This window comes from Curvibacter microcysteis (assembly GCF_028649455.1).
Taxonomy (GTDB): domain Bacteria; phylum Pseudomonadota; class Gammaproteobacteria; order Burkholderiales; family Burkholderiaceae_C; genus Curvibacter; species Curvibacter microcysteis.
Genome location: NZ_JAQSIO010000002.1, coordinates 167771 through 390725, shown reverse-complemented (window position 1 = coordinate 390725; position 222955 = coordinate 167771). Strand labels below are relative to the sequence as shown.

Below are 222955 nucleotides of genomic sequence, written 5' to 3'. Positions count from 1 at the left end.
GAGACTATGGGCATACAAGGACGGCTGGATCGCTTACAACAAATTCCGAATTTTCCAAGCTGCACGTCATGCTCAGATCTCAGCAGTCATGCTTGCATGTGTGGCGCATATCGAAGTCGGGGGCAAACCTGACGAATCTAAATTCCCGGCCTATTTGTTACGCAGCTTTGATTGGATGGGTCCTGATTGGACCGATCGTCTGGCAGTCCTCAAACACCCCAATCAAACCTCCTTTGGCGCCATCAGCATTCAGCTAAGGGCTGCGGCCCGAGAGCTAGGATGGGATGCTGACAAGATGCCCTTCAAGGTACAAGTCGATTTGATTCAGTGCTTGGAAACCGACAACTTCAATTTGGAAGTGGTTGCCAAACATCTTCGATCACTGATTGAGCACGACTTTCCAAACATGGCCAACAGTCAAATACTCACCGATGAAGAATTCATCGTCGTTGGCGCCCGTTACAACAGGGGTGTTGAACGTTCGCTGCAAGACATCCGTGATTCCATCAAAAGCCCAAAAGATCGCCCCGAGCGCCAATACTCAGAGTATGGGCGCGCCATGCTCCGACATCGCGATCATGTTCTGCGGCTGCTGACCCCTTGAGCATGAACAAACCTCGGCCATGGCAGCACGTCGTCCTGACGCTGCTCAGCGCGATCACGTTCTTGGGCCTTTGCAGTACGCCCTACAACCGTTATGAGTGGATGCTTGAAGACCCTCAAGCCAAGGCAGAGGGACTGAACTACTGCGCTCTACCGACAGACCCTGGCGAGCCCACTTGGGAGGCGCTGGCTTACTTGCTTCCCTGGGCTCTGCTGGCCACAACGATCAGCCTGAAACAACGGCGTCTGCATTCCAGTGTCTGGTACTTCTTGGGCTTGCTGGCCTGTTGGGGGGTTCGCTTTGGTTGGCTGACGCCCGCATGTTGAACATGGCTCACGAAAAGCCCCACATGAGCCAAACCTTGGGCTGCTGACTTCAAACGCCTGCGGTCAAGTTTTAGGACGCCCAACGCAAAACGCCCACTGGCGGTGGGCGTTTTGGAGGGCTGTCAGTCTGAAAAGACCGCCGCCCTGGTGTTGGTTGCGCGAGTAGGATTTGAACCTACGACCTTTGGGTTATGAGACTACAAAGCATGCACTGTCTTTTTAGTTTTTTAGCTACTTTAATCGATGTAAATCGTTGTTTTTAAACGTATTTTTATGTGCATCATCAAGAACGATTGTCACCTATTTTGATCCAGTGATCACAATTTAGCCGACGGTTGACCACTTGCATGGGGCTAGAATCTTCGGGATTTGAGACCATTGGGCAGCCATGGACACCACTGTCGATCACTATCCAAACAAGGGCTCGGAGGCGCACAGCAGGTCACTTTCAACAATCAAACGTTGCCTGCAGGTTGCAGGACTCCTTGGTGATAGAGAAGGCGCCAGACTCGCCCTCTCGGTACTTGCTGGACTTGCAACCCGCCTTGAGGCGCTGCTGACCTGCCCCCTCCAGCCGTACCTGTCTGAAGTTAGTGAAGTCCGAAGCGTCGGAACCCCATGCGGCCGAACATGATCAGTGCCGCCTTCACCTGAAAGGGTATGTTGACCGTCGACAAATCCGCACACGGGGTGTCGCCGCAGCCAGGCACCTCAAACGCTAGAAAGTGATGGCCTACGAACTCGACCTTTCGCACGATGTCAGCATAGTCTTCCCTCGTGGTGCCAAAGCCATGCAGGAAGACAATAGGTACTTTTCACCGCCGTGGTGAATTGCGGTAACGTCCAACACGACGTCACCAATTGACAGCGGAAAGCGCATATGCGCGATTTCTGAAGCTATAAAAGCTTTTCCTAGAAATACAAAACGAGCGGGCACCGTCTGGCCGCAAGCCATTCGTGCCCGCCTGACACAAGGAACTCAGCCGGCCAGGGCCTGGCCGAATCCCTGGATCGCTTTGCAGGCCTGCCGCAGTGAGGCGTCGTCCAGCGCATAAGCGATGCGGATGTAAGGTCCCAGCCCGAAGGCGCTGCCATGCACGGTGGCGACGTTCGCCTCGTCCAGCAGCGCGTTGACCACGTCTTCATCGCTGTTCAGCGTCGTGCCAGCCCGCGTTACCTTGCCCAGCCAGGCTTCGCACGATGCAAACGCGTAAAACGCGCCTTGCGGTACTTCGCAGTGAAGGCCCGGCGCTTGATTCAGCCACTCGACCACCAGATCACGCCGCCGCTGGAACACCGCACGGGACTCATGGATGAAGTCCTGTGGCCCGGTCAGCGCGGCCAACGCCGCATGCTGCGAGATGGTGCAGGCACCCGATGTCTGCTGGCCCTGCAACTTCTCCATGGCCTCGATCAGCCAGCGCGGTCCGGTGCCAAAGCCAATGCGCCAGCCAGTCATGGCATAGGCCTTGGAAACGCCGTTCATGGTCAGCACCCGCTCGCGCAAGCGAGGCTCCACCTGGGCGAGGGTGAAGAACTCAAGGTCATCGAAGATCAGGTGCTCGTAGATGTCATCGCTGAGCACCAGCACCTGCGGGTGCTTCAGCAGCACGTCAGCCAGCGCCTGAAGTTCGACGCGGCTGTAAACCGCACCCGTCGGGTTGGATGGCGAGTTCAGGATCAGCCAGCGGGTGCGCGGCGTGATGGCCGCGGCCAAGGCCTCGGGCGTGAGTTTGAAGCCCGTATCAGCTCCGCAGGCCACGGTGACAGGCTTACCACCACACAGCTGCACGATTTCCGGATAGCTCACCCAGTAGGGCGCAGGCACGACGACCTCGTCAAACTCGTTTAGCGTGGCAGCCAAAGCATTGAATATCACCTGTTTGCCGCCGCTGCACACCAGCGTGTCACGCCAGTCGACCGCCAACCCGTTCTCTCTCAGGAACTTGGCGGCGATGGCTTCACGCAAGGGTCGCAGACCCGCCACCTGGGTGTAGCGGGTCTGGCCGGCACGGATGGCTGCGATGCCAGCCTCAGCCACATGTGCAGGCGTATCGAAGTCTGGCTCACCCGCACTGAGGGAGATGATGCTGGCCCCTCCTGCTCGGCGTGCCGCCACACGATCCATGACCTTGTAGGTGGCCGATGGTTTGGCATCGGCCAGAAAGCGGTTCAACGCATGGACTGGCGGATTCATCTGGCCTGTCTCCAGTTCGTGAGGTTCATCAACTCCAGTGTGGATTTGCCTTGGGTCAAAGACGCCATGAACTTGGCTTCTTTGTCTGCCCGGGCCTGGCCCTGGGTCAAGGTGTATTCCGCATGGGCGGCCGGGATGATGAGCACACCGTCATCGTCTGCCACCACCAGATCACCCGCGGCCACTGGCGTGCCGGTGAAGCTGATGGACTGGCCCACCGATGGCGCGCTGGCCTTGATGGTTCCCCGCATGGAAATGCCCCGGGAAAAGACCGGAAAGCGCCGCGCAGTGAGGGCTGCAATGTCGCGCACGCCGCCGTCAATCACCAGCCCTGCGATGCCCGCGGCTTCAGCGGCCACCGTGAGCAGCTCACCCCAGTAGCCTGCCACGAAGCTGCTTGTTGAAACGACAAGAACGCTGCCACGCGGTGCCTTCTCCATGGCGATGTGTATGGCCAGGTTGTCGCCGGGGGAGCATTCAAGCGGAAAGGCCGGTCCCGCCACCGAGGCGCCCGCCCACACGGGGCGGATGGCCACATCGGCTGCGCTGGTTGCCAGGCCCGACGCCTCAAACAAGGTGGAAGTACCAAGTTGGCGGGCCAAAGTCAGTTGTTCTGTGCTGTAGGTCATGGCATTACTCCTTGGTTTGCAGCTTGTGGTACCCCAGCGCGGCACGCGCTTCGCCGAGCGTCTTACCTTGAGAAATCTGGTCACGGATGCGCGATTCGACCTCTTCAATCTTTCGGGCCGTCTCGGCCACTTCTCGGGCTCGGCCACGTGGCACGACGACCACACCGTTAGCATCGGCCACCACGATGTCGCGGGACGCGACGCGCACGGTACCGATGGCCACCGTGGTGTTCACCGACTCCACCTGCACACGGTCTTTGCCGGTGCGCATGAAGCGGCCAGCTGAGAACATCGGGTAGTTGTCGCCCAGGGCCTTGCCCACGTCTCGGCAAACCCCATCGATCACGGTGCCCGCGATGCCACGCAGACCCGCGTACTGGGTCATGATGTCGCCCCAAACGGTGCAATCGGTGCGTCCATCGTTGTCGATGACCACCACGTCCCCGGGCGCCACGTCATCGATGAAGTCGCCGACTGTGCCGGGCGGGTTGCTGGCTGGCACGTACTTGACGGTGAAAGCTGGTCCGACCACGGCCTTGGCATAGTTGGCCAGCGGCATGATGCCCAGTGCTTGGCCGTGCAGACCCAGTTTGTCCATGGCGTCAGAGACGCCGGGGGTGTCCAGCCCTTCAAAAAGGGCCATCAGTTCTTTGTCTTCTGCACTCATGTCATGACTCCTAGATCAAAATTGAGTTGAATTCGGGGAAGCTCTGGCCTCAGTCCGCCATGGCTCCCATTGGTTTGGCAATCGATTCCAGGGGTGGGGCTTTCGCTTTTCAAGCGCCGCTGGAGTTGCGTCGTGTCGGTCGTGTTTAGGGCTTTGCGAACACGGGCATGGCGCCGGTTGATCAGGTCTGCGGGCGGGCCCTGGCACGCCAAGACGCCCTCCCCCCTGTTCACCACAAACTGGCGAAAGCCCCGCGCCTTCACGGAGGGCACCTCAGGCAGCACCGCGTTTCGTTTCTCACTCGCAGCGGCCAAGGCACGCCCCTCCTTGCAGCCCGACAGCGCAAAAAGTTCGCTCAGAGGGGCACGCAGGCCGTCGATCAACTGCCCCATCACCCAAGCCAACCTGTCGCGGCTTCCGGCTGGGTCTGGCGCGACGAACTTGACAACCTGGCCAGGGCCAGCGACGAGCGCTTGGGCAAAAGCCACGCTGTTCGCGGCCAGCATCAGCAAAGCGCAGCCAAGCGAACGCAATTGAAGGCTCATCGTCAGGCCTACTGGGGTGGAGTGATTTGAGCTCGCAAGACGGGTAGGCGAGGCCGCACTGCGATCAGCCTTTGACCACGATGGCCTCAAATTCCTTGTCGTGCATGACCTCCGCCACCGAACGGCCAGCACGCACCGCTGCCACCATGCCATCCTGGCGCTTGGCAATGCGCTCGCCGAGGTCCAGTACCTCTTCGATGCGGGCCGCAGGCACAAAGACGGTACCGCAGCGGTCGGCGATCACATAGTCATCCTCATGCACCGTGACGCCCGCCATCTGCACCGGCTGGCACGAGTGGATCTGGATCACCCGATTACGGGCGCTGATCATGGTCACGCCGCGGCCATAGACCGGGTAGCTCACAGACTCGCTGCCCTCGATGTCGCGGCTCAAGCCGTCGATGACCGTGCCACGCACCTGCTTGGACACGGCAGCATTGGCCAAAATATCGCCCCAGCAAGAGATGCCCTCCGCGCCCCCTGCAACGACCAAGACGCGGTCGTCAGAGGCAATGGCGTCAATGACAGGAGAAATCAGGTGAACCGTCGGCTTGGCGTCGCCTTTCGGGCCCAGCTGGATGGTGCTCGCACGGCCGACGACCTTGGGGCAGTCCCACAAGGGACGCAGACCGTAGGTCGCGCCAGGCAGATTCAGAAAGTCGAGGGCGTCGGACACGGTGTTGGTGTCCAGCGATGCGAGTCGGTCGAGGAATGAACGTTGGGTCATTGCACTGGGTTCCATGAAGGTACCCGGGCATGATCAAACCCGCCGCTTAATATGTAAATTCCGAATTCAGTATCGTTGTGATCTGAAAATAAGATCAGAAAAAGATGACGTTCGCCGAGGACAAAAGGAGAATGGTTCGCTCAGACTCATCACACCAGCCAGCCACATGGAGCACCAGGATGAACAACAGGATTGACTTCCGCCTCATACGACAGCTGTGGATGTTCCTCGCTGTAGCCGAGGAGCAGCACTTCGGCCGCGCGGCACAAAGGCTCGGCATGTCCCAGCCTCCGCTGACGGAGCAGATCAAAGTTCTGGAGCAGTCCCTGAAAATGCAGTTGTTCGCACGCTCCAGACGTGGGACCCAACTGAGCCCTGCCGGGGCGGCGATCTTGCCAGCGGTGCGCCAGTTCGCTGGCCAGGTCGAGCAACTGGAGCGTGTGGTGCGCGAAGTTACCTCGGGTCAATCCGGTGTGCTGCACGTTGGAGCCATCACGTCAGCCATGCTGGAAACGGTGCCCCCATTGCTCGAGGCCTTAAAGATCGCACACCCTCATCTGACAGTGTTTGTCAGAGAAATTGATAGCGTTGAAGCCGTCCCGGCACTGGAGGCGGGTGAGTTGGATCTGGTATTTGCCAGGCTGGATGGAGATGTCGGCAGTGACATTGAGACGATTCCTATGCAAGAGGATCGCTTGGCAGTGGCGCTGACGAAGAGCCACCCTCTGGCGACTCAATCCAAGATCCGCCTGAAGTCCCTGAGTGCAGAGCAACTCGTGATGTCTTCTCGACAGGTCAGCCCGGTGTATTTCGATATGCTGACCAGCGTCTGCCGCACCCATGGATTCTCCCCGCGTGTACTTCATGAGGTGCGATCGGTAACGTCGCAAATCGCCTACGTCAGTTGCGGGCAAGGTGTGGCTCTGGTGCCATCCTCTTTGCGAAGACTGGCGCCAGAGAATGTGGTGGTCAGGCCACTGAAGGAAAAAATCATGGTCGTAACGGCTGCAACCGCTTGGAATGCGAGCCGTCACCACCCGATGGTGGACGAAGCTGTGGCATGGTTACGATCACAAGTCAAGTCTCCAAAGCTGTCGCTTGTTTCTAAGCGAGCTGCTTTAGCAGCGCTTCGCCGTGGGCCTGCTGCAAATCACTGAGCTTGATTTCCAGTGGCTTGCTGCGCAGCGCGTTCTCCATGCCTCGCTTGCCTTCGTCGACCAACTGTTCAACCTCAGAAGGGTTGAGTTCGTCGGCTCGGTGAGCCTCAGCGACTGTGGTCCGGTCTCGGAGGATGTCCAGGACCAGGACCGACTTTCTCTTGGCCGACTAACGCTTGATGCCGTCTTCCATCAAGGGAGCTCATCTGTGTTTCCTTTCAGCGATAACACCTGAGCAGGAAAACATTTGGGAAATACACAACCTGGCACGCCAGGGGCTGCAACTCAAGCCCGGTTGCTAGTGGGCCCCCGCACGAGGGGCTGCGCACCAAAGTTGCGAGAATCGATCTGGCCGCTACCACGGTGTCCGGACACCACCGAGCAGCGCTGGTAGAAACACACCAGATCCCTGATGTTCGCGGGCCTCGTGTGCTAGCCCGGGCTTGCTATTCCACCTTGACCTTCAAAACCTTCAATAGCTCGGCCCAGCGTGTGAAGTCCTGTTTCACGGTGTATGCGAACTCCTCCTGGCTGATCGGCGCCGTGTCGATGCTCTGCAGCGCCAACTTGGCCTTCAGTTCGGGTTGTATCAGCGTCTCGTTGATGGCCTGGTGAATTTTTGCCACCACAGGAGCGGGTGTATTTGCTGGCGCAAAGATGACCGACAGCACCCAGCCTTAAAGAGTCCGTCGTTGCGGTGAAATTAGCCAGATTGACCCAATGGTCACAATCGTGACAGACCAAATCCGAGTGGACACAAGACGGGCACAAAGTGGGCACAAACAAAAACGCCCACTGATGAGTGGGCGTCTGCTGTCAGCGGGAACCGCTGTTTGATTGGTTGCGCGAGTAGGATTTGAACCTACGACCTTTGGGTTATGAGCCCAACGAGCTACCAGGCTGCTCCATCGCGCACCGCAATCATAACACTAATTGTCATGTTGATATGACTTCATTCAATTATTTGTAATGAAAGATGGTGCGCGCCCCAAGCCAGTGCGGCGTCAGGGCGCTTTTCAAGCGCTGGGTGCGGGCAGGCTTTGGGCACGCAAGCTGCGGAACTGCTGAGCTTCCTGGTGCAACCAGGCCTCGATCAGGCGCATGGCCTCCGAGGGGTAGCGCTGCGACACAAAGTGGTAGCTGGCGTGCGATTGCACGCTGCGGCCAAACAAGGGCACCAGGCGCTTGGTGACGATGTCGTCCAGCACCAGCGCCGCGCGACCCATGGCCACACCCTGGCCGGCCAAGGCCGCGCTCAGGGCCAGTTGCGACAGGTTGAAGCGCTGGCCCTGGCTGAGGTCGGGCCGCTCGGCCCCCATGGCGCGGAACCAATGCGTCCACTCCGCGACTTCATCGCCGCCATCCCAGGGACTGGCGTCGTGCAGCAGGCAGGCGGGGTTCAGGTCGCTCGGCTGCTGCAGTTCGGGGTGTTGCGCCAAAAAGGCCGGGCTGGCCACAGGCACCAGCCACTCGTCCAAAAACTGAGTGGCTTGCACGTCCTCGTACTGGCCCGGGTCAAAGCGCACCGCCACCTCGATGCCGTCGTGCACCATGCGGGTGCGGTCCAGGGCGTGAAACTCGCCGTACACCCGCAGGCCCACCTCGGGGTATTGGCTCAAGAAGGAGCCCAGACGCGGCGTCAACCAGCGCATGGCAAACGAAGGCGAGCAGCTCAGCGTGGTGGGGCCGTCGGAGCGCGGTGCCCGACGCAGCTGGGACAGCGTGCCCTCAATCGCCTCGAAACCCTCACGCAAGACCACGCCCAGCCACTTGCCCTCGGGCGTCAGCACCAAGCTGCGCGGGGTGCGGATCAACAGCGGCCGCGCCAGCCATTGCTCCAACTGCTTGACCTGTTGGCTCACCGCACCCTGGGTGATGCACAGCTCACCGGCAGCGCGCGTGAAACTGCCGTGGCGTGCCGTGGCTTCGAAGCAGCGCAGCCAGGCCAGCAAGGAAGGAGAAAGCCTTGTTTCCATTATTCTCACTAATGTTTAACCCACTATAAATGCATTGTCGTCAGGCGCTGGGCCATGAAGAATGAGCCCATGGCTTGTTCAGTCAACCGCGTTTCCCAGCGGCGCTGACGGCCTTGTTCAACGGCGTCCAACGCATTTTCTGACCATGACCCTGCCTGCAAGTTTCGCGCCCACCGAGGCCCTGCTCCGCGCTGCCAGCCCCACGCTGTGGCTCAACCCGGCCCGCCAGGCTCAGCCCGAGGCCGTGATGCCCACCAGCGAAGGCGGCCACATTAGTCTGGCCGATACCCGTGAAGCTGCAGCCCGTTTTGCCCGCTTCGCGCCGCTGCTGGCCGAACTGTCGCCCGAGTTGCGCGCCCGCCAGGGCGTGATCGAGTCCGAGCTGCTGTCCGCCCCGGCCCTGCAACAGGCCCTGGGCCTGCCGCCCGAGCACGGCGCCTTGTGGATCAAAGGTGATCACAGCCTGCCCGTGGTGGGCTCGATCAAGGCGCGCGGCGGCTTCCACGAGGTGCTGCAATGGGCCGAGGCCCTGGCCCTGGAGCACGGCCTGATCACCCTGGACAGCGACTACCGCGTGCTGGGCCAGGGCCCGGCCCGCGCCCTGTTTGCGCGCCACCAGGTGGCCGTGGGCAGCACCGGCAACCTGGGCTTGAGCATTGGCGTGCTGTCGGCCGCCCTGGGCTTCCAAGCCGTGGTGCACATGTCTTCCGACGCCAAGGCCTGGAAAAAGGATCGCCTGCGCCAGCGCGGCGTGGAGGTGGTCGAACACGGTGGCGACTACGAAAAAGCCGTCGCCGCAGGCCGCCAGCAAGCCGCCGCCAACCCGCTGTGCCATTTTGTCGACGACGAGCGCTCGCTCTCGCTGCTGCTGGGCTACAGCGCTGCCGCCCTGCACCTGGGTCAGCAACTCCAGGCCCAGGGCGTGGTGGTTGACGCCGAACACCCCTTGTTCGTCTACCTGCCTTGCGGCGTGGGCGGCGCGCCGGGGGGCATCACCTTCGGGCTGCGTCAGCTGCTCGGCCCGCATGTGCATTGCTTCTTCGCCGAGCCCGTGCAGTCGCCCTGCTTCATGCTGCAAATGATGAGCCCCGAGGGCGCCCACCCCTCGGTCTACGACATCGGTCTGACGAACCACACCGAGGCCGATGGCCTGGCCGTGCCACGCGCCTCGCTGCTGGCCGCCGAACTGATGCGCCCCCTGTTGTCGGGGGTGTTCACGGTGCGCGACGACACCTTGTTCGAGCACCTCGTGCAGGTACTGGACCACGCCGACCAACGCATCGAGCCCTCGGCCGCCGCTGGCTTCAGCGGCCCGCAGCAGCTGTGTGGCAGCGCCCAGGGCCAGGCCTGGTTGGCCGAACAAGGCCTGCTGCCCCACCTGCCGCGCGCCACCCACTTGGTCTGGACCACGGGTGGCCTGCTGGTGCCCGAACTGGAATTCAGCCGCTTTGTGCAGCGTGGCCGCCAAGGGCTGAACGCGACCTCGGCCTGACGCAGCGTCTCCCGCCCGCTGACCTCCCCCCTTCCCCACCCCGCCCCCCCCGAAAGCCGCTCATGAAAAACCGCACCCGCCCCCTGTTGCCCCTGCTGGCCCTGGCCAGCGCCTTGAGCGCCGCCACCTGGCCCGCCCTGACCCATGCCACGGAAGGCGCCTGGCCCGCCAAGCCGATCACCCTGGTGATCCCCTTTCCGCCCGGGGGCTCGACCGACATCCTCGGCCGCCTGATCGGTAAAAAGCTGTCCGACAAGCTGGGCCAGAGCGTCGTCATCGACAACCGCGCCGGGGCTGGCACGGTGATCGGGGCCAGCTATGTGGCCAAGGCGCCCGCCGACGGCTACACGCTGCTGGTCAGCTCGGGCACCACCTTCACGGTCAACCCCGCCATCCAGAGCAAGCTGCCCTACGACCCGGTGAAGAGCTTCGAGCCCATCGGCATCGCGGGCCGCACCGGTTTGATCCTGCTGGCCAACAAGGCCGTGCCGGTGAACAACGTGAAGGAATTCGTGGCCGCCGCCAAGGCCGCCCCAGGCACTTTCTCGTACGGCTCTTACGGCAGTGGCACGACCTCGCACTTCGCCGCTGAAATGATCCTCTACGCCACCGGCACCAAGCTGCTGCATGTGCCTTACAAGGGCAGCGCCCCGGCCATGGTGGACCTGATGGGTGGCCAGATCCCGTTCACGGTCGACACCGTGTCGGCGGCCCTGCCTCAGCTCAAGGGCGGCAAGATCAAGGCGATTGCGGTGACCACCGCCAAGCGCTCTTCGCTGCTGCCCCAGGTGCCGACGCTGGCCGAGAGCGGCTACCCCGACCTCGACATGGACACCTGGCTGGCCATCGTGGCGCCGCGCGGCCTGCCGCCGGCCGTCAAGACCCAACTCGAAAAGGCCCTGGCCGATGTCGTGGCCGACCCCGAAACCCGCGCCAAATTGGTCGAAGTCGGTTTTGAGCCGCAGCACGTCTCGGCCGCCGGCACCGCCGCCCTGATCGAGTCCGAACTGCCGCGCATGCGCGCCATCGCGCAGCGCGCCCAGATCAAACTAGACTGATTGCCGACGGGCGGCGCCCCCCTGGCGGGTCGTCGCCCAGCGGCTTGCCACCGGTGCGCCCCCCACCGTCCCATTCCCTGCCTCCTGGAGACCCATCCATGGCCCACGACACCACCCTGGTCGAACTGACCGCCCCCGAACTGCGCCGCTTGATCGGCGCGCGCCAGTTGTCGCCCGTCGAACTGCTGGACGCCTGCATCGCACGCATCGACGCCGTCAACCCGCTGGTCAACGCCGTCACCGCGACCTGCTTTGACCGCGCGCGCAGCGAAGCCCGCGCGGCCGAACAAGCCGTCATGCAAGGCCAGCACCTGGGCCTGCTGCACGGCCTGCCCACCGGCGTCAAAGACCTGGAGGCCACCGAGGGCCTGCTGACCACCTATGGCTCGCCCATCTACCGCGAGAACATCCCCAGCGCCGACAACGTGCTGGTGGCGCGCTTGCGCGCGGCCGGCGCCATCGTCGCGGGCAAAACCAACATCCCCGAAATGGGGGCGGGCGCCAACTCGCGCAACGTGGTTTGGGGCGCCACGGGCAACCCCTTCAACTCCAACCTGAACGCGGGGGGCTCCTCGGGCGGCTCCGCTGCCGCCCTGGCCTGCGACATGCTGCCGGTGTGCACCGGCTCGGACACCGGCGGCTCGCTGCGCATTCCGGCGGCCAAGTGTGGCGTGGTGGGTTTTCGCCCCTCGCCCGGCGTGGTGCCCAGCTCGCGCAAGCTGTTGGGCTGGACCCCGATCTCGGTGGTCGGCCCCATGGGCCGCACGGTGGCCGAGGCCTGCCTGCAACTGGCCGCCAGCGCCGGCGTGTCGGTGGGCGACCCGCTGACCTACCCGCTGGACCCGATGAGCTTCCTGGTCCCGCCCGACGTCGACCTGAGCCGCCTGCGCGTGGGCTGGACGGAAGACTTTGGCACCTGCGCCGTGGACGACAACATCCGCCGTGTGTTCCGCGAAAAAGTCGCCGCCATGAAGCACCTGTTCGCCAGCTGCGACGAGGTGAAATTCGAGCTGGGTGAAGCCCACAAGTGCTTTGACGTGCTGCGCGCCGAGGCCTTTGTGGCCAGCCTGAGCGACGCCTACCAACGCGCCCCCGCCAGCCTGGGCCCCAACACCCGCGCCAACTACGAGATGGGCGCGGCCATGAGCCTGCTCGACAGCGCCTGGGCGCAGGCCGAGCAGACCCGTTTGCTGGGCCGCTTCCAGCAGGCCTTTGCCGACTTCGACATCATCCTGGCGCCCACCACCCCGGTCTCGCCCTTCCCCTGGACCGAGCTGTACGCCAGCCACATCAATGGTGAAGCGCAGTCCAACTACTACCGCTGGCTGGCCCTGACCTATGTCAGCACCCTGAGCACCCACCCCGCGCTCAGCCTGCCCTGTGGCCTGGACCACGCCCAGATGCCTTTTGGCCTGCAGGTGATTGGCCGCTTCCGCGCCGACCACCACACGCTGGGCACGGGCCAGGCCTTGGAAAGCGCCTTCGCCCGCATCGAGGGCCTGCAACGCCCGCGCCCCGATCTGTCGCGCCTGAAACCGGCCGAACCCGCCCTGACCTCCATCGTCACCGCCGCCCCCGACGCGCGCGACGCCGTGGGCCTGCCCCGCCTGGACGGCCGGGCGGCCAGCGCCGGCACCGTGTCGGCCGTCTGATGCCCATGACCCCGAGAGACACCATGTCGACTTATGACTATGTGATCGTCGGCGCCGGCATTGCCGGCGCCTCCGTGGCCTGGCAGCTCGCCGAGCGCGGCCGCGTGCTGCTGCTGGAGCGCGAATCCCAGCCCGGCTACCACAGCACCGGGCGCTCGGCGGCCATGTTCATGGAGACCTACGGCACGCCCAACATCCAGGCCCTGACCCGGGCCAGCCGGGCCTTTTACGAAGCGCCGCCCGAGGTGTTTGGCCCGCACCCCATCCTGTCGCCGCGCGGCGTGGTCTACATCGCCAGCGCCGAGCAACGCCCCTTGCTGGACCAGGCCCTGGCCAGCGCACGGGCTCAGTCGCCCAATGTGCGCGAACTGAGCCAGGCCGAGCTGCTGGCCGCTGTGCCCGTCCTGCGCCCCGAGGCTGCGGTGGCGGGCATGGCCGAGCCCCTGGCGGCCGACCTGGACGTGAACGCGCTGCACCAAGGCTATTTGCGCGGTGCACGCCAGCGCGGCGTGACGCTGCGCTGCGACGCCGAAGTCGTGGCCTTGCGCCGCGAGGCCGGGGTCTGGCAGGTCGACCTGGCCCAGGGTGAGCCCGTGCAAGGACACCAGCTGATCAATGCCGCCGGTGCCTGGGCCGATGCGCTGGCCGAACTGGCCGGCGTGGCCCCGATCGGCCTGCAGCCCTGCCGGCGCAGCGCCTTCACCTTCCCAGCGCCGGCCGGCCTGGACTGCAGCGCCTGGCCAGCGGTGGTGGGGATTGACGAGACCTTTTACTTCAAGCCCGACGCCGGCCAACTGCTGGGCTCGCCCGCCAACGCCGACCCGACGCATCCCCACGACGTGGTGCCCGAAGAGTTGGACATCGCCACCGGCATCTTTCACATCGAAGAGGCCACCACCCTGCAAATCCGCCGCCCAGCCCACACCTGGGCCGGCCTGCGCTCCTTTGTGTCCGACGGGGACTTGGTGATTGGCTGGGACCCGGCCCAGGAGGGCTTCTTCTGGTTGGCTGCCCAAGGCGGCTATGGCATCCAGAGCGCGGCCGGCGCCTCGCTGCTGGCGCGCCAGCTGATCCTGCGCGAACCGGTGGACGAGCTGGTTGCCGCTGGCGTTGATGTCGAAGGCCTCAGCCCCCGGCGCCTGCGCGCCTGAGGGCCGGCCTGGCTGTCAGGCCGGGGCAGGGCTTGGCTCGCCCTCATCAGCCCGCCAGTCCCCGGCGGGGCTGGCGCAGACCAAGGCCGCCGCCTGGGCCAGCGGGGCCTGCAGCCAGGTGCTGAAGTCGGCCTCGCGCAGGGCCACCACCATGCGCTTTTCTTCGTTGGGCTGGTGAAACTGGTTCATGAAGGGGTGCTGGTCGGCGTTCACCGTCAACAAGGTGAAGCTGCGCTGCACCGCGCCGCTGGCGTCGCGCCAGCCGGTCCACAAACCCGCCAAGGCCCAAGGCTCGCCGTCGGCGCGCACGATGCGCGTCGGCACGGCCTTGCCCGAGCGCCAGTCGGGCTCGTAAATCGCCTCGGCAGGCACGATGCAGCGCCGGCCCAGGCGCCAGGCATCCCGAAAACTGGGCTTGCTGGCCACCGTCTCGCTGCGCGCGTTGTAGGTGTGGCGCGCCACGCCGGCGTCCTTGGCCCAGTGGGGGATCAGGCCGAAGCGGCCCAGCAAGGCCTCGCGCCCGCCCCCGACCTCCTCCGCTGGCGCCGCCGCAGCGGGCGCAGTCAAGGGGCGCGGGTAGCGGATGAAGGCCGCGGGGTAGGACGGCCAGACGTCCCGGCGACCGCCCTCCGGCAAGGTCAGCTTGAAGGTTTTGCGCAGGCGCTCGGGGTCGTAGACCGCTTCAAAATGGGCACACATGGGCGGCGATGTTAGCGGCCCCGAGGCCGGCCCCTGGGCGGGTCGAAAAATGGTCGTCCCCGCCCCCATGCAGGCGCTTGGGGCGGCGGATACTTGGCGGATGACCTTGCCCTCGTCTGCCCCCCGCCCCGCCCCCCGCATCTACCTGGCCGGCCCCGATGTGTTCTACCCCGAGGCGCGCGAGCGCGGACGCCAGATGCAGGCCCTGTGCGCGAGCCTGGGCCTGGTCGGCCTGTACCCGCTCGATGGCGACCTGAGCGACACAGAGGCCACACCGCTGTCGCTGCGCATCTACCAGGCCAACCGCCAGCTGATCCAAAGCGCCGACGCGGTGGTGGCCAACCTGCGCGACTTTCGCGGTTTTGAGCCCGACAGCGGCACGGTGTGGGAGGCCTCGTTCGCGCTGGCCCTGGGCAAGCCCGTGGTGGGCTACCTGCCGCAAGCCAACAGCCTGATCGAGCGCATGGCTGGCCAGCACCAGGCAGGGGTGGATGCCGATGGCTGCACGGTGGAGGACTTTGGCCTGCCGCTCAACCTCATGCTGGCGCACAGCCTGAGCGCTGTGGCCTATGGGGCCGAAGACGGTTTGCAGGGCCTGCGCGCGGCCTTGCTGGTGGTGCGCCGCCTGCTCGACGCAGGAGGCAGCCCGGGCTGAGTCACCCGCGCTGGCTTCAGTTCAGGCCAGCTCGGCCAGGGCGCCCCGGCGCTTCCCTGCGGGATCACTTGCCTGCTGCAAATGGCAAGGAAGAGTGGTGCACCACAATGCGCAGGCGCCCAGCATCGTCCTTCTTGAATTCCCAGGTTTTGTCCACCACAGTCACTTTTCCGTCTTTGTCAGTGAAGCTGACATTGCCCATGGTGGTGGCGGTATTGCCTGCCAACAGAATGGCGGCATTGCTGATTTCCACCTTCTTCCAGCCCTTCAGGGCGAACCCGGTGTCCGTGGGGTAGTTGGCGTCGCCGCCCACAAAGTAGGCCAGGGCTCCGGCGCGTGTGGTCCGGAAAGTTTGTGGTGCTTGCGTCAGGGTGGGCTTGAACAGCACGGGGCCCAGGTTGTAGCCATAGGCGCCATCCAGTACTTTTTCGGCCAGTGCCTTGGCGGCAGTTGGGCCGCCTTGGACGTTTGCCTCGCTGATCGCCACCAGCGCGTCTCCCCAAGCCTTCTGGGCCGCCAGAACTTCGGTTTCGTTGATGGCGGCGTTGGTGACAGGTGTCTGTGCGAAAGCCGAGCCGGCGAAAGCCAGGGCGGTGACGAGAAGGGCTTGCTTAGCGAATTTCATGTACGAAGGCTCCAAATGATGTCTGGTCGGAGCGACATTGCGCCGACCGGGCCATTGAAGCGTGCGCACTTGAACGGGTACTGAACGCTCCATGAGCGCACCATGAAATCCACATGAACCTGAGATGACAGCCCCGCAAAGTGGTTCATCTGAAGTTAATCTTCCGCCGGCCTGCGAGGCTGTCCAGATGCGCCATCATGGAGGGATGTTCGCTCGCAAGCTGTCTTTTGCCCTGGCCGCCTTGGCCGGTGCCGCCATCCTGGAAGGGCTGGTGGCCGTATGGGCTTTGAATGTGGCCAATGAGCATGTCCTGCGCGGGCGCGTGGCCTCAGACCTGCGCCAAGGATTTGAAGAGCTCACCATCAACAAGCTGCGTTTGCGGGCCTGGTTCACCGAGGCCAAGTTGAGCACCGGTGCCGATCACGTGCTACGGGACAAATACTTGGCGGACATGCGTCAAAACCTGCGTCAGTTGCATCTGTTGTCGGCCCAGGCGACTGCCCTGAGCCAGGGCGAGGCGTTGACGCTTTCAGAGCACCTGCAGCGGGAGGAAGCGCTTGCCGTGCTGGAGGAAAGCGTCACGACGCTGGAGGCCGCTGCATCCAACGTCACGCCCATGTCGGCCGGTACGGACGCCAGCATGGCCTGGCGGGTCGCCTCTGATTTGTTTGACAGTTCACGAGGCCGTGATTTGCGACGGCTGCTGGCAGACAGCATGGAGCGGGAATTGGCGGCGGTCGCACGGGAACGCAAGGGGGCTGATCAGGCGCTGCTTTGGATGCGCCGGCTTTGGCTGGCGGTGGCGGTGAGCATCGCCTTGCTGACCCTGTTGCTGGCCATTCAGTTCGCCAGGGCCTTGCGCCGGCCCATGAACGCGCTCACGCAGGGGGCACTGGAACTCCAGCAAGGCAACCTGGCGCACCGCATACGCTGGACTGGCGCGGATGAGTTTGCGGCCGTTGCCAACAGCATGAACGCCATGGCCATGGAGTTGCAAGAGCACCGGCAGCGCGAAGTTCAAGCCCGGCAACAATTGGAAAGTCTGGTGAAAGCCCGAACCGAGGACCTGCAGAACGCCTTGGAGGCGCTGCAAAAAGTCGACACGCGCAGGCGGCAGTTGTTTGCGGACATCGGTCATGAGTTGCGCACGCCGACCACCGTCATCCTGGGGGAGGCGGAGATCACTTTGCGGGGCCAGCAGCGTGATGAAGCGGAGTACCGTGACGCACTGCGTCGCATTGTGAGCACCGCGCGCCAGCTCGGTGCCGTCATTGACGATTTGTTGACCGTGGCCCGCTCCGACATGGATGTGCTCGCCCTCAATCGCACGCCCCTGAGCCTGACAGAGTCCATGCGCGAGGTGGTGATGCAGGCCGCGGCCCTGGCCTATGAACGTGGCGTGGAAGTCATCGCCCAGGCGTCCACCCAAGCCGACATGCGCATGTTGGCCGACCCGCTTCGATTGCGCCAGTTGCTGCTATTGCTGCTCGACAACGCGATACGGTATTCCCACCAGGGTGGCCGTGTCACGGTCAGCGTGGAGTGCGTATCGGCTGAACCCGCCTACTGCATCATCCGCATTGCAGATGCCGGCATCGGGATCGCCGCAGATGACCTGCCACGGGTGTTTGAGCGAAGCTTCCGCAGCCCGTCGGCGCGCCAGCATCGTGCGGAAGGGAGTGGGCTGGGCTTGTCCATCGGGCGGGTGCTGGCGCGTGCACACGGCGGCGATATCGTGTTGGAGAGTACCCAAGGACAAGGCACCACGGCCCGACTGACTTTGCCATTGCTCCCCGCTGACCAGGCGGGGCATGAGACATGAATATTTTGCTGGTGGAAGATGATGCGCGCATCGCGGACTTTCTGGATCGCGGTTTGCGCGCAGAGGGCTATCGGGTGCAAGTCGCTCGAAATGGTCCGGATGGGCTGATGATGGCCCGGGAGGCTGTCCGCAACACGCCCACCGACGGCGTGGGGACGGTGATGTTGCTGGATGTCATGCTGCCCGGCATGAGCGGTCTGGAGGTTTGCCAAACACTGCGCGCGGCATTGGTTCCGATCCCCATTTTGATGTTGACCGCCCTGGGCAGCCTGGAAGACCGGGTTGCCGGCTTGCGACTTGGGGCGGATGACTATCTGGTGAAGCCCTTTGAGTTCGAAGAACTGCTGGCACGCATCGAGGCGCTGGCGCGCAGGGGGCCCCGCCAACAGCCCTTGCCACGAGAAGAGTTGGTCGTTGCCGACCTGGTGCTGGACACACGCACCATGAAGGCCAAGCGCGCGGGGCAAGTCCTGAAACTGACCGCCCGCGAACTGGCTCTCTTGGAGCTGCTCCTTTCAGCGCCCGGGCGCTTGTTCAGCCGCGAGCGGATTCTGGCCAATGTATGGGGCACCAACGAGGACCCCATGACGAACATTGTGGATGTCTACATCCGTCGCCTGCGAAGCAAGGTGGACGAGGGCAGCCCACGTCCCCTGATACACACCCAGCGCGGGCTGGGCTACCGCCTCGAAGACATCGGCGAGGTGCGTCTGGAGGAGTAGTCGGAAGCCAGGGCGGGTCAACACAAACGGCGAAGACCCTCAGCAACCCATGCGAAGCCGAGAAATCCCAGGAACCTTGAACCGAGCTTCTCGAAGCGAGAGAAGGTGCGTCTGTCGCCCTTCAGTCGCCTGAGCCATCTTCAGCCGTGCTCGGCACCTTAGCGCATGGCGTTGACCACCTGCAGGTGGGTCAAACTGACCTTGCCACCTTGCTTTGAAAGACCGTGCTCGGCGCGATGGCGGTGTTCAGGTGTGATTTCCGTCCCCGGAGCTTCGCATCGAACAAGCCCTCGCAGTCACCCACGTTGGCAGGCGCTGGTTTCAGTTCAAGCCAACTCGGCCCGGTAGGGCAGATCTGCGCCCCGGCGCGAGCAGGTGATGGCGGCCGCCCGCGCGGCAAAGTCCAGCACCGCTTCCAGCACGGGCGCCGACAGCGCTGCCAGGCCGCCGGGGCTCAACAGGCTGCGTTCGGCCAGGGTGGTCAACAACGCCGCCTGAAAGGTGTCGCCCGCGCCGACGGTGTCGACCACTGGCACGGCTTGGGCTGGGCGCGCGGCATGCCGGCCCTGTGCCGTCCAGGCCCAAACGCCCTCGCCGCCGCGCGTCACCACGACCAGGCGAACGCCTTGGGTCAGCCACTGGGCAGCCAGTTCGGCGGGGTCAGCCCCGGGGTAGAGCAGGCCCAGGTCCTCGTCGCTGACCTTGAGCAAATGGGTGCGCGGCAGCATCCAGGCCAGGGTGTCGCGCCAGCGCGCGAGGTGAGGCTCGACATTGAGGCGGATGTTGGGGTCGTAGGCGATCAGGCTGCGGGTGTGCTCACGCTCGACCAGGGCGCGCTGGGTGCTGGCCACGGGCTCGACCACCATGGCGTAGGAGCCAAAGTGGTAGGCCTGGGCCGCGGGCACACCGTCCACCGCAGCCAGGGGCAGCAGGCGGTCGGCGGCGCCCTCGCCGTAAAACGCATACGAAGGCACACCCTGTGCGTCCAGTCCCACCAGGCCCAGTGTGGTGGGGGCGTCCAGGCGCTGCACGCAGCCGGTGTCCACGCCCTCTTGCTGCAAAGCCTGCAGCAGCCGGTCGCCCAGGAAACCCTGGCTCAGGCCGCCAAAAAAGGCCACACGCTGGCCCAGCCGTGCCAAGCCCTGCGCCACATTGAGCGGCGAGCCGCCAATGCGGGCATCCATCATCAGGCCGGTGGGCGTGTCACCGGCTGCAAAAACATCCATCAGGGCTTCACCGCTGACCACCATCATCTTGTGCATCCTTCGCGGCCACAGCCGCCAAACAGGCCCCGAGCATCGCAGCCCAGCCGCGCCTCGAACATGGGGAAAACCATTAATCAATCCACTTGATTTATTAAACACCGCTGGCCAGAATCTGCTCCGTGCCGCCCTGTGCGGTCTGCGCTGACCCGTTCACACAACAAGGAGACCCTCATGCGCCCTGCCCTGACCCTGATCGCCGCCGCTGCCGCCACTGCTGTTTTGCTCGCCACCGGTGGGGCCCAGGCCCAAAGCCAGCCGGTGATCGGCCTGATCACCAAGACCGAAACCAACCCCTTCTTCGTGAAGATGAAGGAAGGTGCTGCCGAAGCGGCCAAGGCCGCCGGTGCCAAGCTGCTGACCGGTGCGGGCAAGACCGATGGCGACAACGCTGGCCAGGTCACGGCCATGGAAAACATGATCGCCGCGGGTGCCAAGACCATCCTGATCACGCCCAGCGACAGCAAAGCCATCGTGCCCAGCATCAAGAAGGCGCGCGACAAGGGCGTGCTGGTGATCGCCCTGGACAGCCCGACCGACCCGCTGGACGGCACCGACGCGCTGTTCGCCACCGACAACTACAAGGCCGGTGTGCTGATCGGCCAGTACGCCCGTGCGGCCCTGGCTGGCAAGCCGGCGCGCATCGTGACCCTGGACCTGTTCCCTGGCCACCCCGTGGGCGCCCAGCGGCACAACGGCTTTCTCAAGGGCTTTGGCCTGAACGCGCCGGACGCCAAAAGCAATGAACTCGGCAAGGACGCCGCCGTGGTCTGCATGGCCGACAGCTACGGTGACCAGGCCAAGGGCCAGACCGCGATGGAAAACTGCCTGCAAAAAGTGCAGGACGTGAACGTGGTCTACACCATCAACGAGCCTGCCGCGGCCGGCGCCTTCAATGCGCTGAAGAAAGCGGGCAAGGACAAGGGCGTGGTCATCGTCTCCGTGGACGGGGGTTGCCAGGGCATCAAGGACGTGGGCGCCGGCGTGATTGCCGCCACCAGCCAGCAGTACCCGCTGAAGATGGCCGCCCTGGGGGTGGAAGCGGGTGTCACCTACGCCAAGACCGGCCAGAAGCCCAGCGGCTACACCGACACCGGCGTCACCCTGATCTCGGCCAACGCCCAGCCCGGCGTGGACAGCCAAAGCGTGAAGACCGGCACCGATCTGTGCTGGGGCAAGAAGTAAAACCCGGCCCCGTGCCAGGCGCTCACCCGCAGCGCCCCTTGTCGCCGCCAGCCCAAGCCCGTGCTGTGGCGGCGTCACCCCTCAGGAAGGAATCCCCGTGAAAGACAAGTTGCTGCCCCTGGCCACGCTGGGGCCACTCGTGGCCCTGCTGGCCGCCTGCCTCTTTTTTGCCACCCAGAGCGACCGCTTTCTGAGCGCGGGCAACTTCAGCCTGATCCTGCAGCAGGTGATGGTGGTGGGCGTGATCGCCATCGGCCAGACCCTGATCATCCTGACCGCAGGCATCGACCTGAGCTGCGGCATGGTGATGGCCCTGGGCAGCATCGTGATGAGCAAGTTCGCCACCGAACTGGGCCTGCCCGCGCCCTTGGCGATTGTGTGCGGCGTGGCCGCGACCACGGCCTTTGGGCTGCTCAATGGCCTGCTGGTCACACGCATCAAGCTGCCGTCCTTCATCGTCACGCTGGGCACCATGAACATCGCCTTTGCCATCACCCAGCTGTATTCCAACTCGCAGACGGTGACCGACCTGCCGCCGATGCTGACCGCCTTGGGCAACACCTTCAGCCTGGGCCAGACCGAGTTCGCCTGGGGCGCGCTGCTGATGATCGGCCTGTACCTGCTGGCCTGGTTTGTCCTGCGCGACACCGCGGCCGGCCGCCACGTCTATGCCGTGGGCAACAACGCCGAGGCGACCCGCCTGGTCGGCATCCCGACCCAGCGCGTGCTGCTGGGCGTGTACGTGATGGCCGGCCTGTGCTATGGCCTGGCCGCGCTGCTGAGCGTGGCGCGCACCGGGGTGGGCGACCCCAACGCGGGCCAGACCGAGAACCTGGACGCCATCACCGCCGTGGTGCTGGGCGGCACCAGCCTGTTTGGCGGGCGCGGCCTGGTGCTGGGCAGCCTGGTGGGCGCGCTGATCGTGGGCGTGTTCCGCAACGGGCTGACGCTCATGGGCGTGTCTTCCATCTACCAGGTGCTGATCACCGGCATGCTGGTCATCCTGGCCGTGGCCACCGATCAACTCTCGCGCAAGGGGGCCCGCTGATGAGCCACACACCAAGCACCACACCCACGTCGTCGGCCAGCGCCGCGCCCCTGGTCATGCAGGCCCGCGGCCTGGTCAAACGCTACGGCCAGGTCACCGCCCTGGACGGCGCCGACTTCGACCTTCGCGCCGGCGAAATCCTGGCCGTGATCGGTGACAACGGCGCGGGCAAGTCCTCGCTGATCAAGGCACTGTCGGGCGCCACCGTGCCCGATGCAGGCGAGATCCTGCTCGACGGCCGCCCGGTGCAGTTCAAGAGCCCCATGGACGCGCGCCGCGCCGGCATCGAGACCGTCTACCAAGACCTGGCCGTGGCCCCCGCCATGACCATCGCCGAAAACCTGTTCCTGGGCCGCGAACTGCGCCGCACCGGCTGGCAGGGCGCGCTGCTGCGTCGCCTGGACAAGAAAGAGATGTTGGCCCAGAGCATCGCGCGCATGCAGGACCTGAAAGTAGGCATCCGATCCATGACCCAGGCGGTGGAGACCCTGTCGGGCGGCCAGCGCCAGTGCGTGGCCGTGGCGCGTGCGGCGGCCTTTGCCCAGCATGTGGTGATCATGGACGAGCCCACCGCGGCCCTGGGCGTCAAAGAAGGCAACATGGTGCTGGAGCTGATCCGCCGCGTGCGCGACCAGGGCCTGCCCGTGGTGCTGATTTCGCACAACATGCCGCATGTGTTCGAGGTGGCCGACCGCATCCATGTGGCGCGACTGGGCAAGCGGGCCGCCGTGCTCAACCCCAAGCACATCAGCATGAGCGACACCGTGGCCGTCATGACCGGCGCCCTGGCCCCCGAGGCCCTGCCGGCCGAATGCCTGGCCGGCTGAGCCGGCCCCCCTCAAAACACACCAAGGCCCCACCATGCTCAAAGGCATAGACCCCCTGCTCAGCCCCGACCTGCTCAAGGTGCTGGCCGAGATGGGCCACGGCGACGCCATCGTCATCGCCGACGCCAACTTCACCGCCCAGTCCCTGTCGCGCCACGCCCTGGGCCCGCTGCCCGTGCTGCACCTGCCTGGCGTGACGGTGGAGCGCTGCGCGCGCGCCGTCTTGTCCCTGCTGCCGCTGGACGCGGCGGTGGACCAGCCCGTGACCTACATGCAGGTCTGCGGCACGCCCGAGGGCTACCGCAGCGCGCAGCAGCGTGGCGTGGTCGCCATGCTGGAGGCCGAGGGCCACGCCCAATCGGCCCAATGCGAGGCCGTGGAGCGATTTGCGTTTTACGATCGGGTGCGCGCGGCCCAGGCCATTGTCCTGACCGGCGAACTGCAACCCTATGGCAATTTCATCTTCAAAAAAGGCGTTCTCGGAGAAGCCCTTGTCCCCTGACACCGCCTCGCACAGTCCGCGCCTGCGCCCCCGTGGCTCCAGCCAAGGCGGCCTGCGCCAGTACAACGAGCGTGTGCTGTTGCAGGCCGTGCGCCTGCATGGCGCCCTGCCCGGCGCCGAGCTGGCCCGGCTGACCCACCTGACCGCGCAAACCGTCTCGCTGATCACCAAGCGCTTGATCGAGGACGGCCTGCTGCTCAAGCAGGCCCCGCTGCGCGGCAAGGTGGGCCAGCCCTCGGTGCCCCTGGGCCTGAACCCCGAAGGCGCCTGGTCGATCGGTGTGAAGGTCGGCCGGCGCCGCCTGGACGTGCTGCTGATCGACTTTGAAGGCCAGGTGCGTGAACGCGCCAGCACCGACCACGCCTACCCGGAGCCCGAGCAGGTGCTCCATCAGGTCTGCCAGCAGGTGCAGGCCTTCAAACAGCGCCTGGGCCCGGTGGCGGCGGAGCGACTGCAAGGCATGGGCGTGGCCGCGCCCTTGTCGCTGGGCGGCTGGCAGCCACTTTTGGGCTACCCCGAGGACCTGGCCCAGCGCTGGGAGCGCACCGACCTGCGCCAGGCGCTGGAACAGCGCTGTGGCCTGCCCACGACCACCCTCAAAGACACCGCCGCCGCCTGTGTGGCCGAACTGGTGGCCGGCCGCGGGCGCAACCTAAAGTCCTTTTTGTACGTGTTTGTCGACACCTTCATTGGCGGCGGCCTGGTCATCGACAGCCATTTGCGCGCCGGCCTGCACGGCAACGCCGGGGCCATCGGCTCGCTGCCGCTGGGCCTGGCCCAGGGCGCGCCTGATGCCAGCCAGGCCCCGGCCCAGTTGCTGAGCACGGCGTCACTGATGCAGCTGGAACAGCGCCTGCAAGCGGCGGGGCTGGACGTGCGGGCCGCCGGCGACGCGCGCGCCTTGCAAGCCCCCTGGCGCGAACACACCGAGGCCTGGCTGGAACAGGCCGCCAACGCCATCGCCCTGGCCAGCAACAGCGCCTCCTGCCTGCTGGACCTGGACGGCGTGATCCTGGACGGTGCCTTCGACCGCACGCTGCTGGAGGCTTTGCTGGCCCACACCGAGCGCGCCCTGGACCGCTACAGCTGGGAAGGTGTGGCGCGCCCGCAACTGCTGGCCGGCACCATCGGCTCGGACGCCGGCGCCTTGGGTGGGGCCTTGCTGCCGCTGTACGCCAACTTTGCGCCTGCGCCCGACCTGTTCCTCAAAGTCGCCGACTGACACCGAAGACCCCGCTCACCCCGGGTCTTGCTCAGAAATGTAAGTAAATGTTTGACCCGCAGAGGTCTTTCGGCAATTCTCGGGGTTCATGCGCGACCACCGCCCTTCTCTGCTGCCGCCCTGGTTGACCTGGGCCCTGGCGCTCGCCCTGCTGGGCAGCGGCGCCAGCAGCCAGGCCGAGCCGAGTTATTACCTGGTCACGGTGTATGACGGGGCGGGCGAGATGAATGTGGACTTCCGCTACTGGACGGTCGATCCCCAGCGAGGCCGGACCCGCGTCTGGCCTGAAATCGGCCTGGGCTACGGGGTCACCCGCCGCTGGTACACCGAGCTGTTCGTCAGCTACGTGGGCGAGCGCCCTGAAAACGTCAGGACCGAGTCGGTCAACTGGCAAAACGACCTGCTGTTGACCGAGGGCCAGTACCCGTTTGACCTGGCGCTGCACAGCAACCTCGCCTTGAACAAAGGTCCCGGAAGCGGGCGCCTGCTGGAGTTCGGCCCAGCCCTGCAAACCGAATTCGGCCGCACCCAGGTCAACACCAACCTGTTCTGGGAGCGCAGCCTGCAGACCGAACGCGCCAGCCGCACCCAACTCAAATACCAGTGGCAAGTGGCCCAGCACTGGCGGCCTGGCCTGCACCCAGGCTGGATGGGCTTTGGTGAGTTGGGCCCCTGGGACGACCTGTCGCCCCGGCGCCAGCAGTCGCACCGTCAAGGCCCCATGGTCAAGGGCAGCCTGGTGCTGGGCCCGGGCCAGGAACTGCGCTACCACCTGGGCTACCTGATCGGCAAAGCCTACGGCAGCCAGGCCAACATGCTCACCTTGCGGCTGCAATACGTTTTTTGAGGGGCAAGCCCGCCTCAGAACGAGGCGGGCGGGGTCCGCCAGCGGGGGCGGACCGGGAACGGCGGGGGGTGCCGCTCTGTCCAGCCGATCAGCGGCCGCCGAAGGTCTCGGTCTTCTGGTCCAGCAAGATTTCTGGCGCGTCGGCCTCTTGCCAGGTTTCGTTGTTCAGGCCGGCTTGGAGACGCTGCATGTCCAGGTCGCCGGTCCAGCGCGCCACCACCAGGGTCGCCACGCCATTGCCGACCAGGTTGGTCAGGGCACGGGCTTCGGACATGAAACGGTCAATGCCCAAGATCAGCGCCAAGCCAGCCACCGGCACATGGCCCACCGCCGACAGCGTGGCGGCCAGCACAATGAAGCCGCTGCCCGTGACGCCCGCAGCCCCCTTGGAGGTGAGCAAGAGCACGGCCAGCAAGGTGATCTGCTGGGTCACGGTCATTGGGGTGTCCGTCGCCTGGGCAATGAACACGGCGGCCATGGTCAGGTAAATCGAGGTGCCATCCAGGTTGAAGGAGTAGCCCGTCGGGATGACCAGGCCCACCACCGACTTGCGGGCGCCCAGGTTTTCCATCTTTTCCATCATGCGCGGCAGCACCGATTCAGACGACGAGGTGCCCAGCACGATCAGCAGTTCTTCCTTGATGTACTTGACGAACTTCCAGACGCTGAAACCATGCAGGCGGGCGATCAGGCCCAGCACCACAAAAACGAAGATCAGGCAGGTCAGGTAGAAGGTGCCCATCAGCTTGCCCAGGCTGAACAAGGAACCAATGCCGTACTTGCCGATGGTGAAAGCCATGGCGCCAAAGGCGCCAATCGGAGCCACCTTCATGATGATGCCGACGATGTCGAACAGCACGTGCGAGGTCTTCTCGATGAAGTCAAACACCAAGGTGCCGCGACCGCCGAACTTGTGCAGCGCAAAGCCGAACAGCACGGCAAACAGCAGCACCTGCAGGATCTCGCCCTTGGCAAAGGCATCCACCACCGAACTGGGGATCACGTTGAGCAGGAAGTCCACCGTGCCTTGCATCTTCCCCGGGCCGGTGTAGGCCGCGATGCTCTTGCTGTCCAGGGTGTTGGGGTCCACATGCATGCCGCTGCCCGGCTGCACCAAGTTGACGATGAGCAGGCCCACGATCAGGGCCAGGGTGCTGACGATCTCAAAGTACAGCAGGGCCAGGCCGCCGGTCTTGCCGACCTTCTTCATGTCTTCCATGCCGGCAATGCCCACCACCACGGTGCAGAAAATGATGGGCGCGATGATCATCTTGATCAGCTTGATGAAGCCGTCGCCCAGGGGCTTGAGGTCCGCCCCCAGCGAAGGCTGGAAGTGGCCCAGCAAGACGCCCAGCGTCACGGCGACCAGCACCTGGACGTACAGCGATTTGTAAAGCGGGCGCTTGGTGGGCGCCTCAGCAGCCGCGTGCACGGCTTGCGGTTGGGTAGTTGTTGTCATGTGTGAAGGTCCGAACCGAGGGCCCACCGGGCCCAAGCAAAAGGTCCGGCATTCTAAAGGGGCCTAGGGTTTTCCAGCATTGTGGAAACCCACACACACGATCTAGATGATATTTTGAATTCTTGACAGGCAACACAATGCGATCTGAGCGCCCACAGCCTCGTCCGGCGCCGGTGCTTCAGGGCGCGACCGAAGCCCCCTTGATGCCATGCCGCTTCAGGGCGGCCGCCACCAAGCCGCTGCGCTTCATGCGCTCCACGTAGTCGCGCAACAAGGCCTCTGCAGCCTCGCCCCGCCCCTTGGGCAATCCCATGGCCTGGCGAATGACCATGAAATGCCCTGGCAAGAGGCGCAGGCCCGGCAGGCGTGCAGCGTCCGCCTCCAGCTGCTGACGCACACCCGCAGCCACCTCGGCCTGTTGCGCCACAAAGGTGTCCACCACCGTCGGCGAGGTCGGTGCACGCACCAGGGTGGCCTGCTTCAACTCGCGCGTGAGGAACAGGTCATAGGCGCTGCCCCGCCCCACCACCACGCGGTGGGCCGGCACGTCAACCTCGGCCACGCTGCGCAGCGGGGAATCCTGGCGCACCAGATAAGCCCCCTCGATCAGGACATAGGCCTCGGTGAAGCGAATCCCCGCGCCACGAACCGGGTCGATGGCAAAGAACCCAATGTCGGCGCGCTCTTGCGTGACCTCGTCCACCGACTTGCCTGCGGCGTCCACCACCACCAGATCCAGGGGCAGGCCCAACTGCTGGGCCAGGCCCCGAGCCAGATCCACGGACACCCCCACAGGCTGCCCCAGGGCGTCGCGCTGGGCCAGAATGGGATTGCCCAGGTTGATCACGGCGCGCAAACGACCTGTCGGGGCGAGCACTTGGGCGACCGCGTCCCCGCCCTGCCGGTCAAGCGAAGCGGTCGAGCTGCGATCCAGGGCGGGCGCGGGCCCAGATTCGCCGGCGGCCAGCGCCCAGCCGCTGGCTGTCATGGCCCAGGCGGCCAAGAGCCCCAGAGCACAACGGCGCCACCTGAAAGAGCCGTTGGCCCAAACGGTGGGGCTGGGCCGGGGCAGACGTGAGCAAGGCATGGTGAAAATCCTCCAACAAGCGACATGACCGGCGCCTGAGGCCAGCCTGGCCCCCCCCCCCGCAGGGACGACCCGGGCCGCGCCCCCAAGGCTCAAAAAGGAATGTCGTCCTCGTCGACCGCAGGCGGAGGCAGGCTGGACGGGACAGGTGCGGCGGGCGCCTGGGCCGCCGCTTTGGCGGCCCGGCGCGGGGCGGGCGCGGGGGCCTCGCTGGCCACCACCGGCTGGGGCTCACCCAACTCCTTCTCCAGCGCTTTCTCGACCGCATCGATGCGGGCCTGGCAGATCTTGAAAGCGCTCACCGATTCCTCAACGATCTGCAACAGATCATCGATGTTGGGTTCGCGCTGCTCGCGCAGGGTCTGGGCGTGGCGCTGCAAGACGCCGTAGGATTCCTTGAACGTGTGCTTCATGGCTTGAGAAGGGTTGCGGCGCGCTGGCCGTCGTGAAATTGAAGGGTGATGTCGACCGCCGCGCTGGCGGCACTGGTGATGGGCTCGCCATCGGCTGAGCGGACCACGGCAAAACCCCGGCTGAGGGTCTTGCTGGGGCCTTGGCCGGTGATCTCGCGCAGCAGGCTGGTGCTGCCTTCGCGGGCGTCGGCAATCGATTGGCGCGCTTGCTGGGCCAGCTCGGTCCAGCTGCGCTGCAGGTTTTCTTTTTGCTGGCGCAGCACCGCGGCAGACAGGCCGGTCACGGTGTCGCGCTCGGCGCGGGTTTGCAGGCGTGCGCTGCGCAAGGCCTGGCGGGCCTCGGCGCGCACCTCGCTGATCAGGGCTGGCACCTCGCGCTGGGCGCTGAACAGCTGCGCCCGGGCTTCGGTCTTGACCTCGGACAGGCGGGCCTGGGCCAGTTCTGCCCCCAGACGCAGGTGGTGCGCCGACTGCACACGCAGCTCACTCAAGTGGCTGGCCACCTGGCTGCGGGCCTGGGTGATCTGGCCCCGGGCACCGGTCTGCACCTGGTGGTGCCACTGGGTCGCGTTGAGGCGGGCCAGCTCCAGCGTGCGCTGCGCCTGCTGGGTGATGGACTCGAACAAGGCGCGGGCCTGGAGGGCGCGCTCACGGATCAGGTGTTCAATGCCGGCAATCACCTTGGACGGGGTGTCAAAGCGCTGCTGCGCGACCTCGTCCAGCACGGTGTTGTCGCGCTCGTGGCCGATGCCGGTGAAGACGGGCATGGGCAGCTCACACAGGCAGCGCGCCAGGGCGTAGTCATTGAGCCAGGCCAGGTCGTTGACGGCGCCGCCGCCCCGGATCAGCACCACCGCGTCTGGCTGCCAAGGGTGGTTGGCGCCGATCTGCGCCAGTGCGGACAGCAGCTGCTGGCGAATTTCCTGCGCTGCGCCCTCCCCCTGGAATCGGCTGTACACATAGGTGAACTGGCACAGGCCGTGGCGCTCCAGGCGCGAGGCCTCGGCCTGGAAGTCGCCCAGGCCTGCCCCACCTTCGGGGGCCACGACCAGGAGGTGATTGAAGTCCCAGGGGGGGGGCAGTTCGCGGTTGCGCTGGAACAGGCCCTCGCGGCTCAGGCGCTCGCGGATGTCACGCTTGTTGGCCTCCAGATCACCCAGGGTGAAATGGGGGTCGATGGCATCGATCTCCAACGAGAACCCGTACTGCGCCTTGAACACCGGCCGCGCCCGCACCAGCAGCTTGAGCCCGGCGGCCAACTCCACCCCCGTGGCTTGCTGGAACTGCGGCAGGATGCGCTGGGCCTGTTGGGCCCAGATCATGGCGGGGGCCTTGGCCAGGGTGTTGCCGTTCAAGTCGCGCTCGGCCAGCTCCAGGTAGACGTGCTGGCGAATGCGCACATCGACAATTTCCACGATGGTCCAGACCCCGTCCCGAAAAGCCTCCGACACGGCCAGGGCCACCCCATTGAGCAGGCGTGACAGCGGGATGCCCTGCGCCCCGTTGGGGGCCAAGGCGAACTGGGGGGGACTCTGGGGTGCCAGTGCCAGGCTCGGGCTGATCGGTGCGTCGGCGGTGGAAGCCGCCCCGGTCAGGGTCAGGCTTTGGGGCAACCATTTGGCAAACGGGGCCAGGTCCATGCCGGCCGGCACACGCCACTGCCGACGCGCAGGGTCCCAACGGGCGCCCAAGGCCTTGACCTGGTCTTTGTCGGCGTAGGCGGTGACGAGGTAGGTGTCGCTCATTCACTGGATGTTACGGCCTTCTGCATGGCCCTGAAGCCCCCAGGCGGAACTGCGGGTCGATGAAAGCCCGCTGCCAGGCAGCCGGCGCCTGGCCCCGCAAGGCCTGGGCGAACCCAGACCGCTGAATCAGCGTTCGAGCAGGCCCGCTGCGGGCGCTGTGGCGGGCAGCCCAGGGGCGCTGCTGTCGAGCTGGGCCAGCGTGGGGGGCTGAGTCAGTTGAGCGATCACGTTGTGAACCAGTTGCGCGACCGAGCCGTCGTGCCTGAACCCCGCTGCGTCGGCCTTGGCGGTGTGCAGCTTGGGCAATCTGCCAAACAATGCCTCGATGCGTGGGTTGGCCTGGTAGGCCACCGGCAGCTCATCCACCAGCCCGCGCGCCGCCCCCATCGCCTGAACCACAGCCTCGACCGAGGTCTGGAGCACGGGGACCTGCCAGCACCGGGATGCAGGCATGTCCGCGCTGGGCAAACCAGCCGCATGCAGGAGGTTGTCCAGACAGCAAGACAGGGACATCCACCAGGCCGTGGCCTGGGCGGAGGTCGGGCAGGTGTAGGGGCGGTTTTCCATGCAGGCATGGAAGACCTGGCTCATGAAAGCCGACCCATGCCCCGACTCGCTGCGGGGCCGGGCCACGATGCCAGGCAAGCGCAGGCTGCAGCCATCCAACTCCCCCCGGCGGCTGTAATCGGCCAGCAACAGCTCCGTCATCCATTTGTGGGTTCCGTAGCTCAATGCAGGACTGGGCAGCGTGTCCTCGCTGAGGGCGTCAGGGCCCACCGAGCCATACACCGCCACCGAGCTGGCGAACACCACGCGGGGCGCTGAGGCGCCAGGCTGGCGGCGCACGGCTTGGGCCAGGGCATTCAGCAAGGTCACCGAGGCTTGCAGATTGGCCTCCAGCCCCAGCTCGGGATCCGACTCCGCCAGGGCGCCCGGCACGCTGGCCAAATGGAACACCAGATCCACCGGCTCGGCCAGCACGCTCTGCAGCAACTTGACATCCCCAAAGCTACCTCGGTACTGGTGGACCTGGGGCGACGAGGGGCCAAACCTGAAGTCGCGATCCAGCAGACTCAGCCGCAGCGCGCCGGGACGGCACCCAGGCGGAGGCGCCGTCAGCCACCGCTGGACCAGGGCGGCACCGACAAAACCATCGGCGCCAGTGATCAGGACGTGCATGTTCAGGCTCCTCGGGACTTGGCGATCACGCGCTGGTCGATCACACCAAACGGCCCCGAGCCGCCTTCGGGCGCGCAGGCTTCCATGCGGACCCGATCGCCAAAACGCATGAAACCGGTGCGGATCTCGCCGTGGTCCAGCAGCTCGATCACCCGGCGCTCAGCGATGCAACTGGAACCCACATCACGCTGGACGTTGGACACCGTGCCCGACCCGATGATGGTGCCCGCGCTCAGGCGCCGGGTGCGGGCCGCATGGGCAATGAGCTCGTGAAACCCAAAGTTCATTTCCCGGCCATGGGGGTGGCCAAACCATTGCTGGTTCCAGTGCACTTGCAAAGACAGGTGGACGCGCCCGTTGTGCCAATGGGGGCCCAGCTCATCCGGGGTGATGGCCACGGGCGCAAAGCTGCTGGAGGGCTTGGCTTGCAAAAAGCCAAAGCCGCTCTTCATCTCACGCGGGCCCAGGGCCCGCAGGCTCCAGTCATTGATCTGCACCAGCAGGCGCACCCGGTCCAGGGCTTGTTCGGCGGGGGTGCCCAGGGACACCTCGTCCAGCACCACGCCGAATTCGCCCTCGAAGTCGATGCCATCCGCTTCGCTCGGCAAAGGCACATCGGCACAAGGCCCCAGAAAGTCGTCACTGGCGCCCTGGTACATGACGGGCACGGTATCGAACTCGGGGATCGGCGGCGTGTTGAAGGCCCGCTCCATGAGCCGGCCGTGGTTCAGAAACGCGGAGCCGTCGCACCATTGCGGGCTGCGCGGCAACGGTGCCAGAAGTTGCTCGGGCGCCAAGGCAAAAGCCCCCTTCACCCGAGCTGCATTCAGGTCGTCGTAGCGTTGCTGCAGCGCGGGGGCTACGGCGGTCCAGTGTTGCACCGCATGCAGCAGGTGGGGCGCGAGGTCGCTGGCGTCACAGGCCTGTTGCAGGTCGCGCGAGACCAGCAGCAGGCGCCCGTCCAGGCTCGAATCGGCCAAGGTGGCAAATTTCATGGGAATTCCAAAAAGAAGTCAGTTGGAGGGGGTGTCAACTGCCGTCGGACACCGTGGTGCCGCCATCGACGACAAGGTTCTGCCCGGTGATGAAGCCGCCCGCAGCCCCCACCAGCAGCACGGCCAGGCCTGCCACTTCGTGGGGCTCGCCAACGCGCCGCAAGGGCGTCTGGGCCAGGCGCCGGTGCATGAAGTCCGTGTTGTTGAGCAAGTCGGTGGCCAGGGGCGTGCGGATCAGACCGGGCGAAATGGCGTTCACGCACACGCCGCGGGGCCCCCACTCCACCGCCAGATTGCGGGCCAGCTGGGCCAGGGCCGCTTTGGACAGGCCATAGAGACCAATGCGCCCATTGCCCCGCAGGCCCGCGATGCTGGACATCAGCACCACCCGGGCACTGCCTTGGGCGGCCATGCGGGGGATCAAGCCCGCACAGAGTTGGTGAACGCTGCGCAGGTTGATGTCCATCACCTGATGCCAGGCTTCGTCGCTCACCTCGTGCAAGGGGCTGGCAGGCCCTTGCACACCGGCGTTGCAGATCAGCGCATGGGGCACGCCAAAAGGGGTGGCCGCTTGCTCGACAAGCGCCTGGATCTGCACCGGATCAGACAGGTCACAGACCAGCGCGTGGGCCGGGTGGCCCGCGTCCCTCAAGGCCAGGGCCAAGACCTCACAAGGGCCCGGGTCCCGGTCACACACCAGCACCTGGGCCCCTTGTTCGGCCAGGGCCCAGCACAGGGCCTGGCCCAGGCCCCCAGTGGCCCCGGTGACCAGGACCGTGCGCTGGCGCAGATCAAACAAGGCGTTGGATGCGGCACGCATGGACGGGCTCAATCCAGGGTCACGCCAACGGCCTTGATGACCTGCCCCCAGCGATCGGTCTCGGACTGGATGAATTGGCTGAACTCCGCTGGGCTCTGGGGCGCGGGCGTGACCGCAAAGTCACCAAAGCGCTCCATCACCTCGGGCGACTGGATGGCCTTGACCACGGCGGCATGCAGCTGCTCGACCACCGCCGCAGGCGTGCCTTGGCGCAGCACCACGCCCGTCCACCCGGGGGTGTTGAGTTTGGCGTAGCCCAGTTCGCCCATGGTGGGCACTTGCGGCAGCTGGCTCAGTCGCTTGTCCGTGCCCACCACGGCCAAGGCCCGCAGCTTGCCTTCGCGCACATGCGGCAGGCTGTTGGCGGCCACGTCCAACATCGCATCGATGTGGCCCCCCATCAGGTCTTGCAGCGCTGGTGCAGCGCCTTTGTAGGCCACGTGCTGGAGGTTGCCGCCCAGCTCGCGCTTGAGCATCTCCATCCAGATGTGGGGCTGGCTGCCCACGCCGAAGGAGCCGTAGTGCAGGCCCTTGTCCGATTTGGCTGCTTTTTGCAGGTCGGCCAGGGACTTGATGGGGCTGTTCGGCGGCACCACCAACACCAGGGCCGAAGTGAGCAAGCGGGTCAGCGGGATGAAGTCCTTTTGCACGTCATAGCTCAAGCGCGGGTACAGCGAGGTGTTCATGGCGAAGGGGCCGATGTCGCCATAAAACAAGGTGTGGCCATCGGCTGGCAACTGCTTGACATAGGCCGCGGCGATCTGCCCGCCCGCGCCCGGCTTGTTCTCGACGATCACCGGTTGCTTGAGGCTGAGCGTCAGCTGCTGCGCCAACACACGCGACAGCGCGTCACCAAAGCCCCCGGCCGGGTAGGGAACCACCCAGGTGATGGCACGGCTTGGAAATTTGGCCTGGGTTTGCGACCAGGCGCAGGGTGCCAGGGCGGCGCTCAGGGCGGAAAGTAAAAAGCGGCGTTTGCTGTTCACGCGGGTCTCCTTGTTCTGTGGACGGTTGAACTCGCTGATCAGACATCCCTGCGGGAGATGTCCAGTCCGTTCGTCGCGCAGTGTGCTTGGGGTGACTGACGTGAAATTGCGCTGGCTGTCACTTTCTTGCGCAGTTCAAAGGCCTCGGCGCAGGGCGCTGGGGGTCTCACCCCAATGCCGGTGGAAGGTGCGGCTGAAGTGGGATGGGGTGGCAAAGCCCAGTGCCGCCGCGATCTCGGCGATGGACTTGCGGCTGTGCCGAAGTTGCTCCAGGGCTTTGTCCATCTTGCATTTCAGGACGTACTGGTGGGGCGTGAGACCACAACTGAACTTGAAGTTCCGGCTGAAGTGGTAGGGGCTGAGGTGGCAGGCGTCGGCCATTTCCTGCAGGTTGACCGCGCGGTGCAGGTGGCCCTCCACCAGCTCAAACACGGTCAGCAGCTGTCGCTGGGTCAATCCCGAGCGTTTGACCGTCTGCTCGCTGGGGGCGCGGTAGTGCTCGAGCAGGTGGACCGCCACGCTGAGGGCCATGCCTTCTGCAAAGCTGGCGTGCAGCGAGGTGTTGTCAGCCAGCGAGGTCATCAAGGTGCGGGTGATGTCGACCAGCAAGCGGTCCTGGCCGCCAAAGCAACTGCGCAGAGGCTGGGGCCCCAAGGGGCCGCCATGCACCCGCTCCAACCACTGCGGCGACAGGTCCAGGTGCAGGTTGTCGCGCGGCAGTTCGGTGCGCCAGAAACTGGGCGTGTGGGCAGGCAGCACCAGCACCTCACCGGTGCGCCACTGGGTGTCGGAGTTCAGGCGGCCATGCTGTTGCTGCAGCCGGGTGGGCGGGCCGTTGCGGACGATGATGCAGTGTTTGCCAGCGGGCGGGATGTACAGGTCGGAGGCATCGGCAATCTGGTGCCAGACTGACAAGCCATGCCAAGGTCGTCCCCGGCTGGACAAGCGGATTTGCTCGTCCGGCACGGCGGACAGGGGCTCGTCTAAAAACGACTGCTGGGCCTGCCTCCAGCGCGCTTCGTTGAATGTCGGCATCGGGTCGTCCCTGAAAAATTCAAGCACATCAATGAAGAGACCTGGAAGTCTATCGATGCAGCGAGGGTTCCACAGGGCAGCCCAGGCGGCTTCATGGAATGGCGGCCCTGGCCTCAATCGACCCCTGACCTCAGGGCCGCCACCAAAAATGAAAAAGAGGCCCGCAAGGGCCTCTTCAGAGCGCAGCGCACGAGGCCAGAGGCCGACACCCGTCGGCTCAGGCCAGGCAAGGCCCCAGGCTGGCGTTCACTGAACGCGCACGTTCACCATGGTCTGGTTGAGCAGTTGGTAGGCGATCTCACCGAAGGTGATCGGGCCAGCCATGCCGCCAATGGCCTTGCCTTCGAGGTCGCCAAAGACAAAGTTCAGGATGCAGTTGCAAGACAAGGCCAGCCCGTCGGCATTTTGACCCGCCAGGCGAGCACGGAAGGCCGCCGCGTAGTCGCCCACCGGCTTGGCAAAACGGTAGTCCACGCCTGGAAACACCGGGGCGTACAACACCACCGTGCCGCCAGCTTCGCCCACGGTTTGCAGCGAAGCGTTCAGGTGCGCGCCGGCAAAGTCACCCACCAGCGGCAGTTGACCGGCTTCCAGACCCCGACCGCGCACATAGCTGGCAAAGTTGGTCGGCTGACCGTTGACCAGGCACTGGCCCACGTTGAAGGTGGTTTCTTCAAACTGAAGCAGGTCGCCTTCGTCGGGCTCGAACAAGTTGACGATTTCGATCGAGGCCAGCTTGTCGTCGGGCAGCTTGACGTAGGCCACCACTGCACGGTCTTCGTACTTGGTCGCCGTGCGGCCGTCATACACCTTGGGGGTCTGCTGGCCCAGGTCGGACAGGTGCACACCCGCGATCCAGCCCACCGTGGGCTTGAGGAAGGCGTCTTCAAAGTTGGCCGCGTCGGACGCGAACTTTTGGTGAGCGCTGCTGCCAGCGGGCAGGATGGTCACGGCAAAGCCGTTGTCGGGACCGTTGCGGCTGATGTCACCCAAGGCCTCCGGGCCGTAGCTGGCAAAGCTCACCTCACCGGCAGGCGACAAGTCGGTCGCGAAGACCTGGCCCTCTTTCACCACCACACCGCCGCTGGCGACCATGAAGTAAGGAATGGTGCCGCCAATCCAGTTGCCGGCGGGCAGTTGGTCCAGCGCGGACTCGGGACCGGCCAAGCTCAGCGGCTTGCCTTGGCGAATCAGGTCGGCTGCCGCCTGCACGGAAATCAGTTCATTCATGTTTCGGTCCTCAAACAGTGGTAAGTTGGGCAACTTCGGTCGGAAGAATGCGTTCCCATTTGGTGAAGAAGGCGTGCACTTCGGCCGCCCGGGCGGGCAGTGGGTCGGTGCTGCGCTCAATGCGCTTGGCGAGCAATTGTGTGCCCAAGTGCTGAGTGCGAATTTTGGAAAGACCACCCGCAGCCAATTTTTGCCAACAAGGGTGCGTGAGCGCAGGAACTGCCATTTTTAGTCCACCTTTACTACTTTTGTTTGCCAACAATTGCAATTTAGCAAAAATAGACAAAGATGTGCAAATATTTTTATCAAAATACTTAATCTAGATCAAGTAATTCGAACCCTCTGGTGTCCTCAAAAAGCTCGCACAAGCGCAACACACCCCCTGTTTGCAGGGCCTTGGCATTTAAAGTGCCAAATTGGCTGGGGTTCGCCGCAAAATGGCTGGCCCCACGCGACCGGCCCCCCCTCCCCCCCACTTCAACGGCTGCATGCCACTCTCCCGCCTCCTTCCCTACCGTGCCTGGATGCGATCGTCCCGAACCCGGCTGACCCTGCTGTTCGGCGGGGCCTCCTTGTTGGTCGCCTTGGTACTGGCCTTGTACGTCGACCGTCTGGCCACGCAACGCATCGTGCAGGCGCGAGGCGAAGCCCTGCTGACCGTGTCCCGTCCCATCGCCGACGCGCTGGCCGAAGGACTGAGGGAGCGTGAACGCGACGTCTCCTTGCTGGCCCGGTACCCTTTGTTGACCGCAGGCCCGCTCGACTCGCTGCCCGTGCGGGCTTATCTGGACGATCTCAAGCAAAGCTTTCCGGACTACTCGTGGATTGGGGTCACGGATGTGTCGGGGCAGGTGCGCAGCGCAACCGGCGGCCTGTTGCAAGGCGAGTCGGTGCGCCAACGCCCTTGGTTCAGCGCGGGCCTGCAGGGACTGCATGTGGGCGACGCCCATGAAGCCCAGTTGCTGGCCCAGTTGATTGGCTCGCCCAAGAGCACCGAGCCCTTGCGCTTTCTGGACTTCGCCGCCCCCATTCGCTCCAACGATGGCCGCTTGCTGGGCGTGGCCGCCGCCCACCTGAACTGGCATTGGGTGAGCCAGTTGGTGCAGCGGGCCACATCTGGCCCATGGGCCCCTGAGGGCCTGGAGTTGCTGATCGTCAGTGAGAACGGCACGGTGCTGCACCCCTATGGGCAGTCGGAGCTGATGCGCTCCGCCGCGACCCCGCCGGCGCTGGGGAGCTTCCGCGTGTTGAGGTGGGGCGCCCAGGGCGACTACCTGACCGCCGCGGTGCAGGTGCCTTCCTTGACCGCCCAGAGCCTGCATTGGACGCTGATCGTGCGCCAACCCCTGGCGCTGGCGCTGGCGCCGGTGAGCGAGCTGCACCGACTGATTGCCACCCTCGCTCTGGTGCTGACGGGGGTGCTGATGGGCATGATCTACTGGATTGCCCAGCGCTTCAGCCAGCCACTGGAGCGCCTGGCCCGCATGGCCCAGCACCTGGACCAAACCGGTGAAGGCGCCCAATTTGACATCCCCGCCAACACCCTGGAATTTGCCCACCTGCGCGACAGCCTGCGCAAGCTGACCCAGCACTTGCTGGAGAGCCAAAAAGAACTGCGCCTGAGTAACCAGGGGCTGGAGCACAAGGTCGAGCAACGCACCCAGGAAATCCAGCTGCGCGAGCAGCAGTACCGTTCCATCCTCGAAGAGCAATCCGAGGTGATCTGCCGTTTTCGCGCCGACCTGACCCTCACCTATGTCAACGAGGCCTACTGCCGCTTGTTTGCGTTGCGCCGGGAGGAGGTGCTGGGCAGCACCTGGTCACCGGTGGTGTACCCGGAGGACATCGAACGGGTGCGTCTGTCCCTCAGCACCAACAGCCCGGCGCAGCCCGTCAGCTCGGTCGAGAACCGGGTGCTGGCGGGCAACGGCCAGGTGCGTTGGTTCCACTTCATCAACCATGCTTTTTTTGATGAGCAGGGGCACTTGATCGAATGGCAATCGGTGGGGCGTGACATCACCGAGCGCCAGGCGCTGGAGCAGACCCTGCAGCGGGTGTCCAGCGAGCAAGAGGCCATGCTGGACAACGACTTGCTGGGCATCGCCCGCATCAAAGACCGGCGCGTGGTGTGGCGCAACCGGGCACTGGAGCGCATCTTTGGGTACGAGCCCGGCGCCCTGCTCGACCAGCCGACCGAGAGGCTGTATGCCTCTCCCGAGGACCACGAGGCCTTCGGACGCGAGGCCTACGCCACCCTGGCCAGCGGCCAGCACTTCCGCCGCCAAATGCCCATGCGGCGTGCCAACGGTGACACGGTGTGGATGGACCTTAACGGGGTGCGCCTGTCCGAAGACAGTGGCGAATCGCTTTGGCTGCTGCAGGACATCACTGAAATGAAGCAGTACCAGGCCCAGGTGGAGCACATTGCCTTCCATGATCCGCTGACTCTGCTGCCCAATCGCCTGCTGCTGTCGGACCGCATGCGCCAGGCCTTTGCGCTGCATGAGCGCGCCAAGACCGTGACGGCCGTTTGCTATCTGGACTTGAATGGCTTCAAGGCCGTCAATGACCAGCATGGGCACGAGGCCGGGGACCACCTGCTCAAGGAGATGGCCAAGCGCTTGCTGGAGGCGGTGCGCGCCCACGACACCGTGGCCCGGCTTGGGGGGGACGAATTTGTATTGCTGCTCAGCTCGCTGCACCAAAGTGAAGAAGCACGACTCATCATCCAGCGCGTCGAAAAAGCCATCCGCCAGCCCGTGCGGCTGGCGAATGGGGCCGAGGTGCAGGTCTCGACCAGCGTGGGCGTGGCCTTCCACCCCCAAGACGGCACCCAGCCAGGTCAGTTGCTGGCCCTGGCGGACTCGGCCATGTACGAGGCCAAGCGCCGGCTCAAGGTCCCGCCCCTGAATGAGGCCACGCCAGGCGGCAGGCTGGAAGCGATTTGAGCCCCATGCCACAGGGCCAAGTGGCCGTGGCGCCTCACGGATGCCAGGCGCTGGACCTGGCCGGTGCCGCACCCACCGTGGGCTTGCGACGCCCCCCCAGGGCATAGGACAGTTGATTCGCGGCCTGCATGACGGTCTGCGACAGCGCCAGCAACACCGGCTCGCTCAAGCGAGAGGTCGGCCCGGATATGCACACCGATCCCAGCAGCTTCCAATGCAGACCAAACACCGGCGCCGACACGCTCGAGACCTCGGGTTCGCGCTCCCCCAAGGACAGGTGGTAGCCCCGTTGCCGGATCGATTCGTAGGGCTCCCCTGGCTCGCCTGAAAACGCCAGGATGACACGCCCCGGCGCGCCCAGGTTCAGTGGCAGGCCCAGCCCCACCCGGACATGGTGACGGATGGTGCGCGGGCCATCGACGCGAGCCAGGCAGGTGCGCATCTCGCCTTCGCGCACATAGAACGAAGCGCTCTCTCCCGTCTGAATCGTCAATTCGCGCAGCACGGGCTCGACCAGATCATGCACATCGAAAGTGGCCTGGTAACAAGCACCCAACCACCCCGCAGCGCGCCCCAGTCGCCAGGCGCCGTCTTCACGTTGCACCAGGTAGTGGTCAGCCGCCAAGGTCCGGGCCAGGCGCAGGGTCGTGGTCTTGTGCATGCCGGTGCGGCGGCTCAGTTCGGCCAGGCTGAGAAAAGCGTCGTCCATGCCAAAAGCCTCCAACAAACGCAAGGCCCGGGTCACTGCGACCACGCCGCCAGCGGCGGATGGCTCCGAGCCCGTATCGCCCGCCTGTGCTTGCATTTCAGGGGATGAGGTGTCTTGACGGCTGTTTCGCATGATGGCCTTAGGTCCACAGTATGAAACTGCATTGTACTTGTCGAAACGAATCTCTAAAGTTCCACACCAAGACAGGGGGATCCAGATCCACCCCGCGTGATTTGAACCACAGGAGACACCGTGAACTTCACTCAATTCAGCCGACGTGCCGCACTCCGTCAAGTCGGGCCTTTGCTGGGCTTGTGCCTGGCGCTCGGAACAGCCCACGCAGCCACCTTCCCCGACAAGCCTGTGCGCCTGGTGGTGCCTTTCCCGGCCGGTGGCGGCACCGACATCATTGCGCGCGCCGTGGGCCAGCACCTGTCGGAGACCCAGAAATGGACCGTGGTGGTGGACAACAAACCCGGCGCCGGAGGCAACCTGGGCGTGGACGCCGTAGCCAAGGCCCCAGCCGATGGCTACACCCTGGTGCTGGGCCAAACCAGCAACCTGGCCATCAACCCCACGCTGTACGCCAAGCTGCCATATGACCCGCTGAAGGACCTCAAGCCCGTGGTGCTGGCCGCCACCGCGCCCTTGGTGATCGTCGTGCCCATGGACTCCAAGTTCACCAGCCTGGACGCGCTGCTCACCGCCGCCCGCAAGGCGCCCGATCGCCTGGTGTTTGGCACCCCCGGCAATGGCACCGTGGCCCACCTGGCCGCGGAGCAGATGCAGAAAGCCGCCGGCGTTCGCATGCAGCATGTGCCCTACAAAGGGTCGGCCCAGGCCCTGACCGACTTGATGGGCGGGCAGATCGATGCCTATGTGTCCTCGGTGCCGACCGCCCTCAGCCACCTCAAGGGCGGTCGGATGCGGGCCTTGGCGGTGACCTCCCTCAAGCGATCGACGCAACTGCCCCAGGTCCCGACCGTGGCGGAGTCGGGACTCAAAGGCTTTGAGGCCAACACCTGGTTCGGCTTCCTGGCCCCGGCAGGCACCCCTGCACCCGTGCTCGACAGCCTGAACAAGGCCATCAACGGGGCCCTCAAGGCCCCCAGTGTGCGCGAGCGCCTGATGGGCGAAGGTGGCGAAGTGCTCGGGGGTAGCCAGGCCGAGTTCACGGCCCTGTTGAAGACCGACTTGCAGCGCTGGGGCCAGATCGTGCGCGACGCCGGCGCTCGCATTGATTGATCTCTTCCGCCCATTTTTCTCTTTTGACCCCAACCACTTCATTCCCAGGTCCCCTATGAGCAGCCCCGACATCATCAAAGACTTCCCCCGCGTCAGCCCTGAAGACGTGGCCCAGGCCCGTCAGTACCAACCGGCCATCTTCTCGGACATCGCCGGCCGACGCGGCGCCCTGCACGGCCGCATCCAGGCCCTGCGCCCGCGCATGAAGGTCGCTGGCCCCGCCTTCACCGTGGAAGTGCGCCCGGGCGACAACCTCATGATCCATGCCGCGCTGTCCCTGGCCAAGCCGGGTGATGTGCTGGTGATCGACGGCAAGGGTGACCAAACCTCGGCGTTGATGGGCACCATCATGATGACGGCCGCGCGCCAGCTGGGCCTGGCTGGCGTGATTCTGGATGGCGCGGTGCGCGACAGCCTGGAGATCGATGAGATGGACTTCCCGGTCTTCTCGGTCGGAACCAACCCGAACGGCCCCACGAAGAACAATGGGGGACGCATCGGCCACCCCATCTCCTGCGGCGGTGTGACCGTGCGCGCCGGCGACCTGGTGATTGGCGACGGCGACGGCGTGGTGGTGGTGGAGCGCGAGCAACTGCCCGCGCTGCTGCCCCTGGCAGCCCACAAAGTGCAGGCCGAAGCCAAGCGCATCGCGGCCATCAAGAATGGCGACACCGCCGCCAAATGGCTGACCGCCTCGCTGGTGGCGGCCGGTGTGCTGCGTGAAGGCGAGGTGCTGTGATGCCCCGCCCCACCCTGCTGGTCACCGCCGCTGATTTGGCACCTGCCGCCCTGGCACTGCTCAGCGACTTCGACATCGTCTACGCCGGCAAGACGCCGCAGTTGGCCGACATCGTGGCCCTGGCGCGCCAGTGCAACCCGGTGGCCATCATCGTGCGCTACAGCGGCGTGAACGCCGAGGCCATGGACGCAGCACCCGCCCTGCGCGTGATCTCCAAGCACGGCAGCGGCACCGACACCATTGACAAGGTCGCGGCCGCCGAGCGAGGCATCGCCGTGACCGCGGCGGTCGGCGCCAACGCTGCGGCTGTTGCCGAACAGGCCCTGGCCCTGATGCTGGCCTGTGCCAAGTCGGTGGTGACGCTGAACGAGCGGATGCACCAGGGACTGTGGGACAAAGCGACCCACAAAAGCCTGGAGCTGGGAGGCCGCACGGTGGGACTGGTGGGTCTGGGAGCCATCGGCCAGCGCTTTGCACGCATGTGCCAGGCCATGGACCTGCGCGTGATCGGCTTCGACCCCTTTGCCCGGGACCTGCCTGATTTCATCACCCAAGTGGACCTGGACACCCTGTGGCAACAAGCCGATGTGATCTCACTGCACTGCCCGCTCACCCCGGACAACCGCCAACTGCTCAATGCCCAGACCCTGGCGCGCTGCAAGCCGGGTGTGATGGTGGTGAACACCGCCCGCGGTGGCTTGATCGACGAGGCCGCCTTGCTCCAGGCTGTGCAGTCCGGCCAGGTCCAATGCGCCGGCCTCGACAGCTTTGCCGTCGAGCCCATGGTGGCGCCACACCCCTTCCACGGCCAGCCAGGCTTCATCCTGAGCCCGCACATTGGCGGCGTCACCAGCGACGCCTACATCAACATGGGCGTGGCTGCAGCACGCAACACGCTGGCGGCATTGCAGGCCAGCCGCCAAGCGGCCTGAGCCGGGCGCATCCCCGCCATGAGCAGCGCCCGATGGAAACAGTCGCCCCCTGGCAGCAGCTGGGGTGAATTCGGCCCCGATGACCAGCGTGGCCGCATGAACCTGGTCGACACGCACAAGGTCTTGCAAGGCATCGCCGAGGTGAAGGTCGGCAAGACTTTCTGCCTGTCCCTGCCCCTGGACGTGCCTGGCGGCCAAAGCCTGAACCCGCGCCGCATGCCACCTCGCCGCTACAGCGTGTTGCGCGACGGCAAGAGCCAAGGGCAGCAAGGTTTTTGCTGGTCCTACCAAACCGAAGACCCCGATCTGAGCGATGTGGTCAACGACGATGTGGTGCTGATGAGCCTGCAATACAGCACCCAATGGGACAGCCTGGCCCACGTCGGCAGCCACTTCGACGCCGATGGCGACGGCGTGGCCGAAGCGGTGTTCTACAACGGCTACCGCGCCGGCCACGACATCCGCCCAGGCAGCGAAGACCCCGAGGCCAGCGCCGACTGGGCCCGCTACCCAGGCCCGGAAGCGGCTTCACTCGGCATCGAGCGCCTGGCCGAACACGGGGCACAGGGCCGGGGCGTGATGATCGACCTGGCCCACCACCTGGGCCGCGAGCGCCAGGCCGTGGGCTACGACACCTTGATGCGCTTGCTGGAGGCCGACCGCCTCGAGATTGAAGCCGGCGACATGGTCTGCCTGCACACCGGCTACGCCGACACCCTGCTGGCCATGAACCGGCAGCCTGACCTGGCCCTGCTGCACGCCAGTGGCAGCGGTTTGGACGGGCACGACGCCCGGCTGCTGAACTGGATCAGCGACAGCCGCCTGGCCTGCCTGCTGGCGGACAACCCGGCGGTCGAACTCGTGGTGCCCAAGCTCCTGCACCCCCAGCCGCTGCGCCAGCCGCGCCTGCCCCTACATGAGCACTGCCTGTTCAAGCATGGCATCCACCTGGGTGAACTGTGGTATCTCACCGAACTGGCCCGCTGGTTGCGCCAGCAGGGGCGTTACCGCTTCTTGCTGACCGCACCACCACTGCGCCTGCCGGGCGCCGTGGGTTCACCGGCCACGCCCATCGCCACGGTGTGAACCCCGTCTGGCCTGACCAGGCACTGATTTTCAAAACAATGAGACATGCGATGACCCCGAAGCACCCCAGAACAAACCTCCATTGGATCCAGCTGACCACCCTGGCGCTGTTCATCGCGGCCAGCGGCAGCAGCGGAGCCCAGACCGACACGGCCTGGCCCAGCAAGCCCGTGAAAATCGTCGTGCCCTACGGCCCCGGCGGCGCGGTCGATGTGGTGACCCGCAAGCTGGCCCAGAAGCTGACCGAGCAAACCGGGCAGAGCTTCTACATCGAAAACAAGGCGGGGGGCACCGGCACCATCGGCGCCAACCAAGTAGCCCGCGCCGAAGCCGACGGCTACACACTGATGGCCAACGACACCACGTTCTCCTTGCTGCCCCATATCTTCAAGAAGCTGCCCTTCGATGTGAACCAGGACCTGGTGCCGGTGAGTGCTTTTGTCTTCGCCCCGATGGCCCTGGCGGTCAACGCTAGCGCCCCCTATACCCAGCTGCAGGACCTGCTGGCGGCGGCCAAGCGCGAGCCCAACCGGGTGAGCTACGGCACCGGCGGACCGGGCACCACGCCCCATTTCGCGACCGAGGCCCTGGGCATCGCCGCCGGTGTGAACTTCATGCATGTGCCCTTCAAGGGCGCGGGCGAGGCGACGCAGGCCGTGCTGTCGAACACTGTGGACTTCCAGATCGCCTCCCCCGCAGGGGTGATGGGCAACGTCAAAGGCGGCAAGATGCGGGTGCTGGCGGTCAGCGGCGACAAGCGCGTCAACGCCTTGCCGGACGCACCGACCTTCGCCGAGGCTGGCGTGCGCTGGAACGGGGTGGTCAACTGGACCGGTCTGTGGGCCCCCAAGAACACCCCCGCGCCTGTGCTGCAAAAGCTGCAAGCGGAGATCGCCAAGGCCATGGCCTCGGCCGACCTCAAGGCCTTTGCCGACAACATGGGCGCCGAAGCCCGCCAGATCGGCGCCAGTGACATGGCCAAGATGCTCAAGGACAGCACCGAAGCCTGGGGCAAGGTGGTGACCCACACCGCCTTCGAAAAGCAATGAGGCTCACCATGAAACTGACCACGAGCCTTCCGCGAACCTGGCCACACGGACTCGGTATGGCGCTGGGTCTGCTGCTGAGCGCGGCCGCCCAGGCCCAGACCACGGCAATTTGGCCGACCCAACCCGTGCGTCTGCTGGTCGGCTTCAGTGCCGGCGGACCCACCGACATCGTGGCCCGCAGCCTGGCCGAGTTCCTGGGCAAGTCCTTGGGACAGTCTGTCATCGTCGACAACCGCCCCGGCGCCAACACCATCATCGCGGCCCAGGCCGTGGCCCAGTCCAAAGACCAGCACACCCTGCTGATGGCGGCCACCAACCACACCATGATCTCGGCCCTGTACAGCCGTCAGATCCAGTTCGATCCAGTCAAGTCCTTCAAAGGGGTGTGCCGCATCGCCACCACCCCCACGGTGTTGGTGGTCAGTCCGAGCACGGGTTAGCGCAACCTGGGCGACTTTGTGCAACAGGCCAAGCAACAACCACGCGCCATCACCTATGCCTCCCCGGGGCTGGGCAGTTCGGTGCATTTCGCAGGCGAAGACTTTGCCCAGCGGGCAGGAGTGCAACTGACCCATGTGCCCTACAAGGGCGCCGCCCCCGCGCTGGCCGATGTGATGGCTGGCCAGGTCAATGCGTCCTTCGCCTCCCTGGGCTCGGTGCTTACGTCCGTCAAGGCCGGCAAGCTGGTGGCCCTGGCCATCGCCAGTCCGAAGCGGTCGGACGCCTTGCCTGGGGTGCCCACCTTTGAGGAGTCCGGCATCAAGTCCTACCGGGCAGACGCCTGGTACGGTGTGCTGGCACCCAGCCTGCTGGCAGATCCAGCCCTGAAGAAGCTGCAAACCGAGCTGAGCCGCTACGCCAGCGCCAGCGCTGGCCTCGAGAAACTGCAGCAGCTGGGCATGGAACCCATGCTGGTGTGCGGCGATGAATTCGACCGCCAACTGGCGGCAGAAAGCGCGCACTGGAGCCGCTTGGCCGAACAACTGAAGATCAAAGATGAATAAGCCGCCTATGGTGCCCTCGCGTCGCCATCTCCTGGGTTGGGGCGCCAGCGCCCTGCTCAGTGCCTGCGCCTCGCACTCGCCAAAGACCACAGCCCCTCAGCCCGAAGCCTTGGCGGTGCCGCACTCGGCCGGCCAGGCTCCCCCCAACTTTGCCCTGCCAACCGGCGCCTGTGACTGCCACCACCATGTGTACGACCACCGCTACCCTGCCCACCCCAGTGCCACCTTGCTGCCCGCCGACGCCAGCCTGGCCGACTACCGCCTGCTGCAACGCCGCCTGGGGCTGCAACGACACGTCATCGTGCAACCCTCCACCTACGGCACAGACAACCGCCTGCTGGTGGACACCCTGAGGTCTGCAGGTCCTCAGGCACGCGGCGTGGCGGTGGTGGGCAGCGACGTCAGCGAGGTCGCACTGCAAGAGTTGCACGAGGCCGGCGTGCGCGGTGTGCGCTTCAACCTGAGCTTTCTGGTGGGTGTGAGCGTCGACATGATGGGGCCCTTGTCACGTCGACTGGCCGAACGCGGGTGGCACTTGCAAGTCAATGGCACGGCCGACCTGCTGCTGGCCCACCAGGCCCTGCTGAGCCAATTGGCCTGCCCGCTGGTGATCGATCACATGGGTCAATTGCCCCAGCCCGCCGGGCTCAAGCACCCGGCCTACCCCGTCTACCAGCGCTGGCTGGAGGGGGGCCGCACCTGGTTCAAGCTGTCGGGCGCCTACCTGGGCAGCCAGCGCATGGACTACGCCGACGTGGGCCTGGTGGCCCAGGCCTTGGTGAGGCAAGCGCCCGAGCGCCTGGTTTGGGGCAGCGACTGGCCCCACCCGACCAAAAAAACCGATGCCAAGCCGGACGACAGCGCCTTGCTGAATCTGTTGCCACAATGGGCCCCCACGGCCAAGCTGCAACAGGCCATCTTGGTGGACAACCCGGCCGTGCTGTACGGCTACCCCAGCCTCTGAGGAGAGATGCATGTTTTTGCTGCAAGCGCCCGTGGTCAGGTCCTTGGAGACCTTCACTGCCATGCCGGGCCAGTACCGCCAAGCCCGTCGCAGCACCTGGGGTGATGCCAACCAGGGCGGTCGCGCCAGCGACTCCTTCCTGGAAGGCCCGGTGTTCGACGACCAGGGCAACCTGTACGTGACAGACATTCCCTTCGGCCGCGTCTTCCGCATCGACCCTCGGGGTGAGTGGGACTTGGTGGCGCAATGGGACGGTGAGCCCAATGGCATGAAGTTCATCAGCCCGACGGAACTGCTGATCACCGACTACCTCAACGGCCTGATGGTGCTGGATGTGACACGGGGCAGCGTGCGCCCCTTCCTGGCGCGGCGCAACACGGAGAGCTTCAAGGGCCTGAACGACCTTTGCTTTGACCGCAGCGGCCATCTGTACTTCACGGATCAGGGGCAGACCGGACTGCACGATCCCAGTGGGCGGGTGTACCGCCTGAGCCCCTCGGGCCGTCTGGACCAGTTGCTGTCCAACGTCCCAAGCCCGAACGGCATCGTGCTGTCGCCCGATGAGAAATTCCTGTTCGTGGCCGCGACACGCGGAAACTGCGTCTGGCGCATGCCCTTGCTGGCCGATGGCGGCGTGGCCAAGGCGGGCCAGTTCTTCACCTCCTACGGTCCGAGCGGACCCGATGGCCTGGCCATGGACGAGGCTGGCCACCTGATCGTGGCCAACCCAGGCCTGGCCTATGTCTGGGTCTTGAACGCCCGGGCTGAACCCGTCGAGGTGTTGCGCGGACCTGCCGGTCACTCCTTGACCAACGTGGCTTACGGGGGCGAGGGACGGCGCCAGCTCTACGTCACCGACTCCAGCGCGGGCGAAATCCTGTTCGCCCCCATGGCGCATACTGGCATGCCGGTTGACCGCCCTACCAGCTGAAACCGGCCACCAGGCCACCAGGGCCAAGTTGAGCGCGTCAAGCTGCGGGGGGCACGTCCCCCGCCCGCTCCAGGCGCCGCGCCCAGGCCGAGCGCTGGCACAACCAGCGCTGCAAGGGCCCCATGGAATGGAACATCAAGGGGTTGAGCGCGATCGAGATCAAGGCACCAGCCACGATCAGGCTCTGCCCTTCGGGCGGCAGCAGGCCCAGGCTGCGCCCCAGGGCGACCAGGATGAAAGAGAACTCCCCAATCTGTGCCAGGCTGGCCGCCACCTTCAGCGCCACGCTCAAGGGGTGGCGGAACAGCAGCACCAACAGGGCCGCCGCCACCGTCTTGCCCAGCATGATGACCAGCACCACGGCCAGCACCTGCAGCGGGCGGTCCAACAGCACCTGTGGATCGAACAACATGCCGACCGAGACAAAGAACAGCACGGCAAACGCGTCGCGCAGTGGCAGTGACTCCTCCGCCGCACGGTGGCTGAACTCGGACTCACGCATCACCATGCCGGCAAAGAAGGCTCCGAGAGCGAAGGACACGCCAAACAAGGCCGCCGAGGCGTAAGCAATGCTCACCGCGCCCACCACCACGCACAGGGTGAACAGTTCGCGCGAGCCCGTTTTGTGCACTTGCAGCAGCAACCAGGGGAAAAGGCGCCGGCCCAAGACCAGCATCAGGGCCACAAACGCCCCGACGCGCAGCAAGGTCAGGGCCATGGTCATGCCCAGCGAGTGGCTGCTGGCCTCGGACTCGGCCACCGTCCCACCCAAGACGCCGGCCAGCGGCGGCAGCAACACCAGCACCAGAACCATGGCCAGGTCTTCGACCACCAGCCAACCGATGGAAGCCCGCCCGACAAAAGAGTCGGTCAGCTTGGCGGACTCCAGCGCCCGCAACAACACCACGGTACTGGCCACCGACAGCGCCAGCCCCAGCATCAAGGCCGGCCCCCAGCCCCAACCCCAGCTCCAGGCCAGGCCCATGCCCAGCAACGTGGCCACCGTCATCTGCACCAGGGCGCCGGGCAAGGCCAGGCGGCGCACGGCCAGCAGGTCGGCAAACGAAAAATGCAGGCCCACGCCAAACATCAGCAGCATGATGCCGATCTCAGCCAGTTGCGAAGCGATCTCGGCATCCGCCACAAAGCCTGGCGTGAAGGGGCCCACGATCATGCCCGTCAGCAAATAACCCACCAGCGCCGGCAAACGCAGGCGCACGGCCAGGAAGCCGAACACCAGGGACAAGCCCAGGCCGACCGCCATGGTGCTGATCAGGGAAACGCTGTGGGGCATGAGAAAGATCCTTGTAGTGATGTTGAACGCTGGGCCGAAACCCCCAATGGCACGCGAGCCTCCCTGTGCCATCCGTCGACGAGCAAGTCTCTTCCGATGGTCAGAAGGAGCTTACCCATTTCAGTCCGAATCACCCAGCGCCCCCAGGTTCCCCGGATGTTCGGTCCAGGCGAAAAAAAACCCGCCGAAGCGGGTTTTTGGAGAGCGACAAGCGCTCGTCAGCCCATGTGCAGGCCGCCGTTGACCGAGAAGTCGGCGCCGGTGGAGTAGCCACCTTCGTCCGACGCCAGCCAGGCGATGATGGACGCGATTTCGCTGGGCTCGCCCAGGCGCTTGACGGGGATGGTGCCCACGATCTTGTCGAGCACGTCAGGGCGGATGGCCTTGACCATGTCGGTGCCGATGTAGCCCGGGCTCACGGTGTTGACCGTCACGCCCTTGGTGGCCAGTTCTTGGGCCAAAGCCATGGTGAAACCGTGCATGCCGGCCTTGGCGGCCGAGTAGTTGGTTTGACCGGCTTGGCCCTTCTCACCGTTGACCGACGAGATGTTGACGATGCGGCCCCAGCCCTTTTCCACCATGTCGCCCACCACTTGCTTGGTGACGTTGAACATGCTGTTCAGGTTGGTTTCGATCACGGCGTCCCAGTCCTCGCGGGTCATCTTGAGGAACATGCGGTCACGGGTGATCCCCGCGTTGTTGACCAGCACGTCGATGGAGCCGTGCTCCGCCTTGGACTTGCTGAAGGCCTCGACCGTCGAGTCCCAGTCACCGACGTTGCCTGCAGAGGCGTAGAAGGTGTAGCCCAGGGCCTTTTGCTCGGCCAGCCATTTGGCGTAGTCACGCGTCGGGCCGCAGCCGGCGATGACCTTGAAACCTTCTTTGTGCAGGCGCTGGCAGATGGCGGTTCCGATGCCGCCCATGCCACCGGTGACGTACGCTACTTTTTGACTCATGAAAACGCTCCTGATTATGTTTTTGCTATGCGATTTATAGCTGTTGCGCCTGATTTGGAGGCCCGCTCCAGCGGGTGCTCCGCAAACCGAGCCTGACGGCTCGGCCTTCTTGCCATTTTGAAGGGCAAATCAACGCTCGATGGTTAGGGCAACTCCCATGCCACCCCCGATGCACAGCGAAGCGATGCCCTTCTTGGCGTCGCGGCGTTGCATTTCATGCAGCAGCGTCACCAAAATGCGGCAGCCCGAAGCACCAATGGGGTGCCCCAGGGCAATCGCGCCACCGTTGACGTTCACCTTGCTCGTGTCCCAACCCATTTCTTGGTTGACGGCACAGGCTTGGGCGGCGAAAGCTTCGTTGATTTCGAGAAGGTCCAGGTCTGCAGCCTTCCAGCCGGCGCGTTGCAGCGCCTTGGTGGATGCGGGCACCGGGCCCATGCCCATGTAGGCGGGATCCAGGCCCGAGGTGGCGTAGCTGGCGATGCGACCCAGGGGCTTGAGGCCCAGGCTGGCCGCGCGCGAAGCCGTCATCACCATCACGGCGGCCGCGCCGTCGTTGATGCCCGAAGCGTTGCCCGCGGTCACGCTGCCGGCCTTGTCAAAGGCGGGGCGCAGACCCGACAAGGCGTCGGCGTTGGTCTTGCGGTTGATGAATTCGTCGGCGTCAAAAATCAGCGGGTCGCCCTTCTTTTGGGGGATGCTGACCGGCACGATTTCGTCCTTGAAGCGGCCCGCGTCTTGGGCGGCAGCGGCCTTGGTCTGCGAGGCCAGGGCCAGGGCATCCTGCTGTTCACGGGTGATGCCGTATTGCTTGGCCACGTTCTCGGCGGTGATGCCCATGTGGTACTGGTTGTAGACGTCCCACAGGCCGTCCACGATCATGGTGTCGACCATCTTCCAGTCGCCCATGCGTTGACCGTCGCGCGAGCCCGGCAGGACGTGGGGCGAGAGGCTCATGTTTTCCTGGCCGCCAGCGATCACGATGTCGCTGTCGCCCGTGGCCACGGCTTGAGCCGCCAGCATCACAGCCTTCAGGCCCGAACCGCACACGGCGTTGATGGTCAAGCCCGGCGTGCCCTTGTCAAAACCGCTCTTGATCACGGCTTGACGCGCCGGGTTCTGACCGGCACCGGCGGCCAGCACCTGGCCCAGGATGACTTCACCGACTTGGTCGGCCTGCAGGCCGCTGCGGCGCAGCACCTCGCGCAGGACTTGGGCGCCCAGCTCAGTGGCCGGGATCTTGGACAGCGAACCGCCAAACTTGCCAATGGCCGTGCGCGCGGCCGAAACGATGACGATGTCTTCCATGGAATGCTCCTGAGGTTGTCGTGTTGTGTTTTTAGCGCGGCTCTGCAACGCGTCGCAGAGCCGAGCAATAAGCTTGCCTGAAAAAAGAGGTCAGAAAATTGACCTCGGCGTGAAAAGTCAGGCTTTTTGTTTCACATAGCGTCCGGGCGCCGGCTCGATGGCCTTGTAACGTCCTTTGCCATAGGTCTTGGGGGCCGGCACCAGCTTGCCTGCATGGCCCTTGAGCCACTGCGACCAGTCGGTCCACCAGCTGCCCGGGTGCTCCTGTGCCCCGGCCAGCCACTCGGCCTGGGTCGGCGGCAACTTGCCGTCGGCCCGAATCCAGTGGCTGCGCTTGTTCTTGGCCGGCGGGTTGATGACGCCGGCGATGTGGCCCGAAGCCCCCATCACAAAGCGCTTTTTGCCGGGCAAGTGACGCGTCGACGCGTAAGCGCCCCCGATGGGCACGATGTGGTCTTCACGCGAGCCGTACAGATAGACCGGGATGTCCACCTGGCCCAGGTCCACCGCCTCACCGCAGACCACCGCCTTGCCGGGCTTGACCAGGTTGTTCTCGAAATAGGTGTTGCGCAGGTACCAGGCGTAGAACGGGCCGGGCAGGTTGGTCGAGTCGGCGTTCCAGTACAGCAGGTCGAACGGTGGCGGGGTTTCGCCCTTGAGGTAGTTGCCCACCACGTAGTTCCAGACCAGGTCGTTGGGACGCAGGAAGCTGAAGGTCGAGGCCAGCTCCTGGCCCTTGAGCAGGCCGCCCTGCCCCATTTGCATCTCACGGAACTTGACGAAGGCCTCGTCAATGAACAGGTCGAGCACCCCGGTGTCCGAGAAATCCAGGAAGGTGGTGAGGAAGGTGGCGGACTCCACCGGCTTCTCGCCCCGGGCCGCCAGCACCGCCAGCGCCGTGCCCAGGATGGTGCCGCCCACGCAAAAGCCCAGTGCGTTGATGGTGGGCGCACCCGTGATCGCCTGCACAGTGTGGATGGCCAGGATGGCCGCGTCTTCGATGTAGTCGTCCCAGGTCTTGTGCGACAGGGATTCGTCGGGGTTGCGCCAGCTGACCACAAAGGTGCGGTGGCCCTGTTCAACGGCGTAACGGATCAGCGAGTTCTCGGGCTGCAAGTCGAGGATGTAGAACTTGTTGATGCAAGGCGGGATGAGCAGGAAAGGCCGCTCATGCACCTTGGCCGTCAAGGGCTTGTATTCGATGAGCTGGAACAGCTCGTTCTCGAACACGATCGCGCCTTCGGTGGTGGCCACGTTGCGGCCCACTTCAAACAGGCTCTCGTCGGTCTGGCTCATGTGGCCTTGCTGCAGGTCATGAACCAGGTTTTGCAAGCCTTTGGCAATGCTCTCGCCCTTGGATTCCAGGGCCTTCTTCTGGGCCTCGGCGTTGAAGGCCAGGTAGTTGCTGGGCGCTGTGGCAGCCGCCCATTGCTCGACCGCAAAGCGCAGGCGGGCTCGGGTCTTGTCGTCGCTTTGCACCGCATCGGCCAGACCGTTCAAGGTGCGGCTGTTGAGCAGGTAAATCGCGGCGGTGAAGCTGGCCAGAGGGTTGTGCGCCCAGGCATCGCCTGAAAAGCGGCGGTCGGCTGCGGGCGGGGTGCCGCGCAAGCTGGCGTTCCAGAGCTCGGTGGCGTCGTTCAGGTACTGCTGCTGCAGCTGCTGGAGCTTGTCGGCATCAAAGCTCAGCTGGGGCAGGGAAGGTGCAGCGGGCAAGCTGCCAATCGGTGGCGCAAACTGCTGGAAGGCTTGCATGGCCTTGGCCCAGCCGTCACCCAGCATTTGTTGGAAGGGTTGAGCCCCTGGGCCCCAAGGTGCTTCAGAATTCATGTTGTCTCCTCACGAATGGTCTGGTTTATAGATTTAGGGTTAACCCTGATTTTTAACAGAATCGTCTCCCCACGGCTACGCTCTTAAAACAACATGTACCTCGTCCTTATCGCATGGCTTTATGTCGCTCTGATGATGGCGGTGGCCGAGGCCACCAACACCACCGGGTCCCTTTTGGGGGCACTCATCACCTTTGTACTCTATGGCCTGCTGCCTATGTCAGTAGTGCTTTACCTGATGGGCTCGCCCGCCAGGCGCCGGGCACTGAAGGCCAAAGAGGCCGCAGAACGCGCGGAAGTCCTGGCCGCGGCAGCAGCCAAGCAAGCTTCGGACCCGGCAGAGGCGACCCCACGGCCCACTGAAGCAGCCCCCTCAAACCCGCCAGATGCAAGCCGCCAGGCGACCGGTATGACCGAAGCGGCGACTGTCGCGTCGGTGCGAGAAGAAAAGCGTTGAGTCGGAACAGGTACACCAGGGCTTTGTGCCATCGTTGCCATACACGGCACTGACACCTGAAGCCGCCAGGCGCTGACGGGCCAGGGCAGGCAGATCGGCGAGCCAACGCCCGTCCGGCTGCGCCGCAAACGCCGAAGCTGCCGCCGGATCAGCCTGCACAAAGGCCTCGCGCACCTCGGGCCCGACCTCGAAAGCGCTCGGGCCAATGCAAGGCCCCAGCCAGGCCATGACCGACGTGGCCGGGACACCCGGGCCGTCCTCGGCGGGCGCCGCCAGAGAAGCCACGGCCGCCTCCAGGATGCCGCCCGCCAAACCACGCCAACCCGCGTGCACGGCGGCCACGCGGCGGCCCTCGGTGTCGGTGAACAGCACCGGCAGGCAATCGGCCACCATCATCACCAGCGCCACGCCCGGCTGGGCAGCCAGCACACCATCGGCGTCCTGGCCCTGGGGCAGTGCGGCCCCAGGCGCCAGGCGCAGCACGCGCTGACCATGCACCTGGTTCAGGAACAGCAACTCGCCCCCGCCACGGCGCGACACCTCGGCCTGCAAAATGGCACGGTTGGCGGCCACATGGGCTGGGTCGTCCTGGACATGGGCTCCGAGGTTGAGCGAATCCCAGGGCGCGGCGCTGACCCCGCCTGCGCGCGTGGTGCACAGCGCACGCACGCCCGGCGGGGCGGGCCAGTCGGGCGCCAGATAAGCCCCGGGTGCCAAGGGCAGCGGCTCGCTCATCAGGCCTCCGCGTCGGGGCATTGGCTGGGCTGGGCGCGCTGGAAGGCCTCCAGGGCCATGCAGGCCTCAAACACCGCCATCGTGCGGTCCAGCCCCTCGAAGTTCACCTTGAAGCGCTGGCCGTTGAAGATCTGCGGCACCAGGCAACAGTCGGCCAGCGTGGGCGTGTCGCCATGGCAGAAGCGGCCGGTGGCGGGCTGCTGCAACTGGCGCTCAAAGGCCTCCAGTCCCAGGCGCACCCAGTGGCGGTACCAGGTGTTCTTGGCGTCCTCGTCCACCCCCAGGTCACGGCTCAGGTACTTGAGCACGCGCAGGTTGTTGATGGGGTGGATCTCGCAGGCCACGGTCTGCGCCAGGGCCCGCACCCGGGCCCGGCCCAGCGCGTCGGCGGGCATCAACGCCGGTTGCGGGTGGGTTTCATCGAGGTATTCGATGATGGCCATGGACTGGGTCAGGTGCGCGCCATCGACGTCAAGCATGGGCACGAGCGCGTCACCGACCAGGCTGGTGTAGGCCGGAGCGCACTGCTCGCCCTTGACCAAATGCACCGGCACGTACTCGTAAGGCAGGCCCTTGAGCTGCAAAGCGATGCGCACCCGAAAGGACGCGGAGGAACGGAAATAGTTGAAGAGCTTCATGCTGCCGAGGATAAAGGCTGACGGTAGACTGTGACCCGTCCTTGTTCGACACCACAGAAAGAGACGACATGATTCTTGAGCTCGCGGACATCCGCATCCAGCCTGGCCAGCAGAAGGCCTTTGAAGAAGCTATCGAGCGCGGCCTGCGCAGCGTCATCAGCCGGGCGGTGGGCGCACGCGGTTTCAGCGTGCACCACGGCATCGAATCGCCGGAGCGCTATGTGCTGCAAATTCAATGGGACACCCTGGAAGCCCACACGGTCGGCTTCCGTGAGTCACCGCTGTTCGCCGAGTGGCGTGCCATCGTCGGCCCGTTCTTCGCGGCCCCGCCGGTGGTCGAGCACTTTGAGCTGGTCACCCAGTCCAGCGCCGCCTGAGCGCGGCCTGCCGATCTCCCTCCATTGAACGAAAGTCAGCCATGAGTTTTGTCATTCCGGCCAGCCCGGTGGCCAGCGTGCCAGTGCTGGGCACCAGCGACCGCTTTCCGGTGCGCCGCGTCTACTGCGTGGGCCGCAACTACGAAGAACACGCCAAGGAAATGGGTTTCACCGGCCGTGAACCGCCCTTCTTCTTCCTCAAGCCCGCCGACGCGCTGGTGGTGGTCGATGCCGGCACCACCGGCAGCCTGCCCTACCCCAGCCTGACGCAGAACTTCCACCACGAGATCGAACTGGTAGTGGCCATTGGCGTGGGCGGCCGCAACATCGCTGCGGCCGACGCGTTCAAGCACATCTACGGCTACGCCGTGGGCCTGGACATGACGCGCCGCGACCTGCAAAACGAGATGAAGAAGCAGGGCCGCCCCTGGTGCATTGGCAAGGCCTTTGACCACGGTGCGCCCATTGGCCCCATCACCCCGGCGGCCCAAGCAGGCGATGTCAGCCAGGCCGACATCTGGCTCCAGGTCAATGGCGAAACGCGCCAGTCCAGCACCGTGGCCAAGCTGATCTGGAACATCGCCGAAACCATCGAGCACCTGTCCGCTGCCTGGGAATTGGCACCGGGCGACCTGATCTACACCGGCACGCCCGAAGGCGTGAGCGCTGTGGTGCGAGGCGATCTGCTCGAAGGCGGCGTCAGCGGCCTGGGTGAACTCAAGCTGCGCGTGGCCTGAAGCGGCAACGCCCTCCCCCAGCCACCGCCCAGCGGGCCGTGGCAGACCAAGGCCCTTCGGGGCCTTTTTTCATGGCTGATTGTTGTTTAATTGATTGCATATACAATTATTTATCCATCACCTTGAAGCCACCATGTCCCCCACACCCTCCACACCCCTGCGCCTTCCCCCCGTCTGGCTGGTCCTGCTCGCCGCGGCGGGTGCGTTTGCCCTCACCATGGGTGTGCGCCAGTCCATGGGCCTGTTCCTGTCGCCGCTCAACACGGCCACGGGGCTGGGCCTGGGCAGCATCAGCCTGGCTTTTGCCTGTGGCCAGCTGTGCTGGGGCCTGACCCAGCCCTTTGCCGGCGCCATGGCCGACAAGGTGGGGGCTGGCCGGGTGCTGTTGCTGGGGGTGGTCTTGGTGACGGTGGGCACCGTGATCACGCCACTGATGAGCAGCACCCTGGGCTTGATCCTGGCCATCGGGGTGCTATCGGCGGGCGGCGCGGGCATGGCCGGCCCGGCGGTGCTGATGGCGGCCACCACGCGCCTGATCCCGCCTGAGCGGCGTGGCCTGGCCACGGGCGTCGTCAATGCCGGGGGCTCATTCGGTCAGTTTGTGATGGCCCCCGTTGCCGGCGCCCTGAGCGCCGGCATGGGTTGGGCTGGCGCCATGCAGGTCATGGGCCTGATGGTCTTGCTGGCCTTGCCGGCAGCCTATGTGCTCAAGGGCTCATCACTGGCCCCCAGCGCCCCCGCCCCGACATCCTCGTCCCAGGCCAGCGCAGCCCCCATCAACACCCGACAAGCCTTGGGGAACGCCCTGGCCCACCCCGGCTTTCGTTGGTTGTCGCTGGGCTTTTTTGTCTGCGGTTTCCATGTGGCCCTGCTGGCCACGCACTTGCCGGGGGTGATCGCCGCCTGCGGACTGCCTGCGGAATACGGCGGCTGGTCGCTGGCCATGCTGGGCTTGTTCAACATCGTGGGCAGCGTGCTGATGGGCTGGGCGGTCGGGCGCTGGCGCATGAAGTCGCTGCTGAGCGCGGTCTACGCCGCGCGGGCCGTGGCCATCGTCTTGTTCCTGCTGGCACCCAAAACCGGCGCGACGGCTTTGATCTTCGCCGCCGTCATGGGCCTGACCTTTTTGTCCACCGTGCCCCCCACCGCGGGCTTGGTGGCCAAGTTCTTTGGCATCAGCCACATGGCGACCTTGTTTGGCGTGGTCATGCTGGCCCACCAACTGGGCGGCTTTCTGGGGGCCTGGCTGGGTGGCAAGGTGTTTGAAGTCACCGGTGCCTACGACTGGATCTGGTACCTGGACATCGTGCTGGCCGTGGGGGCGGCCCTGGCCCACCGGCCGATTCAAGAGGCCCCGCTGCCTGCGCGGACCGTGCCCGGGGCCGCGCGCGCCTGAAGCCAGCCTCCGTGCGGCTGTTGCACCGCCCGGCGACCAAGGGCGAGCCTGTCGGTTGCCAGATCGCCCCCCTGACGACGAGGCGAACACCGGGATTCGTTGCCCGCGCCAGCGCACTGGCTGCCAGCCACGTGCCTGCCACCTACCCGCTGTGTCCCACGGGCTGCCGGCTGCGTGGCGAGCACCAGTGGTCCGAGCACCACCGGCAGGACGCGGGGCGCCCGGCCGCGGCGATCAAAGCGTCAACGCAGCGCCACGGTTGTGCAGAAAGCGCAGCCCCGAAAGCACGGTCAAGGCGGAGGTCTTGGGGTTGTCGGCCAGGGGCTTGCCGCGCAGCGTCAGTTCCATCTCGCCAAACTCGCCACGCGCCACGAAGTGGTGGATGTTCTCACTCACCGCGGGGTCAGCGATCAAGCGCACCCGGGTGGCGTCCAAGCCCAGGCCGGCCAAGGACAGGGTGGCGGCCACGTTGGCGTTCTTGGGGTAGCGCTGGGCGGCCTCGCGGGCGGTGTCGTCCAGGAGGACTGTGGCTTCGGTGATCGTGTCCAGGTCACACACCTGCTCGGCAGGGGTGTCGCGCCAGCCCGAGGGCGGCTTGCGGCCGGTGTAGCAGACCTCGCTCAGACCCGCGAGGCGGGCGGCGGCCAAGGCATCCACGCCCGCCATGGCGCCGGCCAGCAAATGCACCTGGGTGCCACCTTGTTCGGCGGCGTCACTGAGCTGCGCGGCCAGACCTGGGCCCGCCAAGGCGCCAATCGATAGGACGGCGCACTCGACGCCACGTTGCAGGGCCGGCAGCACGTGCTGCAGCAAGGCGCTGTGTCCTGCACATTCAAGCACCAGGGTGGCGTCCTCAGGCACCGCTGTGCAGGCCGTGGCGGCAGCGCCCAGCCGCGCCTGAGCCTTGGCCAGACCTGTTGCGGGCACCACGACGTGGCTGATCTGCACGCCCGGGGCTTGGGCGGCGCGCTGAAAAATGGACTGCCCAATGGCGCCGAAGCCGATCAGGGTCACACGTTGGAGGGGGCGCTGGCGAGCCATGGGTGCATTCATGCAGTCTCCTTGTTCTGGATGGGCCGTTTGCTCGGAAGCAAGACGGACTGACGTTGGCGTCATCAGCTCAAGGCTAACGGCTTTTGATGCCCACCCAGGCATGCGCTTGCACACTTTTGCTTCAGCCCCTGCGCTGACATCCGCCGCTACAGCGTCTGCTCCTTCAGCGAGGCCATGTCGATCACGAAGCGGTACTTCACGTCGGAGCGCAGCATGCGCTCATAGGACTCATTGATGTCCTGGATGCGGATCACCTCGATGTCGGACTGAATGCCATGCTGGCCACAAAAGTCCAGCATGTCCTGGGTCTCGGCGATGCCCCCGATCAGCGAACCAGCCAGGTCGCGGCGGCCAAAGACCAGCGGGCCGGTGTTGAACGCCTCCAGCGGTCCCATGTAGCCCAGCACCACCAGGGTGCCCCCCGTGGCCAAGGTGGGCACATAGGGATTCAGGTCGTGCTGCGACGGCACGGTGTCGAGGATCAGGTCAAACTGCCCCGCCACCGCGGTCATCTGAGCCGGGTCGGTGGACAGGATGATGCGGTCCGCCCCCAGGCGCCGGGCATCGGCCTCTTTGCCGGGCGAGCGACTGAACAGCGCGACCTCCGCACCCAAGGCCTTCGCCAATTTCAGCCCCATGTGGCCCAAGCCCCCCAGACCGACGATGGCCACCTGGCTGCCCGGCCCCACTTTCCACCGGCGCAGCGGCGAGTAGGTGGTGATGCCCGCACACAGCAAGGGCGCGGCCCCGGCCAAGTCCAGGGCGTCGGGCAGCTTCAGCACAAAGTGCTCGGCCACCACCACCTTTTCGCTGTAGCCGCCATAGGTGCGGCTGCCATCAATGCGGTCTTGCTGGTTGTAGGTGTCCGTGACGCCGCTTTCGCAGTACTGCTCCCAGCCTTGCCCACAGGCATGGCAGTGGCGGCAAGAATCCACCATGCAGCCCACGCCGACCGCGTCACCCACCTTGAAGCGAGTGACCTCGGCACCCACCGCCAACACACGGCCGACGATCTCGTGCCCCGGCACCATGGGGTAATGGGCGCTGCCCCAGTCGTTGCGCACGCTGTGCAGGTCCGAGTGGCAGACACCGCAGAACAAGATGTCGATGACCACATCGTCGGCACGCGGGCTGCGGCGGTCGAACTGAAACAGGCCCAGGCGCCCGGTGGCGGCATGGGCGGCATAGCTTTTGACGGGATAGGGCATGGCAGGGCTTTCATTCGAGGGGGGGCTTCTGGAGGCGCCAGCGCCCAGGCTGAGCGCAGGTCACACGGGGTGTCACACCGGGCAGGTTGACGCGCCTCGCCGCGCCGCGCTGTTCGAAGGCGCACCCAGCAGGCCTTCATCCCAACCCCGCCGGCATCAGCCATGCCGCGGTGGCGTCCAGGCGGCGGGTACACCGGGTCCAGCCCCATGAGTGGATGGGGATCGCGCTACTGCCATCCCCCCCGCCATCGTGAATCCAGGCCGAGCGACAGCGGAGACCAGCGCGTTGAGTGGGAGGAGTGCGCCAAGCACCGTCACGCGCACGTGATAACCTCGTTCGGTGTCACTTGGACGAGAGGCCAAGTTCATCAAAATCCTGCGCGGGCGGCTTGACGCCACCACCGCCCTGTTCAGCAACCTCAAGAATTCGATTGCTTTTTCTGTTTTGGCCTACCTCGGTTTTGACTCCTACATCCTGACCCTGGACCCCAACGCCCAATGGGCGCTTGTCTGCCTCTTGTTCGCCGCCCTGCTCGGCTTTTCCGTGGTTTATTTTCATGGGGTCGAGAAACCGGTGTACCGAGGGTTGTTGGCCTGGGTTGAGCAGTCCAAGCCCATGCCATCGCTCCTGCTTTGGGGCGGCAAGAGATAAAGCCAGCGATGGCATCACACGCCCGTTGACCGAAGGCCCTGCCCAAACCCGTTCCTCAGGGACATCCCCAGTCCCTCAAGCACAGTCGGCCAATCCCCGTACACTCGCCGAATGACGTTTCGCAGCCCCATCAAGCACTGCCGCGAGTGCGGTACCGCCGTGGTCTACCGCACCCCGGACGACGGTGACACCAAACAGCGTGCGGTGTGCCCCGCCTGCCACACCATCCACTACGAAAACCCGCTCAATGTGGTGGGCACCCTGCCCTACTTGGGCGACAAGGTGCTGCTGTGCAAGCGCAACATCGAACCGCGCTGGGGCAAGTGGACACTGCCGGCGGGCTTCATGGAGCTCAATGAATCCGTGTCCCAAGGCGCGCTGCGTGAGACCGATGAAGAAGCCGGCGCGCTGATCGAGTTGGAAGGCCTGTTCAGCATCCTGAGCGTGGTGCGCGTGGGCCAAGTGCACTTCTTCTACCGGGCGCGCCTGCTCAGCGACACCTTCAACCCCGGCCATGAGACGCTGGAAGCACGCCTGTTCAGCGAAGACGAAATCCCCTGGGATGAGATCGCCTTCCGCACGGTGAAAGAAACCCTGGAGTGTTTTTTTGCCGACCGCCGACGCGGCCAGTTCAGCATTCACCAGATCGACATTCCCTGACCCCCAAGCCCAAGGGGCCCCGCTGGGGCCCCTTGGGCACGACGATCCTGGGCCTGCAGCGGCGGCAGGCCGTTTCGCTCAGTGGTCGCCGCGCCCCCGGCCTTCGCCTCGACCTTCACCGCGGCCGTGTTCACCCCGGTCGTCGCCCCGGTGGCCCGGGCCCCGTCCGTGCTCATCGCGGTCCCAGCCCCGGCGTTCACCCGGGCGATCAAAACGGTCACCGCCATGCCCGTCATGGTGGCCATCCCACCAGCGGTTGCGCTCGTCCACCCGCACAAAGTAGACCGGGCGGCCGCAAGCCTGGTAGCGGCGGCAGTATCGGCCCCAGTTGCGGTACTCCATGTCAGACACATACAGATACATTGGCGGCGCCCCGTACACCGGCTGACCGACCACCCTGGGCGCCGTGTTGATGATGGGCGGCATGGGGTTGTTGCCCACCGAGATCTGACCGTAGACCCCGGGCGCCACCGGCACGCCCACGGTGATGTTCATGTAGCTCTGGGCCTGGGCCGCGCTGGGGTTCAGCAAGGCCGTCAAGCTGGCCACTCCGACGAAACTCAAGGACACAAGGCCTGTTCTGATGTGCTGCTGGAATTGACTCAAAGACGAAGAAAACTTGTTTTTCACGATGCACCTCAGGTTATGGGTCTGACCTTAACGCGCCAGCCATCACCTTCGGTCTGTCTTGTCTGTATTTCTTGGTAAGTGATTGTTAGCTGGACAAGGCTTCACACCGGTGGGACAGGGGTCACACGCGAGGAACCAGCGCCCTGCCCCAAGCCCAGCAAGTCGCCATAGCGCAGGCCGATGTGAGCGTGCTCGCGCATCAGCATCTCGACGCGGGCCGACTCGCCACGCACCAGCGCATCAAACACCAGGCGGTGCTGCAACTGGGCAATGCGCAACTTGTCGTATTCCTTGTCCAGTGCCTGCGGATCGATGCGGATGGAGGCGGCCGAGGCAAACGGCAAGTGGTTGTTGCGCGTGATGGCGTCGCCAATCACCGGGCTGCCGGCCGCGCCCACGATGGCATGGTGAAAAGCGTCGTTGAGCTGGCTCCAGGCGCCAATGTCCTCGGCCTGCAAGCGGCCCGAGGCCAGCACACGCTCGCCCTGGTCCAGGCAGTCCTGCAGGCGCTGGCGCAGCTCGGGCGTCAGGCCACGCTCGGCCAGGCGGCGCGCCGCCAAGCCCTCCAACACGCCGCGCACCTCCAGCGCGCACAACACATCGGCCTCTGAAAAATCACGCACCACCAGGCCACGCTTGCCGGTTTTCTCCAGCAGGCCTTCTTGCTCCAAGGTGCGAAACGCCAGCCGGATGGGCGTGCGCGACACCCCCAGGGCCTCGGCCACGGCCACCTCGGCCAGGCGCGCGCCGGGCGGGAAGTGGCCGTCCATGATGCGCTGGCGCAGGTGGGCCAGAACGCTGATCGAATCCGGGTTGGGCAATTTTTCTGGATCCATTTTCAAGACTTTCTTTGTTTTATTCAGATATTTTCCATAGAATTGGATCCAATAAAACCCAAACCCATGGAAAAAGAGACAATGACCTTCCCCCTCAACACCTGGTACGTGGCCTGCACGCCCGACGAAATCAGTCAAGGTCCGCTGGGCCGCCAAGTGTGCGGTGAACGCATGGTGTTTTACCGCGGCCCCGAGCAGCAAGTGGTGGCGCTAGAAGATTTTTGCCCCCACCGGGGCGCTCCGCTGTCGCTGGGCCGGGTCTGCGAGGGCAAGCTGGTCTGCGGCTACCACGGCCTGGAGATGGGCTGCGAGGGCAAGACGGTGGCCATGCCGGGCCAACGCGTGCGCGGCTTCCCGGCCGTGCGGGCCTTCCCGGCGGTGGAGCGCCATGGCTTCATCTGGGTCTGGCCCGGCGACGCCGCCCAGGCCAATGCCGACCTGATTCCGGCCCTGCATTGGGCGCAGAGCGAAGACTGGGCCTATGGCGGCGGGCTGTACCACATTGCCTGCGACTACCGCCTGATGATCGACAACCTGATGGACCTGACGCACGAGACCTATGTGCACGCCACCAGCATCGGCCAGCCTGAGATCGACGAAACCCCCTGCCAAACCCGGGTCGAAGGCGACGAGGTGATCACCAGCCGCTTCATGTCCAACATCAAAGCCCCGCCCTTCTGGCAAATGGCCTTGCGCATGAACGGACTGCCTGATGACCAGTTGGTGGACCGCTGGCAGATCTGCCACTTCACCCCGCCCAGTCATGTGCTGATCGAGGTGGGCGTGGCCCTGGCCGGGCACGGGGGCTACGACGCGCCCGATGCGGTCAAGGCCTCCAGCATCGTGGTGGACTTCATCACGCCAGAGACGGCCACCTCCATCCACTACTTCTGGGGCATGGCGCGCCACTTCAAGCCGCAGGACGAGGCGCTGACTGCGCAAATCCGCCAAGGCCAGGGCAACATCTTTGCCGAAGACCAAGAGATGCTGGAGCGCCAGCAGCAAAACCTGCTGCGCTGGCCCGAACGCCAATTGCTGATGCTCAACATCGACGCCGGTGGCGTGCAATCCCGCAAGGTGCTCGAGCGCGTGATCGCCGCCGAGCGCACATCCCAAACCCCAGCCACCGCCACTGCCTGAGACCCCGCCCCATGACCGCGACAACCCTGACCGTGCGCCTGGCCCGCAAGAGCGCCGAAACCGAGCACATCTGCCGACTGGAGCTGGAGCCCCTGCCCGGCCAAAGCCTGCCCACCTTCACGCCAGGCGCCCACCTGGACCTGCACCTGGCACCCGGCCTGGTGCGCCCCTATTCGCTGGTCAACGCGCCTGAAGAAGGCGGTGTGTACCGCCTGGGCGTGCTGCTGGACCCGGCCTCGCGCGGGGGCTCGCGCGCGGTGCATGCGCTGCAAGCAGGCCAGACGCTGAGCATCAGCGCCCCGGTCAACCACTTTGAGCTGGCTCCCCAGGCCGGTCACCACCTGCTGTTGGGCGGCGGCATCGGCATCACGCCCTTGCTGAGCATGGCCCAGCATCTGGCTCAGCAAGGCCAATCCTTCAGCCTGCATTACAGCGCGCGCAGCCCCGAGCAAGCGGCGTTTATGCCACGCCTGGCCGAGCCCGACCTGCAGCCGCATGTGCACACGCACTTCGACAGCGGCGCACCGGACCAGCAGCTGGACCTGGCGGCCCTGCTGGCCGCACCGCAGCCCAGCACGCACCTGTACGTGTGCGGCCCCAAGGGCTACATGGACGCGGTATTGGGCGCAGCGCGCCGCGCCGGCTGGCCCGAGGCGCAGTTGCACAGCGAGGTGTTCCAGGCCACGGTGGAACGGCTGGCCGACGATGCCGAATTTGACGTGGAAATCGCCAGCACCGGCCTGGTGGTCACCGTGCCGCCCGAGCTGAGCATTGCCCAGGCCCTGGAGCAAGCCGGCGTGCGCCTGATGACCTCGTGCGAGCAAGGCGTTTGCGGCACCTGCCTGACCCGGGTGCTGGCCGGCCAGCCAGACCACCGCGACAGCTACCTCAGCGAGGAGGAACAGGCTGCCAACGATCAGTTCCTGCCCTGCTGCTCGCGCTCACGCTCGGCGCGCCTGGTGCTGGATCTTTGAGGGGCCGCAGGCCCCCGCCCATGCCGGTCTCCGCCGTGCGGCCCCAGCCCCAGACTGGCTGCTGAATCAGCCCGCGGCGGCCAAGGGCGGCGTGGGCTGATCGAGCACCGAGGACAGCAAACGCAAGCCATTTTGCAGGTCCTCGCGCCCGATCGATCCCCCCAGGCACAGCCGCAGTGCGGGGGGTGGGTCGGCATCGGTGGTGAAGGCGGCGCTGGCGACGCAGGCCAGGCCCTGGGCGCGCAAGGTGGTCGCCACCTCGATGGGGTTCCAGTCTTCGCGCAAAGGGACCCAGGCATGAAAGCCTTCGGGGTCGGCCTGCGCCCCGTGCTCGGCCAGGTAGCGGCGCGCCAGCTGTTGGCGCAGCCCCGACTCCTCCCGGATGGCATTGAGCATGGCCTGGGCCGAGCCGGTTTGGATCCAGCGCGTGACCATCGCCGCATTGAAGGGCGACCCCATCACTGTGGTGGCGCGCAAGGCACCGGCCGTGCGTTGCAGCAAGCGCGGGTTGGGCGTACAGACATAGGACATGCGCAGCCCGGCCCCCAGGCTCTTGGACAGTCCCGCGATGTAGTAGGTCAAGTCGGGCGCCAGGCTGAGCAAGGTGGGCAGGGGCTTGGACTGCAGCTTGCCGTAGGCATCGTCCTCGATCAGGGGCACGCTGTAGCGGGTGGCGATGTCGGCAATCTCCCGCCGCCGCTGCAGGCTCATGCTGACCGTGGTGGGGTTGTGGATGTTGGGGTTGCACACCAGGGCGCGGACCTGCAGGGTTTTACAGGCGTGCTCGAATTCGTCCGCACTCACGCCCTCGTCGTCCAGTGGCAGCGGCTGGATTTTCACCCCGAGCTGGGCCGCGATCACCTTCATGCCCGGGTAGGCCAAGGCTTCGGCGCAAATCACCTCGCCGGGCCGGCACAGCATGGAGATCAAGGCCAGCAAGACGCCATGGATGCCCGGGCCCACCAGCACCTGAGCGGCATGGCATTGGGGCACATGGCTGCGCAACCACAGGGCGCCTGCATCGCGGGCCTCGTTGCTGCCGCCAAAGTCTTGGTAGCGCATCAGCTCGTAATAACCATGCGTGCCCCCGTTGGCCAGGGCCTCGCCGGCCTGTTGCTGCATTTGCTGAACCAGCGTGTTGACCAAGGGCTCGGGCGGGAGGTTCATGGTCATCTCGGCGCTGCTGCCTGAGCGCAGCGGCAGGCCCGGGATGCGCCCCCGCACAACGGTGCCGATGCCAACGTGCGAATCGATCAAGCCCCGCCGCTTGGCCTCGGCGTAGCCGCGGGCCACCGTGGTGTAGTTCAACTTCAGCAGCTGCGCCAAGTCGCGCAAGGTGGGCAGGCGCTCGCGGGTGCTGAGCTCGCCGCGCTGAATGTCTTCGGCGATCAGCTCGGCCATCATCAGGTACGCCGGGCGGCTGTCTTGTTGGAGGCGCTTGCGCCAGCGTATGGCATTGATGGGCATGGCGTGGTTCTTGATTGATGGGGCGGGGCTGAAAATTGATCGCATAAAGCATGCCGATCAATGTGCCGCCCCCCCTCCCTGAAGCGCACCAAGCGCTGCCATTCCAGGTGTCAAAAGGTCGATCTTGGTGCTGTGCCCATCAATGATCGAGTGCATTGATCGCATGGAAATACAAGGGCTCTCGCGGGCCTGCCTGGCTGGTTTTCGGCAGTTCGGCGGCCGCTCTCTTTTTTTCATGAGGGCCAAGGCAGTCCCCATGGGCTTGATTGGAGATTGATCGCATTTTGGCCCTGTGCAGTGGCACATCCCCTGCAATGAAGAAGGCAGGCACCCAGCCAACGCGCCGGGTGTCTGCCCACCAACCCTTCATGGAGCAGCCACATGCCAAAAGTCACCCAACCCGCCCATCAAAAAGGCGATTTCCTTGTCGACTACGAAGAAAAAGTCTTTGAAGACGTCAAGGCCGCACCGGGCGAAAAAGCCCTGGTGACCTTTCACACCGTCGCCTTCGAAGGCTCGATCGGCTTCGTCAACCTGCTGCAAGCCACCCGCCTGCTGCGCAAGGGCTTTGAGACCTCGGTGCTGCTGTATGGCCCCGGCGTCACGCTGGGCCTGCAGCGCGGCTTCCCGACCCTGGGCGATGAGGCCTTCCCGGGTCACCAGAACCACAACAACCAACTGATCAAGTTCATGGCCGAAGGGGGCAAGGTCTATGCCTGCCGCTTCGCGCTGCAAGCCTTGTATGGCCATGGTGAAGGTTCGCTGATCCCAGGCATTCGCCCCATCAGCCCGCTTGACGTGCTCGACATCAAGCTGCTGCACCGCAAGGAAGGTGCCTTGATCATCGACACCTGGACGGTCTAAGGCGAGTGGGGAACATCACCATGACCCAAGCTCGAACCGTCCGTGCCGCCGCCGTCCAGATCGCGCCCGATCTGGAGACCCCCACCGGAACGCTGGACCGGGTCTGCAATGCCATTGATGAGGCCGCCCGCCAGGGGGCCGAGCTGGTGGTGTTCCCCGAAACCTTTGTCCCGTACTACCCCTACTTCTCCTTCGTCCTGCCCCCTTGCCAGCAGGGTGCCCCGCACCTGCAACTGCATGAGCGCGCCGTGGTGGTGCCAGGCCCGGTGACCCAGGCCGTGGCCGAGCGCGCCCGCGCCCGGGGCGTGGTCGTGGTGCTGGGGGTGAATGAGCGCGACCACGGCAGCCTCTACAACACGCAACTGATTTTCGACGCCGACGGCGCCTTGAAGCTCAAGCGCCGCAAGATCACCCCCACCTACCACGAGCGCATGGTCTGGGGCCAAGGCGATGCGCAGGGTCTGCGGGTGGTGGACACCGCCGTGGGCCGTGTCGGCGCCCTGGCCTGCTGGGAGCACTACAACCCGCTGGCCCGCTATGCGCTGATGACCGAGCACGAAGAGATCCACTGTGCGCAGTTCCCGGGCTCGCTGGTGGGCCCCATCTTTGCCGACCAGATGGGCGTGACCATCCGCCACCACGCGCTGGAGTCGGGCTGCTTTGTGGTCAATGCCACGGGCTGGCTGACCGATGCGCAGATCGAGTCCGTCACCCCGGATGTGAGCCTGCAACGCGCCCTGCGCGGCGGCTGCCACACCGCCATCGTGTCGCCCGAAGGCAAGTACCTGGCCGAACCCCTGACCGAGGGCGAGGGCATGGTGATCGCCGACCTGGACCTGGCCCTGGTCACCAAGCGCAAGCGAATGATGGATTCGGTGGGCCACTACGCGCGCCCCGAGCTGCTGAGCCTGGCCATCAACCGGCGCCCCGCGCAGACCCATTTCGAGATGCCGGGTGCCGACCCGGCACCTGCCGCCACAGCCGCTGCGACGGCACCCGACACCCCCTTTTCTCAGGAGTGAACGCCATGAGCCCCCAAGCCGCTTTGATGCCTGCGCCGGACACCCGGCACCTGATGAGTGAACTGCAATCGCTGGGTCTGCGCCTGGTCGACACCACGGCTGGCGTGGCCAGCCGACGCGGCGGTGCCGGCCCGTCGGACCACAAAGCGGTGACGGTGGATGGCCACACCATCATGGTGCCGGTCCACACCTCCACCGCCTGGTCCTCGCCCTTTGTGGCCCAGGCCCCCGATGCCCAGGGCCGCAGCGTGATCACCCGCGATGCGATTCCGATCGCCAGCATCAGCTTCCCCAAGCAGCCGCGTTTTTATGCGCTGCAAACCCTGGACGGCGTGCCGTACTCGCACATCGCCACCCTGCATGGGTCCGATGTGTTGGCGACCACCGTGCTGCAGACCTGCATCCGCTACGAAAGCCGCAAGAAAACCTGCCAGTTCTGCGCCATCGGACAATCCCTGGCGGCGGGCCGCACCATCGAGCGCAAGACGCCCCAGCAACTTGCTGAGGTGGCCCGCATGGCGGTGCTGCTCGACGGCGTGAAGCACATGGTGCTGACCACAGGCACCCCCAATGCCACCGACCGAGGGGCTGCGATCCTGTGTGAAAGCGCCCAGGCCATCCAGGCCGCCGTGAACCTGCCCATCCAAGGCCAGTGCGAACCGCCCGATGACGACGCCTGGTTCGCCCGCATGAAGGCCGCCGGCATCGACACCCTGGGCATGCACCTGGAGGCGGTCACCCCCAGCGTGCGCGAACGCATCATGCCGGGCAAGGCTTCGGTGCCGATCTCGCGCTACCTCAGCGCGTTTGAGGCCGCCGTGCAGGTCTTTGGCCGGGGCCAGGTCAGCAGCTACATCCTGGCGGGCCTGGGCGACAGCCGCGAGGCCATCCTCGACATGAGCGCCCGCCTGGTCGAACTGGGGGTCTACCCCTTCGTCGTGCCTTTTGTGCCCATCAGCGGCACGCCGCTGGAGAGCCACCCCGCGCCCAGCCCCGAATTCATGCGCTCGGTGCTGGAGCCCTTGGGCCGCCTCGTCAGCGGGGCCGGCCTGCGCTCGACCGACATCAAGGCCGGTTGCGGCAAATGCGGCGCCTGCTCGTCGATGTCGGTGTACGAGTCCTGAGCCCCCCCCACCTCACCACCGCTTCCGGAGTCCCCCATGAACCGCGAGACCCTCTCTTCCCCTGCGGCACGCCCAATCCAGGGCTGGCCCGCCTTTTACGTGCGTGAGGCCGTGCTCGATGAAGAAATCGAACAGGCCCTGGCCCTGCGCCGAGCGGTGTTCTGCGAGGAGCAGGGCATTTTTGAAGGCAGCGACCGGGACGCGATCGACCTGCACGCCCGCCTGCTCATCGCCGCCGGAAGCCAACTGGGATCCTCCCCATCCAGCGTGCTGGGCACGGTCCGCATCCACGAGGCCTCGCCGGGCCTGTGGTGGGGCTCCCGGCTGGCCGTGCAGCGCACCATGCGCCGCCAAGCCAAGCTGGGCGCACAGCTCATCCGGCTGGCCGTCTGCACCGCCCATGGCCTGGGTTGCGAGACCTTCCTGGCCCATGTGCAGGTGCAAAACGTGCCCCTGTTCGAGAAGCTGCACTGGCGCTCACTGGACACCTCCTTGGCACATGGCCGCGAGCACCACCTGATGCAGGCAGACCTGGCCCACTACCCGCCTTGCCATGACCCCTTGATGGGCTTTTTTGTCGACGCAGGCGTTCAACCATGAGCGAATTGATGGCCTTGGTGACCGCGCTGCGAGACAGCCGCGGCTTTGCCCACAAACGCGACATCAGCGATGTGGTGAACTGCTTTGACGACCTCTTCCCACAAGGCGTGACCCAGATGGACCAGGCCGTGCCCTTGGGCGACGATGCTGCGGCGCTGCCGGATGGCCATGGCGCTTACCAACTGCTGGCCATCGAAGGCCTGGTGGAAGACTTCATCACCCGCATGCCCTGGTTTGCCGGCTACAGCAGCGTGATGGTCAACATCAGCGACATCTACGCCATGGGCGGGCGCCCCACGGCGGTGGTCAATGCGCTGTGGGGCCAGGGGGCTGGCGCCGAGACCCAGAAGATGCTGGCCGGCATGGCGGCCGCCTCGCAGCGCTACGGCGTGCCCATGGTGGGCGGGCACAGCAACCTGCGGTCGGAACACCCTCAACTGGCGGTCTCCATCCTGGGCCAGGCCAAGCGCTTGCTCAGCAGTTTCAAGGCCCGCGCGGGCGACCGTTTGCTGATGGCCGTGGACCTGCGCGGCCAGTGGCAAGAACCCTTTCCCTACTGGAACGCGTCGACAGAAGCCCCCGCCGAGCGTTTGCGGGCAGACCTGGAATTGCTGCCCGAGATCGCCGAGGCCGGCCTGTGCGAGGCCGCCAAGGACATCAGCATGGCAGGGACCCTGGGCACCACGCTGATGCTGCTGGAGTGCTCTGGGGTGGGCGCTGTGGTGGACCTGGACGCGGTTCCCAAGCCCGAGGGCGTGCCGCTGTTGCGGTGGCTGACGGCCTTCCCCAGCTACGGCTTCATCCTCAGCGTGCGGCCCGAGCATGTGAACGCCGTGCAGCGACGCTTTGAGGCCCGGGGGCTGGCCTGCGCGGACGTGGGGGAAGTCAAAGCCGTGCGTCAGCTGATCGTGCAACAAGGCCATGAGTGGGCCCTGCTGTGGAATTTGGCCACCCAGGCTTTCATCCAGGGCAGCCGGGGACGTGGCCTCGAAGTCGGGAGCCCGGCGTGAGCCGCGATGCGTTGCGCATTGCCTTGCTGACGCACTCCACCAACCCGCGTGGCGGGGTGGTGCATTGCCTCGAGCTGGCGGACGCACTCATGGCCCAGGGCCATGCGGTCACGGTGCATGCGCCCGGCGTGCCGGGCCAACCCCTGTTCCGCGCCTGCCGCGCAGCCGTGCGGATCTTGCCCGTGCCGGGTTCGGGTCGCAGCCTGCGCGAGGTGGTGCAGGCGCGCATCCACAGCTTTGTGCAGGGCTTGTCAGAGGCCGGGCGGGCTGAGTTCGATGTGTTCCATGCGCATGACGGCATCGGGGCCAATGCCTTGCTGGCCTTGCGGCGGCAGGGACTGGTGGGCGCTTATGTGCGCACCGTGCACCATGTGGACGCGGGCTTCGGTGACCCGGTGGTAGACGCCTGGGAAACCCAAAGCATCTGCCAGGCCAACCGCCTGGTCTGCGTCAGTGAGTCGTGGGCGCCCAAGCTGCGCGAGCGTTTTCAGCGCGACGCCCAGGTCATCCACAACGGTGTGGACCTGCGCCGCTTCAGCGCCGTGCCGACGCCCCGCGATGCCGATCTGGCCCGGCGCCTGGGCTTGGGCCCCGGCCCGGTCTACCTGATGGTTGGGGGCATTGAGGCCCGCAAGAACACCGTGGGCGCGCTGCAGGCCTTCATCCAACTGCGGGCCCGCGTGCCGACGGCGCAGTTGCTGATCGCAGGCGGCGCCAGCCTGCTGGACCACAGCCCCTACCGGCAGCGCTTTGAACAGCTGCTGGCCCAGTCCAATCTGCCCACAGGGCCTGGCCAGCCGGTGGTGCTGACGGGCGTGCTGGCCGATGCCGACATGCCCGCCTTGTACCGCCTGGCCACGGCCTTGTTGTTCCCGTCCCTCCTGGAGGGCTTTGGCCTGGCCATCGTCGAGGCCATGGCCAGCGGGCGGCCCGTCATCGTCTCCAGGCAAGCGCCTTTCACCGATTTTCTGGGGCCGGACGATGCCTTGTGGGTGGACCCGCACTCGGCGCCGTCCATGGCGGAAGCCTTGCTGCAGGTGCTGTTCCAGGGCACAGCCCGTGCGCTCAGTGAGCGCGGTTGGCAGCTCGCCCACCGCTTTGATTGGGCGGCGGCGGCGCGGGCCCACGCCGAGCTGTATGCCGGGCTGGCGCAGGACGCCCCCAGGCCCCCTTTCCAACCCACTTTTTGCTGAGGAGATTCCCATGCCTGAGATGTTTTTCACCGTGCGGTGGCCCGATGGCGCCCAGGAGCGCTGCTACTCCCCCTCGCTGGTCATCACCGACCACCTGGCCGTGGGCGCGGACTACGCGCTGGGCGATTTCGTGGCCCGCTGCGATGCGGCCTTGAGTGAGGCCTCGGAGCGCGTGCAGCAAAAGTACGGCTACTTCTGCTCCAGCGCGATCGACCAACTGGGCCAGATCAAACACCGCGCCCAGGCCTTTGAGGCAGACGCTTCGCCCCGTGTGCAGGTGCTGGCCTTCACCCCCGGATCCCGTTGATTTTTTCCAAGGAGTTCAACCCCATGTCCACGCTTTTCAACAACCAAGAACACCTGCTTGAGGAAAAAGACTACCCCGTGGTGGTGGTCGGTGGCGGCCAGGCAGGTTTGTCGGTCAGCTACTACCTCAAGCAACACGGCATCGAGCACATCGTGCTGGAAAAGAAGTTCGTCGCCCATTCCTGGGCCAAAGACCGCTGGGACACCTTCTGCCTGGTGACCCCGAACTGGCAGTGCCGCTTGCCTGACTTCCCGTACGCCGGCGATGACCCCGAGGGCTTCATGCTCAAGGACCAGATCGTCGAGTACGTGCAGGCCTTCGCGCTGAAGACCCGCCCACCGGTGGTGGAAGGGGTCAGCGTGAACCAGGTCACCCGACAAAAGAATGGCGACTTGCTGGTGGCCACCAGCGCGGGTGATTTCAGCACCCGCCATGTCATTGTGGCCACGGGGGGTTACGACATGCCCATCATTCCGCCTTACGCCGAGCGCCTGCCCAAGCGCATCAAGCAAATCCATTCGGTGGACTACCGCAACCCCGAGTCCCTGCCCGACGGCGAGGTGCTGGTGGTGGGCACCGGGCAATCCGGCGTGCAACTGATGGAAGACCTGCACCTGGCGGGCCGCAAGGTGCACCTGTGCGTGGGCCCGGCCCCCCGCTCCCCGCGCGTGTACCGAGGGCGCGAGTCCACGGCCTGGCTGATGGACATGGGGGTGTATGGGCTCACCATCGACCGCCACCCCCTGGGCGACCGGGCCCGGGAACGCACCAACCACTACATGACGGGGCGCGACGGCGGCCATGAAATCGACCTGCGCCAGTTCGCCCGACAAGGGGTGAAGCTGTACGGCAGCGTGGCCGACATCGAGGGCAGCACCTTGCGGTTTCTGCCGGACCTGGAGAAGAACCTCGATGACGCCGATGAGGTCTACGTCGGGATTCGCAAAGACATTGACCGTCACATCGCGGCCCAGGGAATCGACGCCCCCATCGAGCCAGAGTTCGTCAAGGTCTGGCGCCCGGAACAGGAGGTGCTGAGCCTGGATGCCGAGGCGGCAGGCATCACCACCATCATCTGGGCCATTGGCTTCCGACCCGACTACCGTTGGATCGAGCTGCCCGCCTTCGACGGCCGCGGGCACCCGAAATACGACCGAGGGGTGTCCAACGTGCTGGGCCTGTACTTCTTGGGCCTGCCCTGGCTCAACACCTGGGGATCGGGCCGCTTCCTCGGCATTGCGGAGGACGCGGCGCATTTGGCGGATGTCATCGCCAAAAGGGAGCAGGCGGCCGCGGCCACTTCGCCGCAGCCAGCCTTGGAAGAGGCGCTCAGCTGAAGCCCCCCTGGCCCGCGCGCCTGGGGTCGAGTCCCCTCCGGAAGGGGGCAGCCCCTGGCGGCGCTGGGTGCGTCAAGGCAGGTAGGTGTAGCTGAGTTGCAGCACGGTCAGGCCGGGGTTGGGCGACTTGATGCCCGCATTCGAGTAATGCGACAGCCGAAGGCTGATGCGGTGCTGCGCAGTGACCTGATAGCCCACCCCCAGGTGGTCCCCAAACTGGAAGGCGGTGCTGATGGCATCGTCTGCAAAATGGGTGTGGCGAAACACACTGGCACCGATGCCGGCCTCCAAGAAAAGTCCCGGCAGGCTGGCGGGCCCGTAGCGCACAAGCGGCGTCACGCTGACTTGCCAAACCGACGCCGGCGCCCTGTCGCCGTGGGCAGCCCAGCGAGCCGCGCCCAGCTCGGTGACCGCCGACCAGCGCCCTTCTCGGGCCTCGCCCGCCGAGCCCCACCAGGGTGCTGTTTCCCAACTGAGGCCCGCGCGCGAGGCGTTGCGTCCGTTGCCCAGTTGCACGCTGTAGCCCCCAGGGGACGCGGCGGCACCCTCTTGCGCGATGGCCGTGGCGCCCGCGAACAAGCCCCCCGTCACGGTCAACACACCTTGTGCAACGAAGAGCAGCCCTCGGGCTCCAGGCCAGGGCCTGCACAGTGGGTGGGATGGGGGAGCAGGCATGCGCCAGCCTAAGCCCCGGCTTCGCGCGGGTCGGTACGCTGCCGTACCAAGACCATCATCGCCCCGAGGGAGGACGCTGAACGCTGTGGGCGATGGTGCGGTGGCAGACGGTCTGAAGCAGCCACGGGTCGCCACAATGCGCTGCAGCCTGACCGAATCAGCGCGCAGTCCAGGCACCTCAGGAGCCCATCATGAAGTCCGCCTCCATGGCCTTGTTGGCCGCCACCAGCTGGGTGCTGAGCGCCTGTGGCGACACCGCGCGACTCACCGTGGCGGACGGCACAGGCCCTCATCCCCGATGGGTCGCTCCCCACCCCACGCTGATCCCCACCGTGAACATCGCCCCCGTCAGGGCTTGGCCTCCAGACAGGAGGCCACAGGCCGCAGAGGGCACACGCGTGGTGGCTTTTGCCCAAGGCCTGGACCACCCACGCTGGCTGCTGGTGCTGCCCAACGGCGACGTCTTGGTGGCCGAGACCAATGCCCCAGAACGCCCCGACGACAGCCCTGGTCTGAAGGGCGCCGTCGCCCGCCTGGTGATGAAGCTTGCCGGGGCCGCGACCCCCTCGGCCAACCGCATCACCTTGCTGCGAGACCGCCGTGGCGACGGGGTGGCAGATGAGCGGCACGTGCTCCTGAGCGGTCTTACCTCGCCCTTTGGGATGGTGCTGGTAGGCCAGGACCTCTATGTGGCCAACACGGATGCGATCCTGCGATTTCCCTACAAGCCTGGTCAAACGCGGATCAGCGAACCCGGAATCGTCGTGACCCCACTGCCCGCCGGCCGCATCAACCACCACTGGACCAAGAACCTGCTGGCCAGCGCAGATGGCCGCAAGCTGTATGTGACGGTGGGGTCCAACAGCAATGTGGCCGAGAACGGCCTGGCCGTCGAAGCCGAGCGCGCGGCCATCTGGGAGGTGGACACCGTCAGCGGCGCACACCGCGTCTTCGCCAGTGGCCTGCGCAATCCCGTGGGTCTGGCCTGGGCCAGCGATGGCGTGCTGTGGACGGTGGTCAATGAACGCGATGAGCTCGGCAGCGATTTGGTGCCCGACTATTTGAGCTCCGTGCAGGACGGCGGCTATTACGGCTGGCCTTACAGCTACTTTGGATCGCACGTGGACGAGCGGGTGCAGCCCCCCAACCCAGAACGGGTGGCCAGCGCCCTGGTGCCTGACTACGCCTTGGGGCCGCACACCGCCTCCCTGGGGCTGGCGGCGTCGCAGGGCAACCGTTTGCCCAGCCGTTTTGCACAGGGCATGTTCATCGGCCAGCACGGGTCATGGAACCGACGGCCCCACAGTGGCTATCAGGTGATTTTTGTGCCTTTCGATGGCGCCCACCCCTCAGGCGCCCCGCCACTGGCCGTGCTGACTGGCTTTCTGGATGGCGAAGGTGGGGCGCACGGGCGACCCGTGGGGGTGGCGATTGACCGTCAAGGCGATCTGCTGGTCGCAGACGATGTGGGCAACGTGGTTTGGCGGGTCAGTTCTGCAGACCCACTTGCACGGCCCTCTGACCGCGCCAGAGAACCGCTTGGTGCGGTGGTGCAGGAGTGGATGGGCAAGCCCAGCGCAGTGCGACCCGCCCCAGGCCGAGCCCGTGACCAGGCCAGCCGGGGTCCCGAATGAAAGCCAAGCTGGCCGTGAGCGCCTTCATCGCCCCCCCAGGCAAGACCATCGACTTGAAGAAATGGCCGACCCGGGTGCCCGACATCTGCCGCAGCAAAACGGCCTACGAGGACCTGATGGAGTCGCAGGTGGCGGGACTGAGCCGATTGCAGGACCTGTTGTACGCGTCCAACCAATTCGCGGTGCTGCTGATCTTTCAGGCCCTGGACGCAGCCGGCAAGGACAGTGCCATCCGACATGTGATGTCGGGCGTCAACCCTCAGGGCTGTCAAGTCTTCAGCTTCAAACACCCCAGCGAGGCTGAATTGCAGCATGACTTCCTGTGGCGGACCACCCGCGATTTGCCGGAGCGCGGCCGCATCGGGATCTTCAACCGCTCCTACTATGAAGAGGTGCTGATCGCGCGCGTTCACCCGGAGATCTTGCGCAGCGAAGGCGTGCCGAGCCTGGCTGCGCCTGAGGACAAGACCTGGCGCCACCGCTACCAATCGATCACCAACCTGGAACGTCATCTGGACCGCAATGGCCTGAAGATCCTGAAATTCTTCCTGCATATTTCGCCTGAGGAGCAGCGACGGCGGCTCTTGGAGCGCATCGATCAGCCCGAGAAAAACTGGAAATTCAGCGCTGCCGATGTGCAAGAGCGGGCCTATTGGAAGCCCTACATGAAGGCTTACGGTCAGTGCATCACCGCCACCAGCAGCCACCAGGCCCCTTGGCACATCGTGCCGGCTGACGAAAAGAAAACGACCCACTTGATCGTCTCGCGCATCGTGCTGAACCTGCTGGAGTCACTGCCGATGCAGTACCCCAAAGTGAGCGCCCAAAGGTCACAGGAATTGCAGGCCCTGAGGGCACTGCTTGAGCGAGACGGCCGATCGGGGGCGGCTTTGACAGGCCATGGTCAGCCCAAGAAACCGTAGGAACCGAGGAGGCCCCAAGCCAGCCAAGCTGCTGGATGGACGAGCTGCCGATTGGCAGCCGAAAGGGCACATCAGCCCGGCGTAGAACGCAAAAAACAAAAAACCCGCTGCCTTTCGACAGCGGGTTTTTGATTTATCAGTTGGGGTGGCTGATGGGGCTCGAACCCACTCGGCCATGATTTTAAAGAAACGCACAGAAGCTAAGTGCTTGATTTCATTGGAAATTGGTTCTGCTAGATTCTGTCGGATGTTGGCATTCTTCCCTTGGTTTAACCCAGGAAACCCGATGGGCTGATTTCAATGCTGTATAAATCCACAGCATGAACGACAGCGAATGGATCAGCATTCAGCAACTCGGCAGGTGCCCCGTGAGAACCTGCGATGACTGCGCATGGCTCATCGGGATCAAAGAACCCGCAGCCCACTGGAGGTACAGCGCTTGCGTCCCTCGTGGGTTTATGCGGGTAGGCCCGGCTGATGGGTGCTCGGCTTGGATGCCACGGGTGGCAAGCGATGAGGTCAGCCGGGAGGGGTGAGGGCCATGCAAGCAGAAAGTTTAAAAATCATGCTTGCTTGGTTGTAGCGATCAAAATAAAATGCAAGCACAACAGTTTTAAGGATGCATGCATGAAAGATGATCAAAGCAAACCTTCCGGACGCGCCAAAGGTGGCTTGGCAAGGAAAGAGAGCCTGTCGCCAGAACGGCGATCAGAAATTGCTCGCAAGGCTGCTCTTGCTCGTCACACTGCAGCGCGCCCGCTTGAGGCCATCCGCAAAGGAAACTTCAAGGAGCAGTTTGGCTTCGATTCTGAGTGCTACGTGCTGAATGATGCAAAAAAGACAGCCGTCATGAGTCAGCGCGGAATAGCCGCAGCGCTCGGGTTGTCCTCATCAAGTGGAACGGCGCTGAAAAGCTTTGTTCAATCAAGATCTATATCGTCAACATCGGTGGGTGCCGATATCCTTGAAAAGCTAGCTAACCCATTGATTTTTAAGGATTCGACGGTGGGCGGCGGCATCGGGCAACCAAGGCCCGTTCACGGACTTGATGTCACTCTTTTGATGGACATCTGCAACGCAATCATTGAGGCAAAGATTGCTGGAACGCTAGCGCCATCCCAATTAAGGTTGGCTCAAAATGCCGCCATCCTGCTATCGGCATCGTCGAAAGCCGGCATTCAAGGGTTGGTTTATGCCTTGGCCGGCTATCGACCTGAAGTTGAAGAGGTCATTGAGGCATTCAAGGCCTTCGTCCAGGAAGAGGCGCGGAAGTACGAAAAGGAATTTCCGACAGAGCTTTACCTAGAGTGGGCTAGGCTCTATTCGATCACCGCACCGATTCGTGGGCGCTCATGGAAGCACCGACATCTCACCATTGACCATGTGTACTACCCACTTGCAAAAAGCAATGGAAGCTTGTTGGCCATGCTCAAAGAGTCAAGGGAAAGTGACGGCGGCGGCAAAAAGCTGTTCCAGTTCTTGAACGAGGTTGGAACCAGGGCGCTGCGCATGCATTTGGGGCGCGTTCTTGAAATGGCCGAGTCATCACAGACTCTGCACGAGTACGAAGCCAAGATTTCCGAACGCTTTGGTGGACAAAAACGATTAGATCTTGATTGATGCACCCGGGGCGGCGCTCATTTCCCCTTCTTCGCAGCCTCCTGCATCTCTTCCATCTTCTTCACTGACTCCACCGTTTGGGCAATCAGGCGCTCGCGGGCTTCGTCAATTCGCTTGAGCTTTTCGCGGTCACAATGGACGCAACATGATTTCAGAAGCCTTTGTTTGCCTCGTTGTGGCCATCTCTGACGGGGATACGATAAAAGCCCGTTGCGGTGAGCCAGGGGCCTATCAAGAGGTCAAAGTCCGCCTGGCGGAGATAGACGCACCAGAGAAGAGGCAGGCTTACGGCGAGGCAAGCAAGCGCACCTTGGCCGCACTGTGCGCCGGGGTCCAGGCCAAGATCACCCCCGAAACCACCGACCGCTACGGCAGGACTGTCGCTCATGTTGAGTGCCGTGGCCAGGATGCGAACACTGAGCAAGTTCGAGCTGGCATGGCCTGGGTCTACGACCGGTATGCCAAGAATCAATGGCTGTACACCGTGCAGGATGCAGCCAGGTTAGCAGGTCGGGGATTGTGGTCTGAGAAGGCGCCCATAGCACCGTGGGAGTTCAGGCACCCTAAACGCTAGCCAAGCGGCTTCCAGATAGGTGCGTCTGGAAGGGGGATCAGATGCCCCTGCCGATCTTGTCGCGCCTCGTATTGCTTTTGACGTTTGACCTGCCTGGGCTTGCGCTTGTCTTGGCGGTCATGTGCTGGGGTCGCTTGCTTCATTCCACATTCCTTGGTCTGATTGTTCGCCCCTCCAGAGCTGCGGGCTAGCGCTCGGTGATGCTGCACTTTGCAGCAAACGAGCTGACAGTTGGCATCCCACTGTTGTTTATCAGCTGCCTTGTGATGAACACCACCTCATCCTGTATGTGCAGTCCGTGCGTCCACATGGCGCCTGGAAGAATCACCGCCATGCTTACAAATCCCGGATGGTTTACCGCCACGGCGTCGTAATCGCTTTTCATTGACCCAGCCTTGGGGCCGCTGATGGCATAGATCCGCGCACTGTTCTCACCACGCCTCCAAACGTAGGTGAACCGGCCACACTTAAAGCCGGTCGGCTCTCGGCCTTCGGCAATTTCTTCCGCATTGAAGGTGCACCAGCAGTCATCACCGGGTTTGTGACGGCCGCAGTAATGCCCACTGGTGACAAGAACGCTCGGCGTGAACGTCGGGCGCTCGGGGTTACCGTTGTAGCCCCAGCGAGGACCAGGGCCCTCACCGATAGCGATTTGGTGGGCTTCATTGCAGCCGGGACACCAGAAGGCCAGGCGGCCACCCTCAAGGCTGCGAAGTTGCGGGGATATTTGGCTCATGGATTCTCCTAGTCATTGGTTGCGCGGCCATGCGTCAATCAGCGTTCGGACATCGCTGGCATGCCCGTCAGCCGCTGCCGCCAACCCTTGATAGCTGCGGCTGCACTCAGCGAGTAGCTCGCCAGTGGCAGTGGCGTACTCAAGGACGGCGGCGGGGGGAGCTGCGGCGAGGCGGCGGCCAGCGTCGGCGGTTTGCTCGCGCAGGCGCTCAGACTCAGCGCGAGCGCTGTCAGCGTCAGCACGCAGAGTCGCTTGGCGGGTTTGGGCTGCATTCAGGGCCTCCGTGTATTTGCGGGTGATCGACTGCTCTGCCGCGCGGGCAGTGGCCTGGGCCTGCAGTGCGGCGGTGGATTGATCCAGACGCAGCTCGGCCAGGGCTGCGCGGTGGCGGGCGTCCTCGAATGCCCAGGCGCCGGCAGCGGCCAGGGTGGCGGCGGCGAGGGATGTGATGAGGGTGAGGTTCATGGCGCCACCCCCTGCAGACACAGATCCCGCTCAACCGCCCGGCGCTTTGTCAGCCCCGGCAGCGCGACCAGCACGCCAGCCACGCGGGCGCGGTCCCAGCGCAGAAGTTGCTCACAAGCCTCGCGCAGGCGCCCGGCGGCCAGCAGACGCGCGGCGGTGGACCGGGTGCGATCGCACACGATGGTGGGCCCCAGGTTGTACGCGGCGTCAGCAAATGCCGCCGCAACTTGCACGGGCAGGCCGGGCACGCAGCGGTCCACCTGATCGACGGCCTCCAACATCTCGGCTGTGAGCAACTGGCGGCATTGCTCGGGCGTCGCGGTGTCGCCCAGGCGGACGCCCTTGGTGCTGCCGAAACAGATGGTGGGCACGCCCTGGGCGGGGTCGCGGTAGGCCAGCGTGCGCAGGCCTTCAGCGGGCGCTGCAATGGCCGTGGCCATGGCGACGATGATCAGCTTGCGCTTGTCGATCATCGGTGGCCCCCACCAGTCTTGAACACGATGATCGCGCCCCAGATCGCGGACGCGCACATGATGATGTAGCCGAGGGGCTTGGCCAGGCTGCCAATCATGTCGAACACGCGGAACGCACCTTTGAACGCCTGGAACATCTCCACCAATTCTGCGGTGTTCGTCTCTGTGCGCTTCGTCGACTCAGTGTTTTCAGCCAGGCCATCGGCCAGGCGTTGCATCGTCTCCGAGCCGTCAGCAAATCGGCGCTCGACGGACTCTTGCCAGTCGCGCACCGAGCGGCGACGCTCGGGGCCAACGTACTCAGGGGTTTGGATTTCAGGTGTGTCGGTCATAGCACCAGGCCGCACTGGGCGGGTTTGGGTTTCATGTGCGGGAGGGGTTAGGGCACTGCATTCACTCGCGTGAACAATTGCAGCGCTCGTTGTGCGTAGTAGCTGTACCCAGCATTTGTGCAGTGGTCGAGAGTCGAATCTCGGTACACATCACGATTTCCATCGCCAGCAGTCGCAGACGCATTACCGGTCCCAGTCAGCCAGCCCTGCGTTGATATTCTTTGCACGAACGGGTATGCAGATGTCGCCGCAGCAAACTCGGCCTCCAGTGCCGCATATGTTGCAGTTAAATCGGGCCGCACGTATTGCACGCCGAACGCATAGACACGAGCACGAGGAGCGGACGCGGCGATCTGAGAATAAAAACTCGTGATTGCCGCAGTGACCAGAGACCTGTTGACACCAGGCAACGCAGACGGCAAATCGTTTATTGATCCGCCCACAAAAATATCGTCCGGCGCAGCCACTAAAACCTCATCGTGCAGCCGCGCCGAAAAACTCCGCCTCCCCTGCCCGGCAGTGCCAGAAGCGTAATACCCAGTGCCCCCCTGTCCGCTGGGGATGATGTCGCAATACCCAGCCGCCAGGGCCAGCTTGTACGCCCAACCGTCAAGAGCATCACCCTGGTCCATGCTGCCCCATGAGTCAGTGACAAACGCGGCCCGGCGGCCCTTAGGTCGAGTGACTTTCCAGACTGTGTTTGTAGCAGAGCCGGGGGTAATTACATGCGGCCCCCAGGTGCTGAGGAACGTAATCACGCGGGGTTTTGCCGCCCCGAACGTCAGCACAATGTCGGTGGTGCCAGCCGTTGCTGAGTAAGCAGCGGTGCTAGTCGCGGCGAGCCTGCCATCAACCCAGACAAAGAATTTTTGTTTGCCCGAATCGACTCCGGCCCGAATCGTCAGCGATGAACCATCAAAACCGTATTCGTGGAAAAACGGCAGAGCACCCACGTACTGTGAAGTGCTAAGGCTTTTCATCTGTCCGAACCCGTTTGTGTTATCCGGTGCAACGCCCTGAGCAGACCCCCAGTAGGTAATGCGCGCGTCGGTCGCATAGATGCCAAGCGCCCCCCATCCCGACGATGCCGCATACGAAATCGTAGGGACATCCGTGCTCGGAGCAAGCAAATTCATTGACAACGGCGGGACATAACCCACCCCCAGCCCCGCCAACTGGGCCGAGAGCCCACCACCCCGACCCCACTGATTTGCCAATTTCGCAAATGTAGAAAGCAGCATCTCGCCTCCTCAAGAGTAGGACAGAGCCGTATAGGTCGCGGGGACCCAGGCCACATTGAATTCAGTCGACCCGTTCGCCCACAGCTGCTCACCCGAGCTGCTGACGCGGCAGATGCGCCAGACGGAGTCGCCGACCAGCGAGCCCGGCTTGGCATCGCCGTAGTACGCGTAGCCGGGGGTCGACGTGGCGTCCACGCGGCTGGATACCAGGGGGTCGGCGACCACTTCGGCATAGGTGCCATCGGCCTGGGCCTGCAGGTTTTTGCGCGTGAACGGATCAAGCACGCTGATTGTTTTGTCGGCCATTTATTGCTCCTCAGAGTTGCGACGCGCTCGCAAACAGCGCATCAATTTGTTCGTCGGTCAGGCTCAGCGCCTGGGCAATCGCGGCCACCAGGGGCCAGTCGCGGCGCACCTCGGTCGAGGTAGTCCAGTCGATCTGTGCCGCGCGGCGGGCTGTGTCGTCGGGGATGCTGGCAATGGCCAGGTCGGCGGCGTCCAGCAGGCCGGCGGCGAGCAAGGCCCGTTTGGCCTGGCGCATCGAGACGGACTGGGGGGCGGTGGGCGGAGTGGGCTCCACGGCCGTGAAAACTGGCTCCGGCCCGCTGAGGTCGCAGTGCTGGCCCAGCAGTTCAGGGCGCAGGGTGTCGAGGGGCACCATGTGCGCGGCATCGACCTCGCCAGCCAGCTGGGACACGGCGATCACGATGTCGGCGTCATTGAGTTGAGCGTAGATGGGCATCAGTAGTACTCCGTGATCTGGATGCCAACGGAGGACACCACCGTGCTGTTGGTAGCGTCGCGGGTGACCGTGAGCGTGGTGGAGTTGGTCAGCACCGGCATGCAGGTCTCGAACGACCCACCGCCGGGGGCGATCTTGGCGCCGATGTTTTCAAGGTGGCATTTGGCGGTGTTGACCGCTGAAATCGTGGCCGTGCCGGTGGTGCCCTGAAAAGACACGTAGGCGATCTGGCGGCTCTTGACCGGCCGCGCCCCTTCGGGCTGCCAATTCGTGCTATCGCTCGCCGGGTCGGTGGTGCCTGCGCCGTTGGTGCGGCGCAGGTAGAGCTGCTGGTCTGCCGGGCTGCGCACGACGAAATACTGCGGGTACGTGGTGCCGCTGATCCACAGGGGGACCTGGGCACCAGCCAAGGTTGAGAGGGCGGTGGGCATTACAGGGTGCTCCAGCGGTTGAGGGGGGCGAGGTAGATCAGGCGCGTGACGGACACGGTCTGGTCCAGGACGATGGCGTCGGTGATGCCGTCGATGGGAATGGGGTTCGCGGCGTTGACGGCGATCTGGTTGTCCCGGCGGCCGTTGGCGACCTTGACTTCCACCAAGTCGCCATCGTTCGGGTTTTGCGGCAATTGCTTGATGCACTGGCCTGAGTACGTGATGACGTTGAGCATTCCCAGCCCACCATTCGCTGCGCCGTACATGGTGCCGCCCGTGTCGGTGATGTAGCCCAGGGGCAGGCCTGTGCGCTGCGTCGGGAACCACACGGCGGGGTCGTCACGGGGGTCGGTGGTGGACACGCCCGAGCCCGCCTTGCGCCGGTAGTTGAGGCCGTTGGAGGGGGACCATACGACATTGCCAGCGCTGTAGCTGGCGCCACTGACCCACTGGGTGGCGTCCGACACCGCCTGGGCAGCAGCTTGCGCGGTCTGCGCAGCCTGGGCCGACAGCGCAGCAGCCTGGGCCTGGGCAGTGGCCAGGGAGACCTGGCTGTAGGCCTCGACCGCGTTGGCGTACACGTTGGCCATCATGGCTCGCCACTCGGCCACGCTGGTGTTTTTGAGCGTGTCGAATAGCGCCACGACACGGGCGTTGAATGTGCCCTGCACGTTCCGGTCCGGCGTGGCCGGCAGGTCGGTCAGGGTGGGTGGGGTTTGAACTGCCATCAGGCCATTCCTTTCACAGAACCAGAAAAAGTCGCCATCCCGAAAGAGTCGTAAGACATCGAGCCGGAGCCCAGGCCAAACACATTCAGGCCTTGGTAGCCAGTGGCGTCGGTGGCGATCCATGCGGCGGGCACATCGAGCACGCGCTGCACCAGGGCCAGGGCGTAGTCGGCCCGCTCCCTGGGCATGGCCACCTTGAATTGCATGTCGGTGGCGGCGCGGCGCTTGACGATCGACGTGTTGCCAAATTCATCGACTTTGATGTAGCTGAATGTCTGCGGGCTGGCCGAGGCGCCCTGTTGCGTGCCGCCCCAGGTGCTGCTGTCGACCATGGGCGTGAGCGAGCCCACGACGATCATCCCGATGCCTACGGGCTCGCCCGTGCCGCTGCTGACGGTGATGGTCAGCTCTGGGTCGGCGTAGGGGGTCAGGCCCTTTAGGAAAAACTTGGTCAGCGCGCGGCGGGGGCCAAAAGCCCAGTCCCACCAGTCGAGCGGGTCCTCTTCCAGCAGCACGGTGGCGCTTTTGACCACGGTGCCGCCGGGGGCGTCTTTGAGCGTGATCTGCAGCGTGGTGCCGGTCAGGCCATACAGCGCCACCGCGTCAAAGAAGCCAGGCCGCAACACAAACGACACGCTGGTGGTGGCCGTGGTTTGCGTGCTGATGTACGTGTCCATGGCCGCCCAGCGCGCCGTGGGACCTGCGTCCAGCCAGTGCGTGGGGTCGTTTTCAGGCGGGGTGCTGCCCGACACTGCTGCCACGCATTCGTAAATGCGGTGGGTGCTGGTGCGGATGCGGCGGTCGCCGATGGCGAAGGTGCCCGCAGCCCATGCCGTTTCGCCGGCGGCGGGCTCGGCTACTGTGCAGCTGGCCAGCATGCTGTCGGTGATCTGGAGGGGGATCAGGATGTTCATACGGTCCCCTTCACGCTCACGGTATTGACGACTTCAACAATCAGCGGCGTGCTTTGATTGCCCTCAACAGCATTGGCAGTGCGGCTGGAGCTGGCCCGCAGCTCCTGCACCTCAGCGATCAGCGCGGTCAGCAGCTGCGCCACTTGGCCATCGGACTGCAGCACACCATTGGCCGCTGGGTTGTACGCCTTGGGCACGATGGCTTCACCCTGGTGGATCATGGCCAGCATGTCCGACGGCACGTAGTTCGTGCCCACGGCAAATGCGGGGATGCCGGCGCTGGCGAACAGGCGTTGCATCTCGTCCTCATTCCAGCCGACAGCTTTGGCCAGGCGGGCCTGGGTGACGTTGTATTCCTTGGCGGTCTGGGCGATCTTGGCCAGACTGCCGGCCCGGTTGCTCAGGTCGTAGGTGGACAAGAAATAACCGCGGATTGACGCCAGGTTGGCTTCTTCGCCCGTGAGCGCCGTGGGCGCGCTACCTGAGCCCGGGCCAGCGCTGAAACCGCTACTGGAGCCGCCGCTGGTGGAGCCTGCACCACCGCCGCTGGCCGAGGCCGTGCCCGTGCCCGTGGCGGCGTTGACTTTGAGGATCGCGGCGCTCAGGTCTTTGATCGCATCAGCAACCGACAGGGTTGCCTTGTACGTGCCGTTGGAGATATCGAGCTGCTGTTTCCAATACGCCAGCGTGTCATCCAACTTGGAAAGCTGGTCGTTGGCCGCATCCAGCTGCTGCTGAGCGACCGACTTTTGCACACCGGCGATCGTCTGCAGATCAGCCAACTTGCCGGCCAGGATGAGTTGGGCGCGCTGCTGCTCAAACGCGCTGGCAAATGTGTTGCTGTCGCTGAGGCCATTGCGAGCCGCGGCGATGGCATCGGTCAGGGCTTGGCCCTCTGGCAGCGAGCCCGTGGCGCGGGCACCGGCCAGCGCCTGGTCGATGAACGCCAGCGCCTGGGCCTTGCCCTGCCCTTGCGTCGACGCCACGCTGTTGTACAGGTCGGCGACGTTGCTTTTCAGCGTTTCGTAGATGCTGCCAATCGTACTGACCGCCTCTTGGGCGATGGATGCGGTCTGCTGCAATGCCGTGCGCTGCTTGTTGATCGAGGCCTCCAGCGCGGAGTACGCGGCATCAGCAGCGGCGCGGGCGTCGGCAATGGCCCAAATGCGCTCTTGCAGGGCGCGGTTGCTTTCGTCCAGCTTGGCGAGCTCAGCAGCCCGCAGCGCGGCGGTGTTGCCCAGGGCCTGGTCCAGCTGGGTTTGCAGGCTGGCCCGCTCGGAGGCGACGGCAGTCGCCTTCTTTTGGGCTTGCACCTGGTCGAACAGCGCGCGGTTCGATTCGTCCAGAGCATTGCGCTGCTTGTCGAGCAACTGGGCGCTCGTCATCGTGAGCTGGTCGTATTCGTCCTGCAGCGTGGCGCGCTGAGACTTGACCTCAGCCGCTTTTTTCTCGGCTTGGATCTGGTCGAAGATCGCGCGGTTGCTCTCGTCCAAGGCAGCCCGCTGTTTGGCCAGCAGCTCGGCATTCGTCAGGGTCAGTTGGTCGAGTTGGTCTTGCAGGCCGGTGCGCTCGGCCTTGATGCTGGCGGCTTTCTTTTCGGCCTGGATCTGATCGAAGATCGCGCGATTCGACTCATCGAGCGCAGCGCGTTGCTTCTCCAGGAGTTGCGCATTTGTGAGCGTGAGCTGGTCCAGTTGGTCCTGCAAACCGGTGCGCTCCGCTTTGACGGACTGCGCTTTTTTCTCGGCCTGAATTTGGTCAAAAATCGCGCGGTTGGACTCATCCAGGGCCTCGCGCTGCTTCTTCAGCAGATCGGTGTTGGACATGGTCAGCTGGTCCAGCTGGTCCTGCAGATTGGTGCGCTCGCTCGAAATGTCGGAGGCGGTGCGCTTGGCTGCGCCCTCGGCTGCAGGCGTGACGCTGGCAAATGCTGCGCTGACGGCCATGAGGGCCGCGTACGCTTTGCGGCCGCTTTCGGTGTTCAGGTCCTGAGCCTCGACCAGGGCGCGGAATCCATCGCGGGTGGTGGGCAACTCCAGGCCGACCGACTTCAAAGAAGTCTTGATGTTGCCCAGGGTGTTGTCGGTTTGCTCGCTGGCCGAGTAGAAATTTTGGTAGTAGCTCTGGGCTTGGCTCGTGAGAGTGTCCAGTCCACCGGCCAGCTTGATCAACTCGGACGAGGCATCGAAACTCAATTTCTTGAGGTTCTGCAGCGGCAGCATGTCGGCCACTTGCTGCAGGGTCTGCACAGCCAAAATCTGGTTGTCGATGGACTTGAGCAGCGCGTCCACCTGCTCGGCGGTCATGCTTTCGACTTCCAGCAGCTTGCCGGCATCGTCCGTCAGCATGGTCTTGATGGTCGTCGGAATGTCCGTGGCAGCTTGCAGGGCCTGCACCACGCTTTGCTTCAGATCCAGCGTGAAATTGGCCATGGCGGTGGCCGCGTCGGGGCTTTGGGTGCTCCACTTTTCGTACAGCGTGCCGGCGGTGTTGTCGCCCTTGCCGGACTCGCCAAAGCCCACGCCACCGGTGAGCGAACCGCCAGCAAACACACCGCCGCGCCCCTTGCCAGAGGTCTCCAGCCCGGCCCAGTAGCCCGTGGTCTGGAACTTGGAGCCCAGGGCCGCCAGCGTTTTGTCGATGGTTTCAGCCGCGCCGGCCACCGCCTTGTTGATCACCGCGTCAGCCGTGGCACCCAGGCCATCGGCCTCCATGAGGTACGACTGGCCGTTGGTGACGCGCTGGCCGGTGCTGTTGTCCCGATTGAACTGCTGGCCGACGTACTGGTACGTTTCACCCCGGCGGTTGTTGGTGACCTGGCCACCGTAGGCCACGCCGTACTGGCCGCCGCTGCGCGACTCGCCGGCAAAGGCGCTGTCGATCAGCCCGCCCAAGAAATTGCCCAGGGTGGCGCCGATGGGCCCGCCCAGGTACGTGCCGATGGCCGCGCCCGCCGCCGCACCCCAGTTGCCCTTGAATGCCGAGATGGCTGCGCTGGCGTAGCCCAGGCCGTTGCCGAAGGTCTGCAGCGCGCTGGCGTTGCTGGCGGCCCAGTTGCCCAGGGACATCATGCCGTTGCCCAGGGACTCCAGGCCCATGCTGTAGACCTGGGCGCCCGTGCTGTACAGACCGGCCGCGCCGCTGGTGTACATGCCTGCGCCGCCACCACTGAGCAGGTTGGCGCCAGAGCTGACAGCGCCTGCGGCGTTCGCGGCGCTGCTGAAACCCATCGCGCCCGTGATCGTGGCCGCCACCGGATTGACGACAGCCGAGATGATCGGGCGCAAGACCAACGTCTTGAACATGTTGACGATGGTGTCGCGCAGGTTGGCGGCGAAGCCTTTCCCCGACTCAAAGCCTCGCATCAAGCTGTCGGTGATCGTGCGCTCAATGGATTCGGCGGTGCGCTTCCATTCATCAGCCGTGGCTTTGGCGGTGTCGAGCATGTCTTGCTTGACGGCCCCGTCGCGTTTCAGCTTGGCCAGCTCGCGGTATGCCTCGGCTTGCTGCTTTAGGGCGGTGTACGCCTGCTCATCCAGGTTCTTGTCCATGGCCTTGATAGCTTGCAGCTCGACGTCGGTGGCCAACATTTCCAGCTTGGCGGCATCCAGGCTTGCAATCGCCAGCTTGCTCAGGCCAAGGCGGTCGTTTTGCTCTTGCTGGGCCAGGGTGTCGGCTTTGAGCTTGTCCAGTCCTGCCGACAGTGAAGCCAGGTATTTCTCGCGGGCCTGGGCCGCCTCGAGGTTGCCCTTTGTCAAAGTCTTGGACGCGGTGACAGAAGCCTCGGATACGGCCAATTCATCAAGCGCCAGGCGCACCGCCTTCTCATGCGTCGCATTCAGCTTCAGGCGACCGGTCGCCAGATCCTCATCCAGCTTGATGCGCATGCGCTGGCTCTCAGTCAGGGCGACGCCGCCCTTAAGCTCAAGCTGATCCTCGGCGATCTTGGCGCGGATGCTGGCCATGAGGCCCTCATAGGCCCCCTGCTCCTGCTTCAATCCAGCGTTGGCGGCCTTGGTGACGCCAGTCTTTTTCAGCAGCTCTTCTTGCTGGTGCTTCAGGGCTTCGGTGTACTCATTGCCGACCAGCACGCCCGCCTGGTTCAGGCGGATCAGTTCAGCCATGTCCTTCAGGTAGCCATCAGGGACGCCCGATTGCTTCAGCCGGAAGGCGTTGGCGGCCTCCAGGTCCTTGGCACGCTGGGTGTTGTACTGCTCACGAGCTCGACCGCTGGCAGTGACGCCATCGTTCATGTTCGGGTCGACAGCGCTGGCGCCCATCAACTTGTCTTGCTCTGCTTTCGCGGCTTTCAGGGCCTTGACATACTCCTGAACCTGGAAGTACGAGCTTTGGATGTAGATGTTCTTGCTGGTGTCATCGCCGCGCGCCTGCAGCCGTGCCAGCTCTGCCTCTGCCTTTTTTGTCGCTGCGGCGTTGTCGTACATGTTGACGGTCGCGCGATCAGTCGCATCCATCAGTTTGCGCATGGTCGACGCGCCAGCAAACATCTGCCCAAAAAAGCCATCGCCATTTATCCTGGCGCGCTCCATTGCGACAGCAATTGCCTCAAGCGACCCAGCGCCACTGTTCAAACCATCGGAAAAGGCTTTGGATATCCCGCTATCGCCACCAGCCTGCTTCAGTCGTGTCCATGAGGTTTCAAAACGGTTGACTGCAGCGTCCAAGCGATCTGCCGCCTTCTCTGCGGCGCCGCCAAGATTTTTCTCTAGAGCCTTGCCGAACTTTGGCAAAAAGTCATCAGCAACGACCTGACCTTGCTCCAGCATCTTGCCCAGCTCTGCCGTGGTGACGCCCATGGCGCTGGCGGCCACTTGGAAGGCCCCAGGCAAACGCTCGCCGAGCTGGCCTCGCAGCTCTTCGGCCTGCACCGTACCCTTGCTGATCATCTGCTGCAGCGCCAACAGGACGCCGCTGGTGTCTTCAGCGCTCAGGCCCATGACGGCGCTGGCTTTTGCCACGCTCTCAAACACGGCCCGAGCCTTGTCGCCCTCGAGCGCCGTCCCCTTGGCAGCGGCCTGAAACTGACCGTAGGCCTTGGCGGTGCTGGAGAACTCCAGGCCAAGGCGGTAGGTTACGCCGCGCAGGTATTCGATTTCCTTGGCGCTCTTCCCGCCGGTCGAGAAGTCCAGCATGGTGCGCAAACGTTCCGCATTTGCGCTGGCGTCAAACATGGCCTTACCGGCCAATCCAGCGGCCACCGCTACAGCGGTAACGCCAGCGACGCCGCTGCCAATTTGCGTCAAGCTTGAAGTCCATGTCGCCGTCGCCTCGGTCGCGGCAACAGTTTTGGCTTTGTACGAGTCCAGCTGATCGAGAAGAGGCCGGAGGGCGTTTTTGTCCACGCCCTTGAAGTCCGCCATGGTCTCCCAATACTTGCGGCTGTCCTTGCTGCCAGCCTCAAGGGTGGAGATGTACCGCTGCAGGCTGCCCTGCATCGAGGCGGTGTCGCGCTGGATCTTGCGAGATGCCACCTCGCCGCCGTCACCCATGCTGGCCAGGCTCTTGCCGGCCTTGTCGCCAGAAGCCGCAACCGAGTCGCCAGCCGCCTTGGCGGATTCGCCCAGCTCACGCAAGGACCGCTTTGCTTTGCCGACGCCGGCCTCAACACCGGACGCATCTGCGCCGATCTTGATTTCGGTATTCAGGTCACTTGCCATGGGGCCCCACAAACAAAAAGGCCCACGGGATTAGCCGCGGGCCTCAGAAAAAAGAAAACCCGCCGAAGCGGGTTGTTTGCCATCCCTTAAAGGGGTTGCTGATCGGCTCTTTGAACCTCAATCAGCTCTTCCATGCGCTTTTGCATCAGCGCGTAAAAGTCACGGCGCGTCTTGTGCGCATCACGCAGTTCGGCCGTACGGAAAACGACGTACGGAATTACGCAAAACGCGCAAGCCATTGCCGCCAGCGCCGCCTGCTGGGCCGCGCCGCTCACAAAGAACGAACTCAGCAGCAGAAACGAAGCAATGATGGAACCAACCAAAACAACTGTGCGCATGAAAGCCTCCCTGTAAAAGGCTTCATGCTACCCAACTATTTGGCCGGTTTTGGAGCGAACTCTTGCATCGTTTCGATGGCCGTTTGCTCCATGACCATCAGGGCTTCATGAAGGTCATTCCAGGCCTCATCCGCCAGCCCCAAGCGGTCCATCAGTGGGTAGATAGCCGCCCACTCCAGCCCTATTGGCGTGCCCCCCATCGGAGGGATTCGCCACCGCGTGCCCACCTGGCGGAACAGCTGCAGCGGCGTTTCGTTGTCTGGCCAGACCTCAATCACCTCAGTGACATAGTCCTCAAGCTCAAAGCCCTCTGCGCGGGCCTCTGCCTCGGTGACGTCTGGCTCGAACAGGGCGCGCGCCAGGGCCTTTAGTTTCCCACGCGGCCCAGAAAAATGGCGGAGTCGTAGGACTGCAGGAAAGAGCCCAGCGTGCCGCCGAACATGTCCTCGAGCTCGATCAAGGATTCCTGGTTGAACTCCTCGGTGACGCTCCAGCCGACGGCGCATTTGGTGATCAGGTCGGCGACCTTGCTCATGTCCTTCTTCACCATGTCCGACCAGCTGAAGGGCTCGGGGGCTTTGATTTCAGCCGGTTCAGCGCTCGCCTCCACGGCCACTGCCGACTCTGCAGCCGGGGCGGTCTGGGCGTCGCGCAAAGCCGCCCACTCCGTCTTGCGCATGGCCTTGGCGGTGAACACGAGTTCCACCTCGGAGCCGTCCAGGCGCTTGATGATCAGAGGGAGCGGAAAGCTGGCGGCCGCGCCCTTCAGGCTCTTGATGCTGGAGACGGGAACTGCTTTTTGCTTGGTCATGATTTGGTTCTTTCGCTGGGTGGTTTAAGTGCCCGTGCCCACTCACGCCTCCCCCAGCGAAAGGGAAGAACGTGAGCGGGTCGGTGCTGGTTTTGGGCTGGTGCCCTGAATTACGCGGCGTAGCGGGTGCTGATGTTTTGGGCGTTGAACGAGCCCTTGACGGTCACGGCCTGGCCGTCGCTCAGCGTCTCTTCTTCGTTGAAGGACACCTTGGCCGGCAGCAGGGAGAGCGCACCGGACTTGGCGCGGCGACGGACAACGGTGTCAGCGTCGGTGTCCGACAGGGTCTTGAGCGCGGCGTAGGCCGGCGTGCCGATCATGTCGGCGTCCATGTCGAACGTGCGCTGCACGGCGTTGAAACCGTCGTTCAGCACGATTTCGACGTCACTTTCGAGGAACTTCACGTTCACGACCTTCGAGTCACCGCCCGAGCTGGAATGGTTCATCGTGCGGTCCAGATCCACCCAGGTGGTAACTTTGCGCACAGAGCCAGAGCCAGCGCCGGCCGAGTACAGGTCGGTGTTGCTGGTGTTGGCGCCCTCGAGCACGAACGAGTCGGTCAGCACGCTCTTGATGCGGAACGCGCGGAAGTTCAGCCGGCCCCAGCCGCTGTAGACGATGACGATGTCGCCGTTGCTGTAACCGTGGGCGGTCGAGGAAACGACTGCTTCGGCGGCATTGGAAATGCCAGAAATGGTCTTGGCGGCGGCCAGTGCGGTGGCGACGGAGTGAATCGTGCCGGTAGGTGTGCGTGCCATGGTGGGCCTTTCTTTGGACGAAAAAAAACCGCCTTTCAGCGGTTGGTAGCGCCCTCATCGGGCAGGTGGCCCTTTCGGGCTGGAAACAAAAAAGCCCGCCGAAGCGGGCAACCATCTCTGCAACGAGAAGGAAATCAGTTCAGGAACAGGCCGGGCTGAGCCTTGGCCATGAGGGAGGCGCGCTCTTCTGCGTAGTCGCGCTTCTCCACCTTGCGTTCATTCATCAACTTGGAGCCGATCTGCCCTTTGACGACAGATGGAACTTCGCGCTGCTCCAAGTCCATAAGCATGGCGGTGATGCTGCGCTCGGCTTGCGCCAGCCGCTCAGCAACAGCTTCAAAGGCATTCAGGAAACGGATTCGGACGACGCGGGCCTCATCGCCGGAAAAGCTCATTGCCAACTCAGACAAGCCTTTTGCCGTCATCCGGTACATGGGTCTGCGCTCGCCTTTGGCGTCCTGGAATTCAACGGGCTCAAAATTGAGCCGGTAGTGTTCTGCGATCTCTTGGTGATTGCTGGCGCGCATGCGGTCGATGGTGCGCAGCACGTTCTTGTGTCGCTTCTTGAACGCCAGCGCCACGGCGCGTGAATCGGTCACCAGTTCTTTGCCCTGTCGGTCGATGAACGCAGTCAGGTCAGAAAAGTTTTGCATGATTGCCTTTCAGTTGCAGAAACGAAAAAACCGCCTCAGGGGCGGTTTGCTTGGACCGGTCTTTGCCGGTTTTGTCGAGGGCTATCTGGCAGACCAGATGCTGAAATCCTGGCGGCTGGCGTACAGCCCCGTGTCTGGCTCAAAGTCAGACTGTCGAGCGCCCATGACCTCGACCTGAATCACAGGCGCAGCCAGCAGCGCAGCCTCCGCTTGCTTCATCAGCTCGATGGCAGCCAAGCGGGTGGTGGCCCAGCAAGCGATCTGCATGCGGGCGTTTTCCTGGTCGGACAGCGTGCCTTCGGTGTAGTTGATGGCCTGGCCACCCACTTGCTGGTAAACGATGCGCGGCAGCGCGGCGTCGGCGGGGGCCACATCCGGATAGGCCCGGCCGGCGACCAGCGCCGACAACAGCGGAAAAATCACAGCCTCAGCACTCACTTGATGGCCTTTCTCAGACCGTCCTGCATGCGCCCCACCACGGCCTGGCGGGCTCGGTCAGCCACCGCGTCGTAGGCGGGGCGCAGGAAAGGATGCGCGGGCGCGCGGCTGGTGCCGTACTCGACCATCGCGCCATACGGCGCTTCGCGGTGGTTCCAGGAAATCGAATACACCGCCTTGTCCGGGCTGGATTGGCGCTTGTTGTAGTACTGGTAAATCGAGCGCTGCAGGTTGCCCGGCTTGAACAGATAGCGAACGCCTGTCTTCTTGGAACGCTTGCCGTAGAAATAGTGATCGGCCTCGGATTTTGGGGCACGCTGGCGAGCCTCCACATAGAACACCTCGGCGCCGGCTTGAGCGGCAGGCCGCAAGGACTCTTTCGAGGCCTTGGTAATGCCATCCAGCTTGCTGGAGATCTTGCCGAAGTCGAAGTCGATGGAGATCACGCAACCACCTCGCAAACCAGGTCCATGAACTCGCCGCGCACCTCGTCAGGCAGCACAGCCTTGATTTCATAGACCACCGACCCGTGCACAACACGCATGCTGGCGGTCACATCGCGGCGGCGGCGCACCCGGATAGAGGCTCGCACCACGGACACCAGGGCATCAGCGCGCACGGCCTCAGCGCCGCTTTGGTGGCGGATGTTGGCCCACATGGAGGCCAGCTCAGCCCAGGTGTTCGCCGGCTGGCCAAGGGCGTCCCGGCCCGGGGCTCGCGCCTGGATCGACACCCGGCTGTTGAGCATGCCGGCGGCCATCAGAGCACCCACACCCGGAAAGGGTCGAGCAGACCATCGGCGAAGTCCTGGCCCACGGCGGGGCGGTCGCTGGAGCGCTCGCGGTTGGCGAACATGTCGCCGATGGCGAGCAGGATCCACTGGCGGATGGGGCCCGGCACATCGGTGGCCGCCGCACCGTACCCGGCCTGGTAGGCCACGGTCACGGAATTCAGGCGGTCCTGGGCAAAAGGCCACTGACCAGCGACAGGCTCCAGACGCCCAGGCTGGTCGCCAGCGGCGTCCACGCGGTAAGCGCTTGGGTCCAGGGTCTGCTGAGTGCCAGCAGCATCAACGTATTTGAGGCTGGTCACAGAGACCAGCGGGGGGCGGGGAACGTAGCCCAGATCGCGGAATGCGTCCAGGGTCCACTCCCAGCCGGAGGTGATCAGGGAGCGCTGCAGCCGTTCCTCGCAATCCATGCGCGCGGCCGTGATCAGCGCACCGATCAGCGTGTCCTCGTCGTCATGGTCCACGCGCAGGTGCAGCTTGGCCTCAGCCAGGCTGACCGGCTCAATCGCAGGCATGGAGGTTCGGCGCAGGCCCATGGTCAGGCGGCTTTCTTGGCCTTGGCTTTGGCGGCACGCTCGATGGGCTTGCCGTCCTCGCCGATTTCGTCGGCCCAGCCCTCGGCGGTGGCCACGTCAACCAGGTCCTGGTCGTCGGTTTCGATTTCTTCGCCTTCCTTGAACTCCACGACATCGCAGCCGCGGAAGGCCCAGGAAAAGGCAGCTTTCGCCTTGAGGCGGGTCTTGTTGCTTGCTTCGGACATAAGCATCTCCAATGAAAAAGGCCCCGGTGAGGGGGCCTTTCAGGGTTGACGGTCACTGCATGTGACCGTATTGACTGATGATTTCTCGCGCCCAAGCAACTAGATCTTGGGCTCTCTGTCCTGCTGGCCGAGACTTTACCCATAGCTCTAGGTTTTCAGGTCTGTTGTCAGATCTGTCGCCGTTCTTATGGTGGACTGACTCGTACGATTTCAGAGGTCTTCCGATGACATTCGCCATCACCTCTCTGTGCTGATAGACAAAACCGTTTGGTGCTGCGTTCGGATCGTCATACCCGCTGTAACGCCAGATGTACCCATGGCTTGTCTTGTGCCACTGGTCCCTGCCGTTCTTCCCCCACTTGTACTTCGCCTTTGTATGGTCGCCGTACTTCCTGAAAAGCGAGTAGTGCCCGCTGCAAAAGCATTTGGCGACTACTGGCTTTTCGCAGTCTTGCGCGGAGCACTTCTCTGGTCTTGGAACATGAGCAGTTCCACCTGCAAGAGGGTCGCCGTACCTTCTAAATCTCTCGTAGTGCGCATGGCACCAGCCGCCAGATTTGTACTTGTTCTTGCAGCCTTCAATCCTGCATTTCTTTTCGGTAGTCATGGCCGGGCCTATTGATAAGACCCGTCCATTTTAGCGTTAAGTTGCAGAAATTTTAAGCAGTTTAATCGCCTGCGTGTTGCGCGGCTTGCCGCCCACGCGCTTGCGCACGTAGAACTTGACGAAGCCCGGGGTGGTGATTTCGTCACGGGTGATGCGCATGCCGACCTTGTCGGCGATCAGGTAGCCCTCGCGGAAGTCGCCGAAGGCGAGCGGGAAGGAGTTGGCAGCGACGGCGGGCATGTCTTCGGCCTCGGTGATGCCGTAGCCCAAGAAGGTCGCGGGCTGGCCCGGGGTCAGGGCTGGCTGCCACAGGTACTGACCGGTGCTGTCCTTGTACTTGCGCAGGCCCGCCAGCACAGCCTTGGCAGTCAACCACTGGGCATTGTTGCGGTAGCGAGCGCGCACGCCGTAAATCATGTCCAGGAACACGTCGGCACTCGACGGCAGAGCCGCAGCTTGGCCAGAGGCAAAGTACTGCAGCGTGCCAAAAGCGCGCGAGGTGTCGCCGGTAGAGACTGGGGTGGGGCCAGCCAGAATGCCGGTGGGCTTCTTGGTGCCGTTGCCAGAGATGAATGCAGCACCTTCGCCCTGGGCAATGGCTTCTGCCACCGAGGTGTTCAACCAACCCTCCACGTCGAAGAACAGGTCTTCGAGCGATTCTTCAGAGGCTTGCGGCTTGGCGCTGGCCATGCCGAAGGTGGGCACGATTTCAGCCAGGTCCGGGGTGTTGGTCTGGTTGCGGGTGTCGCCTTCACCCAGCCACTCGAAGCCAGCACCGTTGAGGTCAAACAGCTCGTGGTAGTCCGTGGTGCCCACGGTGCGCACGGTGGCCAACTGGCGGATGGGGGAAATGTCCACCGACAGGCGGGCAATCGTGCTTTCGATCACCTTGGGCAGTGCGAAGCCGCCAGCAGCATTCGTGCCCACCACGGTTTGGGTTGCGCGACGCTCGCGGTCGCCGGCAGCGGCCGCTTTGGCCTCCAAGGCGCGGCCGGCCTGGGTTGCCTTTTGCTGACGCTCGTGGTCGCCGGGTGCGCGCATCCAGTCCAGGAAGGCGTGGCGGTATTCCGCTTCTTCCTTTTCTTCGCCATCCACCCGGCCGCCCGTGAAGACACCGGGGCGGGCCATCTTGGCTTCGACCTTTTCGAGCTTGGTCTTGACCTCGTTCCAGCCATCCATGCGGGCATCGATGGCGGCCAGCTTGGCATCAAAGTCGCTGGTGGACTTGCCGGCCAGGGCAGCCTCAATGCGGGCATCGTTGGTCTTTTTGTACTCATCGAACGCGGTGGCGATCTTGTCCAGGGCGTCGGCCACAGACTTGATCGAGGGATCATCGCGGCGCTCGTACACCGGGAAGGCTTGGGCCTTGGCAGCAAATGCGGCCATGTGGAGGGCCATGACGGCCAGCAGAGACTTTTTCATTTCGATTCCTTAGAGGATGTGAGGGAACGGAGCAGCCGATCGGCCGCTTTCATTGCCACGGCGGTCGAATCAACGGAATCTCTCCGCACTTCTCCCATCCGCATGACGCGCGACACAAAGGCTGTCGCGTCGGACTTGCTGAACCCGGCATCACGCAGGATTCGTTCAGCATCTTTGGGGGCCTGCAGCTCATCAGCCGAGGCCTTGACGTTGGTAATCCGGGCCATTTCATTGGCCGGGAACGTGACCAGGGACACTTCCCACAGGTCGATTTGGGTGAGGATGCGCATACCCTCGTCGTTGTATTTGGAGGTGCCGGGCACGCTCATGAAGCCGATGGACAGGCCATTGATGGCGCCCATCTTCAGCAGCGCATGGGCTTCCTTGCCCTGCGAGGTCTCCAGGCACAGCTGGCCCTTCACGCGCAGGCCTTTGGAGTCCTCAACCATCTCGGTCCAGACCCCGATGGGGTCGTCCGCCTCGTGCTGCCACAGCATCGCAGGCATGGTCCCGCTGGCCTTGTGCTCGGCCAGGCTGGCAGCAAATGCGCCTGCCGTGATCACGTCGTCATAGTTGTCGCGCACGCCGAACATGGAGCCGTAGCCCTCGATGGTGCCGTCAGCGTTGGCTTTGACTTCCAGCGCAAACGAGCGTGTTTCGCGGCCGCCCGGCGCGGCGCGGCGCTCAGGCGCCTTGGTTTTGGTTCGCATTGCTGCCCCCTTGGTTGCTGCCGCTGCTCATGTTCATCGGCTTGAGGTATTCATCACCACCAGGACGCGGGTCCCAGCCCTCTTCGTCGCGGTATTCATTGGGGCTCATCAGGCCCATTTCGATCATGGTTCGGGCATAAACAGCCCGGTCTTTGATGGAGCCGGCACGCATGTATCGGGTGTCAAACTCGGTGAACAGCGGGCCCGCCCCATCGAGCAAGGTTTCGTCCATGCGCTGGTTCCAGGCAACGTGCCAGGGCGCGAGCGTGTGGATCAGGTGGGCAGCAAAGAAGGCCTCCGAGCTGGCGAACGTGCTGGTCTTGTCAGAGTGGCCCACCATGATGGGAAACACGCCGTAGCAACGGCAGATCTCTTCCACCTGGGTGCGACGGGTCTCGATGTGCTGCGCATCCACCCCCGTCATGGCGGTCGGGAACCACTTGGCGGCCCGGTCCAGCACCAGCGGGATGCCAGCCTTGTCGGGGCCGGTCTTGCGCGCCAGCCAAGCGCTCATGCGCTCTTGCTGCTGAGGCGTCAGCGTGCCCTCGACGCTGTAGGTCCCGCTAGATCGCAAGCCGTTCGCGTGCATCGAGGCCTGGCTGCGCTCGGTGGCCAGCGCCAGGCCCACGGCCGAGCGCGCCAGCTTCACCGCGTCCAAGTGCTTGGTCCACTCCCATTGCAGCCCGTTGATCAGGAAAACGTCATCAGGTTTGAACTCGCCGATCAGGCCGAATTCATCCCAGCAGCGGTACAGCAGCTCATAGCGCGACACATGCCGCACGTCCCAGCGGCCAGGCTCCACAGGGATCAACTCCTGCACCCGGTTATTGGCGCCACGGACCTTGATGGACAGGCCTGCACCGGTCAGCACCGCATGGGCGGTCATCATCCGGCGCCACTCGAAGCTGGTCTGCCACTCGTTCGGGCGGCGGCTGAGCAGGCGGAACTCGGGAATGTTGGTGGCCTTCTCGCGGGTGCCGTCTGTCTTTTCCCGGAAGACGTTCAGCCGCGGCGTGGCGCAGCCATCAGCGATGACCTTCACGCAGGACAGCACCGTGGACACCTGCAGCGCGGTCTTTTCCGTGACCGTGACCCCGGCGACCACGCCGCCACCCACGCCATCGATCAGGTCGGCCACCTGGTCGTAGGTGAGCTGGGCGGCCTTGCGCCCAAGAAGTCGGTCGAAGAATTTCACTCGGTGTCCCAGAAGGATTTGCCTTTGCTGGCGGGATTCAGCGCCATCAGGTAGACGGCATCGAACAGGGCCATGAGCGGGTCGATCTTTGCGAACCCGCTCGCTTGTTTCGTGATGGAGATGGCATTACCAACCGCCACCACCTTTGCATTGCCAACGCACCAGGCCATCAGGGCGCTGCCGCCGTGCTGCAGGCGCTTCTCAGCCAGTCGGCGCTCTGCGGTCTTGATCGCGCCATTGAGCTGCCAACCCTGGGGGATGCCCACCACGTCCTCAGCCGTCACCGGCCCCGGCTCGTCTTCGGTGCCCACCAGGGCGTCGTAGATCCCACCCAGGCCAGCGCGGTCAACGCCAATTTTGTCCAGCAGGCCAGATTCAGCGACCTGGGTGACGATGGCCACCACCTGCAGCAGGTCCTGGCCCATCTGGTCAACCAGCACCAGGTCACCGGCCTTGATGAAGTCGTGATACCGAGGGGCCTCGGACTTACGGCGCTCCATGGCAATCGGATGGATCCAGGCCCGGCACCACGCAAGCCATCGGCCGGTCCCAGTCTCGCGCCCGATCACGGCCAGGCCCAGCATGTCGTCCAGGCCGCCGCCATCGACGCCAATGGTGGCCACCTCGCAGCGCGCCAGCAGTTCTTCCAGGCTGAAAACCTGGGTCGCAGCGCCCGCCCAGAAATCAGCCCCGGCCCAGCGGTCGCTGCGCAGGTTCAGGCCAATTTCGACGTTCAGGTGTTTGGCCAGGAACTGCTGAAACGTGCCATCTGTCTTGGCTCGGTTCTTCCGAAGCTGGTCTTCCAGCCATTCGGCGCTGACAGACCGGCCGATGTTCGGGTTCGTGATGTAGAAGTTCTGCGGCAGCTCGTAGGCCTTGGCCTTGAGCATGTCGTCCGGGAACTCGTACAAGACGCCCAGCGTTTTGAGGTCCTGGATCTTGCCGTCGCGCACATCACGCCAGTAGCCCAAGCGTTCCTTGAACACCCCGGCCGGCGGGTCGTCGCTCTGCGTGGTGAGGTAAATCACCCAGCCTTCGTCGCGGGACACCTGGCCGCCCAGGGCCTCCATGAACATGGATTCAGCGTTGGCCCGCTTGCCGAACAGCCAAAGCTCATCGACCAGCACCTTGCCCGACTTCTTACCCGACACAGTGTCGGTATCGGCGGCCACCACCTTCAGACTGTTGCGGTTCACCTTGTGGGTGATGGTCCGCACATGGTCCTGGATGTGGAACAGGGCCGAGAGTTCATCATCGGCGCGAATCATCGAGGCCGCCGGCTTGTAGCTGTTGTCAGCCACTTCCTTGGTCGGCGCCAGGATCAGATGCTCCTCTTCTTCGCGCCAGCACAGGATCAAAGCGGTCAGCATGATGCCGGCCGCAATGGTCGATTTCGTGTTTTTCTTCGAGATCAGCAGGCCGTATTCACGGATGAGCTGCTTACCAGCCTCACCGTCATAGCCCCCAAAGATGGCGGCTACAAAGTCGAAAACCCACTGCTCACTGCACTCACCAAAGGTCGGCTTCCCAGGCAGGTCCACCACCTTCAGCTCTTTGAAGATGGCCAGGGCCTGCTGGGCCTGGTCGGCAAAGATCGGCGGCGGGATGATGGACTTCCCTGCAACCAGACGGGCCGCCCAATCCGGGCAGGCTGTCGACCAACTCACCGTCAGACCTTCTTACCGCCAGCGGCCACCAGCTTCGGCGGCGCGGCTGGTGCGAACTTGCTCGCCACCCGTTTGGCAGCTTCCTGGCCCTGCTCCTTCTTGCCGCCCTCGCCCTTCTTTGTGTGCATGAAGGGCATCAGGGCCTTGGCTGCGTCAGCCCGCAGCTTCACGTCGGCCTGCAGGTCATTCATCAGCGCCAGCAAAAATACCTTCGGGTCAGTGTGGGCCAGCGTCTCGATAGACGGTGGAACCTCGACCTTGATGGTGACCGGCGCATTGGGCTTGCGGCCCGCCCCCGGCCGCGCGCCACCGCTTCGACCTGGTTTGCCTGCCATTTGATTACCTTTTGAATGGGGATTTAATCTGCGCGTGCGGAACCATGCGGTTTCCAGCCAATTTCGACCCAGAGATCTGACCGCCCCCTCCCCTGCCGTCCTCCAGCCGACGCCTCACGCCCGGACCAGGAAGGCCTACGCCCAGCGATCCCCGATCACGCCAGCCTTTGCCCTGTCCTTGGCCTCAAGCGCCGTCTTGCCCTTGTGGTGCTCTTTGCACAGGCCTTGGTAGTTCGCTTCAGAGTCAACACCACCAGCCCACAGCGGTTTGATGTGATCGACCTCATCAGCTCGGACCGTCTTGCCTTCAGCCTCGCAGTGAACGCACAGCGGGTGGGCACGCAGCCAGATGGCGCGGCGCTTCATCCAGGCGCTGCCACGCAGGCGTGGTGTTGCGGAGATGCGGGGGGCTTGTGTGATCTGCCGCCCTTGGGCCATGCCGATGCGAACCGGTGCGGCGGCAATGCGTGGCTTCATGTTCGTCACCCTTCGGATTTACTGGCCTCAGCCAGCAGGGAGAACCGTTCGCGCCGCCCCTGATGACCATTGGCGCGCATGGCGGATATTCCCCGGCCGTTTACCCCCGGCCGGCCCGTTCAGGTTCCGGGCATGAGTGGGGACCAAAAGCAAAAAGCCCGCAGGGCGAACCGAGCGGGCTTTGGTGGAGAACCTGTTTTAGATACAAGTTTTCCAAGACTGGCATAAATCTACCATGCTTTTCGGTAGCAGCGCAAGTTTTGTAAGTTTCGCGTCAGCAAGAAGGAACCAGCCCACCCTCAGTAAAGCGAGTCCACAAAGAGTCGCATGCCCGCTTGTGGTACGCCTGGCCATTCTTTCGCAGCAGCGAGGCTGCGTAGGTCAGGGCCTGGGTGCTGCGGCAAAACTTGTCCGCAATAGCCCCCACGCTGATTCCCTTGCGCTGCTCCTGAGTGCCAAACACATGCCAACCCAGGTACAGGCAGCAGTCCTCACTCAGGTCGCCCAGCATGGGCCGGCAGTAGTCGGCCATGCCACGAACGCCTTTGGACTTCTCCAACTGCCAGCCGTAGATCGCCCGCACTGCAGCCAGCTCAGCCGGGTGCAGCAGGCGCTCAGCCATGCCCACCACTTGCGCACACTGGCCGCGCACCTCCAAGGGGTCCAGGCCTCGGAAATTGCAGCGGCTTGCGCGTGGCGCCGGGATGCCATCCCACACATGGTTCTCCTTCACCAATCGGTCAATGAGCGTACCGGTTGGGCTGGGGCGAGTTGCGGGTTGACCCACGAGCAAATAAGAGACATGCAGCGCATGGCCAACGTCTTGGAAGATTGGCTCTTCGTGCATCAGCCCTCCAATCCCAGGTCAGCCATCCCAACCGGCTTGTCTTTGCCATGTTGGCGGTCGGACATAGTTCCCCTGAGCGCTCGTCCAATCTCGTGGCACTTCTCATCCGTACCAAAGAAAATTGGCACGTAGTCCATGGTTCGGTTTTCGGCGTAAGCCCTCCTGTTGGATGACAACATCTCGCTAACTGGCTCGATGTGCAACGCGCACTGGCTCTGGCTCCAGAGCAGTACGTGAGCCCGGAATCCAGCAGATGGCTGATCAAGCATAGGCTCGTTGGCCTTCAAAGTTGTAGGTTCGTTCATCGCGTTCTCCTTGGACTAAAAGTTGGCATCTCGACGTCTGTTCTCGGTCGGCACGGCTTTGTGGGTTGGGATTGGGCGATTCCAGTCCTGCATCTGCTGGAAATTGGCATTGAAGTGGAGAGGGACCACGCCCTGGGGCCCGTTTCGATGCGCGACCAAATCAAGCTGCGAGTACCCCTTGAACTCGTCAGTCCGCTTGCTCATGGGATGGTTCCAATCGGTAAATAGCAAAGCGACCTGGTCCGCCGCAGCCTCAATGGCTCCAGAGTCCCGAAGGTGAGTCATCAAGGGGGGGCCGTAATGCTCGTCAGCTTTACGACTCATCTGGCTCAGGACCACGGTCGCTATCTGCAGATCCATCGACATCGCCTTGATTCCATTGACGATGATGTCGAGCTCGCGATTTCGGTTTTCGTCCCCAGCGCCTGCCATCAACTGGAGAAAGTCCACAAACAAAACATCCAGCCCTCGCTCGCGGCGGACCTTCATGACCTTGCGCCGAATCTCCATGAGGGTCAGAGCACCCTGCTCGTCGTGGTGAATGTTCAATTGCCCCAAGCGATGTGCCGCATCAGATACGGCCGTCCACATTTCTTTGTCCTCGGGACGAGCGGCTAAAATTCGACCGAGGTCAAAAGGGCCCATTGCGGCGGTATGACGGTGCATCAGTTGGCTGATTGCCATTTCCTGGCTGAGGAACAGAACGCTGTAGTTGCGGGCCATGTTCCTAGCCAAGGCGAGTGCGAGTGCAGTCTTTCCGTGCTTAGGGCGGGCCCCTAGAACGAGAACCTCGCCGCGTCGCAAACCGCCGTTCAACAGACCATCAAGGCCAGAGATGCCGGTAGGAATCGCCGGGTTTCGACCTTCGCTGAGATCCTGCAAAAGAGCCAGGTACTCAGCAATGCTCGCGTCGATGTGCTGCGGGTCCCTCCGTGATTTCACGGTGGCCATCTTTGCCAAAAGCATCTGCGCTCGGTCGATTTGCTCAGCGGATGTCGCTGTGCTCGTTGCAAGGTCAGCGATCTCGCCTGCGACTTGCATCAATTGACGCGAACGGTACCGGTCTTGCACCACCTCGGCATAACGGCGGATGGAGGTCGAGCTCGGCACGTATTGAGCGAGCTCATTCAGTGCCACCAGGTCAGCGGCCCCCCCCTTCTCCGACATCCGCGTATAGACCGAAACGGTGTCGTAGGGATGCCCTTCCACGACCAAAGATTGGATCGTCGAGTAGACCTCACGATGGAAGCTGCTGTAGAACGCAGCCGGGTCGAGATCCGGAATACGCTGTATTGCCTCGTTGTCCAGCAACAAGCCACCCAGCAAACCAGCCTCAGACTCAAGACTTGCGGGGATCTGACGGGGTGCTCGGCTCATGCAGCCTCCCGAACCTGGTCGTGGAACTTACCGCTGAGCACGTCTTCGAATTTGCTAGCCGTCATCAGCCACTGCAGCGTGCAGCCGTTGAACTTGCCACTTTTCCCGGTCAAAAAGTCACTCGCAGCAACGTAGTCAAAGAACTTGCCGAACCACACAACGCCCTCCTCTGCCGTCGTTGCCAACCTCTGTCCGACACGATCACCGCGCTCATGAAGGGCTGTCAGGACCCACTTCCAGCGAGCTTTCATCGCCGTTCCACCTTTGCCGGTCTTGAACAAGCTTCGCCGAATGGTCGGAAGTACAGGCAGCTTTTCCTCGTACAGGTCGATCAGATTGTCAAAAGGGCAGTTCGGGACCGCGTTCGGACCTTCGTCCGGACAAGAACCGTCAGGTTCTCTCTTATCCTCCTGTTCCTGTTCCTGTTCCTGTTCCTGATTAGGGGAAGTCTTCTCTGAAGGCTTCGGCGAAGCCTTTGCCAAAGCCTTTTGCTTGCCAGAAATGATCTCGTCAAAGGCCTCTACATAGGAGGGACCGACGTTTTCAAGCGAGTGACGAATGCCTTCGATGGCTTCTCGCTTCAAGTCGCATTCAGGCAGAAGGTCAAGCTCAACCCTCCAGCCGCGCACCACATTTGGAGACTCTGGCTTGTTGTGCTCGATAGCCTTCGGAAGCCATACAAGCCTGGCTTTGAAATCGGCTTTCGCCATGCCTTGCGTTGAGACTTCAAGAAAGGCTTTGTCAAAGGCTTCCTGATCCCAATTCAACTCTTCGGCCATGCCTGCGCGACCAGCACGAAACAGGCCGGGAATAGCGGTTGTATGGCGTCCGGTGAGGAGAAAGAACCAAAGGCCCTGGCCAGATGGCGGCATTGCCGACAAGGTGCGAAACTTTTCATCCGACCAAGTACGAACTTCGATTTTGCGATACCTGCTCATGGCAACCTCGCCAAATAAGCGACAGTCGCCGTTCTGCCCTCTCGCAACTTCTTCTTGTTGCAAGTTACACAGACGGTTTGAAAGTTTTCTACAACATTCAAGCCCCCTGCCTTAAGGGTAAGAATGTGATCAACAACAAGCTTGATGTTTCGCGAGCGGGCCATGTCAGTCCCTTCGGATAGAAGCAAGCTGAGAAATGAGAGACCTCATCTCCTCACAAGCGGCCCTGTAGCGGCCGATCGCGTCTTTTGAACCCTGAGCTAGCAACTCATTGCACTCGGCTCTCAAAAGGCCGAGTTGAGCCACCAATGACGCTTCATCGTGAGGCGGGCCTTCCTGTGGGCCGCCGCCCAAGTTGATCAACTGGCTCATCGAGTGGCCCTCCCCTGCAAAATCGATTCGGCATAAGCCAACTTCTCACGCAACCGCGACGACTCCTCGCGCTCAATGCGCAGGGCCCGTTCGGTTTCCGTTTCGAGCTTCCGCAGGGACGTCATGTCATAGCCACGGCTGTGCACAAGCCACAACAAGGGAGCCTCATTGCCGGCTTGGTCCATGAAGCGATTGAGCTGCTCCTGGGGAAAGTTGTGCTGCCCGGAGCCCATGATTCGACTCCACTGGGCGGCGTCCTTAACAACACCGCCCGGCCCAACAAAAGCCTTGTCATCCATTCCGCTAAGGGTCTGGCACAACTGAAGCGCCTTGGTCATCGTGGGCTGGCGAGCGATCAACACCGGGTCGACCGCATCCATGGGCGGGCGAGATGAAAACTCGAATTGAGCCGACATCACAAGACCTCACAAACTTCTTGAACCGTCATGTCTCGTTCAAAACGGCAAAAAAAAGCAAAGTTCAGGCAACCAAACTTCAATTTTTGAACTGCCATGAACGCCATCACGCCAGATATCACCCCGATCCACAGCAGCACGCGCACTGCACTGAGTACCAACTTCGACCCAGACACCCTGCGCTCAACGCAGGTGCTATCGACCAGCAGAGTCGTAATCGATTGGGTAGCCGGAGCGGTGCGAGTTCGGGGTGTGACCAGCAGAGTCGAGATGGACCCCAACAAGTCACGTAGGACTGGAGGACGCCATGACACTTGAGGAGGAGAGGCTCTCATGTCATTTGGCCTTCTTACGAGACGGCGCTGCCTTTGCTGCTACCGACTGCCGGTAGAGCACCGCGTGGACACGGTCACGAATGCGGTTAGACAAGACGTCAGGCCATTTCTGGACCGACTGATGTGAGATGCCGATTGCCCTTGCGGCATCCGCCATCGTTCCACCCAACAGTTCAATCGCTTCAATTTTTTTCATGTGGATATTGAACCACAAAAGCAACTATAGGTCCATTAAATTATGTTCCCATCTGGCAAAATCACAACCATGGTTACCTACAAAGACAGACTCGCTGAGGCCATGCGAGACGCAGGCGTGAAGACGCAAGCGCTAGCCGATGCCCTAGGCATCTCCTACCAGGCATGCCGCAAGGTGCTGATTGGCGACACCAACAGCTTCACGGCAGCAAACAACAGCCGCGCGGCTGATTTCCTCGGGGTGTCGGCTTCATGGCTTGCCGATGGCATGGGGGAAAAGAATGCGGGCCAACCGCGCTCGCTAGCGCTGGTTCGGTCTGATGCCAGTGAAGTGCCAGTACAGCAGGGCGCTGCGCAGACTGCTCAGTTCTTGCGACAGGCCTTCAAGGCGGCGTCACCAGACCTACGCACCCTGCTCTTGAGTACGCTGAACGTGGCCGGCAATTCACCGTCTAACGAGCGCGCTTGGAGGGCCGTAGAAGACTTGCTGACCGAGGTGGTCGGAGACTTCGAGTTTCCACATCATTGACGAAGCCCCTGAACAACTTGGGATCTTGATGATCTACAGGATTCACGTCTCACCTGAAGAGGCCAGTGACATGAATTTTGAGTTGGCTAGCACCCTTGTCGACCGCGATCTCGACAAGCCTGGTCTTTCCGTCACCTTCCAAGGGATGAAGGCTCACTGACCATGGCAATTCAAGTCGAAGAGTTGCTCTCGCTCGCAGAGAAATTGGCGACCCAAGAAGGCGAGGCTGCTCATCGCTCAGCCGTGAGCAGAGCCTACTATTACGCATACCATGTCAGCAAAACATGGCATGCCCACTTGCCAGCACCTGGTTCAAATGCCGGCCCCGCTGGTGGCGTGCATCAGCAAGTGATCAATCAACTCCGTAACCCAGCACCAGAGTTGAGTCAGGAACAGAAGAAAGCATCCCGCGTCGCTGCCGGCGTGCTCGAAGTGATGCGAGGCCAGCGCCATCTTGCGGACTACAACCTTGCTGGCCCTATGAGCGCCAACGATGCGGCACAAGCATGTGCGAATGCCAAAAGGCTTTCGCAACTGCAGTAGATCCACGCAATTTTGCCCGGCCCTGCCCGCCCAGCGCGGGCTTTTTTACGCCTGCCGCTTGCCCATGGCCCAGATGCAAGCCCCGACCCTCAGCAAGGCGTACACATCCGATTCGTAGCTGTCTCTGACAGGGTCCAGGCGGTTGATCAGCTCCGCCACGAACGAGATGGCGTCCTCAGGCGACGCCGCACCACCCACGGCCTCCATGTCCACGATCCTGAGCATTACGTCAGTCTGGTTCATGGGCCCAGTGTGGTGCCTGGGCGCGAGATGTTCAAGCCAGGTATGGCGAGGTAGATCACGAAACCACGAGCGCGCCTTCAAGTTCAGTTCGCTGCTCAGGGCTGAGCAGGATCCCGCAGCTCTCAAAGAACGACAGCGCCGAACGTAACGCTTGAGCGATAGATTCAGCACTGCTTTCGGTGTTCGGCATCCCAATTTCCTCGCTGAATGGCCTTCCTTTCAAACGGATTCGAACATCCGCCATCCAGTTGAAGTCATGAGGTGTGATCTTCCGTACAACAAGCCGGATGACACTAGATCCAACTGAGATCTCCACGCCGCCAGCAAAGCGACCGCCTGGCCTAGTCATTGGCGATAGGCATGGGCAATCGCTCGGGCCGCAGCCGATCGAAGCGCAAGCGCTTGCGTTTTTGACTGCAAGATTTTCAACAATGCTTCCCTTGCCACTTCGCCGCCAATCGTGCCAAGCCCATCGGCCGCGGCCACGCGTAAATCCAACGGCGTGGTGGGCGAATCCAAAAGTGAAAGCAGTTCTTTAAACGCGTCCTGCGGTGTAGCCACGAAATCCCCCTGAAGATGTTTGACACATCATAGCCAGGGGAGACTGGAAGTGTCACCCCTTCGGCTTCCCTGCGTTCGGGGGGCGGGATGGGCCCTTCCGCTCATGCTTTCGGGTGGCGTTAGTTGGAAGGGGTAGCTGATGAAGCGGTGATTCAGCCGCGGGCAGGGGAGGTTCCAAGGTGAGAACTCGAAGGAGCCGAGCCGTCTCTTGCTCTTGGCTCGAAACACCCTCTTGCTCCAATTTCGACGCCAAATGCTCCGCCGCTTGCCGCAAGCCAATCTTCGCAGCCATCTCGATAGTCACGCCGTGATGCTTTGCAATGACCGCAAGTGCGCGATACAGCTCATCATCTTCTGATAGCTCAAACGTGTGCACAAGAGTTTGCGAGCCGGGGTAGGCTGGCACCTCAGCGTCCACATCAATGTCGCCCCGCGCATTGGCAAGCCAGTCAAAACTCACTGCCATAGCCTTCGCCAGTCGCGCAATGACTTCTGACCTTGGCCTGCTGCGGCCAAGCTCGTACCGCGATATCTGGGCTGCCGCAACTCCACTTACCTCAGCTAAATCTGCCTGTGACCAGCCATGACCAGCCCTGGCCTTGATCAGCCGCTGCGGGAAATCTCCATCCATTCATCACTCCAAATAGTCATGAACAGTATTGACAAGTAGAAATTGATAGTTAAACTACAAAAAATCTACTGTTCAATACTGTTCGATACCAAGGATGATTGTATGAGCAAGCCGACCCAGAGGTCACCTATTCAGATTCGTCCCTCCATTGATCTGGAGGCTTACCTCCGCGTGAAGGCAAAGGAATCATTTCGATCCGTCAACAGCGAGGTTCTATTCCGGCTCGAGACAAGCCGCCAATTGGATGCTGGGAACGTTTGCCAGGGCAGTCCTACCACCGATGCAAAGGAGGTCGTCAAATGAACCAGGTAACCCTACTCTATCGCCTGGCCAAGATGCGCCGCAGCACTGGTGCTGGCCCTGTTCAATCCGTGCGCTGGGCTGCGGGCCTGGTTTGGCGTAGCCGGAGAGCGGTGCTGTGAACCATGACATTCTGCTACGCGACCTGGCGCGCCTGAAGCTGTCTGCGAGGCTGCTGATCACGGTACGCCAGCAATACCGCTCCAAGGTCGCTGATCTGACTAGGCGAAAAGACGTGTTCCGAGCCCTGGGCCAGCTTGGGAAAGTCGAGCTGGTTGACGCCGCGATCGCCAAGATCAAGATCGAGATCGTCGACGTGGAATTTGCCCTTATTGAGGATGGTCAGCGCCTCATGTCGCTGTGCGCGGCGATCGATGAAGCAGGCGTTCCCCGCGAGCTGATCCTGAATGTCCTGGGCGCCAACACGGCCGAGTGGGACACGCCGGAAATCACCAAGTACGGCGACAAAGCCATTCACCTCATAGCAGTCCTCGACCTCGAGAACTCAGCCACCAAACACGACGGTATCGAGATCAAGCCCTTGAAGTGGTGTCACACCATGGCGTTCATGAACGCACTGAAGACCAGCTCCAAACTGGATCGCGCGGTCCACGAGGGCGCCAATGAGTTCTTCGGTGGAGCCTTTGGGGACTACCGGGAACGGCCTGTTATCGAGCGACTGGCGGGGGTGCAGTCATGAGCACCAACACATTTCAAGTAACTGAAAAGTGCCTTTTCAGTGCGTCGCAATTTTTTCGGAGAAGCCGGAAACTTCGCTGCATGAACCGAAAGAAACCGACATTAAAAGGGGGTCTCGTCCATGTCATCGAAGCCGGACGATGGACGAGCAGCCTTCCTGGTAGCAGGACTTGGCGGGTAGCCCGGATAGATGTTGCCATTAAGCACCGCGAGTCTAGTGGATGCTACCCACTCACGAGACCGTTCTGGGCCGGCTGCATGTGCGGCCAACAAGTCAGGCCAAATGCGACGAATGGTCGGATACACCGCGTCGTCCAAGCGGCCGAAATTCCACGCCACCAGACCGTTTGGGTTTCGCAGTCTGGCAGGTGCCAGCAAATCAGCGTCAGACAGCATCTTCCAACGCTCCTGCTCCTCCAAAGTCAAAAGCTCTGGATGTCGAATCGCGAGTTTGATGAAACGCTCAGATTCATCAACATCCCACAAATCATTGGCACGCTCAGCAACGGAGATGGAGTGATCACCGTTGTAGCCACTACCCGCGTAAATAACTACCTCTCTGAGGCTGATCTCAACGGCCCACTCAATGTGGCTAGCGAGGGTTCGTCGATTCTTTCGAGCGGCAATCTCAGCCAAGTACCGCAGCTTCGGGTCGAGATGCACAGAAACAGCATCTGGCCCAGGATTCAGGGCCTTCTCAATGCAGTGCACTAACTCTGCGTTGTACGTTCGGCCTGAATTTTGAGCTGCTGCATGCACCTGCTCATGAAGTTCAGGAGGCAGCCGCAAAGCTGTCTTAACAAAGTCCGTTTGTTTGGTGCTGGTAGCCATGCCTCCATGATAGTCCACACAAACGCATCAAGTATTGCCTCCAACATGGAAGCAATGTACATTTGAATCAAATCTCCATGATGGAGGCAAATTGAAAACACAAGCAGATTTCGTCAAAACCGCGCTTCGCATACCTCCCGACTTGCATCGTCAAGTTCACGAGGCGGCAGACGGGGCAGACCGCACCTTCAACGCAGAAATTCTCCACCGTTTGCGCGAGTCCTTCAAGAGCAAGCGCTCCCAACAGCTTTCCAACCCTCAGAAAGGAAATCAGCAATGAACATCGTCAGCCTCAAGGGGCCCGCAGAGGCGGTCACGATGACCAGCCTGGAACTGGTGGACTTCATCAACAGCCAGCGCAAGCCTGGCGAGTCCGAGCTGCGCCATGACAACTTCATGGCAAAAGTGCCAAAAGTGCTGGGCGAAGAACATGCCCTGAACTTTAAGGACATGCTCACAGTGACCATTGGCAATGGTGCAACCCGCCAATCGCCCATCTACCGCTTCCCCAAGCGCGAGGCCTGCCTGATGGCCATGTCCTACAGCTACGAAATCCAGGCCAAGGTCTTCGACCACATGACGGCCCTGGAACAGCAGCTGCAGAACGTCGCCCTGCCGCAAGCAGTCGCGTCCCAGGTGGGCGGCATCGTCAAGGCCGTGGTTCACAAAGAGCTGGCGGCAATGATCCCCGAGCTGATCCAGGCCGAGCTGTCCAAGAACCAGACCAGCCTGCGCCACGGCGAGACTGCTGGCCAGATCTGGAAGCGCCACGGCTTACCTCCGCTGAAGAATGCATCCCGGATGCTGAGCGGCTGGCTGGTGAAGCGCGGTGCCTACACCGACGGTCATGCCGAAGTCGGTGGCGTGAAGTCCAAGATGTTCGACCCCGACATGGCCGACAAGGCCATGCGCGAAGGGGTGGCGGAGTTGTGCTGGCGGTATGTGGCCGAACGCCAGGGCCAGATGCTGATTGAGTTCAGCCAGCCATCACTCAAGCCCGTGCCCGGCGAAGCCATCCCCCTCGACATGGGTCGCCGTCTCCGTAAACAACGTGCATCGAATCGAGGCAAAGATGCCGCGTAAAAAAGGCGAAACCCCTGAGCGCTCTGACCTGCTCAAGGGTTTCTGTGATCCCAAAACTATCTACTGAAAAGGAATCGTGCCATGGAACATAGCACAGCCGCGCCTGAAAAGGCAAAGAAGGCCACACCCACCAAGGTGAAAACCCAGGTTGGACGCCGTACCCAGGCGGCTAACGAGGCCCTGCCACCGCCCGCGTGGGTGCTGATAATGCGAAGTATCTTGCGCAAGCTGGCAGACCTCGCAATGGCCGGCATGGAAGTCGAAGATGTTGTCGATGGGAGGGACATTTACTCATCTCGACTGGATCGCCTGATCTCGGTCCACTTCGAACAGGTAGGTCGCGAAATTGAGCAGGGTCTTCGAGACAGCAGCTTGGTCCTCGAGCAAATTTACGACGCTGACAGCATGATTCGCGGCGCCCAGGCGGTTGACTTGGATAGCCCAAATCGCCAATCGATTCACACGTTGATGCTCAACGCGATCGAAGCAGTAACACTGACTGAAAATCGTGAAGGCTTCGACGATGCCGAACTGGCCCAAATTGCTGCCAACCTGCCAGGGCCGCATGAAGTTCCATTGATGAAGCTGACAGCACCAGTAGAGGACTCTCAACTTCAAAAATTCGTGACCAAGGCAACGCCGATGACAGCAGAAAGCAAATTTGGCCGGGTCTTGCTTTTGGACGCGACGTTCGACATTGAAGGGGCTGCACTTCAACTGATTCGCCGTAGCCGTGAACTTGATTTGCCTCCCGAGGATGGCGCAGAACTGCGCTCGATCGGCGTACGGATCAAGGATCTGAATTCCGTGCTGATGGGGAACATGTCGGGCAATGAGCCTTTGACCGTTGGAGACGTGCACCAGGCGCTGTACCGCGGTGCTGTTCCATTCCCGGAAGGAGTCGCAGCATGAGCGCAACAACGAAATCCAAGCCAGTCACGGCTAGCGTGGTCGGTCCAACTGTCGCACCAGCGAACGAAGCTGCCTTTGGCGGAGGCGGGAACAAGCCGCCAACCGAGTGCTTCATGACCATGGATGAGTACGACAAGATTCATGCCGCCTTGTACCGAGCCGAGGCAGTTGTTCGATGCCTTGTTCATGTCTTTGGCGGCGACGCGAACATCAAAGATCCGACCCATGTGAATGGGCTGTTCGGCAGTCTGCAGGCAGCAGTGAAGCTGATGGCGGGCGTGAATACGATGGTCCAGTATCACAGTGAGACGCCCGATCAGTTGCGCCTCAACGTCGAACAAGCTCTCTCGCTGCTACAGCTGATTGAGCACCTCCAGATCGCCGATGACTATGAATGGCGGTGGAGTCAAGACTGGTACTGCGCGTACTTCGATGCCGCCTGCAGCAACATTGAGAGCGCCATGACGGCCATGACGAATCAAGTGAATATTCGAAAGGCGGCGGCATGACCTCGGCACCTGATCAACCCTGGGGCGAATGGGAGCATGACCGCCTCAATCCGGACAACTACTTTCGAATTCCAGAGTTCGGAGTGAAGCCCGCTGATGTCAACTTTCGCGGATTTTCGGGGCCCATCATCACTACCCGCTTGGAGCAGGTGGAGACGTTCCTTGAAATACGCCGAATGGTGGGATTTGCCCGCAGCTTCCTGCAACAGGTATTTGCAAGCTACCGCGATGCGCAGGATGCACACATTGCCTTTCTTGATGCCACAAGTGACCCGAGTTACCGCCCCACCACACTTGACGTAGCTGCTTGGTGCTACTTCGACTTTATTTGGACGCTGGAACGGAAATTTGAAGGTGACAAGGATGAAGCAGGGCAGCTGCTCGCCATGGCATCTGCGGGTGCGACGCTAGGGGGGCTCGGCCAGGTAGTGACATCGATCCGGGATAGCCGTCACTTGGACGTCGTTGAGGCGTCACTCAAGACCGAAGAAATTTTGTCCAAATTCGCCAAGAAAGGCGGTTCAGCATGACCGGTGAATCCAACTCGGGCGATCAGTTTTCACCAACAGCAGCCGTGTCCCAGATCGCTAACGATCGCCGCTACAAGTGGCTTTCGTCTCGTTTTCTGGCGGCAGACTTCGATTGGCAAGGCGAAACCGTACTGGTGTTTCGCTGGCCAAGCAACGTGCCGGTTGGAGGCACTTGTGACCAGAACATCGACGCAGCAATGGCCGCTGATCGATCGGAGCCAATTGCCAAATACGATCCTCAAACAATCAGGTTGTTGCACCACGCTGCAGCGATGATCGAAAGCGAAGATCTATCGAAATGGTCCTCAGGGCACGATCGAGTCTTGCTTGACCTTATTGCCCAGGCGATACGAGATAACGATCAAGCCTCACAGGCCTTACAGGCGACACAGTCATCAACAGGACCATCGCCCGAACACCTTCTGGCAGCAATCTACAGCGTGGCACGTAGCATTGGCCCCAAGTGCCTGGCCGACATGGAGCTAGCGCTCTATAAGTCCATGGCACAGACTGCGGGAGGTAGCCAATGAAGCGCCAGCGTACTAGCCATCCAGTTGATGCATTCGACATCGCCCTGCTGCCAAGCCAGCCCATTCGTAACGTTGGATCTGGTCATGCAAGTCATGCGCCGGCCAACGACGAACAGATGGTGGTCCAAGTGCGTACCGCTGAATACGTCACGATCGACCTGTTCGCGGCAATCTCGGGCCTCACGGCTTCTGCAGTCCGAAACATGATTCATGAAGGAAAGTGGACCGAGGGTCGTCAATACCAACGCCGTGCTGGGCGTGTCTATGTCTCGCTCAAAGGGTATGAAAAATGGGTCGCAACGGGCTTGGTGTAGAGATCCGGGAGAGCAGCATTCGCCTGTCGTTCATGTTGGACGGCAAGCAACAGCGCAAGACTCTCAAGATCAACGGGGAAGCCATCCCCCCTACTCCGGCGAACATCAAGTACGCCGAACGCATGGCGGTCGACATCCGCTCACGAATTCGGTTCGGAACCTTCAGCATGAAGGAGTTCTTCCCCGAGGATGAGAGTGGACCTACTGCAATGACTGTTACAGCACAGTTGGATCACTGGTTGTCAGCCCAACGCATTGAGGACTCAACCCGGGCAGGGTATGAGAGCGCCATCAAGTTCTGGAAAGCAGCCCCCTGCGATAAGCAGGGGCACAAGCTGGGGGATTTGGCCGTACGCGCCATGGTCACAAGCCACTGCTTGATCGCTCTGGCCAGTCGACCCGCGTTGTCCGGCAAAACGGTGAACAACTACGTTTCCGTCTTGCGCGAGGCAATCGAAATGGCCGTCACCGACAGGCTGCTGGAGACAAACCCGGTTGAGAAGGTGCCACGGGCAAAGCACCAGAAGGAGCCCCCCGACCCGTTCACGCGAGATGAGGCTGAGAGGATCATTGGCGCCCTGCTACTGAATCACCCTGGTCAGGTACACAACTTGGTTGAGTTCTGGTTTTGGAGCGGGATGCGAACCTCGGAGATCTTCGGCTTGACCTGGTCAAACGTGGATCGAGCCAGTGACACGGTCCTAGTCACCGAAGCCTTGGTGCGAGGAAAGTACAAAAACAGGACAAAGACCAACGTGGCCCGAACCCTGATCTTGAACAGCCGCGCAAAGGCCGCTCTAGCCAGGCAGCGCCAACACACATTGGCTGCCGGTGCGACGGTCTTCCAAGACCCTCGATACGGCAAAGCCTGGGACGATGAGCGCGCCTTCAGGCGTAGCTACTGGACGCCGACACTGAAGCGCCTGGGGATTCGCTACCGGCGACCGTACAACATGCGGCACACCTACGCGACCGCAATGCTGATGGCCGGGATGAATCCAGCCTTCTGCGCCAAACAGCTTGGGCACAGCGTGGACATCTTCCTGAGCACCTACGCCAAGTGGATAGACGGGGATCGAAACGCGATGGAAATGGGCCGCCTAGAAAGCGCTTTGGGCAGCGATGCACCACAGAAAGTGGCGCAAGGATAGAGCGGCACAAACAAAAGCGGCGATCACCTTGGAGGATGATCGCCGCTATGTTCTTCCGATTTCTTCCCCGGAACTTCCCCGGGGAGTTATCGACAGTATCTAAGTTATTGTTTTTCTTAGGTATTCGATGGGGTGGCTGATGGGGCTCGAACCCACGACAACAGGAATCACAATCCTGGACTCTACCAACTGAGCTACAGCCACCGCAAGCTCTAGATTATATACCGTTTTTTCGGCTCAACCACCAATTTGCGAATTTTCTTCAGAAGAATTTGCAGCGGGCTTGGGCGTCTTGATTTGGGCCTTGAACTTGTCGGCCAAGAACTCATAGTAGGCGCGTGTTTCAGCCGCGGCCCACCACTGAGCGTACTGACCCCGCTCTTGCAGAGCTCGGGCTTCGTCCACACCGGCGCGGGGCACCACCTTGGTCACACGGACCACGGCATAGCCTTGCGAACCGAGGTCCACCCCCACGAAAGCCGGCAAGGCACTGGCACGGATGCGCAGCGCAGCGTCCACCACCGGCGCCGCTTGCTTTTGGGTTTCGTCACGCGAGATCACCACCGCAGCAGCCAGATTGGCCGATGCCGGCGTGGCCTTCCACAGAGCGAGCTTGTCGGCGCCTTCCTTGCGCGCCAAGGCAGCGGCCTGGTCGGCCACCAACAACTCACGCACCTTGGCCTTGACTTCGTCCAGGGGCTGGATGCGGGCCGGGGTGTAGTCAGTGATGCGAGCGGCCACCAACTGGCTGGGGCCCACTTCGACGGCTTCGGTGTTGCGCTTCTTGCTCACCGAATCGGCCGAGAAGATGGCTTCCAAAATCTTGGGGTTGGCCAGTGCGCCAGGCAGGTTGTTGGCGCCAGCACGGGTCAGGTCTTTGAAGGTGCGAACAGACAACTTCAGGCGCTCGGCGGCGGGCTTGAGGCTGTCGGCCTGCTCGTACACGAGGTTGGTGAAGCTGTCAGCCACTTCGGCAAACTTGCGTTGCGCTTGTTGTTGCTTGAGGTCGGCTTCCAGCTCAGGACGCAGCTCTTCAAAGCTCTTTTGGCGCGGCGTCTTGATGTCGGCCAGCTTGATGATGTGGTAGCCAAAGTCAGACTCCACCACGTCGCTGATGTCACCCTTGTTCAAGGCAAATGCAGCATCTTCGAAGGGCTTGACCATGGCGCCTCGAGCGAAGAAGTCCAAGTCACCGCCTTTGGGGGCCGAGCCGGGGTCTTGCGAGTTCTTGCGCGCCACATCGGCAAAGGTGTTGGGCGCTTTGCGCACTTCGGCCAGCAAGGCTTGGGCCTTGGCCTTGGCTTTTTCACGTTCCGCCGCCGGGGCATCCTTGGCTGCGGTGATCAGGATGTGGCTGGCACGGCGTTCCTCTTTGGCCGCCAGTCGAGCGGTGTTTTGCTCGTAGTAAGTTTTGAGGTCGCCTTCGTTGACGCTGATGCCGCTTTTGACGGCTTCCATGTCGAGCACCACGTACTCGACCGTGGCACGCTCGGGCAATTGGAAGCGGTTGGTGTTGGCCTTGTAGTAAGCGTCCAGCTCCGCCTCGCTGGGGTTCACGCGCGAGGCAAAGTCGGACGGACGAAACTGCGCCACCTGGATCTCGCGGCGCTCAAAGAAAGCGCCCAGCGCCACATTGGCCTGGGCCGCAGGGGCGATCACGCTGCCATTGATGCCGGACAGCACCTGGCGTGTCGAGAGGTCGGCGCGCATGCCGGCCTCATACATCTCGGGGGTCATGCCTTGGGCGCCCAGCAATTGGCGATAACGGTCCACGTCCAACGAGCCATCGGGGCGACGCAAGGACGCGATGGTGGGGTTTTCTTGCAGCGCGCGGGCCAGCTTTTGATCGCTGGTGACGAGGTGCATGGAGGCGGACGCGGCGGCCAACACTTTTTCACGCACCAGACGCTCCAGCGTCACATAGCGGGCCTCGGACGACTCGAAGCGCTTGGCGTCGATATTGGGCATTTGGGCGCGCAGGCGCTCAACTTCGTTCTTATGGGCCAGGTCCCAATCGCCTTGGCTGATGTCGTGCCCATCGACCTTGGCCACGGCAGTGCCTTTTTCCATGGCACGGTTGTAGCCATCGATACCGAACAGAACAAACGAAGGGATGATCAGCAAGAACAGCACGATCATGACGATCTTCGAGTGCTTGCGGATGGACTCAAACATGGCGATCTTTCAAGGACAAAAAGAAAAGGCGAACAATGTGTTCGCCTTTGCATCGGTGGTGGTGGGTGCTGACGGGCTCGAACCGCCGACCCGCGCCTTGTAAGGGCGCTGCTCTACCAACTGAGCTAAGCACCCCACCTGAACTGGATCTCAGTTCAAAGCATCTTTCAATGCCTTGCCTGGACGAAACTTCGGGACTTTAGCAGCCTTGATCTTGATTGTATCGCCGGTGCGCGGGTTGCGACCCGTGCGAGCAGCACGCTTGCCCACCGCAAAGGTACCAAAGCCAACCAGCGAAACCGTGCCGCCCTTCTTCAGGGTCTTCTTGACAGCCTCGATCGTCGACTCCAGGGCGCGTGCAGCAGCAGCCTTGGAGATGTCGGCGTTGTTGGCAATGTGCTCAATCAATTCGGTCTTATTCACAAGGAGCCCCTCGTTCAGAAATAGTGTTGATCTGTGCGTCTCATCAAAAATCTTGCCTCCCCTCAACGGAGCCATCCTGGGATGGTGTTTTTCCGCTGGGCGGGAGGCCTTGGTCGCAGTTGCAACTGCTGAACCGATTAAAACGATGGACCTGCACGGTGTCAATATGACGGGCTGTTTTGCAACAGCGCGGACGCGGATTCTAGACCTTTTTCAGGCCCACTTTGGCGCTGGTGCTGGAGTTTTTGCAGGGCCAGCCTGGCACCCAGGTGACAGCTGGGCACAGACCAAGCCGACAGGCCTGCGCTTTACAACACTTCGGCGATGGCGCGTCCCAGGTCACTGGTGCTGGCCGTGCCGCCGATGTCGCGGGTGCGTGGAGCCCCGCTCTGGGGGTCCAAGACCTTTTCAATCGCAGCCAGCACTGCGTCGTGGGCGTCCTTGTGTCCCAGGAATTCCAGCATCATGGCGCCACACCAAATCTGGCCAATGGGGTTGGCAATGTTCTGACCCGCGATGTCCGGCGCCGAGCCATGGACGGGCTCGAACAGCGACGGGAACTTGCGATCGGGGTTGAGGTTGGCACTGGGCGCGATGCCAATGGTGCCGGTGCAAGCCGGGCCCAGATCGCTCAAGATGTCGCCAAACAAATTGCTGGCCACCACCACGTCAAAGAAGTCGGGGCGCTGCACAAAGTGGGCGGTCAGGATGTCGATGTGGAACTTGTCGACGTTGACACCCGGGTAGGCCTTGGCCATCTCCGCCACACGCTCGTCCCAGTAGGGCATGGTGATGGCAATGCCATTGGACTTGGTGGCGCTGGTCAGGTGCTTCTTGGGGCGCGACTGGGCCAGTTCAAACGCAAACTTCAGCACGCGGTCCACACCAATGCGCGACATCACCGTCTCTTGCATGACGATCTCACGCTCGGTGCCTGGGAACATGCGCCCGCCGATGCTGGAGTACTCGCCTTCGGTGTTTTCGCGCACGATGTACATGTCGATTTCGCCGGGCAATCGGGGCGAGCCATCGCGTCGCACCACGGGGGCGATGATGCCGGGCATCAGGCGAGCCGGACGCAGGTTGATGTACTGGTCGAACTCGCGACGGAACAACAACAGCGAGCCCCACAGCGAGACGTGGTCGGCAATTTTCTCGGGCCAGCCCACGGCACCAAAGTAGATGGCGTCATGGCCACCAATCTGGTCCTTCCAGTTGTCGGGCAGCATCTTGCCGTGCTTTTCGCAGTAGTCCCAGCTCGAAAAATCGAAGTGGTCAAAGTGCAGGTCAATGCCGAACTTGCGCGCGGCGGCGTCCATCACGCGCAGACCTTCGGGCATCACTTCCTTGCCGATGCCGTCCCCGGCGATGACGGCGATTCGTTTCTGGCTCATGTCATTCACTCCTGAAAAATTCAAACGCTTCTTGCAACAACAGGGCAGGCGCTTCTTCGGCGATGTAGTGACCGCAGGGCAAGGCCCGCCCGCTCACTGTCAACGCACGTTCGCGCCACAAACCCAACACATCAAAATTGGCACCCACCGCCCCCTTGTCGCCCCACAACACGCGCAAGGGCTGCTCCAAGCGGCGCTTGGCCTGGACATCGCTGCGGTCGTGCTCAAGATCGACACCGGCGCTGGCCCGGTAGTCTTCGCAAATGGATTGCGCACTGCCTGGCCGTCGAATGCAGCGCTCGTACTCGGCCAGCGCTGGTGGCGCAAACGCGGCCAAACCGGCGTGTCGCTTGCCCATCACGTTGTGCAGGTAGCGCACGGGGTCGCTGTCGATCAAGGCCTCGGGCAGCGGCGGTGGCTGGATCAGGAAGAACCAGTGCCAGTAGGCGCGTGCAAAGGCCTCGCTTGTCTGTTCGTACATGGCCAGGGTGGGCGCGATGTCCAGCAACATGAGGCGCTCAACGCGGGCCTCGTGATCTGCCGCCAGACGATGCGCCACCCGGGCTCCCCGGTCATGGGCCAGCACCTGAAAGCGCTCAAAGCCATGGTGCTGCATGACCGCCACCGCATCCAAGGCCATCGCACGGCGAGAGTGGTTGAGGTGCAAGGCATCGGGCTCAGGCCGACCTGAATCGCCGTAGCCGCGCAAATCCATCATCACCACGGTGAAGCGCTGGGCCAGGTCTTCGGCCACGCGGTGCCACATGGCATGGGTCTGCGGGTGACCATGCAAGAGCAGCAAGGCCGGCCCCTGGCCGGCGCGGCGGGTGTGCAGCGCCAGGCCCTGGCGCTGCACGGTCTCGGTGGCAAAAGAACTCAGCATGGGCAGTGTTGAAGCCAGAGGGCGCTGGGCAAAGCAGGAAAGGCATCCGGTGCGCCGCGACGCCCCACCCACCCCAACCCGCAACAAGGGTCCCTCGGCATGTCTCCAAATGATGTTGTGAGCCGAGCTTATCTCGGAAGCCAGCAATAATCAGGCAATCGATTATTTCCACCAAGGAAACAAATGGAGAGAGCCGACCTGGAGCTGGTGCTGGCCATTCGCCAACACGGCAGCCTGACCGCCGCCGCCAAGACCTTGCATGTGGCGCCCCCCGCCGTGACCAAACGCCTGGCTGCGCTGGAGAGCGAGCTGAAGCTGAGGCTGTTCCAGCGCACCACCCGCAAAGTCAGCCCCACGGCCGATGGTGAGGCCTTGTGCGAACACGCCAGCCAGCTGCTGCAGGGCTTTCAGCGCGCAGAGGCGGAGCTGCGCGAACGCCAATCTGAGCCCACCGGCCTGATCCGACTGGCGGGCACCTTTGGCTTTGGTCGCCTGTGGCTGGGCCCCGCTGTGGCCGAGTTCCAGGCGCGCCACCCTCGGGTGCAGGTTCAGCTTCAGTTGATGGAGCAGTTGCCCGACCTGGCAGTGGAGGGCTATGACGGCGCCGTCTGGTTGTGGAATTTGCCAGGCCACCGGGCCTCCGAGTGGGTGGCCAAGCGCCTGGCACGCAACCAGCGCGTGCTGGTGGCGGCCCCCGCCTACCTGCAGCGCCATGGGCGCCCCACCCTGCCCGCCGAGCTGAGCCAGCACCAGTGCTTGGTGGTGCGCGAAAACGGCGGCGATCCCAGCCAACGCTTTGACCACTGGACCCTGCACAGCAACCCGAGCGGCCGGACCAAAGCGGTGCAACGCATCACGGTCAGCGGTGCACTGAGCAGCAACTCCGGTGAGCTGGTGCGCGACTGGTGTCTGGCAGGCCAGGGCATCATGCTGCGCAGCCGCTGGGACATTGCGGGCGCTTTGCAGGACGGGCGTTTGGAACAGGTCTTGCCCGCCTGGAGCATGGCCGACGCCGACATCCACTGGCTGATGCCTTGGCAGGCGCGCACGCCGCGCCGTGTTCGATTGCTGATTGATTTTTTGCGCGATCGCTTTCAGGGCGAGCCCTGGTTGCCTCGGGCTTGAAGCGCCCGCCCCAGCCGGCCGCTCACTTCACGCGGGCGCGGATCTCTGGCAGGGCTTTTTGCAGGTAGTACACCATGGACCAGACCGTGAGCACGGCTGCGCCCCAGATCAGCCAAGTGCCCCAGAGGCTCGTGTCGATCACACCGAACAAGGGGCCGTCAAACAGCAAGAAGGGGATGGCCACCATCTGCACCGTGGTCTTGAGTTTGCCCAGCATGTGCACGGCCACGCTCTTGGAAGCGCCAATCTGCGCCATCCACTCGCGCAAGGCCGAGATGGCGATCTCACGACCGATGATGATCAGCGCCACAAACACATCGGCGCGCTGCAAGTGGACCAGCACCAGCAGCGACGCACAGACCAAAAACTTGTCGGCCACCGGGTCGAGGAAGGCCCCAAAGGACGAGGTTTGGTTGAGCTTGCGCGCCAGGTAGCCGTCCAGCCAGTCGGTGGCGGCAAAGACCACGAACATGACCGTGGCGATCAGGTTGCGCATCGCCGGGTCCAGCGGCGAATAGAACACCCCCACGATCAAAGGGATCGCGACGATGCGCGTCCAGGTCATGATGGTGGGGATGGTAAAGAACATGCACCAATTGTGTCATGCCTTGGCCTGCTTTTGCCTGACAGCGCTGGCATTTGCAGCACCGCCCTGGTGCCCTGCGACCAGGACTCAGCGCAGGGCCCGGTAGATCTCTTCCGCCAGGTCGGGCGAGATGCCTTCCACCGTGCTGAGGTCGACCACGCTGGCCGCCGCCACCCCGCGCACGCCGCCAAAACGCTGCAGCAGGCGGGCCCGCTTTTTGGGGCCGACCCCGGGGATGTCCTCCAGGCGGCTGCCGCCCACCCGCACCTTGGCGCGCTGGGCCCGCATGCCGGTGATGGCAAAGCGGTGGGCCTCATCGCGGATCTGCGCCACCAGCATCAGCGCGGCGGAATCCTTGCCCAGGTAGACCTTGTCTCGGCCATCGGCGAACACCAGCTCCTCGAGCCCGACCTTGCGGCCCTCGCCTTTTTCGACCCCGACAATGACCGACAGATCCAGGCCCAGGGTCTCGAACACCTCGCGCGCCATCGACACCTGGCCCTTGCCGCCGTCGACCAACACCAGGTCGGGCAGGCGGGCCTGGCCCGGCGCGGGGGCTGCGCCACCGGACTCGCGCAAGGCCTCAGCCACCTTGCTGTAGCGACGGGTCAACACCTGGCGCATGGCGGCATAGTCGTCGCCGCCCGTGATGCCTTCGATGTTGAAGCGCCGGTACTCGCTGTTTTGCATCTTGTGCTGCTGGAACACCACACACGAGGCCTGCGTGGCCTCGCCCGCGGTGTGCGAGATGTCAAAGCACTCGACGCGAAACTGGTCCAGGTCATCCGGGCTCAGGTCCAGGGCCTCAATCAAGGCACGGGTGCGGGCTTGTTGCGAGCCTTCTTCCGACAGCAGGCGCGCCAACTGCAGATCGGCATTCTTTTGCGCCATCTCCAGCCAGATGCGGCGTTGCTCGCGCGGGTTGTGCACCGCGGTGATCTTGACACCGCACTGCTCGGACAGCACCGACAGCAAGCGCTTGTCCACCGCCACACTGGTCACCAAGATGGCCGGCACGGGCACCCCTGGGTAATGCTGGGCAATGAAAGCCTCGAGCACACGCACCTCGACCGGCACCGCGACCGGGGCCTCTTGTGCGGTGTCGCTCGGGTGCTCGTCCAGCTCGGACAACGCCACTGCGTCTTCCACATGAACCGGGAAGTAGGGTCGGTCACCCAGGTGGCGCCCACCCCGCACCATGGCGAGGTTGACGCAGGCGCGCCCGCCCTGCACCTTGACGGCCAGGATGTCCACGTCCTGGTCGGAGGCCGTGTCCATGGACTGCTGGTGCAGCACGCGCGACAGGGCCGTCATCTGGTTGCGAATCTCCGCCGCCTGTTCAAACTCCAGGCGCTCAGCGTGCGCCATCATGCGCGCCTCCAACTCGCTGAGCACGCCCTGAGCCTCACCACGCAAAAAGCGCTCGGCGTCGGCCACGTCACGCGCGTAGCCCTCGGGGGAGATCAGGTCCACGCACGGGCCCGAGCAACGCTTGATCTGGTAGAGCAGGCAAGGCCGGGTCCGGTTGTTGAACACCGTGTCTTCGCAGGTGCGCAGGCGAAACACCTTTTGCAGCAGTTGGATGGTTTCCTTGACCGCCCAGGCACTGGGGTACGGACCAAAGTAACGGTGCTTCTTCTCCACTGCGCCACGGTAGTAGGCCATGCGCGGGAAGTCGTGGCTGGCCAGCTTGAGGTAGGGGTAGCTCTTGTCGTCCCGAAACAGGATGTTGTATTTGGGGTTGAGCGTCTTGATGAGGTTGTTTTCCAGCAGCAAGGCCTCGGCCTCGGAGCGCACCACGGTGGTCTCCATGCGCACGATCTTGCTGACCATGTGGCCAATGCGCGTGCCGCCATGGTTCTTCTGGAAGTAGCTCGACACCCGGCGCTTGAGGTTGAGCGCCTTGCCCACGTAGAGCAACAGCCCATCCGCATCAAAGTAACGGTAAACACCGGGCAAGGCGGGCAAAGCCGCCACCTCGGACAGCAGCTGTTCGGAATGCACATCAGACATGGGGCCGTATTGTGGGCCCAGCCCGGCGGACCTGCCACGGCGCGCAAAACAAGCCCGCAGGCCCAGGTCCCGCCCGCCCAGGCGGTGACAATGGCGGCCTTCACCACACACACCGCCATGCTCTGGGACCTTTTTTGCACCGTCATAGACAACCACGGCGACCTGGGCGTCGCTTGGCGCCTGGCCGCTGAACTGGGCCGGCGCGGCGAGCAGGTGCGCCTTTGGGTGGACGACGCCACGGCCTTGGCCTGGATGGCGCCGCAGGGCGCCCCCGGGGTCAGCGTCCACGCCTGGACCCGCCCCTTGACCGCCGCCGCCCTGGCCGGCCTGCCGCCCGCCGACGGCTTGATAGAAGCCTTTGGCTGCGAGATCGATGCGGGCCTCTTGGCCCAGCGCGTGGCCGCCCCAGGTCCTGCGCCGTTCTGGCTCAACCTGGAGTATTTGTCGGCCGAGGCCTGGGTAGAGCGCTGCCACGCCCTGCCCTCGCCCGTCATGAGCGGACCGGCGGCCGGACTGAGCAAATGGTTCTTCTACCCTGGCTTCACGCCGCGCACCGGCGGCCTGCTGCGCGAGCCCGGCGTGACGGACGTCCCGACCGACGCCGAGCGCGAACACCAACGCCGCACCCTGGGCGCTCAGACCGATGAGTGCCTGGTCTCCCTGTTTTGCTACGAACCCGCCGGCCTGGCCCCGTGGCTGACCCAATTGCACGCGCAAGGCCTGGGCGGTCGCCCGGTCAGGCTGCATGTGATGCCTGGCCGCCCTACCGCAGCCGTGCGTGCCTGCGAGGCCATGCACCGCCCAACCGATGCGCCCGACTGGCTGCGCCTGGATTTCGCTGAGCCCGTGCCCCAGCCCGCCTTTGACGCCAAGCTGCGCGCCTGCGACCTCAACTTGGTGCGGGGTGAAGACTCGCTGGTGCGCGCCCTGTGGGCCGGCCAGCCCCTGGTCTGGCACATCTACCCACAAGACGACGGCGCCCACGAAGAGAAGCTCGAGGCCTTCCTGGACTGGCTGCAAGCCCCACCCAGCCTGCGGCGGTTTCACCGGGTCTGGAACGGCCTGGACAGCGGCCCGCTGCCCCCCGTGGAACTGGCCACTTGGCGCGAATGCGTGCAGGCGGCCCGCCAAGTCCTGTGCCGCCAAGATGACTTGGTGACGCAGCTACTTCGTTTCTGCACAGAAAAACGATAAAATCCGAGGTTTTGCGCAACACAGGCGGGCCCCAGAGGGCCTGCAAGCCTGGTGGTGCGCAGTGCAGCGGGCCACCCGCCCGGCAACCAGATTCAAGCCCAACAGGCCCGCAGGGCCCTATTCCTATGAAAATCGCTCAAGAAATCCGCGCTGGCAACGTGATCATGCACGGCAAGGACCCGATGGTCGTGCTGAAGACTGAATACAGCCGTGGCGGCCGCAACTCGGCCACCGTGCGCATGAAGCTCAAGAGCCTGATCGCCAACTTCGGTACCGAAGTCGTGTTCAAGGCCGACGACAAGATGGACCAAATCATCTTGGACAAGAAAGAGTGCACCTACTCCTACTTCGCTGATCCGATGTACGTCTGCATGGACGGCGAGTACAACCAGTACGAAGTCGAAGCCGAAAACATGGGCGACGCGCTGAACTACCTCGAAGACGGCATGGCCGTTGAAGTGGTGTTCTACGACGGCAAGGCCATCTCGGTCGAACTGCCGACCAGCGTCGAGCGCGAAATCACCTGGACCGAACCCGCCGTCAAGGGCGACACCTCGGGCAAGGTGCTCAAGCCTGCCAAGATCGCCACCGGCTTTGAAGTGCCCGTGCCGCTGTTCGTGTCGCAAGGCGACCGCATCGAAATCGACACCCGCACCGGCGAATACCGCAAGCGCGTCTAAACCGCTGCAGTGATCCCCCGCGAAAGCCGCCCCACCCGGGCGGCTTTTTTCATGGGGCTTTCACCAGGGTGGGCCAGGTTTGCACCGTCCGCGACACGGACTGGCCACACCGAGCCGCCACAATCGACCTCATGGCGATTGAAATCAACTCCGAAGTCGTGGCTGGGGCCCCCACTCCCTCAGCGTCTGTGATCGTGCTGCGCGATGGCCGCGCCGGGCTGGAACTGCTGATGATGCGGCGCCATGGCCGATCGGCCGTGCTGGGCGGGGTGCACGTCTTTCCGGGCGGCAAACTCGAAGCCAGCGACCACCTGGCCCCCGCCCTGGCGGATCCACTGGCCGGCCCACGCCTGGCCCAGGCCTTGAACGAGCCGGGGCTGGACCCCGCCATCGCCCTGGGGCTGTACGTGGCGGCGCTGCGCGAGACGCTGGAGGAATGTGGCCTGCTGCTGGGCCACGAGGACCCGACAACCGTGGCCGAAGTGCTGCGGCGCTGGCAAGGCGGCGAAGGCTTTGTGGCCTTGCACCAGGCGCTGGGCCTGCCCCTGGCGACCGCCAGCTTGGCACCTTGGTCACGCTGGATCACACCGCGCGTGCCCTCGGTCACCAACAAGCGCTTCGACACCCGTTTCTTTGTCTGCGCCGCCCCGCGAGGGCAAACCGCCGCACACGACAACCACGAAGCCACAGAAGCTTTGTGGACCACGCCCCGTGCCGCATTGCAAAGCTACTGGCGCAGCGAGATCGAGCTGGCCCCGCCCCAAATCATGACCCTGAGCCAGCTGGCCCGCTGCGAGTCCGTGGACCAAGTCTGGACACAGGCCCACCAAGGCCCGCCGGCCCTGATCGAGCCCGAGCCCTTTGACCAAGATGGCTTGCGGGTCATTTGCTACCCCGGCGATCCGCGCCACAGCCGGCCAGAGCCCGCTTGGGATGGCCCAACCCGGCTGACCTTTCGCAACCAGCGCTTTGAGCCCGAAGGCGGATTGGCGGCCTTGCTGCCCTGAAGCCAGCAGGGGTCATCGCCCCCACCGCGACAAGAGAGCAAGCGACCTGAAGGGGTTCACCCTCAGTCAGGAATGAGCCGCTTGCCCAAGCTGACCGAGGCATCTTGGGCGTAGCCCAAGCGCTGGTAAAAGTCCATGACCTGCTGGTTGTCACTGCGCACCATCAGGTTGATCTTTGGGCAACCCAGCGCCAGCAGCCGTGCTTCCACAGCCTGCATCAACTGTCGCCCCATCGCCAGGCGGCGCTGGTCAGGCGCCACCGCGAGGTAGTACACCCAGCCACGGTGGCCATCGTAACCAGCCATGGCCGTACCCACCACCGGTCGCCCTGGCAAATCAGCCACCAGGAACAGCTCGGGCTGCTCTGTGAGCTTGCGCGCAATGTCTTTGTGCGGATCGTTCCAAGGCCGCAGCAGACCGCAGTCACGCCACAGGGCGACGACGGCGGCTTCGTCGGCCACATCGTAGGAGCGAATACGCAAGCCAACCCCCAGTGGGGCTGGGCTTGCACCATCAGCCGAGGAGCTCATCAGCGCCTCTGCTGGCTCAACGCAACAAGGCCTTGAGGGCGTTTTGTAGGCGGCGCGCCGTGGCGGGGTCGCTGGCCGTGGCGAGCACGGTGGCAGCGTCCTGACCCCAAGTCTGAACCGGGGCCGGGTCGTTGCGGCGCGTCAGCAACTGCAGTTGCAGCATGCGGCGGGCGCTGATGTGCTCGGCCGGGGTCGGCACCTCAGCGGCCATTTCCAAGCGCAGCAAAGCTGTGCTGGCATCGCCCTGCGGCGCCTTGCCCAGGGCTTGGTTCCAAGCACCCCGCACGGCGGGGCTGACACGGCCACCCAATTCCTGGGTGCCAGGCAGCTGGGCCGGGTCGCGCTTTTCCCAGGCGGTGAGCAACTGGGTCAGGGCTTCGCCATGGGCCTGGGCGGCCAGCTTGCGCAGCGCCAGCTGGGCGTGTTCCAAAGCGTCTCGCTGGGCGCGGAAGGCGGTGTCACCCAGGCGCGGGCCACGGTCTTCACGCGGGGCACGGTCGGTGCGCTCGCCCCGGTCAAAGCGACCCGGGCGGCTGTCATCGCGCGGGCCACGGGCACCGTCACGGCCGCCATCACGGCGCTCGCCTGGGCGTCCCGGGCGGGCGGCTGGGGCCGGCTCGGCCTTCTTCATGCCAGGGCGGTCATCGCCGCGCACGGCCACCACCTTGCGCGGCGCCACGGGCTTGGCCACAGGGGCCGCTTCGGCCGCGGGGGCCGCCTCGGCATCACCCGCTTCGGCAGCGGCTTCGGCCGGGGCTTCATTCGGCGACTCGGCTTGGGCGGCCGCACTGGCTGCGTCGGCGCTGGCAGCCGCCGATTCGGTGGCCGCAACCACCGCTTGCTGGGCCTGGGCCTGGCCACGCAGGGCGGCATCCAGGTCGGCCATGGCGGTGCGGATCTTTTGCGCATCGCCGCTGGCGTTGGCGGCTTCCAGGGCCTTGGCCGCGTCCAGCACCACCTTGTCGCGCTCGCTCAGAGCGGCCGAGGCCTTGTCGCGCTCGGCGCTCTTGCGGTTGAAGGCTTCATCGATGGGTTTGCGGAAAGTGTCCCAAAGCTTTTGCTCGTGCTTGCGGTCCAGCGGCACGGACTGGGCTTCAGCTTGCCAACGTTGCTGCAGGGCCTTGACGGCATCCACGCGCAGCATGGCGGCAGCACCCAGGGCCTTGGCCTCGTCGATCATCGCGTGACGCACAGCCAGGCTGGCCTTTTGGGCGGCTTCCAGCGGTGCGGCAGCGGCGGCAATGGCCTCCTTCCACAGCGGCTGGATTTCAGCAAACGCTTTTTCGCCCAGGTGGCCCGCATCGCGCCAGCGATCGCTGAACTGGTACAGACCCCGGTTGATGGCCTTCCAGTCATGGCTGCCCGCTTGGGCTTGGGCCCAGGCCTTGAGTTCTTCGATCAGCGCCAGGCGCTGGGCCTTGTGCTCAGCGGCATCGGCCTTGATTTTTTCGAGCCAGGCTTCAACCACTTTGTGGGCTTCGTTGCAGGCTTCGTCAAAACGCTTCCACAGCGCATGGTTGGGCGCACCGCCTTGGTCGGTTTGCTTCCACTGGTCGCGCAGCGCCCGCAGGGTTTCCTGCATCTTGCGGCCACCCAGGGCCTGACCTTCGGGGCGGTTGAGCAGAGCTTCAGCGCGGCCCACCAGGGCTTCACGCACCTGGTCGGCGCTCCAGCGCTGCCAGCCTTCCAGCTCACCAGCAGCCACCAAGGCGGTGTGCACTTGGTGCTCCAGCGCGGCGTCGATCAAGCGACCATGGTCCTTGAGCACGGCGCGCAGCGCGGCGGCGGCGCCCGCACTGGCCTTGCCATGACCTTCGGCGGTTTCTTTTTCCAGACGGTCGAGGGCCTGGCGCACGATGTTCGAAGCCTTGTTGCGCAGCTCGGGCGGCACGGCCGGGCGGCTGGTGCGGGCGGGCTTGGGGGCGGTAGCGGCTGCGGCCTCGGCAGCTTCGCTGGGCAGGCCTCGGGCCACGCGCAGCTCATCGGCCCAGACCGGCACGGTGGGCAAGGCAGCATTCACATCTTCAGACGCGGCCACCGCTTGGGTGATGGCGACCTGGAAGGCCTCCCACACCACCAGCAACTGGGCCTTGGAGCCGTCCAGCATGGGCGGGAAACGCGATTCGACGCTGGCCCAGGCGGTGTCACCCGTCAAACCTTGGGCTTGGTCTTGCCAAGCTTGCACGTCACCGCGCAGACCTTCCAGCACGGCATGGGCATCGCGCCAGGGCTTGGTGGACAGCACTTCAATGCGTTGGGCCAACAACACGGCCGCTTCGCGCTGCACTTGCACGCGGTGCTGCAGGTCTTCAATGACCTTGACGCGGTCGGCCAGTTGCACCTTCAGCACCGACAGGGGCTCGCGGCTCAGCGGGGCGCCGGCCTTGGCGGCGTCGCGTTGCCAGGCCATGGCGTCGGCGATGTTCAAACGCGGTGCATCCAGCAGGGCCTGGGCCTTTTCGGCCCATTCGGCGGCAATCACTTCTTGGCCCTTGGCGCGCTTGAGTTCATCCAGGCGTTCGCGCACGGCACGGGCCGCACCCTTGTCGCGCACGCTGAGTTCCTTGAACACCTCCTGCAACAGGCTCTCGGCAGGTTGGCTGGCCAGCCATTCGCGGATGCGCGAAGAACGCTCGCCCGAAGTGGGCGCAGAGAAGGCACCACCCGTGAGGGCATCCAGGGGATGGGCGTCTTGGGCTTTGGCCGGAGCCGGGTTCACTTCAGGGGCGTCGGTCATTTTGTTGCGGGAAGAAAAACTGAACATTTTGTAGGTCGTAAAAGACGGCGCAAGGCCACCAGGGCCCTGGAACCGCCGTGGCTCAGACGACTGCGCCACAGGATCAAACCGCTATTTTCGCCCGAATTGGGGCGGCCCCACCAAGCGCGGCATGCGAAAGGCCTTCTGGGCCCTGATAAATCGGCACCAAAACGCATGGGGCACAGAGGAAGAACACGCCGCCAGCCCCCGCGCAGATGCCTTCAGCGGCAGCTCGGGCTGGACCAGCGCGCGCTCAGCGCACGCTCAGCGCACGCTGAGCCGCAGTTGGGCCGCAGCCTTCAAAACACCGCCTTGGTCTTCTGTTTTGACAGCACCCAAAAACAATTGATCGCTGGGCACCTGCTGGGCCAACAGGTAATCGCGCACCACCACGCCGCGCTGGGCCGCCAGCTCCTGCGGCAGATCATCGTCCACGGGGATGCTGGCCAACAGCAAGGCCTTCATCTCGTCTGGCGTCAACTCCTTGGGCAAGCCCAGCAGGTTGCGCGGCTTGGTGATCTTGGCTTGAAGGTAAGCGGCCTGGAGCCAACGAGGCACTTCGGCCTCCTCAAGGCTCAGCGGCTCTAGCACCGCCTGACCCACTTGCATCAAGGCGCGTCGCTTTTCGGCCAACAGGAGCTGGCGCAATTGCAGTTGGCGGTAGCCTTCTCGCTCGCCCAAGCGCTGGGCATGGCCAACCACCGTCAGGTTGAGGCTGGGTCGCTGGATCAGCGCCTGACTGAGCTTGTCCAGCGCGGCGCGGTTGTCGGCGGTCAGGGCGCTGCTGCCAGCCTCAAAAACGACTTCGCTCGTTTCGCTGGAAGAGGAACTCAAGACCCCCGCCAAGAGGCTGAAGGGCGAGGTCAAGGCCTTGCCGACCAGGTTGAGCACCAAGCGTCCCACGATGGGGCCGACCTTGAAATCAGGGTCGTTGAGCGAGCCGCTCACCGGCAAGTCCAGGTCAATGACCCCCTGACTGTCCGCCAGCAAAGCCACCGCCAATTTCACGGGCAAGGAATTGGGCGCCCCGGCCACCGGATCACCAAAGGTGAGCTGGTTGAGCACCAACTTGTTGCTCGCCGTGAGTTGCCCGTTGGGCTGCACATGGTAGGCCACGGTGGCGCTGAGTTTGCCGCGCTCGATGCCATAGCCCGCGTACTTGACCGCGTAGGGCGACAGCGGCGGCAGATCCAGGTCGCGCATCTTGCCCTGAATGTCCAGCACCAAGGGCTTGGCCAAGGGATTCAAACGCCCGGTGACCTCCAGCGCAGCAGATCCTTCGGCACGGCCGCGCAGCTCCAGATCCGCCAATGGCAAGCCTTCTGCCCCCGGCACGGAGGAGAAGCCGCCCATGCGTCCCGTCAGCTCGGTCAAGTTGGCCGAGTAGTTGGGCTGGATGAAGTGGTCCGAGAACAGCACCCTGGCGTTGACCACGGCCAGCGGCCCAAGGCGGATCACCGGGGCCGTCGGCGGTGCCTGACGTGGCGCCACAGCGGAAGCGGTCGCGGGCGCTGGATCGGCGGCTCGCTGGGGCGGGGGCGCTTGGCTGCCCGCCGGCGTAGCGGAGCGCAGCAAGTGCTGGAGGTTGAGCCGGCCATCCGGATTCACCACCACCCTGGCGTACAAGTCGGTCAACGAGGTTTCGGCCACGACCAGCGCCAAGGGTGCGGCCGGCACCATGGCCAAGGACAAGCCCCGGATGTTCAACGCCTTCCAGCTCAGCAACTCCTCGCTCGTCGGCGGCCCCTGCTCGGCCGTGTTGTGCGCCAGGACGCTGTTGGCGCGCACATCCTCGAGAGCCACATCGCCCTTGAGCTGCAGCGTGGGTCCGGCGTTCGCGGTGGTGTAGCTCAAACCACCCCGGAAGCTGGCATCGGCCCGCAACAACTCGATGTTCAGGGCCTCCGCAAAGTAAGGCTCCAAGGCTTGGATGGGCAATCGACTGGCCTCCAGGTTGCCCTGGGTGGACAGGGTCGTCAGGTCCAGCGTCCCTCGGTAATCTAAGCGCCCTGGCCCGGAGGCCTCCGCCTCGGGGGCGCGCCGTCCACTGACAACGGTGTTGAGCTGCAGCGCGACCGGGCTGGCACCCCAAGTGCCTTGACCATGGCTCCACGGGCCGGCCTGCAGGGTCAACGCACTCAAGTCCAGCTGCACCGGCCGCCCCGGGGTGGGCAGGTCACGCCAACCCACACTGCCGCCGGACACCGCCAGCTTGTCCAGCTTGAATTGCCAGCTTGAACGCGGGGGCGAAGCCTGCGCGACACTCGGGCGCGGCGCAGGGTCCGACGCCGCCACGGTCGGCGTGGCCATGGGGACCGACGGCCGTAACCAGGCCTCCGCCATCCACCGACCTTGGCCATCGCGTGACACCGTGGTGCGGGGCTTGCTGAGGTTCAGTGCGCCCACCTCCAGGGTCTGGCGGCTCAGGTCCAGCCGCAGGGACTGCAGGGCCAGGCGCTCCCAGGACAGCAAGCTTTGCTCGTCTTGCTGAAGGCGCAGATCGTCCACCGCCAACTCACTCAGGTTCAGCGCCAGGTCAGGGGCGCGCCAGCCCAGTCCCCCGACCAATTGAATCTTGCCGGCCAGCGTGGGGCGCAACCAGGCCGCTGCGTACGGTTGTCCCAAAGACAAAGGCAGGTCATTGACCAGCAGGCTGACGGACGCGGCCTGGTCAGTGCCCGATCCAAAGAAACGCAAGCGCGCCGGTGCCATCGCTGTCGCACGGGCCGCTGGCGCCTCAGGCGCCAGCAAAAACTGCCCCTTGAATTGGGCGGCCCGGCGCATTGGCCATTGCAGGTCTTGGACCGACAAGTTCAGGTCACTGAGCTGGGCCCGCGCCACGGGCTGGGTGCTGTCGTCCTGCCAAGCCACGCGGGCCTGCGCCAACTGAAAGTCATCCACCACCACCGCCCAGGGCTGCGCTGCTGGGGCAGCGGCGGGCTTGGAAGGCCCTGTGGGCGCTGGAGTCCCATTGGCGCCCAGCGCCTGCAAACGCCCCTGTGCATCACGCGACAGCGCCAGCTCAACGCCCTGCCAGACCACGGCACCCAGATGGACCCGGCGCTGCAGGGGCTGCAGGTCCTTCAGCGCCACCTTCAGGGACGGAAAACTCAACCAGGGCTGCCCTTGGGCTTGAGCCACCCGAACGCCTTTCGCGTCCAACTGACCCGACAAAGACAGGGACAGTTCGGGCTGCTGACGGAAGCTCAGCTTCAAATCGGCGTCCAACTGGCCAGCCTGCAAACGCACGGGCAAGCTGGATGGCAGGTAACGCACATAAGGCTGGATATCCAGCGCCTCCAGTCGAAGATTCAACTGGGTTTGACGACTGTCCGAAAAGGGCGCGGTTTGACCGTCCGCCTCGAACCGGCTCCCATTGAACTTGAAGGCCAAGCGCGGTGACACCGAAACCTCGCGCCCCGAGGCGAAATTGCTGAGAAACGGCAAGTCCAGCCGCAAATCACTCACATGGTGGTCATGGCCAGCGACGGTGTCATGGAAGGACAGTGCCCCGCCCTGCAAGCTCAGGTTGTGCAGCGCAAAGGCCAACGGCTTGGACGGCTTGTCGTCTGGCGTGCTGAACCGCTCAATCAAGTCGTCCACATCGTAGTGACCCGGCTTGGTGTGGGTCAGCTGCAGTACCGGTTGTTCAAGGCTCACAGCGTCCACCACTGGGGCCAGTCGCCACAGGGACTGCCAAGCCATATCTATATAGAGACGCTCCAAGGAGAACTGGGCGCCATCGCCGTCCTGGGTGGCCACCGCCAGGTCGCGCAGCGTCAACTCCAAACTCCAGGGCTTGAAGTCAATCTCGCCCACGCTGACCTGGCGCCCCATGGCGGCGCTGCCTTGGGTTTCGATCTCATGGCGCAGGACACGGGGGACCAGGACCCAAGACAGAGCCAAGAACAACAAACAGGCCCCACCCACCCAGACCAGACCACGCACCAGGGCTTTGCGTTTCGACGACAACAGATTCATGCCGCCATTGTGCTGTCGCCGGCCAATCGTCCGCGGTCAAAAATCACAAAAGTCCGAGGGTTGCGAGAGGCCATCGATGGACGCCTCTCGGGAGCGGGAGGAGGCCCCATCCAATAGAAAGCCCGACAGATCCAGTCGCTGGGTCTGCCGGGCTTGACGGCTGGCAACACGCCCGTGCCGTCGAACATGCAAGCGGGAGAGGACTGTCCCGGCTTGCAGGGAAGCAAGAGATTGCCTCCAGGGGTTGTCGGGTTCGCTTCGTCATCGCCAGCGGGTCATAAGCCTGCTGTGGACTGTCACTTGCCGACGGTCGCCTGAAACGCTCAGGCCTGTTCAGAATAGTCCGCAGCCCAGGCCTTTCAAGAAGGAATTTTCAATCGACAGCCCACTTTCCATTGAGAAAAGAGGTGACTGTATGGACATCCAGATCCAGGCCCCTATAACCCATTTTTTATACCGTTATAGATATAATGAATGGTTTTAATAGTCTTGACTTGTTATTTTGAATGCTCCTAGAATCCGCCCGTCCCTTCCAAACCAGGGACAACCCGAACCCGCTGCCGACCCCGGCTAAGTCAGTTCACTGCACCAGACCCCCTTGGGCACCGCAGGAACTTGATGGCGTACCAATCCAAACGAGGGATGGTTCCAGGCTGGTGCACCCGCTCACGCGGACGCACAAACCCCGAACCGCCCCCGCGTAGAAAGGAAGAGCTATGACAGCGTTAGGTCAAATCACCCGAGGCTTGCGAACCTTCGCATCCGACATCGCCGACGGTTTTTTTGAAATCACGCACAACGGTTTTGCCCTCCTGGGCCTGGCTGTTGCGTTTGCCGTGATCACCCTGACTGCCCGACCTGACCTGCGTCAGACGGGCGAAGAAAAATTGATGGGCTGGCTACAGTCCCGACAAGAGGCCGTGACAGGCCTGCAAAGCGAGCGTGAAGCCCGCGACCGTGCGACCGCCGCCGACCCCAAAGGTCTGCCCAAGTCCCAAGCGGCTGTGGCCTATTGGCTCAGCCGCAAGTACCGCGTGGCCCCCGAGCCACTGAGCGCCCTGGTGGCTGAAGCCTGGGACGTGGGCCAGCGCAGCCGCCTGGACCCGACCTTGATCCTGGCCATCATGGCCATTGAGTCGAGCTTCAACCCCTTTGCGCAAAGCGCCGTGGGAGCACAGGGCCTGATGCAAGTCATGACCCAGGTGCACAGCGACAAGTACCAAGGCTTTGGTGGTCATCTGGCCGCCTTTGACCCGGTGGCCAATCTGCGCGTTGGCGCCAAGGTGCTGCAGGACTGCATCGCCAAGGCGGGCTCGATCGAAGGTGGTCTGCGCTTCTACGTGGGCGCCGCCAACATCGAAGACGATGGCGGCTACACCGCCAAAGTGCTGGCCGAGCACACCCGGCTGCAGCAAGTGGCAGCGGGCCGAAACGTGCCGATCCTGACGCCGCCGAGCACGCCTCAGACCGTGCCAGTGCAAGCTCCGGCGCGCGCCGCCGCGCCCAGCACGAACAGCGAAAAGGTGGCCTTGCTCAGCCAATCCTGAGCGGCCACGGCCAAAAGGCTGGCTTGACGCTCTGCGTTTTGCCACGCAAAAGCACACCCGCAGCGCATGCGCTACACTACGCGGGTACGCGACTGGCGATAGGCGCTGGGGCGGTTCAGACGAACCACCCTCTGCCGCTGACGTGGGGTTACCACTGGGAAGCGTACCGCCCCAGGTCCAATTGGCCGGGGTGTTCAGCCGTTCGCCTGGGCAGCCCTTGTTTTGCTTTGCCTTCTGTTGAGCAACAGGGACCACGTCTTTAAGGACTGCCATGTACCACCGCAACATCCTCGTCGAGCAAACCGATCCCGAAGTCTTTGCAGCCATCCAGGCCGAAAATGCCCGCCAAGAGCATCACATCGAACTGATCGCCAGCGAGAACTACGCCTCCCCCGCCGTGATGTGGGCCCAAGGCTCGCAACTGACCAACAAGTACGCTGAAGGTTACCCTGGCCGTCGCTACTACGGTGGCTGCGAACACGTGGACGTGGCCGAGCAGCTGGCCATCGACCGCATCAAACAAATTTTCGGTGCTGATGCCGCCAACGTGCAGCCGCATTGCGGCGCCTCCGCCAACGAAGCCGTCTTCCTGGCCTTCCTGAAGCCTGGCGACACCATCATGGGCATGAGCCTGGCCGAAGGTGGTCACCTGACCCACGGCATGCCGCTGAACATGTCGGGCAAGTGGTTCAACGTGGTCTCGTACGGCCTGGACGCCAATGAAGCCATCGACTACGACGCCATGGAGCGCAAGGCCCACGAGCACAAGCCCAAGCTGATCGTCGCAGGTGCCTCGGCCTACAGCCTGCACATCGATTTCGCCCGCTTCGCCAAGGTGGCCAAGGACGTGGGTGCGATCTTCATGGTCGACATGGCCCACTACGCCGGCCTGATCGCCGCCGGTGTGTACCCCAACCCGGTGCCGCACGCCGACGTGGTGACCAGCACCACCCACAAGAGCCTGCGCGGCCCGCGTGGCGGCATCATCCTGATGAAGGCCGAGCACGAGAAGGCCATCAACAGCGCCATCTTCCCCGGCCTGCAAGGTGGCCCGCTGATGCACGTCATCGCCGCCAAGGCTGTGGCCTTCAAGGAAGCGCTGCAGCCCGAGTTCAAGGCCTACCAGCAGCAAGTCATCACCAACGCCCGCATCGTGGCTGAAACCCTGACCCAGCGCGGCCTGCGCATCGTCAGCGGCGGCACCCAAAGCCACGTCATGCTGGTCGACCTGCGTGCCAAGGGCATCACCGGCAAGGAAGCAGAAGCCGTGCTGGGCGCCGCCCACATGACCATCAACAAGAACGCGATCCCGAACGACCCGGAAAAGCCGATGGTCACCAGCGGCATCCGCGTGGGCACCCCGGCCATGACCACCCGTGGTTTCAAGGACGAGGAAGCCCGCATCACCGCCAATCTGGTGGCCGATGTGCTGGACAACCCGCGCGACGAAGCCAACATCGCCGCTGTGCGTGCCAAGGTCAACGCCTTGACCGCCCGCTTCCCGGTTTACCGTTAAGCCGCGCGCGAGCCCGCCCCGATGAAATGCCCCTTCTGCGGACACCAAGAAACCCAGGTGGTTGAAACCCGGGTGTCCGAGGACGGGGATTTCATCCGCAGGCGCCGCCAGTGCGGCGCCTGTGAAAAGCGCTTCACCACTTACGAACGCCCGGAAGTCAGCTTCCCGGCCATCGTCAAGAAAGACGGCCGCCGCATTGAGTACGAGCGCGGCAAGCTGCAAGCCTCCTTCAACCTGGCCCTGCGCAAGCGCCCGGTCAGCACGGTGCAAATCGACAGCGCCATCGAACGCATCGAAGAACAATTGCTCAACCTGGGGCAGCGCGAAGTCGCCTCCAGCCGTTTGGGCGAGTTGGTCATGCGTGAGTTGAAGAAACTGGACAAAGTGGCCTACATCCGCTTCGCCAGCGTCTACCGCAGTTTCGAAGACATCGACGAATTCAAAACCCTGGTGGACGAGGTGCGCTGAGGCGCCCTCCTCGGCCAGCAGTCAAGGCGCAGCCCTGCCAGCGCCGCCATTCACGGCATCTCAGGCCCAGGCGATCAAGTCAGACCAGCACGTGGCCGCGCCAGGTGCCACAGACTCAGCGCGCAAGCGGTGGCCAACAGCGCCGCCCCACCCGCGGCCCAGTAGACACTGACCAATCCCCAACCTTTGGCCAGGTAGCCGCCCCCCAAACCGCCTAGCACACCCGACACGCCGTAGCCGATGACGGTGAACAAGGCCTGGCCGCGTCCGCGCAAGCGGGCTGGGAAGTAGTGCGAGATCAAGGCGATGCACACCGTGTGGTGGGCCGCAAAGGTCAGGGCATGCAGGCACTGCAGCGCCAGCAGGAGCAGCAAAGAGCCTGCTCCCCAGGCCGTCAAACCCATGCGCAAGGCCATGGCCGCGCCACACAAAGCCAACCAGCCAGTCAATGGCAAGGCGGGCAGCCAGCGGCTTTGGGTGAAGAACCAGACCACCTCCACGATCACCGAGACGGCCCACAACAGGCCAATGACGGCCTTGCTGTAACCCAGGCTGTCGAGGTAGAGCGAAAAGAACACGTACAGGCTGACATGGGCCAACACATGGAAGAACAGCGACAAAAAGAACCAGCGCACCTCAGGCTGGCGCAACACCGGGCCCACGGAAAGATGCTCGTGGCGGGTCGTCGGCTTGGCCTCGCGCTGGTCGGGCAAGCACCAAGTGCTCCCCACCACGGCCAGCAAGGTCAGCACGGTCCAGGCCGGAAAGTCGTGCATGCCCCGCTGCTCGAACCACGAGCCCGCCAAAAACACCGTCAGCAGGAAGCCCAGCGAGCCGCACAGCCGCACCCGGCCATAGCGGCGGGCATCGAACTGCCCGCCCTGGCTCACCAAGTGGGCCATGGCAGCCTCGCTCATGGGCATCATGGCACTGGTGTGGCTGAACATCAGCAGCAGCACCCCAGCCAGCCACAGCACGCTGGGTGAATCGCGCCACAGGCCCAGCGACAACACCAAAGCCACCGAGGCGCTGTAGCGCATCAGGCGCACACGTTCGCCCAGTCGGTCGGACAAGGCGCCCCAGGCATAGGGTGCGAACAAGCGCGTGGCCGACTGGGCCGAGGTCAGCAAGCTGATGGCGACCAGGGGCAGGCCCAACTCTTTGAGCCACAGCGGCAGGTAGGGGTTGAAAAACCCGATGTGGGCAAAGTAGCTGGCCGACAGCGCACCAAAGGGCAGCAACTGCCGCAGCGAGGGGCCGGCGCTGCGGCGGGCGTCGGACAAAACCGGGTTCCGGTCAGCCGATGGACGCGGGGATGGGCGGCACGGCCAAGCGCACATCGCCGCACTGGGCTCGGTGGCGCAGCGCGTGATCCATCAGCACCAAAGCCAGCAAAGCCTCAGCGATCGGCGTGGCGCGGATGCCCACGCAGGGGTCATGGCGGCCCTTGGTGACCACCTCAACCGGCTGACCGTTGACGTCAATGGAGTCGCGCGGGCTGATGATGGAGCTGGTCGGCTTGATGGCCAGCGAGACCTCGATGTCTTGCCCGGTACTGATGCCCCCCAAGATCCCGCCCGCATTGTTGCTGCGAAAGCCTTCCGGGGTCAGCGAGTCGCCGTGCGTGGTGCCGCGCTGAGCCACGCTGTCAAAACCGGCACCAATCTCCACACCTTTGACGGCGTTCAAGCCCATCATGGCGTGGGCGATGTCGGCGTCCAGGCGGTCGTACAGCGGCTCGCCCAGGCCCACAGGCACGTTGGAGGCGGTGACCCGGATGCGCGCACCGCAGGAATCGCCGGCCTTGCGCAGCGCATCCATGTAGTCCTCCAGGGCCTGCACGTCGGCCACCGGGGCAAAGAAGGGGTTGTGGGGGACATGGTCCCAGCTCTCGAACGGGATCTCGACACTGCCCACAGCCGTCATGCAGCCGCGGAAGACGGTGCCGTACTGCTCGAACAGCCACTTGCGGGCCACCGCGCCTGCGGCCACGGTGGGCGCTGTCAGGCGCGCCGAAGACCGGCCACCACCGCGCGGGTCGCGGATGCCGTATTTGTGCCAATAGCTGTAGTCGGCATGGCCGGGACGGAAACTCTGCGCGATGTTGCCGTAGTCCTTGCTGCGTTGGTCGGTGTTGCGAATCAGCAGGGCAATCGGCGTGCCAGTGGTCTTGCCTTCGTAGACGCCGGAGAGGATCTCGACCGCATCGGGCTCTTGGCGTTGCGTCACATGGCGGCTGGTGCCGGGCCGCCGGCGGTCCAGCTCCAGCTGGATGTCCGCTTCGCAGAGGCTCATGCCCGGCGGGCAGCCGTCGATCACGCAGCCGATGGCTGGGCCGTGGGATTCACCAAAGTTGGTGACGGAGAAAAGGTGTCCAAGGGTGTTGCCGCTCATAGCCGCCGATTATCCCCGACCTGCCTGCAGCACCGCAGCAAGCGCCGCGATTCAAGGCCCAGAGGCCCCACCTATTCAAACATCCCCTGGGTTTTGGGGCTTGCGCGCCCGGCCCAGACTGCTAGCATCCGAACAAACGGTTACAGATCGTGACTGGGAGGGCTATGACTTCCATTGACTCGCCTCAACTAGACCCTTTGGGTCGCTACCACAGCCTGGCGGGATCAGTCGATGCGCTCACCTTGCGCAACCTGCTGCGGGCGCTGGACGCCAGCGACAGCGCCGTCATGATCACCGACGCGCAACGGCGCATTGTCTATGTGAACGCCGGCTTCACCCGGCTGCTGGACTACAGCAGCCTCGAAGCCCTGGGGCGCATTCCTGCTGAAATGCTGATGGGCCGCCACTCCGACCCCAGCCTGGCCCCGGCCATTGCGGAAGCCCTGCTGCTGCGCGGTCAGGCCCATGGCGAGGCCCTGGTGTACAGCCGCAGCGGCCAACCCCGCTGGGTGTCCATGGTGATCAACAGCTGCGACCTGCCCGACCGAGGCGCCAGCTCGATCACCGTGTTCAGCGACATCACGCTGACCAAAATGCACGAGGTGCTGCAAAAACGGGTGCTCGAAAGCATGGTGCGCGAAACCCCCTTGCACGAACTGATGAACCTGGTTTGCCATGAAGTGGAGCGCATCGCCCCCGAAGTGACCGCCACCATCTTGGCCGTGGACGAACACGGCAAGGTGCACCCGCTGGCCGCCCCCAGCATGCCCAGCTACGTGGGCCAGGCCATTGAAGGCCAGTCGATTGGCCCCCAGGCGGGCTCCTGTGGCACGGCGGCCTGGCGTGGTGAGCCCGTGCTGGTCACCAACATCCAGACCGACCCGCTGTGGGTGAACTACCGCGACCTGTTCGCCCCCACCGGCTTGCAGGCCTGCTGGTCCAGCCCGATCAAGAACCACCAGGGCCAGGTGGTGGGTACGTTTGCCTTTTACTTCCAGGACCAGCGCGTGCCCGACGCACTGCACCACCGCCTGGTCGAGGTGTGTGTGCACCTGTGCGCCATTGCCTTGGAGCGTGAAGCCTCGCGCCAGCGCATCCACCAACTGGCTTACTTCGATGTGCTGACCGGCCTGCCCAACCGCACGATGTTCCGGCAAAAAGCAGAATCGGCCCTGCAGCAACTGGCCAGCGCACAGCAAGGCGGCGCCCTGCTCTACATCGATCTGGACCGCTTCAAGCACGTCAATGACAGCCAGGGCCACGCGGCGGGTGACACCTTGCTGCGCACGGTGGCAGACCGCCTGCTGCGCCACATCGGCGATGAAGCCCTGCCCGGTCGCCTGGCGGGCGACGAGTTCGTGCTGCTGCTGAGCGACTGCGGTCCGGACCAAGCCGTGCAAACCGCCCAAGGTCTGCTGCAGGCACTGGGCGAGCCCGTGCAACTGGAGGGCCAAACCCACACGCCGCAGGCCAGCATTGGCATCGCCCTCTACCCCAGCGATGGGGAACACATTGACGCCTTGTTGCGCCACGCCGACCAGGCCATGTACCAGGCCAAGAGCGAAACCCGGCACAGCCTGCTGCTGTTCAGCGCCGACATGAACCAGCGCACCGAAGCCCGCGCCGCGCTGGAGCGCGCCCTCCGACAGGCACTGCCCCTGGGTCAATTGAGCCTGCATTACCAGCCCCAGTTGGACTGCGCAGAAGCCCTCAGCCTGCATGGCGTGGAGGCCTTGATGCGCTGGCAACACCCCCAATGGGGTTGGGTGCCGCCCGACCAGTTCATCCCGGTGGCTGAAGAAAGCGGGCTGATCCACGCCATGACGCGCTGGCTGCTGGACGAATGCTGTCAACAAATGGCGCAGTGGCGACGCGACGGTCTGCGGGTGCCGCGACTGGCGCTGAACCTGTCCGCACGCAGCTTTCACCAGAACGACTTGGCCCAGCACATCGAAGCCGCTCTGCAGCGCCATGGTTTGGCGCCCCAGGACCTGGTGCTGGAGATCACCGAAAGCGTGATGATGGACCCCCGCTCGGTGACGGCCGCCAACATCAAACGCCTGCACCAACAGGGCTTGGTGTTCTCCCTGGACGACTTTGGCACGGGCTACTCCAGCCTGAGCTACCTGCACCGGCTGCCGATTGGCGAGCTGAAGCTGGACAAAAGCTTTGTGCAGGACCTCTCCGCCAGCCCCACCGCGCGCGCCCTGACCTTGTCGGTCATGAGCCTGGCGCAAAGCCTGGGCAAAACCCTGGTCGCCGAAGGCTTGGAAACCCGCGAACAACAAGACTGGCTGCAAAGCCAAGGCAGCCTCGTGCTGCAAGGCTATTTGTTCAGCCGCCCCTTGCCCGCCGCCGCCCTGCCCGCCTGGTTGCAGGCCAACGGCCTGACCTGATCGCGCAGATGGGCTGAAAGCCGATCAGGCTTGCAGGCGCGGCAGCTCGGGCGGCGCCGCCAGCGCACCCTGCCCCTGGCCCCGGCCAGCACCCCGCGCCAACTGGAACACCGACACCGTGCGTGTCATCTGGGTGGTCTGCTCCCGCAAGGCACTGGCCGCCGCTGCGGCCTGCTCCACCAAAGCGGCGTTTTGCTGGGTCATTTGATCCAGGTGGTTGACCGCCTGGTTGACCTCGGAAATGCCTGTCGCCTGCTCGCGCGTGGCGGCCAGGATCTCCTGCATGATCAAGGTCACACGCTGCACGGAGCTGACGATTTCATCCATGCTGCTGCCGGCGGCCTGCACTTGCGAAGCCCCCATTTCCACCTTCTCGGTGGAGCTGCCGATCAAGCCCTTGATCTCACGCGCGGCCGACGCACTGCGCTGGGCCAAGCTGCGCACCTCGGCCGCCACCACGGCAAAACCACGGCCTTGTTCGCCGGCGCGAGCTGCCTCCACCGCGGCGTTGAGCGCCAGGATGTTGGTCTGGAAGGCGATGCCATCGATGACGCCGATGATGTCGGTGATCTTGCGCGAGGACTGGGTGATCGCCTCCATGGTGTTCACCACCTCCGCCACCACGGCACCACCGCGCTGGGCCGCGGCGGAGGCGCTGTTGGCCAGCTCATTGGCCTGCTGGGCGGCATGGCTGTTTTGCGCCACGGTGTCAGTCAGGTGCTGCATCGAGGCGGAGGTCTGCTCCAGGTTGCTGGCCGCCTGCTCGGTGCGTTGGCTCAGGTCCTGGTTGCCATTGGCGATCTCGCTGGAGGCCACTGCGATGCCGTCGGAGGCTTCCCGCACCTGGCCCACCACCTGACCCAAGAACTGGTTCATGCCCGACAGCGCCTGGCTCAAGTCACCAAACTCGTCGCCACGGCGGGTGTGCACCTGCTGGCTCAGGTCACCCTGAGCAATCGCCTGGGCCAGGGCCACCGATTCCTTGAGCGGCTGGCTGATGCTTCGGCTCAGCCACAGGGCGGCCGCGCTGCCCAGGGCGATCACCAACAAGGCACTGCCGGCGCCGGTCAGGGCAATCAGGCGTTTGCTGGCCTCGGCGGCCCCCTGTTCACGCTCCAGAATCTGCCGCTGCAGCGCCTCGTAAGACTCAATGGCCGCCACATAGGCTTTGGCGGCAGGCAGCAAGTCGTTTTGGACTTTGGCCGCCGCGATGGTCCCGTCGCCGTCCTCCTTGGCCACATCCACGATCTTGATCTTGGCCAACAGCACCTGGCCCAACTGGGCGATCCGGTCCAGCAACTGCTTTTCTTCCTCGCTGTCTGCGCTGTCGCGCAGGCTTTGACGCAGCTTCTGGATTTCGGCAATGGTGCTGGCCTGCTCGGCCTTGAAGAAGTCATCCACCGAGGGATCGGCACTCATGCCCCCCGCCACGGTTCGGGTCAGGCTGACCTGGGTCATGGAACGCCACTGCAAGGCTTTTTCGATGATGCCGTACTGCTTGGCCTGCTGGCTCAGCAGCCGCTGTTGGGTGCTGTCGGCCTGCCACAGCGTGAAGCCGGCCACCGACAACATGGCCAGCAAGAGGAGCAGGATGGCACCCCAGATTTTTCCAGAGACCCGCACTCGATTGAATTCCATACCACGCTCCTGTGAATGGGCGAATGGTAGAGATTTCAGGTCAGAAGTGCATGTGAATCCGGCATCAGCCCTGGGGCTGGAGGGCATAAGCCGGGAAAACACCAAGCCAGCCCCCCATGCAAAACGGGCCCTCTCGGGCCCGTTGGGGGAGCCAACACGCCGCCTTTCTTGGCGGCGCGGCGGGCTCAGGACTTGGCTTCGTCTTCTTCGGGCCAGTCGCGAATGTAGGCCTTGAGCATCTTGTTCTCGAAGTTCTGGCTGTCCACCACGGCCTTGGCCACGTCATAGAAGCTGATCACGCCCATCAGCATGCGCTGGTTCATGACCGGCATGTAGCGGGTGTGGCGGTCCAGCATCATGCGGCGCACTTCGTCGAGGTCGGTTTCAGAGGTGCAGGTCATGGGGTGGTCGTCCATGGACGAACGCACCAGCATGGAGCCCACGGCGCCCCCGTTCTTGACCACGGTCTGGATGACTTCACGGAAGGTCAGCATGCCGACCAGGTCGCCATGCTCCATCACGACCAGAGAACCAATGTCCTTGTCGGCCATGATCTGGATGGCCTTGGCCAGGGGTTCATCGGGGGTGGCGGTGTAGAGCGTGTTGCCCTTGACGCGGAGGATGTCGCTGACTTTCATGTTTCGTCTCCTGGAGCGGATGGTCTTCACATGAATATAGCGAAGAATCAGGCCGCTGACGGAAGAAAGTGCGCTCTGTGCGTCCCCCAGATGCCAGGCTGGCGGCTGGTCAGACGTCCGGACGGGCTCGGCCCTTCTATGATTTGCGATTCAGAACATGGCACACGCCACAGAACCCAAAGAGGAGACACCGCATGGCTGGTTATTCGGACCCAGGCTTTGACACCCTGGCCTTGCACGCGGGCGCAGCGCCCGACCCCAGCACCGGCGCGCGCGCCGTGCCCATTCACCTGACGACCTCCTTCGTCTTCGAGTCCAGCGACCACGCCGCCGCCCTGTTCAACCTGGAGCGCGCCGGCCACGTGTACTCGCGCATCTCCAACCCCACCAACGCGGTGCTGGAACAGCGCGTCGCGGCCCTGGAAGAAGGCATTGGCGCCATCAGCACGGCCAGCGGCCAGGCCGCGCTGCACCTGGCCATCGCCACCCTGATGGGCGCGGGCTCGCACATCGTGGCGTCGACGGCGCTGTACGGCGGTTCGCAAAACCTGCTGCACTACACCCTGCGCCGCTTTGGCATCGAGACCACGTTTGTGAAGCCCGGCGACATTGATGGCTGGCGCGCCGCTGTGCGCCCCAACACCAAGCTGTTTTTTGGCGAAACCGTTGGCAACCCCGGTCTGGACGTCTTGGACACGCCCACCATCAGCGCCATCGCGCATGAGGCCGGCGTGCCCCTGCTGGTGGACTCGACCCTGACCTCGCCCTACCTGGTCAAGCCCCTGACCCAGGGCGCCGACCTGGTCTACCACTCGGCCACCAAATTCCTGTCGGGCCACGGCACGGTGATTGGCGGCATCGTGGTCGACGGCGGCAGCTTCGACTGGGACGGACCCGCCACCCAAGGCCGTTTTGCCGAGTTGACCCAGGCCTACGACGGCTTTCACAACATGGTGTTCAACGAAGAGTCGACCGTGGGCGCGTTTTTGCTGCGCGCGCGCCGCGAAGGTCTGCGCGACTTTGGCGCCTGCATGAGCCCGCATTCAGCCTGGCTGATCCTGCAAGGCATCGAGACCCTGCCACTGCGCATGGAACGGCACATGAGCAACACGGCCCGGGTGGTCGAGTTCTTGGCCAGCCAGCCCAGCGTGTCGCGCGTAGGCCACCCGCTGCTGGACACCCACCCCAGCCACCAACTGGCCGAGAAGGTGCTGCGCTTTGGCGCGCGCGGGGCTGGTTCGGTGTTCAGCTTCGACATCAAAGGCACCCGGGAACAAGGCAAAAAGTTCATCGAAGCCCTGAAGATCTTCAGCCACCTGGCCAATGTGGGCGACTGCCGCTCGCTGGTGATCCACCCGGCCAGCACGACCCACTTCCGCATGAGCGACGAGGCCCTGGCCCAAGCAGGCATCGGCCAAGGCACGATCCGCCTCTCAATCGGCCTGGAAGACCCGGACGACCTGATCGACGACCTCAAACGGGCGCTCAAAGCGGCCGAGAAAGCGGGGGCCTGAGCCATGTACCTCCCCGTCCAAGGTCATTCCACCTACTGCTACACCGGGGGCAAGGCCTTCAACCCGGCGCAACCGACCGTGGTCTTCATCCACGGCGTGCTCAACGACCACAGCGTCTGGATTCTGCAAAGCCGTTACCTGGCCCACCACGGCTGGAACGTGCTGGCCGTCGACCTGCCCGGCCACTGCCGCAGCGCCGGCGAGGCCCCCGAGACGGTGGAGGCTGCGGCTGACTTCATCGCTGCCCTGCTGGATGCCGCGGGCGTTCAAACCGCCGCCCTGGTGGGCCACAGCTGGGGCTCGCTGATCGCGCTGGAGGCCGCCGCCCGGCTGCAGGACCGCATCAGCCACCTGGCCCTGGTGGGCTGCGCCTACCCGATGAAGGTGTCGCCCGCCTTGCTGGAAAGCGCGCAAAACGAACCTGAAAAAGCCCTGCGCATGATCAATGTGTTCTCCCGCAGCACCCTGTCCGCACCGCCCTCGGCCTTGGGGCCGGGCACCTGGGTCTACGGCAGCAGCCTGGCGCTGGGCAGGCGTGTGCTGCGCAGCAACCCCCAGGTCAATGTGTTCCACCGGGGCTTTCTGGCCTGTGACCGCTATGCCAACGGGCTGGAGGCCATGGCCCAGGTGCGCTGCCCCGTGCTCCTGCTGCTGGGCCACCAGGACCAGATGACGCCGCCCAAGGCCGCCCAAGGCTTGGCCCAGGCTGCGAAAGCGGCGGGTGTGGCGGTGCAGACCGTGCTGCTGCCGGTGGGGCACCACCAGATGACCGAAGCCCCCGAGGCCACGCTGTTCGCCTTGCGCGACTTCCTGCGCGGCTGAGCACCGCGGGGCGCGAAGCGCTGCAGCGCTTCAGTGCCCCCGCTCAGGGCCGGGGCAAGGCATCGACCAGATGCAACTGGTCCAGGCCCGCGCGCGACCAGAAGGGGGACACGCCGCTGTGCAACTCCAGCAGCAGGCGCTCCAGCAAGGGCGCCAGCAGGGTCTGGGCGGGGTCGGCCAGCAGCACATAGCGTGGCTCCTCCCCGCGTTCAGCCTCTTGCAGCAGGCCGATCCAATCCAGCGACTGCAGAGTCTCGACCACCGGCTCCAGCTGCAAGGGGTCCACGCGCAAGCTGGTGGCCAGGGCATTGATGCCCAGGCCCCGCTCGGCCCCGTTCTGGGCCTGGCGCAAGCGCTCCACGGCCTCGAGCGCCAACTGGAAGGCCCAGCCCGGCCCGGTGCCGTAGCGGGCCACGCCCGACACCAGACTGGGCAGGTAGGCCGTGGTCACCGCCCCCAGCAGCACGATCACCCAGGCCACGTAAATCCAGATCAGCAAGATCGGAAACGTCGCAAAGGCGCCGTACACCGCCGAATACGTGGGCACCTGGGTCATGTACAGCCCCAGCACCTTTTTGGCCAGCTCGATGCCCACCGACACAAACAAGCCACCAGCCCAGGCGTGGCTCCACTTGACCGCCGTGTTGGGCACGTAGTGGTAAAGCCCGGCCATGCCCGCCGCCAACACGACAAATTCCACCGAATCCAGCAGCAGTCGCAATGGCGCAGGCAGCGCCGACACCACACCTCGCGAGGCGCTCATCACATACGAGGTCAAGGCCAGGCTCATGCCCAACGCCAGCGGGCCCAGGGTCAAGGCGGCCCAGTAAATCAGCACCCGCTGCGGCAGGCGGCGCGGCCGGCGCACCCGCCAGATGTTGTTCAGCGTGCGGTCAATGGTCAGGATCAGGGTCAGCGCCGTGATCAGCAGGGCAGACAGGCCCGCCACGCCCAGGCGGCTGGCCTTGCTGGAGAACTGGGTCAGGTAACCCAGCACCTGGCGGGAGATCGCCTCGGGCACCAAGCTGTCGATCAGCCAGCGCTGCAGCACGTCCTGCACCTGGCCGAACATCGGAAAGGCGGTGAACACGGCCAGCGCCACCGTCACCAAAGGCACCAGCGCCAAGGTGGTGGTGAAGGTCAGGCTGCTGGCGGTCAGGCCCAGGCGGTCTTCGCGAAAGCGCTCGCGCAGGATCAGGGCCGTGACCCGCCAGGGAAAGCGCGACAGCTCGCGCCAGAACTGCCGGGCCTGCACCATCAGGCGTTGAGAAAACGATCGGGACACAGCGGCGGAACGGGCAGACTCAAACATGGCCGCTATGATGCCACCGCCATGACACTGCCCCACCCGCCCGCCGCCTCACCCGCCATCGCCCCGGTTTTGCCGGCCACCCACCCTGCCGTGCAACGCAGCCGCTGGCTGGCCGTAGGCAGCTTGCTGGGCCTGATCGTGCTGGGCCTGGCCTGGGAGCTGGTGCTGGCACCGGTGCGCCCGGGTGGGTCGCTGCTGGCCCTCAAGGTGCTGCCCTTGTGCATCCCGCTGGCCGGCTTGCTGAAGAACCGCATGTACACCTACCGCTGGGTCAGTCTGCTGGTGTGGCTCTATTTCACCGAAGGGGTGGTCCGCGCCTATGGCGACCGCTTCCCCAGCAACGCCCTGGCCTTGTTGGAGGTGCTGTTGTGCCTGAGCCTGTTCGCCGCCTGCGCCCTGCATGTGCGACTGCGCCTGCGCCATGCCCGCGAACTGGCCGCCAGCCAGGCCGCTGCAGCCTCCAGCCCGACGGCGCCGCCGGCGGCCTGATCAGCGCTCGACCGCCTCGATGCCCGGCTGGCCCCACAAGGCCTGGGCCTGTTGCACGATGGCGGCCTTGAACACTTGCGCGGCGGGGGACAAGGAGCGCCTGGGGCGCTGGAACACCATCACCTGGCGCTCGATCGAGGGCGTGGCCAGCGGTTTGAAGCCCAGGTTCTGCAAAAGCGGATGGCGGGCGATCAGGGCCGGCACCAGCGCGCCGCCCAATCCCAAGGCGATGGCCTGCTGCAAGAGCACGGTGTTCGACACCCGCAAAGCCGGCGCCAGCACCGACTCCGGCAAACCGGGCTGGGCACTGAGCAAGGCATGGATGGCGGTGTCCGTGGTGTAGCCCACCAGTGCCTGGCCGGCCAGGTCGGGCAGGCCCAGCTCAGACTGTGTCAGCAGCGGGTGATCGGGCCGTGCCAGCCAACCCATGCGGTCGCGCAACAGGGGCTGCGCCTCCAGGTTCATGGCACTGGCGTGCCAGCCGCCGACACCAAAGTCGGCCTGGCCCTCGCGCACCGCGCGCAGCACCGCCTCGCCCCCCTCCTCGTGCAACACCACCTGCAGCCCCGGGTAGCGGGCGCGCAGGTCAGGCAAACAGGGCATGACCAAGGCCGCCAACACCGAGGGCGCGGCCACCACGCGCACTTCGCCGCCTTGCAGGGAGGCCAGGTCACCCATGCGGCGCATGCCCTGGGCCAGGGTGGCCAAGGCTTGCTGCACTTCTTGCAGGAACACCGTCCCGGCCGCGGTCAGGGCCACGGAGCGCGTCGTGCGGTCCAGCAAGCGCAGGCCGACCGCCTCTTCAAGCAGGCGGATCGACTCGGACAGCGCGGACTGGGTGATGTAGAGCCGCCGCGCCGCCGCCGCGAACGACGCGCACTCGGCCACCTCGGCGAAGGCGCGCAGTTGCCGCAGGCTCACATTATTCGGAAAATCCCGCATAAACCTCAAAATTATTCGATTTGTCTTCAGTTTAAACGGCCGCTAAGCTAAGCAGCCTTTTGGCCACATTGGCCGGCCCTGCCCAGACAAGAACCATGACAACTGCCCTGATTGCCCAACTCCAAGCCATCGTCGGCACCGCCCAGGTGCTGACCCATGACGATCCCGCCACCGACCTGACCGCCTGGGAACAAGACTGGCGCCGCCGCTCGCGCGGCCGCGCACTCGCCGTGGTGCGTCCCGCCAACACCGCCGAGGTGGCGGCGGTGGTCAAGGCCTGTGTGGCAGCCGGCAGCCCCATCGTGCCGCAGGGCGGCAACACCGGCCTGGCCGTGGGTTCCATCCCGGACGACTCGGGCCGCCAAGTGGTGCTGAGCCTGACCCGCATGAACGCAGTGCGCCAACTCGACCCGGACAACCTCACCATCACGGTGGAGGCCGGCTGCATTCTGCAAAACCTGCAGACCGCCGCCGAGCAAGCCGGCTACCTGTTCCCGCTGAGCCTGGCCGCCGAAGGCAGCTGCACCATCGGTGGCAACCTGGGCACCAATGCGGGTGGCACCCAGGTGCTGCGCTATGGCAACACACGTGAGCTGTGCCTGGGCCTGGAAGTGGTCACCGCCCAGGGCGAGGTGTGGGACGGCCTCTCGGGTCTGCGCAAAGACAACACAGGCTATGACCTGCGCGACCTGTTCATCGGCAGCGAAGGCACGCTGGGCATCATCACCGCGGCCACGCTGAAGCTCTACCCGCAACCCGCCGCCACCCTCACCGCCTGGGCCGCTGTGGCCTCGCTGGACGACGCCGTCACCCTGCTGGGCCTGGCGCACCAGCACCTGGGGGCCGGCCTGACCGGCTTCGAGGTGATGGGCCAGTTCGCCCTGAGCCTGGTGGGCAAACACATGCCGCAGCTGCGCGTGCCCTTCTTGGGCCAGGACAACGCGCCCTATGGCGTGCTGCTGGAGAACTCCGACAGCGAATCCGAAACCCATGCGCGCGAGCGCTTCGAGAAGTTGCTTGAAACGGCCTTCGAGCAAGGCTGCGTGCAAGACGCCGTGGTGGCCGAAAACCTGAGCCAGGCCCACCAGCTGTGGCATGTGCGCGAGAGCATTCCGCTGGCCCAGGCCGAGGAAGGGCTGAACGTCAAGCACGACATCAGCATCCCGGTGTCGCGCATCCCAGCCTTCTGTGCCGAGACCGATGCCTTGCTGCAGCGCGAAATCCCCGGCGTGCGCCTGGTCAACTTTGGCCACCTGGGCGACGGCAACCTGCACTACAACGTCCAGGCGCCCGCCGATGGCGACGCCAAGGCCTTCCTGCGCGAGCAGGAGGACCGGGTCAACACCCTCGTTTACGACCAGGTCAAGCGCTATGCGGGCTCGATCTCGGCCGAGCATGGCGTGGGCTCACTCAAGCGGGACAAGCTGCCGCACTACAAGTCACCGGTGGCGCTGGACCTGATGCGCGCCATCAAGCGCGCGCTGGACCCCCAGAATCTGATGAACCCCGGCCGGGTGGTCGAGGTCTGAACCCAGCCCGTTTTCAATTCACTCACCCCACCGATCCAAGGAAGTCCCATGCCCGTGAACCCAGAACTGTTTGATGCCGGCCTGAAGACCCGCCGTGAGGTGCTGGGCGCCGACTACGTCGACGCCGCCATCGCCAATGCCGACGCCTTCAACATGCCCATGCAAGAACTCGTCACCCAGTACGCCTGGGGCGAGATCTGGAATCGCCCCGGTCTGGACCGCCGCACCCGCAGCCTGCTCAACCTGGCCATGCTGACCGCGCTGAACCGCCCGCATGAGTTGAAGCTGCACCTGCGCGGCGCGCTCAACAACGGCGTGACGCGCGAGGAAATCCAGGAGGTGTTCCTGCAAACCGCCGTCTACTGTGGCGCACCGGCCGCGATCGACAGCTTCCGCACCGCGAAGGAGGTGTTCAAAGAAGTGGACGCCGCCAAAGACTGAGCCAGCGTCGGGCCGGGGCCATCGCCTTCTCAGCGGCCACTCAGGACAATCAGCCCACGCGCCTTGCCACTCACGCTGTCGTGGTCCTGCGCGCTGCGCAGCAGGTCGGCCAGTGGCATCCACATCGGCGGGTACTTGTAGCGTGCCACGTCCATCACCAGGGCCGAGTCACTGGCCTCGTGGTAGGCCGCCAATGGCGACCAGTGACCCCCACCCTCTTCGCCAATGATGCGGCGGTTGAAGTTGAACAGCACAAAACGGTCCTGCTCGCGCAGGTGCTTCATGAGCAACTGACGCAGTTGGCTGACGTTCAGGGTGTCGGCAAACACCAGCTCGGCCCGCACCGGCTGGAAAGCCAGCACGCTGCCCAACTGCTCAAGCGTCATGCCCTCGCGCGCCACCACCTCGGGCCGCGCAATGCGCGGGTCCACCCCGGCAAAGAAGTCCTGTTGGGTGAAGAAGCGGTAGTCCGGGTACAGCGCCGTGACCGGGCGGGTGACCCCCAGGGCATTCAGGGCCATCACCGAGGTCGCCACCGAGCAATAGGCCTGGTTGCGCTGGGTTTCAAAATAAGTCGCGAGCGGAAAGTAGGCCTGGCGGTAGCTGCTCTCGATCAGCCGCTGCTGCCCAATGGGGTGGGACAGCGGGAACAGCGGGTTGGGGATCGGCAGCGACGTGCCTTGCAGCGCCACGGACGGGATGGCCGGCGCCGGGTCCAGCGCCTGGGCGGGCGCGGCCATCAGCGCCAACGGCAGCACCAGGCTGGCCACCCAGGCAGCTCGGCGCAGCAGGCGGGACCCGTTAGGCCAATGGATGGAGTGCGTGAACAGGGTCAAGGGAACCTCGTGAAAGACGCGCTCCATTATGGCGCGCCAGGGTGTAGTGCGGCGCCGAGTGGCCTTTCTCGGCCAAGTCAGCCTGGCGCGCCGCGCAGTCCGACGCCCTGGCCTTAAAATCGCGCGTTTGCGAACCCCAGCCGAGTTGCCATGACCACCTTGCCCCCCCGCCCCGTCCGCGCCCAGTACGAGGACTTCATGCGCCACGTCTACACCACGGGCGTGAGCAAGGGCGACCGCACCGGCACAGGCACGCGCAGCGTGTTTGGTTACCAGATGCGCTTTGACCTCAACGAGGGCTTCCCGCTGGTCACCACCAAGAAGGTGCACCTGCGCTCCATCATCCAGGAACTGCTGTGGTTCCTGACCGGCTCCAGCAGCAACCTGTGGCTGCAAGAGCGTGGTGTCACCATTTGGGACGAGTGGGCGCGCGAGGACGGCGAACTGGGCCCGGTCTATGGCGTGCAATGGCGCAGCTGGCCCAAGCCCGATGGCGGCCACATTGACCAGATCGCCGAGGTCATCAAAACCCTCAAGAGCAACCCCGACTCGCGCCGCATCATCGTCAGCGCCTGGAACGTGGCCGACCTCGACAAGATGGCCCTGATGCCCTGCCACGCCTTCTTCCAGTTCTACGTCGCACCAGGCCAGGCCCCGGGCGAGCGCGGCAAGCTGTCCTGCCAGCTCTACCAGCGCAGCGCCGACATTTTTTTGGGCGTGCCCTTCAACATCGCCAGCTACGCGCTGCTGACCCACATGGTGGCCCAGCAATGCGACCTGGACGTGGGCGACTTCATCTGGACCGGCGGCGACTGCCACATCTACAGCAACCACCACGAACAGGTCGAAACCCAGCTGGCACGCACACCGTTTGCCTACCCCACGCTGCACATCAAGCGTCGACCGGCATCGATCTTCGACTACCAGTACGAAGACTTCGAGGTGGTGGACTACCAATGCCACCCCGCCATCAAGGCCCCGGTCGCCGTCTGAAAGCCGCCATGCCTTTGAAACTGATTTTTGCCCGCGCCGCCAACGGCGTGATCGGCCGCGACAACGCCCTGCCCTGGCATCTGCCCGAGGACCTGGCGCACTTCAAACGCACCACCCTGGGCTGCCCGGTCATCATGGGCAGACGCACCTGGGATTCGCTGCCACCGCGCTTCCGCCCGCTGCCTGGTCGTCAGAACATCGTGCTCAGCCGCAACCCTGCCTGGGTGGCCGAGGGCGCCCAGCGCGTGGGCTCTTTGAACGAAGCCTTGGCCTTGCTTCCCCCCGAGCAGGACGTCTGGGTCATTGGTGGCGCCGAGCTTTATGCCCAGGCCCTGCCCCTGGCTCAACAGGCGGTGGTGACCGAGATCGAGCAAGATTTCGAAGGCGACGCCTTGGCCCCACAATTCGGTCCGGGCTGGACCGAACTGAGCCGCAGCGACCTGCAGCAGTCATCGACTGGCCTCACATTCCGTTTTGTCACCTACACCCAAGAACAAGGAGCCTGATATGTCCGGACACGGATTCCATGTGCACGGTCCGCACGACCACGAGCTGGAGCACGCCGCTCAACACGGTGGCGACCGCATGACCAACCAGATTGCCATGTTCACGGCCATCATCGCCACGGTCGGCGCCATGTTCTCCTACATGGGCGGCGCCACCCAGGCCAATGCGGGCCTGTACAAGAACAACGCGGCCATCAAGAAGACCGAAGCCTCGAACCAATGGAATTACTTCCAGTCCAAGAGCACCAAGCAGTCCCTGGCCGAACTGGCCCGTGACCTGGCGCCCGAGGACAAAAAGCCCACCTACCAAGCCAAGGTGGAACGCTACGAAAAAGAAAAGAACGAGATCAAGGTCGTGGCCGACAAGCTCGAAGCCGATGCCAAGCAGTGGGACGAACAGTCCGACCAGCAAATGCACCAGCACCACCGCTGGGCCCAGTCGACGACCGCCCTGCAAGTGGCCATCGCGCTGGCCGCCATCGCTTTGCTGACCAAAAAGAAGTGGCTGGAATACGCCATGTTCGGCGTGGCCGGCGTGGGCCTGGTGATTGGTGGCGCGGCCATGCTGCACATCTGAGTCCGAGCCAAGCGCTCGCCCATGAAGAACAGGCCCCGAGGGGCCTGTTTTGCGTTGGGGCGCTGAATCCGCTCAGGGCTTGGCCGACGCCGGCAGCTTGAACAGCTGACGCACAAACCCGTGCACTGAAGCCCGGGCCTGGGCGGTGGCAACCGGGTCATGGCCCACATGGGGATCCCGTTGCACGCAGGCATCCTCGTAGCTGAAGGCCTGGCCCGTGGCCTCGTTGACCAGCAAGCCGGGCGTGGTTTCGCGGATCACACAGGCGCGCACGGTTTGCGCGCCCTTGGAGGGCTGGGCCGGGTTGGGCGCGGTCGGCGCATCAAAGCCATGGTGGGCGCCCGGGTAGGGCAGCAGCTCCACGTCCTGACCAGCCTTTTGCAGCCGGGCCACATAGGGCTGGCAGGCCGCAGCGGGGTTGTAGTCGTCTGCCAGACCATGGTGGATGCGCACCGGGCCGCCTGCGAGCTCGGTATCACCCTGGTACTGGGTCATGCAGTCCGGGTAGAAAGGGATGTAGGCCGCATAGCGGATACCGCTGCGGTTCCATTGCTCGTTGAAGCGCTTGAGGCTGGCAAACAGCGTCGCTTGGCCCCCGCGAGAAAAGCCCATCAGCACCACGCGCTGCGGATCGATGCGGGGGTGCTTGGCCAACAGGTCCAGCGCCTTGTAGGCGTCCAGACTCAGGTTGAGCCGGCCCAGCGCCGCCTGTTGGGTGCTGGTGCTGACCAGACCCCGCCCCGTGAAGCCATCGATGGCCAGGGTGGCCACGCCCATGGCATTGAAGTCGCGTGCCCACAGGTCGACGTTGGAGCCGATCCCCCCCGATCCATGGATCAACACCACCACAGGCTGGCGGCCTGGCACGGCCGCCAGGCGCAACTCCGCCCCCACGGTCACAGGCTGCGCGCCCTGGGTTTCGCCGCGCAGAAACTGCGCATCGCTCAGGGTCAGCGAAGGCAAGCCATGCAACTCGACCCGCCCCGCAAGCGAGGCGCGCTCTGCCGCGCTGAGCACGGGAACCGCTTCGGCGCTGGGGGCGCTTTGGGCCACGGCCCAGCCCGAGGCCAGGCTGGCCGCCATGGCCAGGGCCGTCAATGAGGATCGAACAGCAGCCATCACAGGCAAACGGGTCATGGGGAGTCCAGTGGAGAAGGTGATCAAAAAGGGGCCAAGTCGGCCATGCCCTCCCAGGGCAATGGCCTCAGAAGCAAGGGTCGCCAGCTCAGACGAACAAGGTCTTGTGCTGGTCGCGCAGCAGGTTCTTCTGCACCTTGCCCATGGTGTTGCGCGGCAGCTCGGCCACGACAAAGCACTTCTTGGGAATCTTGAAGTTGGCCAGCTGCGTCTTCAGCGCGCTGATCACGGCGTCGGCCTCGACCTGGGCCCCGGGCTTGGCAATCACCACCGCCACGCCCACCTCACCAAAGTCCGGGTGCGGCACGCCAACCAAAGCGCTCTCGGCCACGCCCGGCATGTCGTTGATGTAGCTCTCAATCTCGGCCGGGTAGACGTTGTAGCCCCCGCTGATGATCAGGTCCTTGGCACGGCCCACGATGTGCACATAACCGCGCTCGTCGATCTTGCCCACGTCGCCCGTCTTGAAGTAGCCGTCGGCAGTGAACTCCTCGCGGGTCTTCTCGGGCATGCGCCAGTAACCCTTGAACACATTAGCGCCTTGCACCTGAATGCCCCCGATTTCGCCCACCGGCAAGGCCTGGCCGTCATCGGACTGCACACGCAGCGACACCCCGGGCAGCGGGAAGCCCACCGTGCCGCCCCGGCGCTCCGTGGCGCCCCCGTGGCGCGCATCCGCCTGGTAGGGGTTGGAGGTGAGCATGATGGTTTCGCTCATGCCGTAGCGCTCCAGGATGGTGTGGCCGGTGCGGTCCTGCCACTCCTTGAAGGTTTCGATCAGCAGCGGGGCCGAACCGGCGATGAACAAGCGCATGTTGGCCGTGGCCTCGCGAGTCAAACCGGCCTCGGCGAGCAAGCGCACGTACAGCGTGGGCACGCCCATGAAGACCGTCGCCTCGGGCATTTTCTGCAACACCAGCTTAGGGTCGAACTTGGCCAGCCAGATCATCTTGCTGCCGTTGATGAGCGCGCCGTGGATGGCCACGAACAGGCCGTGCACATGGAAGATGGGCAACGCGTGGATCAGCACGTCGCCGGGCTGCCAGCCCCAGTAGTCTTTGAGCATGACGGCATTGCTCAGCATGTTGCCGTGGCTCAGCATGGCGCCCTTGCTGCGCCCCGTGGTGCCGCTGGTGTAGAGGATGGCAGCCAGGTCATCGGCCGCGCTCTGGACCGGCGTGTGCTGGTCGCTGAAGTGGGCTGCGCGCTCCAACAGCGAGCCGCTGCGGTCGTCGTCCAGCGTGAACACATGGGCGGTGCCGGCGCTGAAGGCAATCTTGCTGACCCAGCCAAAGTTCTTGCTGCTGCACACCACCACCGAGGGCTCGGCGTTGCCGATGAAGTACTCGATCTCAGCGCTCTGGTACGCCGTGTTCAGGGGCAGGAAGACATAGCCGGCACGCAGCGTGGCCAGGTACAGCACCATGGCTTCGACCGATTTCTCGACCTGCACCGCGACACGGGCGCCGGCGGGCAAATCCAGCGAGGCCAGCAGGTTGGCCATGCGTGCGGTGGCGTGGTCCAAGTCGCGCCAGGTGTAGAACAGGCCGTTGTCCGTCTCCACGGCAGTGGCGTCGAGGTCGGCAGGGAACTGGGCCCGCAGGGCCACAAAAAGGTTCTGGTTCTTCATGGGAGAGGCAGAGGTTGGGATGAGGAGAAATGGGCGAAAGCCGACACGGGGATCAGCTCAGAATTGGGCTCGGCGCTTGGCCAGGAAGGCGCTGATGCCCTCGCGGTGTTCGGCGCTGTCGGCATAGGCATAGGCGGAGTCCAGCAGGCCCTCGGGAAAAGGCGAAGCCAGGGCACGCAGGGTCTGCTTGTTGAGTCGGGCCGCTTGGGGCGCCAGGCCAGCGATGCGGCGCGCGGTGTCGCGCGCGTCGGCCTGGACTTGGTCGTCGGGCAACAGTCGGCTCAGGAAGCCGCGCGCCAGCAAGGTGGGGGCGTCCAGCGTGGCCGCTTCAAGCAGCATCTGGCGCGTGCTCAGTTCGCCGGCCGCTGCGCGCACCAAGGCCAGTTCGCGCGGCGCCATCGGAAAGCCCAGCTTGGCAATCGGGGCGCCAAAGCTCGCCGAGGCGGAGGAGAGGCGCAGGTCACAGGTGCTGGCGATTTCCACGCCCGCGCCCATGCAAGCGCCTTCAATGCAGGCCACCAAGGGCACATCACAGGCCAGCATGGCCGACAGGCCACCCCAAACCTCTTCCTCATGGAAGTGGCGCAAGGCGGCCTCCTCGTAGCGGAAGTCGGGGTACTCGGCGATGTCGCCGCCGGCACAGAAGTGGCCGCCCTCCCCGCTGATCACCACGCAACGGGCCTCGGGCCGCTGCTGCAGCGCCAGAAACACCTCGCGCAGTTGGCGCCACATGGCACGCGACATGGCGTTGAGCTTGCCCGGATGTGACAACTGCACCTGCACCACGCCCGCGTCCTCGCCGCCATGCCACTGCACCCTGAGCTGTCCTGTCATGCTGATTCCTTGTGTCCTCAAATGCCCGTCAATCGAGCTTGGCGCCCGAGGCCTTGACCACCGCGGCCCAACGCTTGACCTCGCCGCTGACAAAAGCGCCAAACTGCTGCTTCTCCGGGCCACCGAACTCGGCGCCGTTTTGCGCCCAGGCGGTCTTGATTTCATCGGCTGCGCCCACCTGGCGCAGTTGCTCGATGATTTGGTTCTGCAATTCTGGCGAAGTCCCTTTGGGCGCCCACAGCCCGTACCAGGTGGTGACGGTGTAATCCGGCAAGCCCAACTCGGCCGCGCAAGGCACATCCGGGAAAGCCGGGTTGCGCTTGGCACCCGACACCATCAGCGCCTTGATGCGCCCACCTTTGATGTGGTTGGCCGACGAGCCCAGGCCGTCGAACATCATGTCCACATTGCCCGCCATCAGGTCTTGCAAGGCCGGGCCCGCCCCCCGGTAGGGGATGTGGGTGATGAAGGTGCCGGTTTGGATCTTGAACAACTCGCCGGCCAGGTGGTGCGAGGTACCGCCGCCGGCCGAGCCGAAATTGAAACGGCCAGGCGCGGCCTTCACCGCCGCCAGAAAAGCCTTGTAGTCACCCGGCACCTTCTTGGGGTTGACCACCAGCACCTGGGGCACGTTGGCCAGCAGCATCAGGGGCACGAAGTCTTTTTCGATGTCGTAGTCGAGCTTGGGGTACATCGAGGGAGCGATCGCGTGGTGCACCGCACCCATGAACAGGTTGTAGCCATCAGGCGCCGTCTTGGCCGCAATGCTCGCGCCCAAGGTGCCGCCGGCTCCACCGCGGTTGTCCACGATGAGTTGCTTGCCGGTGGCTTTGGCGAACTGGGCCGACATCGGGCGCGCAAAGGCATCCGTGCCGCCGCCGGCCGGAAAGGGCACGACCATGTTGACGGGCTTGGTCGGCCAGCCACTTTGGGCCCAGGCGGGCAGGCTGCCGCCCAGGGCGGCCAGCGCGCCCATGGCAGGGGCACTGCCCAGCAAACGGCGGCGCGTGAGGTTGAAGGGGGTCATGTTTTGTCTCCTGTCTTGGTAGGCACTGAGGCGGCTGCCCCGTGGGCCCTTTTGGGCACTTCTTTCACACTCCGGTGCGCGGGCATCGGGCTGGATGGGCTAGTTCTTGAGCAGGCTCTCGACCTCGCCCGCGATGGGGATCCGACCTTGGGCCAGCAAGGCGCGGTGCTTGTCCAGGCGCTTGAGGTCGTACAGGTAGTTGACCATCAGCCCGTAGGACTGCTTGAGCCCCTTGGCCGATGGGTCACCAGCCCAGTTCAAGCGCTCCACCCGGGCGCCATTGCCCAGGTGGAATCGGGCGACCGGGTCCAGCGGCTTGCCCTCTTGCAGTTCGCGCCCCAGGTACTGGGCAGCGCATTGCAGCAGGAACTGACGGGCCGGTGATTTGGCATCCAGCGCCAGAGGCTTGTCCCAGGCGGCCAGCACATGCTCGGCCGAGGGCGGTTCGAAACCCACGGCACGACCCAGGTCGCGCAGCGAACGTTCGTCCAAGCGCTCCAGCTGGGCGGTGACTTGGCGCCCCAACCAGGCCCGCAGACCAGGAATGGGCGACAGCGTGGCAAAGGTCCGCAGCTTGGGAAATTCGTCCTTGAGGGTTTCGACCACCCGCTTGATCAAGGAGTCGCCAAAGCTCACCCCACGCAGGCCCACCTGGGTGTTGCTGATGGAGTAGAAGATGGCCGTGGTGGCTTTTTGCAGGTCGGCCGCGGCGGCCGACTCGTCGAGCAGTGGCACGATGTCGCTGGCGATCTCATCGACCAAGGCCACCTCGACAAAGATCAGTGGCACCTCGGGCAGGCGCGGGTGGAAGAAGCCGTAGCAGCGCCGGTCGCTGTCCAGGCGGTTCTTCACATCGGCCCAGCTCTTGATGTCGTGCACGGCCTCGTACTGAATGAGCTTCTCGATCAGCGAGGCTGGCGAGTCCCAGCTGATGCGGCGCAGGTCCAGAAAGCCCACGTCGAACCAAGTGGAGAACATGTACTCCATCTCCACGTCCAGGGCTTGCAGGCGTTTGTCGCTGCGCAACGAGGCCTGCATGTCGGCCCGCATGTCGACCAAGAACTGCACCCCACCCGGGTAGACGCTGAAGCGCTGCAGCAGGCGGCGGCGCGGCGACACCGTGGCGCGGCGGTAGTGCACCTCGGCCACCGCCTCATCGGGCGTGCCCACAGCCGCGGCAAAACGGGCCTGGGCTTCTTTGGCCTTGACCGGGTCGGCCACGAACATTTCGCTCATCAGCAGCCACAGGTCACGTCGGCGCGCCGGGGTGGCGCCCGCGTACCAGGCGGCCACAGCCATGGCACGGCGGCCGCCTTCGACCTCGCTGACGCGGGCGTCGATGATGCCGCGCAGCTCTTCCAACGTGCGACGCAACATGCGCGGCGACAGGGCTTCGTCGCCTTGGCGCAAGGTGGCCTCCAGGCGCTCGCGGGTGCTGCGCACGGTGGCTTTACCACGTTGGACGGGGGTGGGCGCCGGTACGGCTGCTGCGCCCGTGGGTTCGGCGGTCTTGGCCGCCTTGGGGGCGGGCATGAGCTTGGAAACGCCGCGGCTGATCCAGGTCGGTGTGTTCATGCAAGGAGACTGCTTTTGTGTTGACGAGCCAGGTCGCGCAGCGCATCGCGCTGGCGCATGAGGTGGGTGCGCATGGCCGCTTCGGCGCCTTCAGGGTCACGCGCCTTCAAGGCGGCGAAGACGGCCAGGTGCTCGGTCAGGCTTTGTTCGATGCGGCCTGTGGCCTGCAGGGACTGAAGCCGCGCCAGCTTGAGGATCTTGCGCAAGTCGCTGATGACCTGGGCCAACCAGCGGTTGTTGGCCAACTGGATCAAAGCCTCGTGGATGGCGTAGTTGGCCACGTAGTACTCGGGAATCTGGCGCGCCTGGGCGTGTTGCTGCAGTCGCTCATGCAGCACGGCCAAAGCCTGCAGATCGGCGTCGCTGACATGGCGCGCGGCTTCGTAGGCGCAGCGGCCTTCCAGCAAGGCAATGACGGGGAAGATCTCATCGAGGTCTTGCTCCGTGACCTCGTTGACAAAACAGCCCCGGCGCGGCTCGTGGCGCAGCAAGCCCTCGGCGGTCAGGACCTTGAGCGCTTCGCGCAAGGGGGTGCGCGAGATTTGCAGGCGCTCGCACAGCGCCACTTCGTCCAAGAAGGTGCCAGGAGGCAGTTCGCCCGCGAAGATGTGCTCCCGCAGGCGGTCCGCCACCTCGTTGTGCAGGGAGTGGGTGGTCGGCCTCATGCGCTTGGCCCCACCTTGTGACACGGCCCCGTCGGGCACCCCTGCCCAGTCATCCCTGTTGCCCCATTGGGCTTGGATGTGACATTTGGAGGACGGGTCGGCTTGTTCATAATTACAGATAATTATGACTAATTACAAAAAACCGGCAAGCCAGCAGAGACCGGGATTTACCCTTAATTGGGCTGAAGAATGGGCCCGCCGCGCCCTGCCGCAGCAGGCCCGAACCGCCTTCAGGCCCGACCAGCCCCTGCGCCGCGTTGGGCCATGACCAAGATCAGCGCTCCCGCCAGCACCATGGGCACGCACAACCACTGGCCCATGCTCATGCCCAGGGACAGCAGGCCCAGGAAAGCATCAGGCTCGCGGAAGTACTCCGCCGTGAAGCGCAGCACGCCATAGCCCACCAGGAAGGCCCCAGACACCTCGCCAAGGCGACGGGGTTGGCGCGCGTACAGCCACAACAGCACAAACAGCAGCAGCCCCTCCAGCAAGAACTGGTAGACCTGCGAGGGGTGACGCGGCAGCAAGGAGCCGCTTTGCGGAAACACCATGCCCCAAGGCAGGTCAGCCGGGCTGAAGCGGCCCCACAACTCACCATTGATGAAGTTGCCCACGCGGCCAGCCGCCAGGCCAGTGGGCACACAGGGGGCCACCAGGTCGGTCACTTCGAGCCAGGGCCGATGGTGCGAACGCGCATACCAGATCAAGGCCACGATCACACCCAGCAAGCCACCATGAAAGCTCATGCCCCCAGTCCAGATCTGCAGGATTTCCAGAGGGTGGCTGAGGTAGTGCAAAGGCTTGTAGAACAGGCAGTAGCCCAGGCGCCCCCCCAACACCACGCCCAGCACGCCGTAAAACAAGATGTCCTCGATGTCGCGCCGCGCCCAGGCACGCTCGCCGGTCATGGCGGCATACGGCAGGTGGTGCAGGCGACGCAGCCCCAAAAGCATGAACAAGCCAAAGGCGGCCAGGTAGGTCAGTCCGTACCAGTGCACGGACAGCGGCCCGATTTGCAGGGCCACGGGATCAATTTGCGGGTAGGTCAGCATGCGCGAGATTGTGCCCGCAGAAGACGGCGGCCTCGTGACGGCCCAACAGGCCCGGCCGCGGCTCAGTCGGGCTCGACCCGGGACAGCCCTGGCGGCGCGCAGACGGCAAAACAAGCCACCACGGGCGACTGCACCGCGCTGGGCCACAGCAGGCTGGTTTCACAAGTGGGCACCAGCGGACGACGGCTCGCGGGCAAGGCCTGGTAGACCACGCCCTCGCGCCGGAACTGGGTCACGCTGCGCGGCACCCAGGCCAGGCCCAAACCAGCGGAGACCAAGTTGATGATGGTCTGCATCTGAATCGCCTCCTGCACCACCTGGGGGCTGCGCCCTTGCGCGTGGTAAAGGCCAAAAATGGCGTCATGCAAGGAGGGCACGATGCGGCGCGGAAAAATCACCAAGGGCTCCGCCAAGGCTTGCGCCAAGAAGGCGCTGCTCGACAAAGTGCTGGCCTGCGCCACCAGCGGGTGCTGGGCAGGCAAGGCCAGCACCAAGGGCTCGGCGCTGATGCGGCGGCAAGCGAAGTCGGGGGGTGCAAAGCCTGGGGAGTGCAGCATGAAGCCGGCGTCCAGCTCGCCTCGCTCAAAGGCCTGCAACTGCACATCGCCCGTGGCTTCGATCAGCTCCAGCTGCACCTGTGGGTACTGGGTTCGAAAGGCCTGCACCCAGGCCGGCAGCACATCAAAGCCAATCGTGGAGACGAAGCCCAGGCGCAACAGCCCCGTCTGGCCCTGAGCGGCAGCCCGCGCCCGCCAGGGCAGCTGTTGGGCGCGCGCCAGCAAACCCAACACATCGTCCAGGATGGCGCGCCCGGCTTCGGTGAGCTTGACACTGCGCCGGGTGCGGTCGAACAAGCGCACTTGCAGTGTGGCCTCCAGCTGGGCGATCGCCTGCGTCAAGGGGGGTTGGGTCATGTGCAAGCGCTGCGCGGCGCGGCCGAAGTGCAGCTCTTCGGCCAGCACCGCGAACTGGCGCCAGACCCGCAGTTCAATGGTGGCGTCTTTCATATGCCAGGCATATTAATTGATCGAAAATCAAGATTAGAAAGAATCAATCACCCCAGGCATACTTCAGGCCACGCTGGCCCAAGCATCCGAGGCCGGCACAGCCGAAAGAGACGCCCCCCATGGAAACCAAACCCATCCAGATCAACCGCCGCTCGGCCAACATCACCGAAGGCAAGTCGCGCGCCCCCAACCGCTCCATGTACTACGCCATGGGCTACGAAGAAGGCGACTTCAAGAAGCCCATGGTCGGCGTGGCCAACGGCCACAGCACCATCACCCCGTGCAACTCGGGCCTGCAAAAGCTGGCGGACGCCGCCATCGCCGGCATCGAGGAAGCCGGTGGCAATGCCCAGGTCTTTGGCACGCCGACCATCAGCGACGGCATGGCCATGGGCACCGAAGGCATGAAGTACAGCCTGGTCAGCCGCGAAGTGATCTCGGACTGCATCGAAACCTGCGTGCAAGGCCAGTGGATGGACGGCGTGCTGGTGGTCGGTGGCTGCGACAAGAACATGCCGGGCGGCCTGATGGGCATGCTGCGCGCCAACGTGCCCGCCATCTACGTGTACGGCGGCACCATCCTGCCGGGCCGCTACCAGGGCAAAGACCTGAACATCGTGAGCGTGTTCGAAGCCGTGGGCGAGAACGCCGCTGGCAAGCTGAGCGACTTTGACCTGAAAGAGATCGAAAAGCGCGCCATCCCCGGTACCGGCTCTTGCGGCGGCATGTACACCGCCAACACCATGAGCTCGGCCTTCGAGGCCCTGGGCATCTCCCTGCCCTACTCCTCCACCATGGCCAATCCGCACGATGAAAAGCTGAACTCCGCCAAGGAGTCGGCCAAGGTGCTGATCGAAGCCATCAAGAGGGACATCCGCCCACGCGACATCGTGACGCGCAAGTCCATCGAGAACGCCGTGGCGGTGATCATGGCCACCGGCGGCTCGACCAACGCCGTGTTGCACTTCTTGGCCATCGCCCACGCCGCTGGCGTGGAATGGACCATTGACGACTTCGAGCGCGTGCGCCAAAAGACCCCCGTGCTGTGCGACTTGAAGCCCAGCGGCAAGTACCTGGCGGTGGACCTGCACAATGCCGGCGGCATTCCGCAAGTGATGAAGGTGCTGCTGAACGCCGGCCTGCTGCACGGCGACTGCCTGACCATCTCGGGCCAAACCATCGCCGAAGTGCTGGCCGACGTGCCCGATCAGCCGCGCGCCGACCAGGATGTGATCCGTGCGATCAGCAACCCGATGTACGAACAAGGCCACCTGGCCATCCTGAAGGGCAACCTGAGCCCTGAAGGTGCTGTCGCCAAGATCACCGGCTTGAAGAACCCCGTCATCACCGGCCCGGCCCGCGTCTTCGACGACGAGCAATCCGCGCTGAAGGCCATTTTGGACGGCAAGATCCAGGCTGGCGACGTGATGGTGCTGCGCTACCTCGGCCCCAAGGGCGGCCCGGGCATGCCCGAAATGCTGGCCCCCACGGGCGCGCTGATTGGCGCCGGCCTGGGTGAGAGCGTGGGCCTGATCACCGACGGCCGCTTCTCGGGCGGCACCTGGGGCATGGTGGTGGGCCACGTCGCGCCTGAAGCGGCAGCGGGCGGCACCATTGCCTTCGTGAACGAAGGCGACAGCATCACCATCGACGCGCACAAGCTGATCTTGGAGCTGAACGTGCCGGAAGCCGAATTGGCCAAGCGCCGCGAAGGCTGGACCGCCCCCGCCCCGCGCTACACCCGGGGTGTGCAAGCCAAGTTCGCCTTCAACGCCGCCAGCGCCAGCAAGGGCGCAGTGCTCGACAACTTCTGAGCCCCAGGCTGAGGCCGGCAGTGCACTCAGCGCTGCCATCTCACCAGAGTTCGCCCACTCACCCGGGTGCGGCGTGGGCTCAAGCACCAGCCCGTCCGGCCTCGCCGTGACGGGCTTCTTCATGCCCAATCACCAGGAAGGCCCTGGAATCAAGCCCCGTGGCGCGCCGCCAGCAAGTCCAAAAGCAGGGCGACACGGGCCTTGACACCGTTGAGGCCCTGAGCGATCGGCCAGGTCGAGGCCCCGCCACTCAACACCGGCCCGCCCACACAACGCGTACTGCGCCACACCGGCACCCCCGCCTCAGCCGCGCGCTGCAAAGCGGGCTCCAAGGCTTGATTCAGCGTGCCATTACCTGTGCCTGCCAGCACCAGGCCGTCCACGCCTTGGGCCAGCCAGGCGTCCACTGCGCGCTCGGTCGCCCCCGCATGGCTGCTGAGCAGGGCCACCCAAGGCCAGTCCGCCACAGCGCAGCTCAATGCGGCCTGCAAAGCCTTGGGAGGTGCGGCCCGGTGGACGCGGGTCTCACGCCGGTGCCACACGGGTTGGCCTTCCAACACTTGGCCCATCGGCCCCTCATCGCCCGAATCAAATGCATCGGGCCGGTAGGTGTGCACCTTCTGCACGCCCACCGGGTCATGGATCTGGCCGGCACACACCACCACCACACCCCGAGCCGAGGGGTCGGCGGCCACCGCCAACGCGTCGACCAGGTTCTGCGGACCATCGGACATCAAAGCCGTGGCGGGCCGCATGGAGCAAGTCAGCACGATGGGCTTGCATGCGCCCAGCAAGGTGTGCAGGAAAAAAGCCGTTTCTTCGAGGGTGTCTGTGCCGTGGGTGATGACGATGCCGCGCACGCTGTCATCGGCCAGGTGGGCCTGCACCCGGGCCAGCAAGGCCTGCCAGGTGGCATGGTCCATGTCCTTGCTGTCGAGCTGAGCCACCTGCTCGCCCAGCACGCTCAAACCCGCAGGCACCGGCAGGCCCCCCATCAGGTCCATGACGCTGCGCTGGGCGGCGCGGTAGCCCACGTTGTCGTGCTGGCTGCCGGCTTCGCCAGCGATGGTGCCGCCGGTGCCCAAAACAACCAAGCGCTTGGCATTCGAAGAGGTGACTTGCATTTCGTAAAAAACTGGTCAAAAATACAGTTACTGGATATTCAAACAGCCCTCAGGAGCCGCGATGATGGACATGCCTCAGCTCACAGTGAAGCTCACCGCAAGACAGCAACAAATTTTGGAACTCATTCAGAGTGCCATCGCCCGCACCGGCGCGCCGCCCACTCGGGCTGAGATCGCGTCTGAGCTGGGCTTCAAATCCGCCAACGCTGCCGAGGAGCATTTGCAAGCCCTGGCCCGCAAGGGCGTGATCGAACTGGTCAGCGGTACCTCTCGGGGCATCCGCCTGCGCGGCAACAGCCTGCGCCAGCTCAACCAGTCCCGCGATCCACAGTTCTCTCTGCCCCTGCCGGGCCTGAGCCAGCTGGCCCTGCCCCTGATCGGCCGGGTGGCCGCAGGCTCGCCCATTCTCGCGCAGGAACATGTGGACCAGACCTATTACGTGGAAAACAGCCTTTTCCAGCAAAAGCCAGACTACCTGCTCAAGGTGCGCGGCATGTCCATGCGCGACGTGGGCATCATGGACGGCGACTTGTTGGCAGTGCAGTCCACCCGCGAGGCCAAAAACGGTCAAATCATCGTGGCCCGGCTCGGTGAAGAAGTGACGGTGAAGCGCTTGCACCGCACAGCCGAGCACATCGAACTGCTGGCTGAAAACCCCGACTTCGCCCCCATCATCGTGCAGCCCGACGAGCCCTTCGAGATTGAAGGCCTGGCGGTGGGCCTGATCCGCAATTCCATGCTGATGTAAAGCAACGGGCCGGACCAGGTGGCGGGCGTTTGAGGCAAATCCGGATTTGCCAAACAACCCTGGTCTGACTCAACCCATTGAATCCTGCCTGTGTTCAACCCCTGAATCGAACTGGAGTTTCACATGGGAAAGGCATTCTCTGCCGCGTCGCGCCTGCTCGCCCCGCTGAGTCATTTTTGGGGCCAATGGCGTCAAGCTGAGCCTCGTCACATGGGCCCAATGACTCCGCCATCCACAGGCGGAGCGCTGAACGCCATCCAGGCCACTACTGGCTCAAAAGAGCCGGGGACGGCCATCGATGCTAAAAAGAGCACACTGGTTGAGGCGGCCTCGCCCGACTTGCCCGGCGCCTCCACGTATTCTTCCGAGGCCTCGACCACATCGGTTCCCGAGCCCTGGTCAGCACCGGCCAAAGCGGTCCAGCGCTCGACCCACGCCAGCCGTCCACTCAAGGTGTTGCGCATCCGGGAACAGCGCCAGTCCAAGCACCACGCAGGGCGTTTGGTGATCTCTGGTCGCATGGCAGATGTGTGCGCGGAGTTGGAGCGACTGGCCAATGCCCACCCCGGACTCCTGCACTGAGCATGGGCATGCCCTGTTCGACAAATGGACTCTGTGAGGCTGGCGCCGCCGCAGCACCGAGCCCCAGCAAGCACCCCGTTGGCTTCTGAGCGCCCGAAACTGGCCGGCCAAAGCCCCACAGGTGACCATCAATCGCCAACTAGGACCGATTGGTACGGTTGAGAACACCGAGCAGCCGGCGCAGGCAAGGCACAATCAGGGGATGAACATTGTGATACTGGACGACTACCAGGACGCAGTGCGCAAACTCAATTGCGCTGCCCGTCTCGACCCCTACTCCGCCAAGGTGTACACCAACACCGTCAAGGGCCTTGGTCAGTTGTCGGTTCGCCTCAAAGACGCTGAGGTGATCGTGCTGATCCGTGAGCGGACCCAATTGCCACGCCAGCTGATTGAAAAGCTGCCCAAGCTGCGTTTGATTTCCCAAACGGGCAAAGTCGGCAGCCACATCGATGTCGGCGCCTGCACGGAACGCGGCGTTGCTGTGGCCGAAGGCGTGGGCTCCCCGGTGGCCCCGGCGGAACTGACCTGGGCGCTGATCATGGCCAGCATGCGGCGCCTGCCGCAGTACATCTCCAACCTCAAGCATGGCGCCTGGCAGCAGTCGGGCCTGCGCTCCGCGTCCATGCCGGCCAACTTCGGGCTGGGCGCTGTGCTGCGGGGCAAGACCCTGGGCATCTGGGGCTACGGCAAGATTGGGCAGTTGGTCGCCAGCTATGGCGCCGCCTTTGGCATGAGTGTGCGGGTCTGGGGTCGTGAAGCCTCGCGTGCACAAGCGCTGGCAGATGGCTACCAGGCCGCCACCAGCCGGGAGGAGTTTTTCGAGCAATGTGATGTGCTGTCCCTGCACCTGCGCCTGAACGACGAAACGCGCGGCCTGATCACGCTGGAAGACCTGTCACGCATGAAGCCGAGCTCCTTGATCGTGAACACCTCGCGCGCTGAGCTGCTGGAACCCGATGCGCTGATTGCAGCCTTGAACCGGGGCCGCCCCGGCATGGCGGCTGTGGACGTGTTTGAGAGCGAGCCCATTTTGCAAGGCCATGCCCTGCTCAGGCTGGAGAACTGCATCTGCACGCCGCACATTGGTTATGTCGAGCAAGACAGTTATGAGCTTTACTTTGGTGCTGCGTTTGACAACGTCGTCAATTACATCCGGGGCACGCCGACGAATATCGTGAACCCTGGTGCGCTTCAGGTTCGCCGCTGACTCTCCCGGCCAAGGCGCTTGAACAGCCCCTGACCGGAAGGGGCTGATCCTGGCTTCCAAGAAGGCCTTGAGCGCCACCACCGCCGTGGCTGACCGCGCCAAAGCAGAGGCTTGGCTAGCCCTTCGAGCCCTTGCTCTGCTTGCTGGCCTTGAGGAGGTCGGCTTCAAACATGTCGAAATCAATCATGTGGCTGTCGTCCAACCCTGAGTTGGGCTCTTGCGGCAGGCTGAGTTCGACATCCAAGGGCGAAGGCATGGAGGTCGAATCCAGCACAAAGTCCAAGGGTGAATCCAGGGGAGACACCATGCTGGGCAAAGCGGGAACGGCCTCGGCCCTGGGCGGGGGCAAGCTGTCCAAATCCAGATCCATCAGTGCCGGCATGACACTGTTCGGGACACTGGGTGCCGGAGCCGCAGGGGGAGCTTTGGCGTCACTGCTTAAATCGCTCAAATCCAAGTCCAACAAGCTGTCGGGGTTTGGCATTTGGGTCGAAGGACCAAAACCCGAGATGGGCTCCACTGGCATGAAGGCGACCGGCAACTGGGCCGGGGTCGTGCTGGCGTGCACGTCCCGGGCCGACTGGAAGGCCATGGACAGGTCCCCAGCCTGGACACGAGACTCCACGGTGGGGGTTCCCTGCAGGGAGGCATCCTGGGCCAATTGCCGAGCAACCGCTTGCAACACCAGAAGGTCTTTGAAGGCCTCCAGGTCGAAGAATTCGCCAATCGACACGGCGTGGGCACGAAACAGACTGTCTTCGACCGCCACCAGGGCCCGAGCCGAACCCCAGACCTTCTCGAGGTACGACAAGGTGCGCGGATAAGACTCCAAAGACTTGCCGCCCTTGGCAAACGCACTGAAAGGGGGGACTTCCGCGCTGAACACCGCGTTGAAGCGCTCGCGCCAATGGGCATATTCACCGGTGCGGCTGAGCATGTGGTGAATCTTCAGCAAGTCCAAGTAGGCCAGGGGCGTCGCCTCAGGGAAGGTCTCAATGTGCTTTTGAAGCACTTCAATGGCTTCGTCGTACTGCCCCAGAGAGACAAAAAACTCAGCGTGCTGCTGAACGTCGAACAGGTCCAATGGCGCCTTGCTGCCGCCCTCCGTTTGGGACGGCAGGGCGGTGGCGTTCGCCGCCACCGAGTTCAGCAGTGAATCGATCGCGGGCGCGACGGCCGCGGCGGGGGCAGCACCCAGGTCTTCGAGTCGGCGGAAGGCCGACTCGCTCAAATCCAGATCCACATGCAGGCCGCTGACCGAAGGCTCAAAAGCAGGACGGTCAGACGGGTTTTTGGGTAACTCACTGGCGGCAGCCTCCAACGTCGAGCCGGGGTTTTCCTCGCGGGAGGCCCCAACAGCCCCACCCGAGCCCTTCAAACCGGCCTGCCACCAGGGCGTCTTACCCTTGCGTTTGACCTTGCCAACCGGCGTGCCGGGAGGGGTGACCAATGGCTTGTCTTTGACAGGCTGCTGGCCCTGGCGTCGCCACACATAGGCACCCGCGCCCAGCAACAAAAGCAAGCCCGCCACCAACCCATAGACCACAGGGTTGGCATAGCGTTCTTCTTCTGCTTGCGTCAGACGTGCCTGCAAATCATGGACCTGTTCTTGCGCAGTTTGGCCTGCAGCCTTCAAGCGCTTGTTCTCGGCTTCGAGCCCATTGCGCTTGTCTGCGTCGGCCAACACCTGCTCCAAGGACCGGTTGAGGGCGCTCCATGCCGCCAGCGCCTCGACGCGTTGGGGTGAGCTTGCATCCTGCGGAACCACGGCGAGCGATGGCGAAAAGCGCAAACCGGCCGTGTAGTCCACAGCAGTCCCGGTCGGAGCGTCCAACTTCAGCCGCGCTTTGGTAGCGCTTGCCGCGGGTTCTTTGGGCTTGCGTGGGCTGTTGGATACCGACTCCGTGCGTTGGGCCACAGGTGCAGCATCAGAAGTCTTGGAGCGCGCTCTGGAAGGCTCGCGGGGCTGCGCCGCTTTGCCCGCCAGCGGCGGCAAGGGTGAGCTGGACAAATTGGTGGAGAGCGTCGAACCCGCGCCAGTGGCCACAGGAGCCCGTACCAGAGGAGCATCTGCCGATTGAACTGCGCCCGCACCGTCTTGCGGCAGCTCGGTCAACAACACATAACGACGCGAAGTCTTGACGTCACAGCCCGCACGCAGGGTCACGCTGACCGCAGGCTCGTCCACAGGCACCGACGTTTTGAGACGCAGCACCCGATCGACACCCGTGCCGCTGGCACTGAGGGTCATGCGAGAGCCTTCTATCCTCGAGTCGCCCTGAAACACCACGACATCCAGACAGGCGGGGTCAAAATCTTCACCCGCTTCGGCCTTGAGCTCAAACGAAAGCGTCAACGGCTGCCCCAAGACGGCAGTTCCGCGAACCCTCCCCAGGCTCAGCGAAAAACTGCTACCAGTCATCGCCACCAAGGCCACCCCGACGAAAATATTACGTATTTTCACAATTTATCGTTTGCTTTATCGCCGATTTTGGCACAACACCCCAATTCACCAACCAAGAGATAATTCAAAGATGAAAATAATTTATCAGAATGTCGCTATTGTGGGCACCGGCGCCATGGGACGAGGCATCGCTCAACTCGCAGCCCAAGCCGGTAGTCAGGTTCTCTTGCATGACAGCAAGCCGGGCGCTGCGGCCCTGGCCCAGGCTGAGATCATCGCCCAATGGGGACGATTGGCCGAAAAAGGACGGCTGAGCGGTGAGGATGTTCACACTTATGCCCAGCGCCTTGTGGTGGCTGAGCAACTTTCAGACTTGGCTGATGCCCACTTGGTGGTCGAAGCCATTGTGGAGAACCTGGACATCAAGAAGTCCTTGTTCAAACAACTTGAAACCGTGGTCGCGCCGGAAGCCGTGCTGGCCAGTAACACATCGTCGCTGTCCGTGACGGCCATCGCCTCGGCTTGCGAGCGCCCCGGTCGGGTCGCTGGCTACCACTTCTTCAATCCCGTGCCGCTGATGAAGGTGGTGGAGGTGATTGCCGGTTTGGCCACCGACGCTTCGGTGTGCGACGACCTGAGCGCGTACGCGCGCCAGATTGGCCACACGCCGGTGCGTGCTCAGGACACCCCGGGCTTCATCGTCAACCACGCCGGCCGCGGCTACGGCACCGAGGCCTTGCGCATCGTGTCCGAAGGCGTGACCGACTTCGCCACCATCGATCGCATCCTGAGGGACCAAATTGGCTTCAAGCTCGGCCCCTTCGAGTTGCTGGACCTGACGGGCCTGGATGTCTCGCACCCGGTGATGGAGTCGATCTACCACCAGTACCACGAAGAGGCGCGCTACCGCCCCAGCGTGATCACCGCTCAGCGCCTCAGTGGCGGCCTGCTGGGCCGCAAGACCGGCCAGGGCTTTTACCGCTATGTCGACGGCCAGGCGCAAATGCCTCCCGAGCAACCCGTGCCTCAGGTGCAGGAAATGCCGCCCGTGTGGGTGTCCAGCCGAGCAGCCCGCCGCGCTGAGCTGTACCAACTGCTGAAGGACTTGGGCGCCACCATCGAGACCGGCGCCTCCCCCTCCCCTCATGCGCTCACCCTGGTCGCTCCGCTGGGCTTCGACGTGACCACCGTCGCGGTGGTCGAGCGACTCGACCCCAGCCGCACCGTGGGCATTGACATGCTGGTCGACGACGCCAGCACCCGCCGCCGTGTGCTGGCCACCAACCCGGCCACGCGCGAAGACATGCGCGACGCGGCACACGCCCTGTTTGCGCGCGACGGCAAGGCGGTCAGCGTCATCCGTGACAGCGGAGGCTTTGTCACCCAGCGCGTGGTGGGCACCATCATCAACATCGCCACCGACATCTGCCAGCAGGGCATTTGCAGCCCTGGCGATCTGGAGCTGGCCGTGACCCTGGGCCTGGGCTACCCGATGGGCCCCCTGAGCATGGGCGACCGCTATGGCCCCACCAATGTGCTGGAGGTGCTGTTCAACATGCAAACCGTGTATGGCGATCAGCGCTACCGCCCCAGCCCCTGGCTGCGCCGCCGTGGCGCCATTGGCCTGAGCCTGAAGCACGAAGAAAGCTGAACCCATGAGCGCCGAACTCAAGAGCCACAGCCAGGGCCAGACCCTGGTGCTGACCCTGAGCAACCCCGAGTTCCGCAATGCGCTGGGCCCGGAGATGTACGCCGCGGGCATCGAGGCCCTGAACGTGGCCGAGAGCAACGCCGATGTGCGTTCGGTGGTCATCACCGGTGAGGGCCCCTGGTTCTGCGCCGGCGGCAACCTGCGACGCCTGCAAGGCAACCGTGAGTTACCCCCACAGGTCCAGGCAGACAGCATTGAAGGGCTGCACAGCTGGATCGAATCGATCCGCGTGTTTCCCAAGCCGGTGATTGCCGCAGTCGAGGGTGCAGCGGCGGGCGCGGGCTTCTCGCTGGCCCTGGCGTGTGACTTTCTGACTGCCGCACGCGACGCTCAGTTCGTCATGGCCTACAGCAACATCGCCCTGTCGCCCGACGGCGGCGGCAGCTGGAGCCTGGCGCGCGCCCTGCCGCGCGCACTGGTCAATGAGCTGTTGATGTGCGGCAGCCGCATCGGTGCCGACGCCCTGCAGCAGCACGGACTGGTGAACCGGGTGTGCGAACCGGGCCAGGCCCTGGCCGAGGCCTTGAAGTTGGCCGAACAACTCAATGCCCGTGCGCCCAACGCGCTGGCCAGCATCAAAGAGCTGGTCAACGATGCGGGCACCCAGTCGCTGACCCAGCACCTGGCGGCGGAGCGCGATCACTTTGTGCGCAACCTGCACCATGCCAACGCGGGCATCGGTATCGCAGCTTTCCTCGACAAGACCACGCCGCGCTACTGATTGCCCGCCGGACGCGCCTCCCTCGGGGGCCGTCCCGGTGGCCCCTGCGGGTGAAGCCTGCCCCCCGCACGCCAACTCGCCCGCAGGCCCCGTCCCGCCCCCTCTGAAGCCCCGCACCACGCGGGGCCTCCCGCCCCACGCCAACAGCCCAGACACGCAGGCGACAACACGCCAGGGAGAGCCTCGTCCCAGACGCGACAATGGGGCTGTTTTCAGTCACGCAAAAGACAGGCCATGGACGACCCGATTCTTAATATCGAAGAACGTGAAGCGATCAATTCAGGTCGCTGGTTTTCATCCCTTTCACCCTCACTCAGGCACGACATACTCCGATGCGCCTACGTCAAGCGTTACCGCGATGGCGAGCTGATCGCGGCCCGCGGCGACCCACCCGAAGAGTGGATCGCCTGCGCCAAGGGCGCGGTGCGGGTGAGCTCCACCTCCATCTCGGGCAAGCAGATCACGCTGACGTATGTGGAGCCGGGCATCTGGTTCGGCGACGTGGCCATCTTCGACGGCGACCGGCGAACCCACGATGCCTACGCCCATGGCGAGACCACCATCCTGTGTGTCGCCAAAGCCGACTTCAAGAAGATTCTGGCCACCCACGTCGAACTGTACGAAGCCATGCTGCGACTGCACGCGCGGCGCATCCGGCAACTGTTTGGCTTGGTGGAAGACCTCAACACCCTGCCCCTTCGCGCCCGGCTGGCCAAGCAGTTGGTGCATTTGGTGCGCAGCTACGGCGTGCCCAGTCTGTCGGATGGACGCGAGATGCGCATCAGCCTGCACCTGGCCCAAGAAGAGCTGGCGCAGTTGCTGGGAGCATCCCGGCAACGCGTGAACCAGGAACTCAAAGCCATGGAGCGCGAAGAAGCCATCCGCATCGAACCCGGTGGCCTGATCGTGCGCGACCGCGATGCCCTGATGCGCATCGCTGAAAGCGACGTCTAGCCAGTGCCCTGACTGCCCCCATAAGAACCCCGAGACAAGACCAAGCCCCATGAGCCAATTCGATCACTTTGTCGGCACCCGCGCGGTGTCCGAGCAACACGCCATCGACATCGCCGCCCTGTCCCAGTGGCTGGGCGTCCACCTGCCAGGCTTTGAGGGCCCCTTGAGCATCGAGATGTTCAAAGGGGGGCAGTCCAACCCGACCTACAAACTCATCACGCCGCACAAGTCCTATGTGATGCGCGCCAAGCCGGGTCCGGTGGCCAAGTTGCTGCCCTCGGCCCACGCCATCGAGCGCGAGTTCGCGGTCATGACGGGCCTGGCGGGCACCGAAGTGCCAGTGGCGCAAATGCACTGCCTGTGCGAAGACGAGTACGTCATCGGTCGCGCCTTCTATGTGATGGAATTTGTCGACGGCCGCGTCATGTGGGACCAGTCCCTGCCCGGCATGTCGCCCGCCCAACGGCGCGAGATCTACCTGGAGATGAACCGGGTCATCGCCGCCTTGCACACCGTCAAGTTCGCCGAGCGCGGCCTGGCCAGCTACGGCAAGCCGGGCAATTACTTCGAGCGCCAGATTGGCCGCTGGAGCAAGCAGTACGTGGCCTCCATCACCCAGCCCATCCCCGAGATGGACCAGCTGATGGCCTGGCTGCCCGCCAACATCCCTGCGGCTGCTCGTGACGAACGCATGGTGTCCATCGTGCACGGCGACTACCGGCTCGACAACCTGATGTTCCACCCCAGCGAGCCCCGCGTTCAAGCCGTGCTGGACTGGGAGCTGTCCACCCTGGGTCACCCGCTGGCCGACTTCAGCTACCACTGCATGGCCTGGCACATCCCGCAGGGCTCCTTCCGGGGCATTGGTGGTCTGGACCTGGTCAGCCTGGGCATCCCCAGCGAAGACGAGTACATCCGCCTCTACTGCGAGCGCACCGGCCTGAGCACACCCGAGGCCTTGCGTGCCGACTGGAACTTCTACCTGGCCTACAACCTGTTCCGCCTCGCGGCCATCCTGCAAGGCATTGCCAAACGCGTGGAAGCTGGCACAGCCTCCAGCGCCCAGGCCGTCAGCTCAGCCGCGGGCGCTCGCCCTCTGGCCGAGATGGCTTGGCAGTTTGCCCAGCGCTCTGGCCGTTGAGCCCTGCGCGCCCTCGCCCCGTTTTCCAACCAGAAGCAACCGCCTCAGCGCCTTTCATTCCAACAGGAGAAGCACATGGACTTTGATTACTCCCCGAAAACAAAAGAACTCCAGGCTCGACTGAAGCAGTTCATGGCCGATCACATCTACCCTTCGGAGGATGCGTACAAGGCCGAGTTGGCTGCCAACACCGTGGCAGGCAAGCGCTGGAGCGCGCTGCAAACCATTGAAAACCTCAAGCCCAAGGCGCAAGCCGCCGGTCTGTGGAACCTGTTCCTGCCGGTGGACAGCGCGGCCGCTTCGGGCTACGAAGGCGCCGGTTTGACCAACCAAGAGTACGCTCCCTTGGCCGAAATCATGGGCGCCGTTCCCTGGTCGAGCGAGGTGTTCAACTGCTCCGCCCCCGACACCGGCAACATGGAAACCATCGCGCGTTACGGCTCGCCCGAAAACCGCGAACGCTGGCTCAAGCCCTTGCTCGAAGGCAAGATCCGCTCGGCTTTTGCCATGACCGAACCCGACGTGGCCTCGAGCGACGCCACCAACATCGAAACCCGCATCGAACGCCAGGGTGACGAGTACGTCATCAACGGCCGCAAGTGGTGGATCTCGGGCGCCGCAGATCCGCGCTGCGCCGTCTACATCACCATGGGCAAGACCGACCCGGACGCCCCGCGCCACTCGCAGCAAAGCATGGTGCTGGTGCCAGCGGACACCAAGGGCATCAACATCCTTCGCCCGCTCAATGTGATGGGCTACGACGACGCACCCCATGGTCACGTTGAAATGACCTTCACCAACGTGCGCGTTCCTGTCTCCAACATCCTGCTTGGCGAGGGCCGGGGCTTTGAAATCGCCCAAGGTCGCCTGGGCCCGGGACGCATTCACCACTGCATGCGCCTGATCGGCCTGGCCGAACGCGCGCTCGAACTCATGTGCCGCCGCGCCAGCGCACGCACGGCCTTCGGCAAGACCGTGGCCCAACAAACCGTGACGCAAGAGCGCATCGCCGAAGCCCGCTGCAAGATCGACATGGCCCGCCTGCTGACCCTGAAGGCCGCCTGGATGATGGACGTGGCCGGCAACAAGGTCGCCAAGACCGAGATCGCCATGATCAAGGTCGTGGCCCCGAGCATGGCCTGCCAAGTGATTGACTGGGCCATGCAAGTGCATGGCGGCGGTGGCATGTGCGACGACTTCCCGCTGGCATCGGCCTACGCCCACGCCCGCACGCTGCGCTTTGCCGACGGCCCGGACGAAGTGCACCGCAATGCCATCGCCAAGCTGGAGCTGGGCAAGTACTCGGCGCGCGCCACTGAAGTCGAAATGCCAATCACGCGCGGCTGCTGAGCCGGCGTCCGAGTCCGACTGCCCCCACTAGGGAGCGGTTGGACCGCCTGGTGTCCACTCACCTGCCTCAGGGCTGGGGCGGAGGCAGTAGATTGCGTTCCGGGGGCAAGGCCTGGGCACTTTGAGCAGCGCTGCGGGCCAAGGCCAGGAACAGATCCAGCTTCAAGGTGTCCTCCCTCTGATGCTGGGTACGCAGGTACAGACGACCTCGCGTCAGCATCATGACCAAGGGCATTTGGTGCCCGTCGGGCGCTGCAGGCAAGCTCATCAAAGCCTGTACCAAAGGGGCGCTCAACCAGGCTTGCGCGTCCTCCCGGTGCTCGGTCAGGACCACGAAACGGGCCCAAAAGTCGGAGTTCATGCGACTCCACCCGACCTCGGTGTACATGGCCAGCCAACGCATTTCCTCCGTCAATTTGAGCCGGGCGGTGGTCTGCACCGCATCGGTGTAGCCACTGTAGGCAGCTTGCTCCAGGTGCTGATTGAGTTCGCGGTTCATCACCATGATGGACCAGTCGTCTGACAGGGCCAGGTCCAAGCGCAGGCGCAACTCGTGACCCCGCAGGTAGTCGCGTTGCGGCGGCGCGCTCTCCATGCGAAATGGGTGGCCCTCCAACTGCCCTGTCCAAACCAATCGGTCCCCGCTGGGGACCTGCTCAAACAACAGTGCTTCACGTCGCGCCCAGACAGCCAAAGCGGCAGAGTGGTCCGGCTGGAACAGCTTTTTGAGGCGCTCAAACATGGCCAATGAATTTCACCTAAAGTTGATCAATTTGCCGGAGGCAAGCGGATGATCAAAGTCTATTCTTGGCCCACACCCAATGGGCACAAAATCCACATCATGCTGGAAGAGTGTGGCCTGCCCTACGAAGCCATCCCCATCAACATCGGCCAGGGTGATCAGTTCCAGCCCGACTTCCTGGCCATCAGCCCCAACAACAAAATTCCAGCACTGGTTGACCCGGATGGGCCTGGGGGCGAGCCGATCGCCATCTTTGAGTCTGGCGCCATCTTGCTTTACTTGGCGCAAAAGACCGGCCTTTTCCTGCCCAGCGATGAGCGTGAACGACTGCAGGTGCTCCAGTGGCTGATGTTTCAGATGGGTGGTGTCGGCCCGATGCTGGGTCAAGCCCACCACTTCCGCATGTACGCCCCTGAAAAGATCGACTACGCCATCCAACGCTACACCAACGAAGCCAAGCGCCTCTACGGCGTGATGGACCGCCAACTGGCCCGACACCCCTTCATCGCTGGAGCGCACTACAGCATTGCCGACATCGCCATCTACCCCTGGCTGCGCAGCTGGCAAAACCAAGGCATTGACTGGGCCGACCACCCCCATCTGAAAGCCTGGTTTGAACGCCTGGGGGAGCGTCCAGCGGTACAAAAAGGGGTCACCGTGCTGGCCGACCTGCGCCGCCCAATCACCGACGACAAGGCGCGGGAGGTGCTGTTTGGCGCCACCCAGTACCAGTCGCGCTGAGCCCTGATCTCCATTCAAGGCTTCCAGCTGCGCCCAGGGGGGCAGAGCGCTTCAGACGAAGACGGCAAGGCCGTGCCCCTAGGGCATAATCCGGGCTCCAAACGCAGCATCCATGCGACTGCCCGTAGCTCAGTTGGATAGAGCAACAGCCTTCTAAGCTGTGGGTCACAGGTTCGATTCCTGTCGGGCAGGCCAGTCGCACAAACCCGCGCAGGAAACAGCTCGGCTCGTCCGGGCTTCGCGTCAAGCGCCTGACGACCCTGCATTCCCTTCGGTGTTGAATCAATTGCCAACACTTGCCGGGAATTGCACACAATTGGGGCCTTGGATGACACGCACATCCCAAGTCACAATGGGCCATGGACCCCTCAGACGACCCCAAAATCCGACAACTCCGGCTGGCTGTGCACGACACTTTGGCCGCGTTGGACGAGTTGATGATGGCCTTACGGCTCGCCTACCGAACACCGGACGCGCTCGCGGCCGAAGATCTGACCCAGCGCTTGCTGCACTCGGAGCGCATCCAGCATGGGACGCCCAAGTCAGTGACTGATACGCCACAAACCGGTTCGACTGAAAAATAATATTTCCCAACCCAATTGCCTGCGGTTCTAACGAATTTTCTCAACACAGCTGAAAATTTTTGAAAAAAACTGTCAACCGGAATCAACTGGCGCTCGTTGAAGCTCCATCCACGGAGATTCCTGATGACTTCCAGCTTGAAAAACATCCCTGCCAACGCTTGGCCCCACGACGACCGCGATCGCAAGCGCAGCCCACGCTGAAGCACTCAAGGTCAGCAGTCCGATCCTGAAAGGGCTGCATCCACGGCAGACCCCAGCCTCAGAAGCCATCACAACTCACAGGCTTCACCCTCTTCAAAGCGCCTTTTTCAGGCGCTTTTTGCTGCGCGTCCACTTCTCGGTCGGCCGATCCAGCCATGCCGCGCCGTTCGGCGATGACAGCCCCAGCCAAGCGCGAGGACTGAGGTGTCGACAGCCAACACTCCGCCGGGTGCCAAGCGTCGACCATTGGCGCAAAATGAACGGCATGCAACTCAATTTCATCGCCAACGCCTCGGTGCCCTCTTCGTCGGGCAAGACACTGCCTGTGATCGATCCGTCGGACGGTCAGGTTTTTGATCACCTCCAGCGCAGCAACGCGCAAGACATTGACGACGCGGTACGGGCCGCACGCCAGTGTTACGACACCGTCTGGGGTCGCTTGAGTGCGGCGGAGCGCGGTCGTCTCATGATGCGCCTGTCGGTCAAGGTCGGTGAGCACGCCGAAGAACTGGCGGCGCTGGAGCAACGCGATTGCGGCAAGCCCACCAAACAGGCCAAGGCCGACGCGCTGGCCCTGGTGCGCTACTTCGAGTTCTATGCCGGCGCTGCCGACAAATTCCATGGCGACACCATCCCCTACCAAGAGGGCTACAGCGTGCTGACTTGGCGCGAGCCCCATGGCGTGACGGGCCATGTGATCCCCTGGAACTACCCCATGCAGATTTTTGGCCGCAGCGTGGGCGGGGCTCTGGCCGCCGGCAATGTTTGCGTCGTCAAGCCTGCAGAAGACGCCTGCCTGTCGCTGATCCGCGTCGCGCAGTTGGCCGCCGAGGTGGGCTTCCCGGCGGGTGCCATCAACATCGTCACCGGTTATGGTCATGAAGTGGGCGATGCGCTCGCCCGTCACCCCGGCATCGACCACATCAGCTTCACCGGCAGCCCCAAGGTGGGGACGCTGATCCAGCAAGTGGCAGCAGAACGCCACTGCCCGGTCACGCTGGAGCTGGGCGGAAAAAGCCCACAAATCATTTTTGAAGACGCCGACCTCGACGCGGCAGTGCCCGTGATCATCAACGCCATCGTGCAAAACGCTGGGCAAACCTGCTCGGCGGGCTCGCGCGTGCTGATCCAGGAAAGCATCTACGAGGCCTTGTTGGCCCGCCTGGGCCAGGCGTTTGAAGCCCTGCGGGTGGGCCCGGCGAACATGGACCTCGACGTGGGTCCGCTGATCCGCCAAACCCAGCAACAGCGGGTTTGGGACTTTCTGTCCGACGCCCAAGTGGCCGGCATTCAGATGGTGGCCCAAGGCCGCATCGTCGACCAGGCGCCAGAAACCGGCTACTACCAAGCACCGACGCTGCTGCGCGATGTGCCAGTGGACCACCGCTTGGCCCAGGAAGAGGTCTTTGGCCCCGTGCTGGCCGCCATGAGTTTCCGTGACGAAGACCATGCCGTCGAGTTGGCCAACGCCACCGACTTTGGCTTGGTGGCGGGCGTCTGGACCCGGGACGGTGGACGCCAGTTCCGCATGGCCAAGCGCCTGCGCAGTGGGCAAGTGTTCATCAACAACTACGGCGCCGGCGGCGGCGTGGAGTTGCCTTTCGGCGGCGTCAAGTCATCCGGTTACGGGCGCGAAAAGGGCTTTGAAGCCCTGTACGGCTTCACCACCCTCAAAACCGTCGCCATCCGCCACGGTTGACACGCCCCAGCGTCAGCGCCCGCGCAAGACTGCGCCGGCGCTGACTCTTTTTATAGCTAGAAAACATCAGGAGATTTCCCATGCGTGCACAAGACAAATCCGTCATCGTCACCGGCGCTGGCAACGGCATTGGCGAAGGCATTGCCAAGCGACTGGCCGCTGAAGGCGCCAAAGTGCTGGTCAACGACATCAACGAAGCAGGGGGTCAACGCGTGGTCGCCGAGATCATCGCGGCCGGCGGCCAAGCCGCCTTCTTCAAGGCTGACGTGACCCAATCGGCCCAGGTCAAGGCCTTGGTTGATGAGGCGGTGCGCCTGTTTGGCAAGCTCGATGCCATGGTCAACAACGCCGGCTGGACGCACCGCAACCGCCCTGCGTTGGAAGTGCCGGAAGAAGAATTCGACCGCTGCTACGCCATCAACGTGAAGAGCATCTACTTGGCCACCTTGCACGCCACGCCAGTGTTCCGCGCCCACGGCGGCGGCAGCTTCGTCAACATCGCCTCCACGGCAGGTGTGCGCCCCCGCCCAGGCCTGACCTGGTACAACGGCTCCAAAGGTGCCGTCATCACCACCAGCAAGTCGCTGGCGGCTGAACTGGGCCCGGACAACATCCGCGTCAACTGCATCAACCCGGTGTTCAACCCGGACACAGGCCTGGCCGCCGAGTTTGCCGGTGGACCGGTGGACGAAGAACGCCGCGCCAAGTTCCGCGCCACCATCCCCCTGGGCCGCTTCTCCACCGCCTTGGACGTGGCCAACGCGGCGCTGTACTTGGTGTCGGACGAAGCCTCCTTCATCTCGGGTGTGTGCATCGAAGTCGACGGCGCGCGCTGCGTTTAAGCCCAGCCTCACCGGGCCTAGGGACACCCCTGGGCCCGCGTCCACAGCCGGGGCTTCTGGTGTAAGGTGCGTAGCGTTTCCTCACCCCTGTTTATCTTCGAGCCTCCGGCATGTCCGACCGCCCTTCCTCAGTCAGCGCTGCGCCGCGCACCATCCCCGTGCTGGATTGGCGTCAGTCACAGCCCTCGCGGCCCGTGACCCTGCCCCTGCTGCAGGCCCAAGGCCAGCTTCAGGACCGGCTGGAACGCCCCCTGCGCGACCTGCGCATCAGCGTCACCGACCGCTGCAACTTCCGCTGTAGCTATTGCATGCCCAAAGAGGTGTTCGACAAGGACTACCCCTACCTGCCGCATGCCTCGCTGTTGAGCTTTGAAGAAATCACGGTGCTGGCGCGCCAGTTCCTGGCCCATGGCGTGCGCAAGATCCGGCTCACCGGCGGTGAGCCCCTGCTGCGAAAAAACCTGGAACGCTTGATCGAACAACTGGCGGCACTGCGCACCATCGACGGCGTCGCCCCCGACCTGACCCTGACCACCAACGGCTCGCTGCTGGCACGCAAAGCGGCCAGCCTCAAAGCGGCCGGCCTGCAGCGCGTCACCGTCAGCCTGGATGGATTGGATGACGCCACCTTTCGACGCATGAACGATGTGGACTTCCCAGTCAGCGATGTGTTGGCCGGGATCGAAGCCGCCCAGCGGGCGGGCCTGGGGGCTGACGGCGGCCTGAAAGTCAATATGGTGGTCAAGCGCGGCACCAACGAGCAAGAAATTTTGCCGATGGCGCGCTATTTTCGAAGCCGGGGGGTGACCCTGCGCTTCATCGAGTACATGGATGTCGGGGCTACCAATGGCTGGCGCATGGACGAGGTGCTGCCCTCGGCTGAAGTGATCGCGCTGCTGCGCCAAGAATTTGCCCTGCTGCCGCTGGAGGCCGCCGCCCCAGGCGAAACCGCCCAGCGTTGGGGCTACGCCAATGCCCAAGGGCAATGGGACCCCGCCTTGGGCGAGGTGGGCGTGATCAGCAGCGTGACCCAGGCCTTCTGCCACGATTGCAACCGGGCCCGCTTGTCCACCGAAGGTCAGTTGTACCTGTGCCTGTTCGGTCACCAAGGTCACGACCTGCGCAGCCTCGTGCGGGGCGGGGCCAGCGAGGCTGAAATCGCCTCGGCCATCGCGCACATTTGGCAGGGCCGCAGTGACCGCTATTCCGAACTGCGTGCCAGCCTGCCGGCCGAGGCAGCACCCGCCCCAGGCGAGGGGCGCCGGCGGGTCGAAATGAGCTACATCGGTGGCTGAACCCACACTGCCCGTGGCACCGAGAGGTGCACAAGACATCACAGGCCTGGTGTTGGCAGGCGGCCTGGGATCACGCATGGGCTGCGAAAAAGGATTGCAACGCTTTGACGGACAAGCGCTGGCAGCGCGTGCCTTGCAGCGCCTGCGCGGCCAAACCGGCCTGCAGGCATTGAACGCCAACCGCTCGCCAGCGGACTATGCCGCGCTGGGTGCGCCTGTCTGGCCTGATGCGCAGCCCGACCAGGCTTGGGGCCCGCTGGCTGGGGTGCTCAGCGGCCTGGAGCACATGGCCACGCCCTGGCTCATGACCGTGCCTTGTGACGTGCCGTTTTTCCCACTGGATCTGGGCTCACGGCTGAGCCAGGCCCTGCAGCAGTCCGATGCCTTGGTCGCCACCGTGCGCGCCTGGGCACCCGAAGACGAGGACTTGCTTGCTCTGGCGCGCGGCGCGGCGCCCTCAGCCAACCCCCTGCACCGGCAACCCGTGTTCGCCCTGCTGCACCGCAGCCTGGCGCCCTCCTTGGGCCACTTTTTAGCCCAAGGGGAGCGCAAGGTCGGCGCCTGGCTGGCCGGCCACCCGACGGTCGAGGTCACCTACGACCCGATTCAAACGCCCTGGCAGGCCTTTGCCAACGTCAACACCTTGTCGGCCTTGCACACCCTGGCTGGTTCAGCGCGGCCTGCAGGGGAATCCTGAACCGGCTGCGAAGCCTCGCGCCAAGAGGTCGCAGCACGCCACAAATCAGCGTCGACCCAGGGCTTTTTCCACGCCCATGTTGGCCAGGGCATCAGCGCGCTCGTTGCCTGGGTCGCCCGCATGGCCCTTGACCCAGCGCCACTCGATCTGGTGCCCGCCCGTGGCCACGAGCGCGTCCAAGCGCTGCCACAGCTCGGCGTTTTTGACCGGCTGCTTGGCCGCCGTCTTCCACCCCTTGGCCTTCCAGCCGTGGATCCACTCAGTGATGCCTTTGCGCACGTATTCACTGTCCAAAAACAGGGTGACCTGACAGGGCCGCTTGAGCGCACTGAGCGCCTCGATCACCGCCATCATCTCCATGCGGTTGTTGGTGGTGCCCAACTCGCCGCCGAAGAGCTCTTTCTCAAACGTACCGGACTTCAGCAGCACGCCCCATCCCCCTGGGCCTGGATTGCCCTTGCAGGCGCCATCGGTGTAGATCACAACAGAATTCAAAACTCAATTTCCTTCAGATTCAAACGGGGTGGCGCCCCGGCCCGGATGGGTCCGGTGCTGGCGGTTGACGGCGGGCACCGGCACCCCAACGGGGCGACGGGCCTGCTTCCACGCCGGCCCCAGCAGGTGCATGCCACGCACCCGCTTGACCGCCACCAAAAAATAAGCTGCGCCAAAAATAGGCCACCAGCGCTCGCCAGCCGCATCCATCCATTCAAAGCGGCGCAACCAGGTCTCGCTGTCCACCGCCGGACGGTAACAGCCAAAGTGGGCCGTCTCAACCTCGAAGCTCAGCAAACGCAGCCAATCGCGCAAGCGCAGGTAGCCCAGAAAGTCCCCTGCGCCCGGCAGATACAGCGAGCCGCCCCCCAGACGCTGGTACAAGCGGGCCCGTCGCTGGCGCGCACCCCACAGGCTGGTGGGGTTGAAGCAGCTGATCACCACCCGACCATCGGGCACCAAGACCCGCTCCACCTCGCGCAAGGTGGTGTGCGGGTCGTGCGATGTCTCCAGCGTGTGCGGCAGCACCACCAGGTCCAAACTGGCTTCCGGAAACGGCAAGGCCGCGTAATCCGTCAGCAGGGCGGCACGGGGCAGCCGCCCTTCCGCAGGCTCGGGGCCGACCCGCTTCAGCTCATCCAGTGAATCCACCGCCAGCCAGGGGTGGGGCATGCGGTTGCGGCGCAGGGCCTGCAACTCCGGCAGACCCAACTGCAGGCTGTAGTAACCAAACAGGTCGGCCACGGCTTCGTCCATGCGGGCCTGCTCCCAGGCGAGCAGGTAGCGTCCCGGGGGGGTTTGGAACCATTCAGGCAGCGACAGCATGGGCAGGCAGTGGGATGGCAGGCGAAAGGAAGGGATGGACCACAACAAGGATGCCAATCAGTGCGAAACTGGAGGGCTGGCCCCTCTGGCGTGTTTCTCGCCAGAAAAGAGCCCGGGGCCCCGGCAGCTCCAGCCCCGAGCATAGCGCCTGGCAAGGCCCTTGCGACCCGCCATGTTCCTATAATCCGCCCCGCCCATGACCATCGAACTCATTCCCCTGCCGGCCTTCTCAGACAACTACATCTGGCTGTTGCACGATGGCCAACGCGCCTTGGTGGTGGACCCCGGCCAGGCTCAGCCGGTGCTGGACGCCCTGGCGGCACGACCCGCCCTGCGCTTGGAGGGCATCTTGATCACCCACCACCACGCCGACCACACCGGCGGCGTGGCGCAGCTGCGTGAAGCCACCCAGGCCCAGGTCTGGGGCCCGGCCCTGGAACGCGTGCCCGAGCCCCTGCTGCGGGTGCAGCAAGGCCAACGCCTCCAGGCGGCAGGTTTTGACTTCGAGGTGCTGGATGTGCCGGGCCACACCGCAGGCCACATTGCTTTTTACAGTGCCGATGTGCTGGGCCAGCCCCTGCTGTTTTGCGGCGACACGCTGTTTTCCGGCGGCTGCGGTCGCCTGTTTGAGGGCACGCCAGCCCAGATGCTGCACTCGCTGGACCAACTCGCCGCGCTGCCAGACACCACCCGCGTCTGCTGCACCCACGAATACACCCTGTCCAACCTGCGCTTTGCCCGCGCGGTCGAGCCTGGCAACGCTGCGCTCTTGGACTACCAGGCCCGCTGCGAAGCCCTGCGCGCACAAAGCCTGCCCACCCTGCCCTCCAGCATGGCTCTGGAGCGGGCCATCAACCCCTTTCTGCGCTCACGCGAAGCCTCGGTCATCCAAGGACTTCAAGCGCACGATGCCGACACCCACGCGGGGGACGCGATCGATGTGTTCGCTCGCCTGCGTGAATGGAAAAACAAGTTCCAATGAAACTCCTCACTGCGGCCTGCCTGGCCGCCCTGCTGTGGCTCACTGGCTGCGCCAGCACGCCCACTCCCTCGTCCAGCCCCGCCAGCGAGCCCCCCACAGGCACCGCCCCCGTGGGAACCAGCCGGCCGGCCCTGTCGCTGAGCCTGAGTCCGCCTTCTGGCCTGCAGCCGATCGCGGCCAGCAGCTGGAACTCGCGCCCGGTGGCCCAAATGGCCGCTCCGGCCGATCTGTGGCAACGCATCCGCGTGGGCTTTGCTATGCCCGATCTGAACAGCGACTTGGTGCGTGACCGGGAGCAGTGGTACACGACGCGGCCCGACTACATCTTTCGCATGACCGAGCGCTCGCGCAAGTACCTGTTCCACATCGTCGAAGAGTTGGAACGCCGTGGCATGCCCACCGAACTGGCCTTGCTGCCCTACATTGAAAGCGCCTTCAACCCGCAGGCTGTGTCCTCGGCCAAGGCCGCAGGCATGTGGCAATTCATGCCCGCCACCGGCACCTCGTACGACCTCAAGCAAAACGTCTTCCGCGACGACCGCCGCGACGTGTTGGCCTCAACCCGGGCCGCACTGGACTACCTGCAAAGGCTGTATGGCATGTTCGGCGACTGGCACCTGGCGCTGGCCGCCTACAACTGGGGGGAAGGCAACGTCGGCAAGGCCATTGCGCGCAACCAGAAGCAGGGCCTGGGCACGGGCTACCTGGACCTCAACATGCCCAACGAGACCCGCTACTACGTGCCCAAGCTGCAAGCGGTGAAGAACATCGTGGCCAACCCGGAGCTGTTCCGTGCCGAGCTGCCCGACATCCCCAACCACCCCTACTTCGAGACGGTCGACATCCCCGGCGACATCGACGTCGCGCTGGCCGCCAAGCTGGCCGATGTGCCCCTGGCTGACTTCAAGGCGCTGAACCCTTCCGTGCACCGCCCGGTGATCCTGGCCGCTGGCACGCCCCAAATCCTGCTGCCCTGGGACAACGCCTCGATCTTCAAACGCAACCTGGAGGCCTACCACGAGCGCCTGGCCAGTTGGACCGCCTGGACGGCCCCCAGCACCATGTCGGTGGCATCGGCCGCCCAGCGCGTGGGCATGAGCGAGTACGACCTGCGCAACATCAACAACATCCCGCCGCGCATGCTGATCAAAGCGGGCTCGGCCTTGATCGTGACGCGCCTGGGCGCCCTGGACAACGACGTCACCGGTCGCGTGGCTGAAACCGGCCAGCTCAGCCTGGCCCCTGAGATCGTGACCCGCCGCACCACCATCAAGTCCGGGCGCAAAGACACCGTGGTCAGCATCGCCCAGCGCTACAAGGTATCGATCAGCCAGGTCGCCGACTGGAACGACGTGAAATCAGGCGCGGCCTTCAAGCCAGGCCAATCGGTGGTGCTGTACCTGCCCATGACCGCCCGTGCCAGTGCCCCCAGCAGCCCTCAGCCCAGTGCGGCCAAGCCGGTACGCAGCCTTGCCGCAGCAGCGCCCGCAGGCCGAAGCGCCCACGCCAGCGCCAAACAGCCCCCCATCCGTGCAGCAGCGCCAGCGCCAGCAGCACGCAAAAAACACTGAGGTCTGACGCCTGGGTCCCGGACTCAGGCCTTGAAGCGGTCCTTAGCGCGGCGCGCGAATTCATTGGTGTAGACCTTGCTCACGTCCATGCGCTGGCCTTGCAGCGCAGGGTCAAAGCTGGCCAGGGCGCGCCAGGCCGTGCGCGGCCCTTCTTCAGGAATCAGGCCATCGAGCGAGATGGCCTCACGCACCTTGCCAAAAGCGGCCAAGTAAAGGGCCCGGTCACCCAAAAGATAGCTCTCCGGCACGGTCTGCAACAGGTCCGAAGGCCCTGCCGTCTGCAGCCACTTGAGCGCATGCACGATCGCATTCGTCAGGGCCTGTACGGTGCGGGGATGGCGCTTGACGAAGTCGCTGGGGGCATACAGGCTGGCCGCGGGCATCAGCCCGTCAAAAACATCGTCTGCGCCTTTGAGGGTACGGGTGTCGGCAATCACGCGGATTTCGCCCTTTTGCTCCAGCTGGGTGATCACTGGGTCCACGTTGCTGATCACATCCACACTGCCAGAGCGCAGCGCGGCCAAAGCCCCGGCCTGCACCCCGACGCCTTGAAACGACACCTCCGCAGGCCGCAACCCCGCGCGCGCCAACAAGACATTGACCACGGTGTTGGTGGAAGAGCCTGGTGCAGACACACCAATTTTTCGCCCGCGCAAGTCGGCCATGCTCTTGTAATGCGGCATGGTCTTGTGGGACACGCCCACCACCACCTGCGGCGCGCGCCCCATCAGCACAAAGGCCTTGAGCGCTTGCTGACGCGCCTGCCAGGTGATGGTGTGCTCAAAAGCACCTGCACAGACATCGCAAGGCCCGTTGAGCACCGCCTGCAGGGCGCGGGCCCCGCCCGCAAAGTCGCGAATCTCCACGTCCAGCCCTTCAGCCCTGAAGAAGCCCAGTGCCTCGGCAATGGTCAGCGGCAGGTAGTAAAACGCAGCTTTACCCCCCACCGCGATCGAGACCGCACTTGGCTCCAGCCGGGGCTGGGCGCGCACCAAAGGCGCCGCCACAGTGGCGGCAGCCAAGGTGGCACCGAGCCAGGTGCGCCGGTTCAGCACAAAGGGGTTCATCCGACAAAAATCCTGTCTGCGTGGGAAACGCAAGGGCTCATGAAATTCATACAACGGCCGGCGCTGACTGCGATCAGCGCACAGGCCCAAGAGGCCATGCCCAGAAGGCCCAAGCTTGGTGCGGGTGGTGAGCCCGTCAGCGGTAGCCCGCCAGCAAGATGGCGATGTTCACCAACAAGCCGGCCACCCAAACGGCGCTGCGCGCGGTCGGCAAGCCACCGACGTACATCAGGATGTAGAGCAGGCGCAGCAACACATAAACAAAGGCCAGGATGTCCAGCAAGGTTTGTGCCGCGCCCAACTGGTGCGCGATCACCACCGCCCCGATGAAGAAGGGCAAGCCTTCAAAACCATTGGCCTGGGCCGCGTTGGCCCGTGCACGCCAATCGGTCTGGCGGGCCAACCATTGGCGGGGGTGGTGGTTGTCATAACCCCCATCTCGGCGCGACTTGTTGAACATGCCGTACTTGGCGATGCCGGCACACACAATGGGCAACAAGGCGGCCACCAGCACGCACCAATAGGCGACGGTGAAACGAGCGAAATGCAGGGTGTTCATGGGGGTGAACCGTTCCCGGCGGGAACACGGCGATTGGACAAGAGACGAAACAGGCAGCTCGGGTCACGCCATGCAGTGGCGGCCCCTGAAGCCGGGGTCGCTATTACATCATGAGTGCAGCAGCCCCACGGCCGCTGTTGCCTCAGCGCCGGTCGGCCAGGGCATGGGCAATGGTGCCCAGGTCCACGTACTCCAACTCACTGCCCACGGGCACGCCACGGGCCAGGCGCGTGACCTTGAGCCCGCGCGACTTCAGGCCTTCGCTGACCACATGGGCCGTGGCCTCGCCTTCGGCTGTGAAGTTGGTGGCCAGGATGACCTCCTGGACCACGCCATCACAGGCCCGTTTGAACAGCAAATCAATGCCGATGTCCTGGGGGCCAATGCCGTCCAGCGGGCTGATGCGGCCCAACAGCACGAAGTACAGGCCTTTGTAGGCCGCGGTGCGCTCCAGCGCTGCCTGGTCGGCAGGCGTCTCGACCACGCACAGGCGGCTCAGGTCGCGGCTGGGGTCCAGGCAGGTGGCACACACCGCCTGCTGCGTGAAGGTGTGGCAGCGCTCGCAGTGGCGCATGCTGGCGCTGGCCTCATGCAAGGCGCGCGACAGCAACTGAGCGCCTTCGCGGTCGTTTTGCAGCAGGTGATAAGCCATGCGCGACGCCGATTTCTGCCCCACGCCAGGCAAACGGCGCAAGGCCGCAATCAGCGCGTCCAGCGAGTGGGTGTCAGACATTGGCGGCGCCTCCCTGGCGCCCGGCCCGAAGGCTCAAGGGCTTCAGAAGGGGAACTTCATGCCGCCCGGCAGACCTGGCATGCCCGCGGTGAGCTTGCCCATCTTCTGTTCGGACGTTTCTTCGGCCTTGCGCACCGCGGCGTTGAACGCGGCAGCGACCAAGTCTTCGAGCATGTCCTTGTCGTCGGCCAGCAGACTGGGGTCGATGGTGACGCGCTTGACATCGTGCTTGCAAGTCATCAGCACCTTGACCAGGCCGGCACCCGATTCACCTTCGACCTCGATGTGCGCCAGCTCTTCTTGCGCCTTCTTGAGGTTGTCTTGCATGGCCTGGGCTTGCTTCATGAGGCCGGCGAGTTGTCCCTTGTTGAACATGTTGGGGGTCTTTCTTGGAATGGATGAGAAAAAGGTTGAATGGATTTGAAGCCGCTGGCCGAGCAGAAGATGCTCAGGCCGGCTTGAGGCTGCCAGGCACGATTTTCGCGCCAAAGTCCCGCATGACGGACTGCACAAAGGGGTCAGACAAGATCACGTCCTCAGCCAGCTTCTGCCGCGCTGCGGCCGCCGCCGCGTTGCGCCGCGCCGGGCTGTCAGTGACCGAGCCGATCTCCACCGTGATCTGTTGGGCCAGCCCCGCTTGCTGCAAGGCCTGACGCAAGCGTTCACGGCTGTTGGGTTGGTTCAAGGAATCGCGCTCCACGCGCAGCGTCCACACGTCGCCGCCCCGGTTCACCAGTTGCGACTGAAGCGCCAGCTCACGCACCAGGGCGGTGATGGCCTCGGCCGCCGCCAGGCGCTGCACCACCTCGTGCCAAAAGCGGCCGTCCTCGGTGTCAGTGAAGTTGGGGTCGATGCGCGAGGCGGCATGGACGTCGTAACGCTGGGCCGTGCGCTCACCTGGCTCGGGCTGCACCCGCACGGGCACGGCCAGCAATTGGGGGGCTTCAGCCCCGGCGCGTTCAGCGCCCGCCAGGGGCGCGGGGGACTGGGGATCGCGCACCGGCAAGGCCCGACCTGGCACAGCCACCGGCGCGGACACCACCGAGCCGTCGTCGGGCCATTCTTGGGCCCAGTCCGGAGGGCCATCGTCTTCGTCCACCTCCGGCGCGGCCTCGGGCAGCACATCGCCCCAGCGGTCATCGTCCGCCTCGGGGGCAAGCGCCGCAGCGGGAACAGGCACGGGATTGGGCGCAGGACCAGGGCCTGAGGGGGCCGCAGGCCGGGGCGCTGAGCCAGGCTGGGGGGTGAGCGCTGCGGGCGTCGGCTCTGGTGCAGGCACCGGCACCGGAGCGGCGGCTACCGGGGCGGCGGCTACCGGGGCGGGTGCCACCGCCTGATGAGGCGCAGGCTCGGGAGCCGACGCGACCTGAGTCGGCAGCGTGGGCTCCACGCGCGGCACCACGGGGGCCGCTGCGGGGACAGCCGACGGGCGTTGAACCGGCGCCGGCTCAGGATTCAGAGTTTTTTTTTCAGCCAAGCCCGCAGGCGCCGTCAACACAGAGGCGCCTTTGGGGCCTCCGTGCGCGGTCTTGAACGCCAGCAAGCGCAGCAACACCATGGTCAAAGCGGCGTATTCGTCCGGCGCCAAGCCCAGCTCGGCACGGCCATGCAGGCACATGCTGTAGAGCAACTGGGTTTCGTCGGGCGGCATCAAGCCGGCCAAGCGGGCCATTTCGACCACTTCGGCGTCACTGGGATCCACTGCAGCGGCCATCTGGGGCACCGCTTGGAACACGGCCATGCGCTGCAACACGGCAGTCATCTCCTCCAGCGTGGACGCGGCGGACAAGCCATTCAGACGCAAGGTGTCGGCGGTCTCCACCACCACCCGGCCGTCGCTGGCGGCCAAGGCAGCAATCAGGCGGAACACATGGCTGCGGTCCACGCTGCCCAGCATCTGGCGCACGCCGGCTTCCTGCAACTGGCCGCTGCCAAAGGCGATGGCCTGGTCGGTCAAGGACAAGGCGTCGCGCATCGAGCCGCGCGCCGCGCGCGAGAGCAGGCGCAAGGCGCCCTCTTCGGCCGGCACAGACTCTTTGGCCAACACCTGGGTCAGGTGCTCCAGCACGGTCTCGGGGGCCATGGGACGCAGGTTGAACTGCAAGCAGCGTGACAGCACGGTGACCGGCACCTTCTGCGGGTCGGTCGTGGCCAGCACGAACTTGAGGTACTCGGGCGGCTCTTCCAAGGTCTTCAACATCGCGTTGAAAGCCGTGTTGGTGAGCATGTGCACCTCATCGATCATGAAGACCTTGAAGCGCCCTTGCACAGGTTTGTAAACCGCTTGCTCCAGCAGGGACTGGACCTCATCCACGCCCCGGTTGGAGGCGGCATCCAACTCGGTGTAGTCGACAAAACGACCGCTGTCGATGTCCTTGCAGGCCTGGCACACGCCACAGGGGCTGCTGGTGATGCCGCCCTGGCCATCCACGCCCACGCAGTTGAGCGACTTGGCCAGGATGCGGGAAACCGTGGTCTTGCCCACCCCTCGCGTCCCGGTGAACAGGTAGGCATGGTGCAGGCGCTGGGTCTGCAAGGCGTTGCCCAGGGCTTGCACGACGTGCTCCTGCCCCACCATTTCAGTGAAATTGCGGGGGCGGTACTTTCGGGCGAGCACGAGATAAGACATCCCGCGATTCTATGTGCCCGGCTGGGGTACCACCGTCAGTCGCTGGCCGCGCTTCAGAATTGATTCATCCAGCAGGCGCAGGATGTCCCTTTTCACTGCCCTGGAATCGATGCCATGACCACCCCCCACTTGAGGCGCTTTGCGCCACCCACCCTTTGGCTGCACTGGCTGATGGCCTTGCTGTTGATCGCCGTGGTGCTGTGCATCGAACTGCATGAACTCTGGCCCAAAGGCGATCCAACCCGTGCGCTGCTCAAAAATTGGCACTTCACGCTGGGCCTGGCGGTCTTCGCCTTGGTCTGGTTGCGCCTGCTGTTGCGCTGGGCGGGCCCCAAGAGCCCCGCCGTCGCGCCGCCGTTGAAGCGCTGGCAAGCCAACCTGTCCCACACCGTACAAGCCGGCTTGTACCTGCTGATGATCGCCTTGCCCCTGCTGGGCTGGATGGCGCTGAGCGCCTCGGGCAAGGCGCCAACGCTGTGGGGCGGCTGGACGCCGCCACTGCTGCTCGCCCCTGACAAGGCCCTGGCCGACACCCTGATGGACTGGCACGAAGCGGGCGCCACCCTGGGCTTTTGGCTGGTCGGCCTGCATACCGCAGCCGCCCTGGTGCACCACTTTGTGCAACGCGACAACACCCTGCGCCGCATGTTGCCGGGCATCCATTGACACGGTGCGTGGCAGTGAGAGCGCAGCCAGCCAAGCCCGCCGGCGCAACCCACGCCGCGCCACCAATTGCACCGCACTGCCCAAACAGGCCCCTGGCATCGCATATACTCCGAGCTGACGGGCCTCCCCGCATGGTGAAGCGGCCAACCGGGTCAGGTGGGGAACCAAGCAGCCCTAACTGTGGAGCCAGTGCCGGGGGTAAGGCTCGTCAACTTCTTCTTTCAAATCGTTGGGTGATCCGCACTTGAGTCGGCTTACCGGCTCGTGACGACGGTTTGCAGCACTCACACGCAACGCTCTGCTCCAGAGCGCCAGCCCCCTCCTCCCCATTGCTCAGGCAGCCAGAGCGCTCAAACGCGACTCCACCGCCGCCCGACCATGGGGGCTGACCATCAGCACCAGGGTCACCCCGGACACCACGGTGTGCGATTCGTCCGGGTTGAACACCCAACGGCCTCCCTCGTGCACCGCCAACAGCACATGGTCTCGCGAGCGCGGCAACAACTGCCCGAGGCTGGTGGGAGCCATGCCAGCGGGTAAGGTGACCTCCTCCACGCGCATGGCTTCTTCGCTGTGCATCATCTGCTCCATGAAGTTCACCACCTGCGGACGCAGCATCGCCGACGCGATGTGCACGCCCCCGGTGAAGTCGGGCGACACGATCTCATCGGCCCCTGCCCGGCGCGCTTTTTTCTCATTGCGGATGTCATGCAAGCGCACCACCACCCGGGCACTGGGCTGGATCAGCTTGACCGACAAGGAGATCATGAGGTTGTGGCTGTCCTCCCCCGTGACGGCGAACACCCCCGCGGCACGCGCCACGCCGGCGCGCTGCAAGGCCTCGTCGTCGGCGGCATCGTCATGCAAAAACAAGGCCTCGGGGTGGTGCTCCAGCCAACGGTCCAGGGCCTCCCGGTCGGGCTCGATCACCACAAAAGGACGCCGCGTCAGGGTCAACTCATGGGCCACATTGGAGCCCACACGGCCGATACCGCACACAATGTAGTGGCCCGATAAACCGGCAATTTCCTTGTCCATCCGCCGTCTCCTGAAGGCTGCATTGAGGTCATAGTCCACCAGCAAGGCCACCAGGGTGGAGAACAGGTAGCTCATGGTGCCAATCCCGATCACCGCGATCCCCACCGTGAACAAGCGCCCCAGGGGGTGGTAGGTCAGGTCCACCGTCTCACCATAGCCAATGGTGGCGATGGTGATGAAGGTCATGTAGAAGCTGTCGATCCAGGTCGCCGTGGGCCGGCCGATGTAGTGGTAACCCACCGTGCCGATGGCTTGGATCACCACAAGCACCCCGGCCCCTCGCATCAAGCCTGAAAAATGCCGGTTCTGAAGGAGGTTTTTCACGCGTGAAGGGGGCTGACCAATGGGAAGAAATTGTATCCAGCGCGGCTGGCGCCCACTTGAAAACCTAGCACTTTGGCACGGACGCGCGAGAACCCGACTATCGTTACAAAAAGACGTTAAAGTTTCAGTTCTGCCAGTTATTGACCTGGGGCAGTTGATTCGCTCCAACACCACTCTTCATGCACCCTCTTCAGCGCGAATGGCACAGGCTGCGGCTGCAACACCAGCGCTGGCTCAACGAGCACCAACGGGTCGCAGGGACCGCCGGTGACATCAACCTCCAGCGCCTGCGGCTGCTGGCGCCGGTGATGGCGGGCCTCAACGCCTTCATGGTCCTGGTCTTGGGCATGCGCTTGCTGCTGGTCGACCTGCCCGAGGTGGCACAAAGCTGGCAGCTTCAACTGCTGCTGGCGCACCTGGGCATGGGCATCTTGATGACGGGTTGCGCCCTGGCAGCGCAACACTGGCGCCACGACAGCCGACGCTGGGTGGGCCGCTGGCTGCCCACCACGGCCAACGCCTTGGCTTTGGGTTTCAGCATCGGACTGGCTTGCATCGACCAACTGGTCACCCCCAGCATCACCCCCTTTTTGCTCGGCTGCATGGTGAGCGCACTGGCGTTTCACCAGCGCCCGGTCACCGCCGCCCTGTTGTTTGGGGTCACGGCCGTGGTTTTCTTCGGTGCCATGGGGCAAGCCCAAACCCAGAGCGAAGCCTTGTTGTCCAACCGCCTCAATGGCTTGGCCGGCTGCGCCCTGGCCTGGACCTTGAGCGTGATGCTGTGGCGCAAGTTCACCTTGCTGAACTTGCAACAGGCGGAGCTTGAGAAGGCCAACAGCGAATTGCAAATCAAGCAGCGGGAACTGGAGCGCCTGACCCGCGTGGATGGGCTCACCGGTTTGCTCAACCGCGTCACCTTTGTCGACCTGACCCGAGGTGAACTGGCGCGGGCCCGCCGCCAAGGCACGGCCACCACCTTGCTGGTCCTGGACCTGGACCACTTCAAGCGCGTGAACGACAACTGGGGACATCCCGCTGGCGATGCGGTGCTGCGCCACGTCGCCGCCCTGTGCATGGGCACGGTGCGCAGCACCGATTTGGTGGGACGACTGGGCGGCGAAGAGTTCATTGTTCTGCTGCCCGCCACCCAAGCCGAGGCAGGCCGCAAGCTGGCCGAGAAACTTCGCCAACGCCTGGAGCAGAGCCCCGTTCGTGTGCAAAACGAGGTGATCCACATCACGGCCAGCATCGGCCTGTCGGCCGCCGGCGCACAGGACAAGAACGCCGATTTCGACAGCCTCTACCAGAGCGCCGACCAAGCCCTTTACCAGGCCAAGCACCAGGGCCGCAACCGAGTCGTGTGACCGGTGAGGCGACATTCGGTCAACCGAAACGGATGCATGGCGTTGTCATGATGACCATAACCCCATCGGTGCTCCCCATGAACACGCCCATCAGCGCTTCTCCCATCGCCTCACACCCAGCCGCAGGCCGCCAGCGCACAGGACACCGTGCGCTGTGCGCCGTACTGCTGGCGAGCGCCAGCCTTTGGGGCCTGAGTGGCTGCGTGGTGGCACCGCTGCCGCAGCGCCAAGTGGTGGTCAGCCCGGGCCCGGTCTACGCCGCCCCGGCGCCCGCACCGGTGTACGTGGCCCCCAGCTATGCCAGCCCCGGCGTGGGCTGGGTGTGGGTCGCCAACCCTCGCCACGGCTGGGGCTGGCACCACCACCAACACGGCTGGCACCGCGGCTGGCGCTGAATCAAGCCTGGCTCGGCGCCTCGCCCTGGCCCAACCAATGCATCAGCCCCAAGGCCGCCTGGCGCCCCGTGGCCAAGCTGGCGGTGAGCAGATAGCCCCCAGTCGGGGCTTCCCAATCCAGCATCTCGCCGGCGCAGAACACACCCGGACACTGGCGCAGCATGAGTTGCGGGTCCAGGCCCTCGAAGCGCACGCCGCCCGCACTGCTGATGGCCTCGTCCAAGGGCCGGGTCGCCACCACGGTGATGGGCAAGGCCTTGATCGCAGCGGCCAGCGTGGCAGGATCGGCCAAGGCCTCGCGGCTCAGCAGCTCGTTGAGGACCGCCATCTTGATGCCCTCCAGGCCCAAACGCCCCTTGAGGTGGCTGGACAGGGAGCGCGAGCCCCGAGGGTGGCGCACCTCTGACAGCACGCGCTCGGCAGAATGGTCGGGCAAGAGATCGAGGTGAAAGGTCGCTTTTCCATCTCGCTCAATGGCATCGCGCAAGCGGGCTGACACGGCGTAAACCAAACTGCCCTCCACCCCCAAGCGCGTGGCCACAAACTCCCCCCGGCGCTCGAACACCGAGCCGTCTGCCCCCGCAAAGCGCAAGGCCACCGACTTGAAGGGCTGACCGGCAAAACGCTCGCTGAAAAAGGGCGTCCACCCCGTCAAGGCCGGGGCCGCAGAAGCTGCGTCGGCCCCAGCAGAAGGCGCCGACACCGCGCGGTTGGAGGCCGCCACTTCAAAACCGCCGTTGGAGGGCCGCAGCGGCGCCAGGGGAACACCGCGCTGGTCAAGCAAAGGCCACCAGGCCCCATCCGAGCCCAGGCGGGCCCAACTGCCGCCGCCCAAAGCCAGCAAGACCGCGCGCGCCGGCACGGCCACACGGCCCGCCGGAGCCTGGAACAACAAGGCACCCGTTTCATCCCAACCCAGCCAGCGGTGGCGCATGTGGAATTGCACCCCTTGCTGGCGCAGTTGATGCAACCAGGCACGCAGCAAGGGCGCAGCCTTCATGTCGGAGGGAAACACCCGCCCGGAGCTGCCCACAAAGGTGCTCACGCCCAAGCCTGCGGCCCAATCGCGCACCGCCGGCCCGCCAAAAGCCTCCAGCCACGGGGCCAGCGTGTCGGCACGCTCGGCATAGCGGCTGACAAAGGGCTCATGCGGCTCCGAGTGGGTCAGGTTCAAGCCCCCTTTGCCGGCCAACAAAAACTTGCGCCCTACCGAGGGCATGGCGTCGTACAAATGCACCGCCACGCCGGCTTTGGCCAAGACCTGGGCCGCCATCAGGCCGGCAGGGCCCCCACCCACCACCACCACGGGACTCGCGGCAGCATCCGCCAAAGCGGTTGGGGACGAAATAGAAGAGGAAAAAGACTCGGTCATGGCTCAAATTCAAACAACAAAATACAAGGACTTGGCAGGTCGACCTGCCTCAGCCCAAACGCCGAGTATGGGGGACGGCGCAGGGCAGCGGGGTCAAAACCCCGCCAACCAGGCCAGGGCCCAGCCGACAGCCCCGGCCAGCATGGCTTTTGGCTATGCCCGCCATAGTCAAGCCGGCGTCCGTGCGGACTCTTGGTTTCTGTCACAATGCCGCCAATTCAGCTGCAACAACAAGCAAACTCAACCGTTTCATTCCAAGGAAACAGCACCATGGCCAGCGACCTGATCAAACACATTTCCGACGCCTCTTTCGAAGCCGATGTCCTGAAAGCCGACAAGCCCGTGCTGGTCGACTACTGGGCTGAATGGTGCGGCCCCTGCAAGATGATCGCCCCCATCCTGGACGAAGTGGCCGCCAGCTACGACGGCAAGCTGCAAATCGCCAAGATGAACGTGGACGAGAACCGCGACATCCCTGCCAAGTTCGGCATCCGTGGCATCCCCACGCTGATGTTGTTCAAGAACGGCGAGCTGGCCGCCACCAAGGTGGGTGCCCTGAACAAGGCCGCGCTGACCGCCTTCATCGACCAGCAACTGGCCTGATGGCCGCTTGACCGTCCGGGTCCTTGGCAAGCACGCCAGCGACCCACCTGATGGCGACCCGCCCTGCTGAAACGGGTCGCCAAATTTTCCTGTCATAATCAGCCGAATTCACTGGGCAGCAGACAACTTCCCGGCTCGAGTTAACGGTTTGCGAGGCCTCTCTCGCCTCCCCCCAAACCTCCCCCGAATTTTTCAGCCCGCAAGGCATTTTTGGGCGACCCCCTTCCGGGTCAGTCCATGCAGGACCCTCCATGCATTTGAATGAACTCAAGGCACTCCACGTGTCTGAAGTGTTGAAGCAAGCCGAAGAGCTTGAGATCGAAAACACCGGTCGCATGCGCAAGCAGGAGTTGATGTTTGCGATCATCAAGAAGCGGGCCAAAGCGGGCGAACAGGTTTTCGCGGACGGCGTGCTGGAAATCCTGCCCGACGGCTTCGGCTTTCTGCGCAGCCCCGACAGCAGCTACACGGCCAGCACGGACGACATCTACATCTCGCCCAGCCAGGTGCGCCGCTTCAACCTGCACACCGGCGACATGATCGAAGGTGAAGTGCGCACGCCCAAGGATGGCGAGCGCTACTTTGCCCTGACCAAGCTCGACGCCGTCAACGGTGGCCCACCGGAGCAAAACAAGCACAAGGTCATGTTCGAGAACTTGACCCCGCTGTTCCCCAAGGAGCAGATGAAGCTTGAGCGCGAGATCAAGAGCGAAGAAAACATCACCGGCCGCATCATCGACATCATCTCGCCCATCGGTCGTGGCCAGCGCGCCCTGATCGTGGCGCCGCCCAAGAGCGGCAAGACGGTGATGATGCAGCACATCGCCCACGCCATCACCGCCAACAACCCCGACGTGCACCTGATGGTGCTGCTGGTGGACGAGCGCCCTGAAGAAGTGACGGAAATGCAGCGCTCGGTGAAGGGCGAAATCATCGCCTCCACCTTCGACGAGCCGGCCGCCCGCCACGTGCACGTGGCCGAAATGGTGATCGAGCGCGCCAAGCGCCTGGTTGAGCTGAAAAAAGACGTGGTGATCCTGCTGGACTCCATCACCCGCCTGGCCCGCGCCTACAACAACGTCGTGCCGTCTTCGGGCAAAGTGCTGTCCGGTGGTGTCGACTCCAACGCCCTGCAACGCCCCAAGCGCTTCTTTGGCGCGGCCCGCAAGGTCGAAGAAGGTGGCTCGCTGACCATCATCGCCACCGCCCTGGTCGACACCGGCAGCCGCATGGACGAAGTGATCTTTGAAGAATTCAAGGGCACCGGCAACTGCGAAATCCACCTGAGCCGCCGCCTGTACGAAAAGCGCGTGTTTCCGGCCATCGAGCTCAACAAGAGCGGCACCCGCCGCGAAGAACTGCTGCTGCCGCCCGAGATCCTGCAAAAGACCCGCATCCTGCGCCAGTTCATGTACAACATGGACGAGATCGAGTCGATGGAACTCATGATCAAGAACATGAAGGCCACCAAGACCAATGTCGACTTCTTCGACATGATGCGACGCGGCGGCTGACCGCCCCTCGCCCCCTCAGCGCCCCACCCTGGGCGCGCTGCCCATCCCGCACGCCGCCCTGGCCTGCGGGATTTTTTTTGGCCGTCGGGCGCTGACCGAGGCCGCACCGCGCGGAGGGTGGCTCCGGCCTCCGGGTGCACCAAAAGCACTCTGCACGCACCGAAGCCAGCGACCCAAGCACCAAAGTCGCTCCGAAACCAAGCCGAAACCAGCCCCCCAAGAGCCCGGGCACCGGGTGTTTCACCCCTTCACAAGCTGGCCCAGAACCTGCTAAGTTGATAACTGTCGACAGATGACTGTCGAAGATCAACCCAAAGCGAGGCGTTTTTTGCTACCGCCCAACGCCCGCTTGCCCCTCAAGAAGGACCGGCCCATGACTTCGAAGACCCCCTCTCCCAGCGAGCAACAGGTGCGTGAAGACCTGGCCGCGGCCTACCGGCTGATTGCCCACTTTGGCCTCGACGACAGCATCTACACCCACATCTCGGCCCGCGTGCCCGACACCGAGGGCCAGTTCCTGATCAACCCCTACGGCGTGCTGTTCAAGGACATCACGGCCTCGTCCCTGGTCAAGATCGACCTGGCGGGCCGCATCCTCGAGCCCAGCCCCCATGACGTGAACCCCGCGGGCTTCACCATCCACAGCGCGGTGCATTCGGCCCGCCATGACGCGGGCTGCGTGGTGCACACACACACCGTGGCGGGGGTGGCGGTGTCTTCGCTGGACTGCGGCTTGCAGCCCTGCAACCAGTGGGCGCTGCAGTTCTACAACCGCGTCGTCTACCACGAGTTCGAGGGCATCGCTCTGGACCTGGACGAGCGCGACCGCCTGATCGCCGACCTGGGCCCAAGCGCCCGCGCCATGATCCTGCGCAACCACGGCCTCATGACGCTGGCGCCCACCGTGGCCCAGGCCCTGATCCTGATGATCAACCTGGACCGCGCCTGCCGCGTGCAACTGGCCATCCAGGCCAGCGGCCAGGCGGTGCGCCCGGTCTCGCACGAGGTCTGCGAGCGCACGGCGCGCCAGTACGAGAGCGGCGACAGCAACCGCTTGCCCGACACGCCCGAACCCAATCTGCGCGAATGGCGTGGCTTGCTCAAGCACCTGGAGCGCCCGGCCCCGAGCAGCTTCCGCGACTGAGGCCCCATCGGGCCCCGTTCTTGCCAGTCATTCCTGTCCCCCACCCCACTACCTCAAAGGAAACCTTGCCATGAAGCGTCGTGAACTGATTCAACTGGGTGCTGCCAGCAGCCTGGGCCTGAGCATTGCAGGCGTCCCCCTGAGCGCCTTCGCACAGGACAAAAAAGGCGGCGTGATCAACGTCCTGGTGCAGCCTGAGCCGCCGGGTCTGATGATGGGCATGGTGCAGAACGGCCCCACCCAGCTGATCGCGGGCAACCTCTACGAGGGCCTGCTGCGCTACGACGAGAAGCTCAACCCCATGCCCTCCCTGGCCACCGCCTGGACGGTGAGCAAGGACGGCCTGGTCTACACCTTCAAGCTCAAGCCCAATGTCAAATGGCACGACGGCAAGCCCTTCAGTGCGGCCGACGTGGTGTTCTCGGTGGATGTGTTCCTGCGCAAGACGCACGCCCGCCTGCGCGGCAACCTGGAGGCGGTGGACACCATCAAGGCGCTGGACCCACTGACCGTGGAGTTCAAGCTCAAGTACCCTTTTGGTCCCTTCCTGGGCCTGTTCGAAACCGGTACCATGCCCATGGTGCCCAAGCACATTTACGAGGGCACGGACTACGCCACCAACCCGGCCAACGCCACCCCCATCGGTACCGGCCCCTTCAAGTTCAAGGAATGGGTCAAGGGCTCCTACATCCAGTTGGTGGCCAACGAGGCCTACCACACGCCCAACCAGCCCCTGGTGGACAGCCTGTACTTCCACGTCATCCCCGATGCGGCCTCGCGTGCGGCGGCCTTTGAGTCGGGCAAGGTCGACATCGTGCCGGGGGGCGCGGTCGAGTTCTTCGACGTGGTGCGCCTGTCCAAGTTGCCGGGCGTGACCGTCACCACCAAGGGCTGGGAGTTCTTCTCGCCGCATTCCTGGCTGTGGCTGAACAACCGCAAGGCGCCGATGAACAACGTCAAGTTCCGCCAAGCGGTGATGTTCGCCATCGACCGCGAGGCCATGGCCAAGGTGGCCTGGCAAGGCTTTGCCAAGCCCGCCACCGGCCCCTTCAACAGCCACATCAAGTACTACAGCGACGACGTGGCCAAGTACCCGCGCAACCTCGAAAAAGCCAAGCAACTGTTGGCCGAGTCGGGCTACAAGGGCGAGCCCCTCAAGCTGCTGCCCCTGCCCTATGGCGAGTCCTGGCAGCGCCAGGCCGAGATCGTGCGCCAGAACCTGACTCAGGCCGGCGTGAAGATCGAACTCACCGGCACCGACGTGGCCGGCTGGAACCAGCGCCTCAACGAGTGGGACTACGACATCGCCTTCACCTACGTCTACCAGTACGGCGACCCCGCCCTGGGCGTGGCCCGCAACTACACCAGCAGCAACATCGCCAAGGGCTCGCCTTTCAACAACGTCGAGGGCTACAGCAACAGCCGCGTCGACGCCCTGTTTGCCGCGGGCGCCCGCGCCACCGACCCCGAATCGCGCGCCAAGGCCTACCTGGAAGTGCAAAAGCTGCTGCTCGAAGAAGTGCCCGTGGCCTGGCTGCACGAGATCAATTTCCCCACCCTGTACCGCAGCAAGGTGAAGAACCCGATCAGCTCGGGCATTGGCTTGAACGACAGCCTGAGCCGCGCCTCGCTCACCTGAGCCCGCCTGCGGCCGCGCCCGGTGCCCCTGGGGGCGCCCGGCCGGCCCAGCCCCAGCGGCCGCCCCTGACCGCTCCACCGACCCGCCCCGGAAAAGCCCATGCAACGACTTCAGTTCATGCTCACGCGCATCGTGCAAGGCCTGCTGGCCCTGCTGCTGATCGCCACCGTCAACTTCTTGCTGATCCGCGCCGCGCCGGGTGACCCGGTGTCGGTGCTGGCCGGTGAGGCTGGCGCCACCGACGCCCAGTTCGTGGCCCAGTTGCGCCAGGAGTTCGGCCTGGACCAGCCCCTGTCGACCCAGCTGAGCAGCTACCTGGGCCATGTGGTGCGCGGTGACCTGGGCTTTTCGTACCGCCAGCAGCAGCCCGTGCTGCAGCTGATCCTGGACCGCCTGCCCGCCACCTTGCTGCTGACCGGCAGCGCCTTTGCCCTGTCCCTGTTGTTTGGCGTCGGCCTGGGGGCCATGGCCAGCCGGCGCGTGGGCACCTGGGTGGACAGCGCCATCACCGTGGTGGCCCTGGTGTTCTACGCCACACCGCTGTACTGGCTGGCCATGATGGCGGTGCTGGTCTTCACCGTGCAAATGGACTGGCTGCCAGGCTTTGGCTACTTCACCGTGGGCACCGCCCACCAAGGCCTGGCCCACGCCTGGGACGTGGCCCAGCACCTGATCTTGCCGGCCCTGACCCTGGCGCTGTTCTACATGGCGGTCTATGCCCGCATGACGCGCGCCTCCATGCTCGAAGTCGCGCAGATGGACTTCGTCAAAACCGCCCGCGCCAAGGGCGTGCGCCCGGGCCGCATCCAGCGCGCCCACATCCTGCGCAACGCCTTGCTGCCCGTGGTCACGCTGGCCGGCATCCAGGCGGGCGGGATGATTGGCGGCGCCGTGCTGACCGAGACCGTCTTCGCCTGGCCCGGCATTGGCCGACTGATGTTCGACGCCCTGCTGCAGCGTGACTACAACCTGCTGCTGGGCTGCTTCCTGATCACGGCCGCCATGGCCGTGCTGTTCAACCTGCTCACCGACCTGGTCTACACCCTGGTCGATCCGCGCATTGAGATGGCCTGAGGAGACGCTCCATGAGCCCTGTTCGCAAAAACGCTTTCTGGCGCCGCTTCTGCCGCAACCGTGGCGCGGTGTTCGGCCTCATCGTGCTGGGCCTGGTCGGCCTGCTGGTGGCCTTTGGCCCGCTGCTGGCCAGCCACGATCCCTGGGACATGGTGGACCAGCCCTTCTTGCAGCCGCTGCAAGAAAACGGCTTCCCCATGGGCACCGACACCATGGGCCGAGACATCCTCTCGGGCGTGGTGCGCGGCGCGCGCATCTCGATGCTGATCGGCGTGGTCTCCACCGTGGTGTCGCTGCTGATTGGCGTGTCCATCGGCGCCATCGCAGGCTACTTTGGCCGCTGGGTGGACGCCGCGCTGATGCGCTTCACCGAACTGTTCCAGGCCATTCCCAGCTTTGCCCTGGCGATTGTGCTGGTGGCCATCTTCGAGCCCTCGGTGCAGTCCATCGTGGTGGCCATCGCCATCGTCTCCTGGCCGCCGGTGGCGCGCCTGGTGCGCGGCGAGTTCCTGACCCTGCGCCAGCGTGACTTCGTGGCCGCCGCCTTGTTGGCCGGCCAAAGCACCCCGCGCATCATCCTGACCCAGATCCTGCCCAACGCCGCCTCGCCCATCGTGGTCATGGCGTCGCTGATGGTGGCCACCGCCATCTTGCTCGAGTCCAGCCTGAGCTTTCTGGGCCTGGGCGACCCCAACCAGATGAGCTGGGGCTACATGGTCGGCTCGGCCCGCACCGTGCTGCGCCAGGCCTGGTGGATGGCCGTGTTCCCGGGCCTGGCCATTGTGCTGACCGTGCTGGCCCTGAACCTGGTGGGCGAAGGCCTCAACGACGGGCTCAACGCCCGCCTCGACGGGAGACGCTGATGAACGCCGTGCTGGCCCCCCGCCTGGCTGACGAGCCCCTGCCCCACCCCGCTCCAGCCCCGACACACATCGCCTCTTTGGACGCTCCGCCCATGACCACTGCCGCCCCCCAACAGCCCGTGCTCGAAGTGCGCGGCCTCGACATCCGGCTGCCCTCGGGCGGCGATCGCCCACTGGCCGTGCAAGGCGCCAGCTTCAGCCTGCAAGCGGGCCAGACCCTGTGCGTGGTGGGGGAGTCGGGCTCGGGCAAGTCCATGATCGCCAACGCCATCATGGGCCTGCTGCCGCGCCCCCAGGTCGAACCCGTGGCCGGCCAGATCCTGTTTGACGGCGTCGACCTGCTCAGCCTCAACGAAGACCAGCTGCGCGAGTTGCGCGGCCAGCGCATCGGCATGGTGTTCCAGGAGCCCATGACCGCGCTCAACCCGGTGATGCGCATTGGCGACCAGATCGCCGAGGTGTTCGATGCCCACGTCCAGCTCTCGGCCAGCGAGAAGCGCCAGCGCATTCTGGCGGCCCTGGCCGACGTGGGCCTGCCCGAGCCCGAGCTGCTGATCGACAGCTACCCTTTCCGCCTCTCCGGTGGCCAGCGCCAGCGCGTGATGATCGCCTGCGCCCTGGTGCTGGAGCCGCGCCTGCTGATCGCCGACGAGCCCACCACCGCGCTCGACGTGACCACCCAGGCGCAAATCCTCAAGCTCATGCGCGAGCTGCAACAGCGCCGGGGCACGGCCGTGCTGTTCATCACCCACGACTTTGGTGTGGTGTCTGAAATCGCCGACCAGGTGGTGGTGATGCAGACCGGCGTGGTGGTCGAATCCGGCCCCGCACAAGCCGTGCTGACGCAGCCGCAACACCCCTACACGCGCAAGCTGATCGCGGCCATCCCGCAAGGCACCGCGCGCGTGGCCGAGCGCGAACTCGACCCCCTGCATGTGCTGCAGGTGCAGGACCTGTGCAAGACCTACCGCACCGGCGGCAGCCTGTTCAAGCGCGGCCGCGAGGTGAGCGCCGCGCGCGGTGTCAGCTTCGAACTGCGCCGGGGCCAGACCCTGGGCCTGGTGGGCGAGTCCGGTTCGGGCAAGTCCACGGTGGGCCGTTGCATCGTGGGCCTGGCGCCGTTTGAGTCCGGCCGCATCCTGTTCAAGGGGCGCAACCTGATGTCGGGCGCTGCGCTGCGCCAGCAGGCCCAGGGCAAGATTCAGATGGTCTTCCAGGACCCCTATGCCTCGCTCAACCCACGCCACCGCATCGGCCCCACATTGGCCGCAGGCCCCATCGCCCAAGGCGTTTCGCGCGAAGTCGCCTACGCCCGCGCGCTGGAGTTGCTGAAGCTGGTGGGCCTGGGGCCAGAGGCGGCGGACCGCTTTCCGCACGAATTTTCGGGTGGCCAGCGCCAGCGCATCGGCATCGCCCGCGCCCTGGCCATGGAGCCCGAGCTGCTGGTGGCCGACGAGCCCGTGTCCGCCCTCGATGTGTCGGTGCAGGCCCAGGTGCTCAAGCTGTTTGCCGAGGTGCGCGAGCGCTTCCAGCTGGCCATGGTCTTCATCACCCACGACCTGCGCGTGGCCGGCGAAATGTGCGACCACATCGCCGTCATGCAGCGCGGCCGCATCGTCGAATACGGCCCCACCCACGAGGTGCTGACCCGCCCTCAGCACGACTACACCCGCACCCTGATCGAGGCCGTGCCCCGGCTGGCCCAGGCGGCCTGAAGCCCGGCCCGAGCCCCCCCATACGATCGCCCCATCCACCGACTGACGTTCTCTCTGCGCGCCCATGTCCGATCCACGCACCATTGCCTTCCTCAGCACGCTGATCCCCATGACCCACCTCGAGAAGGCCTACCGCGCGCGCTTCCCGCAGGCCGAGCTGCGCTTTCCGGGCGCCTTGGGCGCGCTCGATGAGATCGAGGTGGCGGTCTGCTGGTACCCGCCCGACGGCCTGATGGCCCAGATGCCCAAGCTGCAACTGGTGCAGTCGGTGGGCGCCGGCGTGGACCACATCAGCGCCGACCCGGCCCTGCCCGCCGTGCCGGTGTGCCGCATCATCGACCCCGACATGGGCCAGGGCATGACGGCCTATGTGTGCTGGGCCGTGATCCACCAGCAGCGCCACATGGGCGCCTACCTGGCCAGCGCCGCCGCCGGCCGCTGGCAGGAGCAGCCCATCCAGCCACCGCGCAAGCACCGCGTGGGCATCGCCGGCCTGGGCACGCTGGGCCTGGCCTGCGCCCAGGCCTTGCTGGGCTTGGGCTACAGCGTGCGCGGCTGGAGCCGCTCACCCAAGGCCAACCTGCCCGCCGGCCTGCAAGCCTTCCATGGCGAGGCGCAGCGCAAGGACTTCCTGAGCGGCTGCGACACCCTGGTCTGCCTGCTGCCCCTGACCGACGACACGCGCGGCGTGCTCAGCCAGCCGCTGTTCGACCAGTTGCCGCGCGGCGCCCACCTGATCAATGTGGGCCGGGGCGACCACCTGGTCGAAGCCGACCTGCTGCCAGCCCTGGCCTCGGGCCAACTGGGGGCGGCCACGCTGGACGCCTTCAGCCAGGAGCCCTTGCCCCCCGAACACCCCTTCTGGTCGGAGCCGCGCATCACCATCACCCCGCACATCGCCACCCGCACCGCCCCCAGCGTGATCGCTGAACAGACCGCGCAGAACCTGGCCCGCATCCGCGCCGGCCGGGCGGCCGAGGTCGCCGTGGACCTGCAACGCGGTTACTGAATTTTTGCCCACACCCCAAGGAAGCCCCATGTCCGCCACCACCGCCCTGGCCCGCCAGGATATTGCCGCCCACCTGCACCCCTTCACCAACCTGGCCACCCACCCTGAAGTCGGGCCGCTGATGGTCACACGGGGCGACGGCATCTACGTCGAGGACGAGCAAGGGCGCCGCTACATCGAAGGCATGTCCGGCCTGTGGTGCAGCGCGCTCGGCTTCAGCCACCCACGCCTGGTGGCGGCCGGCGTCAAGGCCTTGCAGACCCTGCCGTACTACCACACCTTCAACCACCGCTCCAATCCCGCCGTGGCCGAGCTGGCCGAGCGCCTGCTGGCCGTGGCACCCGTGCCCATGGCGCGCGTGTTCTTCGCCAACTCGGGCTCCGAGGCCAACGACAGCGCGGTGAAGATGATCTGGTACTACCACAACGCCATCGGCAAGCCGGGCAAGAAGAAGATCCTGGCGCGCCAGCGCGCCTACCACGGCGTCACGGTGGCCAGCGCCAGCCTGAGCGGCCTGCCGACCAACCACCGCGACTTTGACCTGCCCATCGACCGCATCTCGCACGTCGACTGCCCACACCACTACCGCTATGGCCTGCCCGGCGAGAGCGAGGCCGACTTTGCCACCCGCCTGGCGGACGCGCTGGAGCAACGCATCCTGGCCGAAGGGCCCGACACCGTGGCCGCCTTTTTTGCCGAGCCGGTGATGGGCGCGGGCGGCGTGATCGTGCCGCCCGAGACCTACTTCGCCAAGGTCCAGGCCGTGCTGCGCAAGTACGAGGTGCTGCTGGTGGCCGACGAGGTGATCTGCGGCTTTGGCCGCACCGGCAACCTGTTCGGCAGCACCACCTTCGGCCTGCAGCCCGACATCCTGACCTGCGCCAAGGCCTTGTCTTCGGGCTATGTGCCGATCTCGGCGGTGATGGTGTCGCAGCAAGTGCACGAGGCCCTGGCCGCCAACAGCGGCAAGATCGGCACTTTCGGCCATGGCTACACCTACTCGGGTCACCCGGTGGCCTGCGCGATCGCGCTGGAGACGCTCAAGGTCTTCGAAGACGAACACATCCTGGACCGCGTGCGCGCCCTGGTCCCGGCCTTCCAGACCGGCCTGCACCAGTTGGGCCAGCGCGCCAGCGTGGGCGAGTCGCGTGGCGTCGGCCTGATCGGTGCGTTGGAACTGGTGGCCGACAAGTCCACGCGCCAGCCCCACGCCCCCGAGCTCAAAGCCGGCCCGCGCCTGGCCGCACTGGCCCAGGCGCAAGGCCTGATCGTGCGCGCCATGGGTGACACCGTGGCCCTGTGCCCGCCGCTGATCATCAGCGAGGCCGAACTGGCCACGCTGTTCCAGCGCCTGGGTGCCGCCTTCGACCAGTACGAGCAACAGCCCGCCCACTGAGGAGGTCCGGCCATGCAAGCCTTCTTCGCCCCCGACCAGCTGCTGCACACGCCGCAGCAGTTCATGCGCCTGGGCCGGCTGATGCCCCCAGCCGAGTTGCCCAGCCGCGCCGACGCCTTGCAGGCCGCCCTGCACGGCTGCGGTGTGCCCGTGCACGAGCCGCCCGAGCTGGGCCGCGCCCCACTGGAAGCCGTGCACAGCCCAGACTACCTGGACTACCTGGAGACCGCCTGGCCCCGCTGGCAGGCGCTGCGCCGTCCCGGGGTGGAGCCTGGCATCGAGGTGCTGCCCAACCTGGCGCCGTACCCGCGCGCCGGGGCGGGGGCAGGTCGCGGGCCCTGCCCCTCGCCCTCGCTGGTGGCGCAGACCGGCTACTACCTCGGTGACCTGTCCTGCCCGATCGGGCCGGACAGCTGGCGCGCCATCCTGCGCTCGGCCCATTCGGCGGTGGCGGCGGCCGACGCGGTCTGCGCGGGCGAACCCGCCGCCTACGCCCTGTGCCGCCCCTCGGGCCACCATGCCCACCGCGACCGCGCCAGCGGCTTTTGCTTTGTCAACAACAGCGCCTGCGCGGCCGAACGCCTGCTGTCCACCTTTGGCCGCGTGGCCGTGCTCGATGTGGACGCCCACCATGGCGACGGCACGCAAAACATCTTCTATGAGCGCGCCGAGGTGATGACCGTCTCCACCCATGCCGACCCCAGCCAGTACTTCCCCTTCTACACCGGCTACCCCGAAGAGCGCGGCCTGGGCGCCGGCCTGGGCTGCAACCTCAACCTGCCGCTGCGCCACGGCAGCGGCAACGCCGAATTCAGCGCCGCGCTCGAAAGCGCCGTCATCGCGCTGCGCGACTTTGCACCCCGTGCCCTGGTGCTGTCCCTGGGCTTTGACACCTACAAGGACGACCCCATCAGCGTGCTGCGCCTGGACTTTGAGGCCTACCGCCTGGCAGGCGCCCAGGTGCGCGCGCTGGGCCTGCCCACGGTGGTGGTGCAAGAAGGTGGCTACATGGTCGAGGCCATCGGCCCCGGCCTGCGCGCCTTCCTGGAAGGCCTGCATGGCTGAGCCCACCGCCGCAGCCCTCACCGCGGCCCGCGCCGCGCCCCTGCCAGGCGCTGTGGCCTCGCCACGCAGCGGCATGCTGCTGTTCCTGGGGGCCTTGCTGGCCTTCGCCTGCTACGACGCCTTTGCCAAGCAGATGCTGTTCCACTACCCCGCCACGCTGATGAACCTGACGCGCTACATCGCCGTCAGTGGCATGGCGGCCGTGCTGCTGTGGCGCCATGGTGACTGGCGGGTGTGGCGCCAGCCGCACCAAAAACTGCTCTTGCTGCGCAGCCTGATGCTGGCCATCGTGGCCACCAGCTTCATGACCGCGCTGGCCAGCATGCCGCTGGCCGAAGCCACCGCCATTTACTTCACCGCCCCGCTGATCATGGTCGCGCTGTCGCCCTGGGTGCTGGGCGAGCGGGTGGGCCGGGTGCAATGGGTGGCGGTGTGGGTGGGCTTTGCCGGCATGCTGCTGATCGTGCGGCCTGGCGGCGCCCTGCCAATGGCGGGCACCTTGCTCATGGCCCTGGCCGCCGTCTGCTATGCCCTGTTCCAGGTGCTGACGCGTCGCCTGGCGGGCCTAGTGCCCGCGCCCGTGCAATTTGCCTACATGGCCGCGGTGTGCCTGCTGGTGACCAACTTGCCAGCCCTGTTCACGCCGCCCGTGGTCTGGCCCAGCGCCACCGAATTGGCCTTGCTGATTGCAGGGGGCGTGGTCAGCGGCGGGGCTCAGTTGCTGTTGCTGGCGGCCTTTCGGCGCGTCTCGGCAGCCACGCTGGCGCCCATGAACTACCTGCAACTCCTGCTCGCGGTGCTGATCAGCACCTTCTGGTTTCAGCGCTCGCCCGATGGGGTGGCGCTCATGGGCATCGCGCTGATCATGGGCGCGGGCGTCTACCTGGCCCTGCCCAGGCGCTTAAAGTAGCGCCCCGACGCCCCGTGCAGCCGCACCGGCCCCGACAGAAAAAGAGGAGATATGCAGCCCTTCCAGCCCCTGAACCCCAGCCTGAGCGGCGCCGCCAGCGCCGCCGGCTTTTCGTCCATCGAGCTGCCCGACCTGGTGGCCGTGGTCGAAGCCCAATTGCAGCAGGCCATCGTCGCCGGCCGACTGGGCCCTGGCGAGCGCATTGTCGAAGCCGAACTGGCGCGCCAGATGGGCATCAGCCGCGCCCCGGTGCGCGAGGCCGCACGCCGCCTGGAAAGCCAAGGCCTGCTGGTGTCGCGCCCGCGCCATGGCTTTGCCGTGCGCACCATCACGCCCAAAGAGATCGACGACCTGTTCCAAGTCCGCATCGGCTTAGAGCGCATGGCCACCGGCCTGGCCTGCCAGCAAGCCACCGAGGCCCAACTGGCCCAGCTGCAAGCCCGCGTCGACGAAATGGTGGCCCAAGCGCCGCGCCTGGCCCAGGCCGAACGCGTGACCCTGGACCTGGGCATCCACGCCTACCTGTGCGAGATCTCCGGCAACGCCTACCTGCAGCGCCTGTTCAACAACATGCAGACCGAAATCCGCATGATCCTGGCCCTCACCGAGGGCAGCTACCGCGACCCGGCGCTGATCGCCGAGTCGCACCAGCCCCTGGTGCAAGCGCTGCTGCGCCGCGACGCCCAGGCCGCCGACCACGCCCTGCACCACCACCTGGTGGAAGGCCAGGAGCATGTGCAAGCCCTGTTCAAACCCAGCCCACCGGCCCCCTCCAACCCGTCCCCCACGCCACCATGAAGATCGTCTACTCGGACCAGCACCAAGACCACGACCCGCAGCAGTTCATCGTGCGCGGGCGCCTCAAGCGCAGCAACGAGCAGCCCGAGCGCGCCTACCGCCTGCTGGCCTCGGCCCAGGCCGCCGGTCACACCGTGCTGGCCCCTGAGGACCACGGTGGCGGCTCGCGCGCGGCGGTCCACACCCCGCAGTACCTGCACTTCCTCGAAACCGCCTGGGCCCGCTGGCAGACCCTGGAGGGCGCCTCCGACGAGGTCATGCCCAATGTCTACCCCTTCCCCGGCCAGCCCTTCAGCTACCCCGACAGCCTGGTGGGCCAAGCCGGCTACCACATGGGCGACAACGCCTGCAGCATTGGCCAGCACACCTGGCGCGCCGCGACGCAGTCGGCCCAGGTCGCCACCCACGCCGCCCAACTGGTGCTGGACGGCGAACACGCCGCCTACGCCCTGTGCCGACCGCCCGGTCACCATGCCTACGCCGACCGCGCCAACGGCTTTTGCTACCTGAACAACGCCGCCATCGCGGCCCAGCACCTGCGCCAGCGCCATGCGCGCGTCGCCATCCTGGACGTCGACGTGCACCACGGCAACGGCACCCAGGGCATCTTCTGGCGCCGCAACGACGTGCTCACCGTGTCGCTGCATGGCGATCCGCATTTCTGCACCCCCTTCTTCACCGGCCACGCCCATGAGCGTGGCGAGGGCGACGGCCTGGGCTACAACCTCAACCTGCCCCTGCCCAAGGGCACCGACACCGCCGCCTACCTGCAGGCCCTGGCGCGCGCCTGCACTGCCGTGCGCGCCTTTGCCCCGGGCGCCCTGGTGGTCAGCCTGGGCCTGGACGCCCACGAGCGAGACCCCTACCAGGCCATGGCCGTGACCACCGAGGGCTTTGCGCTGATCACTGCCGAGATCGCCCGCCTGGGCCTGCCCACCGTGCTGGTGCAAGAGGGCGGCTACCTGTCCGACGACCTGGGTCCCAACCTGGCCAGCGCCCTGCGCGGCTTTGAAGCCGTGGTCTGACATGCACAGCCCCCACCAGCCCAGCCCCCCCACCGCCGCCGAGATCGACGACGAGGCCAGCGACCTGCCCGGTGCGGCCGTGCTCAACGCCCCACCCGCGCCATTTGCGCTGGACCAGGCCCAGGCCCTGCTGCTGCAGCACTACGGCCTGCAAGCCCAGTTCAGCCCCCTGAGCGGCGAGCGCGATGCCAACTTCCTGGTGACCCCCGAGCACGGCCCGCGCGCCATGCTGAAAATCTCCCACCCGCTGGAGTCCCCGCTGGTGGCCGACTTCCAGACCCAAGCGCTGCGCTACCTGGCCCAGAGCGACCCCAGCCTGCCGGTGCAACGCCTGTGGCCCACCCTGGAGGGCGCCGACGCCGTGCTGCTGCCCTGCCCCGGCGGCCAGACCCGGGTGATGCGCCTGTTCAGCTACCTGGAAGGCCTGCCCATGCCCCAGGCACCGCGCTCGGCGGCCCAGCGCGCCAGTGTGGCCCAGGCCCTGGCCCGGCTGGACCGCGCCCTGGCCGGCCTGCAGCACCCAGCCAGCACCCTGGCTCTGCCTTGGGACATCCAGTACGCGCACCGGGCCCGCGGCCTGCTGCGCCATGTGCCTGACCCGGCGCGGCGTGCCCTGGCCGCGCGCGCGCTGGACGCTTTTGAGACCCAGGCCCTGCCGCGCCTGGCCGGCCTGCGCCGCCAGGCCATCCACAACGACTTCAACATCTACAACCTGCTGGTCGACCCCGCCGCGCCCGAGCGCCTGAGCGGCATCCTCGACCTGGGCGACATGGTGCACGCGCCCCTGGTCGACGACCTGGCGGTGGCCGCGTCTTATCAAATCGAGGTGGAGCGCGACGCCCTGGGCACCATCGCCGACTTCTGCGCGGCCTACCACACGGTGCTGCCGCTGCAATCGGCCGAGCTGCAGGTGCTGCCCGCGCTGATCCGTGCGCGCCTGGCCATGGTGGTGGCCATCAGTGGCTGGCGCGCCGCCCGCCAGCCCGACAACGCGCCCTACCTGCTGCGCAACAACCCCATCTCATGGGCGCGCCTCCAGGCACTGGACGGCTTGGACCCGGCCCACGCCAGCGCCCTGCTGCACCAGGCCTGCGATCTGCCCCTGCCCTCGCTTTGAATCGGTCTGAAAGCCCCGTCATGAACGCCACCGACACCGTTGACAGCGCCGCGCTGCTGGCGCGCCGTACCCGCCTGCTGGGCCCGGCCTACCGCACCTTTTACGACACCCCTTTCCACCCCGTTCGCGGCGAAGGCGTGTGGCTGTACGACGCCCAGGGCCGGCCTTTTTTGGACGCCTACAACAACGTGGCCAGCGTGGGCCACAGCCACCCCCATGTGGTGCAGGCCCTGGCGCGCCAGGCCGCCACGCTGAACACCCACACCCGCTACCTGCACGAAGGCGTGCTGGCCTATGCCGAGCGCCTGCTGGCCCTGCTGCCGCCCGAACTCGGCCACGCCATGTTCACCTGCACCGGCAGCGAGGCCAATGACCTGGCGCTGCGCATCGCCCGCACCCACACGGGCGCGCAAGGGTTGATCGTGACCCAGTTCGCCTACCACGGCGTCACCGCCTCGTTGGCCGAGGCCTCACCCTCGCTGGGCAAGCTGGTCAAGATCGGGCCCAACGTGCGCACCATCCCGGCGCCCGACAGCTACCGCCAAGACCCGGACAGCCTGGGTCGGCAGCTGGCCGAGGGCGTGCGCGCCGCCATCGCCGACCTGCAGGCGCACGGTCAGCAAGCGGCGGCCCTGCTGGTGGACACCGTGTTCTCGAGCGACGGCATCTGCACCGCGCCGCCCGGCTTTCTGCAAGAGGCCGTGCAAGCGATCCGGGCCGCTGGCGGCGTCTTCATCGCCGACGAGGTGCAACCCGGCTTTGGCCGCACGGGCGAGTCGATGTGGGGTTTTGCCCGCCATGGCGTGGTGCCCGACATCGTCACCCTGGGCAAGCCCATGGGCAACGGCCACCCAGTGGCGGGCCTGGCCGTGCGCCCCGAGGTGATGGCGGCCTTTGGCCGCGAGTGCCGCTACTTCAACACCTTTGGTGGCAACCCCGTGTCCATGGCCGTGGCCAGCGCGGTGCTGGACGTGATCGAGGGTGAGGGCCTGCAGGCCAACGCCCTGGCCGTGGGCCACTACCTGCGCGAACAACTGCGGCAGTTGGCCCAGCGCCACGAGGCGATTGGCGATGTGCGTGGCGCCGGCCTGTTCATCGGACTGGAGCTGGTCGCCGACCGGGCGCAGCGGACCCCCGACGCGGCCCTGACCGCGCGCGTGGTCAACGGCCTGCGCCAACGCCAGGTGCTGCTCAGCGCCACTGGCGAGCAGGCCAGTGCGCTGAAGATCCGGCCGCCGCTGGTGTTCTCACGCACCCACGCAGACCAACTGGTCGAGGCGCTGGACGCCGTGCTCACCGAGGCCGTGGCGGGCTGACCCGGCATGGGCTGCTGGCACCGCGCTCGCGCCTCACGGCCGCCAGGGGTCGACCGGGGCACTGGGCGTGCCCCCGGCCTCGATGGCCTCGCCAGCCAGCAGGCAGAGGTCCTCGCGGAAGCGGCTGGCCGTGAGCTGCACACCCACCGGGGTGCGCCCCACCAGACCGGTGGACACGGTCAGGCCCGGCAAGCCCATGAAGGGCAGACCGATCTGGGTCAGTTGCGCCTCCCAGACGCGGGCGTAGGCCGCCTCCCCTTGCAGGTCCAGGTCGTTGGCAAAGGGCAGTTCGGCGCTGACGGGCAAGAGCAAGACCGGGTAGCGCTCGAAGAACAACTGCCACAGGCGCACCAGGGCGGCGCGCCGGGTCAGGGTGTCGGACAGGCTGCCCGGCGGCAAGCCCTCGGCCACGGCGCGGTAACCCGCCAGCGCGGTCAGGGCGCCTGGGTCGCCCTCGCGCTCGGCTGCGGCCACCTGGGCGGCATAACCTTCACCCAGCCACAAGCGCATTTGCAAGCGGACGGCCTCGCGCAAAGGCGGCAGGGTGTCGATCTCGTCGACCTGCCAACCTGCAGTGCGCAGGCGCTCGGCCGCGTCGAGCAAAGCCGCCACCACCTCGGGCTGGGTGGCCAGGCCGTCGGGCCGCACGCACAGCGCGGCGCGCAGCGGCGCAGCCGGTCCTTGCAGCGGCGCGGGCACCCACCAGGGGTCGCGCGCGTCGGGCGCCGACATGACCTGCAGCGCCAGGCGCAGATCGGTCACGCTGCGCGCCAGTGGGCCCGAAGCGGCCATCAGCTGCGGACCGATGCCGCGCTCAGGCGAGGAGGCGTTGTAGGCCGGGATGCGGCCCAGCGAGGGGCGCAGGCCGTGCACACCGCAGGCGTAGGCGGGGTAGCGCACCGAGCCGGCAATGTCTGTGCCGTGCGCGATGTGGCCAATGCCGGCCGCCACCGAGGCCCCAGCGCCGCCCGAGGAGCCCCCAGGCGTCAGGCGGGCGTCGCGCGGGTTCAGGGTCTGACCGTGCAGCAGGTTGCTGGTGAACCAGCGGTAGCTGAAGGCCGGGGTGTTGGTGCGCCCCAGCAGCACGGCGCCGGCGCGGCGCAGGTTCTCGACCACCGGACTATCGTGCTCGGCGACCCAGTCCTGCTGGGCGCGCAGGCCATTGGTGGTGGCAAAACCGCGCTGGTCCACATTGACCTTGGTGGTCACGGGCACGCCGGCCAGGGGCCCTGGGTCCTCGCCGCGGGCCAGGGCGGCATCGATGGCCCGGGCCTGGGCCAGCACCTCGTCGGGGCGGTGCTCGACCACGGCGTTGATCGCCGGGTTGACCGCCGCCAGACGCTGCAGGGCCGACTGGGCGGCCTCCTCGGCAGAGAGTTGCCGGGAACGGATCAAAGAGGCCAGTTCGGTGGCCGTCAAACGCCAAGCTTCAGTCATCACAGGTTCAGCCTTTTTCTTTCCAACAAAACCAGGGAACAGCGGGCCAGCATAGCGGCGCCGCCTCCACTTGCCCAGCCGCGCGCGCTGCGCTGCGGCGGGTCTTCTTCCACTTGCACGGCCACCAGCGCCAGGAGCTTGCCATGACCCCCTCTACCGCCCTCACGCCCAGCACCGAAGCGCTGGCACTGGCCGTCGACGCCTTGCACGACACGATGGTGAGCCAGCTCAGCGCCCTGGTCGCCGCGCCCAGCCTCTCGGGCGCCGAACAACCCGCCGCCGCCGTGCTGGAAGCGCAGATGCAAGCCCTGGGCCTGGACTGCGAACGCATCCTGCTGGACAGCCGCCTGATCCAGGACTCACCGCTTTTCTCCTGCCCCTGCGACCCCGACAATGGGCGCTACAACCTGCTGGCCCGGCACCTGCCGCCCGCCGGCACGCCACGCGGGCGCTCGGTGCTGTTCAATGGCCACCTCGACGTGGTGCCCACGGGCCCCGACAGCCTGTGGCACAGCCCCCCCTTCCAGCCTCGGGTCGAGGGTGACTGGCTGTACGGGCGCGGCGCGGGCGACATGAAAGGGGGGCTGATCTGCACCCTCATCGCCTTGCAGGCCTTGCGTTCGCTGGGCCTTCAGCCGGCCGGCGTCGTGGGCTTCAATGCGGTGCTGGACGAGGAAAACACGGGCAATGGCACCTTGTCGACCGTCCATGCGCTGACCAACACCCTGGCCAAGGCCCGGCTGACCGACTTCGACGCGGTGATCATCCCCGAGCCCTTTGGCGAGACCCTCATGGCGGCCCAGGTGGGGGTGAGTTGGTTGTTCGTCACCCTGACCGGGCGACCCGCCCATGTGGCCTACATGGGCAGCGGGCTCAACCCCATCGAGGCCGGCATGGCCCTGGTGGCCGAGCTGAAGGTGATGGAGGCCGAATGGAACGCACCCGAGCGCCGCCACCCCGCTTTTGCCGATGTGGCCCACCCGCTGAATTTCAACCTGGGCACCATCGAAGGTGGCGAGTGGAATTCTTCGGTGCCCTGCACCTGCACCCTGGGCTTGCGCTGCAGCTACTTCCCCGGCGTGGATGCCGATGCAGCGCTGGCCGACATCAGCCAGCGCCTGCGTGCCAAGGCCCAGGCACTGAACCCGGCGCTGCAAATTGAGATCAGCGCGCGCGGGCACCGCTCGCCAGGCTGTGTCTACAACCTGGAGCACCCCGCCATGCAAGCCTTGGCCCAGGCCCACACCCAAGTCAACGGCCAGGCCCCCACGCGCCTGGCCTGCACCGCCACCACCGACGGGCGCCACTTCAGCCTGGCCACCGACCTGCCGGTGACCAACTACGGGCCCGTCGCGCGGCACATCCATGGCATTGACGAATCGGTCTCGCTGAGCAGCATGAAGCGCGTCAGCCAGACCCTGGCGCGCTTCATGGTCGACTGGTGCGGCGTGCTGCCCTGGCAGGCCTGAGCTCGCTGCGCCCCGGGACCAGCCCCCGGGGCGAGCTCACCCCGACAGAGCCCATCTTGAAACGCCCTCCAAAAAAGGTGATAATGGAGGGCTTTTGGCGAAAAGTGCTGCGCAGTGGGTGTGCAGTGGCTCTCGCAAGTATTTACAAGGTAAAGATCATGGCCAAAGAAGGCATTCACCCGAACTACCGCGAAGTCCTGTTTGTGGACCTGTCGAACGGCTTCAAGTTTGTGACCCGTTCCTGCGTGAACACCAAGGAAATGGGCAAGACCGAAGACGGCCGCGAACTGCCGCTGTTCAAGCTGGACACCTCCAGCGAATCGCACCCCTTCTACACCGGCACCCAAAAGTCGGTGGACAACATGGGCGGTCGTGTCGAGCGCTTCCGCAACCGCTTCGGCAAGCTGGCCACCCCCAGCAAGTAAGTCAAAGCCGGCGCATGCCGCCGGTTCGACTTCTGCTAAAAAGGCAGCCCGGTCAACGTGCTGCCTTTTTGCTTTTCTGGGCCTGATCCGCCCATCCCCATCACACCCGCGCCCAAGTTGAACTCCACCTCCCCTGCCATCGTTGCCCAAAGTGCCGTGCGCCGCCTGCCCCGCTGGGCCCTGCTGGGCCTGTGCGCGGCCTATGTGATGGCGGGCTTCTGGGGCCATGGCCCCTGGAAGAATGGCGACATCGCGGCGCTCGGGTTCATGCTGGAACTGGCGGGCGGCCACACGCCCTGGCTCAACCCCACGCTGGCGGGCATGCCCCCTGAGACCGACGGCTTGCTGGCCTACTGGCTGGGGGCCGGGGCCGTGCTGTTGGCGCCTGCTGGCTGGTCGCCGGAGTTGGTGACCCGCCTGCCCTTCATGGTCATGCTGACCCTGACCTTGGTGGCCACCTGGTATGGCGTTTACTACCTGGCGCGCAGCCCCCGCGCCCAGCCGGTCGCCTTTGCCTTCGGCGGCGAGGCCCGCCCCAATGACTACGCCCGCGCGCTCGCCGATGGCGGCCTGCTGGCCTTGATGGCCTGCCTGGGCCTGGCGCGGCTGTCGCACGAAACCACCTCTTACCTGGCCCAACTGTGCTGCACCAGCCTGGCCTTTTACGCCGTCGCCGCCAGCCCTTACCGGCGCGTGGCGCCGGTGCTGGCGCTGGGCGCCGGCCTGGGCGGCTTGGCCTTGAGCGGTGCACCCTCGCTGGCCCTGATCTTTGGCCTGGGCGCCACCGGCCTGTGCTGGGCCCAAACCCACCCGGCGGACAACGAGCCCGGCCGCCAACACAGCCCGGGCCAAGTGGCCACGGTGGCTGGCGTGGTCACGCTGGCCGTGGGGGTTCTGGTCTTGGCCTTGGACCTGAACCGCTGGCGCGTGCTCTGGCCTGACTTGCCTGAGGCCCGCAGCCTGTTGCGCCTCCTGGTCTGGTTTGCCTGGCCGGCCTGGCCCTTGGCGGCCTGGTCGGTCTGGCGCTGGCGCCATCACCTGCGCGGCAAGCGCTGGCCGCTGCACCTGAGCCTGCCACTTTGGTTTGTGGCGGTGTCGGTGGTCGCCACCTTCACCACCGTGCCGGCCGACCGGGCCTTGCTGCTGGGGCTTCCCGCCTTGGCCACCTTGGCCGCCTTTGCCTTGCCCACGCTGAGCCGCAGCATGGGCGCGCTGATCGACTGGTTCACCCTGCTGTTTTTCACCGGTGCGGCCATCATCATCTGGGTGATCTGGCTGGCCATGCAAACAGGCTTTCCGGCCCAGCCGGCGGCCAATGTGGCGCGCCTGGCGCCCGGCTTCCAACCTGATTTTTCGCTCTTCCCGCTGCTGTGTGCCCTGACGGCCACCGGGGCCTGGATCGCCCTGGTCAAGTGGCGTGCCGGCCGGCAGCGGGCCGCCATCTGGAAGAGCCTGGTACTGCCCGCGGGCGGTGCCGCCCTGGGCTGGATCCTGCTCATGACGCTGTGGCTGCCGCTGTTGGACTACGCCCAGAGCTACGCCACCATGGTGCAGTCCGCGCGCGCCCTGATGGGCACGGCCCACTGCGCGGACGCCTTTGGCCTGAACCAGGCCCAGGTGGCCGCCTTCCAGTACCACGGGGAGCTGCGCGTGCACGCCTTGGGTGAACAACCGCGCTGCGACTGGTTGCTGCTCGGACGTGAACCCGCTGGGCCGGGCCAGGTACCGCCCAACATGGCGCAGTGGCAATTTGAAAGCAGTGTCTGGCGCCCCGTGGAGCGCCGCGAAGCCGTCTTGCTGTACCGCCGCAGCGGGAGCTGAGCGTGAGCGAAATGCGCTTGATTGCCCGCCATGCCGGCACGGTGTTGGCGGGTCAGTTGGCCGTGATGGCCTATGGCGTGACCGATACGCTGGTCGCGGGTCGCCACTCGCCGGAAGCTTTGGCCGCCTTGGCCGTGGGCTCGGCTTTCTACATCAGCGTCTATGTCGGCCTGATGGGTGTGCTGCAGGCCTTGCTGCCCATCTGGGCCGAACTGCAAGGCGCGGGTCGGCCCGAAGCGGTCGGGCGCTCGGTGCGCCAATCGCTTTACCTGGGCGCTGTCGCGGCCGTGCTGGGCATGGGCTTGCTGCTGTGGCCCGAACCGGCCCTGGAATGGACCCAGGTCCCAGAGGCCTTGCGCCCTGACGTGCGCCAGTACCTGGCCGTCCTGGCCTGGGCGCTGCCGCCTGCTTTGCTGTTTCGCATCTACAGCACGCTGAGCCAGGCCTTGCACCAGCCCCGCCTGGTGACGGCCTTGCAACTGGGCGGCCTGGCCATCAAAGTGCCCTTGTCCATGCTGCTGACTTGGGGGGGTGCCGGGCTGCCGGCTTATGGTGCCACAGGCTGCGCCGTGGCCACACTGGTGGTCAACTACAGCCTGCTGGGTCTGGGCCTGTTGATGCTGCAGCGCCAAGCCGCCTACCGGCCCTTGCAGCTCTGGCAGCCGCTGGAGCGCCCCGACCGAAGCCAGCTCGCGCAGTTCATGCGGCTGGGCTTGCCCGCTGGCCTGTCGGTGATGGTCGAAGTCACCTCGTTCACGCTGATGGCCCTGTTCATTGCCCGCCTGGGCACCACGGCCGCCGCCAGCCACCAGATCGCTGCCAACGTCACGGCGGTGCTCTACATGGTGCCCTTGTCCTTGGCCATTGCCACCAGTGCGCGCACCAGTTACTGGCTGGGCGCTGACCAGCCCGCCCAGGCGCGGGCGGCCGTCCAAACCGGCCTGGGCCTGGCCGTCGGCTTGAGCGTGCTGGCGTCGGGGGCTTTGCTGCTCGGCCGTGAGGCCTTGCCACGCTGGTATGCCGAATCCCCCGAGGTGGCCCAGCAAGCGGCGCCCCTGCTGCTGTGGGTGGCGCTCTACCACTTGGCCGATGCCTGGCAAACCCTGTGTGTGTTTGTGCTGCGCTGCTACCGCGTGACCCTGGTCCCGCTGCTGGTCTACAGCGTGCTGCTGTGGGGCGCAGGCCTGGGCGGCGGCTATGTGCTGGCTTACCAGGGACTGGGAAACCAAGCCCCCTGGGCCAGCGCAGACGCTTTTTGGGCCAGCAGCACCGTGGCCCTGGCCGTGGCCGCAGCGGTGCTCACGCCCATGCTTTGGATCGCACTTCGGCGCTCGATGGCAGCGCAGACGCCCCCGCATTGAGGCCCAAGGCCTGGCAGCGCAGGCGGCTGGCCGGGAAGGTGATGGCAAAACGGGACCCCACGCCCAGGCTGCTCTCGATCAACAACTGGGCGCCATGGCGCTGCACCACATGCTTGACGATGGCCAGGCCCAGCCCGGTGCCACCGGTTTCGCGCGAGCGGCTGCGGTCCACGCGGTAAAAGCGCTCGGTCAGCCGTGGGATGTGCTC

The 222955-nt window shown here is 64.6% G+C and carries 221 protein-coding genes, 4 tRNA genes, 1 other RNA gene, 2 pseudogenes and 1 riboswitch (2 of these 229 cut by a window edge); of the genes and pseudogenes, 110 read left to right on the top strand and 118 right to left on the bottom strand.

Annotation, left to right across the window (positions count from 1 at the left end):
* A protein-coding gene (locus PSQ39_RS07030; protein WP_273925990.1) for a hypothetical protein crosses the window boundary here: on the top strand, nucleotides 1-604 show its 3' portion. 110 nt of this gene lie to the left of the window's left edge; the window shows 604 of its 714 coding nt (coding positions 111-714); the start codon falls outside the window, past its left edge; its stop codon occupies nucleotides 602-604.
* A 916-nt stretch (nucleotides 605-1520) separates the two neighbouring features.
* On the opposite strand, the gene PSQ39_RS21730 is transcribed toward PSQ39_RS07030, so the two are convergent.
* From PSQ39_RS21730 to PSQ39_RS07005, 6 genes are all read right to left on the bottom strand, one after another.
* Complete coding sequence (locus PSQ39_RS21730; RefSeq protein WP_409242008.1) at nucleotides 1521-1727, bottom strand: hypothetical protein; 207 nt, start codon at nucleotides 1725-1727, stop codon at nucleotides 1521-1523.
* Nucleotides 1728-1909: 182 nt separating this feature from the next.
* Nucleotides 1910-3127 carry a pyridoxal phosphate-dependent aminotransferase gene (locus PSQ39_RS07025; protein ID WP_273925989.1) on the bottom strand — a complete coding sequence of 406 codons (1218 nt, stop codon included), beginning with the start codon at nucleotides 3125-3127 and terminating at the stop codon, nucleotides 1910-1912.
* A complete protein-coding gene (locus tag PSQ39_RS07020) occupies nucleotides 3124-3756 on the bottom strand; it encodes an RraA family protein (protein ID WP_273925988.1) in 633 nt (210 codons plus the stop codon). The genes PSQ39_RS07025 and PSQ39_RS07020 overlap by 4 nt, the downstream gene beginning before the upstream one ends.
* Nucleotides 3757-3760: 4 nt before the next feature.
* On the bottom strand, nucleotides 3761-4423 hold the full coding sequence (locus PSQ39_RS07015) for an RraA family protein (RefSeq protein WP_273925987.1): 663 nt from the start codon (nucleotides 4421-4423) through the stop codon (nucleotides 3761-3763).
* Nucleotides 4420-4968 carry a type 2 periplasmic-binding domain-containing protein gene (locus PSQ39_RS07010; RefSeq protein WP_273925986.1) on the bottom strand — a complete coding sequence of 183 codons (549 nt, stop codon included), beginning with the start codon at nucleotides 4966-4968 and terminating at the stop codon, nucleotides 4420-4422. The genes PSQ39_RS07015 and PSQ39_RS07010 overlap by 4 nt, the downstream gene beginning before the upstream one ends.
* A gap of 64 nt (nucleotides 4969-5032) precedes the next feature.
* On the bottom strand, nucleotides 5033-5695 hold the full coding sequence (locus PSQ39_RS07005; RefSeq protein ID WP_273925985.1) for an RraA family protein: 663 nt from the start codon (nucleotides 5693-5695) through the stop codon (nucleotides 5033-5035).
* Nucleotides 5696-5874: 179 nt separating this feature from the next.
* Here PSQ39_RS07005 and PSQ39_RS07000 point away from each other — a divergent pair, with 179 nt between their 5' ends.
* Entirely contained in the window at nucleotides 5875-6852 is a 978-nt protein-coding gene (locus tag PSQ39_RS07000) for a LysR substrate-binding domain-containing protein (RefSeq protein WP_273925984.1), read from the top strand.
* Here PSQ39_RS07000 and PSQ39_RS06995 read toward each other — a convergent pair.
* From PSQ39_RS06995 to PSQ39_RS06980, 4 genes are all read right to left on the bottom strand, one after another.
* Nucleotides 6800-7000: a transposase gene (locus PSQ39_RS06995; RefSeq protein ID WP_273926366.1), complete on the bottom strand. Its 201-nt coding sequence runs from the start codon at nucleotides 6998-7000 to the stop codon at nucleotides 6800-6802. The genes PSQ39_RS07000 and PSQ39_RS06995 overlap by 53 nt on opposite strands.
* A 298-nt stretch (nucleotides 7001-7298) precedes the next feature.
* Nucleotides 7299-7523, bottom strand: a complete 225-nt coding sequence (locus tag PSQ39_RS06990) for a tripartite tricarboxylate transporter substrate-binding protein (RefSeq protein ID WP_273925983.1) — start codon at nucleotides 7521-7523, stop codon at nucleotides 7299-7301.
* Nucleotides 7524-7690: 167 nt separating this feature from the next.
* Nucleotides 7691-7767, bottom strand: a tRNA-Met gene (locus tag PSQ39_RS06985).
* 101 nt (nucleotides 7768-7868) lie between these two features.
* Entirely contained in the window at nucleotides 7869-8828 is a 960-nt protein-coding gene (locus PSQ39_RS06980; RefSeq protein ID WP_273925982.1) for a LysR substrate-binding domain-containing protein, read from the bottom strand.
* Nucleotides 8829-8973: 145 nt separating this feature from the next.
* Here PSQ39_RS06980 and PSQ39_RS06975 point away from each other — a divergent pair, with 145 nt between their 5' ends.
* From PSQ39_RS06975 to PSQ39_RS06960, 4 genes are all read left to right on the top strand, one after another.
* On the top strand, nucleotides 8974-10320 hold the full coding sequence (locus PSQ39_RS06975) for a D-serine ammonia-lyase (protein ID WP_273925981.1): 1347 nt from the start codon (nucleotides 8974-8976) through the stop codon (nucleotides 10318-10320).
* A 62-nt stretch (nucleotides 10321-10382) separates the two neighbouring features.
* Entirely contained in the window at nucleotides 10383-11378 is a 996-nt protein-coding gene (locus PSQ39_RS06970) for a Bug family tripartite tricarboxylate transporter substrate binding protein (protein ID WP_273925980.1), read from the top strand.
* Nucleotides 11379-11476: 98 nt separating this feature from the next.
* Nucleotides 11477-13030, top strand: coding sequence for an amidase (locus PSQ39_RS06965; protein ID WP_273925979.1), 1554 nt, complete (start codon nucleotides 11477-11479; stop codon nucleotides 13028-13030).
* 23 nt (nucleotides 13031-13053) lie between these two features.
* Entirely contained in the window at nucleotides 13054-14181 is a 1128-nt protein-coding gene (locus tag PSQ39_RS06960) for an NAD(P)/FAD-dependent oxidoreductase (RefSeq protein ID WP_273925978.1), read from the top strand.
* 15 nt (nucleotides 14182-14196) lie between these two features.
* Here the strand turns inward: PSQ39_RS06960 and PSQ39_RS06955 are convergent, their stop codons facing one another.
* Nucleotides 14197-14880, bottom strand: coding sequence for an SOS response-associated peptidase (locus PSQ39_RS06955; protein ID WP_273925977.1), 684 nt, complete (start codon nucleotides 14878-14880; stop codon nucleotides 14197-14199).
* A gap of 100 nt (nucleotides 14881-14980) precedes the next feature.
* Between PSQ39_RS06955 and PSQ39_RS06950 the strand changes: the two genes are divergently transcribed.
* A complete protein-coding gene (locus tag PSQ39_RS06950; RefSeq protein ID WP_273925976.1) occupies nucleotides 14981-15535 on the top strand; it encodes a nucleoside 2-deoxyribosyltransferase in 555 nt (184 codons plus the stop codon).
* Nucleotides 15536-15599: 64 nt separating this feature from the next.
* On the opposite strand, the gene PSQ39_RS06945 is transcribed toward PSQ39_RS06950, so the two are convergent.
* Complete coding sequence (locus PSQ39_RS06945) at nucleotides 15600-16160, bottom strand: hypothetical protein (RefSeq protein ID WP_273925975.1); 561 nt, start codon at nucleotides 16158-16160, stop codon at nucleotides 15600-15602.
* Between the two features lie 205 nt (nucleotides 16161-16365).
* Here PSQ39_RS06945 and PSQ39_RS06940 point away from each other — a divergent pair, with 205 nt between their 5' ends.
* Together PSQ39_RS06940 and PSQ39_RS06935 are read left to right on the top strand one after the other, a co-directional pair.
* The gene (locus tag PSQ39_RS06940) at nucleotides 16366-17982 is read left to right on the top strand and encodes a sensor histidine kinase (RefSeq protein WP_273925974.1); all 1617 of its coding nucleotides are present in this window, start codon (nucleotides 16366-16368) and stop codon (nucleotides 17980-17982) included.
* Entirely contained in the window at nucleotides 17979-18704 is a 726-nt protein-coding gene (locus PSQ39_RS06935; protein ID WP_273925973.1) for a response regulator transcription factor, read from the top strand. Before PSQ39_RS06940 ends, PSQ39_RS06935 begins: the two co-directional genes overlap by 4 nt.
* Nucleotides 18705-19030: 326 nt before the next feature.
* Here the strand turns inward: PSQ39_RS06935 and PSQ39_RS06930 are convergent, their stop codons facing one another.
* Entirely contained in the window at nucleotides 19031-19966 is a 936-nt protein-coding gene (locus PSQ39_RS06930) for a carbohydrate kinase family protein (protein WP_337961931.1), read from the bottom strand.
* 174 nt (nucleotides 19967-20140) lie between these two features.
* On the opposite strand from PSQ39_RS06930, the gene PSQ39_RS06925 reads away from it, so the two are divergent.
* From PSQ39_RS06925 to PSQ39_RS06900, 6 genes are all read left to right on the top strand, one after another.
* Complete coding sequence (locus tag PSQ39_RS06925; protein ID WP_273925972.1) at nucleotides 20141-21151, top strand: sugar ABC transporter substrate-binding protein; 1011 nt, start codon at nucleotides 20141-20143, stop codon at nucleotides 21149-21151.
* A 97-nt stretch (nucleotides 21152-21248) separates the two neighbouring features.
* Complete coding sequence (locus tag PSQ39_RS06920) at nucleotides 21249-22199, top strand: ABC transporter permease (protein ID WP_273925971.1); 951 nt, start codon at nucleotides 21249-21251, stop codon at nucleotides 22197-22199.
* Nucleotides 22199-23026, top strand: coding sequence for an ATP-binding cassette domain-containing protein (locus PSQ39_RS06915; protein WP_273925970.1), 828 nt, complete (start codon nucleotides 22199-22201; stop codon nucleotides 23024-23026). Before PSQ39_RS06920 ends, PSQ39_RS06915 begins: the two co-directional genes overlap by 1 nt.
* Before the next feature lie 34 nt (nucleotides 23027-23060).
* The gene (locus PSQ39_RS06910) at nucleotides 23061-23528 is read left to right on the top strand and encodes an RbsD/FucU family protein (protein WP_273925969.1); all 468 of its coding nucleotides are present in this window, start codon (nucleotides 23061-23063) and stop codon (nucleotides 23526-23528) included.
* Nucleotides 23518-24750: an ROK family transcriptional regulator gene (locus PSQ39_RS06905; protein WP_273925968.1), complete on the top strand. Its 1233-nt coding sequence runs from the start codon at nucleotides 23518-23520 to the stop codon at nucleotides 24748-24750. The genes PSQ39_RS06910 and PSQ39_RS06905 overlap by 11 nt, the downstream gene beginning before the upstream one ends.
* Before the next feature lie 88 nt (nucleotides 24751-24838).
* On the top strand, nucleotides 24839-25597 hold the full coding sequence (locus PSQ39_RS06900) for a hypothetical protein (RefSeq protein ID WP_273925967.1): 759 nt from the start codon (nucleotides 24839-24841) through the stop codon (nucleotides 25595-25597).
* Nucleotides 25598-25685: 88 nt separating this feature from the next.
* Here the strand turns inward: PSQ39_RS06900 and PSQ39_RS06895 are convergent, their stop codons facing one another.
* The 11 genes from PSQ39_RS06895 to PSQ39_RS06845 form a co-directional block, all read right to left on the bottom strand.
* Nucleotides 25686-27056 carry a dicarboxylate/amino acid:cation symporter gene (locus PSQ39_RS06895; RefSeq protein WP_273925966.1) on the bottom strand — a complete coding sequence of 457 codons (1371 nt, stop codon included), beginning with the start codon at nucleotides 27054-27056 and terminating at the stop codon, nucleotides 25686-25688.
* A 178-nt stretch (nucleotides 27057-27234) separates the two neighbouring features.
* Complete coding sequence (locus PSQ39_RS06890) at nucleotides 27235-28044, bottom strand: ABC transporter substrate-binding protein (protein WP_273925965.1); 810 nt, start codon at nucleotides 28042-28044, stop codon at nucleotides 27235-27237.
* Nucleotides 28045-28235: 191 nt separating this feature from the next.
* Nucleotides 28236-28556, bottom strand: coding sequence for an exodeoxyribonuclease VII small subunit (gene xseB / locus PSQ39_RS06885; protein ID WP_273925964.1), 321 nt, complete (start codon nucleotides 28554-28556; stop codon nucleotides 28236-28238).
* Nucleotides 28553-30301: an exodeoxyribonuclease VII large subunit gene (gene xseA / locus PSQ39_RS06880; protein WP_273925963.1), complete on the bottom strand. Its 1749-nt coding sequence runs from the start codon at nucleotides 30299-30301 to the stop codon at nucleotides 28553-28555. Before xseA ends, xseB begins: the two co-directional genes overlap by 4 nt.
* 126 nt (nucleotides 30302-30427) lie before the next feature.
* Nucleotides 30428-31480 carry an NAD-dependent epimerase/dehydratase family protein gene (locus PSQ39_RS06875; RefSeq protein ID WP_273925962.1) on the bottom strand — a complete coding sequence of 351 codons (1053 nt, stop codon included), beginning with the start codon at nucleotides 31478-31480 and terminating at the stop codon, nucleotides 30428-30430.
* Between the two features lie 2 nt (nucleotides 31481-31482).
* On the bottom strand, nucleotides 31483-32475 hold the full coding sequence (locus PSQ39_RS06870) for a fumarylacetoacetate hydrolase family protein (RefSeq protein ID WP_273925961.1): 993 nt from the start codon (nucleotides 32473-32475) through the stop codon (nucleotides 31483-31485).
* A 34-nt stretch (nucleotides 32476-32509) separates the two neighbouring features.
* Nucleotides 32510-33295 (bottom strand): SDR family NAD(P)-dependent oxidoreductase, encoded by a 786-nt coding sequence (locus tag PSQ39_RS06865; RefSeq protein ID WP_273925960.1) that lies wholly within the window; start codon nucleotides 33293-33295, stop codon nucleotides 32510-32512.
* Nucleotides 33296-33303: 8 nt separating this feature from the next.
* A complete protein-coding gene (locus tag PSQ39_RS06860) occupies nucleotides 33304-34281 on the bottom strand; it encodes a Bug family tripartite tricarboxylate transporter substrate binding protein (protein ID WP_273925959.1) in 978 nt (325 codons plus the stop codon).
* Between the two features lie 135 nt (nucleotides 34282-34416).
* On the bottom strand, nucleotides 34417-35316 hold the full coding sequence (locus tag PSQ39_RS06855; protein ID WP_273925958.1) for a helix-turn-helix transcriptional regulator: 900 nt from the start codon (nucleotides 35314-35316) through the stop codon (nucleotides 34417-34419).
* A 246-nt stretch (nucleotides 35317-35562) separates the two neighbouring features.
* On the bottom strand, nucleotides 35563-36546 hold the full coding sequence (locus PSQ39_RS06850) for a DUF6976 family protein (RefSeq protein WP_273925957.1): 984 nt from the start codon (nucleotides 36544-36546) through the stop codon (nucleotides 35563-35565).
* 10 nt (nucleotides 36547-36556) lie between these two features.
* Nucleotides 36557-36832, bottom strand: coding sequence for a hypothetical protein (locus tag PSQ39_RS06845; RefSeq protein WP_273925956.1), 276 nt, complete (start codon nucleotides 36830-36832; stop codon nucleotides 36557-36559).
* A gap of 238 nt (nucleotides 36833-37070) precedes the next feature.
* Between PSQ39_RS06845 and PSQ39_RS06840 the strand changes: the two genes are divergently transcribed.
* The gene (locus tag PSQ39_RS06840; protein ID WP_273925955.1) at nucleotides 37071-39494 is read left to right on the top strand and encodes a sensor domain-containing diguanylate cyclase; all 2424 of its coding nucleotides are present in this window, start codon (nucleotides 37071-37073) and stop codon (nucleotides 39492-39494) included.
* Between the two features lie 34 nt (nucleotides 39495-39528).
* Here PSQ39_RS06840 and PSQ39_RS06835 read toward each other — a convergent pair whose 3' ends face one another.
* Nucleotides 39529-40299: an IclR family transcriptional regulator gene (locus PSQ39_RS06835; RefSeq protein ID WP_273926364.1), complete on the bottom strand. Its 771-nt coding sequence runs from the start codon at nucleotides 40297-40299 to the stop codon at nucleotides 39529-39531.
* Nucleotides 40300-40455: 156 nt separating this feature from the next.
* Here PSQ39_RS06835 and PSQ39_RS06830 point away from each other — a divergent pair, with 156 nt between their 5' ends.
* From PSQ39_RS06830 to PSQ39_RS06795, 8 genes and pseudogenes are all read left to right on the top strand, one after another.
* Nucleotides 40456-41448, top strand: a complete 993-nt coding sequence (locus PSQ39_RS06830) for a Bug family tripartite tricarboxylate transporter substrate binding protein (RefSeq protein WP_409242000.1) — start codon at nucleotides 40456-40458, stop codon at nucleotides 41446-41448.
* Between the two features lie 55 nt (nucleotides 41449-41503).
* Nucleotides 41504-42187, top strand: a complete 684-nt coding sequence (locus tag PSQ39_RS06825) for an RraA family protein (protein WP_273925954.1) — start codon at nucleotides 41504-41506, stop codon at nucleotides 42185-42187.
* Entirely contained in the window at nucleotides 42187-43119 is a 933-nt protein-coding gene (locus PSQ39_RS06820) for an NAD(P)-dependent oxidoreductase (RefSeq protein ID WP_273925953.1), read from the top strand. Before PSQ39_RS06825 ends, PSQ39_RS06820 begins: the two co-directional genes overlap by 1 nt.
* A gap of 18 nt (nucleotides 43120-43137) precedes the next feature.
* Complete coding sequence (locus tag PSQ39_RS06815; protein WP_273925952.1) at nucleotides 43138-44205, top strand: cyclase family protein; 1068 nt, start codon at nucleotides 43138-43140, stop codon at nucleotides 44203-44205.
* Between the two features lie 50 nt (nucleotides 44206-44255).
* Complete coding sequence (locus PSQ39_RS06810) at nucleotides 44256-45254, top strand: Bug family tripartite tricarboxylate transporter substrate binding protein (RefSeq protein ID WP_273925951.1); 999 nt, start codon at nucleotides 44256-44258, stop codon at nucleotides 45252-45254.
* Nucleotides 45251-46258 (top strand): annotated as a pseudogene (locus tag PSQ39_RS06805) (Bug family tripartite tricarboxylate transporter substrate binding protein). Before PSQ39_RS06810 ends, PSQ39_RS06805 begins: the two are co-directional and overlap by 4 nt.
* Complete coding sequence (locus PSQ39_RS06800; protein ID WP_273925950.1) at nucleotides 46251-47222, top strand: amidohydrolase family protein; 972 nt, start codon at nucleotides 46251-46253, stop codon at nucleotides 47220-47222. Before PSQ39_RS06805 ends, PSQ39_RS06800 begins: the two are co-directional and overlap by 8 nt.
* A 10-nt stretch (nucleotides 47223-47232) precedes the next feature.
* A complete protein-coding gene (locus PSQ39_RS06795; protein WP_273925949.1) occupies nucleotides 47233-48153 on the top strand; it encodes an SMP-30/gluconolactonase/LRE family protein in 921 nt (306 codons plus the stop codon).
* A 55-nt stretch (nucleotides 48154-48208) separates the two neighbouring features.
* Here PSQ39_RS06795 and PSQ39_RS06790 read toward each other — a convergent pair.
* The 6 genes and pseudogenes from PSQ39_RS06790 to maiA all read right to left on the bottom strand — a co-directional run.
* A pseudogene (locus PSQ39_RS06790) lies at nucleotides 48209-49447 on the bottom strand (cation:proton antiporter domain-containing protein); the annotation flags it as partial.
* Nucleotides 49448-49665: 218 nt separating this feature from the next.
* A complete protein-coding gene (phbB, locus tag PSQ39_RS06785; RefSeq protein WP_273925948.1) occupies nucleotides 49666-50403 on the bottom strand; it encodes an acetoacetyl-CoA reductase in 738 nt (245 codons plus the stop codon).
* A 129-nt stretch (nucleotides 50404-50532) separates the two neighbouring features.
* Nucleotides 50533-51711 carry an acetyl-CoA C-acetyltransferase gene (locus PSQ39_RS06780; RefSeq protein ID WP_273925947.1) on the bottom strand — a complete coding sequence of 393 codons (1179 nt, stop codon included), beginning with the start codon at nucleotides 51709-51711 and terminating at the stop codon, nucleotides 50533-50535.
* 117 nt (nucleotides 51712-51828) lie between these two features.
* Nucleotides 51829-53538 (bottom strand): PHA/PHB synthase family protein, encoded by a 1710-nt coding sequence (locus PSQ39_RS06775; protein WP_273925946.1) that lies wholly within the window; start codon nucleotides 53536-53538, stop codon nucleotides 51829-51831.
* Nucleotides 53539-53910: 372 nt separating this feature from the next.
* Complete coding sequence (gene pgeF, locus PSQ39_RS06765) at nucleotides 53911-54729, bottom strand: peptidoglycan editing factor PgeF (protein WP_273925944.1); 819 nt, start codon at nucleotides 54727-54729, stop codon at nucleotides 53911-53913.
* Nucleotides 54729-55367: a maleylacetoacetate isomerase gene (gene maiA, locus PSQ39_RS06760; RefSeq protein ID WP_273925943.1), complete on the bottom strand. Its 639-nt coding sequence runs from the start codon at nucleotides 55365-55367 to the stop codon at nucleotides 54729-54731. Before maiA ends, pgeF begins: the two co-directional genes overlap by 1 nt.
* Before the next feature lie 68 nt (nucleotides 55368-55435).
* Between maiA and PSQ39_RS06755 the strand changes: the two genes are divergently transcribed.
* From PSQ39_RS06755 to PSQ39_RS06745, 3 genes are all read left to right on the top strand, one after another.
* Nucleotides 55436-55744 carry an antibiotic biosynthesis monooxygenase family protein gene (locus PSQ39_RS06755; protein WP_273925942.1) on the top strand — a complete coding sequence of 103 codons (309 nt, stop codon included), beginning with the start codon at nucleotides 55436-55438 and terminating at the stop codon, nucleotides 55742-55744.
* 41 nt (nucleotides 55745-55785) lie between these two features.
* Nucleotides 55786-56481: a fumarylacetoacetate hydrolase family protein gene (locus tag PSQ39_RS06750; protein ID WP_273925941.1), complete on the top strand. Its 696-nt coding sequence runs from the start codon at nucleotides 55786-55788 to the stop codon at nucleotides 56479-56481.
* A gap of 133 nt (nucleotides 56482-56614) precedes the next feature.
* Nucleotides 56615-57877, top strand: a complete 1263-nt coding sequence (locus tag PSQ39_RS06745) for an MFS transporter (protein ID WP_273925940.1) — start codon at nucleotides 56615-56617, stop codon at nucleotides 57875-57877.
* Between the two features lie 234 nt (nucleotides 57878-58111).
* On the opposite strand, the gene PSQ39_RS06740 is transcribed toward PSQ39_RS06745, so the two are convergent.
* Complete coding sequence (locus PSQ39_RS06740; RefSeq protein WP_273925939.1) at nucleotides 58112-58930, bottom strand: aspartate dehydrogenase; 819 nt, start codon at nucleotides 58928-58930, stop codon at nucleotides 58112-58114.
* Between the two features lie 146 nt (nucleotides 58931-59076).
* Nucleotides 59077-60138: an NAD(P)-dependent alcohol dehydrogenase gene (locus tag PSQ39_RS06735; protein ID WP_273925938.1), complete on the bottom strand. Its 1062-nt coding sequence runs from the start codon at nucleotides 60136-60138 to the stop codon at nucleotides 59077-59079.
* A gap of 340 nt (nucleotides 60139-60478) precedes the next feature.
* Between PSQ39_RS06735 and PSQ39_RS06730 the strand changes: the two genes are divergently transcribed.
* Nucleotides 60479-60790: a hypothetical protein gene (locus tag PSQ39_RS06730; protein ID WP_273925937.1), complete on the top strand. Its 312-nt coding sequence runs from the start codon at nucleotides 60479-60481 to the stop codon at nucleotides 60788-60790.
* Nucleotides 60791-60901: 111 nt separating this feature from the next.
* A complete protein-coding gene (locus PSQ39_RS06725; RefSeq protein ID WP_273925936.1) occupies nucleotides 60902-61450 on the top strand; it encodes an NUDIX hydrolase in 549 nt (182 codons plus the stop codon).
* A gap of 78 nt (nucleotides 61451-61528) precedes the next feature.
* On the opposite strand, the gene PSQ39_RS06720 is transcribed toward PSQ39_RS06725, so the two are convergent.
* Together PSQ39_RS06720 and PSQ39_RS06715 are read right to left on the bottom strand one after the other, a co-directional pair.
* The gene (locus PSQ39_RS06720) at nucleotides 61529-62014 is read right to left on the bottom strand and encodes a hypothetical protein (RefSeq protein WP_273925935.1); all 486 of its coding nucleotides are present in this window, start codon (nucleotides 62012-62014) and stop codon (nucleotides 61529-61531) included.
* 167 nt (nucleotides 62015-62181) lie between these two features.
* Nucleotides 62182-62916 carry a GntR family transcriptional regulator gene (locus PSQ39_RS06715; RefSeq protein ID WP_273925934.1) on the bottom strand — a complete coding sequence of 245 codons (735 nt, stop codon included), beginning with the start codon at nucleotides 62914-62916 and terminating at the stop codon, nucleotides 62182-62184.
* An 81-nt stretch (nucleotides 62917-62997) separates the two neighbouring features.
* Between PSQ39_RS06715 and PSQ39_RS06710 the strand changes: the two genes are divergently transcribed.
* On the top strand, nucleotides 62998-64056 hold the full coding sequence (locus PSQ39_RS06710) for a Rieske 2Fe-2S domain-containing protein (RefSeq protein ID WP_273925933.1): 1059 nt from the start codon (nucleotides 62998-63000) through the stop codon (nucleotides 64054-64056).
* An 11-nt stretch (nucleotides 64057-64067) separates the two neighbouring features.
* Nucleotides 64068-65030, top strand: a complete 963-nt coding sequence (locus PSQ39_RS06705; RefSeq protein ID WP_273925932.1) for a PDR/VanB family oxidoreductase — start codon at nucleotides 64068-64070, stop codon at nucleotides 65028-65030.
* 66 nt (nucleotides 65031-65096) lie between these two features.
* Here the strand turns inward: PSQ39_RS06705 and PSQ39_RS06700 are convergent, their stop codons facing one another.
* On the bottom strand, nucleotides 65097-66497 hold the full coding sequence (locus tag PSQ39_RS06700) for an aminotransferase-like domain-containing protein (RefSeq protein WP_273925931.1): 1401 nt from the start codon (nucleotides 66495-66497) through the stop codon (nucleotides 65097-65099).
* 381 nt (nucleotides 66498-66878) lie between these two features.
* Here PSQ39_RS06700 and PSQ39_RS06695 point away from each other — a divergent pair, with 381 nt between their 5' ends.
* Genes PSQ39_RS06695 through PSQ39_RS06660 form a run of 8 tightly spaced genes read left to right on the top strand, consistent with a single transcriptional unit; the run spans nucleotide 66879 to nucleotide 73954 of the window.
* Complete coding sequence (locus tag PSQ39_RS06695) at nucleotides 66879-67361, top strand: MSMEG_0572/Sll0783 family nitrogen starvation response protein (protein WP_027474024.1); 483 nt, start codon at nucleotides 66879-66881, stop codon at nucleotides 67359-67361.
* A gap of 20 nt (nucleotides 67362-67381) precedes the next feature.
* Nucleotides 67382-68383, top strand: a complete 1002-nt coding sequence (locus PSQ39_RS06690; protein ID WP_273925930.1) for a Nit6803 family nitrilase — start codon at nucleotides 67382-67384, stop codon at nucleotides 68381-68383.
* A gap of 53 nt (nucleotides 68384-68436) precedes the next feature.
* Entirely contained in the window at nucleotides 68437-69507 is a 1071-nt protein-coding gene (locus PSQ39_RS06685) for an MSMEG_0568 family radical SAM protein (RefSeq protein WP_273926362.1), read from the top strand.
* 36 nt (nucleotides 69508-69543) lie between these two features.
* Nucleotides 69544-70107: an MSMEG_0567/Sll0786 family nitrogen starvation N-acetyltransferase gene (locus PSQ39_RS06680; protein WP_273925929.1), complete on the top strand. Its 564-nt coding sequence runs from the start codon at nucleotides 69544-69546 to the stop codon at nucleotides 70105-70107.
* On the top strand, nucleotides 70104-71117 hold the full coding sequence (locus PSQ39_RS06675; protein WP_273925928.1) for a sll0787 family AIR synthase-like protein: 1014 nt from the start codon (nucleotides 70104-70106) through the stop codon (nucleotides 71115-71117). Before PSQ39_RS06680 ends, PSQ39_RS06675 begins: the two co-directional genes overlap by 4 nt.
* Complete coding sequence (locus PSQ39_RS06670; protein ID WP_273925927.1) at nucleotides 71114-72310, top strand: MSMEG_0565 family glycosyltransferase; 1197 nt, start codon at nucleotides 71114-71116, stop codon at nucleotides 72308-72310. The genes PSQ39_RS06675 and PSQ39_RS06670 overlap by 4 nt, the downstream gene beginning before the upstream one ends.
* A 10-nt stretch (nucleotides 72311-72320) precedes the next feature.
* On the top strand, nucleotides 72321-72617 hold the full coding sequence (locus PSQ39_RS06665) for an MSMEG_0570 family nitrogen starvation response protein (protein ID WP_273925926.1): 297 nt from the start codon (nucleotides 72321-72323) through the stop codon (nucleotides 72615-72617).
* A gap of 23 nt (nucleotides 72618-72640) precedes the next feature.
* Nucleotides 72641-73954, top strand: coding sequence for an MSMEG_0569 family flavin-dependent oxidoreductase (locus tag PSQ39_RS06660; RefSeq protein WP_273925925.1), 1314 nt, complete (start codon nucleotides 72641-72643; stop codon nucleotides 73952-73954).
* Nucleotides 73955-74026: 72 nt separating this feature from the next.
* On the opposite strand, the gene PSQ39_RS06655 is transcribed toward PSQ39_RS06660, so the two are convergent.
* On the bottom strand, nucleotides 74027-74554 hold the full coding sequence (locus tag PSQ39_RS06655) for an acyloxyacyl hydrolase (protein ID WP_273925924.1): 528 nt from the start codon (nucleotides 74552-74554) through the stop codon (nucleotides 74027-74029).
* 266 nt (nucleotides 74555-74820) lie between these two features.
* On the opposite strand from PSQ39_RS06655, the gene PSQ39_RS06650 reads away from it, so the two are divergent.
* The 4 genes from PSQ39_RS06650 (at nucleotide 74821) to PSQ39_RS06635 (ending at nucleotide 79380) form a co-directional block, all read left to right on the top strand.
* Nucleotides 74821-76263, top strand: a complete 1443-nt coding sequence (locus PSQ39_RS06650) for a PQQ-dependent sugar dehydrogenase (protein WP_273925923.1) — start codon at nucleotides 74821-74823, stop codon at nucleotides 76261-76263.
* On the top strand, nucleotides 76260-77186 hold the full coding sequence (locus PSQ39_RS06645) for an ADP-polyphosphate phosphotransferase (RefSeq protein WP_273925922.1): 927 nt from the start codon (nucleotides 76260-76262) through the stop codon (nucleotides 77184-77186). Before PSQ39_RS06650 ends, PSQ39_RS06645 begins: the two co-directional genes overlap by 4 nt.
* 627 nt (nucleotides 77187-77813) lie before the next feature.
* On the top strand, nucleotides 77814-78806 hold the full coding sequence (locus PSQ39_RS06640; protein ID WP_273925921.1) for a P63C domain-containing protein: 993 nt from the start codon (nucleotides 77814-77816) through the stop codon (nucleotides 78804-78806).
* Between the two features lie 145 nt (nucleotides 78807-78951).
* Nucleotides 78952-79380: a thermonuclease family protein gene (locus tag PSQ39_RS06635; protein WP_273925920.1), complete on the top strand. Its 429-nt coding sequence runs from the start codon at nucleotides 78952-78954 to the stop codon at nucleotides 79378-79380.
* A 187-nt stretch (nucleotides 79381-79567) separates the two neighbouring features.
* Here the strand turns inward: PSQ39_RS06635 and PSQ39_RS06630 are convergent, their stop codons facing one another.
* The 35 genes from PSQ39_RS06630 to PSQ39_RS06465 form a co-directional block, all read right to left on the bottom strand.
* Nucleotides 79568-80116, bottom strand: a complete 549-nt coding sequence (locus tag PSQ39_RS06630) for a DUF6527 family protein (protein ID WP_273925919.1) — start codon at nucleotides 80114-80116, stop codon at nucleotides 79568-79570.
* Between the two features lie 12 nt (nucleotides 80117-80128).
* Nucleotides 80129-80581, bottom strand: a complete 453-nt coding sequence (locus PSQ39_RS06625) for a hypothetical protein (RefSeq protein ID WP_273925918.1) — start codon at nucleotides 80579-80581, stop codon at nucleotides 80129-80131.
* On the bottom strand, nucleotides 80578-81054 hold the full coding sequence (locus PSQ39_RS06620; protein WP_273925917.1) for a glycoside hydrolase family protein: 477 nt from the start codon (nucleotides 81052-81054) through the stop codon (nucleotides 80578-80580). The genes PSQ39_RS06625 and PSQ39_RS06620 overlap by 4 nt, the downstream gene beginning before the upstream one ends.
* Complete coding sequence (locus PSQ39_RS06615) at nucleotides 81051-81386, bottom strand: hypothetical protein (RefSeq protein ID WP_273925916.1); 336 nt, start codon at nucleotides 81384-81386, stop codon at nucleotides 81051-81053. Before PSQ39_RS06615 ends, PSQ39_RS06620 begins: the two co-directional genes overlap by 4 nt.
* Nucleotides 81387-81433: 47 nt before the next feature.
* Nucleotides 81434-82627, bottom strand: a complete 1194-nt coding sequence (locus PSQ39_RS06610) for a hypothetical protein (RefSeq protein WP_273925915.1) — start codon at nucleotides 82625-82627, stop codon at nucleotides 81434-81436.
* 9 nt (nucleotides 82628-82636) lie between these two features.
* Nucleotides 82637-82933: a hypothetical protein gene (locus PSQ39_RS06605; RefSeq protein WP_273925914.1), complete on the bottom strand. Its 297-nt coding sequence runs from the start codon at nucleotides 82931-82933 to the stop codon at nucleotides 82637-82639.
* A gap of 10 nt (nucleotides 82934-82943) precedes the next feature.
* The gene (locus PSQ39_RS06600; protein ID WP_273925913.1) at nucleotides 82944-83369 is read right to left on the bottom strand and encodes a hypothetical protein; all 426 of its coding nucleotides are present in this window, start codon (nucleotides 83367-83369) and stop codon (nucleotides 82944-82946) included.
* Nucleotides 83369-83800, bottom strand: coding sequence for a hypothetical protein (locus PSQ39_RS06595; protein ID WP_273925912.1), 432 nt, complete (start codon nucleotides 83798-83800; stop codon nucleotides 83369-83371). Before PSQ39_RS06595 ends, PSQ39_RS06600 begins: the two co-directional genes overlap by 1 nt.
* Nucleotides 83800-84528: a hypothetical protein gene (locus tag PSQ39_RS06590; RefSeq protein WP_273925911.1), complete on the bottom strand. Its 729-nt coding sequence runs from the start codon at nucleotides 84526-84528 to the stop codon at nucleotides 83800-83802. The genes PSQ39_RS06595 and PSQ39_RS06590 overlap by 1 nt, the downstream gene beginning before the upstream one ends.
* Complete coding sequence (locus tag PSQ39_RS06585) at nucleotides 84528-85442, bottom strand: hypothetical protein (RefSeq protein ID WP_273925910.1); 915 nt, start codon at nucleotides 85440-85442, stop codon at nucleotides 84528-84530. Before PSQ39_RS06585 ends, PSQ39_RS06590 begins: the two co-directional genes overlap by 1 nt.
* Nucleotides 85439-91120: a tape measure protein gene (locus PSQ39_RS06580; protein WP_273925909.1), complete on the bottom strand. Its 5682-nt coding sequence runs from the start codon at nucleotides 91118-91120 to the stop codon at nucleotides 85439-85441. Before PSQ39_RS06580 ends, PSQ39_RS06585 begins: the two co-directional genes overlap by 4 nt.
* Nucleotides 91121-91206: 86 nt before the next feature.
* Nucleotides 91207-91458 (bottom strand): hypothetical protein, encoded by a 252-nt coding sequence (locus PSQ39_RS06575; RefSeq protein ID WP_273925908.1) that lies wholly within the window; start codon nucleotides 91456-91458, stop codon nucleotides 91207-91209.
* 35 nt (nucleotides 91459-91493) lie between these two features.
* Nucleotides 91494-91808, bottom strand: coding sequence for a DUF1799 domain-containing protein (locus PSQ39_RS06570; RefSeq protein WP_273926361.1), 315 nt, complete (start codon nucleotides 91806-91808; stop codon nucleotides 91494-91496).
* A 17-nt stretch (nucleotides 91809-91825) separates the two neighbouring features.
* On the bottom strand, nucleotides 91826-92269 hold the full coding sequence (locus PSQ39_RS06565) for a phage tail assembly chaperone (protein ID WP_273925907.1): 444 nt from the start codon (nucleotides 92267-92269) through the stop codon (nucleotides 91826-91828).
* A gap of 110 nt (nucleotides 92270-92379) precedes the next feature.
* Nucleotides 92380-93027, bottom strand: coding sequence for a phage tail tube protein (locus PSQ39_RS06560; protein ID WP_273925906.1), 648 nt, complete (start codon nucleotides 93025-93027; stop codon nucleotides 92380-92382).
* Between the two features lie 134 nt (nucleotides 93028-93161).
* On the bottom strand, nucleotides 93162-93680 hold the full coding sequence (locus tag PSQ39_RS06555; protein WP_273925905.1) for a Rha family transcriptional regulator: 519 nt from the start codon (nucleotides 93678-93680) through the stop codon (nucleotides 93162-93164).
* An 81-nt stretch (nucleotides 93681-93761) separates the two neighbouring features.
* Nucleotides 93762-94118, bottom strand: coding sequence for a DUF3168 domain-containing protein (locus PSQ39_RS06550; protein WP_273925904.1), 357 nt, complete (start codon nucleotides 94116-94118; stop codon nucleotides 93762-93764).
* Nucleotides 94115-94564: an HK97-gp10 family putative phage morphogenesis protein gene (locus tag PSQ39_RS06545; protein ID WP_273925903.1), complete on the bottom strand. Its 450-nt coding sequence runs from the start codon at nucleotides 94562-94564 to the stop codon at nucleotides 94115-94117. Before PSQ39_RS06545 ends, PSQ39_RS06550 begins: the two co-directional genes overlap by 4 nt.
* Nucleotides 94561-94890 (bottom strand): phage head closure protein, encoded by a 330-nt coding sequence (locus PSQ39_RS06540; protein WP_337961930.1) that lies wholly within the window; start codon nucleotides 94888-94890, stop codon nucleotides 94561-94563. The genes PSQ39_RS06545 and PSQ39_RS06540 overlap by 4 nt, the downstream gene beginning before the upstream one ends.
* Nucleotides 94878-95444 carry a head-tail connector protein gene (locus tag PSQ39_RS06535; protein ID WP_273925902.1) on the bottom strand — a complete coding sequence of 189 codons (567 nt, stop codon included), beginning with the start codon at nucleotides 95442-95444 and terminating at the stop codon, nucleotides 94878-94880. Before PSQ39_RS06535 ends, PSQ39_RS06540 begins: the two co-directional genes overlap by 13 nt.
* 2 nt (nucleotides 95445-95446) lie before the next feature.
* Complete coding sequence (locus PSQ39_RS06530; protein ID WP_273925901.1) at nucleotides 95447-95668, bottom strand: hypothetical protein; 222 nt, start codon at nucleotides 95666-95668, stop codon at nucleotides 95447-95449.
* Between the two features lie 52 nt (nucleotides 95669-95720).
* The gene (locus tag PSQ39_RS06525; RefSeq protein WP_273925900.1) at nucleotides 95721-96275 is read right to left on the bottom strand and encodes an HNH endonuclease; all 555 of its coding nucleotides are present in this window, start codon (nucleotides 96273-96275) and stop codon (nucleotides 95721-95723) included.
* Nucleotides 96276-96311: 36 nt separating this feature from the next.
* The gene (locus tag PSQ39_RS06520; protein ID WP_273925899.1) at nucleotides 96312-97697 is read right to left on the bottom strand and encodes a phage major capsid protein; all 1386 of its coding nucleotides are present in this window, start codon (nucleotides 97695-97697) and stop codon (nucleotides 96312-96314) included.
* A complete protein-coding gene (locus tag PSQ39_RS06515) occupies nucleotides 97694-98407 on the bottom strand; it encodes an HK97 family phage prohead protease (RefSeq protein WP_273925898.1) in 714 nt (237 codons plus the stop codon). Before PSQ39_RS06515 ends, PSQ39_RS06520 begins: the two co-directional genes overlap by 4 nt.
* Nucleotides 98382-99602 carry a phage portal protein gene (locus PSQ39_RS06510; RefSeq protein WP_273925897.1) on the bottom strand — a complete coding sequence of 407 codons (1221 nt, stop codon included), beginning with the start codon at nucleotides 99600-99602 and terminating at the stop codon, nucleotides 98382-98384. Before PSQ39_RS06510 ends, PSQ39_RS06515 begins: the two co-directional genes overlap by 26 nt.
* A complete protein-coding gene (locus PSQ39_RS06505; protein ID WP_273925896.1) occupies nucleotides 99599-101269 on the bottom strand; it encodes a terminase large subunit in 1671 nt (556 codons plus the stop codon). Before PSQ39_RS06505 ends, PSQ39_RS06510 begins: the two co-directional genes overlap by 4 nt.
* 2 nt (nucleotides 101270-101271) lie before the next feature.
* Complete coding sequence (locus PSQ39_RS06500) at nucleotides 101272-101604, bottom strand: terminase small subunit (protein WP_273925895.1); 333 nt, start codon at nucleotides 101602-101604, stop codon at nucleotides 101272-101274.
* Nucleotides 101605-101739: 135 nt separating this feature from the next.
* Entirely contained in the window at nucleotides 101740-102081 is a 342-nt protein-coding gene (locus tag PSQ39_RS06495) for an HNH endonuclease (RefSeq protein WP_273925894.1), read from the bottom strand.
* A gap of 274 nt (nucleotides 102082-102355) precedes the next feature.
* On the bottom strand, nucleotides 102356-102928 hold the full coding sequence (locus tag PSQ39_RS06490) for a hypothetical protein (protein ID WP_273925893.1): 573 nt from the start codon (nucleotides 102926-102928) through the stop codon (nucleotides 102356-102358).
* Nucleotides 102928-103233, bottom strand: coding sequence for a hypothetical protein (locus PSQ39_RS06485; RefSeq protein ID WP_273925892.1), 306 nt, complete (start codon nucleotides 103231-103233; stop codon nucleotides 102928-102930). The genes PSQ39_RS06490 and PSQ39_RS06485 overlap by 1 nt, the downstream gene beginning before the upstream one ends.
* A 15-nt stretch (nucleotides 103234-103248) precedes the next feature.
* A complete protein-coding gene (locus tag PSQ39_RS06480) occupies nucleotides 103249-104610 on the bottom strand; it encodes a replicative DNA helicase (RefSeq protein ID WP_273925891.1) in 1362 nt (453 codons plus the stop codon).
* Nucleotides 104607-105611, bottom strand: coding sequence for a hypothetical protein (locus PSQ39_RS06475; RefSeq protein WP_273925890.1), 1005 nt, complete (start codon nucleotides 105609-105611; stop codon nucleotides 104607-104609). The genes PSQ39_RS06480 and PSQ39_RS06475 overlap by 4 nt, the downstream gene beginning before the upstream one ends.
* A complete protein-coding gene (locus tag PSQ39_RS21755; RefSeq protein ID WP_409241999.1) occupies nucleotides 105545-105712 on the bottom strand; it encodes an HNH endonuclease in 168 nt (55 codons plus the stop codon). The genes PSQ39_RS06475 and PSQ39_RS21755 overlap by 67 nt, the downstream gene beginning before the upstream one ends.
* Before the next feature lie 204 nt (nucleotides 105713-105916).
* The gene (locus PSQ39_RS06470; protein ID WP_273925889.1) at nucleotides 105917-106336 is read right to left on the bottom strand and encodes a hypothetical protein; all 420 of its coding nucleotides are present in this window, start codon (nucleotides 106334-106336) and stop codon (nucleotides 105917-105919) included.
* 336 nt (nucleotides 106337-106672) lie between these two features.
* Nucleotides 106673-106867 carry a hypothetical protein gene (locus PSQ39_RS06465; RefSeq protein WP_273925888.1) on the bottom strand — a complete coding sequence of 65 codons (195 nt, stop codon included), beginning with the start codon at nucleotides 106865-106867 and terminating at the stop codon, nucleotides 106673-106675.
* Nucleotides 106868-106936: 69 nt separating this feature from the next.
* On the opposite strand from PSQ39_RS06465, the gene PSQ39_RS06460 reads away from it, so the two are divergent.
* Both PSQ39_RS06460 and PSQ39_RS06455 read left to right on the top strand, forming a co-directional pair.
* A complete protein-coding gene (locus PSQ39_RS06460) occupies nucleotides 106937-107395 on the top strand; it encodes a helix-turn-helix domain-containing protein (protein WP_273925887.1) in 459 nt (152 codons plus the stop codon).
* 162 nt (nucleotides 107396-107557) lie between these two features.
* Nucleotides 107558-107938, top strand: a complete 381-nt coding sequence (locus PSQ39_RS06455) for a hypothetical protein (RefSeq protein WP_273925886.1) — start codon at nucleotides 107558-107560, stop codon at nucleotides 107936-107938.
* A 45-nt stretch (nucleotides 107939-107983) separates the two neighbouring features.
* On the opposite strand, the gene PSQ39_RS06450 is transcribed toward PSQ39_RS06455, so the two are convergent.
* From PSQ39_RS06450 to PSQ39_RS06435, 4 genes are all read right to left on the bottom strand, one after another.
* Entirely contained in the window at nucleotides 107984-108163 is a 180-nt protein-coding gene (locus PSQ39_RS06450) for a hypothetical protein (RefSeq protein WP_273925885.1), read from the bottom strand.
* Nucleotides 108164-108236: 73 nt separating this feature from the next.
* Nucleotides 108237-108371 carry a P-loop NTPase family protein gene (locus tag PSQ39_RS06445; protein ID WP_273925884.1) on the bottom strand — a complete coding sequence of 45 codons (135 nt, stop codon included), beginning with the start codon at nucleotides 108369-108371 and terminating at the stop codon, nucleotides 108237-108239.
* Nucleotides 108372-108526: 155 nt separating this feature from the next.
* Entirely contained in the window at nucleotides 108527-108742 is a 216-nt protein-coding gene (locus PSQ39_RS06440) for a hypothetical protein (RefSeq protein ID WP_273925883.1), read from the bottom strand.
* Between the two features lie 52 nt (nucleotides 108743-108794).
* The gene (locus tag PSQ39_RS06435) at nucleotides 108795-109373 is read right to left on the bottom strand and encodes a helix-turn-helix domain-containing protein (RefSeq protein WP_273925882.1); all 579 of its coding nucleotides are present in this window, start codon (nucleotides 109371-109373) and stop codon (nucleotides 108795-108797) included.
* A 418-nt stretch (nucleotides 109374-109791) separates the two neighbouring features.
* Between PSQ39_RS06435 and PSQ39_RS06430 the strand changes: the two genes are divergently transcribed.
* The gene (locus tag PSQ39_RS06430; RefSeq protein ID WP_273925881.1) at nucleotides 109792-110373 is read left to right on the top strand and encodes a hypothetical protein; all 582 of its coding nucleotides are present in this window, start codon (nucleotides 109792-109794) and stop codon (nucleotides 110371-110373) included.
* A gap of 101 nt (nucleotides 110374-110474) precedes the next feature.
* On the opposite strand, the gene PSQ39_RS06425 is transcribed toward PSQ39_RS06430, so the two are convergent.
* The gene (locus tag PSQ39_RS06425; protein WP_273925880.1) at nucleotides 110475-111203 is read right to left on the bottom strand and encodes an Arc family DNA-binding protein; all 729 of its coding nucleotides are present in this window, start codon (nucleotides 111201-111203) and stop codon (nucleotides 110475-110477) included.
* Nucleotides 111204-111237: 34 nt separating this feature from the next.
* Between PSQ39_RS06425 and PSQ39_RS21750 the strand changes: the two genes are divergently transcribed.
* The 8 genes from PSQ39_RS21750 (at nucleotide 111238) to PSQ39_RS06390 (ending at nucleotide 116232) form a co-directional block, all read left to right on the top strand.
* Nucleotides 111238-111483 (top strand): Arc family DNA-binding protein, encoded by a 246-nt coding sequence (locus tag PSQ39_RS21750; protein WP_409241998.1) that lies wholly within the window; start codon nucleotides 111238-111240, stop codon nucleotides 111481-111483.
* Nucleotides 111480-112286 carry a hypothetical protein gene (locus PSQ39_RS06420; protein ID WP_273925879.1) on the top strand — a complete coding sequence of 269 codons (807 nt, stop codon included), beginning with the start codon at nucleotides 111480-111482 and terminating at the stop codon, nucleotides 112284-112286. Before PSQ39_RS21750 ends, PSQ39_RS06420 begins: the two co-directional genes overlap by 4 nt.
* Before the next feature lie 81 nt (nucleotides 112287-112367).
* Complete coding sequence (locus PSQ39_RS06415; protein ID WP_273925878.1) at nucleotides 112368-113198, top strand: hypothetical protein; 831 nt, start codon at nucleotides 112368-112370, stop codon at nucleotides 113196-113198.
* The gene (locus tag PSQ39_RS06410) at nucleotides 113195-113707 is read left to right on the top strand and encodes a type 1 periplasmic-binding domain-containing protein (RefSeq protein ID WP_273925877.1); all 513 of its coding nucleotides are present in this window, start codon (nucleotides 113195-113197) and stop codon (nucleotides 113705-113707) included. The genes PSQ39_RS06415 and PSQ39_RS06410 overlap by 4 nt, the downstream gene beginning before the upstream one ends.
* On the top strand, nucleotides 113704-114237 hold the full coding sequence (locus PSQ39_RS06405; RefSeq protein ID WP_273925876.1) for a hypothetical protein: 534 nt from the start codon (nucleotides 113704-113706) through the stop codon (nucleotides 114235-114237). Before PSQ39_RS06410 ends, PSQ39_RS06405 begins: the two co-directional genes overlap by 4 nt.
* Nucleotides 114234-114767 carry a hypothetical protein gene (locus PSQ39_RS06400; RefSeq protein WP_273925875.1) on the top strand — a complete coding sequence of 178 codons (534 nt, stop codon included), beginning with the start codon at nucleotides 114234-114236 and terminating at the stop codon, nucleotides 114765-114767. Before PSQ39_RS06405 ends, PSQ39_RS06400 begins: the two co-directional genes overlap by 4 nt.
* Nucleotides 114764-115081 (top strand): hypothetical protein, encoded by a 318-nt coding sequence (locus tag PSQ39_RS21725; RefSeq protein WP_337961929.1) that lies wholly within the window; start codon nucleotides 114764-114766, stop codon nucleotides 115079-115081. The genes PSQ39_RS06400 and PSQ39_RS21725 overlap by 4 nt, the downstream gene beginning before the upstream one ends.
* Nucleotides 115057-116232, top strand: coding sequence for an Arm DNA-binding domain-containing protein (locus PSQ39_RS06390; RefSeq protein WP_273925874.1), 1176 nt, complete (start codon nucleotides 115057-115059; stop codon nucleotides 116230-116232). The genes PSQ39_RS21725 and PSQ39_RS06390 overlap by 25 nt, the downstream gene beginning before the upstream one ends.
* A gap of 128 nt (nucleotides 116233-116360) precedes the next feature.
* Here PSQ39_RS06390 and PSQ39_RS06385 read toward each other — a convergent pair.
* From PSQ39_RS06385 to PSQ39_RS06360, 6 genes are all read right to left on the bottom strand, one after another.
* Nucleotides 116361-116436, bottom strand: a tRNA-His gene (locus PSQ39_RS06385).
* 33 nt (nucleotides 116437-116469) lie between these two features.
* Nucleotides 116470-118407 (bottom strand): SurA N-terminal domain-containing protein, encoded by a 1938-nt coding sequence (locus PSQ39_RS06380; RefSeq protein WP_273925873.1) that lies wholly within the window; start codon nucleotides 118405-118407, stop codon nucleotides 116470-116472.
* A 59-nt stretch (nucleotides 118408-118466) separates the two neighbouring features.
* Nucleotides 118467-118542, bottom strand: a tRNA-Val gene (locus tag PSQ39_RS06375).
* Between the two features lie 15 nt (nucleotides 118543-118557).
* Nucleotides 118558-118830 (bottom strand): HU family DNA-binding protein, encoded by a 273-nt coding sequence (locus PSQ39_RS06370; RefSeq protein WP_007858657.1) that lies wholly within the window; start codon nucleotides 118828-118830, stop codon nucleotides 118558-118560.
* Nucleotides 118831-119138: 308 nt separating this feature from the next.
* Nucleotides 119139-120224, bottom strand: coding sequence for a tartrate dehydrogenase (locus PSQ39_RS06365; protein ID WP_273925872.1), 1086 nt, complete (start codon nucleotides 120222-120224; stop codon nucleotides 119139-119141).
* Nucleotide 120225: 1 nt separating this feature from the next.
* Complete coding sequence (locus PSQ39_RS06360; RefSeq protein ID WP_273925871.1) at nucleotides 120226-121107, bottom strand: alpha/beta fold hydrolase; 882 nt, start codon at nucleotides 121105-121107, stop codon at nucleotides 120226-120228.
* A gap of 183 nt (nucleotides 121108-121290) precedes the next feature.
* Here PSQ39_RS06360 and PSQ39_RS06355 point away from each other — a divergent pair, with 183 nt between their 5' ends.
* Nucleotides 121291-122232 (top strand): LysR family transcriptional regulator, encoded by a 942-nt coding sequence (locus tag PSQ39_RS06355; RefSeq protein ID WP_273925870.1) that lies wholly within the window; start codon nucleotides 121291-121293, stop codon nucleotides 122230-122232.
* Nucleotides 122233-122254: 22 nt separating this feature from the next.
* Here the strand turns inward: PSQ39_RS06355 and pgsA are convergent, their stop codons facing one another.
* Both pgsA and uvrC read right to left on the bottom strand, forming a co-directional pair.
* A complete protein-coding gene (gene pgsA, locus PSQ39_RS06350; protein ID WP_273925869.1) occupies nucleotides 122255-122821 on the bottom strand; it encodes a CDP-diacylglycerol--glycerol-3-phosphate 3-phosphatidyltransferase in 567 nt (188 codons plus the stop codon).
* An 84-nt stretch (nucleotides 122822-122905) separates the two neighbouring features.
* On the bottom strand, nucleotides 122906-124831 hold the full coding sequence (uvrC, locus tag PSQ39_RS06345) for an excinuclease ABC subunit UvrC (RefSeq protein ID WP_273925868.1): 1926 nt from the start codon (nucleotides 124829-124831) through the stop codon (nucleotides 122906-122908).
* A gap of 117 nt (nucleotides 124832-124948) precedes the next feature.
* On the opposite strand from uvrC, the gene earP reads away from it, so the two are divergent.
* The 3 genes from earP (at nucleotide 124949) to PSQ39_RS06330 (ending at nucleotide 127712) form a co-directional block, all read left to right on the top strand.
* Nucleotides 124949-126025: an elongation factor P maturation arginine rhamnosyltransferase EarP gene (earP, locus tag PSQ39_RS06340; protein ID WP_273925867.1), complete on the top strand. Its 1077-nt coding sequence runs from the start codon at nucleotides 124949-124951 to the stop codon at nucleotides 126023-126025.
* A 125-nt stretch (nucleotides 126026-126150) separates the two neighbouring features.
* Nucleotides 126151-126705, top strand: coding sequence for an elongation factor P (gene efp, locus PSQ39_RS06335; RefSeq protein ID WP_273925866.1), 555 nt, complete (start codon nucleotides 126151-126153; stop codon nucleotides 126703-126705).
* Between the two features lie 131 nt (nucleotides 126706-126836).
* Nucleotides 126837-127712: an NUDIX hydrolase gene (locus PSQ39_RS06330; RefSeq protein WP_273925865.1), complete on the top strand. Its 876-nt coding sequence runs from the start codon at nucleotides 126837-126839 to the stop codon at nucleotides 127710-127712.
* 62 nt (nucleotides 127713-127774) lie between these two features.
* Here PSQ39_RS06330 and PSQ39_RS06325 read toward each other — a convergent pair whose 3' ends face one another.
* The 3 genes from PSQ39_RS06325 to PSQ39_RS06315 all read right to left on the bottom strand — a co-directional run bounded on the left by PSQ39_RS06325 (nucleotide 127775) and on the right by PSQ39_RS06315 (nucleotide 134981).
* Nucleotides 127775-128194, bottom strand: a complete 420-nt coding sequence (locus tag PSQ39_RS06325; RefSeq protein ID WP_273925864.1) for a GNAT family acetyltransferase — start codon at nucleotides 128192-128194, stop codon at nucleotides 127775-127777.
* A gap of 64 nt (nucleotides 128195-128258) precedes the next feature.
* Complete coding sequence (locus PSQ39_RS06320; protein WP_273925863.1) at nucleotides 128259-131006, bottom strand: DUF349 domain-containing protein; 2748 nt, start codon at nucleotides 131004-131006, stop codon at nucleotides 128259-128261.
* Nucleotides 131007-131264: 258 nt separating this feature from the next.
* The gene (locus PSQ39_RS06315; RefSeq protein WP_273925862.1) at nucleotides 131265-134981 is read right to left on the bottom strand and encodes a DUF748 domain-containing protein; all 3717 of its coding nucleotides are present in this window, start codon (nucleotides 134979-134981) and stop codon (nucleotides 131265-131267) included.
* A 716-nt stretch (nucleotides 134982-135697) separates the two neighbouring features.
* Here PSQ39_RS06315 and PSQ39_RS06310 point away from each other — a divergent pair.
* From PSQ39_RS06310 to nrdR, 3 genes are all read left to right on the top strand, one after another.
* Nucleotides 135698-136528, top strand: a complete 831-nt coding sequence (locus PSQ39_RS06310; protein WP_273925861.1) for a lytic transglycosylase domain-containing protein — start codon at nucleotides 135698-135700, stop codon at nucleotides 136526-136528.
* Between the two features lie 78 nt (nucleotides 136529-136606).
* Nucleotides 136607-136747: riboswitch (ZMP/ZTP riboswitch) on the top strand.
* A gap of 52 nt (nucleotides 136748-136799) precedes the next feature.
* Entirely contained in the window at nucleotides 136800-138044 is a 1245-nt protein-coding gene (gene glyA / locus PSQ39_RS06305) for a serine hydroxymethyltransferase (RefSeq protein WP_273925860.1), read from the top strand.
* A 21-nt stretch (nucleotides 138045-138065) separates the two neighbouring features.
* Nucleotides 138066-138512 carry a transcriptional regulator NrdR gene (gene nrdR, locus PSQ39_RS06300; protein ID WP_273925859.1) on the top strand — a complete coding sequence of 149 codons (447 nt, stop codon included), beginning with the start codon at nucleotides 138066-138068 and terminating at the stop codon, nucleotides 138510-138512.
* A 74-nt stretch (nucleotides 138513-138586) separates the two neighbouring features.
* Here nrdR and PSQ39_RS06295 read toward each other — a convergent pair whose 3' ends face one another.
* Nucleotides 138587-139795 carry an MFS transporter gene (locus PSQ39_RS06295; protein WP_273925858.1) on the bottom strand — a complete coding sequence of 403 codons (1209 nt, stop codon included), beginning with the start codon at nucleotides 139793-139795 and terminating at the stop codon, nucleotides 138587-138589.
* Nucleotides 139796-139808: 13 nt separating this feature from the next.
* Entirely contained in the window at nucleotides 139809-140906 is a 1098-nt protein-coding gene (gene aroC / locus PSQ39_RS06290; RefSeq protein WP_273925857.1) for a chorismate synthase, read from the bottom strand.
* A gap of 164 nt (nucleotides 140907-141070) precedes the next feature.
* Between aroC and PSQ39_RS06285 the strand changes: the two genes are divergently transcribed.
* Complete coding sequence (locus PSQ39_RS06285; protein ID WP_273925856.1) at nucleotides 141071-143302, top strand: EAL domain-containing protein; 2232 nt, start codon at nucleotides 141071-141073, stop codon at nucleotides 143300-143302.
* Nucleotides 143303-143326: 24 nt separating this feature from the next.
* Here PSQ39_RS06285 and PSQ39_RS06280 read toward each other — a convergent pair whose 3' ends face one another.
* A complete protein-coding gene (locus PSQ39_RS06280) occupies nucleotides 143327-144940 on the bottom strand; it encodes a methyl-accepting chemotaxis protein (protein WP_273925855.1) in 1614 nt (537 codons plus the stop codon).
* A gap of 185 nt (nucleotides 144941-145125) precedes the next feature.
* Nucleotides 145126-145578 carry a CBS domain-containing protein gene (locus PSQ39_RS06275; protein WP_273925854.1) on the bottom strand — a complete coding sequence of 151 codons (453 nt, stop codon included), beginning with the start codon at nucleotides 145576-145578 and terminating at the stop codon, nucleotides 145126-145128.
* Nucleotides 145579-145772: 194 nt separating this feature from the next.
* On the opposite strand from PSQ39_RS06275, the gene PSQ39_RS06270 reads away from it, so the two are divergent.
* Together PSQ39_RS06270 and PSQ39_RS06265 are read left to right on the top strand one after the other, a co-directional pair.
* Nucleotides 145773-147092, top strand: coding sequence for an O-acetylhomoserine aminocarboxypropyltransferase (locus tag PSQ39_RS06270; RefSeq protein ID WP_273925853.1), 1320 nt, complete (start codon nucleotides 145773-145775; stop codon nucleotides 147090-147092).
* 3 nt (nucleotides 147093-147095) lie between these two features.
* On the top strand, nucleotides 147096-147914 hold the full coding sequence (locus PSQ39_RS06265) for an alpha/beta fold hydrolase (protein ID WP_273925852.1): 819 nt from the start codon (nucleotides 147096-147098) through the stop codon (nucleotides 147912-147914).
* A gap of 43 nt (nucleotides 147915-147957) precedes the next feature.
* Here the strand turns inward: PSQ39_RS06265 and PSQ39_RS06260 are convergent, their stop codons facing one another.
* Nucleotides 147958-149172, bottom strand: coding sequence for a YihY family inner membrane protein (locus PSQ39_RS06260; protein ID WP_273926358.1), 1215 nt, complete (start codon nucleotides 149170-149172; stop codon nucleotides 147958-147960).
* A gap of 75 nt (nucleotides 149173-149247) precedes the next feature.
* Here PSQ39_RS06260 and PSQ39_RS06255 point away from each other — a divergent pair, with 75 nt between their 5' ends.
* Nucleotides 149248-149715, top strand: coding sequence for a DUF2069 domain-containing protein (locus PSQ39_RS06255; RefSeq protein ID WP_273925851.1), 468 nt, complete (start codon nucleotides 149248-149250; stop codon nucleotides 149713-149715).
* Here the strand turns inward: PSQ39_RS06255 and PSQ39_RS06250 are convergent, their stop codons facing one another.
* Nucleotides 149716-150657 carry a LysR family transcriptional regulator gene (locus PSQ39_RS06250; RefSeq protein WP_273925850.1) on the bottom strand — a complete coding sequence of 314 codons (942 nt, stop codon included), beginning with the start codon at nucleotides 150655-150657 and terminating at the stop codon, nucleotides 149716-149718.
* Between the two features lie 95 nt (nucleotides 150658-150752).
* Between PSQ39_RS06250 and PSQ39_RS06245 the strand changes: the two genes are divergently transcribed.
* On the top strand, nucleotides 150753-152186 hold the full coding sequence (locus PSQ39_RS06245; protein ID WP_273925849.1) for an FAD-binding oxidoreductase: 1434 nt from the start codon (nucleotides 150753-150755) through the stop codon (nucleotides 152184-152186).
* A 48-nt stretch (nucleotides 152187-152234) separates the two neighbouring features.
* Nucleotides 152235-152627: a 4-carboxymuconolactone decarboxylase gene (gene pcaC, locus PSQ39_RS06240; protein ID WP_273925848.1), complete on the top strand. Its 393-nt coding sequence runs from the start codon at nucleotides 152235-152237 to the stop codon at nucleotides 152625-152627.
* Between the two features lie 29 nt (nucleotides 152628-152656).
* Here pcaC and PSQ39_RS06235 read toward each other — a convergent pair whose 3' ends face one another.
* Entirely contained in the window at nucleotides 152657-153490 is an 834-nt protein-coding gene (locus PSQ39_RS06235) for a phytochelatin synthase family protein (protein ID WP_273925847.1), read from the bottom strand.
* A 123-nt stretch (nucleotides 153491-153613) separates the two neighbouring features.
* Between PSQ39_RS06235 and PSQ39_RS06230 the strand changes: the two genes are divergently transcribed.
* The 3 genes from PSQ39_RS06230 to PSQ39_RS06220 are packed head-to-tail and all read left to right on the top strand — an operon-like array spanning nucleotide 153614 to nucleotide 155539.
* Nucleotides 153614-154456 carry a thymidylate synthase gene (locus PSQ39_RS06230; protein ID WP_273925846.1) on the top strand — a complete coding sequence of 281 codons (843 nt, stop codon included), beginning with the start codon at nucleotides 153614-153616 and terminating at the stop codon, nucleotides 154454-154456.
* Nucleotides 154457-154464: 8 nt separating this feature from the next.
* Complete coding sequence (locus PSQ39_RS06225) at nucleotides 154465-154962, top strand: dihydrofolate reductase (protein WP_273925845.1); 498 nt, start codon at nucleotides 154465-154467, stop codon at nucleotides 154960-154962.
* A 1-nt stretch (nucleotide 154963) separates the two neighbouring features.
* Entirely contained in the window at nucleotides 154964-155539 is a 576-nt protein-coding gene (locus PSQ39_RS06220) for a DUF4337 domain-containing protein (RefSeq protein ID WP_273925844.1), read from the top strand.
* A gap of 72 nt (nucleotides 155540-155611) precedes the next feature.
* Here PSQ39_RS06220 and PSQ39_RS06215 read toward each other — a convergent pair whose 3' ends face one another.
* From PSQ39_RS06215 to PSQ39_RS06180, 8 genes are all read right to left on the bottom strand, one after another.
* Nucleotides 155612-156676, bottom strand: coding sequence for a dienelactone hydrolase family protein (locus PSQ39_RS06215; RefSeq protein WP_273925843.1), 1065 nt, complete (start codon nucleotides 156674-156676; stop codon nucleotides 155612-155614).
* 88 nt (nucleotides 156677-156764) lie between these two features.
* On the bottom strand, nucleotides 156765-158306 hold the full coding sequence (locus PSQ39_RS06210) for a malonate--CoA ligase (protein WP_273925842.1): 1542 nt from the start codon (nucleotides 158304-158306) through the stop codon (nucleotides 156765-156767).
* A gap of 57 nt (nucleotides 158307-158363) precedes the next feature.
* Complete coding sequence (locus PSQ39_RS06205; protein WP_273925841.1) at nucleotides 158364-159140, bottom strand: enoyl-CoA hydratase/isomerase family protein; 777 nt, start codon at nucleotides 159138-159140, stop codon at nucleotides 158364-158366.
* Between the two features lie 28 nt (nucleotides 159141-159168).
* Nucleotides 159169-160167 carry a Bug family tripartite tricarboxylate transporter substrate binding protein gene (locus tag PSQ39_RS06200; protein WP_273925840.1) on the bottom strand — a complete coding sequence of 333 codons (999 nt, stop codon included), beginning with the start codon at nucleotides 160165-160167 and terminating at the stop codon, nucleotides 159169-159171.
* A 99-nt stretch (nucleotides 160168-160266) separates the two neighbouring features.
* On the bottom strand, nucleotides 160267-161742 hold the full coding sequence (locus PSQ39_RS06195) for a malonyl-CoA decarboxylase (RefSeq protein ID WP_273925839.1): 1476 nt from the start codon (nucleotides 161740-161742) through the stop codon (nucleotides 160267-160269).
* Nucleotides 161739-162407 (bottom strand): GntR family transcriptional regulator, encoded by a 669-nt coding sequence (locus PSQ39_RS06190; RefSeq protein WP_273925838.1) that lies wholly within the window; start codon nucleotides 162405-162407, stop codon nucleotides 161739-161741. The genes PSQ39_RS06195 and PSQ39_RS06190 overlap by 4 nt, the downstream gene beginning before the upstream one ends.
* A gap of 230 nt (nucleotides 162408-162637) precedes the next feature.
* Nucleotides 162638-163459 (bottom strand): prolipoprotein diacylglyceryl transferase, encoded by an 822-nt coding sequence (lgt, locus tag PSQ39_RS06185; protein ID WP_273925837.1) that lies wholly within the window; start codon nucleotides 163457-163459, stop codon nucleotides 162638-162640.
* A 62-nt stretch (nucleotides 163460-163521) separates the two neighbouring features.
* Nucleotides 163522-164466, bottom strand: coding sequence for a LysR family transcriptional regulator (locus PSQ39_RS06180; protein WP_273925836.1), 945 nt, complete (start codon nucleotides 164464-164466; stop codon nucleotides 163522-163524).
* Between the two features lie 119 nt (nucleotides 164467-164585).
* On the opposite strand from PSQ39_RS06180, the gene ilvD reads away from it, so the two are divergent.
* Complete coding sequence (ilvD, locus tag PSQ39_RS06175) at nucleotides 164586-166280, top strand: dihydroxy-acid dehydratase (RefSeq protein ID WP_273925835.1); 1695 nt, start codon at nucleotides 164586-164588, stop codon at nucleotides 166278-166280.
* A 149-nt stretch (nucleotides 166281-166429) separates the two neighbouring features.
* On the opposite strand, the gene PSQ39_RS06170 is transcribed toward ilvD, so the two are convergent.
* Nucleotides 166430-167404 (bottom strand): asparaginase, encoded by a 975-nt coding sequence (locus PSQ39_RS06170; RefSeq protein WP_273925834.1) that lies wholly within the window; start codon nucleotides 167402-167404, stop codon nucleotides 166430-166432.
* A 64-nt stretch (nucleotides 167405-167468) separates the two neighbouring features.
* On the opposite strand from PSQ39_RS06170, the gene lexA reads away from it, so the two are divergent.
* The gene (gene lexA, locus PSQ39_RS06165; protein ID WP_409242007.1) at nucleotides 167469-168152 is read left to right on the top strand and encodes a transcriptional repressor LexA; all 684 of its coding nucleotides are present in this window, start codon (nucleotides 167469-167471) and stop codon (nucleotides 168150-168152) included.
* Between the two features lie 206 nt (nucleotides 168153-168358).
* On the opposite strand, the gene PSQ39_RS06160 is transcribed toward lexA, so the two are convergent.
* Nucleotides 168359-168616 (bottom strand): hypothetical protein, encoded by a 258-nt coding sequence (locus tag PSQ39_RS06160; RefSeq protein WP_273925832.1) that lies wholly within the window; start codon nucleotides 168614-168616, stop codon nucleotides 168359-168361.
* Between the two features lie 320 nt (nucleotides 168617-168936).
* Here PSQ39_RS06160 and PSQ39_RS06155 point away from each other — a divergent pair, with 320 nt between their 5' ends.
* Nucleotides 168937-169944 carry a D-2-hydroxyacid dehydrogenase family protein gene (locus tag PSQ39_RS06155; protein ID WP_273925831.1) on the top strand — a complete coding sequence of 336 codons (1008 nt, stop codon included), beginning with the start codon at nucleotides 168937-168939 and terminating at the stop codon, nucleotides 169942-169944.
* A gap of 115 nt (nucleotides 169945-170059) precedes the next feature.
* Here PSQ39_RS06155 and PSQ39_RS06150 read toward each other — a convergent pair whose 3' ends face one another.
* The gene (locus PSQ39_RS06150) at nucleotides 170060-172195 is read right to left on the bottom strand and encodes a hypothetical protein (protein ID WP_273925830.1); all 2136 of its coding nucleotides are present in this window, start codon (nucleotides 172193-172195) and stop codon (nucleotides 170060-170062) included.
* Nucleotides 172196-172478: 283 nt separating this feature from the next.
* Here PSQ39_RS06150 and PSQ39_RS06145 point away from each other — a divergent pair, with 283 nt between their 5' ends.
* The 5 genes from PSQ39_RS06145 (at nucleotide 172479) to PSQ39_RS06125 (ending at nucleotide 178225) form a co-directional block, all read left to right on the top strand.
* Nucleotides 172479-173999 (top strand): 3-hydroxyacyl-CoA dehydrogenase, encoded by a 1521-nt coding sequence (locus tag PSQ39_RS06145; RefSeq protein ID WP_273925829.1) that lies wholly within the window; start codon nucleotides 172479-172481, stop codon nucleotides 173997-173999.
* Between the two features lie 4 nt (nucleotides 174000-174003).
* Complete coding sequence (locus PSQ39_RS06140) at nucleotides 174004-174780, top strand: oxepin-CoA hydrolase, alternative type (RefSeq protein WP_273925828.1); 777 nt, start codon at nucleotides 174004-174006, stop codon at nucleotides 174778-174780.
* A 234-nt stretch (nucleotides 174781-175014) separates the two neighbouring features.
* Entirely contained in the window at nucleotides 175015-175734 is a 720-nt protein-coding gene (locus tag PSQ39_RS06135) for a Crp/Fnr family transcriptional regulator (protein WP_273925827.1), read from the top strand.
* A 49-nt stretch (nucleotides 175735-175783) separates the two neighbouring features.
* Entirely contained in the window at nucleotides 175784-176875 is a 1092-nt protein-coding gene (locus PSQ39_RS06130) for a phosphotransferase family protein (RefSeq protein WP_273925826.1), read from the top strand.
* 75 nt (nucleotides 176876-176950) lie between these two features.
* The gene (locus PSQ39_RS06125) at nucleotides 176951-178225 is read left to right on the top strand and encodes an acyl-CoA dehydrogenase family protein (RefSeq protein ID WP_273925825.1); all 1275 of its coding nucleotides are present in this window, start codon (nucleotides 176951-176953) and stop codon (nucleotides 178223-178225) included.
* A 67-nt stretch (nucleotides 178226-178292) separates the two neighbouring features.
* Here PSQ39_RS06125 and PSQ39_RS06120 read toward each other — a convergent pair whose 3' ends face one another.
* Nucleotides 178293-178967: a hypothetical protein gene (locus PSQ39_RS06120; protein WP_273925824.1), complete on the bottom strand. Its 675-nt coding sequence runs from the start codon at nucleotides 178965-178967 to the stop codon at nucleotides 178293-178295.
* A 48-nt stretch (nucleotides 178968-179015) separates the two neighbouring features.
* Here PSQ39_RS06120 and PSQ39_RS06115 point away from each other — a divergent pair, with 48 nt between their 5' ends.
* From PSQ39_RS06115 to mobA, 7 genes are all read left to right on the top strand, one after another.
* The gene (locus PSQ39_RS06115) at nucleotides 179016-179708 is read left to right on the top strand and encodes a glutathione S-transferase family protein (protein WP_273925823.1); all 693 of its coding nucleotides are present in this window, start codon (nucleotides 179016-179018) and stop codon (nucleotides 179706-179708) included.
* Nucleotides 179709-179826: 118 nt separating this feature from the next.
* Nucleotides 179827-179903: transfer RNA gene (locus PSQ39_RS06110), tRNA-Arg, on the top strand.
* 164 nt (nucleotides 179904-180067) lie between these two features.
* A complete protein-coding gene (locus PSQ39_RS06105; protein ID WP_273925822.1) occupies nucleotides 180068-180292 on the top strand; it encodes a hypothetical protein in 225 nt (74 codons plus the stop codon).
* Nucleotides 180293-180758: 466 nt separating this feature from the next.
* Nucleotides 180759-182192, top strand: a complete 1434-nt coding sequence (locus PSQ39_RS06100) for an aldehyde dehydrogenase family protein (RefSeq protein ID WP_273925821.1) — start codon at nucleotides 180759-180761, stop codon at nucleotides 182190-182192.
* An 80-nt stretch (nucleotides 182193-182272) separates the two neighbouring features.
* On the top strand, nucleotides 182273-183034 hold the full coding sequence (locus PSQ39_RS06095; protein WP_273925820.1) for an SDR family oxidoreductase: 762 nt from the start codon (nucleotides 182273-182275) through the stop codon (nucleotides 183032-183034).
* Between the two features lie 110 nt (nucleotides 183035-183144).
* Complete coding sequence (gene moaA, locus PSQ39_RS06090; RefSeq protein WP_273925819.1) at nucleotides 183145-184329, top strand: GTP 3',8-cyclase MoaA; 1185 nt, start codon at nucleotides 183145-183147, stop codon at nucleotides 184327-184329.
* Nucleotides 184322-185026 (top strand): molybdenum cofactor guanylyltransferase MobA, encoded by a 705-nt coding sequence (gene mobA, locus PSQ39_RS06085; protein ID WP_273925818.1) that lies wholly within the window; start codon nucleotides 184322-184324, stop codon nucleotides 185024-185026. Before moaA ends, mobA begins: the two co-directional genes overlap by 8 nt.
* 45 nt (nucleotides 185027-185071) lie before the next feature.
* On the opposite strand, the gene rnhA is transcribed toward mobA, so the two are convergent.
* Together rnhA and PSQ39_RS06075 are read right to left on the bottom strand one after the other, a co-directional pair.
* The gene (rnhA, locus tag PSQ39_RS06080; RefSeq protein WP_273925817.1) at nucleotides 185072-185521 is read right to left on the bottom strand and encodes a ribonuclease HI; all 450 of its coding nucleotides are present in this window, start codon (nucleotides 185519-185521) and stop codon (nucleotides 185072-185074) included.
* A 3-nt stretch (nucleotides 185522-185524) separates the two neighbouring features.
* The gene (locus tag PSQ39_RS06075; protein WP_273925816.1) at nucleotides 185525-186346 is read right to left on the bottom strand and encodes a class I SAM-dependent methyltransferase; all 822 of its coding nucleotides are present in this window, start codon (nucleotides 186344-186346) and stop codon (nucleotides 185525-185527) included.
* 202 nt (nucleotides 186347-186548) lie between these two features.
* Between PSQ39_RS06075 and gloB the strand changes: the two genes are divergently transcribed.
* Nucleotides 186549-187328, top strand: coding sequence for a hydroxyacylglutathione hydrolase (gene gloB, locus PSQ39_RS06070; RefSeq protein ID WP_273926357.1), 780 nt, complete (start codon nucleotides 186549-186551; stop codon nucleotides 187326-187328).
* Nucleotides 187325-188899: a transglycosylase SLT domain-containing protein gene (locus PSQ39_RS06065; protein ID WP_273925815.1), complete on the top strand. Its 1575-nt coding sequence runs from the start codon at nucleotides 187325-187327 to the stop codon at nucleotides 188897-188899. The genes gloB and PSQ39_RS06065 overlap by 4 nt, the downstream gene beginning before the upstream one ends.
* 23 nt (nucleotides 188900-188922) lie before the next feature.
* Here the strand turns inward: PSQ39_RS06065 and PSQ39_RS06060 are convergent, their stop codons facing one another.
* From PSQ39_RS06060 to dnaX, 5 genes are all read right to left on the bottom strand, one after another.
* Nucleotides 188923-189966 (bottom strand): ABC transporter substrate-binding protein, encoded by a 1044-nt coding sequence (locus PSQ39_RS06060; protein WP_273925814.1) that lies wholly within the window; start codon nucleotides 189964-189966, stop codon nucleotides 188923-188925.
* 136 nt (nucleotides 189967-190102) lie between these two features.
* The gene (locus PSQ39_RS06055) at nucleotides 190103-190525 is read right to left on the bottom strand and encodes an MAPEG family protein (protein WP_273925813.1); all 423 of its coding nucleotides are present in this window, start codon (nucleotides 190523-190525) and stop codon (nucleotides 190103-190105) included.
* Nucleotides 190526-190667: 142 nt separating this feature from the next.
* Nucleotides 190668-191258, bottom strand: a complete 591-nt coding sequence (recR, locus tag PSQ39_RS06050) for a recombination mediator RecR (protein WP_273925812.1) — start codon at nucleotides 191256-191258, stop codon at nucleotides 190668-190670.
* A gap of 42 nt (nucleotides 191259-191300) precedes the next feature.
* Nucleotides 191301-191633, bottom strand: a complete 333-nt coding sequence (locus PSQ39_RS06045) for a YbaB/EbfC family nucleoid-associated protein (RefSeq protein ID WP_273925811.1) — start codon at nucleotides 191631-191633, stop codon at nucleotides 191301-191303.
* 73 nt (nucleotides 191634-191706) lie between these two features.
* The gene (gene dnaX / locus PSQ39_RS06040; RefSeq protein ID WP_273925810.1) at nucleotides 191707-193887 is read right to left on the bottom strand and encodes a DNA polymerase III subunit gamma/tau; all 2181 of its coding nucleotides are present in this window, start codon (nucleotides 193885-193887) and stop codon (nucleotides 191707-191709) included.
* A gap of 114 nt (nucleotides 193888-194001) precedes the next feature.
* On the opposite strand from dnaX, the gene PSQ39_RS06035 reads away from it, so the two are divergent.
* Complete coding sequence (locus PSQ39_RS06035) at nucleotides 194002-194553, top strand: cytochrome b (protein WP_273925809.1); 552 nt, start codon at nucleotides 194002-194004, stop codon at nucleotides 194551-194553.
* A gap of 116 nt (nucleotides 194554-194669) precedes the next feature.
* Nucleotides 194670-194766, top strand: an RNA gene (gene ffs / locus PSQ39_RS06030) — signal recognition particle sRNA small type.
* Nucleotides 194767-194886: 120 nt separating this feature from the next.
* On the opposite strand, the gene PSQ39_RS06025 is transcribed toward ffs, so the two are convergent.
* On the bottom strand, nucleotides 194887-195915 hold the full coding sequence (locus PSQ39_RS06025; RefSeq protein ID WP_273925808.1) for a potassium channel family protein: 1029 nt from the start codon (nucleotides 195913-195915) through the stop codon (nucleotides 194887-194889).
* Between the two features lie 179 nt (nucleotides 195916-196094).
* Here PSQ39_RS06025 and PSQ39_RS06020 point away from each other — a divergent pair, with 179 nt between their 5' ends.
* The gene (locus PSQ39_RS06020; RefSeq protein ID WP_273925807.1) at nucleotides 196095-197279 is read left to right on the top strand and encodes a GGDEF domain-containing protein; all 1185 of its coding nucleotides are present in this window, start codon (nucleotides 196095-196097) and stop codon (nucleotides 197277-197279) included.
* 77 nt (nucleotides 197280-197356) lie between these two features.
* On the top strand, nucleotides 197357-197674 hold the full coding sequence (locus tag PSQ39_RS21720) for a hypothetical protein (RefSeq protein ID WP_337961928.1): 318 nt from the start codon (nucleotides 197357-197359) through the stop codon (nucleotides 197672-197674).
* A gap of 1 nt (nucleotide 197675) precedes the next feature.
* Here PSQ39_RS21720 and PSQ39_RS06010 read toward each other — a convergent pair whose 3' ends face one another.
* Nucleotides 197676-199046 (bottom strand): TIGR03862 family flavoprotein, encoded by a 1371-nt coding sequence (locus tag PSQ39_RS06010; RefSeq protein WP_409241997.1) that lies wholly within the window; start codon nucleotides 199044-199046, stop codon nucleotides 197676-197678.
* A gap of 270 nt (nucleotides 199047-199316) precedes the next feature.
* Here PSQ39_RS06010 and trxA point away from each other — a divergent pair, with 270 nt between their 5' ends.
* The 15 genes from trxA (at nucleotide 199317) to PSQ39_RS05935 (ending at nucleotide 216234) form a co-directional block, all read left to right on the top strand.
* The gene (gene trxA / locus PSQ39_RS06005; protein WP_273925806.1) at nucleotides 199317-199649 is read left to right on the top strand and encodes a thioredoxin TrxA; all 333 of its coding nucleotides are present in this window, start codon (nucleotides 199317-199319) and stop codon (nucleotides 199647-199649) included.
* Between the two features lie 251 nt (nucleotides 199650-199900).
* Complete coding sequence (gene rho / locus PSQ39_RS06000) at nucleotides 199901-201163, top strand: transcription termination factor Rho (RefSeq protein WP_273925805.1); 1263 nt, start codon at nucleotides 199901-199903, stop codon at nucleotides 201161-201163.
* 373 nt (nucleotides 201164-201536) lie between these two features.
* On the top strand, nucleotides 201537-202307 hold the full coding sequence (locus PSQ39_RS05995) for a class II aldolase/adducin family protein (RefSeq protein WP_273925804.1): 771 nt from the start codon (nucleotides 201537-201539) through the stop codon (nucleotides 202305-202307).
* A gap of 70 nt (nucleotides 202308-202377) precedes the next feature.
* Nucleotides 202378-203946: an ABC transporter substrate-binding protein gene (locus PSQ39_RS05990; RefSeq protein WP_273925803.1), complete on the top strand. Its 1569-nt coding sequence runs from the start codon at nucleotides 202378-202380 to the stop codon at nucleotides 203944-203946.
* A 99-nt stretch (nucleotides 203947-204045) separates the two neighbouring features.
* On the top strand, nucleotides 204046-205020 hold the full coding sequence (locus PSQ39_RS05985; RefSeq protein ID WP_273925802.1) for an ABC transporter permease: 975 nt from the start codon (nucleotides 204046-204048) through the stop codon (nucleotides 205018-205020).
* A gap of 11 nt (nucleotides 205021-205031) precedes the next feature.
* Entirely contained in the window at nucleotides 205032-205883 is an 852-nt protein-coding gene (locus PSQ39_RS05980; RefSeq protein ID WP_273925801.1) for an ABC transporter permease, read from the top strand.
* A gap of 92 nt (nucleotides 205884-205975) precedes the next feature.
* Nucleotides 205976-207598: an ABC transporter ATP-binding protein gene (locus PSQ39_RS05975; RefSeq protein ID WP_273926354.1), complete on the top strand. Its 1623-nt coding sequence runs from the start codon at nucleotides 205976-205978 to the stop codon at nucleotides 207596-207598.
* Nucleotides 207599-207662: 64 nt separating this feature from the next.
* Nucleotides 207663-208607 (top strand): 2-hydroxyacid dehydrogenase, encoded by a 945-nt coding sequence (locus tag PSQ39_RS05970; protein WP_273925800.1) that lies wholly within the window; start codon nucleotides 207663-207665, stop codon nucleotides 208605-208607.
* Nucleotides 208608-208635: 28 nt separating this feature from the next.
* The gene (locus tag PSQ39_RS05965) at nucleotides 208636-210003 is read left to right on the top strand and encodes an aspartate aminotransferase family protein (RefSeq protein WP_273925799.1); all 1368 of its coding nucleotides are present in this window, start codon (nucleotides 208636-208638) and stop codon (nucleotides 210001-210003) included.
* 12 nt (nucleotides 210004-210015) lie between these two features.
* Nucleotides 210016-211068: a histone deacetylase family protein gene (locus PSQ39_RS05960; RefSeq protein WP_273925798.1), complete on the top strand. Its 1053-nt coding sequence runs from the start codon at nucleotides 210016-210018 to the stop codon at nucleotides 211066-211068.
* Nucleotides 211061-211978 carry a DMT family transporter gene (locus PSQ39_RS05955; protein WP_409241996.1) on the top strand — a complete coding sequence of 306 codons (918 nt, stop codon included), beginning with the start codon at nucleotides 211061-211063 and terminating at the stop codon, nucleotides 211976-211978. Before PSQ39_RS05960 ends, PSQ39_RS05955 begins: the two co-directional genes overlap by 8 nt.
* A 51-nt stretch (nucleotides 211979-212029) precedes the next feature.
* Nucleotides 212030-212776, top strand: a complete 747-nt coding sequence (locus PSQ39_RS05950; protein WP_273925797.1) for a GntR family transcriptional regulator — start codon at nucleotides 212030-212032, stop codon at nucleotides 212774-212776.
* Entirely contained in the window at nucleotides 212773-213801 is a 1029-nt protein-coding gene (locus tag PSQ39_RS05945; RefSeq protein WP_273925796.1) for a histone deacetylase family protein, read from the top strand. Before PSQ39_RS05950 ends, PSQ39_RS05945 begins: the two co-directional genes overlap by 4 nt.
* Before the next feature lies 1 nt (nucleotide 213802).
* Entirely contained in the window at nucleotides 213803-214918 is a 1116-nt protein-coding gene (locus PSQ39_RS05940; RefSeq protein ID WP_273925795.1) for a phosphotransferase, read from the top strand.
* Nucleotides 214919-214938: 20 nt separating this feature from the next.
* Complete coding sequence (locus tag PSQ39_RS05935) at nucleotides 214939-216234, top strand: aspartate aminotransferase family protein (RefSeq protein WP_273925794.1); 1296 nt, start codon at nucleotides 214939-214941, stop codon at nucleotides 216232-216234.
* 33 nt (nucleotides 216235-216267) lie between these two features.
* Here PSQ39_RS05935 and PSQ39_RS05930 read toward each other — a convergent pair whose 3' ends face one another.
* Nucleotides 216268-217671, bottom strand: a complete 1404-nt coding sequence (locus tag PSQ39_RS05930) for an amidase family protein (RefSeq protein ID WP_273925793.1) — start codon at nucleotides 217669-217671, stop codon at nucleotides 216268-216270.
* A 143-nt stretch (nucleotides 217672-217814) separates the two neighbouring features.
* Between PSQ39_RS05930 and PSQ39_RS05925 the strand changes: the two genes are divergently transcribed.
* The 4 genes from PSQ39_RS05925 to PSQ39_RS05910 all read left to right on the top strand — a co-directional run bounded on the left by PSQ39_RS05925 (nucleotide 217815) and on the right by PSQ39_RS05910 (nucleotide 222747).
* Complete coding sequence (locus tag PSQ39_RS05925) at nucleotides 217815-219140, top strand: ArgE/DapE family deacylase (RefSeq protein ID WP_273925792.1); 1326 nt, start codon at nucleotides 217815-217817, stop codon at nucleotides 219138-219140.
* Nucleotides 219141-219298: 158 nt separating this feature from the next.
* Nucleotides 219299-219565: a type B 50S ribosomal protein L31 gene (locus PSQ39_RS05920; protein WP_273925791.1), complete on the top strand. Its 267-nt coding sequence runs from the start codon at nucleotides 219299-219301 to the stop codon at nucleotides 219563-219565.
* Between the two features lie 117 nt (nucleotides 219566-219682).
* Nucleotides 219683-221386, top strand: coding sequence for a hypothetical protein (locus PSQ39_RS05915; RefSeq protein ID WP_273925790.1), 1704 nt, complete (start codon nucleotides 219683-219685; stop codon nucleotides 221384-221386).
* Between the two features lie 2 nt (nucleotides 221387-221388).
* A complete protein-coding gene (locus PSQ39_RS05910) occupies nucleotides 221389-222747 on the top strand; it encodes an MATE family efflux transporter (protein ID WP_273925789.1) in 1359 nt (452 codons plus the stop codon).
* Here PSQ39_RS05910 and phoR read toward each other — a convergent pair.
* A protein-coding gene (phoR, locus tag PSQ39_RS05905; RefSeq protein WP_273925788.1) for a phosphate regulon sensor histidine kinase PhoR crosses the window boundary here: on the bottom strand, nucleotides 222686-222955 show its 3' end. Its footprint extends 1125 nt past the window's final position; the window shows 270 of its 1395 coding nt (coding positions 1126-1395); its start codon lies beyond the right edge, outside the window — the gene reads right to left on this strand; it ends in the stop codon at nucleotides 222686-222688. The genes PSQ39_RS05910 and phoR overlap by 62 nt on opposite strands.

Bases quoted from the DNA above. Each gene is read 5' to 3' on its own strand.
- PSQ39_RS05980 (WP_273925801.1), top strand. From the start codon at position 205,032: ATGAGCCCTGTTCGCAAAAACGCTTTCTGGCGCCGCTTCTGCCGCAAC.
- PSQ39_RS06145 (WP_273925829.1), top strand. From the start codon at position 172,479: ATGAAAATAATTTATCAGAATGTCGCTATTGTGGGCACCGGCGCCATG.
- PSQ39_RS05930 (WP_273925793.1), bottom strand. From the start codon at position 217,671: ATGACTGAAGCTTGGCGTTTGACGGCCACCGAACTGGCCTCTTTGATC.
- PSQ39_RS06460 (WP_273925887.1), top strand. From the start codon at position 106,937: ATGGTTACCTACAAAGACAGACTCGCTGAGGCCATGCGAGACGCAGGC.
- PSQ39_RS06980 (WP_273925982.1), bottom strand. From the start codon at position 8,828: ATGGAAACAAGGCTTTCTCCTTCCTTGCTGGCCTGGCTGCGCTGCTTC.
- PSQ39_RS05960 (WP_273925798.1), top strand. From the start codon at position 210,016: ATGCAAGCCTTCTTCGCCCCCGACCAGCTGCTGCACACGCCGCAGCAG.
- PSQ39_RS06310 (WP_273925861.1), top strand. From the start codon at position 135,698: ATGACAGCGTTAGGTCAAATCACCCGAGGCTTGCGAACCTTCGCATCC.
- pgsA (WP_273925869.1), bottom strand. From the start codon at position 122,821: ATGTTCTTTACCATCCCCACCATCATGACCTGGACGCGCATCGTCGCG.
- PSQ39_RS06355 (WP_273925870.1), top strand. From the start codon at position 121,291: ATGGAGAGAGCCGACCTGGAGCTGGTGCTGGCCATTCGCCAACACGGC.
- PSQ39_RS06565 (WP_273925907.1), bottom strand. From the start codon at position 92,269: ATGACCAAGCAAAAAGCAGTTCCCGTCTCCAGCATCAAGAGCCTGAAG.
- PSQ39_RS06515 (WP_273925898.1), bottom strand. From the start codon at position 98,407: ATGCGAACCAAAACCAAGGCGCCTGAGCGCCGCGCCGCGCCGGGCGGC.
- PSQ39_RS07020 (WP_273925988.1), bottom strand. From the start codon at position 3,756: ATGACCTACAGCACAGAACAACTGACTTTGGCCCGCCAACTTGGTACT.
- PSQ39_RS06140 (WP_273925828.1), top strand. From the start codon at position 174,004: ATGAGCGCCGAACTCAAGAGCCACAGCCAGGGCCAGACCCTGGTGCTG.
- PSQ39_RS06480 (WP_273925891.1), bottom strand. From the start codon at position 104,610: ATGAGCCGAGCACCCCGTCAGATCCCCGCAAGTCTTGAGTCTGAGGCT.
- phbB (WP_273925948.1), bottom strand. From the start codon at position 50,403: ATGAGTCAAAAAGTAGCGTACGTCACCGGTGGCATGGGCGGCATCGGA.
- PSQ39_RS05970 (WP_273925800.1), top strand. From the start codon at position 207,663: ATGTCCGATCCACGCACCATTGCCTTCCTCAGCACGCTGATCCCCATG.
- PSQ39_RS05985 (WP_273925802.1), top strand. From the start codon at position 204,046: ATGCAACGACTTCAGTTCATGCTCACGCGCATCGTGCAAGGCCTGCTG.
- PSQ39_RS06490 (WP_273925893.1), bottom strand. From the start codon at position 102,928: ATGCACGAAGAGCCAATCTTCCAAGACGTTGGCCATGCGCTGCATGTC.
- PSQ39_RS06280 (WP_273925855.1), bottom strand. From the start codon at position 144,940: ATGGAATTCAATCGAGTGCGGGTCTCTGGAAAAATCTGGGGTGCCATC.
- glyA (WP_273925860.1), top strand. From the start codon at position 136,800: ATGTACCACCGCAACATCCTCGTCGAGCAAACCGATCCCGAAGTCTTT.
- PSQ39_RS06315 (WP_273925862.1), bottom strand. From the start codon at position 134,981: ATGAATCTGTTGTCGTCGAAACGCAAAGCCCTGGTGCGTGGTCTGGTC.
- lexA (WP_409242007.1), top strand. From the start codon at position 167,469: ATGGACATGCCTCAGCTCACAGTGAAGCTCACCGCAAGACAGCAACAA.
- PSQ39_RS06950 (WP_273925976.1), top strand. From the start codon at position 14,981: ATGACCTTGCCCTCGTCTGCCCCCCGCCCCGCCCCCCGCATCTACCTG.
- PSQ39_RS07005 (WP_273925985.1), bottom strand. From the start codon at position 5,695: ATGACCCAACGTTCATTCCTCGACCGACTCGCATCGCTGGACACCAAC.
- PSQ39_RS06650 (WP_273925923.1), top strand. From the start codon at position 74,821: ATGAAGTCCGCCTCCATGGCCTTGTTGGCCGCCACCAGCTGGGTGCTG.
- trxA (WP_273925806.1), top strand. From the start codon at position 199,317: ATGGCCAGCGACCTGATCAAACACATTTCCGACGCCTCTTTCGAAGCC.
- PSQ39_RS06715 (WP_273925934.1), bottom strand. From the start codon at position 62,916: ATGGATCCAGAAAAATTGCCCAACCCGGATTCGATCAGCGTTCTGGCC.
- PSQ39_RS06610 (WP_273925915.1), bottom strand. From the start codon at position 82,627: ATGCTGCTTTCTACATTTGCGAAATTGGCAAATCAGTGGGGTCGGGGT.
- PSQ39_RS06380 (WP_273925873.1), bottom strand. From the start codon at position 118,407: ATGTTTGAGTCCATCCGCAAGCACTCGAAGATCGTCATGATCGTGCTG.
- PSQ39_RS05955 (WP_409241996.1), top strand. From the start codon at position 211,061: ATGGCTGAGCCCACCGCCGCAGCCCTCACCGCGGCCCGCGCCGCGCCC.
- PSQ39_RS05965 (WP_273925799.1), top strand. From the start codon at position 208,636: ATGTCCGCCACCACCGCCCTGGCCCGCCAGGATATTGCCGCCCACCTG.
- xseB (WP_273925964.1), bottom strand. From the start codon at position 28,556: ATGAAGCACACGTTCAAGGAATCCTACGGCGTCTTGCAGCGCCACGCC.
- PSQ39_RS06625 (WP_273925918.1), bottom strand. From the start codon at position 80,581: ATGAACCTCACCCTCATCACATCCCTCGCCGCCGCCACCCTGGCCGCT.
- PSQ39_RS06560 (WP_273925906.1), bottom strand. From the start codon at position 93,027: ATGGCACGCACACCTACCGGCACGATTCACTCCGTCGCCACCGCACTG.
- PSQ39_RS06695 (WP_027474024.1), top strand. From the start codon at position 66,879: ATGCCAAAAGTCACCCAACCCGCCCATCAAAAAGGCGATTTCCTTGTC.
- PSQ39_RS06690 (WP_273925930.1), top strand. From the start codon at position 67,382: ATGACCCAAGCTCGAACCGTCCGTGCCGCCGCCGTCCAGATCGCGCCC.
- PSQ39_RS06630 (WP_273925919.1), bottom strand. From the start codon at position 80,116: ATGAGCCAAATATCCCCGCAACTTCGCAGCCTTGAGGGTGGCCGCCTG.
- PSQ39_RS06105 (WP_273925822.1), top strand. From the start codon at position 180,068: ATGGACCCCTCAGACGACCCCAAAATCCGACAACTCCGGCTGGCTGTG.
- PSQ39_RS06895 (WP_273925966.1), bottom strand. From the start codon at position 27,056: ATGACAACAACTACCCAACCGCAAGCCGTGCACGCGGCTGCTGAGGCG.
- PSQ39_RS06820 (WP_273925953.1), top strand. From the start codon at position 42,187: ATGCCCCGCCCCACCCTGCTGGTCACCGCCGCTGATTTGGCACCTGCC.
- PSQ39_RS06135 (WP_273925827.1), top strand. From the start codon at position 175,015: ATGGACGACCCGATTCTTAATATCGAAGAACGTGAAGCGATCAATTCA.
- PSQ39_RS06235 (WP_273925847.1), bottom strand. From the start codon at position 153,490: ATGGAGCGCGTCTTTCACGAGGTTCCCTTGACCCTGTTCACGCACTCC.
- PSQ39_RS05920 (WP_273925791.1), top strand. From the start codon at position 219,299: ATGGCCAAAGAAGGCATTCACCCGAACTACCGCGAAGTCCTGTTTGTG.
- PSQ39_RS06400 (WP_273925875.1), top strand. From the start codon at position 114,234: ATGACCGGTGAATCCAACTCGGGCGATCAGTTTTCACCAACAGCAGCC.
- PSQ39_RS06470 (WP_273925889.1), bottom strand. From the start codon at position 106,336: ATGTCGGCTCAATTCGAGTTTTCATCTCGCCCGCCCATGGATGCGGTC.
- ilvD (WP_273925835.1), top strand. From the start codon at position 164,586: ATGGAAACCAAACCCATCCAGATCAACCGCCGCTCGGCCAACATCACC.
- PSQ39_RS06285 (WP_273925856.1), top strand. From the start codon at position 141,071: ATGACTTCCATTGACTCGCCTCAACTAGACCCTTTGGGTCGCTACCAC.
- PSQ39_RS06045 (WP_273925811.1), bottom strand. From the start codon at position 191,633: ATGTTCAACAAGGGACAACTCGCCGGCCTCATGAAGCAAGCCCAGGCC.
- PSQ39_RS06485 (WP_273925892.1), bottom strand. From the start codon at position 103,233: ATGAACGAACCTACAACTTTGAAGGCCAACGAGCCTATGCTTGATCAG.
- PSQ39_RS07010 (WP_273925986.1), bottom strand. From the start codon at position 4,968: ATGAGCCTTCAATTGCGTTCGCTTGGCTGCGCTTTGCTGATGCTGGCC.
- PSQ39_RS06410 (WP_273925877.1), top strand. From the start codon at position 113,195: ATGAGCGCAACAACGAAATCCAAGCCAGTCACGGCTAGCGTGGTCGGT.
- PSQ39_RS21720 (WP_337961928.1), top strand. From the start codon at position 197,357: ATGAACACGCCCATCAGCGCTTCTCCCATCGCCTCACACCCAGCCGCA.
- PSQ39_RS05995 (WP_273925804.1), top strand. From the start codon at position 201,537: ATGACTTCGAAGACCCCCTCTCCCAGCGAGCAACAGGTGCGTGAAGAC.
- PSQ39_RS05990 (WP_273925803.1), top strand. From the start codon at position 202,378: ATGAAGCGTCGTGAACTGATTCAACTGGGTGCTGCCAGCAGCCTGGGC.
- PSQ39_RS06170 (WP_273925834.1), bottom strand. From the start codon at position 167,404: ATGCAAGTCACCTCTTCGAATGCCAAGCGCTTGGTTGTTTTGGGCACC.
- PSQ39_RS06390 (WP_273925874.1), top strand. From the start codon at position 115,057: ATGGGTCGCAACGGGCTTGGTGTAGAGATCCGGGAGAGCAGCATTCGC.
- PSQ39_RS06445 (WP_273925884.1), bottom strand. From the start codon at position 108,371: ATGCCGAACACCGAAAGCAGTGCTGAATCTATCGCTCAAGCGTTACGT.
- PSQ39_RS06530 (WP_273925901.1), bottom strand. From the start codon at position 95,668: ATGTCCGAAGCAAGCAACAAGACCCGCCTCAAGGCGAAAGCTGCCTTT.
- PSQ39_RS06205 (WP_273925841.1), bottom strand. From the start codon at position 159,140: ATGACAGGACAGCTCAGGGTGCAGTGGCATGGCGGCGAGGACGCGGGC.
- PSQ39_RS06435 (WP_273925882.1), bottom strand. From the start codon at position 109,373: ATGGATGGAGATTTCCCGCAGCGGCTGATCAAGGCCAGGGCTGGTCAT.
- PSQ39_RS06870 (WP_273925961.1), bottom strand. From the start codon at position 32,475: ATGAAATTTGCCACCTTGGCCGATTCGAGCCTGGACGGGCGCCTGCTG.
- PSQ39_RS06330 (WP_273925865.1), top strand. From the start codon at position 126,837: ATGGCGATTGAAATCAACTCCGAAGTCGTGGCTGGGGCCCCCACTCCC.
- PSQ39_RS06125 (WP_273925825.1), top strand. From the start codon at position 176,951: ATGGACTTTGATTACTCCCCGAAAACAAAAGAACTCCAGGCTCGACTG.
- efp (WP_273925866.1), top strand. From the start codon at position 126,151: ATGAAAATCGCTCAAGAAATCCGCGCTGGCAACGTGATCATGCACGGC.
- PSQ39_RS05925 (WP_273925792.1), top strand. From the start codon at position 217,815: ATGACCCCCTCTACCGCCCTCACGCCCAGCACCGAAGCGCTGGCACTG.
- PSQ39_RS06665 (WP_273925926.1), top strand. From the start codon at position 72,321: ATGCCTGAGATGTTTTTCACCGTGCGGTGGCCCGATGGCGCCCAGGAG.
- PSQ39_RS06615 (WP_273925916.1), bottom strand. From the start codon at position 81,386: ATGACCGACACACCTGAAATCCAAACCCCTGAGTACGTTGGCCCCGAG.
- PSQ39_RS06245 (WP_273925849.1), top strand. From the start codon at position 150,753: ATGACAACTGCCCTGATTGCCCAACTCCAAGCCATCGTCGGCACCGCC.
- PSQ39_RS06945 (WP_273925975.1), bottom strand. From the start codon at position 16,160: ATGAAATTCGCTAAGCAAGCCCTTCTCGTCACCGCCCTGGCTTTCGCC.
- PSQ39_RS06555 (WP_273925905.1), bottom strand. From the start codon at position 93,680: ATGCAAAACTTTTCTGACCTGACTGCGTTCATCGACCGACAGGGCAAA.
- PSQ39_RS07025 (WP_273925989.1), bottom strand. From the start codon at position 3,127: ATGAATCCGCCAGTCCATGCGTTGAACCGCTTTCTGGCCGATGCCAAA.
- PSQ39_RS06955 (WP_273925977.1), bottom strand. From the start codon at position 14,880: ATGTGTGCCCATTTTGAAGCGGTCTACGACCCCGAGCGCCTGCGCAAA.
- PSQ39_RS06220 (WP_273925844.1), top strand. From the start codon at position 154,964: ATGTCCGGACACGGATTCCATGTGCACGGTCCGCACGACCACGAGCTG.
- PSQ39_RS06815 (WP_273925952.1), top strand. From the start codon at position 43,138: ATGAGCAGCGCCCGATGGAAACAGTCGCCCCCTGGCAGCAGCTGGGGT.
- recR (WP_273925812.1), bottom strand. From the start codon at position 191,258: ATGTCTGACACCCACTCGCTGGACGCGCTGATTGCGGCCTTGCGCCGT.
- PSQ39_RS06850 (WP_273925957.1), bottom strand. From the start codon at position 36,546: ATGAATGAACTGATTTCCGTGCAGGCGGCAGCCGACCTGATTCGCCAA.
- PSQ39_RS06970 (WP_273925980.1), top strand. From the start codon at position 10,383: ATGAAAAACCGCACCCGCCCCCTGTTGCCCCTGCTGGCCCTGGCCAGC.
- PSQ39_RS06275 (WP_273925854.1), bottom strand. From the start codon at position 145,578: ATGAAAGTCAGCGACATCCTCCGCGTCAAGGGCAACACGCTCTACACC.
- PSQ39_RS06735 (WP_273925938.1), bottom strand. From the start codon at position 60,138: ATGCCCTATCCCGTCAAAAGCTATGCCGCCCATGCCGCCACCGGGCGC.
- aroC (WP_273925857.1), bottom strand. From the start codon at position 140,906: ATGAGCGGCAACACCCTTGGACACCTTTTCTCCGTCACCAACTTTGGT.
- PSQ39_RS06495 (WP_273925894.1), bottom strand. From the start codon at position 102,081: ATGAAGCCACGCATTGCCGCCGCACCGGTTCGCATCGGCATGGCCCAA.
- PSQ39_RS06465 (WP_273925888.1), bottom strand. From the start codon at position 106,867: ATGAAAAAAATTGAAGCGATTGAACTGTTGGGTGGAACGATGGCGGAT.
- PSQ39_RS06660 (WP_273925925.1), top strand. From the start codon at position 72,641: ATGTCCACGCTTTTCAACAACCAAGAACACCTGCTTGAGGAAAAAGAC.
- PSQ39_RS05945 (WP_273925796.1), top strand. From the start codon at position 212,773: ATGAAGATCGTCTACTCGGACCAGCACCAAGACCACGACCCGCAGCAG.
- nrdR (WP_273925859.1), top strand. From the start codon at position 138,066: ATGAAATGCCCCTTCTGCGGACACCAAGAAACCCAGGTGGTTGAAACC.
- PSQ39_RS06965 (WP_273925979.1), top strand. From the start codon at position 11,477: ATGGCCCACGACACCACCCTGGTCGAACTGACCGCCCCCGAACTGCGC.
- maiA (WP_273925943.1), bottom strand. From the start codon at position 55,367: ATGAAGCTCTTCAACTATTTCCGTTCCTCCGCGTCCTTTCGGGTGCGC.
- dnaX (WP_273925810.1), bottom strand. From the start codon at position 193,887: ATGTCTTATCTCGTGCTCGCCCGAAAGTACCGCCCCCGCAATTTCACT.
- PSQ39_RS06520 (WP_273925899.1), bottom strand. From the start codon at position 97,697: ATGAAAAAGTCTCTGCTGGCCGTCATGGCCCTCCACATGGCCGCATTT.
- PSQ39_RS06130 (WP_273925826.1), top strand. From the start codon at position 175,784: ATGAGCCAATTCGATCACTTTGTCGGCACCCGCGCGGTGTCCGAGCAA.
- PSQ39_RS06260 (WP_273926358.1), bottom strand. From the start codon at position 149,172: ATGGTGCAGGCCCGGCAGTTCTGGCGCGAGCTGTCGCGCTTTCCCTGG.
- PSQ39_RS06595 (WP_273925912.1), bottom strand. From the start codon at position 83,800: ATGCCCACCGCCCTCTCAACCTTGGCTGGTGCCCAGGTCCCCCTGTGG.
- PSQ39_RS06215 (WP_273925843.1), bottom strand. From the start codon at position 156,676: ATGACCCGTTTGCCTGTGATGGCTGCTGTTCGATCCTCATTGACGGCC.
- PSQ39_RS06865 (WP_273925960.1), bottom strand. From the start codon at position 33,295: ATGCGTGCCGCATCCAACGCCTTGTTTGATCTGCGCCAGCGCACGGTC.
- PSQ39_RS06960 (WP_273925978.1), top strand. From the start codon at position 13,054: ATGTCGACTTATGACTATGTGATCGTCGGCGCCGGCATTGCCGGCGCC.
- PSQ39_RS06255 (WP_273925851.1), top strand. From the start codon at position 149,248: ATGACACTGCCCCACCCGCCCGCCGCCTCACCCGCCATCGCCCCGGTT.
- PSQ39_RS06160 (WP_273925832.1), bottom strand. From the start codon at position 168,616: ATGCGCAACACCTTGAGTGGACGGCTGGCGTGGGTCGAGCGCTGGACC.
- PSQ39_RS06535 (WP_273925902.1), bottom strand. From the start codon at position 95,444: ATGGGCCTGCGCCGAACCTCCATGCCTGCGATTGAGCCGGTCAGCCTG.
- PSQ39_RS06680 (WP_273925929.1), top strand. From the start codon at position 69,544: ATGAACCGCGAGACCCTCTCTTCCCCTGCGGCACGCCCAATCCAGGGC.
- PSQ39_RS06685 (WP_273926362.1), top strand. From the start codon at position 68,437: ATGAGTGAACTGCAATCGCTGGGTCTGCGCCTGGTCGACACCACGGCT.
- PSQ39_RS06620 (WP_273925917.1), bottom strand. From the start codon at position 81,054: ATGATCGACAAGCGCAAGCTGATCATCGTCGCCATGGCCACGGCCATT.
- PSQ39_RS06200 (WP_273925840.1), bottom strand. From the start codon at position 160,167: ATGACCCCCTTCAACCTCACGCGCCGCCGTTTGCTGGGCAGTGCCCCT.
- PSQ39_RS06890 (WP_273925965.1), bottom strand. From the start codon at position 28,044: ATGACAGCCAGCGGCTGGGCGCTGGCCGCCGGCGAATCTGGGCCCGCG.
- PSQ39_RS06180 (WP_273925836.1), bottom strand. From the start codon at position 164,466: ATGAAAGACGCCACCATTGAACTGCGGGTCTGGCGCCAGTTCGCGGTG.
- PSQ39_RS06360 (WP_273925871.1), bottom strand. From the start codon at position 121,107: ATGCTGAGTTCTTTTGCCACCGAGACCGTGCAGCGCCAGGGCCTGGCG.
- PSQ39_RS21755 (WP_409241999.1), bottom strand. From the start codon at position 105,712: ATGGCCCGCTCGCGAAACATCAAGCTTGTTGTTGATCACATTCTTACC.
- PSQ39_RS06755 (WP_273925942.1), top strand. From the start codon at position 55,436: ATGATTCTTGAGCTCGCGGACATCCGCATCCAGCCTGGCCAGCAGAAG.
- PSQ39_RS06795 (WP_273925949.1), top strand. From the start codon at position 47,233: ATGTTTTTGCTGCAAGCGCCCGTGGTCAGGTCCTTGGAGACCTTCACT.
- PSQ39_RS06020 (WP_273925807.1), top strand. From the start codon at position 196,095: ATGCACCCTCTTCAGCGCGAATGGCACAGGCTGCGGCTGCAACACCAG.
- PSQ39_RS06575 (WP_273925908.1), bottom strand. From the start codon at position 91,458: ATGCGCACAGTTGTTTTGGTTGGTTCCATCATTGCTTCGTTTCTGCTG.
- PSQ39_RS06365 (WP_273925872.1), bottom strand. From the start codon at position 120,224: ATGAGCCAGAAACGAATCGCCGTCATCGCCGGGGACGGCATCGGCAAG.
- PSQ39_RS06190 (WP_273925838.1), bottom strand. From the start codon at position 162,407: ATGAGGCCGACCACCCACTCCCTGCACAACGAGGTGGCGGACCGCCTG.
- PSQ39_RS06320 (WP_273925863.1), bottom strand. From the start codon at position 131,006: ATGTTCAGTTTTTCTTCCCGCAACAAAATGACCGACGCCCCTGAAGTG.
- PSQ39_RS06900 (WP_273925967.1), top strand. From the start codon at position 24,839: ATGCGCGACCACCGCCCTTCTCTGCTGCCGCCCTGGTTGACCTGGGCC.
- PSQ39_RS06580 (WP_273925909.1), bottom strand. From the start codon at position 91,120: ATGGCAAGTGACCTGAATACCGAAATCAAGATCGGCGCAGATGCGTCC.
- PSQ39_RS06835 (WP_273926364.1), bottom strand. From the start codon at position 40,299: ATGCAAGCACAGGCGGGCGATACGGGCTCGGAGCCATCCGCCGCTGGC.
- PSQ39_RS06265 (WP_273925852.1), top strand. From the start codon at position 147,096: ATGTACCTCCCCGTCCAAGGTCATTCCACCTACTGCTACACCGGGGGC.
- PSQ39_RS06915 (WP_273925970.1), top strand. From the start codon at position 22,199: ATGAGCCACACACCAAGCACCACACCCACGTCGTCGGCCAGCGCCGCG.
- PSQ39_RS06810 (WP_273925951.1), top strand. From the start codon at position 44,256: ATGACCCCGAAGCACCCCAGAACAAACCTCCATTGGATCCAGCTGACC.
- PSQ39_RS06055 (WP_273925813.1), bottom strand. From the start codon at position 190,525: ATGAACACCCTGCATTTCGCTCGTTTCACCGTCGCCTATTGGTGCGTG.
- PSQ39_RS06675 (WP_273925928.1), top strand. From the start codon at position 70,104: ATGAGCGAATTGATGGCCTTGGTGACCGCGCTGCGAGACAGCCGCGGC.
- PSQ39_RS06700 (WP_273925931.1), bottom strand. From the start codon at position 66,497: ATGCCCATCAATGCCATACGCTGGCGCAAGCGCCTCCAACAAGACAGC.
- PSQ39_RS06115 (WP_273925823.1), top strand. From the start codon at position 179,016: ATGATCAAAGTCTATTCTTGGCCCACACCCAATGGGCACAAAATCCAC.
- PSQ39_RS06060 (WP_273925814.1), bottom strand. From the start codon at position 189,966: ATGAACCCCTTTGTGCTGAACCGGCGCACCTGGCTCGGTGCCACCTTG.
- PSQ39_RS06225 (WP_273925845.1), top strand. From the start codon at position 154,465: ATGCCTTTGAAACTGATTTTTGCCCGCGCCGCCAACGGCGTGATCGGC.
- uvrC (WP_273925868.1), bottom strand. From the start codon at position 124,831: ATGTCTGATGTGCATTCCGAACAGCTGCTGTCCGAGGTGGCGGCTTTG.
- PSQ39_RS05935 (WP_273925794.1), top strand. From the start codon at position 214,939: ATGAACGCCACCGACACCGTTGACAGCGCCGCGCTGCTGGCGCGCCGT.
- PSQ39_RS06910 (WP_273925969.1), top strand. From the start codon at position 23,061: ATGCTCAAAGGCATAGACCCCCTGCTCAGCCCCGACCTGCTCAAGGTG.
- pcaC (WP_273925848.1), top strand. From the start codon at position 152,235: ATGCCCGTGAACCCAGAACTGTTTGATGCCGGCCTGAAGACCCGCCGT.
- PSQ39_RS06250 (WP_273925850.1), bottom strand. From the start codon at position 150,657: ATGCGGGATTTTCCGAATAATGTGAGCCTGCGGCAACTGCGCGCCTTC.
- PSQ39_RS06975 (WP_273925981.1), top strand. From the start codon at position 8,974: ATGACCCTGCCTGCAAGTTTCGCGCCCACCGAGGCCCTGCTCCGCGCT.
- PSQ39_RS06705 (WP_273925932.1), top strand. From the start codon at position 64,068: ATGACCGCGACAACCCTGACCGTGCGCCTGGCCCGCAAGAGCGCCGAA.
- PSQ39_RS07015 (WP_273925987.1), bottom strand. From the start codon at position 4,423: ATGAGTGCAGAAGACAAAGAACTGATGGCCCTTTTTGAAGGGCTGGAC.
- PSQ39_RS06800 (WP_273925950.1), top strand. From the start codon at position 46,251: ATGAATAAGCCGCCTATGGTGCCCTCGCGTCGCCATCTCCTGGGTTGG.
- PSQ39_RS06585 (WP_273925910.1), bottom strand. From the start codon at position 85,442: ATGAACATCCTGATCCCCCTCCAGATCACCGACAGCATGCTGGCCAGC.
- PSQ39_RS06940 (WP_273925974.1), top strand. From the start codon at position 16,366: ATGTTCGCTCGCAAGCTGTCTTTTGCCCTGGCCGCCTTGGCCGGTGCC.
- PSQ39_RS06150 (WP_273925830.1), bottom strand. From the start codon at position 172,195: ATGACCCTCAGTGCCAGCGGCACGGGTGTCGATCGGGTGCTGCGTCTC.
- PSQ39_RS06525 (WP_273925900.1), bottom strand. From the start codon at position 96,275: ATGACTACCGAAAAGAAATGCAGGATTGAAGGCTGCAAGAACAAGTAC.
- PSQ39_RS05950 (WP_273925797.1), top strand. From the start codon at position 212,030: ATGCAGCCCTTCCAGCCCCTGAACCCCAGCCTGAGCGGCGCCGCCAGC.
- PSQ39_RS06155 (WP_273925831.1), top strand. From the start codon at position 168,937: ATGAACATTGTGATACTGGACGACTACCAGGACGCAGTGCGCAAACTC.
- pgeF (WP_273925944.1), bottom strand. From the start codon at position 54,729: ATGAGCGAGCCGCTGCCCTTGGCACCCGGGGCTTATCTGGCGCCCGAC.
- PSQ39_RS06120 (WP_273925824.1), bottom strand. From the start codon at position 178,967: ATGTTTGAGCGCCTCAAAAAGCTGTTCCAGCCGGACCACTCTGCCGCT.
- PSQ39_RS06425 (WP_273925880.1), bottom strand. From the start codon at position 111,203: ATGGCTACCAGCACCAAACAAACGGACTTTGTTAAGACAGCTTTGCGG.
- PSQ39_RS06930 (WP_337961931.1), bottom strand. From the start codon at position 19,966: ATGCACAAGATGATGGTGGTCAGCGGTGAAGCCCTGATGGATGTTTTT.
- PSQ39_RS06035 (WP_273925809.1), top strand. From the start codon at position 194,002: ATGACCACCCCCCACTTGAGGCGCTTTGCGCCACCCACCCTTTGGCTG.
- PSQ39_RS06725 (WP_273925936.1), top strand. From the start codon at position 60,902: ATGACGTTTCGCAGCCCCATCAAGCACTGCCGCGAGTGCGGTACCGCC.
- PSQ39_RS06010 (WP_409241997.1), bottom strand. From the start codon at position 199,046: ATGACCGAGTCTTTTTCCTCTTCTATTTCGTCCCCAACCGCTTTGGCG.
- PSQ39_RS06825 (WP_273925954.1), top strand. From the start codon at position 41,504: ATGAGCAGCCCCGACATCATCAAAGACTTCCCCCGCGTCAGCCCTGAA.
- PSQ39_RS06405 (WP_273925876.1), top strand. From the start codon at position 113,704: ATGACCTCGGCACCTGATCAACCCTGGGGCGAATGGGAGCATGACCGC.
- PSQ39_RS06500 (WP_273925895.1), bottom strand. From the start codon at position 101,604: ATGGCAGGCAAACCAGGTCGAAGCGGTGGCGCGCGGCCGGGGGCGGGC.
- PSQ39_RS06100 (WP_273925821.1), top strand. From the start codon at position 180,759: ATGCAACTCAATTTCATCGCCAACGCCTCGGTGCCCTCTTCGTCGGGC.
- PSQ39_RS06710 (WP_273925933.1), top strand. From the start codon at position 62,998: ATGACCTTCCCCCTCAACACCTGGTACGTGGCCTGCACGCCCGACGAA.
- PSQ39_RS06600 (WP_273925913.1), bottom strand. From the start codon at position 83,369: ATGCCCATCTACGCTCAACTCAATGACGCCGACATCGTGATCGCCGTG.
- PSQ39_RS06840 (WP_273925955.1), top strand. From the start codon at position 37,071: ATGCGATCGTCCCGAACCCGGCTGACCCTGCTGTTCGGCGGGGCCTCC.
- moaA (WP_273925819.1), top strand. From the start codon at position 183,145: ATGTCCGACCGCCCTTCCTCAGTCAGCGCTGCGCCGCGCACCATCCCC.
- PSQ39_RS06740 (WP_273925939.1), bottom strand. From the start codon at position 58,930: ATGAATGCACCCATGGCTCGCCAGCGCCCCCTCCAACGTGTGACCCTG.
- PSQ39_RS05975 (WP_273926354.1), top strand. From the start codon at position 205,976: ATGACCACTGCCGCCCCCCAACAGCCCGTGCTCGAAGTGCGCGGCCTC.
- PSQ39_RS07000 (WP_273925984.1), top strand. From the start codon at position 5,875: ATGAACAACAGGATTGACTTCCGCCTCATACGACAGCTGTGGATGTTC.
- PSQ39_RS06415 (WP_273925878.1), top strand. From the start codon at position 112,368: ATGGAACATAGCACAGCCGCGCCTGAAAAGGCAAAGAAGGCCACACCC.
- PSQ39_RS06195 (WP_273925839.1), bottom strand. From the start codon at position 161,742: ATGAACACACCGACCTGGATCAGCCGCGGCGTTTCCAAGCTCATGCCC.
- PSQ39_RS06775 (WP_273925946.1), bottom strand. From the start codon at position 53,538: ATGAATTCTGAAGCACCTTGGGGCCCAGGGGCTCAACCCTTCCAACAA.
- PSQ39_RS06635 (WP_273925920.1), top strand. From the start codon at position 78,952: ATGATTTCAGAAGCCTTTGTTTGCCTCGTTGTGGCCATCTCTGACGGG.
- PSQ39_RS06645 (WP_273925922.1), top strand. From the start codon at position 76,260: ATGAAAGCCAAGCTGGCCGTGAGCGCCTTCATCGCCCCCCCAGGCAAG.
- PSQ39_RS06210 (WP_273925842.1), bottom strand. From the start codon at position 158,306: ATGAAGAACCAGAACCTTTTTGTGGCCCTGCGGGCCCAGTTCCCTGCC.
- PSQ39_RS06420 (WP_273925879.1), top strand. From the start codon at position 111,480: ATGAACATCGTCAGCCTCAAGGGGCCCGCAGAGGCGGTCACGATGACC.
- PSQ39_RS06605 (WP_273925914.1), bottom strand. From the start codon at position 82,933: ATGGCCGACAAAACAATCAGCGTGCTTGATCCGTTCACGCGCAAAAAC.
- PSQ39_RS06065 (WP_273925815.1), top strand. From the start codon at position 187,325: ATGAAACTCCTCACTGCGGCCTGCCTGGCCGCCCTGCTGTGGCTCACT.
- PSQ39_RS06780 (WP_273925947.1), bottom strand. From the start codon at position 51,711: ATGGAAGACATCGTCATCGTTTCGGCCGCGCGCACGGCCATTGGCAAG.
- rho (WP_273925805.1), top strand. From the start codon at position 199,901: ATGCATTTGAATGAACTCAAGGCACTCCACGTGTCTGAAGTGTTGAAG.
- PSQ39_RS21725 (WP_337961929.1), top strand. From the start codon at position 114,764: ATGAAGCGCCAGCGTACTAGCCATCCAGTTGATGCATTCGACATCGCC.
- PSQ39_RS06075 (WP_273925816.1), bottom strand. From the start codon at position 186,346: ATGCTGTCGCTGCCTGAATGGTTCCAAACCCCCCCGGGACGCTACCTG.
- PSQ39_RS06590 (WP_273925911.1), bottom strand. From the start codon at position 84,528: ATGGCAGTTCAAACCCCACCCACCCTGACCGACCTGCCGGCCACGCCG.
- PSQ39_RS06450 (WP_273925885.1), bottom strand. From the start codon at position 108,163: ATGCTCAGGATCGTGGACATGGAGGCCGTGGGTGGTGCGGCGTCGCCT.
- PSQ39_RS06270 (WP_273925853.1), top strand. From the start codon at position 145,773: ATGGCTGGTTATTCGGACCCAGGCTTTGACACCCTGGCCTTGCACGCG.
- xseA (WP_273925963.1), bottom strand. From the start codon at position 30,301: ATGAGCGACACCTACCTCGTCACCGCCTACGCCGACAAAGACCAGGTC.
- PSQ39_RS06925 (WP_273925972.1), top strand. From the start codon at position 20,141: ATGCGCCCTGCCCTGACCCTGATCGCCGCCGCTGCCGCCACTGCTGTT.
- PSQ39_RS06095 (WP_273925820.1), top strand. From the start codon at position 182,273: ATGCGTGCACAAGACAAATCCGTCATCGTCACCGGCGCTGGCAACGGC.
- PSQ39_RS06875 (WP_273925962.1), bottom strand. From the start codon at position 31,480: ATGCACGTCCTGATCACTGGCGCCGATGGTTTTGTCGGTGCCGCCCTG.
- PSQ39_RS06640 (WP_273925921.1), top strand. From the start codon at position 77,814: ATGAAAGATGATCAAAGCAAACCTTCCGGACGCGCCAAAGGTGGCTTG.
- PSQ39_RS06230 (WP_273925846.1), top strand. From the start codon at position 153,614: ATGACCACCTTGCCCCCCCGCCCCGTCCGCGCCCAGTACGAGGACTTC.
- PSQ39_RS06750 (WP_273925941.1), top strand. From the start codon at position 55,786: ATGAGTTTTGTCATTCCGGCCAGCCCGGTGGCCAGCGTGCCAGTGCTG.
- PSQ39_RS06935 (WP_273925973.1), top strand. From the start codon at position 17,979: ATGAATATTTTGCTGGTGGAAGATGATGCGCGCATCGCGGACTTTCTG.
- PSQ39_RS05940 (WP_273925795.1), top strand. From the start codon at position 213,803: ATGCACAGCCCCCACCAGCCCAGCCCCCCCACCGCCGCCGAGATCGAC.
- PSQ39_RS06745 (WP_273925940.1), top strand. From the start codon at position 56,615: ATGTCCCCCACACCCTCCACACCCCTGCGCCTTCCCCCCGTCTGGCTG.
- earP (WP_273925867.1), top strand. From the start codon at position 124,949: ATGCTCTGGGACCTTTTTTGCACCGTCATAGACAACCACGGCGACCTG.
- PSQ39_RS06455 (WP_273925886.1), top strand. From the start codon at position 107,558: ATGGCAATTCAAGTCGAAGAGTTGCTCTCGCTCGCAGAGAAATTGGCG.
- lgt (WP_273925837.1), bottom strand. From the start codon at position 163,459: ATGCTGACCTACCCGCAAATTGATCCCGTGGCCCTGCAAATCGGGCCG.
- PSQ39_RS06855 (WP_273925958.1), bottom strand. From the start codon at position 35,316: ATGCCGACATTCAACGAAGCGCGCTGGAGGCAGGCCCAGCAGTCGTTT.